Raw genomic sequence first — 230,686 nt, forward strand, 5'->3', positions numbered from 1 at the left:
AAAGGCCGTCTGGTTCGCAGCTGGACGCACTTGGAGCGTCAGCGTGGTGGCGGCGGCTTTATGGGCGGTCCGGGTGAAACCCAGATCGAGGCCGACCGGCGTATGCTGCAGGAAAAAATCCTGCGGATCAAACGTGAGCTGGATACGGTTGTGCGCACCCGTCAGTTGCATCGCCAGAAACGCCGTAAGGTGCCGCATCCGGTGATTGCACTGGTTGGCTATACCAATGCGGGCAAGTCTACTTTGTTCAATCGTCTGACCGGTGCTGATGTGCTGGCGGAAGATATGCTTTTCGCGACGCTTGATCCGACTTTGCGCCGTCTGCGCCTGCCGCATGGCGATATGATTATCCTGTCCGATACAGTTGGCTTCATCTCCAACCTGCCGCACCATCTGGTGGCCGCATTTAAGGCGACACTGGAAGAGGTGATTGAGGCAGATCTGATCCTGCATGTGCGCGATATGTCAGACCCTGACAATGCCGCACAGGCTGAGGATGTTGAGACAATTCTCAGTGGTCTCGGCATTAAAAAAGGCGATGAGCGTGTCATTGAGATCTGGAACAAGATCGACCGTTTGAGCGAGCCGATGCAGGACAGCGCGGAAAATCTGAGCAACGGCAGTCATGAAGATGCACGACCTTTGCCGCTGTCTGCGCTGACGGGGCAGGGTACGCCTGAATTGCTGGCTTTGATTGAAAGCCGGATTTCCGGTGCGATGGAAAAGGTGCAGGTCAGCCTGCAGCCGGATCAGTTCGGTCTGATTGACTGGATTTACCGCCATGGCAGTAATGTGCGTCGTCAGGATGAAGAAGACGGTTCGGTGATTATCGATGTGGATATGACCGCCGGTTCCGCGCAGAAATTCCGCGATAAATATGCTTCCGTAACAAAACGCAGCTAAGGATGTGCAGCAGTCTGCCGTCATTTAGATTTCGGTAAGCATGAAAGATTAGACAGGGGCGGAATAGGGCGTTTATAGCGCAACACCTTGCGAAACGGGTACGCCTCGCCCTATGTATTGAGTATTACGAATCCTGACGGCAGTGTTTCGCTCCGTTCTCCGATAGCCAAAGGCAGTTAATGATGAGAGATCCAATTGAAACCGTTATGAATCTGGTCCCGATGGTGGTTGAGCAGACTGCACGCGGTGAGCGGGCCTATGATATTTTCTCGCGTCTTCTGAAAGAACGCGTGATTTTCGTGAACGGTCCGGTTGAAGACGGCATGGCTATGCTGATCTGCGCGCAGCTTCTGTTCCTTGAAGCGGAAAACCCGAACAAGCCGATTGAAATGTACATCAATTCGCCAGGTGGCGTGGTCACTTCCGGCATGGCAATTTATGACACGATGCAGTTCATTAAGCCTCCGGTTTCCACGCTCTGCATGGGCCAGGCGGCATCCATGGGGTCGCTGCTTCTGACAGCCGGTGCAACCGGTCAGCGTCTGGCACTGCCGAATGCGCGTATCATGGTTCACCAGCCATCCGGCGGTTTTCAGGGGCAGGCTTCCGATATCGAGCGTCATGCGCAGGATATCATCAAGATGAAGCGCCGCCTCAATGAAATCTACGTCAAACATACCGGCCGTGATTATGAAACCATCGAGCGCACACTCGACCGCGATCATTTCATGACCGCTCAGGAAGCGCTCGAATTCGGCCTGATCGATAAAGTGATCGAATCACGCGATCTCGGCGAAAAGAAAGACTGATAAACCGGATTCTGATCCGTTTTGCCTGAAAAACGGATCAGTTTTCTGAAGACCGGAATTTCGTGACAAGTGGTTTTCCGGCAGAAATCTTCGGCATTGTATAATTTTAGCCACATTTTTTCTGCCATTACCGCTTTTACTGTACTGTCGCATAAAACAGTGCGGTAGACAGGTTGTAAAACTGTCTTTTGCCTGTTTATGCTGAATGCTGTGTTAAGTGATTGTTTGGGTCTTGTGCCTAAAAAGACGACTGCCGTTCATGTCGGTTTCGGTCGGGAAGACATAACGGTTAGAACTTGGTGCCTGTTGCGGACAGCGGGCGGCCATTACTGAAAGGAAACTGCGATGAGCAAAGTCAGCAACGGCGGTGGCGATTCCAAAAATACGCTCTATTGCTCCTTTTGCGGAAAAAGCCAGCATGAGGTGCGCAAGCTGATTGCGGGGCCGACCGTTTTTATCTGTGATGAGTGCGTCGAGCTTTGCATGGACATCATCCGCGAGGAAAACAAATCCTCGATGGTGAAGTCGCGTGAAGGCGTTCCGACCCCGCAGGAAATTATGGCGGTTCTCGATGATTACGTCATCGGTCAGAGCCATGCCAAGCGTGTTCTGTCGGTTGCGGTTCATAACCACTACAAGCGTTTGGCTAACCAGCCAAAGAGCGGTGATGTTGAACTGGCAAAATCCAATATTCTTCTGGTTGGCCCTACCGGTTGCGGTAAGACCTATCTGGCACAGACACTGGCGCGCATCATTGATGTGCCGTTCACCATGGCTGATGCCACGACACTGACCGAAGCCGGTTATGTCGGTGAAGATGTTGAAAATATCATTCTCAAGCTGTTGCAGGCTGCCGACTACAATGTCGAGCGTGCGCAGCGCGGTATCGTCTATATCGACGAAGTGGATAAAATCAGCCGTAAGGCCGATAATCCGTCGATTACCCGTGACGTATCCGGTGAGGGCGTACAGCAGGCTCTGCTGAAGATCATGGAAGGCACTGTGGCTTCCGTACCGCCACAGGGCGGGCGCAAGCATCCGCAGCAGGAGTTCCTGCAGGTGGACACAACCAATATCCTGTTCATTTGCGGCGGTGCATTTGCTGGTCTCGACAAGATCATTTCGTCCCGTGGCGAAAAGACCTCCATCGGCTTCAGCGCGACTGTAAAAGCGCCGGATGAACGCCGTATCGGTGCGATTTTCCACGAGCTGGAGCCGGAAGATCTGGTGAAATTCGGTCTTATTCCGGAGTTCGTCGGTCGTCTGCCGGTTATTGCGACACTGGAAGATCTGGATGTGGCCTCTCTGGTCAAGATCCTGTCTGAGCCGAAAAATGCTCTGGTGAAGCAGTATCAGCGCCTGTTTGAGATGGAAAATGTTGAGCTGACATTCCATGAAGATGCGCTGCTGGCAATTGCTGGCCGTGCGGTAGAGCGTAAGACCGGTGCCCGTGGTCTGCGTTCGATTATGGAAAAAATCCTGCTTGATACCATGTTTGACCTGCCGACACTGGAAGGTGTTCAGGAAGTGGTTATTTCCGGCGAAGTCGTGGATGGCAAAGCGCAGCCGCTTTACATCTATGGCGACCGTAAGGAAGAAAAAGGCACGGTTTCCGCTTAAGGAAACAAACAGCTTGTCAGCTGTGACGAAAATCAAAACGCTCAGGAGCAATCCTGAGCGTTTTTCGTTTGAATATACGTTTAAGAGCTCACGTTCTTATATTTATGAGTTAAAATATCATATTTTATTGTGCTGGATTGTGGACGATAGGGGAAACACGGCGAAACCGGCACTTTAGGCGTTTCTTTAACCGCGAAACAGCTTTAAAAGATGGGTATGAAAATTGCATTTTGATCCGGTGGTCATAAATGCGCTGATTTATTCTGCTGTATGAAGCGTAAACAGTGCTTGAAATAGCGGCAACGGGTGGCCAATTATACAGTCGATGCACGCAGTGATTTGCTGATGAAACGGGGGTCATTGTGTGGCGATCGGGTGGTTAACCCGGGAAAGGACTTAAAATGACGGATACAGAGTTGAAGACATCGGTGGGTGGTCAGGACGGGCTCTATGCCGTATTGCCATTGCGCGATATTGTTGTCTTCCCGCATATGATTGTGCCGCTTTTTGTCGGCCGCGAAAGATCAATCCGTGCGCTTGAAGAAGTGATGGGCGTTGATAAGCAGATACTGCTTGCCACGCAGAAAAATGCTGCCGACGATGAGCCGGCCAATGACGCGATTTATGAAATCGGTACAGTTGCCAATGTGCTGCAGCTGCTGAAACTGCCGGACGGCACTGTAAAAGTGCTGGTCGAAGGTATTGCACGCGCCAAGATTTCCAAATTCAGCGACCGTGAAGATTATCACGAAGCCTATGCTGACATTCTCGAACTGCCGGAAGAAGAGCCGGTGGAAATCGAAGCGTTGTCTCGCTCGGTGATGAGCGACTTTGAAAATTACGTAAAGCTGAACAAGAAGATTTCGCCTGAAGTTGTCGGCGCGACCAGTCAGATCGACGACCATTCGAAACTGGCCGATACGGTAGCCTCGCATCTGGCGATCAAGATTGCTGAAAAGCAGGAAATGCTTTCGATCCTGTCGGTTCGTGAGCGTCTTGAAAAAGCTCTGGAATATATGGAATCCGAAATCTCGGTTCTTCAGGTTGAAAAGCGCATCCGCTCGCGTGTTAAACGCCAGATGGAAAAGACCCAGCGCGAATATTATCTGAACGAACAGATGAAGGCGATCCAGAAGGAACTGGGCGACGGTGAAGACGGCAAGGATGAACTGGCCGAGCTGGAAGAGCGCATTGCCAAGACCAAGCTGAGCAAGGAAGCTGCGGAAAAAGCGCAGGCTGAAATGAAAAAGCTGCGGTCGATGAGCCCGATGTCGGCGGAAGCCACAGTGGTGCGCAACTATCTCGACTGGCTGTTGTCGCTGCCGTGGAACAAGAAGTCCAAGGTCAAAACCGATCTGGCTTTTGCCGAGGAAGTGCTGGATACAGAACATTTCGGTCTGGATAAGGTTAAGGAACGTATTGTCGAGTATCTCGCGGTACAGTCACGCGCTGCCAAGATCAAAGGCCCGATCATCTGTCTCGTAGGCCCTCCGGGGGTTGGTAAAACCTCGCTGGCGCGCTCGATCGCCAAGGCAACCGGTCGTGAATATGTGCGTATGTCGCTTGGCGGCGTGCGTGATGAAGCTGAAATCCGCGGTCACCGCAGAACCTATATCGGCTCCATGCCGGGCAAGGTTGTGCAGTCGATGAAGAAAGCCAAGAAGTCCAACCCGCTGTTCCTTCTCGATGAGATTGACAAGATGGGGCAGGATTTCCGTGGTGATCCGTCATCGGCAATGCTGGAAGTGCTGGATCCGGAACAGAATGCAACCTTCATGGATCATTATCTGGAGGTCGAATATGACCTGTCCAACGTAATGTTCGTGACGACTGCAAACTCGCTGAATATTCCGGGTCCGTTGCTTGACCGTATGGAGATCATCCGTATTGCCGGTTACACCGAGGATGAAAAACTTGAAATTGCCAAGCGGCATTTGCTGCCAAAGGCAATCAAGGAACATGCTTTGCAGCCGAATGAATTCTCGGTTGATGAAGCGGCCATTCTTGCTGTGATCCAGCACTACACCCGCGAAGCCGGTGTACGTAGTCTTGAACGTGAAATGATGAAACTGGCGCGTAAAGCTGTCACGGAAATCGCACGTAAGAAGACCAAGTCGGTTCATGTGACTAAGGATAATATTTCTGATTATCTCGGCGTCATGAAGTTCCGTTACGGACAGATCGACGGTGAAGATCAGGTTGGTGTTGTTACCGGTCTGGCATGGACGGAAGTGGGCGGCGAATTGCTGACCATTGAAGGCGTGATGATGCCAGGTAAAGGTCGTATGACTGTTACCGGTAACCTGCGTGATGTGATGAAGGAATCCATTTCGGCTGCGGCATCCTATGTCCGCTCCCGTGCGGTGGATTTCGGCATCGAGCCTCCGCTGTTCGACAAGCGCGACATTCACGTGCACGTACCGGAAGGCGCGACACCGAAGGATGGCCCGTCTGCCGGTACAGCAATGGTAACGGCAATTGTTTCTGTGCTGACCGGCATTCCGGTACGCAAGGACGTTGCTATGACCGGTGAGGTTACATTGCGCGGTCGTGTTCTGCCGATTGGCGGCCTGAAGGAAAAACTGCTGGCAGCTCTGCGCGGCGGTATCAAGAAGGTGCTGATTCCGGAAGAAAATGCCAAGGATCTGGCTGAGATACCGGACAATGTGAAAAACGCATTGGAAATCATTCCGGTTTCTTATGTCGGTGAAGTGCTTGAACATGCACTGATCCGCAAGCCGGAGCCGATCGAATGGGTTGAACCGGAAACACCGGCAATCGCCAAAGCCGGTGAAGATGATGCAGTTGTGGGCATGGCTCACTAATCATCTGATCTGAGATATTAAAAAGCCCCGCAAGTCTGACTTGCGGGGCTTTTTTAATTTGGATAGATCGGCAAAGTTACATTCCAGCGATCTTGCGGGACAGGGCGTCCGGTATCAGCGCAACTGACACTGATGCGTTTTGCCTGATCCGCATCATCGCGCCATGTTGTATCCAGTGGCAGCAGACATTCAGGTACAGCCACCTTGGTATTAACAACAGGAAATGCCCAATTGCTGTTCTGCTCTATGTTTTGATGATTGATAAAACGCGCGGCAACGGCGGCAATCTCATCAGGATTTTGCATGCGTGAGTTTGCCTGTCTCTGGCTTTCAGCAAAAATCGCATGGCACATACGCAGATTATCGAGGCCAAAGCGCTGGCGGCAATAGGTGCGAATGTCATCAATACGAGCCAGCGACAGCTTTTCAAAAGCCTCAACATCACATTCCCCGCAAACAATCGGATTAACAAAGAAGAGTTGCAGAGAGGGCTGTTGCTTGACGAAAAACGTATAATCCGTGTCATGCTCGCGATACTTCACCTCAATACCGGTGAAAAGAGCGGCCGCCAGTAACAGTGGCGTCAGGCCGAGGGCGGCGAACAATGCAAATTTTTTCATGAAAGAATACCATTCTTGAAACAGATCATCTCTGGCTTAAGCAGCGGGGATATGAATGGCAAATATAAAAAAGACCAGTATCAAACTGGTCTTTTCATTTTGGGAGGCTTTATATTTTTTAGTGCTCTGCGCCTGAGCCGCCGACAGCAACAATGCTGAATGGCTGATCGGCCACAGGTATGGTGCGGTCTTCTTTAAAGCTTTCAATATTAATCAGGCGTACCAGACTGTGGCGCGGATCGGTAATCGCGATGTGATCACCTGCAACGGCCAGACGCGGGCGCGGATCACGCCAGTGGCCGTCTTTGCTGTAAGGCTCGGTCACTTTCGCAGAACGGGTGATTGTACCGTCCAGAATATTGATGAGATGCAGCTGGCCGTCTTCCGTCAGCACATAGGCATTCTTCAGGCGGGCAGGGTCGAGTGCAAAATCCACACGTCGGGTCGGCAGATCAACCAGACGGTAAGGCGTATCACTTTCCGGATCAATCAGCGCAATCTTATCCTCACCGTAATTGCCGAGGAAAAACTGCATCGCTTTGCTGCCAATCAATGTACTGACTTTGCCCTTTGGCAGATCAGCACCATAGGTCAGCATTTTCAGCTCGGCTTTTTTGTTCTTGGACGGGCTGGCGATCAGCACACCTTCCTCACAACCAAACGCAGCGAGACTGGCGGAGAAGGCTTCGCCATGCAAGGCTGTGCAGGTTGCAACATCGCCGGTCTGCGTGCCGTCTGCCTCAAGAACACGCAGGCCAAGGCGTGGTGGCAGGGCGTCAGGCTTGGTTTCTGCTTCCAGATTTGGCACGGAAGCCAGATATTGATTGCCGAAAGGCACAATCACACCATGATGCGGCGCAGTTGCATCAATGATCTTTGCCTGCGGATTGCCTTTCAGAATATCCTGCTCGGACAGTTCATGGCCTTTGCCTTCGCGGTCGAAGAACAGCACAACGCTGTCACCATGCATCACCGCATGAACCGGACGTTTGCCTTCAAATTTCTCATCCAGCAAAGCTGTGTCCGAAACTTCCAGATCGCGATGGTCGCCATGATCGGAAAGGCTGATGCCGGTTTTAATGACATTCACCTGATCAGCATCGGATTGCACGGCGAATACAGTTTCGCCGGATGCACTCGCCGTCAGACCGGCATAGCCTTTGATATCAAATTTTCCGAGTTCTTTGCCGCTCTCCAGATCAATCGCCCGAACCACCGGCTTGGTATGATCGGCAACAAACAAACGCCAGACTTGCTTGTGTTCCTCATCTGCACTGGCATGACCGGCAATCAGTAGGGAACCTATTATGCCGAGCGCGGTTGCGCATTTTAGCTGTTTTAGCATCATAAACCTCAAGTCGAAATGTAATAACATTACGATTGATAGATGCGTTTATCTGACATGTCTATGCCGCAAAAGAAATTATTGTAATTTTATAACATAAATAGAGCGGTCTGATTGAAACTTAATCCTCAGAACCGCTCTATCTTTTTTATTCTCGCATTGTCCGACGCAAACCGCTTCGCACTTTGCTGGAAATGCTTTTATGGCTGCGTTTATAAATGCAGCCATTCCTTTGTACGGGTAATATCATCCTGCGAGAGCTGATGACCTGCATTGAGTGTCTCTGCCGTTAAACTCGCGCCGTTCTTGCTGAGCCATGTATTCAGCGCTTCAGCATATTTGCCGTAAGGATCAGATTTTCCGGCCAGAGTCAGTACCTCTGTGCCGGACAGGTCAGCCTGCGGTACAGCTTCCAGCACATGCATCGGGCGGCACAGAATAGCGCGGCGGATCAGTTTCGGGAAAAGCGCCATCACTGCAGCGGCAAAATTTGCACCATTGGAATAGCCAAGCACGGTGATATCTTCAGCTTTCAGGCCATAGGAGGCAATTGCCCCTTCAAAGAAAGCGTTAAATGCCTCAGCCTCCGAGCGGATATCCGCCTGATCGAACTGCGTGGCGCCAAAGCGGCGGAACCAGCGGGCAGTTCCTTCCTCATGGCTGCGTCCGCGCGCGCCGAGCAGGGTAGCGCGCGGGTTGATGCGATGCGCCATCGGCATCAGATCAGCTTCATTGCCGCCGGTACCGTGCAATAGCAGAATAACACTGCCATCGGGATTTTCCGGTGTGTAGAAGCGATGCACAAAGGGCAGGTCACGCATAGCAATTCTTTCCTCTCCGGGCATAGCAAATTGCGGCATTATCACTTTCAGATCCTGCGCGCGCTCCTGATTATGCGGTGGTACAAACAGTGTTTCGCCGAGATGCTCCGGTGTTTCATCAATGGTAAAACCCGGTCCGTCGGTTGCTAGTTCAATCAGCGTTCCGCCCGGTTCACGCACATAAAGAGAGGTGAAATATTTGCGGTCATGGAAATTGGTGATCGACGAATTGAGGCGCGACAGTTCCGCTTCAGACGCTTTGACTGCATCAACATCTTTGGCGCGGAATGCCACATGGTCAGCTATGCCGGTTCCGGGAATGCCCGGCACAAAGCCGCTGACATTGCGTACGTCCACGAAATCCGTGTCGGAAACCATGCGTAGTACGGTTTCTTCACGCTGACCTTCACTATAACCGAAACGCTTGATGAAAGCGGCGGTTTCCTCCTGCGTTTCTGTGAAAAGGGTAACGCTGTGCAGACGGGTGGGGGCAGAATTCCACGGATGTGCAGCAGGCATGTCATGACCGACCAGCTTGACGGTAACGCCATCCGGATCTTTCAGACGCAATACCGGTTCACCGAATTCACGCTTCGGGCCTTCAACACGAATCTGCTGGGACAGAGCGCGTGTCAGCCAGTCACCGATTGATTCCGGCGGGACTGCGAGTGCAATTTCCGCTACCTGACCATGGCCAACACGGCCGCGCGCGCCTTCTTCCCAGACAAGAAATGTAATCAATGAACCCGGTGAGCCAAGCGCATCGCCGTAAAACAGGTGGAGCTGCTCGCCGTCCTCAAAGCCGCCGGTTTGCTTGACCAGACGCAACCCCAGAAAACCTGCATAAAAATCAATATTGGCCTGCACATTGCGGGTGATGAGGGTCACATGATGGATACCGGAGGTCATATTGGCCTTTCTGAGACTGATAAAGCAGAGAATGAAATCAATCTCTGCCGAACTGTTCTGTGCTTTGCATCATATTATCGCAGATTTGTATTTTTGTAATATGGGCAGGGTGAACACTGTATCAACACCATTCAATTCCCGAAAAGTTGATTTATCTCACATGGCATAAAAAGACCCCGCATTGCAGAGCAATACGGGGCAGATATCGAGTAGGTATCATGAGGAGATCAACTTGGTGAAAATATCATCTGTTGACAGTCCAACTATACGCATGAGTGCATATTAAAATAGTCCAATATAAGACTGGCAAATTGTTGTAGTGAGAAAAAATCGGGGAAAGTGGTGAGCGCGCACGGGTTCGAACCGTGGACCTACTGATTAAAAGTCAGTTGCTCTACCGGCTGAGCTACGCGCTCTTGCAATTTCTGAGACAGTAAGTCTCTGTCAGGAGCATCTCGGTAATGCTCTGCAAGTGGGGCGATACATAAGGCGGTTTGGCGCCATCGTCAACACTAAAATCAGTGTTTAAATTCAAAATCTTAAGTTTATACACAAGACAGGTTCAAAGACAGATTTAATGCGCAGACAGACAAGCTGTTCAAATTTAAGAGGATTTTATAAGGGGGGAAAGTGGTGAGCGCGCACGGGTTCGAACCGTGGACCTACTGATTAAAAGTCAGTTGCTCTACCGGCTGAGCTACGCGCTCTTGCAATTTCTGAGACAAGAAGTCTCTGTCAGGAGCATCTCGGTAATGCTCTGCAAGTGCGGCGATACATAGGTGCCGATATCGCGATCGTCAACACCAAAAATCATTGTTTTTGATGTGAAAGCGGATTTTTTGAAGTTTTTTCCGGTTTTCCCCATGTTGAGGTACGGAAAGCGCGCTCATATCATGCATATTTGATGATTTTTGTGGTCTGAAGAAAAATACAGAGGGGCGATTTATGTCTCCGAATGAGATTCTTCTAAAGAATGATTCCGGCAAGCCATTGTTTGCGTGACTGATTCCTGAAAATTTACCGATATTTGCACCTGCAGTTCCTATCCGGAACATTTCTGGCTATAAGACCCGCACGACTATAAGCAGCACCATGCCCGTGAGCTCGCACTGAATCGGCGGGGCAAGGCTGGCGGTTGCTGAAAGTCGCAAATTTCGTAATTTGACAGGGAAATAATATGGCAATCGACATTTCTTATCTGACAGCTGTTGGTGCCGGTGCCTTATCTTTTCTCTCTCCCTGTGTTCTGCCGCTCGTGCCGCCTTATCTCTGTTATATGGCCGGTGTGAGTGTGGATGATTTCCGCAATGGCGGAGAGGCCTCGCAGGCCACACGCAATCGCATCCGGTTGCTGGTAACGTCATTTGCATTTGTTCTCGGCTTTACCACCGTATTTGTGGCGCTTGGTGCCGGTGCATCGTCAATCGGTCACTTTCTGCGTCAATGGCAGCAGGAAATGGCGATTGCCGCCGGTCTTGTTATTATTGTGATGGGGTTGAATTTTCTCGGACTGATCCGCATTCCGATGCTGTCACGGGAAGCCCGTTTTCAGGCAAATTCCGCACCGGCCACACCTTTGGGTGCCTATATTATGGGGCTGGCCTTCGCATTCGGCTGGACACCATGTATCGGGCCCGTCTTGGGGCCGATCCTGACGCTTGCAGGCTCAAAGGCATCGGTGCTGGATGGTGCATCACTATTGGCTGTTTATTCGCTGGGACTGGGCATTCCGTTTATGCTGGCGGCGTTGTTTTCCGGCCGTTTCATGCGGTTCCTGTCACGTTTCCGCGTGCATATGGGCAAGGTCGAAAAAGTAATGGGTATTTTGCTGGTGCTTGCCGGTATCCTGTTCCTTACCGGCGGTATGGAAGCTTTTGCTTTCTGGCTGCTTGAGACATTCCCTGTATTGGGCAAGCTCGGCTAATCACGATACGTACCGGTTGTTTCTGAAAAGTGACCGGCACAACCATAAATCCTGAACAGGAAACTGTTTAAAAACAGAATAATACCGCGATTCATGCAAAATCATCGGCACCTTGCTTGTTTTGTGTAAATGAATCTATACGTTTTGCCTTTAAAGTGGTTCTGATAATTCAGACCTCTTTGCCAGTTATGAAACACGGAATTAATATGGCTTCCAGATCCTGCCTGACTATCATCCTCGCTGCCGGTGAGGGTACCCGCATGAAGTCTTCCATGTCCAAAGTACTGCATGAGATTGCCGGCCTGCCGCTGGTGGGGCATGTGGTTAAGGCCGTGCAGGGCGTGGATGATGGGGCTGATCTGGCCGTTGTTGTCGGTCGCGGCGCGGCTGATGTACAGAAGGCTGTTGGCAAAATCAGTGATACAGCGCGTTTCTACGAGCAAACCGAGCGTCTTGGTACTGCCCATGCGGTTCTGGCTGCGCGTGAAGCTCTGGCGGAATCGCATGATGATGTGCTGGTCGTGTTTGGTGACACACCGCTGATCGAAGAGACCTCTTTGCGCGCTGCCCGTAACAAGCTGGCGGAAGGCGCTGATATTGTGGTGATGGGCTTCCGTCCGGAAAACCCGACCGGCTATGGCCGTCTGGTTGAAGAAAATGGCAAGCTGATTGCAATCGTTGAAGAAAAAGACGCGACGGACGAGCAGCGCAAAATCACATTCTGCAACGGTGGATTGATGGCGCTGAATGGCAAACATGCGCTGCAGCTGATCTCTGCCGTGAAGAACGATAATTCCAAAGGCGAATATTATCTCACCGATGTGGTGAAGCTGGCGCATGCGCAAGGCCTGAATGTTATTGCCATTGATGTGCCGGTTGAGAATGTCATCGGCATCAATAATCGTGCAGAGCTCGCCGAAGCCGAAGCACTGTGGCAGGCACGCAAGCGCCGTGATGTAATGCTATCCGGCGTGACGCTGATTGCACCTGAAACGGTTTTCTTTGCGCATGATACGCTGATTGAGGCCGATGTGCTGATTGAGCCGAATGTGTTCTTTGGTCCAAAGGTGGCCGTTGAGAGCGGTGCCGTTATTCATGCATTCTCCCATATTGAAGGTGCACATATTGGTGCCAATACCAGTGTGGGGCCGTTTGCACGCCTGCGTCCGGGCGCAAAGCTTGCCGAGAAGGCCAAAGTCGGCAATTTCTGCGAAGTGAAAAATGCGGATATCGGCGCCGGTGCCAAGGTCAATCATCTGTCCTATATCGGCGATGCGACTGTGGGTGCGGAAACCAATATCGGTGCGGGTGTCATCACCTGCAATTATGACGGCTATAACAAGTTCAAAACCACGATTGGCAGCAATTCATTTGTCGGTTCCAATTCTGCTCTGGTTGCACCGCTGACAATTGGTAACGGTGTTTATGTGGCCTCTGGCAGTGTGATTACCGATGAAGTGCCTGAAAATGCATTGGCTCTCGGCCGCGCCCGTCAGGTTAATAAAGAAGGCCGTGCAGAGATTTTACGCGAAAAATATAAAGCCATTAAGGCAAGTAAAAACAAATAATTATCATAAAATCATCATTTTTAAATTTAAAGTGATGATAGGAATTGTGTGGTCTTAAGGCCTATAGGTCAGACCTTAAAACAAAGACGCAACAGGAACAGACACTCATGTGCGGAATTATTGGTATTGTCGGTAAACAGCCGGTCGCAATGCGGCTTGTGGATGCGCTGAAGCGTCTTGAATATCGTGGTTATGATTCAGCCGGTATTGCCACTCTGGTAGACAATCAGATTGCCCGCAGCCGTGCGGAAGGCAAGCTGGTTAATCTGGAAAACCGTCTGGCAGCAGAACCGCTGAGCGGCACAATCGGCATTGGTCATACACGCTGGGCAACCCATGGTGCGCCGACAGAACGCAATGCGCATCCGCATGCAACTGAGCAGGTTGCGATTGTTCATAACGGTATTATCGAAAATTTTGCTGAACTGCGCACTGAGCTGGAAGCTGAAGGCGTTAAGTTCCAGAGCGATACGGATACTGAAACCGTAGCACAGCTGGTAGCACGCAATATCCGCTCCGGCGATGCACCTGTTGATGCGGTGCGCAATGTGCTTAGCCGTTTGCGCGGTGCTTTTGCACTGGCTTTCCTGTTCACCGGCGAAAATGAAATGCTGGTCGCAGCACGCCGCGGTTCGCCACTGGCAATCGGCTATGGTGAAGGGGAAATGTTCCTCGGCTCCGATGCGATCGCGCTGGCACCGTTCACCGATAAAGTGACCTATCTGGAAGATGGTGACTGGGCAGTTCTGACCCGTGACAGCGTTGCCATCTATGATGAAGGCAACAATGCAGTCAGCCGCGTTGTGCAGCAGTCGGCCAGTGGCGCTTATGTTGTCAATAAAGGCAATTATAAGCACTTCATGGAAAAGGAAATCTACGAGCAGCCGGAAGTGATTTCCCGCACATTGGCGCATTATCTGGATTTCGCATCCTCGTCGATCCGCACCGATGTCAATGATATCTACTGGTCGAAGATCAACCGTATGGCTGTTTCCGCCTGCGGTACCGCTTATTACGCAGCGATGATCGGCAAATACTGGCTGGAACGCTATGCGCGTCTGCCGGTGGAAATCGATATTGCATCGGAATTCCGCTATCGCGAAATGCCGCTTTCAACCGATACGCTGGCACTGTTTGTGTCGCAGTCCGGTGAAACTGCCGATACGCTGGCCTCGCTGCGCTATTGCCGTTCACAGGGGCTGCCGATTGCCGCTGTGGTCAATGTGCGCGAATCCACCATTGCCCGCGAGTCCGATATTGTTCTGCCGACACTGGCAGGGCCGGAAATCGGCGTGGCATCGACCAAGGCTTTCACCTGTCAGCTTTCGGTTCTGGCCTCGCTGGCGCTGTCTGCTGCCAAAGCCCGCGGCACGATTACACCGGAAGAAGAGAAGCAGCTGGTCAGCGAGCTTGGCAATCTCTCCGGCGTGCTGCATGAAGCGCTGAAATTGGCACCAAAGGTCGAAGCAATCTGCCGTGACCTGATGAATGTCAAAGATGTGCTTTATCTCGGTCGCGGCACATCCTATCCGCTGGCTCTCGAAGGTGCGCTGAAGCTCAAGGAAATCTCCTATATTCACGCAGAAGGCTATGCAGCCGGTGAGTTGAAGCACGGCCCGATTGCACTGATTGATGAAACCATGCCGGTGATTGTGATTGCACCATTTGACCGTCTCTATGAAAAGACCGTGTCGAATATGCAGGAAGTGGCAGCGCGCGGTGGCCGTATCATCCTGATCACGGACAAAGAAGGTGCAAAACACGCCAATGTGGATGCCCATTCTGTGCTGATTATGCCGGATGTGCCGGAATTCATTGCACCTCTGGTTTATGCTCTGCCGATCCAGATGCTGGCTTATTATACTGCTGTGTTTATGGGTACAGACGTCGATCAGCCGCGCAATCTGGCGAAATCTGTGACCGTTGAGTAAATAATTCAATAAGTTACATTGTGTTTTTAACTTAAAACAAGAAAAAGGCGACCAGATCTGGTCGCCTTTTTTATCCCGCACGCAGCAGTCTGATCGCTTCATCTCGCCCGAAAATATAGAGCAACAACCGCAGTGCCTGACCGCGCTCAGATTGCAGATCAATATCGCGCTCCAGCACTAGGCGCGCATCTTTACGGGCGATTTCCAGAAGATCGGTATGCGCTTCCATCGAGGCGAGCTTAAAGCCCGGTGTGCCGGACTGGCGGGTGCCGAGCAATTCACCTTCGCCGCGCAGTTTCAGATCTTCCTCGGCAATGCGGAAACCGTCTTCCGTCTCACGCATCACCTGCAAACGCGCTTTGGCGATTTCGCCGAGCGGGCCTTTATAGAGCAGCAGGCAGGTAGATGGTTTATCACCACGTCCGACACGACCGCGCAGCTGATGTAATTGCGACAGGCCGAAACGCTCGGCATGTTCAATCACAATCACGGTGGCATCCGGCACGTCTACGCCGACCTCAATTACTGTGGTGGCAATCAGCAGGTTTGTATCACCGCGCTTGAAAGCCAGCATGGCATCGTCTTTTTCCTGTCCGGTCATGCGGCCATGAATGAGGCCAAGTTTGTCACCAAACACCGGCAGAAAGGACTGAAAACGCTCTTCGGCAGAGGTCAGCTCAACATGTTCTGATTCTTCCACCAGCGGGCAGATCCAGTAGATTTTCTGCCCCTCGGAAATTGCCTTACGCATCCGGTCAACAATTTCACTCAACCGCTCACTCGGCACAATCGCCGTGGTGATCGGCTGGCGACCAGCCGGTTTCTCGGTGAGTTTGGACACATCCATATCGCCGAAGGCGGTCAAAACCAGCGTGCGGGGGATCGGCGTTGCAGTCATCACCAGCATATCCGGCGCAGTGCCTTTGGCGGTGAGCTGCAGACGCTGATGCACACCGAAACGGTGCTGCTCATCAATAATCACAAATACCAGATCATGATATTCGACCTTATCCTGAAACAGCGCATGGGTGCCGATGATGATATGGATTGTACCATCCGCCAGTTCGTCGAGAATGCGCTGACGCTCTTTGCCTTTTTCACGCCCTGTCAGCAGCGCAGCTTTCAATCCGGCTTTTTCAGCCAGCGGTGCAATGGTTGCAAAATGCTGACGTGCCAGCACTTCAGTCGGTGCCATCAAGGCGGATTGTCCGCCCGATTCCGCTGCATGTGCCATAGACAGTAAGCCAACCACAGTTTTGCCGGCACCGACATCACCTTGCAGCAGACGCAGCATGCGTTCCGGTGCTTTAAGGTCGCTGATAATGTCTTTGACCGCCTGTTCCTGACCTTTTGTCAGGCTATAGGGCAGGTTGGCCAATATCTGCGCGGTGATTTTGCCTGTGCCATTGAGCGGGCGGCCGGAGAGGCGTTTGGTCTTGGCGCGCACCAGTGCCAGTGCCATTTGTCCGGCGAGAAATTCATCATAGGCCAGTCTGCGCCGCGAAGGGCTTTCTTGCGCAATATCTTCCGGCTCTTCCGGCAGATGCAGATGATGCAAAGCTTGTGAGAAAGACGGAAAATTCTCCCGTTGCATCAGTGTCTTGTCCTGCCATTCCGGCAGATCAGGAATGCGTGTAAGCGCATCACGCATGGCGCGTGCCAGCGTTTTGGGTGAAAGACCAGCGGTCAGCGGATAGACCGGCTCGATCAGCGGCAGATCATCGCTGCCGTCTATCGGCGCAATATGATCGGGATGCACCATTGAAGCACGGCCGTTGAACCATTCCACCTTGCCGGAGACGATGACTTTCTCTCCAAGAGGCAGGCTCTTTTCCAGCCACGGTCGTTGAGCGCGGAAGAAAACCAGTGTTACTTCGCCCGTATCATCATGAGCATAAATGCGATGGGGTACGGAGCCACGCATAAAAGCGCCGGATTTGGCCGTAGAGGGTGAGAACTGATATTCATCAACTGTCACTTCCAGCGTGACCACCGCACCTTCCTGCGCAAAAGCCACACCCGGACGGTTGCGCCGGTCGATCACACTGTTTGGCGGCAAGAACAGCAATTGTCCCACACGCGGCTCAAGCATCGTCGCGCTTTCCGCGCCGAGCAGTTTCAGCAACAGAGCAGAGACTTTAGGTCCGATGCCGGTGAGGGTGCGGACAGATGCAAACAGGGGATCAAGCAGACTTGGACGCATGAAAGCAAACTTACTTAGATCTTATTAACTTGCAAGCTGACATCGCGCTCATCCCGCGTTATATGGCTGGTAACATTATTGAATGCACAGACGTTAATCCGGAGAGTGATATGAGCACAGGCAGTAAATTATCGGGCACCGAGGCAGGCGCACAGCTGGATCCGCGTCGTCGCAAGCTGCTGTTCCGCTCATGGCACCGCGGTATGAAGGAAATGGATCTGATCTTCGGTCAATATGCGGACATGCATATTGCGACAATGGATGAAGATACTTTGAATGAGTTTGAGCGCCTGCTCGAAGTGCTCGACCGCGACCTGTTCAAATGGATTACTGGTGAAGACAAAACACCGGAGGCTTTTGACACGATTTTGTTCCGTGATCTTATTTTGTTCCGCGATAAAATCGACTATTGATTTTTCTCAATCAGAAGCTCGAGTAATATAGCAGAGACATATCCTATGCCCGTATTTTCCAAACTTGGTCTGAAACCGGTTCTCGTTAATCATGTGCTGATTGACGGTGTAGCCGATGGTTATGAAGCCTTTGTGCTGGCCAAGATTTTGGAAGAGGCGGGGGGTAAAGGGCCTGTCCTGTTTATCGCGCGCGACGGGCAGCGCGTGGCAGATATTGAGCAGGTGATCGGCTTTATTATGCCGGAACTGCCGGTATTGCATATTCCTGCATGGGACTGTCTGCCCTATGACCGCGTTTCCCCCGGTGCAACAGTCTCGGCGAGACGTCTGAATGCGCTGAGCCAGTTGAGCGCCTTGCGGGAGCAGAAACATCCGGCGCTGATTATTGCCACAGCCAATGCCGTGTTGCAGAAGCTGCCGCCGCGCGCTGTGCTGGACGAGCAGAGTTTCTCTGCCCGTCCCGGCAACCGTGTGAATATGGATGAGCTGACCCAGCGCCTTGAGCGCAACGGCTTTGAACGTGTGCCGACGGTACGTGATGTCGGTGAATTTGCTGTACGCGGTGGTATTCTTGATCTGTTCGTACCGGGTGCAGAAGAACCGCTGCGTCTCGACTTCTTCGGGGATACGCTGGAAAGCATCCGTGCTTTTGATCCGGCCTCGCAGCGTACCACCGAGACGCGTAAGGAGTTTACACTCCAGCCGATGAGCGAGATTACGCTCTCGCCGGATATGATCAGCCGTTTCCGTAAGAACTATATTGCGGCCTTTGGTGCGCCGTCACGTGATGATGCGCTTTATGCTGCGATCTCGGAAGGTCGTCGCTTTGCCGGTATGGAGCACTGGTTACCGCTGTTCTATGACGAGATGGAAACGCTGTTCGATCACACAGGCGCAATGCCGGTGGTATTCGATCATCTGGTGCCGGAAGCCATTGCCGAGCGTCACAAGCTGGTGCTTGACCATTATGATGCCCGCCAGAAGCAAGCAGAAGGCAAAGAAGCAGCAGACGCTATTCCCTATAAGCCTGTAGCGCCAAGCCAGCTCTATATGTCGCTGCGCAAGGTGGAGGAGGCGGCAGAGGCCAATGGCAAGCGCTATGATCTCACGCCTTTTGAAGCGCCTGAGGCCAGCGGACGACATATTATCCATGCGGGTGCCCATAAAGGCCGCAGCTTCGCTGAGGAACGTGCCGCTAAAGACGTTAATCTGTTCGAGGCCGTAACCAAATATATCGCTGAGCTGCGTGCCAGCGGCAAAAAGATCATGATCGCCGCATGGACGGAAGGATCGCTTGATCGTCTGTTGCAGGTGCTGGACGAACATGGTCTGGAAAAGATCGAGACGGTCAAAGACCTGCGAACTGTTAAAGCCCTGTCGCGTGACAAAATCACTGCGACTGTGCTGGCGGTAGAAAGCGGCTTTGATGCCGGTGATCTGGTTGTGGTGGCCGAGCAGGATATTCTCGGTGATCGTCTGATCCGCCGTACCAAAAAACGCAAACGCGATGCGGATTTCATCTCCGAGGCCGGTAGTCTGACTGCTGGCGATATCGTGGTGCATGTCGATCATGGTATCGGTAAGTTTGTCGGTTTGCGCACGATCACTGCTGCCGGAGCACCGCATGATTGCCTTGAACTCCATTATGCCGGTGACGACCGCCTGTTTCTGCCGGTTGAAAATATTGAACTGCTGTCACGCTATGGTTCGGAAGGCTCATCCGCCGTTCTGGATAAGCTCGGCGGCGGCGCATGGCAGGCACGCAAGGCCAAACTCAAGAAACAGCTGCTGGAAATGGCCGGACAGCTTATTCGTATTGCTGCGGAACGCGCAATGCGTGGCGCGCCGGTGCTGACCCCGCCGGAGGGTGTCTATGGCGAATTTGCTGCCCGTTTCCCTTATGATGAAACAGAAGACCAGCAACGCGCGATTGATGCGATATTTGATGATCTTGGCGACGGCAAGCCGATGGATCGTCTGGTTTGCGGCGATGTTGGCTTTGGTAAAACCGAAGTCGCGCTGCGTGCGGCCTTTGTAGCCGCGCTTAATGGCTATCAGGTGGCTGTTGTTGTGCCGACCACACTGCTGTCGCGCCAGCATTTCAAGACCTTCTCCACGCGCTTTAATGGTCTGCCGATCAATGTTGCCCATGCTTCACGTCTTGTCGGTAGCAAAGAATTGGCACTGACCAAGAAGGGCGTTGAAGAAGGTACTGTCGATATCGTTGTCGGCACCCATGCGTTGCTTGGCAATTCGATCAAGTTCAAAAATCTTGGTCTGCTGATTATCGACGAAGAACAGCATTTCGGCGTGAAGCATAAAGAACGCCTGAAAGACCTGAAATCCGATATCCATGTGCTGACACTCACCGCAACGCCGATCCCGCGCACGCTGCAGCTGGCGCTCACCGGCGTGCGTGAATTGTCGCTGATTACCACGCCGCCGGTTGACCGTATGGCGGTGCGTACCTTCATTTCGCCTTTTGACGCGCTGGTCATTCGTGAAACCCTGATGCGCGAACGCTATCGCGGCGGTCAGAGTTTCTATGTCTGCCCGCGTATTTCCGATCTTGCCGAGATTAAGGAATTCCTCGACCAGCATGTACCGGAACTGAAAGTTGCTGTCGCCTATGGCCAGATGGCTGCCGGTGAGCTGGAAGACATTATGAATGCCTTCTATGACGGACAATATGATGTGCTGCTCTCCACAACCATCGTGGAATCCGGTCTGGATATTCCGACAGCCAATACCATGATCGTGCATCGTGCGGATATGTTTGGTCTGGCACAGCTCTATCAGCTGCGTGGCCGCGTTGGCCGTTCCAAGCAGCGTGCATTCGCGCTGTTCACATTGCCTGCGGGCAAAACGCTTACCCAGACAGCCGAACGTCGCCTTAAAGTGCTGCAATCGCTGGATACTTTGGGCGCTGGTTTCCAGCTTGCGAGTCACGATATGGATATTCGCGGTGCGGGTAACCTGTTGGGTGATGAACAGTCCGGCCATATCAAGGAAGTCGGTTTCGAGCTTTATCAGCAGATGCTGGAAGAGGCGGTTGCCGAGCTGAAATCCGAAGGCCCTGTGGTGGATAGCCATTGGTCGCCACAAATTGCGGTTGGCACGGCGGTGATGATACCGGAAACTTATGTGCCTGATTTGCAATTGCGTCTGGGGCTTTATCGCCGTCTGGCCGATCTGGAAACAACGCAGGAAATTGACGGTTTTGGTGCCGAGCTGATCGACCGTTTCGGTCCGCTGCCGGAAGAAGTCCAGCACCTGCTCAAGATCGTGTTTATCAAGGCGCTGTGCCGCAAGGCCAATGTTGAGAAATTGGATGCAGGGCCGAAGGGCATTGTTATTCAGTTCCGTGAGAAGACCTTCCCGAATCCGGCAGGTCTGGTGCAGATGATTGCGGCACAGGGCTCGCTGGCGAAGATCCGGCCGGATCAGAGCATTGTGTTTATCCGCGATTATCCGACCGCTGAAAAACGCCTGACCGGTTCAGCCGTAATCATGACGCAGTTGGCAAAAATCGCCGGAGAATAAGCAAAACAGGGGGAATAGAATGCAAAAACAGCTTGTTGAAACCAGACATGGCCGCCTTGAGGTCATGACAAGCGCAGGCAAGGGCGCTCCGGTTTTGTTTATTCACGGCAATTCTGCGTGCAAGGAAGTGTTTCACAAGCAGTTTGAATCCTCTCTGGCGCATGATTTCCGGCTGATCGCTTTTGATTTGCCGGGACATGGCGCTTCGAATGATGCTGCCGATCCGCAAAAATCCTATACATTGCATGGCTATGCGCAGGCCGCAGCCGATGTGCTGAAGGCGCTGGAAGTGTCATCTGCTGCCGTGTTCGGCTGGTCGCTCGGCGGGCATATCGGTCTGGAAATGATTGCGCAGCAGGCACCGGTCAACCGGTTGATGATTACCGGCACGCCGCCATTTGCCAAAGATGCGGATGCGGTCGGTCAGGCTTTTGTGCCGAGTGAAGCGCTGAAATATGGTGGCCAGCGTGATCTGGACGATGCGGAGGCACAATCCTATGCGCGCCATGTTGTGCATCCGGATAAGCCTACACCGGATTTTGTGGTGGATGCCGTGCGCAGAACTGACGGGCTGACACGCCAGACAATGTTTGAGAATATTCTGGCGGAGAATATCGCCGACCAGCAGCATATGGCTGAGAATTGCCCCGTGCCGCTGGCTATCCTCAATGGTGCTGAGGATCATTTCATCAATAATGCGCATATCGCATCGCTGAATTATAAGAACCTCTGGGAAGAGACGATTTTCCTGCTGCCACAGGTTGGCCATGCGGCTTTTCTGGAAAAGCCGCAGCTGTTTAATCGCATATTGGAACGATTCCTGCGCGGCTAATCTTGTGGTTTGCGCAGGCGCACAATCCATGCAATCGGCGTAACACGCGTATCGGCTACAACATCTTCTTGTGCCGCCAGTTCTTTCGAGGCCATTGGTTCAACACTGGCCTCGAGAACAAAACCTGCAGCGTTGATCATGCCGATCCATTCGCTCAAAGTACGGTGGAAGCGCGGAATATTGAACGGTTTATGCTGCTCGCGCTCAGCTTGCGGAACACTTGAAAACAGCCATGTCTCAAGACTGCCGTCAATATTCTCAAAATAATTGGCAACCAGAACCGCGGTTACTTTACCATTCTCATCACGAATATTTTTACGAAACGGCGGCACAAAACACGGATGCAAAATGGTAAACTGGAAGAAACCCTGCGGTTTAAGAATGCGGAATATTTCTTTTAGTACATCGCCTTGTTGCGGCATATCCATCATCGACATGAAGGCGCTGGCGAAGTCAAATTGTGCATCATCGAATGGCAGGTGCAGGGCATCCGCCGTCAGATAACGGATACCAAGCGGCTCGTTTTCTTCATATTCGGAAGCATGGTGCACAAAGGTCGGAGCAATATCAATGCCGGTCATTTTAGCACCGGCGCGTGCCAGCGCGCGCGTATTGGCACCTTCACCGCAGCCGACATCTAACCCGTTCAAGCCTTTGATATCCGGCAGCATTTCCAGAAATGCCGGTGTGTGCAGCGCATCGCGGTAAGTATCATAACCGGCGCGGACAAGCTTCGTCCATGTCGCAGCATTGGCCTCCCAATTTTCTGATACTGAGCGTTTCAATGCATCATTTGTGGACTGATCGGCCATAGAGCACCTTTATAATGGAAGGAAAGACGAAAAAGGCTCCTTGGCGAGCACCAAAGAGCCTTAGAATAGTATTATTGCAGTGGTTTAAAGATCAGCGATCTTCGCTCAGACCCGGCTCATAACCTTCCGCAATCTGACGGATAGCATCAGCCATGGCCTCGGCGCTCTGTGCACCCATGACCGCATATTTCTGATCGAGAATGAAGCATGGCACACCGGTCACGCCCATCTGTCCGGCAACGGCGATTTCTGCACGAACATTATCGCTGTCCGTGTCACCTTCGAGCAGGGTTTCGATAATGGTGTATTCCATACCGGCATCTTCTGCGGCTTCGATCAGGATTTCATGGCTGCCGATATTTTCGCCCTGTTCAAAATAGAGTGAGAACAATTCGCCGACAACGCGATCCTGTACTTCCGCGCTGACTTCACCAGCCCAGCGGATCAGACGATGGGCATCCAGTGTATTTGGTGCGACTTCAATCGCATCCAAGTCGAACTCAATGCCTTCTTCTTTGCCGATGGCGATCAGCTGGTCATGCACTTCATTTACGCGGCTCTGGGAGCCGAGCTTTTCAACCAGATAGCGTTTGCGCTCTTTGCCTTCTGCCGGAAGTGTCGGGTCGAGCTGAAACGGACGCCAGCGCACTTCAACATTCAGTTCCGGCAGCATTTCAAGGGCGGCTTTCAGGCGCTGACGGCCCAGAAAGCACCACGGGCAGACGACATCGGAAATAACATCGATTGTGATTTGTTTATTAGTCATGAAATTACCTGTCATCATTTGCCAGTTATTATTAGTTCACAGAGGTGGTTTCAGTCCACCATGTAGGGAATTGATAGCCGTAAAGCGAGGTTTTTTGTGGAATTTTTATCCGTTCCCACCGTGCAACCTGCTGTTTCGGTAAATAATAGAGTGGCAGATAATAGCTGCCGGAGATCAGTAACCGGTCAAAGGCGCGCACTGCATCGGTAAAAGCAGGGCGGTCTTTTGCGGCAAGCATGGCTTCAATCATCGCATCAATAGCCGGATCCTGCGCACCCGGATAGTTGAAACTGCCGGATGCATCACGGGAGCCGGAACCCCAGCGCATCCATTGTTCATTGCCGGGTGAGAGCGAGGCTGTCAGCGCACCGATAATCATATCATAATCGAAATTCTGCAAGCGCTGCTGATATTGTGCATCATCGGCACTGCGGATTTCCGCAACAATACCAAGCCGTGCCAGATTGCGCTTATAGGCCAATGCCAGCTTTTCCTCATCGACCGAGCGGGTCATGATTTCGAAACTCAGACGCGTGCCTTCCGGTGTGTGTGCTACGCCGTTTTCAAAAGTAAAGCCTGCCTGTTCCAGAAGATCATAGGCTTTTTTGGCAGGCGCACGGTCATGACCGCTGCCATTGGTTGTGGTCGGGCGCCATGTGCCGTCCATTGTTTCCGGCAGAATCTTATCCTGATAGGGCGCGAGTAACTGCTTTTCACCTTCACTCGCCGGACGACCGACGGATGACAATTCCGAACCCTGCCAGAAACTCGCCATACGGTCATATTGACCGGAGAACAGCGAGCGGTTTGTCCATTCAAAATCAAAGAGCTCGGAGAGTGCACGCCGCACTTTGACATCGGCAAATTTTTCGCGTCGCGTATTGAAGACAAAGCCGAGCATATTGGCCGGTGTGCCTTTGACAAAAGTGTCCTTAATGACTTTCCCTTGTTTTACCGCAGGGAAATCATAGGCTTTGCTCCAGTGGTTAGGTGAACCGTCAACATAAACATCGACGATTCCCTTCTTGAAAGCCTCGAAATAGGAGGTTTCATTGCGGAAATATTCGATGGTGATGGTGTCGAAATTGCTGAAACCGCTGCGGCTCGGCAGGTCTTTTGCCCAGTAATCAGGATTGCGCTGATAGGTAATGCGCTCACCAGGTTTAACAGTCTTAACAATATAAGGGCCGCTGGCGATCGGTGGCTTCAGTGAAGCTTTGCCGAAAGTTTCCGGATCAACGGCATGTTTCGGCAGCACCGGCATAGTACTGGCCAGCAGTAACGGGAATTCCCTGTCAGCCTTGTCATTAAAGGTAAAACGGATGCCGCGTTCACCGGTTTTCTCGATTTTGGCAATGCGGTTCATACGGGCATTATAGGGCGGGCGACCTTTTTCCGTCAGGATTTCATAGGTGAATATCACATCTTCCGGTGTCACCGGGTTGCCGTCAGACCATTTTGCCTGTTCGTTCAGTGTGAATTCAATAAAACTTCGCGCATCATCCGTTTCAACACGCTCTGCCAGCAGGCCGTAAAGCGTGAAAGGCTCATTGGCAGAACGCTGCATCAGCGTTTCAAACATCAGATTGCCGAAATCCGCATCATTGAACATGCCGCGCGCTGTGGTGCGCATGCTTTGCAGAACAAACGGATTGAGACTGTCAAAGGTACCGACCACACCATAGGTGATATTGCCGCCTTTAGGTGCTGCCGGATTGGTATAAGGGAAGTGTTTGAAATCGGCTGGCAGCGCAATGTCGCCATGCATGGACAATGCGTAGGATGGCGCGCTGTCTTGTGCGGTAGCTACAGTCTGCGCCTGTGCTGTATCTTGAGTAAAGGGCAGGCCGGTTGTGCCAAATGCAGTTGCCAGAACGGAGGTTCCCAGCATGGCAAGCAGATGACGCCTGTTGATGATGCGCGGGAAGGGCTGGAACGGCTGTGTCATTGGTCAATCACTATCCGGTAAAATTATAAGAATGCTCTGATTTGTCAGAATTTTGCGTGTTTTTGATTAATTTTGAGAATGTTTGAGGATTATACCGTTCCGGTACCATATTTGATTCGTATCAGATGCACTGTATAAACCGCTTTTTTAGCGGGAATATGCAGCAAGCCACAGAATTATAATATGAAATATTGACCGGCCGGTTTTCGTTTTCTGATAAGTCAGGCGGGAAATGCGTTGTTTTTATAGCGCAAATCGACGTTAAAAAACTATGGTTAATAAAACGGCACTGGATAATGCGTTACAGTCAGTGTAACACCGCAAATAACGCAGGGTCACGCTGTTGCCGTATTTTATCCGCAGTCATGGTTGCGAAAATTCGGTTCACTTGCTGATCCGCAAGGGGAAAATGTTGTCTTGCCAGTCTCGATGATAATTCCCGTAAAAAATACAGGCTGTTTATTTCTCTGAAACAGCATAGCCAGAATTCAGATCAGAGTGTTGAAAGGAACCTGTTGATCATGACCAGCACGAAGACATTCGCTGCCGCATCCGCAATTGCCGGCGCCGTTGCCCTGCTTGCAACCGCGACCCTTCCGGCCACAGCTCAACAGCTGCCGCCGCAGGGATGGTTCAAGGTCTGCTCGAAGCAGGAAGATAATGATATTTGCAATACACAGAATATCGTGACTGCAGATTCCGGTCAGCTGCTGACCGCGATCAACCTGATCGAAATCAAAGGCAAGATTAATCGTAAGATTTTTCAGGTTTCCGTTCCGACCGGTCGTCTGATCCCTGCCGGTATCGGCATGCAGATTGATGCGAACAAAACCACCAAGGTTGAATACGGTATCTGCTTCCCGGATCGCTGCATTGCAGAAGCTCCGCTGACAGATGAAATGGTCAATGCGCTGAAAAAAGGCGGCAAACTGACCCTTACATCCGTAAACTTCCAGAATAAGCCAAATCCGATCACTGTTCAGCTCACCGGTTTCTCCGATGCTCTGAATGGCAAGGGTCTGCAGCAGAACGAACTTGAACAGCGCCAGAAAGAACTTCAGGACGCAGTTCAGAAGCGCCAGAAAGAATTTGAAGCCAAGATGAAAGCAGAACAGGAAAAGGCGAAAGCCGGTAACTGATCTGGAACATCCGGAAACAGATTTTAAAGGGCGCCTCAGGCGCCCTTTTTTATTGGAGGAAAAATGACAAGACCTGAACTGACGACGCCGCGTCTGAAACTGCGGATATATACACCGCAGGATGCTGCGGAAATGTACAGCCACATTACCCCGACGCTGACCCGTTTTATGGCGTGGGAGCCGCCTGCATCCTATGAAGAGTTTCTGGAGAATAAACCTCTGTGGGAGGAGCGTTTCCTGAAGGGAACGGATTACCACTTCGTTGCCAGAGATATCCGAAGCGGGCGTTATATCGGTATTGTCGGTGTGCATCGGGCTACAACGACTACACCGGAATTCGGCGTTTGGATGTGTGAGGATGTGCACGGGCAGGGCTTCGGAAAAGAAGCGGTCACTGCTGTGTTCGACTGGGCAAAGGAAGCGTTACAGGCAGACTATTTCGTCTATCCGGTAGCCGAAGAAAATCGGGCTAGCCGCAAGATTGCAGAAACTCTGGGCGGCAAGCTTGTCTCCTCTGAGCAGAAGCCGAAATATATGGCTGTGACCTATCACATTCCGGCTTGAAACATACGCGAGTATAGGCGGTAACGTGTAATTTCTTGTAATTGCCACGTAATGCTGAAGTCATATCATCGGGTTTTCTTTATAAGGAAACCCGATGATACCAGAAATTGAAACAACGCGTATGATCTTGCGTCCATTCAGGGCAGAAGATGCGGATGAAATCTGGCCGTGTATGACAGCGAATTTAGCACGTTATATGCGCTGGGAGCCGCCTGAGCGGGCTGAAGATTTTGAAAAAATCTGGCGTAAATGGCCGATGCAATTTGCTGAAGAAAGCAATTGCATTTTCATCGCGCGGAAAAAAGTGGATCATTCTTTTATTGGTCTATTCGGTATGCATAGTTTTAAAACACCAACGCCACGTTTAGGTCTTTGGGTGCGTGAGGAACTGCACAGGCAAGGGTTCGGGCCTGAAGGCATAGTTTCTGTCATGAATTGGGCGCGAGGGGATTATTCACCAGACTATTTTATTTATCCGGTAGCAGAAGAAAATATACCGAGCCGCAAGCTTGTAGAAAGTCTTGGTGGTCAACCTGTCTCAACAGAGCAAGACCCTAAATTTATGCTGATTATTTATCATATTCCGGCTTAAACCACTCTGCATCAATAATGGCCGGATATGTCCGGTCATTGTCCTGATGCAGGCTTTTTCATTATGTTTTTGTGCAGTAATTTCTGTTATATCATTTCACAGGAGTTACCTAAAATGTCCGCCAATGATACTGCTCTGATCGTTATTGATGTTCAGGAATCTTTTCGCCAGCGTCCCGTATGGCAGGATGATATCGCTCGTCCTTTTATCCGGAGTGTGCAGGCGCTGATTGATGGTGCCACAAAACGCAAGATTCCGGTCGTGCAGATTTTGCACACGGATAATGATGATGTGTTTCAGCTGGAAAGCGGTTTTGTGCGCACATTGGAAGGTCTGGAGATTGAGCCAACCGTGCAGTTTTACAAGAAGCGTCACTCTGCTCTGGTGGAAAGCGGATTGAATATCTGGCTGACGGAGCGCGGTATTCGCAAGCTGATTATCTGCGGCATCAGAACCGAACAGTGCTGTGAAACGACAACACGCCATGCATCCGATCTGGGCTATCAGGTTGATTATGTAACGGAAGCCACGCTGACTTTTCCGATGCAGCATCCTTCAGGGCAGGTCTTCTCCGTTGAGGATATCAAAATGCGCACGGAGCTGGTTCTTGCAGGACGTTTTGCGCGCATTGCTACGGTTGAAGAAGCACTTCAGGCTGCCTCAGTATAAGGAAATTTGGTTGTGAATAAGCAAAGTGGCGCAACGGCTCCTAAGGTCATACCTGTCTATGTTGTTGTGCCGCCGCATATCCTGCTGCTGGATGTGGCGGGGCCGGTGGAAGTGCTGCGCCGCGCCAATGCCGAACAGCAGGATATTCGATTTGATTATCATTTTGTCTCAACGCAAACGGAGCAGGCGAGTTCAATCGGGCTGGCTGTTGCAGGGCTTGAATCATTGCCCGCACAGCTACCGGATGATGCCTATATTCTTGTCTGCGGCACCATAACCGCACCGGCAGAAACAACTGATCCTGAACCGGAATACCGGCAATTAGCTGCATGGTTGAAAGCGGTTTTCCGGCCATCAATGCATCTGGTAACGATTTGCTCCGGTGCCCTGATTGCTGCGCGTGCCGGTTTGTTCGATGGTTATGCCTGCACTACTCATGCGCTGTCCGTCGATGAGTTGCGTGAAATTGCTCCGGCGGCGCGTGTACTGGATAACCGGCTCTATGTGGAAGATGGTTCACGTTATTCGAGTGCAGGTATTTCCACCGGAACCGATCTTATGCTGCATCTGGTGGCAAAGCTGACATCGCCGGTCGTGGCGCTGAATATTGCCCGTTATATGGTTGTCTATATCAGGCGTACTGGTGGCGAGCCGCAGTTCTCGCCATGGCTCAGCGGGCGCAATCATGTTCATCCGGCAATTCATCGCATTCAGGATGCAATTATTGCTGATCCGGCGCGCAACTGGTCTCTGGCTGAACTGGCCGATACCGGTTTTATGAGTGTTCGCAATCTGTCGCGTCTGTTTCAGGAGCATACGGGGCTGACGGTGACAGAGTATGTCAATCTGATCCGCGTAACACTGGCTAAGGATATTCTGACCAATTCGCCGCTGGATATGGAGAATATCGCCGAGAAAACCGGTTTTACCTCAGCCCGCCATCTGCGCCGTGTCTGGTCGAAATATAATGCGGTGCCGCCGAGCCATTATCGCCGGATTACCGGACAGGCGTAAGATCACGTTGTGCAATACCGCAAATCACTGCCAGCAATAACAATCCGGCTGAAGCCCACAGACCACTTGAGAGATTGTGTGTCAGGTCATTGATAAAGCCGATCAGCACAGGGCCGACAATTTGTCCGATTGAGAACATGACGGTCATCATGCCGATTGCTGCTGCCCAGCCTTCCGGTGGCAGATTGCGGCGCACATAGACTGTAGTTGAAGCAACAACCGCGAAAAACGCACAACCGAAACCGGCAGCAGAAATCATCAGCAGAGGCGTGCCGGATGAGAAAATCGGTAGCAGTGATGCAATCAGCGTGACGAGCGAGAGCAGGGCAAAACCATAGCCATGCAGCACTTTTTTCTGAATGCCTGCACAAACCCATGGTGAGGAAATTGCGCCAAGCCCGATCACAAACCAGAAGGCCGATTGCAGCATGGCGCCGCCACCGGAATTCTGCACCCATGCGATCATAAAGGTCATATAGGCAATATAACCGGCACCAACAAAGAGATATCCGGCTAAGATGCCGCTCATGGCTTTGTAATCAACACGGTAAGGTTTGTTTTTCTGATCCGGCTTGTAGAGCGTTACATGCTGGCCACGTGCGCCGATCAGTAGCAGCGCCAAAGGGGCAGCGATCAGTGCCAGCAAAGCCCATGCATAAGGCCATGAGCCTGCGCCTGAATAATCAATCAGAAAAGGAATAACGAGGCCGGACAGGAAAATGCCAATGCCCGGCCCTGCATAGAAAATACCAAGAATAACCGAACTTTGCTCGGGATGGCGTTGCGCGAGACCGGTTGTCAGCAGGCCACCGGCCACAAAAGCCAGACCTGCGCTGAGACCGGCAATAAATCGCAGCAGATTAAGAATAAGCACATCACGGAAGACCGCGCAGAGTGCCAGCGAAGCGACAACCAGCCAGATATTGATGATCATCATTTTATAAGCACTGATATAGCGCAGCAGGCGCGATGCGAGCAAAGCGCCGAACAGATAACCGATCCCGTTGCTGGTATTCATCCAGCCGGCATCCGCATAGGACCAGTGCAGATCGGCACGCATATCCGGCAGCACAAGCGCATAGGCAAAACGCGCAAAACCCAATCCCAGCGCCGGAACCATTGCTAAGGCCAGCACAACGGCTAAGGCATTTTCACTTTTTCCGAACGGGTCTTGGCTGGTCATTACAGGCATTCCGATATTGTTTTACAATATAACGTATAGCGGATTCACAGCTTAGTGGTGATGATTAATCCGCATGAGAAAGCGTGTTCAAATAGAAAAAGCCCCGCCTGATTATTCAGGCGGGGCTTTTTACAAATCATGACTGATTAAGCAGCCATTGCTTTCTGCAGGTTTTCGTCGATCTTGTCGAGGAAGCCTGTTGTCGACAGCCAAGGCTGATCAGGACCGATCAGCAGAGCCAGATCCTTGGTCATGAAACCGGATTCAACTGTGTCTACGCAGACTTTTTCCAGTGTATCGGCAAAGCGTTTCAGCTCGGCATTGTCGTCGAGCTTGGCGCGGTGCGCGAGACCACGGGTCCATGCGAAGATCGAAGCGATCGAGTTGGTTGAGGTTTCCTCACCCTTCTGATGCTGGCGATAGTGACGGGTTACAGTACCGTGAGCAGCTTCTGCTTCAACAGTCTTGCCATCCGGTGTCATCAGAACCGAGGTCATCAGGCCGAGCGAGCCGAAGCCCTGTGCCACGATGTCGGACTGCACGTCGCCGTCATAGTTCTTACAAGCCCAGACATAACCGCCGGACCATTTCAGAGCGGAAGCAACCATGTCGTCGATCAGGCGATGTTCGTACCAGATCTTGGCTTCTTTGAACTTCTCAGCAAATTCAGCCTGATACACTTCTTCAAAGATATCTTTGAAACGGCCGTCATAGGCTTTGAGAATGGTGTTCTTGGTCGACAGATAAACCGGATAACCGCGCTGCAGGCCGTAGTTCAGCGATGCGCGTGCGAATTCACGGATGGATTCGTCGATATTGTACATAGCCATAGCTACACCGGAGGATGGTGCATCATAGACTTCGTGTTCAATGGTTTCGCCGTCTTCACCAACAAATTTGATCGACAGCTTGCCTTTGCCCGGGAATTTGAAATCAGTCGCGCGGTACTGGTCACCGAAAGCATGACGGCCAACGATGATCGGCTGAGTCCAGCCCGGCACCAGACGTGGTACGTTTTTGCAGATGATTGGTTCGCGGAAAATTACGCCGCCGAGAATGTTGCGGATGGTGCCGTTTGGCGATTTCCACATTTTCTTGAGTTTGAATTCTTCAACGCGGGCTTCATCAGGGGTGATGGTGGCGCATTTCACACCAACGCCGTGCTCTTTGATAGCATTCGCTGCGTCGATGGTAACCTGATCATTGGTTGCATCGCGGTGTTCTACCGACAGATCATAATATTTCAGATCGATGTCGAGATATGGATGGATGAGTTTGTCTTTGATAAACTGCCAGATGATGCGGGTCATCTCATCGCCGTCAAGCTCAACAACGGGATTTGCAACTTTGATCTTTGCCATTAAAACCTCTCCTTCATGAAGTTGCGCCTCTCATAGCACTGCTTAGGCGAGAGGCAAAGTGCTAACGACGCCTTGAGAACAGGAATAATAAAAAACGCCGGAGATAACGGGTTTTTATACTGTCAGAGGGCAATTTATTTGTTCACGATGGTGTGAGATTTGCTTGGCACGGGTGCATGACAGAGCCGGTAAAGGTAGCGGGCGATTCAGTTTTTTAAGCTGATACCTGTTTAATTATCATGCATGATTTGAATTTCACCACTCTTCCGTTTAAGAAAAGCGCGAAAAGCGCATACGGAATGTCTTGTCTTGCGCGCGAAATTTGAGTTTTGAGAAGATAATGGCCGGTACAGATAAACAGCGCCCGATGATTTCAGAAGGTCCAGCAATCATTCTTGTGGAGCCGCAATTGCCGGAAAATATCGGCATGGTGGCACGCGCTATGGCGAATTTCGGCCTTGGCGAATTGCGTCTGGTCAATCCGCGTGAAGCCTTTCCGAATGATAAAGCCCGCTCTGCCGCCAGCAAGGCCGATCATATTATTGACAGCGCGGTTCTCTATGATGATCTGCCGTCAGCACTGGCTGATCTGAATTTTGTCTATGCCACAACCGCCCGCGAACGTGACGGTTTCAAGCAGGTGCGCGGCCCTGTTGAAGCAGGCAAAATTCTGCGCCAGAAATTCCGTACCGGTGAGAAAACCGGCATCATGTTCGGCCGTGAACGCGTCGGCCTGAAAAATGATGAAGTCGGTCTGGCCGATGAACTGGTGACATTTCCGGTCAATCCGGCCTTTGCCTCGCTCAATATCGCGCAGGCTGTGCTGCTGATGTCCTATGAATGGATGAAGTCCGGTCTGGAAAATGAAACCGACACAGTTTTCCGCGGGCCTGAACTGCAACCAGCCAATAAAGAATATCTACACGGTTTCTTTAATCATTTGGAGGAAGCTCTGGATACGCGCGGTTATTTTCGCCCTGAAGCGCGCAAAGAGATCATGGTGAATAATCTGCGGGCAGTGCTGACCCGTCCGGCATTTGCGGAAGCTGAAATCCGCCTGCTGCGCGGCGTGCTGACCTCGCTGGATTATTTCTCACCGAAGAGCCCTCGGGGCTCTGGCGCGCCTGAAGGCCGCGCCAGAGTTTATAAAGACGAGACACAGAATACTGAGCAGGATAAACCGGACGAGAAGTCCTGAGGCAGGTTTGCGATGCACCATCTCGCGCAATATACAGCAACCAATATTTCCAGCAGGCAGGATGCGCCGGTTATCGTTTTTGACAGTGGTATCGGCGGTCTGACCGTGTTGCGCGAGGCGCGGGTGCTGATGCCCGACCGCCATTTTATCTATGTGGCTGATGATGCGGGCTTCCCTTATGGCTCATGGGAAGAACCGGCCTTGCGCGAGCGCATTGTCAGCCTGTTTGCCGACCTCATCCGCCGGTTTCATCCTCAGCTTTGTGTGATTGCCTGTAATACGGCGTCCACATTGGTGCTCGATGATCTGCGGCAGGCTTTTCCCGATACGCCTTTTGTCGGCACAGTTCCGGCAATTAAACCCGCCGCTGAGCGTACCAGTTCCGGTCTTGTCTCGGTTCTGGCAACGCCGGGCACGGTTAAACGTGCCTATACGCGTGATCTGATCCAGTCTTTCGCCACACAGTGCCATGTGCGTCTTGTCGGCGCTGACCGGCTTGCCACATTGGCCGAAGCGCATATTCGCGGTGAGAAGATTGATGATGAGCTGGTGCTTGAGCAAATCACGCCATGCTTCATTGAGAAAGACGGTAAGCGTACGGATATTGTCGTACTTGCCTGCACGCATTATCCGTTTCTCGCCAATGTATTCCGCCGTTTGGCACCGTGGCCGGTTGACTGGCTTGATCCGGCTGAAGCAATCGCCCGGCGTATGTTGTCGCTGCTGCCTGAGAATAAAGACAAGATTCTCCATCATCATGATGATCTGGCTGTGTTTACATCCGGAAAACCGGATTATGCGATCCGCCGCTTGTTGCAAGGCTTTGGCCTGCGGAACTAGAGCTAAGCAGCAAATTGCTATTCCCGCTTTCGGGGAACAATCTTCACTATTCCTGCGGATAAAATCTTTTTTAAAAGAAAGCACTTGACCTTAACCTAAGGGCAAGCCTGCATAACTTGTGCGATGATAGTCACAAGGAGAAAGCATGCTCACAATAGGACAAATGGCGCGCTCTCAAGGGGTAACAACAAAAACACTGCGCCATTATGACAGTATCGGTCTGTTCAGCCCCTGCCTGAGCGGGCAGGATAATGGCTACCGCTATTACCGGCCGGAACAGATCGTAACACTGGGGCGCATTGTCTGGCTGAGACAGCTTGGTATGGCGCTGGATGAGATCAAAACACTGGCTGCCAGCGGCGGTCTGGACAGTGTGGAGAAGATGCATGCAAGCCTGCAAAATCACGCAGCGCAACTTGAGGCTGACATCAACCGCCGTCAGAAAACCCTCGATCATCTTTATCGCTATCTCGCACAACCGGAGCGTAAAATGCCTGAATTACAAAAGCCTGAACGTGTTTTCTTCGCTGCTCAACGGATTATCGGCATGTGCTGGTATCCTGAGGATGAGGGTAGTATCGCGCAAATGTGGGATCGTTTTGAAGCGCGTGAGCATGAGATTGAACGCCTGAATGAGCCTGTCGGTACTTTCGGCATTTGCCAGCCGCTGGAAGACGGGCAGTGGCGTTATATTGCGGGTCTTCCGGTTGGCGCAGATGCGACCATTCCTGAAGGACTGGTCGCTATGGAAATTCCGGGACGCTATTACGCGAAAGTTGAGCATCAGGGTGAAGTGACGACCTTGCCGGAAACATTCCGCGCGGCCTATTCGGAATGGCTGCCGAGTGCAGGTATGCAGCCTGATGAAGGGCCGGAATTTGAATATAGCGGCGCGCGTTTTCTCGGGCCGATGAATCCTGAAAGCGTGACCGAGATTTATATTCCGCTGAAATAATCGGCATTCAAAAATGAAGTGATAAATGAGCGACCTTGATCATGTTTCAGGTCGCTCTTTTTATGATTGCGTTGTACTGCCGGTAACGAAAAAGAATATCAGCGGAGATTGAAATGATGAAACAGACAGTGGCTGCATTGGCAGCAGGGCTTGGCATTTTGACGCTGACAGGCAGTTTGGCCTCTGCAAATGAGCAGGTGGGTTTCCGGCAAACCGAACTGGCAGATAAGAGCAGCAAGCGTGACTTGAAAGTCGCGCTTTGGTATCCGGCATCCGACACAAAACCAGCTGAGACTGTTGGTGAAAATCCGGTATTTAAAGGCATTCAGGCAATGCCGGATGCTGTGCCTGATGGCAAAACGCATCCGCTTGTAGTCTTGTCGCATGGCTATGGCGGTAGCTGGCGTAACCTGAACTGGCTGGCAGGTGAGCTGGTCGGGCAGGGCTATATCGTTGCCGCGCCGGATCATCCGGGCACAACGACATTTAATCGCGATAAGGAACAGGCTGCGCAGCTCTGGGAACGTCCGTATGACCTTAGTCGTGTGATTGATGCTGTGACCACTGACAGCGCCTTAGCGGGCAAGGTTGAGCCAAACCGCATTGCTGCGATTGGTCATTCACTCGGAGGTTGGTCGGTTGTGGCTCTGGCTGGCGCACAATTTGACCCTGCGCGATTTGACAGGGATTGCACAGAGCAGCCTAATCCGCGCACTTGTGGTCTGGCGAGTGAGCTGATTACGCCACGAGGCGAAGTGGCAGCTGAAAAGCTGAAAACAATGAAGGCCGATCCGCGTGTTGGTGCGATTGTTTCACTCGATCTGGGCTTGGCGCGTGGTTTCACTCCGGAGAGCCTGAACAGCATTACTATACCGGCACTGATTTTTGGGGCAGGCGTTGATATTGGTGATCTGCCTGCAAAACTGGAATCCGGCTATGTCGCTTCCAATATGCCAGAAAAAACCGCGCAATATATTGAGATTGCGGATGCCATGCATTTCAGCTTCATGCAGATATGCAAGGCCGGTGCGGCAGAACTTATCGAGGCAGAAACCCCGGGTGACGGTATTGTCTGTAAAGACGGAGGAGAGCGCAGCCGTAAGGCGATCCATCGTGAAGTCGCTGATATGATTATTGCATTTCTGGCGAAATCATTACCTGTAAAATGATAAGAAAAAGGCCGCGCTGTTATGCAGCGCGGCCTTTCTTTTGATGGCCTTGGGAGGCTTATTTAACTTTCAACTCACTGACTTTGCCGACGGTGAAGAACTGGGTTTCACCATTGGAGTCATCCACACCGTCATTATCGGTCACAACATAGCCGATGCCGTTTTTGTCGATGGCGAAGCCTTCAAGTTTATCCGGCACAAAACCGTTGAGCTTCTTGAGGTCAGGAATGAAATCATAGACCAGTGTTTTGCTGACAACCGGCAGTTTTTCACCGATCTTCGCTGGCTTCAGATCAGCCATTGCCACTTTGTAGAGGCGCTTGTTGACAGCTTCATTGCCGATCAGGTTATCACGCTCAACAATGTAAAGCTGACCGTCATGGGCAGTGATTTCCGACAGGCCGACCCAGCCTTTTTCCTTCTTATCCAGCGGATAGGAAACGGCAGCCCATTCTTCGCTCTTCAGATTGTAGCTGAGGATTTTGACAGTACCTTTGTCATCATCTGCCCATTCGCGCTGTACAACCATCCAGAGCGTTTCATTATCGCCTTCACCGGTGCGGGTGATGCCTTCAAGACCGAAACGGGTCTGATGCTTGAGCAGGTCTTCAGGCAAAGCGATTTCTTTTTTGATCTCGCCTTTATCATTCACATTGAGAATGGCATGCGGCACCAGTTTCTTCTGGTCGCCTTCATTAGCCAGCCAGAAACCGCCTTTGCCATCGGTCGTAATGCCTTCAAGATCAATCTTTTGCGCTGCATCTTTACCGCGCTTGACGAGCAGCGCAGAGGCGATTTTCGCAGGCTTCTGGTTCGCATCAATCGTGTAGATTGTCGGCGCAGCAAAATAAGCAGAGTCAGAAACTGCATAGAGAATGCCGTCTTTGCTTTCATCAGCAACCAGACCGGAGAGTGCGCCCCAGGCGATTGGTGTGCCTTCTTCCGTCAGTTCCGAAACCAGCTGCGGATAATCTGCGGCTTTGTCCTGCAGCTCATAAATCATCACATGGGAGCGGGCGGCGCCGTCTTCACCCAGATCAGTTTCATTAGCGGTTACCAGCAGGTTACGTGACGGGATCGCCAGCACGCCCTCAGGGCCGATACCCGATGGCAGCAGCTGAACGAATTCAGGATCTTTACCGGTATCTTTATAAACACCGACCATTGAGCCGCGCTCGCTGGCAACGAAAAGATAGTTGGTATCACCAAAACGGCCGACTTCGGCACCCTCCAGCTCAACGCCTTTCTTGTTGCGCTTTTCCGGATAATGGCCGTGTGCAGCAATCTTGTGCTCCAGCGTGTTGCCGGATTCATAAGTCACTTTGCCGGTCTTATCGAAGATCGTGAAGCCGCGGGAGCCGCCTTTATAGTCGCCTTCATTGGCGGTTAGCAGACGATCATCGCCAATCCATTTGATGGTATCCGGCTCGCGGGCGACATTTTTCATCTCGCCGTTAAATTTGATCTGGCCGTCTTTCTTGGTGTCGATCTTGTCGAGGTCAACAGTACCGGCAGAAAAATGCGCGGTGATCTTGCCGGAAGCAGCATCGACGATCGCAATATGGTTGTTTTCCTGAAGTGTAACAGCAATTTCATTCTTGCTGTTGATGGAAACAAATTCCGGTTCAGGGTCTTCCGGTGCAACTTCTGCAATACCGGTCAGATCAACCACTTTCATGGTTTTGCAATCCGGTGTGCCGTCTTTGAGATTGAGAATAACCAGATTACCGGCTGGCAGCTGTGGCAACTCACCATCATTCAGCTCTTCATCGCGCTCATTTTCAATGGCAACGGCGAGGAATGTCTTGTCTGGTGAAACGGCTACCGAATCCGGCTGGCCGCCGAGATCGCAGCTCATTTCAACCTTGCGCGATGCAATATCAATCACATCCAGACGGCCTGATGGCTTCACATAGCTTTCAGATGTGTTGACACCGGCGAAAACGCGCTTGCCTGCTACAGTAACTGATGTCGGCTCGCCTTCAACTTTAAGAACGCCGCCGGCTTTAGGATTTTTCGGATCGGTAATATCAACAAAACCGATGCCGCCATACGGGCTGTCGGAATAGATCAGCATATTGCCGTCTTCGGAAACCGTGATGATCTCGGAAGATGTCGCCGCTTTTGCATCGGCATCTTTCGGCAGGTTATCGGCGACTGCAAAGCTGGCGATGCGGTTGAAAACCGGCTCAGCCGAAGCGGAAAAAGCAACGGAACTTGCCAGAGTGGCAGTAAGAGCGGTGATGAGAGAAAGTCTCATAGAACGGCGCGACATGAATATCCCCGAATGTTGGATAAAATTCTGGATCTCTGATCCAAAAGCCGCCATGCCTTGCTGCAAATGGCAATTTCTACGCTTCCGGTACTCACGTACTTATATGTACGCTGTGTTCCGGTGCTCGAAATCACCATTTTCGCTATAGCCTGCCACTTTTTGATTCAGACATTGAGGGGAGATTTCGCCGTTCTCTGTTTCAGACAAATGTCACTTCCATGAAGAAATGATGACATGGCTTTTATTAGCATTTTATTCGCTGGAAAAACCGCAGTCAGGCCAAACCTATTTGTCAGACGGTGTCTGCGGGCGGGCGAGGTTGCCTTTGCCGAATGTGTAGCCGGTTTCCACTGTTTTGGAGCCGAATTTGGAGCGTAGCTTATCAATGGCAGTTTCAGCCGCCGCACGCTTACCGGCTTTGATATCCACGAGATCAGGCGGATCAGCCTTTACCGGATCGGTGAGGTCGGTCACGCCGATACCGAGCAGGCGGTATTTGGTGCCGTCAATTTCCTTTTGCAGCATATAAAGGCCGGTGCGGAAAATCCTGTCGGCAAGCTGCGTAGGATCGCTCAGACGATGATTACGGGTGCGGCTTTGGAAATCCTTGGTTTTCAGCTTCAGTACCACTGTATGACCGGCAATCTCGCCATGTTTCAGTCGCCCGGCAACTTTTTCCGACAATGCACGCAGTACCGGCACCAGCTCTTCAGCCTTGGCGATATCAATATCAAACGTGGTTTCATTGGAGATGCTCTTCATCTCGCTTTCAGGCTGCACTGTGCGCGTGTCCATGCCGCGGGAGAGGCGGTAGAGACGCTGCCCCATCACGCCATAGGACTTCATCAGCGCAGATTCTTCCATTTGCTGGAGCTGTCCTATGGTCTGAATACCGTCAGCATTGAGCTTGGCATTGAGCGCTTTACCGACACCCCAGATCATACCGACTGGCTTAGGCTTCAGAAAATCCAGCGTTTCCTCTTCCCCGATCACCGAGAAACCACGCGGCTTCTCCATGTCCGAGGCAAGTTTCGCCAGAAATTTGCAGTAGGACAAGCCGACAGAAACGGTGATGCCGATTTCCTGTTCAATCCGGCGGGCGAATTCTGCCAGTACAAGGGCAGGAGGCGCACGGTGCAGTTTGGCCGTACCGCGCAAATCCAGAAACGCCTCATCAATCGAAAGCGGTTCGACCAATGGCGTGAGATCAAACATCATTTGGCGAATCTGATGCCCGACCTTGCGGTATTTCTCCATATTCGGCTTAACGAATACGGCCTGCGGGCAGAGCTCAATGGCTTTGAAAGTCGGCATAGCAGAACGCACACCGTGAATACGCGCAATATAGCAGCAGGTGGAAACCACACCACGCTTGCCGCCGCCGACAATCACCGGCTTGTCACGCAGTTCAGGATTGTCGCGTTTTTCAATGGAAGCGTAAAAAGCATCGCAATCAATATGTGCAAAGCTTAAATCATATAGCTCTTCATGACGTACCAGACGCGGGCTGCCGCAAGCGCTGCAGCGTGGTCTCGGTTCACTACGGCGTTTTTTCTGCACAGTCAGGCAATCGCGGCAGAAACCTGCCTGCGGATCGGCCTCAGCAAAATAACCGGAAACACCGTTGACCATCGTAAAAACCTGTATCATGATCCGAACATAAGCGGAACATTTGCACAATACAGGCAGATGATTTCAAGCGCCAGCGAATTTTATACACAATCTGCAGCGATGCAGGAGGTCGCACTTACATGGATTGGTCGTAAGCACTGTCGCCGTTCGGCAGAAAGTGCAGCGCCTGATTCATGCTCTCCGGCTTATGGCCAGTGGCTTCACAAAACTGCATGAGCGTTGGTTCATGCGCCAGATAGAATTGTAATACACCGGTCAGAAAAGCCGGTTCATCTGCGGCTTCGCGGATGGAGGAGACTTCAATACCGGTGAGGGACAGAAAGCGATTCATTAAATCTGGTTGCTGCGCCAGAAAGACCAGAGCTTCAATGGCCAGATTTTCAGCATCGCTTTGATTCAAGATGGTTTTTGACATTTTATATCCGGCTGGCTTTTACGTTTTGGCAACTGTAATTGCATCTTTAGCTGTATGAAAGCTGTTTAGGAGCATTTTGGTCATTGTTCAATGCTATGCTGATGGGGTTGGAATAATCATGGTCTCTGTGTGCTGTACCCGTGCGTGGTAATTGACGTGAGCCGAAAACTACGAAATGCTGCGGCCAGCACGCGGATATATTCAGACAATGTTCTGAGTAATAAGGTATTTTTTCATGACCAAAAAAGTAATGATCGTCGAAGATAATGAGCTGAATATGAAGCTTTTCCGCGATCTGATTGAAGCCAGCGGTTATGAAACCATCCGTACGCGCAATGGTCTTGAAGCTATGGATCTGGCGCGAATCCACCATCCCGACCTGATTTTGATGGATATTCAGCTGCCGGAAGTCTCCGGTCTTGAAGTCACCAAATGGCTGAAAGAAGATGACGACCTGAAAGCCATTCCGGTAATTGCCGTCACAGCCTTTGCTATGAAGGGCGATGAAGAGCGTATTCGTCAGGGCGGTTGCGAAGCCTATATTTCCAAGCCGATCTCCGTGCCGCGCTTTATTGAGACGATCAAGTCCTATCTCGGCGACCTGTAGTTACAGGATTTCGCCTTACTGAGGTGAATGATGAAAATTCCTACGTTCCGCATTGTAAGGCCGACAGATAATCCGGATGCATTGCTTCCCTTTTATCGGGATGGTTTAGGACTGACAGTTCTTGATAGTTTTCAGGATCATGACGGTTTTGACGCGATCATTATGGGGCGTGAAAATGTGCCCTATCATTTTGCATTTACACGCACCGATAAGCATCAGGCCGGTAAGGCACCAACCAAAGAGAATCTGCTGGTTTTTTATTTGCCGGATCATGCCGAGTGGGAAAATGCTGTTGAGCGTATGAAAGCGACCGGCTTTGTGCCTGTGAGCGCCTTCAATCCCTATTGGGACAAGAAGGGGGTAACTTTCGAAGATCCGGACGGTTACCGTATTGTTTTGCAGCAGGCCGATTGGGCACCTTAATTACGGTTCCGACACAAATTACCAATCAGAAATGCTCTGCATTCAACAACAAAAAACCCGGACTGATAACAGTCCGGGTTTTTTAATAACCGAAACCAGAATTATTTGATTTTGGTTTCTTTGAATTCGACGTGTGCCTTAGCAACTGGGTCGTATTTACGCTTTGTCATTTTTTCAGTCATTGTACGGCTGTTCTTCTTGGTTACGTAGAAGAAGCCTGTGTCTGCGGTCGACAACAGCTTGATTTTAATTGTTGTAGCCTTAGCCATAACGATATCCTGCTCTTTTAAATAATAAAACCGCCTGCTTGTCCGGCGATTTCATCCGGGTGCGGGAATTTGGCGCGACACTACGGATACACGCCGAAAAGTCAAGCCCGCTGTTTACGAACTACCAGTCTGATAAGCAGAATTATGATAAATGCTGCAAAAAAGAGTGATAAAGTGACCGGGAAACCTGTTGCTCCCAGCAAATCCATGCCGACACCGGCCGCCTGAGGGCCTGCCAGCATACCGATACCATAGCAGAAAATGAACGCGGCATTGGCCGAAGCAAGCTCACGTCCCTGCAATTGCGAACCGAGATGGGCGAGGCCGACAGTGTAAAGACCGGCAACCACACCGCCCCAGATCAGCAGCAGAACTGCCATCAGATACCAGTTGGTAACAACATAAGGCAGCAGCACCATACCGGCAAAACCAATAATAGCACAAATCAGCAGCAGAATACGGCGGTCGCCGATGCGGTCGGAGACGAGGCCGAGCGGAATCTGCATCAGCACATTGCCGAGACCGACCATGGTCAGCAGCAGCGCCGCATCGCCTTCATTGAGGCCGACGCGTGTCCCGAAGACCGGAAACAGGGCAAAACCACCGGTTTCTACTGCGCCATAGACAAAGACCGCCATTGTCGCCGCCGGAACCGCGAAAATATAAGGCATGAAGGGAACGTGTTCCCCTTCTTCAAATTCAGGGCTGTCTTTACTGGCAATCATGACAGGGAAGGCTGCCAGCGCAATGATGACGATGCCGATACCAAAGGGCATAAAGCCGCCGCTGCCGATGATTGAGAACAACCACGGGCCGACTGCGAAGCCGAGAGAAAGACAGGTCGCGTATATACCAAGCACCAGTCCGCGTTTGGCGGGCGGGGCAGAGGTATTGACCCAATATTCAGACAGCACAAATAATACGGTGAGCGCGAAATGTAAGGAAACGCGCAGTGCAAACCATGCAATAATATTCGGAAACAGATAGAAACCGAGGAAGGACAGACCGCTGATGAACAGCATCAGCATCATTGAGCGTGCAACGCCCAGATAGGAACCGATACGCGCCGATAGCGCTGCGCCAAACAGCGATGCAAGACCGGCAACAGCCGTATTTGCACCGATGGTGCTGGCTGAATAGCCACGGCTTTCCAGAAGCACACTCAGCAGCGGAATACCAAGGCCGATCGCTGCACCAACGGCACTGATCGTGGCAATGGCTGCGCCAAGAGAGCGCCATTGCGTTGGTTGAAGTACCTCTGATGCGGGTTCAGTTGAAAGATGGTCTTGCTGCATGAAACTTAAATCACCTCACGGACATGACGGCCATGCCGTTTACGATAGAACGGAACCGGATATATAGAGGACAAATCCCTGTCTTCGAGCAGGAGTTTTTCGATATCCCGTAAAATAATGCGCGTAATCGCTGCAATATTGAGATTAAAGGCCTCGGAAAAGCTCACAAATTTCAAATCAGACAATTCCGGCTCATTATAAGCAGATGATTCTATAGCGCTTATGTCAGCCGGATTGTGGTTTCGGGCAGGGAGCTCCGGGCTGATTTCATCCAGAAAACTGGCAAAGAAACGCGCATCATAGCGGCGCACATGACCGGGCGGGGTGATCGCGCGCGCCACATAACGCAGCTGCGATAAATCTGGCAGGTGATTGCTGCGGGCAAAGCCTGTCCACGGATGTGTTTGTGCATCATCATGCGGCGTACCGAGCAACAGGCCGGTTTCCTCATAGGTTTCGCGTATTGCAGTCATGGCAAGCGCACGCGCGCGTTGTGCACTGGCACGTTTGCCAAGCCCTGCCAGCAATTTGGCTTCATCTTGCGGCCTGAGGCTGTTGGCAGCATTAATTCTGCCATCCTGAGCTTCTGTACCGCCGCCGGGGAAGACAAACATGTCCGGCATGAAATGCATCGCACGGGCGCGGCGCCCCATGAGAACACGCGGCTCATTGCCGTTACGGTCGATGAGGATGAGTGAGGCAGCATCACGCGGCCGGATAATGCGGGATGCTGCGGTGCCCTGATTGTTCAGGGCTGCCGCATCATCCGGCCGGTGCATATCCTGTAAAGCGTGGTCTGTTTTATGTCCTGACATTTGCGTCAGATATATTCCTGCTGACTTTCTTTATCAAAGCCATGCATATAAAGCGCCCATTGCAGGCCGATGGTGGCACCTTTGATCGGTTGCAGCAGCACCAGTGACATCAAAATGGTCACCGGCCCCCAGATGGCTAGATGCCCCCAGAGTGACAGGCCGCCCATATTTTCCACCATCATGAACAGCGCGACGACGACGTGGCCGACAATCAGCACGGTCAGATAGGCAGGCAGATCATCAGCGCGCTGCGGTGTGTAATCTTCATTACAGACAGAGCAATTGGCGACCGGACGCAGGAAGGAGCGGAACAATTTGCCGTCACCGCAATGCGGGCAGCGGGAAAGAAAACCGCGCTGCATGGCTTGTCCCAACGGGCGCGGGGTGCGGGCGGGCTTTGTCTTCTCGCCGCCGAAAACCTGCGTTTCCGTCTGTGTCAGGGTCTGATCGCTGCTCATCATCGTCTCCCAATACCTGTGTCGGGGTTATCTTTTGCTTTTACGCGAAATATGGGCTGGTTTGCCTCTGGCCGGACCGCCGGTACGGGATTTCCCCGCCTTGCGGCTGAATTTGGTAGCTTTGTGGTGCGATTGCAAGGATGCAGGCAGCAAACGCGGTTCTGTCAGCATTTCAAAACGCAGTGCTCCGGCAACCGGCTGCGCTTCAACGAGCCGGACTTCCACACTGTCGCCAAGACGATAGCCTTTGCCAGACCTTTCACCGGCGACAGAATGACCGGCTTCATCATAGTGATAATATTCCCGGCCCAAAGTGGAAATGGGAATAAAGCCGTCGGCACCATATGTCGCAAGAGTCACAAACAGACCGGCTTTGGTCACACCCTGCACACGCGCCTGAAACTCATTGCCAACCTGTTCCGCCAGATGATGGGCAATCAGACGATCTGTCGTTTCACGCTCGGCCAGCATAGCACGGCGTTCTGTCTGGGAAATGCTGAGCGCAATGGCCGGCAATTCGCCAATCTCATCATTGCTCAGACCATCGGGACCCAGATTGAGCGCGCGGATCAGTGCACGATGGACGATCAGGTCAGCATAACGGCGGATCGGCGAGGTGAAATGCGCGTAATGGCGCAGATTCAAACCGAAATGGCCGATATTGTCGGTATTATATTCGGCCTGACTTTGCGAGCGCAGCACCACCTGATTGACCAGTTCTTCATGATCTGTACCCCGAACACGGGACAGAATGCCGTTGAACTGGCTCGGGCGCAGTTCCGCACCGCGGGCAAGGATGATTTCCAGTGTTTTGAGGAAGTCACGCAGGGATTCCTGCTTGGTCAGCGACGGCAGATCGTGAATACGATAGATCAGCGGCTGGTTTTTGGCTTCCAGTGTTTCAGCGGCGGCGACATTGGCCTGAATCATAAATTCTTCGATGAGCTTATGGGCATCGAGGCGGTCAGGCACGATAACTTTCAGCACCTGTCCCTGATCGTCGAGGATCAGTTTTTTCTCCGGCAGATCAAGCTCCAGCGGCTCGCGCTTGTCGCGGGCTTTTTTCAGCGCCGCATAGGCCTTCCACAGCGGCTTCAGGCTGATATCAATAACGCGTTCGGTCTTCTCGTCCAGAGCGCCGTCAATGGCCGCCTGAGCCTGCTGGTAGGCGAGGCGGGCAACCGAGCGCATCATGATACGGTGAAAGCTGTGCGAGCGTTTGCGGCCATCTGCGCCGATGATAATGCGCACTGCCATGGCCGGACGGTCAACACCTTCACGCAGCGAGCACAGATCATTGGAGATGCGTTCCGGCAGCATCGGCACCACGCGGTCAGGGAAATAGACCGAATTGCCGCGCTTCAGTGCTTCATGGTCAAGCGAGGAGCCGTGCTGCACATAATGGCTGACATCGGCAATCGCCACGACAATGACAAAGCCGCCTTCATTGGCCGGATCAGTATCCGGTTCGGCAAAAACCGCATCGTCATAATCTTTAGCGTCAGCCGGATCGATGGTGACCAGCGGCAGCGAGCGCCAGTCCTCACGATGTGCCATCGTTGCAGGCTTGGCATTCTCAGCTTGCTCAATCGCTCTTTCAGGGAAAATATGCGGAATTTCATATTCGTGAATCGCAATCATCGACAGCGCTTTTTCACTGCCGATCGAGCCGATCACCTGTTCAATCTTGCCCTGCGGCAGACCGAAGCGGCTTTTCTGATGCGGGATCGCTTCAACCAGATCACCGGCTTCCGCACCATTGAGAAACTCGGCTGCAATGCTGACTTCTGTCTGCTTGCGGTTGACCGGTTCAAGGCGATATTCGCCGCTTTGCAACTGGCGGATCACACCAAGAATTGCATTATCGCGCTTTTCGAGCTTTTTGATCACGCGTCCGGTGTAAGGCAGGCCGCCTTTATCGGAATTGGCAAAAATCTTCGCCAGAATCTGATCACCGACACCAACAGTCGGGCCCTTGTCTTTATTAGTGCGGCGCAGCAGTACCAATGGCGCTGCTGTTTCACCATTCCACTCAATCGGACGTGCAATCAGGCCGCCATCGCTGTCGCGACCGGTAATGGTCAGCGCTGCAATTGGTGGGAGGGTATTCGGGCGTGACAGTTTCTTGGCACGCTTCTCCACCTGTCCGTCATCGGCCAGTTCACGCAGAATATCTTTGAGATAAATGCGGGCATCACCCTTGAGATTGAATGCCTTGGCAATATCACGCTTGGCAGCGCGATCCGGATTTTCAGTGATGAAAGTGAGGATATCTTCTTTGCTCGGAAGATAGGCTTCCGAGAGCGGCTTCACTTTGGATTTACCGGAAAAGGTCTTGTTGTTTTTTGCACCCTTCTGGTTTTTTTGTTTGCCTGAGCCGCTGTTACGGTCAGAAGAAGGGTCTATTCTGCGAGCCAATCCGGTCATCCTTAATATTTACTTTTCATAAAGTCCTGAAAACTCTTTAAAGCATTTCAGCACAGAATGGAAACATTTGCTGTGCCTGCGCTGATGCAAATAAAAAGGGCACCATAGTAACTATGGTGCCCTTTGTTTTACGTGCTTTGTGCTGCTTATTCAGCGGCATCCGCTTTTTTAGGTTTAGCGGCTGCTTTAGTCGCAGTCTTTTTTGCAGCCGGTTTTTTGGCTGCTGCCTTTTTCACCGGTTTGGCTTCATCATCCGCAGTCTTGGTTTTGGTTGTCTTTTTCGGAGCCGCCGGTTTTTTCGGTGCGGCTTTCTTCGTGGTCTTCTTGGCGGAACCGGCTTTCGCTGTAATCAGCTCCAGCGCTTCTTCCATTGTCACTGTTGCGGGATCTTTGCCCTTTGGCAGCGTGGCATTGACCTTGCCCCAATTGACATAAGGGCCGTAGCGGCCGTCACGCACCGTAATTGAACCGCCATCCGGATGATCGCCGAGTGTGGCAAGCGCAGCCGGTGTCGCACGGGTACGACCGCCTTTGGCTGCTTTTTCTGCCAGCACAGTCACAGCGCGGTTGATGCCGATCTCAAACACATCCTCAATGCTGTCGACATTGGCGAAAGCGCCGTCATGGGCAATATATGGACCATAACGGCCGAGGCTTGCGGTGATCATCTTGCCGCTTTCCGGATGCGGACCCACATCACGCGGCAGATTGATAAGCTGCAAGGCTTTTTCCAGATCAAGTTCAGCCAGTGACCAGCCTTTCGGCAGGCTGGAACGCTTGGCTTCCTTGCCTTCACCGCGCTGGATATAAGGGCCAAAACGGCCGGTACGCGCAGTGATATCTTCACCGGTTGCCGGATCCTGACCAAGCACTTTTGGTTCATCAGATGCAGCTGCCGCATCCCCTTCGCCTTCACCACCAAGCTGACGGGTGAATTTGCACTCCGGATAGTTGGAGCAGCCGACGAAAGCACCGTATTTACCGAGCTTCAGCGAGAGATTGCCGGTGCCGCAGGTCGGGCAGATACGTGGATCCATGCCATCGCCGCGATCAGGGAAGGCAAGTGCGGAAAGTTGCTCATTGAGCGCATCCAGCACATTGGTGACACGCAGTTCCTTGGTGCTGTCGACATTGCCGGAGAAATCCTGCCAGAAGTCGCGCAGCACGTCTTTCCATGCCAGTTTGCCATCGGAAATCAGATCGAGCTTTTCTTCCAGCGCAGCGGTGAAATCATATTCCACATAGCGCTCAAAGAAGCTTTCAAGGAAAGCGGTGACCAAACGGCCTTTGGCCTGCGGGATCAGCTTGCGCTTATCCATCGTGACATAATCGCGGTCACCCAGAGTTTTCAGCGTTGCAGCATAAGTCGACGGGCGGCCGATGCCGAGCTCTTCCATGCGCTTGATGAGCGATGCTTCGGAATAGCGCGGAGGCGGTTCAGTCGAATGCTGGGTTGCATCGATTTTCTCACGCTTCAATGTCTCACCGGCATTGATCTGCGGCAGACGTGCGCTGTCCTCGTCTTCATCTTCTTCTTCGCGGTGATCAGTATAGGCCGCGAGGAAGCCGTTGAAGCGGACAACCGAACCATTGGCACGCAATACAGCCGAACGGGCGCCGTTTTTAGCTTCAATATCAATGACTGTGCGCTCAATATCAGCAGGCTGCATCTGACTGGCGATAGCGCGTTTCCAGATCAGCTCATAAAGGCGAGCCTGATCCTCATCGAGATATTTGCGTACTTCTTTCGGATGACGGCTGAAATCGGTCGGACGCACCGCTTCGTGCGCTTCCTGAGCGTTTTTCGCTTTAGTGGAATAGTAACGCGGCTTTTCCGGCACATAATTATCGCCGAATGTCTGACCGATTGCTTTTCGCGCTGCGGAAATTGCTTCCGGTGCCATCTGCACACCGTCAGTACGCATATAGGTAATCAGACCGGTGGTTTCGCCGCCAAGCTCGATACCTTCATAGAGGCGCTGCGCAACCTGCATAGTGCGCGATGCGGAGAAGCCGAGCTGACCGCTGGCGGCCTGCTGCAAGGTGGACGTGGTGAATGGCGGACCCGGATTACGTTTGGTCGGCTTGGCATCAACGCTCATGACATTGAAGCTTGCGCCTTCCAGCATGGTGCGGATACTTGTTGCCTGCTCTTCATTTTTAATGTCGAGCTTGCCGAGTTTCTTGCCGTCAACAACAGTCAGGCGGGCAGTGAAATTATCGCTGCGCGGTGTCTGGAGCAGGGCGGCAATATTCCAGTATTCTTCACGGATGAAGCGTTCAATCTCGGTTTCACGGTCGCAAACGAGGCGCAGTGCAACCGACTGCACGCGGCCAGCCGAGCGCGAACCCGGCAATTTGCGCCACAGAACCGGCGACAGCGTGAAGCCTACCAGATAGTCGAGCGCACGGCGTGCCAGATAGGCATCCACCAGCGGTACGTCGATTTCACGCGGATTGGCCATGGCTTCGAGCACGGCATTTTTTGTAATGGCGTTGAACACCACGCGCTTGACCGGCTTGGAGCCGAGCACTTTTTTAGCGCGCAGCACATCCAGCACGTGCCATGAAATTGCTTCCCCTTCGCGATCAGGGTCAGTTGCCAGAATCAGTTCATCGCTTTCCTTGACCGCTTTGGCGATCTCGGAAAGGCGCTTGGAAGAGGCCGCATCGACCTCCCAGCTCATGGCAAAATCTTCATCAGGACGAACAGAGCCGTCTTTTGCAGGCAAATCGCGGACATGACCGAAAGAGGCCAGAACCTTATAGCCTGAGCCTAGATATTTATTGATTGTTTTGGCCTTGGCGGGCGATTCAACGACAACGACATTCATATTGCGGGTCCAGATTAACGTACACAGCCGGATATGCCCGGATTGCGCCAGTATTGAAAATCATCAGGCTGGCAGGATATTTGTCATTCAAATGAACAGCGAAATCAGATTGGTCAAGAGCAAGCCACTGTTTTTTACGCAAAACAACGACAGGTTGACATTGTTTGTTTTGTAATCATAGGTTGATTTCAGGCATTGTACATATGAAATTTGTCAGTTCCGGTTTCAATAGAATGACATTTTATTTGGTTCTTTAATTTATATATTTAGGCTTAAGGCGGGCTCATGAAGGCAGATAAAGAGAAGTCCTATCATGAAATCATTTATGTTCATGATAAGCTACTGGAATTACGTCATATTGCTCAGTCCAACCACTATCCGATGCTGGCTTATTTCATAGAAATGGCATGGGTTGAGGCATCAGATGTTTTGCGCAGCCAGTCAGGCCGGATGACGAAAAACTGATTATTGTGAGGGCAAAAGCGCAACCAGACCATTATCACTGCGTTGCAACTGCCCCGCGAGATCAAGCTCCAGCAATGCCAGATGCACGGCAGAGGCACTGAGACCTGTGTGGCGGATAATCACATCCGCTGAAACGGGGGTGTTGCTGAGAGCGTTGCGGATACGCTCATAATCATTGTGTGCCGGAACCAGATTTTTACCGGTATCAAAACCGGTATTTGCCGGTTGTTTAATCAAAATCTGTGCACTGTCTTGATTGAACAAGGTTGCGGCCTGCATTTGTGCCGTACAGTCCTTACGCAGCATCGGCTCCAGCGCAACCAAAATATCCTGTGCTTCGGTGAGCATGATAGCGCCGTTCTTGAGCAGGGAGTTCGCACCATTCGCCCGCGGATCGAGCGGTGAGCCGGGGACAGCAAAAACCAGTCTGCCCATTTCTCCGGCCAGTCGCGCACTGATGAGCGAGCCGGAGCGCTGTGCCGCTTCAATCACAGCAAGCCCGAGCGACAGGCCGGCGATGATGCGGTTGCGGCGCGGAAAATCCTGCGCGCGTGGCACCCAGCCCATCGGCATTTCAGTAATTATGACCCCGCCATTATCAATGATCTGGTCGAGCAGCGGAATATTTTCCGGCGGATAAGGGCGGTCAAGTCCGCCTGCCAGAACGGCAATCGTACCGGTCTCAAGGCTGGCTTTGTGCGCCGCCGTATCAATGCCGCGCGCAAAGCCGGAAACGATGGCGCAGCCGGATTGCCCGAGATCGCGAACCAGCTGGCTTGTGAAGGCACAGGCCGTGGCAGAAGCATTTCGTGCGCCGACAATCGCCACGGGCGGCTTGCTGAACAGCGGTGCATCTCCAAGCGCAGTTACCAGTGGCGGAGGATTGAGGATTTGTCTGAGATAGGGCGGATATTCCGGCTCGCCCATTCCGATAAGTTTGGCACCGGCGCGTTCTATCGCTTCCAGTTCCTGTTCGGCTTCATCAATCGTATGAATACGCAGCGGGCGTTTGGCTGTGGAGCGCACCAGATGGGGCAGGCGCTCAAGTGCGGCAGCAGCGCTGCCGCAATAGGCGATCAGATCGCGAAAACTGGCAGGCCCGACATTATCGCTGCGGATCAGCCGCAACCAGTTGAGTCTCTGCTGATCTGAGAGACGAATTCCTTTTGACTGCGAACCCGTCTCTGCGATCATTTATTTTGATCCTATTTTGGTTTCTGTGCCGCTCAGTAACCGTTCAATATTTGCACGGTGCTTGATAAAAATTATCAGCGTCAGAACTGCAAAGAGCAGCGCTGTTTTCGTCAGTCCGAGATAGAGAATAGAAAGCGGAACGATGATACAGGCGATCAGCGCAGAGAGCGAAGAATAGCGTGTGAGAAGCGCGATAACGATCCATACAGCTGCAAAAACCAGTGCACCCGGCCATGCCAGACCCAGCAGAATACCGAGATAGGTGGCAACGCCTTTACCACCTTTAAAGCCAAGCCAGACTGGAAACAGATGACCGAGAAAAGCGCCGAGGCCAGCAGCAAGCGCGTAATCACGACCGAAATAGGCCGCAACCAGCACGGCGATCGTGCCTTTGAGCATATCGCAGAGCAGGGTAGCAGCGGCAATTTTCTTATTGCCGGTGCGCAATACATTGGTCGCGCCGATATTGCCGGAACCGATGGAGCGCACATCGCCGAGACCCGCCATGCGGGTGAGCAGCAAACCAAAGGGGATTGAACCGAGCAGATAGCCAAAGACCAGCGCTGCAAAAGTGCCAGCCGCGCTGCCGGTGATAATCAGTGGTTCAAGCATGAAGTCCCCTCAGAGTGATTTGTCCGCGCAACCGGACAGCAGAAATTAGGCATAAAATCCGCACCAAAACAATATTTATAATGCGAAGACTGTTTTGCCGCTGACCACGGTACGGATCACGCGACCCTGAAATTTAGCATCTTCAAAAGAGCTGTTTTTCGAGAGCGAGTGCAATTCTTCAGCCTTTACGACCCATGGTTCATAAAGATCGACCACGGCGAAATCAGCTTTTGCACCAACTTTCAAAGTGCCTGCATCCAGACCATAGAGTTTGGCCGGAGCGGTGGAAAGCACTTCGATCAGACGCAAGAGGCTCAATGAGTCATTGTGGTAGAGGCGCAATGCTGCCCCGAGCAGGGTTTCCAGTCCGATTGCACCGGCTTCCGCATCGGCAAAAGGCAGACGTTTGGTATCAACATCCTGCGGATTATGCGCGGAGACGATTACATCAATCGTACCGTTGCGAACGGCTTCAATCATCGCCTGTCGGTCATCTTCATTGCGCAGCGGCGGCGAAAGACGGAAGAATGTGCGATATTCGCCGATATCATTTTCATTCAGCGATAAATGATTGATTGAAACAGCAGCGCTGACTTTTGCATTGGTTTCCTTGGCGCGGCGCAGAACCTGAGCCGACATATCGCAGGAAATTTGCGCAGCGTGATAATTGCCGCCGGTCATGCTTGCTAAGCGCAGGTCACGTTCCAGCGGAATGACTTCTGCTTCGCGCGGTGCACCGGAAAGACCGAGCCAGCTGGCATAAAGCCCGCTATTCATTGCACCGCCGCCGAGATAAGGGTCGATTGTCTCATGGGCAATCACCGCACCGAAATCCTTGGCATAGGTCAGCGCACGGCGCAGCAGCAGCGTATTGGCCAGTGATTTGCGGCCTTCGGTAAAGGCAACCGCACCGGCTTCGCGCAGCAGACCCATTTCGGTCATTTCCTCACCCAGCAAACCTCGGGTGATGGCCGCAGCCGGATGCACATTGACAATGGCGGTGTCGCGGGCAGTTCGTTTCACGAATTCTACAAGCGCCACATTATCAATCACCGGATCAGTATCCGGCATCATAATCATCGAGGTTACGCCACCGGCAGCAGCAGCCTGACTGGCCGAGGCGATAGTTTCACGATGTTCTGTGCCAGGTTCGCCGATGAAAACGCGGCTGTCGACCAGACCCGGGATCAGCACATTGCCGTTAAGGTCAATGACTTCCGCGCCTTCCGGCGTGCCCTGATTATTTGCATCCGCACCGCTGGCGACGATAATGCCGTCCTGAACGATCAGCGTGCCGGTTTCATCGAGATTGCGCGAAGGATCAATGATGCGGGCATTGGTGTAAACTGTAGTGCTCATCATCAGGCTCCAACACCGTTAAAATTTTCAGGATTGCGTCGGGGATCAAGCAGGGCCTCCATGACGGCCATGCGAACGGCAACGCCCATTTCCACCTGTTGCTGGATCACGCTTTGCGGGCCGTCAGCAATATCCGAGGCAATCTCTACACCACGGTTCATCGGGCCCGGATGCATCACCAATGCGTCCGGCTTGGCATATTTGAGCTTTTCTTTATCCAGCCCGTAGAAGTGGAAATATTCGCGCACCGACGGCACGAAGGAGCCGCTCATACGCTCGCGCTGCAGGCGCAGCATCATCACCACATCAGCGTCTTTCAGGCCTTCTTTCATGGAGTTGAACACTTCAACGCCCATTTGTTCAATGCCGGATGGCAGCAGGGTAGACGGTGCAATCACCCGTACCCGCGCGCCCAGCGCATTGAGCAGCAGAATATTGGAGCGGGCAACACGCGAATGCAGGACATCGCCGCAGATTGCCACGATCAGGCGACCGACTTTACCTTTAGCGCGGCGGATGGTCAGCGCATCGAGTAGGGCCTGTGTGGGGTGCTCATGGGCACCGTCACCGGCATTGACCACCGAACAACCGACTTTCTGCGCCAGAAGCGCTGCGGCACCCGCAGAAGCATGGCGGATCACCAGAATATCCGGCTGCATGGCATTGAGCGTCATCGCCGTATCAATCAGCGTTTCACCCTTTTTAACCGACGAGCTGCCGACCGACATATTCATCACATCAGCGCCGAGGCGCTTACCGGCAAGTTCAAAGGAGGATTGGGTACGGGTGGAGTTTTCAAAGAAAAGATTAATCTGCGTGCGACCGCTTAGAATTGTTTTCTTTTTTTCCGGCTGACGGGAGACCGCAACTTCACTGTCTGCCAGATCCAGCAATGTGGTAATATCGAGAGGAGAAAGACCTTTAATCCCGAGCAAATGGCGGTGGGGAAAAAGAGGCGCGGGAGATTGTTCTGTCATCACAGCTATTCCCATATAATGTTTGCAGAGAAACTTGTTTGCGGCCTTATATATGCTTTTGCGGCTTTGTCGAATAAACAGTGTGGAGAAAAACGGATTATTGAGGGGATATTTATAATTTTGCCGCAAACAATACCGCAAGGCGGATATTAGAGATTCGTGTATAGATTTTAAATACTAAAACCGGCGGCTGAAATCTCCGGCTAAATGGATGGAATATGTCGGTTAACACTCCTGCAGACGTTTCTGAAGTAACTAATCAGGCGCCGCAGCGCACCAATTATGCGCCGGATACGTCTCCATATTCCGTGATCAAAAATCTCAACGGGCAGGCTGCTCCGCAATATAATGCTTATCTGAGTGATCCGCTGCTGCTGCAATGTGCAGCGCGTTTTCCGGAAAGCCTGCAAAAAGAGCTCGAACAGACCGGCCGTTTTGTTTTATCTGCCGATGCGCAGGAAATGGCGCGCCTTGCCAATTCCGAAGTGCCGCGCCTGCAAACCCATGACCGTCAGGGCAACCGCATTGATCAGGTGGAATATCATCCGGCCTATCATGCTTTGATGCGCCGTTCCGTTGCGCATGGCCTGCACTCATCCATCTGGGAAAACAGCCCGCAGCAATCTCCTGAGGCAGGTCGTCGCCATCAGGCGCGTGCGACACGTTTTTATCTGACTGCGCAGCTTGAATGTGGTCATCTATGCCCGCTGACCATGACAAGCGCATCACTTGCAGTGCTGATGACCTCTCCGGCGCTTTATGATGAATGGTCGCCGCGCATTCTGACCCGTAAATATGACTCGTCCAACAAGCCGCCGGTTAGAAAAGCCGGTCTGACGCTTGGTATGGGCATGACAGAAAAGCAGGGCGGTACCGATGTGCGTGCCAATACCACCCGTGCCGATCATGTGGGTAATGGCGTCTATCGTCTCAACGGCCATAAATGGTTTATGTCCGCGCCGATGTCAGATGCCTTTATGGTGCTGGCGCAGGCCAATGGACAGGCTGCCGGTGACAATAAGTCCGGCCTGTCCTGTTTCCTTGTGCCGCGTTTATTGTCTGATGGCAGCGGCAACGGCTTCCGATTCCAACGTTTGAAAGACAAACTCGGCAATCGCTCCAATGCCTCTTCTGAAGTGCAGTTTGAAAATGCGCTCGGCCAGATGGTCGGAGAGCCGGGGCAGGGTGTGAAGACCATTATTGATATGGTGACACTGACCCGTCTGGATTGTGCTGTAGCCTCCGCCGGTCTGATGCGTGCCGGTATGAGTGAAGCTGTTCATCATGCCCGTCACAGAAGTGTCGGCGGTGTACCGCTGATCAATCAGCCGCTGATGCAGCGTGTTCTGGCGGATATGTCACTGGATGTGGCGGCTGCTACTGCTCTGTCACTGCGCCTTGCCCGTGCTTTTGACATGGCAGCCAATGATCGTATGGAGGCTGCTTTTGCCCGTGTTATGACACCTGTGGTCAAATATTGGGTGGCAAAAATCGCACCGGCGCTGCTTTATGAAGCAATGGAATGTCTCGGCGGCAATGGTTATGTCGAAGAAAATCCGCTGGCGCGGCTTTATCGTGAAGCTCCGGTCAATGCGATTTGGGAAGGTTCCGGCAATGTAATGGCGCTGGATATTGTGCGTGTTCTCCACCGCGCGCCGCGTTTGTTTGACGATGTGCTGGAATGGATTGGCACGCAGCTTGGCCGTCGCGGTCAGGGCACTGTTGCCGTATTGCGGGCTGCGATGCAAGTAACCATGACCGATGAAGGTGCAGCACGGATGCTTACCGAGCAGATGGCACTGGCCGCCAGTGCCGCCTGCCTGAAAGAACTCGGAGCGGATGATATCGGTGATGCCTTTATCGAAACCCGCCTTGGTGGTCAGTGGCGTACGACTTATGGCATGATTGATGCCCGCCATGATGCGCTGGGCATTATCAACGCACTCTATCCGCAGGAATAAGCTGCAACCGGCTCATTGACGGACGGCTGACTAATCCTGCTCACTGTCACGACGTAGCATGTGAAGTCGATCCAGAGCACCTTGCAGAATGAATGAGGCGGCAGCGGAATCAATTCGCTCTGCCCGTTTGGCGCGGGAAACATCCATACCGATCAAAGCGCGCTCTGCAGCGACCGTTGAAAGCCGCTCATCCCAATAGATAAACGGAATATCGGTGAGCTTTTCCATATTGCGTACAAATGCGCGTGTGGCCTGCACACGCGGGCCTTCTGTGCCGTCCATATTGACCGGCAAACCGATGACAGCCGCAGCGACTTTTTCTTTTTGCAGCAATTCCAGCAGTTCCTGCGCATCCAGCGTGAATTTGCGCCGTTTCAGAACGGGGCGCGGATGGGAGAAGGAAAGTCCGAGATCAGAGACAGCGATGCCGATGGTTTTGGTACCCAGATCAAGACCGGCAACCAGCTGACCATAGCTCAGGCTTGCCGCAAGCTCTTCAATTGTTGATACAGCCATATCTCGTTTCCTGATCCGGTAATGTCATACTATATTGCAAAGACAGCGCAGTGCATTCTAACTGTGCCTATAACAATATGCATCGGCAAAGGGAATATCATGAAAATCACCTGGCTCGGCCATTCTGCTTTCCGCGTTGAAACTTCGCAGGCGGTAATTCTGATCGATCCTTTTATCAGTCAGAGCCCGACCGGTTCCGCTTTGGATTTTGCTGAAGTGACCAAAGGCGTGACGCATATTGCACTGACACACGGCCACGGCGATCACGTCGGCGACACTATTCGCATCGCAAAAGAAACAGGCGCAACAATTATCGCTAATGCTGATCTTTGTGACTGGCTGGAGTATCGCGGCGTGGAAAAAGTCGATCCGACGAATACCGGTGGTACAGTTTTTCACAACGGATTTTCTGTAACATTCGTCAATGCGCTGCATTCTTCCGCAAGTTTGACGGAAGACGGTATTTCCCATTCGCTTGGTAATGCCAATGGCTTGGTGTTCCATTTTGATGATGAGGGCGCACCGGTGCTTTATCATATGGGGGATACGGATATTTTCTCCGATATGGCGCTGATTAATGAATTGCATCAGCCGGAGATTGCTCTGGTGCCGGTCGGTGACCGCTTTACCATGGGTGGCGCAGTGGCCGCATTGGCCTGTCAGCGTTATTTCCCTGCGCTCAAAACAGCCATTCCTTGCCATTTCGGTACATTCGGCCTGCTGGATGCAACAGCAGATGATTTTGTACACGGTATGGAGAAGACCTCCACGGAAGTTAAGGTTCTGGAAGTCGGTGGTAGTTTGGTAGTTTGATAGCAAATACTCCCCATTTATCAAGTTAATGGGGAGCTTGATCATTGGTGTTAAGATGGATTTTCAATATAAAAACTAACAGCCCAGACAGATTCAACGTCATAATCTATGTCGTTGCTAAGAAATACACCAAGATCAGATGTGTAGCATAAATTAAATTTGTTATTATTTATTGTAGTTGAAATTTTAAAAATTGTTGCGCTTTTTCTCTTAATGATAAATTTCGTTGCGAGTGCCGGCGTAACATTCGTAACCAATCCAACATCAATACTGCCGCCTGGGGTTGCTGTTGCAGCGAGTGCTTGTATAAAGCCTTCATACTTCGGACTGTAAAATACTGATGTAAACTCGTTTGTAGCTGTTATGTCTGTAATATTATTTGAATTTGTGTAGTCAATTGTGCTGTAATCCAGTGTTGGATTTGTGGTTAATTTGTATCCGCTGTATACTGGATCCGTAATTGGATTTGTTGTATCTGTAACTATATTTGGATTGTTGTATGAAAATGGTTTGAAGCTAAATAAAAACATCTTACATCCTTTCAAATGTTGCGTTTTTATTTTGGCATATTTAAAAAATATTATTAGCTGTTATTTTTTTCAGTGCTAGTCATGTTGCGGGTATATATCTATGAGCCAGATTTTTTCATTTGGATAAAGAGGGCTTTTAGAAAAATAAACTTTATCCTCTGCTGCATGATAGGATAAGACGTATGTGTTTGGGTAATCAATTGCTGGGTCACTGTTTGCTGTGTGTACGTAAATATAGCATGTACTTATATTAATCATATTGATGTAAAGTTTTGAAAGTATAGATGGTTCGACTGAATTTTCTGCAACGGCAATTATTGCTCCGTATGTATCTAAAGCAGGTTTAAAATATAAAAATGAATTTTCTCCAGGATTGTAGTGCAAGGATGGAGTACCTGTAATTTCATTGTTTATAATTGACTGAGTTGATGTGAAGGATATCGATTTTTGATCTTTTGTTTTTGCTACAGTTAAATAATATCCGCCAAAAAATGGTCTATCTGTATTTACAGAAAGGTATTTATTTGGATATGACATTGGACGTATACTAAATATTAACATAAGTTGCCTCTTCTAATGAGGATTTATAATCCATAAATATTTATCATCATTGATGTAATTTAAAAAATTTATCTCATTGGTTAAGTTGTTGAAATATAAATAATATTTTATATTTTCTTTTGTTGTGTGTATCGTGTAGTAATTGTCTGTTGTTTTTGTGATGTGAAATTTCGGTGCTGTTTGTGGGGTGAGGGCGCGGTTGATTGCAGCTGGAGCATGGTCATTGTTATTTCCTAAGGCGAGAAAACCGTTGCTATCTGCATGATAAAATAAGGAGGCATCAAAGCTCTCCTGAGCAGGGTGACGGCTCCGTGGACGTTGTGCAGAGTGAGTAAATAAAGTGTGACTGCTAAGTATTTCGGAAGGATTTTGTATTGGAGCTAGTATAAGTGAATATACATTATCATTCTCAATGAGTGCTTGTGCCTTTATGTAAAAATCTTCTGCATTTTTAGGGCTTAGAGTGAACAAGAACATACGACTTCCTCGGGAAGAATTTATTTTCAATGATATTAAATTACATTTTCAGATGTATCGCCTGATTTATTTGACAGGTCTCACTCCTCTTTTCTGAGGTGAGCTAAGCTGGCGCAGGGGGGATGAATTCGCATCATGGTGTGTGCTTTAATGCATCGCCAATATTGCACTTGAGCGGGTGCAGGGTTATAGCCGGAATAAGAGAAATTCCTTGCGGGCTGTATTCATGCCGGACGACCGGCAGCGATCACCGCATTTTCGCATTTATCGGAGAACGACATGTCCGTCGATTTAACTACAGTCAAGCGCGTTGCGCATCTTGCCCGTATTGCGGTCAATGAAGAACAAGCCGAGAAAATGACCGGTGAACTCAATGTTATTCTGGGCTTTGTGCAATCGCTCGACAGCGTGAATGTCGATGGCGTGGAGCCGATGACCTCAGTTATTCCGACCGCCATGCGTCTGCGTGAAGACAAGGTATCTGACGGCAATATCGCTTCGGAAATCGTATCTAATGCACCAATCACCGAAGAAAACTTCTTCATGGTGCCAAAAGTTATCGAATAATCCCCGCCCTGATCCATCCGACTGCTGTTTCCTGTTTCAATATGAGCTGTAACTGCTCCCGACGCGAAGTCCGGTTTTTGAAACGGTGCGGACAGCACATGAAAAGCCCTGAACAGGATTGATAGAATGACTGATTTAACCGCACTCACCATTGCCGAGGCGCGTGACAAGCTGAAGGCCAAAGCCTTTACCGCAACCGAACTGGCCGATGCCTATCTCAAGGCGATTGATGAAGCGAATGGTGCGATCAACGCCTATGTCAGCGTTACCCATGATAAGGCTCGTTCGATGGCCAAGGTTTCGGATGAACGTCTGGCAAAAGGTGAAGCCGGTGCGCTGGAAGGTATTCCGCTGGGCGTAAAAGACCTGTTCGCGACCAAAGGCGATCATACGCAGGCCTGTTCGCATATTCTCGATGGCTTCAAGCCGGATTATGAATCGACTGTTACTGCCAATCTCTGGGCAGATGGTGCGGTTATGCTCGGCAAGCTGAATATGGATGAGTTCGCAATGGGCTCATCCAATGAAACCTCCTATTACGGTCCTGTGGTCAGCCCTTGGCGCGCAGAAGGCTCGGAAGAGAAGCTGGTTCCGGGCGGTTCTTCCGGTGGTTCTGCTGCGGCTGTGGCTGCACGCCTGTGCGCCGGTGCAACTGCAACCGATACCGGTGGTTCGATCCGTCAGCCTGCGGCTTTCACCGGTACTGTTGGTATCAAGCCGACTTATGGTCGCGTTTCCCGCTGGGGTACAATTGCTTTTGCATCTTCACTCGATCAGGCAGGCCCGATTGCCCGTGATGTGCGTGACAGCGCAATTCTGCTGAAATCCATGGCTTCAGTTGATCTGAAAGACACGACTTCTGTCGATCTGCCGGTTCCTGATTATGAAGCAGCCCTTGGCAAATCCGTAAAAGGCATGAAAATCGGTATTCCGCGTGAATATCGCATTGACGGTATGCCGGCAGAAATCGAAAAACTCTGGGCGCAGGGCGTTCAGTGGCTGAAAGATGCCGGTGCGGAAGTTGTTGACATTTCGCTGCCGCATACCGAGCAGGCACTGGCTGTTTATTACATCGTGGCTCCGGCCGAAGCATCGTCGAACCTCGCACGTTATGACGGCGTTCGTTACGGCCTGCGTGTACCGGGTAAAGACATTGTTGAAATGTACGAAAACACCCGCGCGGAAGGTTTCGGCAAGGAAGTCAAACGCCGCATCATGATCGGCACTTATGTGCTGTCAGCCGGTTATTATGACGCCTATTACGTCAAGGCGCAGAAAATCCGCACGCTGATTAAGAAAGACTTTGAAGATGTGTTTGCTGCCGGTGTGGATGCAATCCTGACACCAGCAACGCCATCCGCGGCCTTCAAGCTGGGCGACAAGGAACTGGCCGCTGATCCGGTGAAAATGTATCTCAATGATATCTTCACCGTTACTGTGAACATGGCTGGCCTGCCGGGTATTTCCGTACCTGCCGGTCTGTCCGAAAATGGTCTGCCGCTCGGTCTCCAGCTGATTGGTCGTCCGTTTGAGGAAGAAGCACTGTTTCAGGCAGCTCATGTGATTGAGCAGGCTGCAGGCCAGTTCGCGCCTAAACGCTGGTGGTAACACCGCATGCAGCTCCGGCAGGCAACAAACGCTGATCTGGCGATGATTGCCCGTATCGGAGCTGATGCATGGGCTTCCCACATATTCAGTCATGAAACAGAAGAGCCGGATCAGCGCAGACGCGCTGAACTGGCTTTTTTGCATTCAGCGCAGGATTATCTGGATTATATTCTCGTCGCTGAACAGGATGGCGTGATTTGCGGCTGGGGCGCACGCGATACCAATCAGAACTATGTATCTGATATCTGGGTGGATCCGGCGCATCACGGGCAGGGCATCGGTACATTGCTGGTTGATGCATTGCTGGCACAAATTGTTATGCTCGGATTTCAGACTGCGGAAATCGGCACCCATGCACGCAATTTACCTGCAATAAAGCTTTATGAGAAATGCGGCTTTCGAATTATCCGCCGCTATGAAGAATGGTCAGCCAGTCTGGCGCGGGTTGTGGAAAAGGTGAAAATGCAGGCTGATCTGTAATTCAGGCTTGCCAAAATCATTTAATGTTCCTATTTTGTTCTGCGATAGTTGCGGAACAAATACCATGCGTAAACCTGATCTGCCGGAACGGCTTTATCTCGATTTTGACAGTTTTTTTGCCAGTGCCGAGCAGCAGATGAATCCTGCTTTGCAGGGCAGGCCGGTGGGCGTTGTGCCTCATGCCAGCGAATTTACCGGCCTGATCGCGGCTAGCAAAGAGGCCAAGAAACTTGGTCTGAAAACCGGCACATCGGTACGTGAGGCACGGGCAATCTGTCCTGAGATTGCGATTGTGGAAGCGCGGCCGGATGAATATGTCAAACTACATCACAAAATACTGGATATTATTGATACGGTGCTGCCGATAGGCAGCGTGCGCTCCATTGATGAACTGGTTTGCCGCTTGCTGCCGTCGGAGTCCCGACAGGCAGAGGCTTTGGGACTGGCGATTAAAGCGGCATTGCGTGAAAAGCTAGGCTCAGCACTGACCTGTTCTATAGGCGTTGCTCCCAATGAGCTACTGGCCAAGATCGCAGCGGAAATTGACAAGCCGGACGGGTTGGTGATTGTGCGGCCGGAAGATATTCCTCATCGCTTTCTGGAGCTGAAACTACGTGACCTTCCGGGCATTGCCGCCGGTGTGGAAGCACGCCTGCTGCGCTCCGGTATTACGACGGTTGAAGAGCTCTGGAAGATCAGCCCGAAACAAGGTCGGGCGATCTGGAATAGTGTTGAGGGGGAGCGTTTCATCGCTGGATTGCATGGCTATGCGGTGGAGAAACAGGAAACGCATCGCCGTATGTTTGGCCATGGTCGTGTGCTGCCACGGGACTGGCGTCAGCCCGATAAAATTCTGCAATGCGCGCGGCTGCTCTGTATGAGTGCCTCGCGCCGTTTGCGTAAAGAACATTATCGCGCCGGTGCTCTGGTCTATGGCTGGCGGATCAAGGGGCAGGAATCCGTCTCGGTTGAAGGTGTGTTCCCGCCGTCACGGGACGATCATTGTTTTCTCACCTGTCTCTCACAGTTGCACAGGCGACTGCTCATGCACCCTTCGTTTCGCAAGGCTGATTTCCGGCAGGTCAAGAATGTGCATATTTATCTGCATCATCTGTCCGGTGAGGTGGTCGACAGTCACGACTTGTTTGATGAGCCGCAAGACAAGCAGCGTCAGCAGCGCTGGGAACAGGTTTCAGATACGCTTGACCGCGTGCGCAAACAATTCGGTTCGGATGTTCTGAGCCTCGGACCATCTATTGCCCCCGGCTCTTATATCGGCGGTAAAATCGCTTTTGGCCGCATTCCTGATCTGGATGATTATTGAGCGTTATTGAAGTTTGAAATAGCTCAAATACCCATTGCGGTTGGTATTCAAGGAAGAGAATAACCAAGGCGATTTATTGGCTGATATGTCCTGCTATCAGACACCGTGCGCATTCCCAAAAGTGGAAAGCGTCTACACTTGGAAATCAGGTTGCCAGACTGAGTTCTTGTCTTGTTTTTCATTGAGAAAAATACGGATAAAATAATAGAGCATTTCTTCTGTTTCAGAACGAACCGGAAATGTTCCATAAAAAAAGCCGGTGTTGTCACCGGCTTTTTCATTTCATTAAATATCCAGCTCCTGAACGAATTCAGCATTTTCCTGAATGAAGCGGAAGCGAGCTTCCGGCTTGGTGCCCATCAGGTCATCTACCGTAGATTTGGTCGAACCGTTTTCATCTTCCACCAGATCCACGCGCAGCAAAGTACGTTTCTTCGGATCCATGGTCGTTTCTTTAAGCTGGTCGGCACGCATTTCGCCAAGACCCTTAAAGCGGCCGATTTCGATCTTGCCTTTGCCGGTAAACACGGTGCGCATCAACTCATCTTTATGCGCATCATCGCGGGCATAGGCAACTTTGCCACCCTGACTAAGACGGTAAAGCGGTGGCACAGCGAGATAGAGATGCCCGCCGGTAATCAGCTGCGGCATTTCCTGATAGAAGAAAGTGATGAGTAGTGAAGCAATATGCGCACCATCGACGTCAGCATCGGTCATGATGATGATGCGGTCATAACGCAGATCATCTTCACGATAATTCTTGCGTGTGCCGCAACCGAGTGCCTGCACCAGATCACCGATCTGCTGGTTGGCTGTCAGCTTGTCACGGCCGGCACTGGCCACGTTGAGGATTTTACCGCGCAGCGGCAAGATCGCCTGATTGGTTCGGTTACGCGCTTGTTTTGCAGAGCCGCCCGCCGAGTCACCCTCAACGATGAATAATTCCGCACCGGCAGCCGAATTCTGCGAGCAGTCAGCCAGCTTGCCCGGCAGACGCAATTTTCGTGTTGCAGTCTTGCGGGTGGTTTCTTTTTCCTGACGGCGGCGCAGGCGCTCTTCCGCACGCTCAACCACCCAGTCGAGCAGTTTCGAGGCTTCCTGCGGCGAGGCTGCCAGCCAGTGATCGAACGGATCGCGGATCGCATTTTCCACGATGCGCTGCGCTTCAACTGTTGCCAGCTTGTCCTTGGTCTGACCGACAAATTCCGGTTCGCGAATGAAAACTGACATCATACCGGCGGCAGAAATCATCACGTCATCAGTGGTAATCACCGAAGCGCGTTTATTATTGGTCAGTTCCGCATAGGCCTTGAGACCGCGTGTAAGCGCCAGACGCAGACCCGCTTCATGCGTACCGCCTTCACCGGTCGGAATGGTGTTACAATAGGAATGGACGAAACTGTCGCCGCCATACCATGCAATCGCCCATTCAACGGCACCGTGACCGCCTTGTTTTTCAGTCTTGCCGGAGAAAATCTCTCTGGTGACCATAAATTCTTTGCCGAGCGAGGCGGCGAGGAAGTCCTTCAGACCACCCGGAAAATGGAAAACAGCTTTTTCCGGAATGCCTTTTTTTGGATCGAGCAAAGACGGGTCGCAAGACCAGCGAATTTCAACGCCGCCGAACAGATAGGCTTTTGAGCGTGCCATGCGGTAAAGGCGCTCAGGATCAAATTTCGCATTCTTACCGAAAATATCCGGATCGGGATGGAAGCGAACACGCGTACCACGGCGGTTATGCACTTCGCCCAGTTCTTCCAGATCGCCCAATGGCAGGCCGCGCGAAAAGCGCAGACGATAGAGACGACGGGCACGCGCCACTTCGACTTCCAGCAAGTCGGACAGTGCATTGACCACGGAAACACCAACGCCGTGCAGACCGCCGGAGGTTTCATAGGCCTTGCCGTCAAATTTACCACCCGCGTGAAGCTTGGTCATAATCACTTCAAGCGTGGATTTGCCCGGCACCTGCGGGTGGTTTTCAACCGGAATACCGCGGCCGTTATCGCTGACAGTCAGAAAGCCTTCAGCATCGAGATTAACATCAATGAAATTGGCGTGACCGGCAACAGCTTCGTCCATCGCATTGTCGATGACTTCGGCAAACAAATGGTGCAGTGCTTTTTCGTCGGTACCACCGATATACATGCCCGGACGTAAGCGTACCGGCTCCAGCCCTTCAAGAACACGAATGGCGGAGGCGTTATAATCGCTGCCATCGGAACTTGCCGGAGCAGAACGGAGTTCCGCGACAGGTGCAGAAGTCGGAGCGGGGCGAAGCTCTGCGACAGGTTTTGGAGCAGGTTCAACGACAGCAGGTTTCACGGCAGGAGCAGGGCGCAACTCTGCTGCTGGCTTTGCAACAGGTGCAGGCTCAAGAGGAGACGAAACAGTTTCGGCAACACTGACCGGAGATTCAGACTGTATCGCCTGACGTCCGCGTGCATTGCTGAGAATATTCGAAAAAAGATCGTCGCTATTATCCATGTGAAATGGCTGGCCTGTTCGTTCAAATAGATACGGAGCATTTTGCTGCTGAAAGAATGCTTCAGCTTCGCATAAATGCGGGAAAACAAAGTTACGAAACGGATTTTCTGTTTCAGGAAAACCGGAACCGCTTCGGAATTACGGAAAATCGAATCACAGATAGTTTGGCATGTTTATATCGCTAAAGCGATAAAGGTTCTCTTTACGTTCCTGTTTAAATGCCGGTAATCCTGACTTTTCCGCAGATTTATTTTGTTTGAACAATTATATCGGAATTGTCAAATCATGCTGGAACCAATCCGCGACAGCATAGCGGGCTCTGTGTCCTTATGGTGACGGTTTGGCACAATCAGACAAGGGGCGGGAGAGAGTGGTTGCTTAAACATATAAGCCGTGATGAGAACAGAGAATGAAATGAAGGCGGCTCTGCCGCAGGGGAATGAAAATGCAAGACCGGTTACAGCCGCATGTGCGCGGAATGATTACGATGATCTGTGCCATGCTTATTGTGCCGCTTATGGATGCAACCGGCAAATGGCTGGCAATGGAAGAGAATATTCCGCCTGCCACCATCAGCTTCATGCGTTTCTTTGTGCAGGGGCTGATTAGCTTAGGTGCAATTGTCCTGTTCAGTCGCGGACTTGGCCTTAAAACAGAGCATCTCTGGGGCAATCTGTTTCGTGGCTGTCTGCTTGCACTCGGCAGCCTGTGCTTTTTTACGGCGGTAAAATATATGCCGTTGGCCGATGCGCTGGCCGTGTTCTTTGTTGAACCGCTCATTCTCACAGTTCTTTCTATGATTTTTCTTAATGAGAAGGTGGGCTGGCGTCGTCTCAGTGCCGTGCTGGTTGGTCTGCTCGGAACCGTGATCGTGATTCAGCCAAGCTGGAGCGTGTTTGGCTGGGTATCGGTTCTGCCGATGATTTCAGCTTTTCTGTTTGCAGTTTATCTGGTGCTGAACCGTAAATTCGGCCTCAATGAGCGTCCCGTCGTCATGCAGCTTTATGCCGGTATCGGGGGCAGCATTATGGGGCTGGCTGTTATGATCTTCGGTGAGGCTGCGGCTATTCCCGATCTGCAATTTGTGTTGCCTACCTCGCTGTTCCCGTGGTTTATGCTGATCATGATCGGTGTCTTTGCAGCCAGCGGACATTTGCTGGTAGTGCAGGCATTTCAGCTGGCACCGGCATCTATTCTTGCGCCATTTCAATATGTCGAAATCGTTATGGCCGTGACCGTTGGGCTGATCTTCTTCGGTGATTTCCCAAGCCTGTCAAAATGGTTCGGCATCGCCATTATTATCGGTTCCGGTATTTATGTTTTCATCCGCGAGCAAAAGCGCAGTGCGGAAGCGGAGAAGGCAATGCTTTCCGCATGAGTGAAAAAAGTAAAGGCGGCTCAAAAGCCGCCTTTATCATTTTAAAACAACATGTTGTTTAATGTTTTTATTATTTCACATCGCCAAAAACATCATTGAAACTTTGCTTCAACGCCACATCCAGATCATCCATGGAGACCGGCAACCCCAGATCGACAAGACTGGTTACACCATGCTCGGCAATGCCGCAGGGAACAATGCCGCCGAAATTTTCAAGCTGCGGCTCTACATTGATGGAGATGCCGTGAAAGCTGACCCAGCGACGCAGACGAATACCGATTGCAGCAATCTTGTCTTCAGCCATTGAGCCATCGGCGAGGCGCGGTTTTTCAGGGCGCATAACCCAGACACCCACGCGGTCTTCGCGGCGCTCACCTTTGACATTAAAGCTGTTGAGCGTGCGGATGATCCATTCTTCGAGTGCTGCCACAAAGGCACGAATATCCTCGCGTCGCCGTTTCAGATCCAGCATAACATAGGCAACGCGCTGCCCCGGACCATGATAGGTAAACTCACCGCCGCGTCCTGTCTTGTAAACCGGGAAACGATCGGGGGACAGCAGGTCTTCTTCACGTGCACTGGTGCCTGCAGTATAAAGCGGCGGGTGTTCTATAAGCCATACCAGCTCATTGGCCGTACCGTCACGAATGGCTGCGACGCGGGCTTCCATAAACGCTTCAGCATCCGGATAGGTTGTGAGGCCGTCGGCAACCAGCCATTCAACAGGCGGAGAGCCGTCAGCAGCCTGAAAACGTGCAGATAGATCATTACGGTTTGTCGCAGGGCGACTCTGTGCAGGGGAATTTTCTGTCATAATGGCATTCAGGTAGAGATTACAGCTCAAAAAATCCAGATGGCAAATTGACCGCTTTTCTTTGAGAGGATCTACTCTGTACGCATCAGTTGTTGTGATGGCAGGTGCAACAACACTATCGCCATGCCGCTATGTTAAGTAACCAAATTACAGCAATGGAGCTCGGGGTGTTGCACAAGGCTTTATTCTGTATCCTTTAGCCAATAGTGCTCACGAATATTTTGAGCGTTTTTAATCACGAATTCTGCAGTTTGAGGGTCTCCGCCTTCAAATGTCTCAGGATTAGCTCCACACAGAAGTGCGAATAACTGCTGATGCGCTAAGGCGACATAATAATCCTGTGGCGGCGCATCTTCATCGATTCCGGCCGCTTTTAATTCATTCGCCGTTTGTGCGTAGGTATCACTGAGAGATTTCTTGATCGCAAGCATCATCCTGCGCTCATTTTGTGTTTTGATGTCGGAGTATTTCTCTTCCATTGAAGGTGTCAGTGAGTTGCGTGTGCTCAAAGGGGTTTCCTTAGCTGAAAGTGCAATAGTGATAATCAAGTCATAAAATATGCGGGTGGTGAGATTGTGCCGCACCTTATCGATCACCAGTGCTTCGGTAAAGCGAGTCATTTTGCCCATAAAGGCTGTTGTCAGCGGCCTGTATCTGTGACGGTGTCAATGATCTGCTTATTGGTAATTATCGAGGAAACTTAGCACTCATGCATATGCAAAGGAGGGGTAAAGTATGTTTCTTTATAAGAAGCTATCTCAACTAATCTGACAAGATGAGGGGCTTGTTTTAAATTAGGAAGTAAAATCAATAGGTATTTTGAAATAGAAGTAAGGGGGAAACGCATTTAATAAGCTTCAATAGGTCTTTGCTATTGTTAGCTTTTTCTTCCTGATTGTAAGGAGAGAATGGTGCGGTCGAGAAGACTCGAACTTCCACGGGTTGCCCCACAGCGACCTCAACGCTGCGCGTCTACCAATTCCGCCACGACCGCACTGTGTGGTAGAAACCGAACTGCTTCGGTGAGGGCGATGTAGCAAATCACTATTGCAGTGACAAGCCAAATTATTCGTTTCATTGCATTTTTTTAAAAGTAATTCACAGAAGCCCGTTTTTCTCCCGCAAAACCGCGTTTTTATAATCCCTTCAATAGGATGAAGCGGGGCTATTTTCTTCACTGGGTAGTTGGTCCGCCATATTTTCCGGAATCAAACTGTCAAAAAACTGAAAAGATTCGTCTTTTGAGCCGGAATTTTTGATTCAAAAGATGACGCGTTGCAATCTTTCAATATTTTCCAGCTGTTTGCGGGTTTCCTGATAGCCGATATCAATAGTTTCAGCCGCGCGGTGAAACTCGGTCAGGCCGATATGGCCGATGCTTGGCATCAAAGCGATGTCCGGCGGATCGCCGGCCATACGGGCGCGCGAGATTCTGTCCTGTATAATATTGAAAGCGTCCATCATGACGCCGGTTATGCCCAAGCGCGATTCATGGCTTATGACACCTGCCTGAGCAGGGCTGATTGTGTCTTCCTGTCCGGCGCGTGCTGGACTTGTATATTTGACAACGGCTGCGCGGCCGAACTGGTCGTAGTTGAGATTGACGGCCAGAACCAATTGCTGCTCATAGGCGCGGCATACGGAAACCGGAACCGGATTGACCAATGCACCGTCCACAAGCAGCCGGTGGTCGTAACGGATAGGTTCAAAAACGCCCGGCAATGCATAAGAGGCGCGCATTGCCATAATAAGTGAGCCGGTGGAGAGCCAGATTTCGTGACCCGTACGTAATTCAGTGGCGACGGCCACATAAGGACAGGGCAAGTCATCAATATTCAATCCGTCGAGATGCTGGTGCAATTTGCGATCCAGTTTCATGCCGCCGAATAATCCGCTGCCACGAAATGTAATATCCATCAGGCTGAACATGCGTCTGCGTGTAAGGGAGCGTGCAAACTCTTCCAGCTCATCCAGTTTTCCTGCCAGATAGCAGCCGCCCACAAGTGCCCCTATTGAGGTGCCTGCTATCATAGATATTTTGATATTGGCTTCATTGAGTGCGCGTAATACGCCGATATGTGCCCATCCGCGTGCCGAACCGCCGCCTAAAGCAAGAGCAATTGGCTGGGGTGTTTTAAGAATAACAGGTTTGGGAATTTCCGCCTGAGCCGGTGCATTGGCAGCAGCAGTCGTGCGGCGGCGCGGTACCCATGAAAGCATGCAATATCTCCCGAATATACCTGTGTTTGCAACCAGAATACAGGAACAAGTATATTCAGACTATGGCTTTCATGCGATTGCAGTGCAAGGCAATTTATGCAGTTATAAATTGCAGAAAACGCATAAAACAATCTGAATTATGTAAGTTTAATGTAATTTTAATTATTATTAATTGTAAATTAAGTAATTATATTGAAGTTTATTTGTGTTTACTCTGACTTTGTAAATTAACGCAATAGTAACCATAAGTTTTTCTGAATATACATGTTGCAATATTGTTACAGCATTTTTGTCCGGTTGGTGTAAAACAAGATCAAGAAAGATTTTGAGGTTCTCCCATGTTTAATAAAGTCATCCTCGCTGCTTCCGCAGCTGTTCTGTTCTCCGGCACTGCAATGGCTGCAGACGCTATCGTTTACAACGAACCTGCACCAGCCGTTGAAGTGAATACCTTCAGCTGGGAAGGCGGTTATGTTGGTGCCAATGCCGGTTACGGTTTTGGTAAAATGAAAGAAGACGGCGTCAGCATCAAGCCACGTGGCTTTGTTGGTGGTGTGCAGGCTGGTTACAACTGGCAGTTCGACCAGATCGTTGCTGGTATCGAAGCTGACTTCCAGGGCTCGACCATGAAGAAATCCGTTGATTTCTACGATGCAGCCGGTGCTTACGAAGGTACTGTAAAGGGTAAAGTTCAGTGGTTCGGTACTGTTCGCGGTCGTCTGGGTGCAGACATTGCTGAGCGCACCATGCTCTACGGTACAGCCGGTCTTGCTTATGGTAAAGTGAAGATCGAGGGCTACGATGTTGTTGATGGTTATGAAAGCGCTTCCAAGACCCGCGCTGGCTGGACTGCAGGTGCCGGTGTAGAGCACGCCTTCACAGACAACGTAACTCTGAAGACAGAATATCTCTACACTGACCTGGGCAAAGTTAAGTTCAGCGACGGTGCAGATGTATCCAAAGTTAAAACCAACTTCCACACTGTGCGCGTTGGTGTAAACTACAAGTTCTGATAATCTGACGGGAGGTGAAGGACGCCTCTTATGTCTTCAAAATTTCTTTCGCCGGATTTGATATTTGGCGAAAGAACCGTCCTCCAGACAAAAAGCCCTGCGTAATTAATATTACGCAGGGCTTTTGTGTTTTGTGTCAATAAACAAACCTAATGGTTTGGTTTATTTATGTAAAATGACGTTATTACCTGAAATATCTACCGTGCGGTAAAAGCAGGAGTGACGATCTGTGTGGCATGTCGGGCCATTACCGGCAACTCTGACCTTGAGCCATAGGGCATCCTGATCGCAGTCTGTGCGCATTTCGATAACAGTCTGCAGATTGCCGGAAGTTTCGCCTTTCTTCCAAAGCGACTTGCGAGACCGCGACCAGTAATGGGCAATGCCGGTTTCCAGTGTCAGCCGCAGGGCTTCGCTGTTCATATGTGCAACCATCAGCAATTCACCATCATCCGCACTTGTCACAACTGCGGTTATCAGACCGGAACTGTCAAAGCGGGGCGCAAAGACAGCACCTTCTTCGGTGCTGTGCTTGTCGGTCTGTGCAGGGAAATCGGCAGGCAGCTTGGTCATGAACCGCTCCGCAGCATGGTCATGAACCGAACCTGATTGGCAACATCCTGCTCGAAAGCGCCTGTAAAGGTGGTCGTCAATGTGGTTGATCCCTGTTTGCGAATGCCGCGCATAGCCATGCACATATGTTCCGCTTCAATCAAGACAGCAACGCCGAGGGGCTTGAGAATATTCTGAATGCTGTGAGCAATCTGCGCAGTCATGCTTTCCTGTGTCTGCAGGCGATGGGCAAACATATCAACGACACGCGCAATTTTTGACAGGCCGACAACAGAGCCATTCGGCAGATAGCCGATATGTGCCTTGCCGATAATCGGCACCATATGGTGTTCGCAATGCGAGAAAAACTTGATGTCTTTGATGAGAACCATGTCTTTGTAGCCGGCAACTTCTTCAAAAACAGTGCCGAGCTCTTCTTCCGGAGACTGATGATAGCCGGAAAACAGTTCTTTATAGGCTTTTGCCACGCGTTTCGGGGTTTCAAGCAACCCTTCGCGCGACGGATCTTCTCCCATCCAGAGCAGCAATGTTTTTACAGCGGCCTCTGCTTCAGCCTTTGTCGGGCGTGCAACATTGCTGGTCTGTGAATCGGAAATGTGCTTGTTCATATCGAGCTCCCGTAGTCTCTCTCTGTGGAGAGACGAGTTAAACGGACACTGTTACGAAGCTTGCTCAGGCGGTAATCTTAGCTGTACCGCTGAAGGCTTGGCATTTATGTCGGGGCAGTTATCTGGCGTTTTGCAGAATACAGCCAAAGGCCTGCTCTGCCTGTTTGCATTGACTGTCGCGGAAATATCCGCAAAAGGCAAATGCCTGTCCTATATAAAGTATGTCGAAGATATTAAAAGAGCAAAGACAGCCGATTTATGTCGTATTTCGGTTGTGCTATTCTCTATAGCGGCTTGAAATGAAATATTTATATAGCCACTTATACAATCATGTCCGGCAATGCGCCGGAACATGCTGAAGGAGAAACCGGATGATCAATGATATGTATAATGCCCGGATTCTCGAATTTGCCGGTAACATTCCGCATATTGGTCGTCTTCAGTCTCCGGATGCAACTGCGAAGGCGCATTCCAAGCTTTGTGGTTCTACAGTGATTGTCGATCTCAAAGTCAGAGACGGTATTGTCGTGGATTTCGCGCATGAGGTAAAGGCCTGTGCTTTGGGGCAGGCGACCTCCTCGGTGATGGCACGTCATATTATTGGCTCCACAGAGTCCGAATTGCGCGAATTACAGGCACAAATGACTGCAATGCTGAAAGACAACGGCGCACCACCTGAAGGCCGCTTTGAAGATTTACGTTTTTTCGAGCCGGTTCGTGATTATAAAGCCCGTCATGCATCCACTTTACTGACATTTGATGCTGTTGTTGACTGTCTGGATCAGATTGCCGCAAAAGCTGCCGTGTAAGCGATATGTGCCCGCAGCCTGAAACCAAACCCCGCAAAAAATACAGCCGCAACTATCAGGGCGCATGGCGTAAAACACCGGATCGTTTGCTGGGAACAGGGTTTGTGCGGCTTTATCAGCTGACTTTATCGGGCTTTATCGGTAATTCCTGCCGCCATATGCCGACCTGTTCCGAATATGCCTATGAGGCTGTTGCCCGTTACGGTTTGTGGACCGGCGGTTGGATGGGCTTGTTTCGTATCATGCGTTGCGGGCCTTTTGGTACCTGCGGCATTGATCGTGTGCCGGAAGCGCTGGAGCCACACTATAAATGGTATTTTCCGTGGCGTTATTGGCACATTTCGGCTGCAAAACCCGATAATGACTAAGCTTTTACGGGGTAAAGGTTTATTTCCCCGTTTAGATTGATTATAGAGACGCTGCCGGTCGCATCTGCACTTCGTTTTGCAGGAGCCGGAAAGCTTTTATTTTGCTCTAAATAACCACCCGCAATCGTTGGCGGGACTGGATGAGGATGACAATGTCTGATCTTATTACTCTCGAATTTCCCGACGGCTCACAGCGCGAATATGATCCGGCCATGACCGGTCTGGCGCTTGCCGAATCCATCTCCAAATCACTGGCTAAAAAGTCTGTCGCCTATGCGGTTGACGGCACCGTGCGTGATTTGTCCGAGCCGCTTGGCGCATCAGGCAAAGTCGAGATTCTCACCCGTGAAGATCCGCGTGCGCTGGAGCTGATCCGTCACGACTGCGCCCACGTTCTGGCTGAAGCTGTGCAGGAGCTTTTCCCTGGCACGCAGGTCACAATCGGACCGGTTATCGAAAACGGCTTCTATTATGACTTCGCCCGCAATGAGCCTTTCACACCCGATGACCTGCCGGTTATCGAAAAGAAAATGCGTGAAATCATTGCCCGCAACAAGTCGTTCACACGCGAAGTCTGGACACGCGAAAAAGCCAAGCAGGTTTTCTCCGATAAAGGTGAATCCTATAAGGTTGAGCTGATTGACGCGATCCCTGAAGGTCAGGATCTGAAGATCTATTATCAGGGCGACTGGTTTGATCTTTGCCGTGGCCCGCATATGGCGTCCACAGGCCAGATCGGCAATGCGTTCAAGCTGATGAAAGTTGCCGGTGCTTATTGGCGCGGTGACAGCAACAATCCGATGCTGACCCGTATTTACGGTACAGCTTTCGCGAATGATGCTGATCTGCAGCAATATCTGACAATGCTGGAAGAAGCTGAAAAGCGCGACCATCGCCGCCTTGGCCGTGAAATGGATCTGTTCCATTTTCAGGAAGAAGGTCCGGGCGTTGTGTTCTGGCATTCCAAGGGCTGGCGCATGTTCCAGAGCCTTGTCAGCTATATGCGCCGTCGTCTCGACGATCATGGCTATCAGGAAGTCAACGCACCGCAGGTGCTGGATAAGTCTCTTTGGGAAACATCCGGTCACTGGGGCTGGTATAAAGACAACATGTTCAAGGTCACCACTGCCGGTGATGACACTGAGGATGACCGCGTTTTCGCGCTGAAACCGATGAACTGCCCGGGTCACGTGCAGATTTTCAAACATGGTTTGAAATCCTATCGCGATTTGCCGATCAAAATGGCGGAATTCGGTAATGTGCATCGCTATGAGCCATCCGGTGCACTGCATGGCCTGATGCGTGTTCGCGGCTTTACGCAGGATGATGCGCATATCTTCTGTACTGATGAGCAGATGGCGGATGAATGCCTGCGCATTAACGACCTGATCCTCTCGACTTATGCCGATTTCGGCTTCGATCAGATCACCGTCAAGCTCTCCACACGTCCTGAAAAGCGCGTGGGTGATGATGCGCTGTGGGATCGTGCGGAAAGCGTTATGGGCGAAGTGCTCAAGACAATCGAAGCCAATTCCGGCGGCCGCATCAAAACCGGCATTCTGCCTGGCGAGGGCGCGTTCTACGGTCCTAAGTTCGAATATACGCTGAAAGATGCGATCGGTCGTGAATGGCAGTGCGGTACAACGCAGGTTGACTTCAATCTGCCGGAACGCTTCGGTGCATTCTATATCGACAACAATTCCGAGAAGCAGCAGCCGGTAATGATCCACCGCGCTATCTGTGGCTCGATGGAGCGTTTCCTCGGTATTCTGATCGAGAACTTTGCCGGTCATATGCCGTTGTGGTTCGCACCAATTCAGGTTGTTGTGGCAACGATCACTTCGGAAGCGGATGAATATGGTCAGGAAGTTGCTAACTTGTGCAAAAAAGCAGGTTTGCAGGTAACAACTGACTTCCGCAACGAGAAGATCAACTACAAGGTGCGTGAGCACTCGCTGCAGAAAGTGCCGGTTATTCTGGTGCTTGGTAAGCGTGAAGCAGAAGAGCGTACAGTGAATGTACGTCGTCTCGGATCACGCGACCAGACACCTATGTCACTGGATGAAGCGCTGAGCTCATTGCTCGAAGAGGCAACACCGCCGGATCTTCGCCGCGCATAATCGATATAAAAAAGGCCGGAGCAATCCGGCCTTTTTGTTTATTGTTTAAAGCAGGTATCCATGCGCAGCACCCCGTTTTCACAATTCTGGAATAGTATATACTCAGGCTCGCTGCCTTTGATGTATCTTCTGCGGGTAGAAAAGCGGCAGCAATGGGTACGATTTTACGCATTGCCTGAAGGAAAGCGCTATCCTTCTAATGTTGCTGAGCAGCAGGAGGTTTTAGAGCGATTTAACAGCATTGCCTCTGCAATTTTCACTGATAATGAACCACTTTGGTTGGTGTCTGATACTGACATTGAAAAATCTGCAACCAGTAAAACTTTAAGATTTCTCAGGATGGGCTTTAAAAGTTCAGGTATAAAAACGTATTTTGACAATGATGGAGATAAGTGCAAATCCCGTTTTCTCTATAAACAAGATCATTGGAAAAGCGGCGCATTTGACGAGTTATTTTCTCTCATTCTTCATGGGAAAATATCAGGCATTTTGTTTGTAAATCAAAAAGCGCAGGTATTTTATGTTTATGACGGCGGAATGGATGTCATCCTGCCGGATAGTCTGCAACTCAATCACCTCAAAGAGCGGTTTGAACAATGGCGCTCACCGCTTTTAAGCGGACTTTAATTCAGCGGTGCAGCTTTAAAGCGATATTCGCCCTGACTGTCGATGTCGAAATAGTCACCGATCTGCGGATGACGCAGCGGTTCACCGCTTTCATCTTCTTCCAGATTTTGCTCGGAAACATAGGCTACGTAATCGGTTTCCTCATTCTCCGCCAGCACGTGATAAAACGGCTGCTCACGTTTCGGGCGTGAGGCTTCGGGAATGGACATGTACCATTCTTCCGTATTGGCGAATTCCGGATCAACATCGAAAATGATACCGCGAAACGGTAACAGGCGGTGACGCACCACCTGTCCGATCTGGAAACGTGCATATTTTACTTCAAAAGCACTCATTGTGATCCGTCGTGATGTGGCGTGACAGTTGGCAGTGTCGTCTTCTTATTCGCTGCGGAGAAAGATGGCAGCAGGGCTTTGAAGCCGCCACCGGGACGCAGCCCCTCACGCATGAAGAAAGCACGCAGCGGCGGCACAGCACGCAGGATTTCCAATCCTGTGCCGCGAATTATCTGCGCAGGCAGGAAGTCTGACAACAGCGTGCGGTTCAGCACATCGACCGAGCCGGTACGTGCCAGAATATCAGGTCGGCGACCGCTGTCATAGGCGCGGATAACGCGATCGGAACCGGCATCTTGCTTATCTTTGTTCAGGGCGCTGATCAGTGTTTCCACATCACGAGTGCCGAGGTTCAGGCCTTGTGCACCGATTGGCGGGAAAACATGCGCTGCTTCGCCGATCAGGATTGTGCGCTTGGCTGCAAATTTCAGCGGCACCAGACCGGAGAGCGGCCATGCCTGCTGTTTAGTGTCGACCGTAATTTGCCCGAGCATGGATTGCATTTTTGTTTCAATCTCTCGGGCAAGCTGTTCGCTGTCGAGCGCCATCAGCTTTTCAGCATAGCGCGGATTGGCAACCCAGACGAGACTGGAGCGATTGCCGGGTAGCGGCACCTGCGTGAAAGGACCATCCTCGGTGTGGAATTCGGTCGAAATATTCTGATGCGGTACTTTATGGCTAAACGAGCACACAACTGCCGTTTGCGGATAGCGCCAGCGGCGGGTTTGAATGCCCGCTGCATCACGCGCTAAGCTGTTGCGGCCGTCAGCTGCCACGACCAGTGGAGTGGTCACAACCTGTCCGTCGCTGAAAGTGACAGAAATATTGTCGCTATTGTGCTGATAGGCGGTGGCATTGCTGAAATTACGGGCAATACGCGGATGCGCAGTAACAGCTTCATGCAATGCACGGTTCAGCACCAGATTGGGAATATTATAGCCGAAAGCTTCTGTGCCGATTTCCGAAGCGCGGAATGTCACCGCAGGGCTGCGGATTAATCTGCGGGTGCCGTCAACAATACGCATGGAGGCGAGGGCGGCTGTATCCGGACGGATGGTTTGCCACACACCGAGACTGTCGAGATATTCAATAGCAGGCATCATCAGTGCTGTGGTGCGCCGGTCATCCTGATCGCTTACCGGACCCGCAAGCAGAATATCATAGCCCGCCTGCGCCATCGCCAGTGCCGCAATCATTCCCGCAGGGCCGCTGCCGCTCACAAGAATGCGCGCCGAAGTGAACTCTGATGAATGAACGGAGCCTGACATAATGCACCTCTTTGTTATCCGGTTTTTGACAATCAAACAGTCAAATCACCGGAATATCCTGCTAATTTTTAAAAACCATAAGCAGATTTGCCTGCTCATTCTTTTAGGCCATAAGTCGCCGTTACGACACTAAAAACATATGCTTAAAGCGGAGATAGTCACGAATAGCAGGTAACTTCTTTGGATGAGCGACATTTTGTCTGTTTTTCAAGTCAGCTTTTCTTGCACTTTTGGTGTTTTTCGACAAAAGCTGTCAGGACTGATAATTCATTAATTTTTTGTAACAGAATCGGCAAAGATCTTGAAAGCGAAACTGACAGACAAACTGAAAGCTAAAAAAGTCACTCTGCCTCAGGTCAGGGCTTTTTCTGTTCACCTGTTAACGGCTTCCGGCTCCTTTCTGGCTTTCTTGTCACTGGTTGCTGCCAGTGAAGAAAACTGGACTGCAATGTTTCTCTGGCTCGGGCTGGCACTTTTCGTCGATGGCATTGACGGGCCGATCGCCCGCAAGCTGGAAGTGAAATATGTGCTGCCAAACTGGTCGGGTGAACTTCTCGATAATATCATCGATTATGTCACTTATGTGCTGATCCCTGCATTTGCGCTTTATCAGAGCGGCTTCATGGGGCACGGCCTGTCGTTCCTGTCCGGCGCGATCATCGTTATCAGCAGTGCGATTTATTATGCTGATACCGGCATGAAGACCAAAGAAAACTTCTTCAAGGGTTTCCCTGTGGTCTGGAATATGGTGGTCTTCACCCTGTTCATCGTCGGTCCGGGTGAATGGACAGCTTTTGCGGTTGTTGTTGTCTCGGCGATCTTGTCATTCATGCCGCTGAACTTTCTGCATCCGGTGCGCGTGGTGCGTTTGCGTCCGCTTAATCTCACAGTGTTTCTACTGTGGTGCGTTTTCGGTGTGGCGGGTATTTTCTATCAGATGGATGCACCGCTCTGGGTGCGCATCGGTATCTCCGTCACCGGTATTTATCTCTACTGCATCGGTATCGTGATGCAGTTCCTGCCTAATCTTGGTCTTAAAACTACTGCGAAATAACAGGGAATTCTGACAATGATAAATGCAATTCTGATCCGTGAAACCGGTGGTGCCGATGTTCTGAAATATGAACAGGTCGAACTTGGGCAGCCTAAAGCAGGCGAGGCACGTATCCGCCATGAAGCGGTCGGATTGAATTTTATCGATGTCTATTTCCGCACCGGTCTTTATAAGGCGCCGCAATTGCCTTTCATTCCGGGGCAGGAGGGCGCAGGTACAGTCGTCGCTGTCGGTGAAGGCGTGACGAATGTGAAGGTCGGTGACCGTGTGGCCTATACAGGTGCTATGGGTTCTTATGCGGATGAACGGCTGATTGCTGCGGATCGTCTGGTTAAAGTGCCGGAGAATATGGATCTGCGCCTTGCCGCATCCATGATGCTGAAAGGCATGACAGCCTATTATCTGATTAATCTGACCTATAAGGTGCAGAAGGGCGATACGATCCTGATCCATGCCGCCGCCGGCGGTGTCGGGCAGATTGCCGGTCAGTGGGCGAAGCATCTTGGTGCAACGGTCATCGGCACTGCCGGATCGCAGGAGAAAATCGATCTCGCGCTGTCCCTCGGCTATGATCATGTTATCAATTACCGTGAAGATAATTTCGTCGAGAAGGTGAAGGAAATCACCGGCGGCAAAGGCCTGCCGGTGGTCTATGATAGTGTTGGCAAAGATACGTTCCCGGCATCACTGCAAGTTCTGCAACCGCGTGGCTTGTTCGTGAGCTATGGCAATGCATCGGGACCGGTGCCGCCATTTGAGCTGGCACTGCTCAATCAATATGGTTCGCTTTATGCAACCCGCCCGACGCTTGGCTCTTATATTGCTACAAGGGAAGAGCTGGAACGTGCGGCGCAGGCGCTGTTTGATGTGGTTGCCAGCGGCGCAGTCAAAATCAATGTCAATCAGACCTATGCATTGCGGGATGCAGCACAGGCGCAGCGTGATCTCGAAGCGCGCAAAACCACCGGTACAACGATACTGATCCCGTAAAATCATTTTCAGATTTGAAAAACAATATTCCGGCGAAATCTGATTTCGCCGGAATTTCTTTATGCATCTTGCAAAAAGTGTTCATAGAATTGTTATAAATTACTTTTCGGCTTTCCTATTTTTTTGACTGTGGCATAAGGTGGGCGGAAGAAATGTCTAGGGGACACATGACAGAACCTTCCGCAAAACCTCAACAATTACTGGCTGAGCAATTACTGGATGTACGGCGTTTAACCAAACAGTTTGGTGCGCTGAAAGCATGTGACCAGATTGATCTGACGATTGAACATGGCGAAATCCACGCGCTGCTGGGGGAAAACGGCGCAGGAAAATCCACGCTTGTCAAAATGTTGTTCGGCTCTTTGCAGCCACAGGACGGTGAGATTTTCTGGAAGGGACGCAAAGTCCGCATGAATAATCCGGCCTATGCCCGCAAGCTCGGCATTGGTATGGTTTTTCAGCATTTTTCCCTGTTTGACAGTCTGACAGCCGCAGAAAATATCGCGCTGTCACTGGATGCGGGCCTCTCCCTCAATGAAGTTGCGCAAAAAGCCTCGCAGATCGGTGAGACTTACGGCCTGCCGGTCGATACCAATGCGCTTGTCGGTGATTTGTCGGTCGGTGAGCGCCAGCGTATCGAAATTATCCGCTGCCTGTTGCAGGAGCCGCAGCTTATTATTCTCGACGAGCCGACATCAGTTTTGACCCCGCAGGAAGCGGACAAGCTGTTTATCACGCTTAATCGCCTGAAAAGCGAAGGCAAATCCATTCTCTATATCAGCCACCGGCTGGAAGAAGTGAAGCAGATTTGCGATCGCGCAACCGTGCTGCGCCACGGCAAAGGCGTATCCCATTGCACGCCTTCGCAGGAAACAGCGGCGTCACTTGCCCGTATGATGGTCGGTGAGGATGTGGCACTGGTTGAACGTCCGAAAGCTGAGTTGCAGTCAGCGGAACGAGCGACATTGCTGGAGATTGACGGGCTTTCACAGGCACCGCGCGGACCATTCTCAACCGCGTTGCGCGATATTTCCCTGAATGTCGCTGCCGGTGAGGTTGTGGGCATTGCCGGTGTTGCCGGTAACGGCCAGAGCGAGTTTTTTGAAGCTGTATCCGGCGAGTTGCGGCAGGATCAGGCATCAACCATCCGTATTCGCGGGCAGCAGGCAGGTCTCACCGGTATCACACAGCGCCGGATGCTGGGGGCAGGTTTTGTGCCGGAAGAACGTCTGGGACATGGCGCTGTGCCGGAACTGCCGCTGACGGATAATCTGTTTCTGTCGCGTTACCGTACCGATGCAAAAATGTTCCTGAAGGGCGGCTGGCTCAAAATCATCTCGCAATCTGCATTGTCCTCCGCTGCCAAGCGTATCAATGCGATGATGGATGTGCGCAAAAATGCGGAAAATCCGGTGGCCGGTGCGTTGTCCGGCGGCAATTTGCAGAAATTCATTATCGGTCGTGAGTTGGATCGCAACCCGTCTGTTCTTGTCGTCAATCAGCCGACATGGGGCGTGGATGCCGGTGCGGCCATGCGTATTCGTCAGGCTTTGGTGGATCTGTCACGTCAGGGCTCTGCGGTACTGGTCATCAGTCAGGACCTTGATGAACTATTTGAAATTTGTGACCGTATCGCAGTGATGCATCATGGTCAGTTATCCGAAGCCATGCCGCGCGATGTTGTAACGGCTGAAAAAATCGGCCTGATGATGGGCGGGGCAGTCTGATGCGTATTGAACTGATTAAAAGACCACAACCCTCACGTTGGTTCAGCGCAATTTCTCCGCTGTTAGCACTGGCGCTTGCAATGATTTGCGGCGCCATTTTGTTTGCGCTGATGGGAAAAGACCCGTTTGCTGCACTCCATGCGTTCTTCATTGAGCCGCTGCTGGATATGTGGTCGATCCATGAATTACTGGTCAAAGCTGCGCCGCTGATCCTGATCGCTGTCGGGCTTTCCGTCTGCTATTTGTCGAATAACTGGAATATCGGTGCCGAAGGTCAGCTGACCATGGGGGCGATTACCGGTTCGATCCTGCCGATATTATATCCGGATGTGCAGGGCTGGTATGTTCTGCCGCTGATGCTGCTGATGGGGATGGTTGGCGGTGCGCTTTATGGTGCGGTACCGGCGCTTTTAAAAACCCGTTTTAATGCCAATACGATCCTGACCAGCCTGATGCTGGTCTATGTGGCGCAGTTCTTTCTGGACTGGCTGGTGCGCGGGCCATGGCGCAATCCGGAAGGTAATAACTTCCCTGAAAGCCGTCAGTTTCATGAATATGCTGTGCTGCCGGAAATCTGGTCAGCTGCAGGGCGTGCGCATTGGGGCTTCATCTTCGCCATTATTGCTGCATTCCTGCTGTGGTTCATGCTGCACAGTACCCTGAAAGGTTTTCAAATCAAGGTTGTCGGGCAAAGCCCGCGTGCAGCGCGTTTCGCCGGTTTCAGTGCGGGCAAGATTACATTCTTTGCCTTTCTGGTCTCCGGTGCGCTGGCAGGTCTTGCCGGTATCAGCGAAGTATCCGGCGCTATCGGTCAGCTGCGTACGACAATCACACCGGGCTACGGTTTTACAGCGATTATTGTTGCCTTTCTCGGGCGGCTTAATCCGCTGGGTATTATTGCGGCCGGTCTGGTGCTGGCATTGTCCTATCTCGGCGGTGAGGCAGCACAGCTTTCTATCGGTATCTCAGAAAAATCCGCGCGCGTGTTTCAGGGGATGATCCTGTTTTTCGTTCTGGCCTGCGATACTTTCATTCACTACCGCATTCGTTTTGTCAGTCGCAGTCAGCATGATCTGCGCGGGGAGGCCTGAGCCATGGATATGACACAGGCAATTATGCTGACTATTGCAACAGCGGCCACGCCTCTGCTGATTGCCGCCATCGGCGAGCTGGTCGTTGAACGCTCCGGTGTGCTCAATCTCGGTGTTGAAGGCATGATGCTGATGGGCGCGGTCACCGGTTTCGGTATCGCTCATTTAACCGGCAATGCATGGCTTGGCATGATCGCAGCAATTTTTGCAGGGGCAGCCTGCGCATTGCTGTTCGGCTTTCTGACACTGACACTGGTCACCAATCAGGTGGCAACAGGTCTGGCTCTGACCATTCTCGGGCTGGGTGCATCGGCTGTGATCGGTGAGGGCTTTGTCGGTCTTCCGGGTGTGCGCCTTGGCGCGATCTATATTCCTTATCTGAGCGACATTCCGTTGATCGGTAAATTGCTGTTCGGACAAGACCCGATTTTCTATATTGCATTGCTGCTGGTTATTGGCGTGAGCTGGTTTTTGTTCCGCTCACGGGCAGGGCTTAAACTGCGCTCTATCGGCGACAATCACGGCTCCGCCCATGCGCTCGGTATCAATGTGGTGCGCACGCGTTATCTGGCTGTGATGTTCGGTGGTGCCTGTGCCGGTCTCGCCGGTGCGCAGCTCTCCCTCGTCTATGTGCCGCAATGGGTTGAGAATATGACGGCTGGACGTGGTTGGATTGCACTGGCTCTGGTGGTTTTTGCTTCATGGCGGCCTTGGCGTGTGCTGATCGGCGCCTATCTTTTTGGTGCAGTGACGATCGGTCAGCTCCATGCGCAGGCATTCGGCATCGGCCTGCCGCCGCAGCTGTTGTCGGCACTGCCATATCTGGCGACAATCATTGTGCTGGTGATCATTTCGCGTAACCGCCGCCTGACAATGATGAATACACCGGCATCGCTCGGTAAGCCATTTGTGCCGGATAGATAATCCGGCGGCCTATTTGTACCAGACCGCTGATACATAGTCGTTTTACAGTTTTTTGATTACGGACCTTAACAGGAGAACGGGGACAATGAAGAAAACGCTAACAATTCTTGCCACTGCGGCAACACTTGCCATGGCTGGCACAGCCATGGCTGAAGAAAAGCTGAAAGTCGGCTTTATCTATATCGGCCCTCCGGGTGATTTCGGCTGGACCTATCAGCATGATGAAGCCCGCAAAGAGCTGGAAAAAGAACTGGGTGATAAGATCACAACCAGCTATCTGGAAAGCGTGCCGGAAGGTGCCGATGCCGAGCGTTCGATTGAGCGTCTTGCCCGTGCAGGCAATAAGCTGATTTTCACGACATCTTTCGGCTATATGGATCCGACTATCAAAGTTGCGAAAAAATTTCCTGATGTGAAATTTGAACATGCAACCGGCTATAAGACAGCAGAAAACGTATCTGCCTATAATGCGCGCTTCTATGAAGGCCGTTATGTGCAGGGTCAGATCGCTGCCAAATTGTCGAAAAACGGTATGGCTGGCTTCATCGGTTCCGTGCCGGTGCCGGAAGTTGTGCAGGCTATCAACTCCTTCATGATCGGTGCGCAGTCCGTTAATCCGGATTTCAAGATCAAGATCATCTGGGCAAACTCATGGTTTGATCCGGGCAAAGAAGCAGATGCTGCCAAGGCGCTGATCGATCAGGGCGTTGACATTCTGACCCAGCATACAGATTCCACCGCACCAATTCAGGTTGCGGCAGAACGCGGTATCAAGGCATTCGGTCAGGCTTCGGACATGATCAAGTTCGGCCCTGAAACCCAGCTGACAGCGACAATCGACCATTGGTCGCCATATTATATCGAGCGCACCAAAGCTGTTCTCGATGGCACATGGAAGTCGCAGGACACATTCAACGGCATGAATACCGGTCTGGTTGCTATGGCGCCGCTGACCAATATGCCTGACGATGTGAAAGCAATGGCTGAAGAAACCATCAAGAAGCTGACCTCGGGTGAGCTGAAGCCGTTTACCGGTCCGCTGAAAAAGCAGGATGGTTCTGAATGGCTCAAAGCCGGTGAAACTGCCGATGATAAAGCGATCGTCAGCATGAACTTCTATGTTCAGGGCATTGATGACAAGCTGCCGCAATAAGCTGCTTGCATGAAGCAATGAAAAGGCTCCGCATTTGCGGAGCCTTTTTTGTATGGTTCAGGCGCGGTCAATACGACCGGAATAACAGCCGCGTCCTGCATTATGCGCATGAATATAGGCGGCGTTCTGATCGCTGAAGAGGCGTTCAATTGCCGCTTCAATATCCGTACCCTGCACAACTTCAGCTCCTATAATCATGCCTGTAGCATTATAGGCACGCAAAGACAGGAGCCGCGTGCGCATGACTGAGGGAACCTCGTTGATCCGGTCATAGGCTGCCACTGCATTCTCGCGTATATAAATCGCATGAGTTGCATAATAGGGTGTTTCTGCGCTTTGGCAGACATGGTTGAGCAGCAGCAGGCTTTCACCTATTTCAGCCTCACACATCTCAATGCGGTCAGGATAACCTCTGTCTTCAGCAAATACGCGTAGTGCACGATGCTGTTTCAGTTCATGATCGGATAAGCCAAATAGGTGGCGAAACGGCTCCGGTGAAAGCCCTGTGATACGAAAATCCATAGAGAGTCTCCTGTAAATAACAGGAGGATTAAATTGCAGATACAAAGCGGAAACACTGCAATTCTGCTTTTCAAATTTTTGATTTGTAAGATTGGTACGGCGCGTATCCGGCAATAAAAAAGGCTCCGCAGAGCGGAGCCTTTCATTGCAATCGCAATAGCGATTTTATTCAGCAGCATCTGCCGGTGCGGCATTGAGCATACCGTAGCGTTCTTCGCCGATTTTGCCGAGCAGTTCGAGCTGGGTTTCGAGAAAGTCGATATGGCCTTCCTCATCCTTCAGCAATTCGTCGAAAAGCTGACGGCTGACATAGTCACCGGCTTCATCACAGATTTCGCGGGATTTCTTGTAAGAAGCGCGGGCGTCATATTCACCGGCCAGATCAGCTTCCAGAACTTCTTTTACAGTCTGACCGATACGCAGCGGCGCAACAGTCTGCAGGTTCGGATGGCCTTCGAGGAAAATGATGCGGTCGATGAGGCGGTCTGCATGCTGCATTTCTTCAATCGACTCTTCGCGTTCCTTTTTCGCCAGACGGGTATAACCCCAGTCAGACAGGAGGCGGTAGTGCAGCCAATATTGGTTTACTGCGCCGAGTTCGAGGAAAAGTGCCTCGTTAAGCCGCTCGATGACCTTTTTGTCGCCCTTCATTCCATTTGCTCCCGAATTGTTCACGTAACGCACGAACGCGATCAATATAGACAATGAACTCAGAATCATTGTGCTCGCGCCGAAGATGATATTCTTCAGTCACTCTTATGATCGTTTCAACAACATTTGGGAAGCAGCCGCAGCACCGGCCACGCTTCTTCATAGCATGGTAGACCTTGGCAGGAACAATCAATTGCCAGCAATCTTCATCCAGCATCTGGATGATAGTATTTTCGATTTCTTTGGCAGTAATTACATTGCAATGGCAGACTAGCATGCTGCACCATGCATAGAAAAAGCGGTGTTTAAGCCGGAAAATACGGAAAATAAATTTGAAATATGCAAATGACCTGAAGAAATCATGGTCTGATTTTCATCATGCTCACTGAAAAAGAAAGCAACCTTGGCTGCATTCATAAAATTATACTGATTCATCATTCCTCCAAATGAATGGGTCAAGGCCAAACATTTAAAGTTGCACTGTAACTGTTTGATTTTCTAATGCTTCACAGAGGCAGGCTTGTCAAATTGTGCAGATTAAAACCATTCTAAAAATCAACAATTTAGAATGATTTTAAACCTGAGTTAAATACCCATATTAATTGAACTATTCGGTACGGAAAAACGGCAGAACGGGCAATTTGCGGTAAAATCATACCGCTGTGGCGTGTTGTCACACCATGTATAAAAACGGAATTTCAACAGGATTTTGAAAAAACAACGCGCCCCGAAGGGCGCGCTGCATCATCTTCTATGTTCAGCTCAACTCAGAACTGGAACTGAGTGGCGACAACGAATGTACGACCCTGACCGGAGCCCGATGTGCTGAGTGCCGGTGTATATGTTTTATCAAACAGGTTGGTGACTTTGAGCGACAGGTCAACATTTTCATTGAATTTATAGGTCGCGAAAATGTCTACCAGATCATACGAGTCGGATTTTGTCGGAGGCAGCAGATTGCCCCGTGCATCTGCAGCAGCAACCAGACCGCTGGAAACATACGAATATTTCACACCGGCAGAGAGCTTCTTATCAAAGAAATATCCGCCGAGGGTCGCCGCAAAAACATCATCCGGCAGATACTGGCTTGCACCAAGACCCGGTGTCTGCGAAGGCAGGTCAGACTTGTTATGGGTGTAGGAAAGGCTGCCGAACACATAATCGGCATTATAATGTGTTTCGAGTTCAAAACCTTTCACGCGGGATGTGCCCGGCAGGTTAACAAACTGCAGCTTGTTGAAAGTCGTATTACGCTGCGCTGCGATATAGTTTTTAACATCCATATCAAAGTAATTGGCTTTGAAGCGGATTGTGTCGCCTGCTGTGATCAGATCATCATGCTTCATGTTCAGGCCGATATCCCAGCCGCGCTGTTCTTCAGGCGCGAGATAAGGGTTGGGCACATAGCTGGATGCTGTTCCGCCGGGATGCGTTCCGCCGATCATTGTTTCCTGCAATGTTGGCGCGCGCATTGACTGCGAATAGGTCACATATGGCTGGAGCCAGTCGGTTACATTGTAAGCGAGTGTAACTTTAGGGTTCCACAGGCCTTTGGACTGATTGGCGGAATACATCCCGTTATCTTCAAAGCCCGGAATACCGCTATCGGCTGTACCGTCCAGCTTGTAGAAGTCATAACGCAGACCGGTCAGAACCTGAAGGCGGTCGTAATTCCACTCAACCTGAGTAAAGGCTGCACCGCGGTTCATGCTTGAATCAACCGGATTAACGCCGACTTTCACACCGCCGGTATTGTCGTGATTGTATTCAACGCCGTATTTCCAGTCGATATACAGATCATTGACTGTGAAACGGGAAGTGTTGGCGACCGAGAAGCCGATGGACTCATTTTTAATTTCACGGCCAAGGCTCGACAGAGTAGGGCTGTTGCCACCGACATAAGTCAGTTTTGTGCTGTTGAAATAACCGTTGATCGCAAGGTCAATCAGATCATTATCGACAGGCTTGTAGACGTAATTGGCTGTAAATGTACGGTTCTGCAGCAGCAGATCATAGTCAATTGTCGGCGGCACAGGCATGAAATTCGTCTGCGATGTGCCATATTTATTGTTATAAATCACGCCGCCAAGTGTCAGCTTGTGATCTTCGGCAAATCCGAATTCTGTTTTGAACAGGCCGGAAGTCATCTCCTGACCGGTTTTATTCTGGGTGATGCCGTCACCGTTTTTATAATCATTGGAATCGCGGCGGCTGAGAGCGGCAACAATGCCCACTTCATTGACGCGCATCGCACCGGCAAGCATTTCAGAGAAGCCGACGCCGTTGCTGCCCCATGATGCGCGGCCGAGAACGCCTTTGTCCTTGCCTTCCATCAATACGTCATCAACGCCGAGTGTTTTGAAATTAACGCTGCCGGCAAGACCGCTGCCGCCTTCAGTGGTCACTGCACCGCGGGTAATATCAACGGAGGACAGCAGATTCGGATCGATATAGCTGTAACCTTGAGCATCATGTGCCGTGGTGCGGAAAGTCTGCGGCGCACCGTCGATCATCATATTCACGCGGCCGGAGCCTTCAAAGCCGCGAATATTGACCGCAACACCCGGATTGGAGCCGTTAATACGGGTGAATACGCCCGGAGTTTCACGCAGAACCGTATCCAGTTTTTCACGGCCGTTCAGCTTGATCTCTGTTTTGGAGATTGTGCTGACCGGTGCCGGACGGGATGTAATATCCTGAGGATTAACGGTTTTAACGTTGATTGTGTTGAGCTGAACATCACCGGATGCGTTTTCCGCAGCCGGTTTTGCAGTCTGAGCCTGTGCCTGCTGGGCATTGGCTGCGCCAGCCATAACCACAAGGCTGATAGCCGTGCTGCCGAGACCGATTTTGAGATATCTGGAGAGGTTGGAAGGCTGCTGCATTGAAAGTCTCCGCATCGTTGCCGCTTATGGGCGGGGCAAGCAAGGCATTAAAATTGCGTTCGGAACCTTGGCGCTTGCACCAGAAAAATGTTCTCAGCAACAATCAGCAGCTTTTCCGTACTGATCTGCGAGTTCCCTGTTCCCGATGATGCAGGTTCAATTCTGTACTATGCGGAGGTCAGATATCCTCTGTTTTTCCACACAACTTTATGGACAATCACGTGATTTTTAATATGACGTTTAAAGTCCACTATTGCTTCCAATAATTAATATGATATTTTGTGTCAAGAAAACTTCCTGAAAATAAACAGGATGGTTGCATTGATGCAACGGGGGCCAGAAGGCGCCGATAAACTGATCCGGCAACTTTACTGAAAAGCCGGATTTGACGATGACACTAATAGACTGCATCCGGGGGATGTGGTCGGTACAGGCGTATAATAATGACTGCAACGCAAACTCATTCTCAGTCCCTGACTCCGCAAGATATCCTGCGTCTGCGCAGTGAAAATCCGAAATCCCGTGAGAGGGACTTTGCTCAGGCTCATGGTATTACCGAGGCTGATTATGTTGCTGCCCATGTCGGCACATCTGCTATTCGCCTGAATGTGGACATTGCTGCAATTCTGAACGGCGCAACCACACTCGGCGAAGTTATGGCGCTGACCCGCAATGAAAGCGTTGTGCACGAAAAAATCGGACCTTATGAAAAAGTATCCGTCGGACCGCATGCGTCTCTCGTGCTCGGCAAGCAGATTGATCTGCGTATTTTCCCGAAAGCCTGGGCCTATGGTTTCGCGGTAGAAAAAACTGACAGCGAAAATAATATCCGCCGCTCATTGCAGTTCTTCAACAAGGCCGGTGATGCGGTTCACAAAATCCATCTGCGTGATGCGTCCGATCTGGCCGCCTATGAAGCACTGGTTGCTCAGCTGCGCTCAGATGATCAGAGCCAGACAGTTGAAACCAAAGCTGCTTCTAAAAAAGAACCGACAGACATTGATACAGTTGATGTAAACGGCTTCCGTGAGCGCTGGACGAACATGACTGACGTACATCAGTTCGTGATGATCCTGCGTGATTACGCTGTCAGCCGCAAACAGGCTGTTGAGCTTGCCGGTGAAGAATTCGCCTGGGAACTGGAAGCCGGTACGGTTGAAAGCATGATGAATACGGTTTCCAAAACCGGCCAGCCGATCATGGTTTTTGTCGGCAATAACGGCTGCATTCAGATCCATACCGGTCCGGTTAAAGAGATCAAAATGATGGGCCCATGGCTCAATGTTATGGATCCGACTTTCCACATGCATTTCCGCACCGACCACGTTCACACCGTTTGGGCTGTTCGTAAGCCTACCAAAGACGGCCATGTAACATCGCTGGAAGCCTATGACGAGCAGGGCGAAATGATTGCCCAGTTCTTTGGCGAGCGTCACGAAGGTGAAGCAGAGCGCACAGACTGGCGTGAACTGGTTGAAGCGCTGCCGCGTCTGGCACGCTCCGCAGCAGCCTGAAAACTCTGAAAGCCATGCAGGGCGGTTTATGCCGCTCTGCATGGTTCACTTTTAAAGTTGTCCGCTGTCTCCCTTGGCGGTGAATATTATCAATGACGGTCAGGATAGTTATCTTTGGCCGGAACAGTCTCGGATTGACCAATGTCTTTTGCCCGCAGCACTCTTTTTTCATCCCGGATCAGGTCTTATCGTTTGGTTGCAGCTTTTGCTGCCGGTCTGCTTTCTGCCACCACAGGCGTTTTGCCGGTCGCCGGTATGATCTCACCTGCACAGGCAGAAGAGGTCAAAACCTTTACGGATACAACACGACTGGTGAGTGTTGGCGGCGCTCTGACAGAAATCATCTATGCGCTGGGTCTTGAAGACAAGCTTATTGCCCGCGACCGTACCAGTATTTATCCGGAAACAGTCAAAAAGCTCCCTGATATCGGCTATATGCGTCAGCTTTCATCGGAAGGTATTTTGTCTGTTGCACCGACTGCCATGCTGGTGATTGAAGGCAGCGGCCCTGCGGAAACTATGGATGTGCTGAAACGCGCTTCTGTGCCGATGATTATTGTGCAGGATCAATATACCGCTGAAGGCATTACCAACAAAATCAATGCTGTGGGACAGGCATTAGGTGCTCAGGATAAAGCCGCGGCTCTGGCGGAAAAAGTCCGCACTGATCTGAAGGCTGTTGAAGCCGCCACCAGCAAAATCACCGAGAAAAAGCGTGTCCTGTTTATTCTGTCCCGTCAGGGCGGACGTCTCATGGCATCAGGGCGGGAGACTGCGGCTGACGGCATGATTAAGATGGCCGGTGGCATCAACGCGATTGATGAATTTCAGGGCTACAAACAGCTGACCGATGAAGCGCTTGATAAAGCTGCTCCGGACATGATCCTGCTGATGAATACCGGTCCGGATAAAGCGTCGAATGATTATTCCGATTTGCTTGCCAATCCGGCACTGGCTGCCACACCGGCAGGTCGCAACAAAGCTATTCTGGCCATGGATGGTCTCTATCTGCTCGGCTTTGGGCCACGCGCTGCAGAAGCCGCGCGTGATCTGGCAGAAGGCCTTTATGGCAAGGCTGTTCAATAAGACATTGAATTGGTTCAGCCCGTTGCCGGAGGATTATCCGGCAACGGGTGACGCATTCTGAAAAGGTATGAAGCTGTCTTCTGCCGGAATGTGTTTTCATCAAATTTCACATTCGCAGCAGCTTTTCGATCTGTCTGCTGCATGGCTGAAACGGAAAGCATAAGATTTTGACTGATACTGTTGGCGATATGCCTGCTTCCCACTTTGCCAAACGCAATACAGTCGCGGCATCCTCAAATATAATAAAGCCTGCTGAGAGCGGCAAAGGTACAGCTGCCCTGCAAGGTGACCGTTCGCGTCAGGCGCGTATTCTGATAGCACTTCTCGCAGTTCTGCTGGTGGCTGTTGCATTGTTCAGCCTGACAGCCGGTGCTTCGCAGGCATCAAGCTGGTCGGTACTGAAATCCCTGTTCTCCTCACAGATCAATCCGGATGATATTACAGCGCAGCGCGATCATATCATCATTATGGATATCCGCCTGCCGCGTATCATTCTCGGCATTCTGATCGGTGCGTCGCTGGCCGTTTCCGGTGCGGTTATGCAAGGCCTGTTCCGCAATCCTCTGGCTGATCCGGGACTGGTCGGCGTTTCTTCAGGCGCCAGCCTTGGTGCGATTGTCGTTATTGTTTTAGGCAGCACTTTCCTTGCACCGGTACTCGGGTTTTTCGGCGTGTATACATTGCCGCTGGCAGCATTTATCGGTGGTCTGACGACAACATTGATCCTGTATCGTGTTGCCACGCGCAGAGGCAGAACTTCGATTGCCACAATGCTGCTTGCCGGTATTGCGCTTGGTGCCATGACCGGCGCTTTCAGCGGGGTGCTGGTTTATATTGCGGATGACAGACAGCTGCGCGATCTCACCTTTTGGGGGATGGGTTCGCTGGCCGGTGCCACATGGATTAAAATCCTCACTGCCGGACCGATTATTGCGCTGACATTGTTTGCTGCTCCGTTTCTGGCACGCGGATTGAATGCTCTGGCTCTGGGTGAGGCGACAGCCAATCATCTGGGCCTGCCAATTCAACGTATTAAAAACGTAGCAATCATTCTTGTGGCCGCAGCCACCGGTGCTTCAGTTGCAGTCAGTGGCGGCATCGGTTTTGTCGGTATTGTGGTGCCGCATTTGCTGCGCCTTTCCATCGGACCTGATCACCGCTATTTGCTGCCTGCCTCTGCATTGCTGGGCGCTTCGATGCTGCTGCTGGCGGATGCTGTCAGCCGTACTATTGTTGCTCCGGCTGAAATCCCGATCGGCATTGTCACCGCATTTGTCGGTGCACCGTTCTTCCTTTGGATTTTGCTGCGTCGCCGTGGTTTGCTGGACTTATAATTATGATAGAAACAAAAAATCTGGCCGTTCAGCTTAGCGGCAAAGCCATTCTGAAAAATGTCAATATCACTGCCAGACCCGGTGAGGTGACAGCCATTGTCGGGCCGAACGGCTCCGGCAAGACAACGCTGATCCGTGCGCTTTCCGGCGATCTGCCTTATACGGGGCAGGCGCTGCTTGATGGCGCATTGTTTGAAACCTATAAGCCCTGGCAAATGGCTGAACGCCGCGCAGTGCTTCCTCAGAACAGCGCTTTGTCCTTTCCGTTTACGGTGCGTGAGATTGTTAATCTCGGCCTGACAGGCGGCCGTTCCGGTCTGACGGCAGCGGAAGAAATCCGTTTGCCGGATCAGGCATTGGAGCTCGTTGATCTGAGCGGTTTCGGCGGCCGTTATTATCAGGAGCTTTCCGGCGGAGAGCAGCAGCGCACGCAACTCGCGCGCGTGCTGTGTCAGGTATGGAAACCGGTGCTCGATGGTCAGCCACGCTTCCTGCTGCTGGATGAACCGGTCTCCAGTCTTGATATCCGCCATCAGATTGTGGTGATGGATATTGCCCGTAATTTTGCGGCCAAAGGCGGCGGCGTCATTACGATTCTGCACGATCTTAATCTGACAGCCCTTTATGCAGATCATGTTGTGATGGTGCATAATGGTGAAATAGATGCCAGTGGCTCTGTCGCAACCACACTGACCAACGATCGTTTGCTGCGGGTCTATGAATGTCCGCTGCAGGTTGGTGTGGCACCGCCTGCCGGTCAGCCTTTTGTGCTGCCGCATTCGGTATTCAGTTAAAACAAAAAAGCCCTGAAACATCAGTTTCAGGGCTTTTTAAATTCATGGATAAACGGGGTTAGAGCGGTTTACGTCCAGATTGAATCATAGTGCTCGCTCTAAATTCTTTATTTGGTCACATTATCACAGGCGTCAAGTTGATCCAACTTGACTGTGAAATGCTCTAGTGTGCCGCAGCGACTGCGCGGACTTCCAGCTCATCAATACCCAGCAGCTTGCGTACATTCGGCCGTGCATCAATCAGATCCTGAATGCTGTATTTGCCAAGCACTGTGAAGAAAGCATTCAGAGCTTCGCGCAAAGCAGAATTCAGCGCACAGCTGTCAATCAGCGGGCACTCACTGTCACTGTCGAAGCATTCTGCCATCGCAAAATTATCTTCAGTCACACGCACCACATCAAACAGCGAAATTTCCGCAGCAGGACGGGCGAGCTTTACACCGCCATTGCGTCCGCGTACTGTTGTGACAATGTTGTTCTCAACGAGCGGCTGCAAAATCTTGAACAAAAACAATTCCGAGACCGTATAGGCCTTGGCGATTTCAGCAATACGGCTGAGACTGCCTTCATTTGCTGCACAATACATCAGCATCCGAATAGCATAATTGGTCTGTCTGGTAAGACGCATTTCAGGTCCTTTCCCGCAGCGCATCAGGGCGCTGCTAAAAACATGAGCGCAGTTTAGAACTATTCTGAATAAATATGAAGTCCTGTTTTGAAATTAAAGTCACTAAAATTAATCATGTTTTAGTGATTTTGCACAGCCCTTGTTTTAAAGTCACATTCCGGTGACCGTTTACAGGCCGTGATTATGACTTCAGCCAAATCGAAACTGCTGATTCCACAAGTGATTTACAATAACTGTCAGAGGCTTACTGACACACATCCACCCATTTTGCATTGGTCAGTTCTGCCAGACGATGCGGATTAATGCGCACGGCACTGTTAACAGCACCGGCCGCAGGCAAAACTTCTTCAAAAGCTTTCAGCGAAACGTCGCAATAGATTTTCAGATGTTCCGCAACGCCGAAAGGGCAGACCCCGCCGACAGGATGACCTGTGGCCTCCAAAACAGAATCAAAATCCAGCATGCGCGGCTTGTTCTGAAACTGATCTTTGAACTTGCGGTTGTCGAGCCGTGCATCACCGCGGGCAACAAGCAGGATGATATCTTCACCAAGTTTGAGTGAAAGTGTTTTGGCGATTTGTGCCGGCTCCACATTATGAGCTGCAGCAGCTTCAGCAACAGTTGCAGTGCTGGTTTCCAGCTCAATAACCTGCACATCCGGTGCTTTTTCAGCAAAAAAGGCTTTCACAGTTTCAAGGCTCATGAGATTTCCTGTGCGCTTTCGTCAGAACAGTCACATCAAAGGGGAATGGTTCTGAATTTCGGGATTGCTAGCATGATGGTACAGAACATCATCCGGTCTCAACAATTATTTGCAAACAAGCACAATAATTTAAGCGGAGGCGATTGACGAAACGACAAGAGTGCCTGTATGTAGCCTTCATTCGCCATCACAGTGCGTTTCGGGCTGATTTGCCTGAGGAGGGGTGGCCGAGTGGTTTAAGGCACCGGTCTTGAAAACCGGCGTGCGGGAGACCGTACCGTGGGTTCGAATCCCACCCCCTCCGCCATATTTTATTTTCCCATGTTTATTGCTGTTTTTATCTGTAGCGAGTTGCTAATTTTTAGATTTTTTTGTCAGTGATGTTTAGACGAGTGGTTTTAAAATCAGCGTCTAAAATTATTCATAAAACCTCTTCAAAGGTCATTTGGTCCGCCTCAAATCCTTCAAAAGAGGGGCAGTTCTCTCTCTTTAGTAGTTAATATATTTTCAACCAATTGCTTTTCTAAAAATTAACAATGGCGTTACACCAAATTGATGATCTCGCCGCCCTAAGAGCATTCGAGCCATTGGGACAACACCGTCAATTAATCCTCCAAAACCGTTTGCTACAAGAGATTCAAGAGAACCAAAATTCCCTTTAAGGCCGCTCTGGGCACTATGGTAATCACCCATTGCACTAACAGGATCGTTATTGCGTGAAGGTATAGCATCAATAATGCCTAGAATGTTCCATTCACCAGGAACGTGAACACCATGCTTTAAAAATAGATCGCTTGAGTCAACAACCAGATCAGCCTCATTAAGGCTGCACCACACAGTACCGTCAAAGCTCTGTACCTCCGCCTGAATCGCGTGAGGAAGCAGACCTAAGAGTTCTAAACCAAGAGGTGATGAAGCATCTGATTCATCACTTTGAACGCCATGGCTTCGACGTGCTTTGCGATTTGATTTGGGTTCTTGCGGTTGAAATTGTGATCTAAGAGATTGTAACCCAAATATTTTTTGAATTAGCCGTAAGTCACGAACGAAAAGCCGACCTGGTATCAATGCTAAACTGCCCATACGAGCTTGTTGTAAATCTCTGCACAAATTTCCTCGTTGCTCAAGGAAATCTAAAAACGATAAAGCATTTACCCAAAATGGATCATATGACCAAGTACCGGCTTCACTATTTGAAGATGATACATTGCCTACATAACTGCCTTTTGTTTTAGCAATGAGAGGGATGGATCCTTCACCTTCTGCGGTAGCAGTGTCACTAGTCGATTGCTGAATACTTTCCGATTTAGTTAGCCCATTCATATGCCCATTGTCATCAAACTGAGAAAGAAAAGAGCCTACACGTCGTGCGTCATAATACAAAAAATCAAAGACGGAATCTGGAGTTCGATCGTCTTGATCCTTTGCGAATTGATTGCTTACGTTCTGTATATTCATTTTCAATAGACCCCGCTTTGTTGTTTACTTTCTCTTTCCCTGTTTCAACGATTGAAGGCACAACCAACAACAACCACTTGGCTGTCCAAGACAACCAAGCTCTCTTAGTTCGGGAATCATTCGATCGATTTGCCATAACAATGCATCTCTGAGTGAGTTAGATTAGATAAGCAGAATACCCCTAGTGGTGCAAGCAATGTAGCGCATTAGTATTTCTATCATCTTTACCACATTAACCTAGGTGTTCGAAGTCTGGCTTTGTACAGAAAGAACCTGCTTCAATATGCAAGAGCAGATCCTGCTTTTTACGACCGATATCGCCAACAGCTTCATATCGGATAGTTTTGACTTCGCTAGAATAATGAAAAGCCCCTGCCGGTTTTTATTCCGGCAGGGATACTTTTCTAACCCGACACTGTAATCTTGCCTTTCATATTGGGATGAAAGCGGCAGTAGTAATCAATCGTATCTTCTGTGGTAACGATGTGGGTTGCTACTTTGCCGGGCGGGATCATCACCTCCCAACCGCCTTTAACTGTGGCAGTGTGGGCAAAAGGATCCTTATTTGTCCATTCAATGGTCTCACCGACCTTTACCGTGATCGTGGCTGGTACGAAGGCCAGCTTTTCAATAACCACGTGGACAGTGCCGTTATGGGCGCGAGCCAATTGTGTTACGGCGAGTGTCGCCGCACCGGCAGCGAGAAGCTGCCGTCGGTTGAGAAGGAGCGCGGTCATTTCAGGTTGGCCGCAACATGTTCGGCATGCTGTTCATGGCCTTGAAACAGCTTCAAACCGGTTTCCAGCAGGCCTTTTAGCTCTGCATTCTGAGCAGAAGGGATCAGCAGCGTTTCCAGTGCGCCATTCACCTGCTTGTGATAGGCGACTTCATTATCGATATAAGCCTTGTCGAAGGCAGCTCCCTGAAGCTTATGCAATTTGGCGCGTTCTTCTTCACCCGCTTTGGCCAGTGACTGGCTGGTGGCATTATCTTCCGGCGTTACATTGAGTTTTTTGACGAGCGCCAGAGCCATTTCATTGACGGCTGCATGGTCTTTCTGCATCGATTCCGCGAAGGCTTTAACCTCGGGATTCGTCGTTTTTGACAGTGCAAGCTTGGCCGCTTCAATGTCGATGGCACCGGCACTATAGGCGATATGAGCGATCTGAGGATCGGTCGGTTTGTCGGCTGCCATCGCCAGTGAACTGGTAAATGCAAGGGCGGCAGTGCCGAGTATAGCGATCAGAGTTTTCATCGGACTCTCCTTGGCGCCGTTTTGCTCAGCGCCTGTTTCGGTTGACACTACATTTGATGTCAGCCCGCCGGAGAGGTTCCCGTTATTTTTCGAGACCCAGTTTTGTAATCACGGCTTCAGTCAGCCAGGCGCAGCGCATACCGGCAAATGGGAAGGCGTTGATCAATATCGGCCCGATCTGTTCTTCAAGCTGCGTGCGGATGAGTTTTCTAGCGCGGTGCAGGCGGGTCTTGACCGTGGCGACCGGAATATTAAGCGCAGCGGCAGTTTCCTCAGCACTCAGCCCCTCAATGACACGGGCGACGAAGACAAGGCGGAAACTTTCAGGAAGCGCATCAGTGGCTTCCTCGACGAGAGTGAGAAGCTGGCGCTGCGCCATAATACGCTCCGGATCGGCAGTGGTGGAGTGGGAAAGCGGAAAGGGGATAATCTCTGCATCCATGTGTCCCGCTGTCGGAGCTGGCACAGTGACTGCTGTGCGCTTCAGGCGCTTTTGTGCCCGAAGTCGCATCAGTGCCGCGTTGAGCGCGATGCGCGACAACCATGTCGAAAGTGAAGCACTGCCTTCAAATGTATCAAGATGGGTAAAGGCGTTTAGATAGGTTTCCTGAAGCACATCTTCGGCATCTGCATTATTGCGTAACACCGCACGCACGAGCCGGTAGAGGCGTTGGTTATGCGTCTTGATGATCTGACGGACGGCTTCCGTTTCTCCGGCGGCAGCGCGGGAGACGAGAGCCGCTTCTTGTGGTTCGGCGGCGGGCAGCAAAACAGACATGAATTTTCTCCTCTCAGAGACTATTAGATGCCGGTTGTTCCATAAGGTTCCGCAGTTTTTACAAATTTAAACATCATTCAGCTTGTCAGAAACTGAGTATAGCCTCAAAGCCGTTTTTCTGCCCGCTTGGCGGGGAGGAAAATTGCAGGCGGGCGTGCATCTGACCGGCAATTTCAGTGGCAATGGGAATACCAAGTCCTGAACCCGGCGCTGCGGTTGTGCCGCGGCCAAATCTTTTCTGAACACGCAGTAATTCTTCAGCAGTTAGGTTCTTGCCACTATTTATAATGCGGATCGTACCGTTTTTATCGGCCTGAATGATAACCGGTTCATTCTGCGCACCATGCAGCAATGCATTTTCAAGCAGGTTTCTTATGACAATAGCAAAGGCGTCTTCATTGACCGGCTTCATCAGACTGGCTTCAGCATGGCGCTGATAAATAATCCGGTCATTGGAAGCCATTTTACGCTGAAATTCCTCCACCAGAAGATCAAGGACGCTCAGGAGATTCACCGGCTTATCCGCAAGCGCTATATTGGCTTCTGCGCGTGCGAGCTGCATCAGCTTTTCAACCAGTCGTTTCAGTTTTTGCAATGATGCTTCAATCTGTTCGACCCGCGCTTTGCCCGATGCGCTTTTCACCTCTGTCATCAGCAATTGCGTATGTGCCAATGCACCGGCAATCGGCGTGCGTAATTCATGGGCGCTGTTTGCGGTAAATGCCCGCTCTGCTTCAAGAGCGGATTGCACGCGTCCCATCAGAATATTGACCGAATGCACGATCGGCTGAAGCTCGATCGTCAGTCCTTCAGCTTTTATCGGTGTCAGATCTCCGCTGTCTTTTTCGGATATTGCCTGCCGCAAATCGCCGATAGGATTAACCGAACGCCGTGCAACAAGGCGGATAATATAGAGGCTGAGCGGCACAAGCACGAGGATCGGCAGCAGCAGGGCAAGCGCACCTTCATTGATGGCTTCGCGCCTGTTTTTCATCTGATCTGCGACCTGAACAAAGATCGTATTATCGGCTGCTGCTACAGTATAATAGCGCGCAGTATCATCTTCCCAAAAACCCTCAGCCAATGGTGCAGGGAAGGCACCGTCGAGAATATCGGAGGAGTGAACAAGGATTTTGCCGCTGGCGTCTCTGGCCTGATAGGTCAGATATTGGCGGGATGAGGATTGAGCGCCGTTGTCCAGCGACAGAACTACACCGGATTGGTCACGATGCATAATGTCGTCGACGATGAGCGGTGTCAGCCGCTCGGTGGTTTCCTGCAAAGCGCTGTCAAAAATTTCAGCAAATTCGTCCCGCATCACTAATATGCCACCGACAGCAGCAACGATCCAGAACGACACCACCGCCGTGGTTACAGAAAACATGAGGCGTCCGATCAGGCTGGGAGACTTCATGTTCTGTCCTCAATTTTGTAACCCACACCACGCACCGTACTTATCCGGTCATGACCGAGCTTTTTACGCAGGCGGCTGATATAGACCTCGACCGTATTGCTTTCAATTTCCGAGCCGAATGCATAAAGCGCTTCTTCAATCTGGGCTTTGGAAACAATAGCACCGGAGCGGTGGAGCAGACATTCCAGCACTGCCCATTCGCGTCCCGAGAGGATAATTTCACCCTGCGGTGACAGGATATTGCGCTCGGAGATTTTGATTTCGAGATCACCGACATGCAGAACCGATGCGCTGTTGCCGCCATATCTGCGTGACACGGCCAGCATACGTGCAGTCAGCTCATCGAGATTGAACGGTTTCACCAGATAATCATCTGCGCCTGCATTCAGGCCTTCAATACGGTCTGATATCTGGTCATGCGCCGTTAATATGATAACTGGCACCGGATTATTGGCGCTCCGCAAATCTTTGAGAATAGTGAGGCCGCTGCCGTCAGGAAGGCGCAGATCAAGCAGGATCAGGCCATAAGCAACGCTTGTTGCAGCCAGTGCCGCATCTTCAGCCGTCTGCATCCAGTCAACTGCATGACCGCTTGCCAGAACATGATCGCGCACGGCCTGACCAAGTGTATCATCGTCTTCAACAAGAAGAACTCTCAAGCAGCAATCTCCGGCGGATAGTCTGAAAACAGGCAGGGTGATGAAGTGTCAGCGGACAATCCGTCACCCTGTAACCTGTTGCAAGTATATAATGTGATTTTTATCTGCGCACAGCCACAGAATTAGCAACCTGCAAATCTGCCTTGCTGTTAATGCGGCATGAAGAGAGCGTATCCAGAGCCGGAGAATAAACCTGTGTTTTCACCTGCATCAGACCGAGCACTGTGTGAAACAGCTTGTCATGAGATTGCGGCTCGGTTGCTTCTTTCGCAAGACAATCCTGCCTGATTGTGGCTTTGGCATCTTTTCCGAGCCACAACACATAAGGCACGTGAGTCTGCTGTGACGGAGCTACAAAATAGGGTGCACCATGGAGATAGAGGCCGAACTCGCCAACGGATTCACCATGGTCTGACATGTAAATCATCGAAGTATCGAGCTTGTCCTGCTTGTCGCGCAGCCGGTCGATAACCGATGAAATAATATGATCCGTATAGGCGATACTATTATCATAGGCATTGAGAATTTCTTCGCGGCTGCATTTTGAAAATTCAGCACTCTGACAATCCGGTGTAAAACGGCGATATTCATCCGGATAACGCAGATAATAAGCCGGACCGTGGCTGCCAAGCTGGTGCATCACCAGCACCGTGTCCTGTGTTATGCCGGACATCCATGTATCGAGTTTATCCAGAAAAATCCCGTCCAGACATTCGCCGTTTTTACAATATTTCGGATTGTCAGATGTCGACAGCGTTTCACTTGTCACGCGATCAGCAACAGATTTGTGGCCTGTATTATTGTCCCACCACTCCACATGTACACCGGCATGTTTCAGCACATCGAGCAGGTTTTCCGTCTCCAGACCCTTCTCATGGGTGTACTCATCGCGTGTGTAAACCGAGAACATACATGGCAGGGATACCGCTGTGATTGTGCCGCAACTGCTGGTATCGGAAAAATAGGTGATGTCCTGACGGGCAAGTTCAGGATTGGTATTTTTCTTGTAGCCTCCGAGGGAAAAGCTTTCGGCACGGGCAGTTTCACCTGCAATAACAATCGTCAGACGCGGTTTTCTGTTGCCGGAAACAACATTTGCAACCTTGGCATCCGTACCGAGCGGCTGCACGATAATATTCTGATTTTTACCGGAGCGGATGCTTAGCTTGACAGCATTGCCAATCGGCATTACCGGATTGAGCGTTGCAATCCATTCCTTATGTTCGCGTCCCAGGGAAGTAAAAGTGCTGGCATTCAGCATGAAAAGTGCGGCTGCCGCAAACAGCGCCGGAAAGATGAAAACAGAATTCTGCTTCACTTTTTGCAGGAATGAACGGTGCTCGATTTTTACCCATAAAATCAGCAGGGAAGGCAGAATACCAAATATAACAACATGGCGTATGAAGCCGAAGCTGATGAGATGTCCCGCTTCGGCATTGGTTGTGTCGATCGCACTTTGCAGCATTTCCACATCAATGATGGTTCCGAACTGATCGATGAACCATGATGCTGTGGCCGAAACCATAATGAGAAAAATAAACAGCGGTTTGGTGAGATATTTTACGGAAACAGTGATGCAAAGCGCTGTTAACAGGCAGAATATGCCCGCAACAAGAGCCAGAAGCGCACCGGTTGGCAGCAGCTCCTCTGAGCGGTGCCAGAATGTTGCATTGTTTACTGCGGTCAGATAGCCGGCTGTGATGATACTTAAGGTTACGCTCTCGATATGCGGGCGGCGTAACTCTGCCGGAATATTCAATGCCATGACTCGTCGTCCTTGAAGTTCTGTACTTTGGACAAACGAGTGAATGGTTTTCCTGACAGGAACCTGAACGCGGCTTTCCCTGATCGCTATATGAAAGCCTGATCTGCATATAAAAAATAAAACGCGCCGGTGCGTTTGCTCCGGCGCGTGCATATTCAATACATGCCTGCGTTTTATTCCGATCTTGTTTTCAGGAATATTTTGGGCACCCAGAAACCGGGTTTCGGATCAACGATAGCACTCAGCGCACGGGCATAGTCAAGTACGAGACCCGGTGTCCATGCCATGGTTTCTGCGCGCTTGCGCATCATGCTGGCAGCCCAGAGTTCCGGATAAACAATCGCACGGAATGCTGAGAAGACCGGCCAGCGTTTATTCCGGTAAACACCTTCCAATGCGGCATCCAGAGCATCAGCCACTGCGCTGGAGCAATTACGGTTTGTCAGATTATAGGTGTTGTCAGCCTTGTAGGTCTTCCAGAAAGCACGCAGCTTATCTTCATCAATATTATTGATAACCACCTGTACCGTAGACTCGCACCAGTCTGCGGCTTCCGATTTATAATCAGGTAAAAATCTGCCTTCGATATTATTATCGGCGGTGGCACGCAAAGTGCGGCTAAACTCATTGGGAGAACGGTCAATTTCTACCGCCGGATAGTGGCTGATATAAACATCAGGCACCAGTTCCAGAGCCGCATGACCGGTGGAGATAACACCATTAGCATCAACGGCAGCGATATAACGGCTGATCGCGCGCTGGCGCAGTGGTGTCATAGCCGTGCCGGTTGGTGTCCAGACATGAACGATTAATTCGCCGCGTTTCGGGTTTTGCTCATCCGTTTCATGATGTGCGGTCATTGCCGAGAGCAGGCTGCTGCGGCCGAAAAGACGTGAAAGCGGCGCACCGGCCTCAAGACTATGAATGCGAAGCGCAACATGGATAATACCGAAGCTGGTGAGCATGATAACAGCGCCGACATTGGCACCGACAGTGCCTTCATACCAGGTCGGCCATGGCTGCAAGGTTGCAACGGCCAGAATAAGTTCCAGCACACCACCGGCAATACCGGCCTTCCAGCGCGGATAGCGCACAACCCACGCGCTGGCGATACGCATACTGCCGTCAACGAGAAAACACAGGCCAAACACCATGGCCAGAAAGAAATTGCTGGCGGCACTGGAAGTGTAAATAAGAATACCGACAGCGAATAATGCAATCCCTTGCACTATGCGCATCTGTCTGGCTGTGCCTTCGCTACCGGCTGCGGCAAGCAGGCTGAGAGCCGCTTCCGGCACCAGAAAATAAGCAAAAAGATACGGGCGGAGCAGGGTATCTCCGTCCAGTGCATCAATCAGAATAGCAAGGCCTACAAGCAGCCAGAGAACGCCGATGACAAACAGTGTTTTCCAATGTCTCTGGATGATTTCACGACCCAGAAAAAGAAACAGAATACGTATCATGCGTTGATCTCGGTTGTTCTCTTGTAATTGTCATAATGGCGCTTTTATTCAGTTAAGCGCGAAGAATTTACTATTACATTTAAAATTGTACAGACAGCTAAATAAATATTGCAAAAAAGAATAAAAAACCTGCGGGTCATAATATTGTCCGGTCAGGCTCCCAATTATGCCTCATTCCGCCGCAAAGCATAGGCATCGTTTATTCTTCGGGGAAAATAATGGTTCGTTCTTTGCGCGCTTTCGGAAAAATACTTGCTGCCGGTCTTGCTGTCACTGCATTGGCCTCCCCGGTTTTTGCAGCCAGCAATGACCAGAACCAACGTATTGAGGTTGCTTTTGTACTCGATACAACCGGTTCAATGGCCGGCCTTATTGAAGGGGCCAAAAAGAAGATCTGGTCGATAGCCAACACCATCATTGATGTGAATCCCGATGCAGATATTCGTATGGCACTGGTGGCCTATCGTGATCAGGGCGATGAATATGTCGTTAAATCCTATGATATGAGCGCGGATGTGCAGGGGCTGTACGGCAAGCTGATTAAGCTTGAGGCTGACGGCGGCGGCGATACACCGGAATCGGTGAATGAAGCGCTGGATGAATCTGTCCGCAAGCTGCAATGGACTAAAAATGATAATACCAGACGGATCATCTTCCTTGTCGGGGATGCGCCGCCGCATATGGATTATCCGAATACATGGCAATATCCGCAAATTCTGAAGCGTGCGAAAGAAGATAAAATCACCGTCAATACAATTCAGGCCGGTGATGATCCTGACACAACCAAAGTCTGGCGGGAAATCGCCCAACTCGGGCACGGGCGTTATATAGCGATTCCGCAGGATGGCGGTAATATCACTGTTATGGAAACGCCGTTTGACAACGAAATTATCGTTGTTCAGCAAAATCTTGATAAGACCGTGATTGCCTATGGCAGTTCAAAAGTTCAGGCTGAACTCTTCAGCAAGATGGATGCAAAAGCTGCGGCTCCCTCGGCTGTAAAGGTTGATAATTCACGCTATTACTCCAAAAAAGGTGGCGCTAAAGAGGTTGTAACCGGCGGCGGCGATCTTGTGGCGGATGTGCAGAACGGCAAGCAAAAACTGGATGCCGTGAAGGATGAGGAGTTGCCGGAAAATATGCGCGGCAAATCCGGTCAGGAGAAACAAGCAATTCTTGACCGCAATGCGCAGGAACGCACGAAACTTGAGGGTGAAATGGCAGGCCTCATCAGCAAGCGTGATGATTATATAGCCAAGAAAACAGCTGAACTGAGCAAAGACAGCGGCGGAGATTCATTTGATACGGTTGTTAAGGAAACTCTGGTTGAACAGCTGAAATAATTAGCCATTCCGATTTTGGCACTCTGTTCATAGCGGGCAGGGTGCCTCATGCCGTAAGTATTTTATAAATATATAAGCGGTGAAAGCCCCAGAAGCAGGCCGGCAATGGCGATACTGCTGCGCCAGTAAAACACGCCCCACAGGCCGGAAATCAAAGCGATTGGCGCCGTAAAAACGCAATATATGATGGCATAACCGTCATTTCCCGCACCGAAAAAGACCAGATAATAGAATATAAAGGCCGTCAGCGCGCCAAAAATCACGGATATGATTGCAGACAGGCACCAGTTTTGTTTGCGGGAGGGTGTTTGCTGGCTCATATGTCGTAAGCAATCCGCTCAATAGTCCCGTTACCGGATAATTCAAACAGAACATCCTGAGGAACTTCAAGTTTCAGCGCTTCATTTCTCGGGATATTGGCATAAATACTGCGAATTATCCGGCCGGTCACACCATGCGAAACGATGATTTTGATCTGAGCCTTATATTCTTCAATGGTGGTCAGCACGTCTTGAACGCGGGCGGACATATCTTCAAAGCTTTCACCGTCAGGAGAGTGAAAGAACCATTCGTGGCGTTCCAATCCATCACGGGCATTCGGCCATTCCTGCTCTATTTCGTAATCCGTAAGACCTTCCCATGACCCCATACCAATTTCCATCAGGCGCGGATCGAGTATGATGTCATCCGGTTTTCCCAGTTTTTCGGCGATTATTTTTGCAGTGCTATGCGCACGGCCTAGCGGGCTGGAAAAGAGAGCAATATCATCGGAGATGATGTTTTTGCGAAGAGTTACACCTGCAGCAGCAGCCTGACGTAATCCGAGCGCGGTTAGCGGAGAGTCGACTTGTCCCTGCCAGCGTGCGGCAGCGTTGAAAATCGTTTGGCCGTGACGAACTAAATAAATCACGCTGCTTTGCTCCTGAGTCCAAGGCTGTTTTGTTTTTGCAGTGATGAGAATACTCAAAAAACATCCCTCAAACCATCGCTGGCTTGAGGGATTATTCGTTACCCGATTATATCACCGGTGACAGGGCCTTCCCAGTTCGGTTTCCAGCCAAGGGCAGGAGCCACATATTGGGCAAAAGATTCCAGCATATGCAGGTTATAATCCGGCCCAAGCTGGTTCGGAATTGTCAGCATAAGAGTATCTGCCAGTGCAATGGCGCGATCATTCTTCAGCTCTTCAATCAGCCGGTCCGGTTCGGCAGCATAGGTACGGCCGAATGTTGAACGGAAACCGTCGATCATACCAACCCCGTCATATCTTTCAGATGCATTACCAAAATAAGCGGCATCCTGTTCATTCACAATCGGGAAGATGCTGCGACTGACAGAAACACGCGGAGCGCCGGTATGACCAGCTGCACGATAGGCTTCACGGAAACGAATAATCTGCTCCGCCTGAAGCTCGTCAAAAGGCATTCCCGCATCTTCCGTCAACAAAGTAGACGACATCATGTTCAGGCCTTGTTGTCCTGTCCATTCAGCACTTTCGCGGGTCGCAGAACCCCACCAGATATGATCGCGCAACGTAGAAGAACGCGGTTCAATCGGCATCATCTGACCGCCGGTCGTGCTGCGTTCGCCCGGTGCCAGTCGTTCGCCGTCAATTGAACGCATAAACAAATCGAATTTCGTGCGTGCAATATCAGCGCCGCGTGGATCCGTTGAGCCGGTATAACCAAAGGTTTTGTAACCGCGCACCACTGTTTCCGGTGAACCGCGGCTGATCCCCAGTGCAATACGTCCGTCTGCGAGAATATCGAGAGCAGCAGCTTCTTCAGCCAGATATAGCGGGTTTTCATAGCGCATATCGATAACACCGGTACCGACTTCGATATGTTTTGTCTTCGCTGCAATCGTTGCCAGCAATGGCATTGGCGATGCCTGCTGACGGGCAAAGTGATGCACGCGGAAATAAGCGCCGTTTACACCAAGTTCGTCCGCACCAACGCCGATATCGACAGCTTGTTTCAGCATGTCACTGGCTGTCCGCGCTTGCGAACCCTGTGCATTCACATAGTGACCAAAACTTAAAAAACCAAAGGCTCTCATAGAGTTACTCCTGCCGCTCAAGCGGTTTCAATAGCAATTGGTCTTGATATAGTATGCGGGTGGAAGAGGCGCAAAGCTTGCAAATAGGACACTGTGTTCATCATGTGACCTATAGTGAGGAGAAATCCCCCTCATTGCGTTGTTGGTCATTTTTTGACCTGATGTCTTGATACCTGATTATAGGCAAGAGGCATTTGCAAGGGATAGTATTCTTGCTGGATCTACCTCATGTATTGTTACAGCTATTTGAAATGGGGTTCGAGTAATTCTTGTCGCTAATTAGCAGGCTGGCATTTTATCCCCCCAGCAAATTGATATCATTTGTGTATAGCTATGAATGCATTAGAAATGTTTCATAGCTATACACACGGCCGGAGTGAGTACGAATATTGGCTTTATCGTCCTTACTCTGAGAGTTTTCCGTAGTTTAGCGCACGTTGAAACTTCACCACAAATTTATCATAATCTGCGCCGTAATATCCGCCCGTTCTCATGGCGCAGGCAGCGATAAATGACGGCTCCGAATGATAAAAAACAATACGCACATTCCGAAACAACACTGCAGCCTGAAGGGCTTGCACAGTCATCCCGACGCTTTGATCTGATAAAGCGCTATCAGCATTTTTTCTTTCCTGTTGCCGGTTTCGTTGTCGTTCTGCTGGCAATCTATGTATTGGAAAATATGCTGCAGAATACGTCCCGTTCACAGACAATGGCGGCGTTTCATACGATTTCATGGCAAACAATCAGCCTTGCCATATTTTTCACAATGCTCAGCTATGCCGCTGTTGCACTATATGACGTGGTCGCAGTCGAGACGATTGCTCCGGGGCAGATTCCAAAACGTCTTGCAGCGATTGCAGGAGCGGCAGGCTATGCAATCTCTAATGCACTTGGTTTTTCACTGCTGACAGGCGGCGCATTGCGTTACCGTATTTATGCAGCGGAAGGTATCAGCCTTGCCGATATAGGCAAAATAGTCGGCACATCGTGGTTTGCCATCTGGTTCGCCCTGATTATCATGGTTGGCGCGGCACTGTTGATTGACCCTCAGGACGTGCCCTGGCTGTCCGCTTTTGACAGCCGTATTGATATTGTGGCCGGACTTGTCATTCTTGGTGGCATTGGCTGGCTTATTTACTGGCTGTCACACAGCGAACGCCATATCAGGATCGGCACTTTCAGCCTGCGCTTACCGGATTCCAAAGGCGCTATGGTTCAGATATTCGCCGGTCTGGTTGATGTCGGTGCCGCAGCTGCTACGCTTTATGTGCTGATGCCGGATGGCGCGGTTCCAAGTTTTGCGGTTTTTGCGATTGTTTATGTGATTGCGGTGGTGCTGGGTATTGCCAGCCATGCACCCGGCGGGCTTGGTGCTTTTGAGGCAACAATCATTGCCGGTCTTGGCCTTGGCGGCAATCCGGAAGCCATTGCAGGCTTACTTGCCTATCGCGTTATCTATACGGTCTTGCCATTGGTTACCGCGGCAGCCGGTCTGTTATTCTGGGAAATCATGCGCCGCCGCCATATGCTCGGCAAGCAGGCACGACTTGCCAAACGTCTGGTTGAGCCGCTGATACCGGGACTGAGCGCCAGTATTATTTTTCTGGGCGGAATTATCCTGCTGTTTTCCGGAGCAACGCCGGATAAGCGCTATCGTGTGGAATTGCTATCCGACATTGTGCCGGAGTTTCTGATTGAAATGTCTCATCTCGCCGCGAGCTTGGTCGGGGTTGCCTTGCTGATTGTTGCGCGGGGGCTGGCAAAACGGCTGGAGCGTGCATGGCTGGCGGCATTGCTGTTACTTTTAAGCGGCGCTGTTTTCTCCCTTTCGAAAGGGCTGGATTGGGAAGAAGCTGTTACGCTTTGTCTTTTTTCTGTCGTGCTCTGGGAGTTTCGCGATTCATTTTATCGTCGCCCGATCACCGGTAGTTTTGAGTTAAGCTGGCATTGGATTGTGACTGTCGGCACAACATTGCTGGTTTCTACCTGGCTTGGTTTCTTTGTGTATCGCCATGTCGAATATTCCAGTGATCTTTGGTGGGATTTTGCATGGAATAGCAATGCACCACGTTTTTTGCGTGCCACAGTACTGGTTTTCGCTGTTGTCGCTGCTTTTGGTCTGCATACATTAATCAACCGTCATAGCCAGCGCAGACAAAATACCAATCATGATATACCTGAAGCCGTGCCTGCTTTAGTTGCGGCCTGTCCTCATACGGATGCGGCTCTTGCTATGGTGGGGGATAAACAGTTTCTCCTTGCGCCTGACGACAGTGCTTTCATCATGTATGCGCAGTCGGGCGGCAGCCTGATTGCATTGGGTGAACCGGTTGGCCAAATCTCTACGGCAAAAGAACTGGCATGGTCATTTCACACTTTGGCGGATCAGCAGGCATTACGCACAGTGTTTTACGGAGTTGGGCCGCAAAGTCTGCCATTGTTTCTGGATATGGGATTGGTAGCCCTTAAGCTGGGTGAAGTGGCGCGGGTGGAATTGGCGGATTTCTCTCTTGAGGGCGCGCGGCGTCAGCCTTTCCGCTATGCAGATCGTAAAGTCAGTAAAGACGGGTTAGTCTTTGAAGTTATTTCTGCAGCAGATGTACCGCCTTTGTTGCCGCGTTTGCGTGAGATTTCTGATGCCTGGCTGGAGTTTAAATCCGGAAGTGAAAAAGGCTTTTCACTCGGATATTTTGATGAAGATTACCTCAAGCGGTTTGATCTGGCTGTGCTCCGGCAGCAAGGCGAGATCGTTGCTTTTGCCAATTTATGGCGCGGTGGTGACAAATACGAAATTACCGTCGATCTGATGCGTTATATGCCGAATGCGCATAAATTACTGATGGATGCGCTCTTTGCCAAATTGCTGATCTACAGCAAAGAGCAGGGTTATAAATGGTTTAATCTCGGGGCAGCGCCCCTGTCAGGCTTAAGTGGCAGCAGGCTTGCTTCCCGATGGAACCGGTTTGGTTCATTTGTCTACAGACGTGGCGCAGATCTTTATCATTTTGACGGGTTAAAGGCGTTTAAAGAAAAATTCGAACCTGTCTGGACACCGCATTACATGGTTTGCCCCGGCGGATTTGAAACGCCACGCGCACTTTTGGACGTTACGAAACTGATTAACGGCAGTCCGCTGGAGTTTATTCGCAAATGAAAGCAAAACGGCTTGTGGGACTCTTCGGATTGCTGGTGTTGATTGCAGCAGGTATCTATTTATCTATGCATCCGGGCAAAGTGCTTCGTTTCTGGGCAAGTCTGACTGTTTCGGACAAGCCGGTAACGCATGTAAGTGCGGAGCGGCTGTCAGAGATTTCTGTTTATATGCCGAAAGGCGATCCGGCAGGGCTGGCGATTATTATCAGCGATCTTAACGGAGGCGGCGATCGTGAACGCCGTTTTGCCGATGCGCTGCTGGCACGTAACATGATTGTCTTGCCGGTTGATCTCCGGCAATGGCGTGCAGCACTCGATAAAGAGGATGGTGAATGTAATTATCTTGATTCAGACTTTGAAGCGATCACCAAAGAAGCTTTGCGTACGCTGGATCTGAATGTTTATTTTCATCCTGTTGTAACCGGTATCGGGCAGGGGGCGACGATTGCTTACGCCGCTGCGTCAGATTCACCCGATGCTACAATTGCCGGTGCTGTCGGAATTGATCCCGTGCCCGCCAGTACCCGTCTGCCATCCTGTACCGAACAGGCGCAGGCCAGCAAAACACCGGACGGCGGTTTCACTTATGAATATGGTAAGGAACTTCCGCTTTCTGCTTTGCTTGTTGCAGCGGGAGGCTTGCAAGCCAACCAGCCGGAAGCTGCACGCGAACAGAATATTGCGATATTACAAAATGTGCCTGATCCGGATCAGCGTTTTCGCGTGGCGGCTGATGAGGTGCTGTCAATGGCCGGGCAGGATGCTCAAAATGCAGCTATGCCGGTTGTTGATTTACCTGCGCGTGGCGGTAAAGCAAAATATGTAGCGGTTTTTTATTCAGGAGACGGCGGCTGGCGCGATATTGATAAATCCATCGGGGAGTGGTTGCAGACGCAGGGTGTGCATGTGATTGGTGTGGATTCTCTGCGTTATTTCTGGAGCGAACGTAAACCCGAGGATATTGCGCGCGATACAACAGCTTTACTGAAGAAAGCAGATCCGGGTGGAAAGTTACCTATAGCGGTTCTGGGCTATTCATTCGGTGCTGATACATTCCCTTTTGCATGGAAATATCTTGATCCGGCACTGCAAAACCGGATCAGAATGGTAGGGTTACTGGGAGTCTCAACCACAACATCTTTTCAAATTTCCGTTCAGGGATGGCTCGGTTTTGAAGGGGAACAGAAAACGCTGCCGGCTATTCTTTCCATACCACAGGATCGGGTCGTCTGTGTCTATGGTGAAGATGAAGAGGATACAGCTTGTACTGCGGATGCTTTAAAAGGTGCAGATATTATGAAAATCAGCGGCGGGCATCATTTTGACGGGAATTATGAGGCACTCGCCCAAACATTGTTGCAGAAAATGCGGAAACTTGCAGCAGAGTTGGAATAATAAATGAAAAATGCACCACAGATAATATACCTGACAAAAGTACATCTATTATATAGATAAAATAATGAGAGAAGAGTGCGCTGATTAAATAAGATATCTTCATGATTAATATGGTTAAAACAAAGAAATAATGTTTCGTATATTCTTTTGCAATTCAGAGATGCGATTACCACTTAATGATAAAATATCCAAAATGACAATATAGTCTGTTCGCGTATAACTGGCGCTTGATATGTTTTAGATCAGCAGTAAGATTTTACACAAATTGCAGACGGAAACCTCTAACTGGTTCGACAAATAATAATTCATACTGAAAACAGCGCGTTATCAGCGCAAGTTTTGTCATTGAGAGGATAATGATATCAGAACGCGCAGAACGCTTAAAAGAATAGCACCAGCTAAGTCATTGAAATAGCTGGTGCGGACGGCGGGACTTGAACCCGCAAGCTCTAAGAGCGGCAGATTTTAAGTCTGCTGAGTTTACCGATTTCTCCACGTCCGCAGTGCAAGATGTTTTATGCACCTGAAACCTGCCTTTTGATCCGTGATTTGCTTGCGGAAGTCAAGGCGCAGATTGTGTACTGAGTGAAAAATCTGCCGGAATATCACTCGGCATAAATATATTTTGTAAAAATCAATATTGATTGAAATCAGTAATTTAGTCTCATGTAACTAACGCTACAGAAGAGAGGTAGCGGCCGGACTGTACCGGCCGCGGCAAGATAATCTTAAACTGAACGCGTAATGCCGCCGTCAACGCGGATATTCTGGCCGGTAATATAACCCGCGCCGTCAGACGCCAGAAATGCGATGGTTTCGGCAATTTCCTGCTCGGTGCCGTAGCGCTGCATTGGTATGCGATCTTTGAATTCCTGCTTTTCCGGCAGGCTGTCGATAAAGCCTGGCAGAATATTATTCATGCGGATATTGTCAGCAGCATATTTGTCTGCAAACAGCTTGGTATAGGAGGCGAGGCCGGCGCGGAACACACTGGAGACCGGAAAAGCCGGATCCGGCTCAAAGGCTGCAAAAGTCGAGATATTGATGATCGAGCCGCTTTTTTGCGCCTGCATGATTGGTGTGACCAGTCGCACAGACCGCACCACATTCATGAAATAAACATCCATGCCGCGATGCCAGTCTTCATCTGAAAAATCCAGCAGACCGCCACGCGGCCCATGACCGGCACTGTTCACTAAGACGTCGATACGTCCCCATTTCTGATGTGCGCTGTCGATAAGCTTTTGCAGGTCATCATTGGACTGGTTGCTGCCGGTTACGCCGATGCCGTCATAGGTCTTGGCCAGCGCTTCACCTTTGCCAGATGAGGATAACACAGCAATTTTGTAGCCGTTATCTGCCAGTTTGCGTGCTGCCGCTGCGCCCATGCCTGAACCACCGGCAGTAATAATCGCTACTTTTCCGTCCATATTCTATCGCTCCCGATTTGAATTTTCCTGAAGCTGCCATGAAAATGCTTTTGCTGTAAAGTATTATATAGTCAGTGTTATAATAATTATTGTGCCGTTTGAGAGACGCGGCTTAGCTGTGTAATCCGATGAGATAATTGCTTAAACAATCAAAACAAACTGGTAATTTCCGGCTAAACTTGGCAAAACTGATTTTTGCCTGAGCCGGATATATTTATGACCGGTCATGCCATGGAGGCTATCTTGTCATCATCAGATCTTAAAAAGTCAAAAACTGAAATCAAATCATGGGCAGCATCTGCACCTGTTCTGGTTGATGTTGCCATGGGGCGCAAACCGGCCGATCTGGTTGTGCGCAACGGTCGTCTGGTCAGCGTTTACTCTGGCGAGATTGTTGCCGGCATTGATATTGCTATTGTCGAAGGGCGTTTTGCCTATGTCGGCCATGATGCAACCCATTGTATTGGTGCGACAACCAAGGTTGTGGATGCTGAAGGGCGCTATCTGGTGCCGGGTCTGTGCGATGCGCATATGCATGTTGAAAGCGGCATGGTGACAGTCACTGAGTTTACCCGTGCAGTCATTCCGCATGGCACGACCTCCATGTTTATTGATCCGCATGAAATCGCCAATGTGCTTGGGCTTGAAGGCGTGCGGCTGATGCATGATGAAGCCATGGCTATGCCGGTCAATGTCTATGTGCAGATGCCAAGCTGTGTGCCTTCTGCACCGGGGCTGGAAAATGGCGGTGCGGAAATCGGTGCGGCAGAAGTGCTGGAAGCCATGAGCTGGCCGAATATTATCGGTCTTGGTGAAGTGATGAACTTCCCCGGCGTTGCCAATAATGACCCGACCATGCGCGGCGTGATTGATGCCACCATGAATGCCGGTAAGACGGTCGGCGGCCATTATGCTTCGCCTGATCTCGGCCGTGCGTTCCACGGCTATGTGGCCGGTGGCCCTGAGGATGACCATGAAGGCACACGCGCGGAAGATGCGATTGCCCGTGTGCGTCAGGGGATGCGCGCAATGCTGCGCCTTGGTTCCGCATGGTTCGATGTGGCAACACAGGTCAAAGCGATTACCGAGCAGGGTTTGGATTCCCGTAATTTTGTGCTCTGCACCGATGATAGCCATTCCGGCACTCTGGTACATGAAGGCCATATGGATCGCGTTGTGCGCCACGCCATTGCGCAAGGGCTGAAACCTGTCACAGCTATTCAAATGGCGACGATTAATACAGCCCAGCATTTCCGCTTAGAGCGCGAAATCGGCTCTATCACACCGGGTCGCCGTGCGGATTTCCTGATCGTGTCTGATCTCTCGGCGCTGACGATTGAGCGCGTTTACGGACGTGGTGTTCTGCTGGCTGAGCAGGGCAAACTGGTTGCGGAAATTGCACCTTATAAATATCCGGCAAAAGCGAAGAATACGGTAAAGCTTGGTCGTAAGTTCTCGGCACAAGACTTTGATATTCAATCACCAAAGCCAACTAAAAATGTAACGGCGCGCGTTATCGGTGTCATTGAGAATCAGGCGCCGACACGCGCTTTGGAAGCCGAGCTTTCGGTGAGCGACGGCATTGTGCAGATGGATCGCCGCAATGATGTTTGCCAGATTGCTCTGGTTGAGCGTCATCGCGGTTCAGGACAGATTACCAATGCCTTCGTGTCCGGCTTTGGCTATACGCTCGATTGCGCGCTGGCTTCAACCGTTGCCCATGACAGCCATCACATCATCGCTGTTGGCACCAATAAGGAAGATATGGCGAAAGCTGTTAATCGTCTGGGCGAGATCGGCGGCGGCGTGGTGCTTTATTCCAAGGGCAGGGAACTGGCTTGTGTGGAAATGCCGATTGCCGGACTGATGTCCGATGAACGCGCCGAGATCGTTGCAGCAAAAGCAGACAAGCTGGTGAAAGCCATGGCTGCGATGGGTTGCACATTGAATAATGCCTATATGCAGCATTCGCTGCTGGCTCTTGTAGTGATACCGGAACTGCGCATTTCCGATATCGGTTTGGTGGATGTGCGTAGCTTCGAGAAAGTTGATTTGTTCCTATGAGTGATTTTATACAATCGGTAAAACAGGCTACGCAGCAAATGCGCGGCCTGTTCGGTGAAACACCTTTGCTGCGCAATGATTATCTGTCGCGCAAATATGGCGCAGATATCTGGCTGAAACGCGAAGACCTGACGCCGGTACGCTCCTATAAAATCCGTGGTGCATTCAATTTTATTTCTGCCGCGATTAAAAAAGCCGATCCGAATGCGGTTTTTGTCTGTGCGTCTGCGGGCAATCACGCGCAGGGGTTCGCCTATGTCTGCCGTCATTTCGGCCGCAAGGGCGTGGTCTTCATGCCGGTGACAACACCGCAACAGAAGATCGATAAGACCCGCGCTTTCGGTGCCGAGTTTATTGAAATCCGTCTGGTCGGCGATATTTTTGACCAGTGCTATGCCGCCTCGCAGGATTATGCCAAAGCTGAAGGCGGGTTAATGGTACCGCCATTCGATCATATGGGTATCATCACTGGTCAGGCATCAGTTGCGCAGGAAATTTCCGAGCAATTGCCGGAAGGCAAAATCCCCGATCTGATGATGCTGCCGGTTGGCGGCGGTGGCCTTTCTGCCGGTGTTACACTTTATGTGAAAGCGCTTGGCTGGCCGACAGAGTTTCGCTTTGTCGAGCCGCAGGGTGCGCCAAGCCTCAAGCTCAGCCTTGAAGCAGGCAAACGCGTCAAGCTGCAGACTGTTGATAATTTTGTTGACGGTGCGGCTGTTGGTGAGTTGGGCGCAGAGAATTTCAAAATTCTCAAAACCTATCCGGCATCATCCGTTATCAATGTGCCGGAGAACCGTCTTTGCGGCACGATGACAGAAATGCTCAATGTTGAAGGCGTGGTGCTGGAGCCAGCCGGTGCCTTGGCAATTGATGCGCTGAAAGATTTCAAAAAGAGCGAACTCAAAGGCAAAACCATTGTTCTGGTGGTTTCCGGCGGTAATTTCGACTTTGAACGTCTGCCGGACGTAAAAGAACGTGCGCTGCGCTATGAAGGGCTGAAGAAATATTTCATCTTCCGCTTCCCGCAGCGTCCGGGTGCATTGCGCATGTTTCTTGATCTGCTCGGGCCGGAAGATGATATTGCACGTTTCGAATACCTGAAAAAATCGGCGCGAAATTTTGGTTCTGTGCTGATCGGCATTGAAACGAAAGATGCGAAGAACTTCGCTATTCTCGATAAGAAGTTCAAAGAAGCGGGCTGGGCCTATCAGGATATTACCGATAATCAGGTTCTGGCTGATTTCATCATCTGATGAAGGTTTAAACAGTGTCCTATGTTTATTTGCATAGGACACTGCTGTTTATTTCATTTGCTTTTTAAAACGAAAGCGCCCATATGCAGGTCAGGCGCTTGGGTCTGATGCGAGATATTGCATTAGGGCTTTCCATGCTGGACTTCGTTGCGTCTTAAAACTTTGCCTCATGAAGAGGTGAAATAATCCGGTCATTCCGTGCCGGATACGGCAGCGCAAGTCGCGTGAGAACATCAATGTTCCGGCGCTTCGTCGTATAAAAATTTGTTTCCGGATTGCCAGCTGCGCATGGTGGTCTGATGATGCGTGTGTCCGGTTCTCCCGACCGGCGGCGCATATCGAAAGCTTATATTTTGACAAATCAAAATGAACCCGACCTGACCGCTGTTGCGGAAATTCAGGAAACCTCCGGCTTTGCCGCTTTGGGCATTACCGGTCTTTTGCTGAAAAATCTGGATGCAGCGGGCATGACTTCGCCAAAGCCAATTCAGCAGCAATCCCTGCCAGCCCAGCTGAAGGGCAAAGACATTCTGGGTATCGCGCAGACCGGCTCCGGCAAGACTGCGGCGTTCTCCCTGCCGATTATCGAGCAGATTTTGGCACTTGGCGATAAGCGCCTGCCTAAAACCTGCCGCGCCCTGATCCTCGCGCCAACCCGCGAACTGGCTGTGCAGATTGAAGAAACCGTTCGTGTGCTTACCAAAGGCGCACATCTTTCGACCGCTTTGATTTTAGGCGGTGTCTCCCGCGCCTCTCAGGTGCGCAAAATGGTGCCGGGCGTGGATATTCTGGTGGCAACGCCGGGTCGTCTGACCGATCTGGTGCGTGATAAATGCGTTGATCTGTCCGCTACCAAATGGCTGGTGCTGGACGAGGCCGACCGTATGCTGGATATGGGCTTTATCAATGATGTGAAGCGCATTGCCAAAGCAACGCGCTCTGACCGTCAGACAGCTTTGTTCTCGGCTACTATGCCTAAGGAAATCGTGGCTCTGGCTGAAGGCCTGCTGCGTGATCCGGTACGTGTTGAAGTTTCGCCTGCCGGTACAACAGCGGCTGAAATTACGCAGGTTGTTTATACCGTGCCGACCAAGGATAAGAAAAAAGCGCTGTCCGGCCTTTTGACCAATCCTAAACTGGAAACAGTTATTGTCTTTACCCGCACCAAACATGGCGCGGATGCGGTGACACGCACGCTGGAAAAAGACGGTTATTCCGTTGCAGCCATTCACGGCAACAAATCGCAGAATGCCCGTCAGCGTGCGCTGAACGGCTTTAAAGACCGTTCCGTGCGTGTGCTGATTGCTACTGATATTGCTGCGCGTGGTATTGACGTTCCGGGCATTAGCCATGTCATCAATTATGACCTGCCGGATGAACCGGAGAGCTATGTACACCGTATCGGCCGTACCGGTCGTAATGGTGCTTCCGGTGCAGCGATTACGCTTTATGACGGCGGTACAGAACATGCAAAGCTCAAGGCTGTTGAGCGTGTTATCCGCAATAAGCTGACACTGAAAGATCTGCCGCCGCAGTTTGGCCCGTTGCCTGAGCGCACAGAAAAGCCAACCTTCGAGCACGAATGGCCAAAGCCTGATCCGCGTGCCGTCGGCAAGCGTAAAACCTCGCGCCCGTATAAAAATCTGGATAAAGCACCGCAGCGTACCACTGGTTTTTCCGATGTGCGTGAGCTTTATGATGATGCCGCACCTGCCAAGCCACGCGAAGCAAAACCTGCACAGGGCGAACGTGGCCGTCAGAACCGCAATCATTCCGGGCGCAGCGGACAGGGTTCCGGTTATAATTCCGGTCAGGCCAATAGCGGCAAGCCTGCGAATAAAAAGACCTTCCACCGCAATAAGAAACGTGCGGGTCAGGATTGGAACAGCTAATTTATTGTTTCGTCCTAATTTCTGAATAATACTGAAATAAAACACCGCCGGAACGCTTTCCGGCGGTGTTTTTTATTGTCGGATGCAGAATTGCCGGAAAACTGTACCTTGAATAAGCTGTTCAGCAACAATAGGTTCGGCGCAGCAATGCGTATTTCTGCGCAGAATTAAAGGACAAATATAATGGTGCAGTCAGGTGTAACAAATTCTGTGATCGAGGCGATCGGCAACACGCCGCTGATCCGCCTGAATAAAGCTTCAGAGCTCACCGGCTGCGAGATTTTCGGCAAAGCCGAATTTGCCAATCCGGGACAGTCCGTTAAAGACCGCGCGGCACTTTATATTATCCGCGATGCGGAAAAACGCGGGCTTTTGCGCAAAGGCGGGGTGATTGTGGAAGGCACTGCCGGAAATACCGGTATCGGCCTGACCATGGTGGCCAAGGCACTTGGCTATCGCACCGTCATCGTTATTCCTGAAACACAAAGTCAAGAAAAGAAGGACGCCTTGCGTCTGCTGGGTGCGGAGCTGATTGAAGTTCCGGCTGTGCCTTACAAGAACCCGAATAATTATGTCCGTCTTTCCGGCCGGTTAGCCGAGCAACTGGCCAAAACCGAACCGAATGGCGCAATCTGGGCAAACCAGTTTGACAGCCAGATCAACCGTCAGGCGCATATTGAAACAACCGCACCGGAAATCTGGCGGCAGACAGAAGGTAAAATTGACGGTTTTATTTGCGCGGTCGGTTCCGGTGGCACGCTGGCCGGTGTGGCAGAAGGTCTGCGCGGCTTCAGCAAAGATATCAAAATCGGGCTGGCTGATCCGGAAGGCGCGGCGCTTTATTCTTATTACACCACAGGCGAATTGAAGGCTGAGGGAGCCTCCATCACGGAAGGTATCGGGCAGGGACGCATCACCGGTAATCTCGAAGGTTTCAAACCGGATTTCGCCTATCAGATCAGTGATTCAGATGCTCTGAAAATCGCTTTCGATCTGGTGCAGGAAGAAGGCCTCTGCCTTGGCGGCTCATCAGCTATCAATATTGCCGGTGCTATCCGCATGGCAAAAGACCTCGGCAAAGGCGCGCGGATTGTGACAATTCTGGCTGATTACGGTAATCGCTATCAGTCAAAAATGTATAATCCGGCCTTCCTTGAAGAGCGTGGCCTGCCGGTGCCGCAATGGCTTCTGACACGTTCAGACATTGCAGTTCCTTACGAGGTGTAAAACCTAGTCTCTATGTTGTTATCATAGTTTCAGGAAAACCGGTTTTACTTTTCCTGAAACTGCTTTAAACCTCTCGCAAAAGACTTTTTCTTAAATATTTGCATGAGGGTATGATGACACAGAGTCTGGAAACCAATCCGCTTTTCCGCGAAGATGCTTATCTGAAAGCGACACCTGCCAAGGTGATCGGTCTCACGGATGAAGGCGGCGTTATTCTCGATCAGACCGTGTTTTATGCCACATCCGGCGGTCAGCCGGGTGACAGCGGTTTGCTGCGCCGTACAGACGGCAGCATCATTCAGATTGCCACCACTGTTAACGGCGCAACCAAGAATGATTTCATTCATGTGCCTGCTGAAGGTGAAACACTGCCACAGCTCGGAGAAGAGCTGATTGCAGAGATCGACTGGGAGCGCCGTTTCAAGCTGATGCAAATGCACACGGCCTGCCATTTGCTTTCCGTGATTTGTCCGTTTCCGGTGACCGGCGCTTCAGTTAATATTGATGACAGCCGCATTGACTTCGACATGCAGGGCAATGATCTGACAAAAGAGCAGGTCAGTGAAAAGCTGATGGAAATGGTCAATGCCGCATCGCCGGTGACTACAAACTGGATCAGCGATGAAGAACTGGCTGCCAATCCTGATCTGGTAAAATCCAAGAATGTGCGCCCGCCGGTCGGGCAGGGACGTATCCGTTTGGTGCTGATCGGCGACAACGGCTCCGTGGACTCACAGCCATGCGGCGGAACGCATGTGGCCAATACCTCTGAAATTGGTGAAATTCATATCGGCAAGGTTGAGAAAAAAGGCAAAGAAAACCGCCGTTATCGTATCCGTTTCGGTAAGGCTCCGGCATAATATCGCTGCTTTTCCTTGTCATTATCAGGAAAACAAAGCAGTTGAGCGATCCGGCGTGCATAATGAAATATGCACGCTCTGAAATGAAGATCGGAACCCTATGAGCGATCCTACGGATAACGACGATAAAACGCTCGCTGATGAAGTGAGCGTTAATATTACCCGACTGGAAATGGCTGCACCGTTAAATGTTGCGGTGCCTTTGCCTGCCGGTCTCCGGCTGGCAATCATGCTGGCAGAAAACATGCCGGTGCATCTCTATCGCTATCTTTATGAGGTTATCGGCAAGCCGCATCACTGGATGCTGCGCCGTATGCAGAATGACGAGACTGTTACCTCGATCATTCAGGCCGAAGAAACCCGCATTCTGTTGCTCTATGTGGATGGTTGTCCCGCAGGTTTTGCTGAAATGCGGCTCAATCTGCCGGAGAGCGTTGATCTGCTCTATTTCGGTTTGGTGCCGGATTATCAGGGGCGGGGTCTGGCAAAATTCTTCTTTGCCGAGGCTCTGGCAGCAGCATGGTCGCATAATCCGGAAAAACTGCGTCTTGAAACCAATACGCTTGATAGTCCGCGTGCTTTACAGCTCTATCAGCGCATGGGCTTTTCGCCCGTTTCTACGGCTGAGGACGTGATTACGCTCTGGAAATAGAGCGTAATCCGTCAGAAATTGCGCCGGTCCCGGCTTTCTTCCGCATCTGAAATCAGATGAATTTTCCTGGCATCTGTTTCAGCTGCTTCTGCCGGTTCAAAAACAATGCAGTTCCGCCCCTGATTTTTCGCCTCATAAAGACAATGGTCGGCACGGCTGAAAATTTGCGAATTGCTGTCGCTTTTATGGGCAAGGGCACCGCCCGCACTGATTGTCAGCGGTTCAACATGGCTCTGTGATACATAAAACGGCGTATTCTCTATTTCCACACGAATGCGCTCGGCAACGCTGATAGCGGCAGCGCGGCTGGCATTGGGCAGGTAAACGCAAAATTCCTCACCGCCGACACGACCAACCAGATCACCCTTTCGGGTCACATTCTGTAATGCATAGGCGATCAGCTTTAAGGCGCGGTCGCCGACTGTATGGCCGTATTTATCATTGATATTCTTAAAGTGATCCGCATCAATGAGCAGCAACGCGCCTGCATCCTGACGGGAGCGGACAGTGCGCATCATTTCAAAAAAGGCCTCACGATTATAGAGATTGGTCATATAATCGATCTTTGAACGCGCCTGTAATTCATGATGGGCTTTCTCCAGATCGGAAAATGCCTTCGAAAGCTGCGCATTACGGTGAAACACCACCGTCATTGCCGGAAAAGCGGTAATCAGGGGGAGGATCAGACTCAGGCTGATGCTGAGCGTGCCAACCGGCTCATTGCGGATAAGCCCGACAATCATGTTGATTGCAACACAAAGCAGCGCAGCCGCAGCAGAAACAATAAAGGCTTTTATAAGAGCTGATTTCATAGTCTGTTCAAATATCCCTGAGCGTATGCTGTAGTCTGAATATTTCAGTTAATGACTGGAAATGCTGAATAGAAATTACTGGCCAACCCGATATTCTCCTCCACATAAAGGAATAGTTCTTTCAAGCCTATTAAAATCAGGAATTGGCGTAAATTCTTTATAAATAAGAGCTTTTTATTTTAGCGATACATAAATTTGCATTATACGAATAGCCCCGTCAGTGCCAAAATTATCATGCCAAGTCCGGCCAGAGAGACAGCCCAGATCAGGCTTCGCAGATAAGGAATCCCGAAAGCATAAGCGGGAATATAAAAGATGCGCCCGATAACATAGATCCACGCGCCTGCAGTCGTGAGCCCGCTTTCCCGACCGGCAATATGGGCAATAAGCACGGCTGCGAGAAACAGGGGCAGGGTTTCGTAAAGATTGCGCTGCGCCCGTTGCAGTCGCGCTGTGATAATACCGACAGGCGGCCCCGCCTCATCACGTGCTCCGGCATTATAGTCCAGACCTGTCTCGCCGTTGCGGAAAAACGCAGGAAGCAAAACCTGAATAATTGCTACAATAAGCATGACGACAGCAAGGTTCAGTTCTGTACTCAAACTCTTCTTCCTTCATCGGAGGCAGATGCATGTCCGCAGCATTTCTGACGGCGGATTATTTCAGGAAAAGATCAAAGCGGAATTTCATCTGTCCCCAGCGAAATATAAACTTGGTTAACGCGGCCACATCAAGAGAAATCCGGTGCCGGGATTTTGGGGCGGATAAAGCTGCTGACAGATATTTGTTTGTTTCTTCATGGCAATAAGCCATTGTTAATAAAGCGAGTTAATCAAATAGGGTTTGTTGTTCTGCTGATTATCAAAAAAGAAATCATCCCCCGAAATACACATAAATAATGAAAGATCTGATTTAAATATGTAGGCGAAAAAACCGGCGGGCAAGGTTTGGGGATTTGCTTTGTGCGGATTTTTAAGATTCTATCAATTAATTCTTGCGAACAGTCGCCAAATGTTGTGCATTTTCCGCTCTGAACAAAGGCGGGATAAAGGTTTTGAAACTGTTTCGTTTTACAAGTGACAGGCTGGCATTGTCTGACTGGTATAAATGACAGGGGAAATGCCGGTTTTGTTGCAGACTGAATGTTGTTGTTTGTAATGGGTTTGAGTAGCGTAATGAAGTCATTTCAGAAACAGCCGCATGGGCCTGTTGCAATGAACAAGAGCGGGGGCCGGATGCTGCATTCTTCTCGGGTGAAACATATTCTTTGTCTTGGTGTGGTGGGATTGCTGGTTACAGCCTGTGCTTCTCCCCAGCCGGAAGTGAAAAAGAAAAAGCGCTCCAAGGAATATTTTGCAGAATCCGTCTATGGCGTAAAAGCCAGCCCGCGTGTTGCCAATGGCAAGAAAATCCCGCGCGGCGGCGGCCGCAATCAGGTCGGCAAGCCTTATAAAGTCAAAGACAAGTGGTATAAGCCGAAGGAAGACCCGAATTATGTGAAGGTCGGCCGCGCTTCCTGGTATGGTTCGGCATTTCATGGCCGTCTGACCGCCAATGGCGAAGTCTATGACATGACCCATTTGACAGCCGCGCATCCGACCATGCCGCTGCCTAGCTATGCCCGCGTCACCAATACCGCCAATGGCAGTTCAGTTATTGTACGCGTGAATGACCGCGGCCCTTATTCCAACGAGCGTATCATTGATATGTCGGAAAAAGCGGCTGAAATGCTGGATTACAAGCATCACGGCACCGCGAATGTTAAAGTCGAATATGTTGGCCGTGCGCCTTTGCATGGTCAGGATGATGCATTCCTGCTCGCCTCTTACCGCCCTGCGGGTGGTGACAATATTGGCCAGCCTGCGACAGGCGTGATGATGGCCATGAACGGCCCGACGCCGACATCTGCACCAAACCGTACAGAACAGGGTGTAGCCAGCGCATTTGACCAGATTTCCGCACAGCCGGAGCTGCCTTTCGGTTATGCTGACGGCGCTGCGTCTGTGCTGCCATCTGTTATTCCTGTACCGCTGGATAAGCCATATGGTCTCTATGCATCTGCACAGAATGATATTCTGGTCAGCGCTTATGCCGGAAACCGCATCGCTCAGGCCAATGAGGGTATCTATTCCAAGGTGCTGATGCCGGATGCAACCTCTGCCGAATGGCGCAATGCGCAGGCTGCAAAATATCTGCAGGCCGGTGCGGAGCAGGGTGAGTTTGTTGATCTCGGTACTTTCAGCAGCAAGGATGAGGCAGATCGTATTGCCTCTGCACTTAAAAATATCGGAACAATCAGCAGCAGCATGACACCGCAGGTACAGGGCGATTTATATAGCCTGACTGCAAAATCACGCAGCGGCAACAATGACGCGCTGTTGCAGGCCGCATGGGCTGCCGGTGCAAATGATGCTTTTGTGGTGCGTGCCGAGTAATTTTTTACAGCGTGATATATCGTGTTTAAACGTCCGGCTTTGCCGGACGTTTTTGTTTCAGCTTCATTGATCGTCAATCATCGTGAACTATTTTTGAGTCTGTTACAGAGAGAAATCACAACCGGAGAACAAGGTGGCCTGCTTTACCGGCACATACGAAAAGACAAAATCTGTAGGGAAGCTGCGTTTTGCTGCTGTGCTGATCATGAGCCAGTTTATACTATCTCATGCGCAAAGCGCCGAGCCGCCATTTGCGGTGAAGTCCGAACAGGTTTTGCTGTTCGATTCCGATACGGGCAGTGTCTTATTCGCCCGTAAAGCCGATGCACCGTTTCCTCCGGCCTCTCTGGCAAAGCTGATGACTGCGGAAGTTGCATTTCATGCGCTGACAACCGGAAAATTGCAGCCGGAAACCAGTTTTACAGTCAGTGAACATGCGTGGCGCACCGGTGGCGCACCATCTGGCACGGCGACAATGTTTGCCAAAATCAAATCGCAGCTGACCGTGAATGACCTGATACAGGGCATTACAGTGCAATCCGCCAATGATGGTGCGATTGTGCTGGCAGAGGGCATGAGCGGCAGTGAGCAGGCTTTCACCGTGTTGATGAATCAACGGGCACAGGAGCTGGAGTTAAAAAGCTCCGTTTTTGCGAACCCCACCGGTTTGCCGCTGGATGGAACAGCGCAAAAAGTAACGCTGAACGATATGGTGAAACTCGCGCAGCATCTGCACAAAACCTATCCGCAATATTATCCGCTTTATGCGCAAGAGAGCTTTACGTGGAATAATATTATGCAGCGCAACCGCAACCCTTTGCTGCGGTTGAATCTGGGTGCTGATGGTCTGGCTATGGGCGGCACCAAGGATTCCGGCTTTTCTTTTGTCGCATCCGCTGAATCCGGCGGACGACGTTTATTTATCGGGCTGAACGGAGCCAAAACCATTCAGGACAGAACAGAAGATGCTGAAAAGCTGATCCGCTGGGCAATGAATGATTTCGTTAAACTGCCGGTTTTTACTGCGGGTACAGAAGTGGCTCAAGGCTCGCTCTATGGCGGAACTCAAGGATCAGTCGGGCTTGTGGTTCAGGATGCGGTTTCCGTGCTTGTGCCTGTTCAGGACAAAGGCAAGCTGCGCTCGCAAGTGATTTATCAGGGGCCGGTATCGGCGCCGGTCTCCAAAGGGCAGGAAATCGGCCGGATACAGGTGCTGCGGGATAAGGAAATATTGCTCGAACGCCCTGTCTTTGCAGCGCAGGATGTGAGTGAGGGAACTTTGCGCAATAAGTCGATGGATGCGCTCTATGAGCTGGCGACAGGCTGGATACGTCGTTTGCTGAAATAAGAGTGCCTGTTTCCCTTGTCAGTTTTATTTGACAAAGCCATGCCTATCCCTCATTAAACTTATAATTATTAACGGTGTACAGCATAGGAAAATCATAGCTTTGTCAGGATTGCTGATCACATTTGAAGGCGGAGAAGGCGCGGGGAAGTCCACGCAGATTCTTGCTTTGGCTGATCATCTGCGCGCTCAAGGCTATGAGGTTGTGGTCACGCGTGAACCGGGCGGCTCTGCCGGTGCAGAGGCTGTGCGTCATGTCATCCTGAGCGGTGCGGCAGAAACCTATGGCCCTGCGATGGAGGCGCTGCTATTCGCCGCCGCCCGCAGCGATCATGTTGACCAGAAAATCCGCCCTGCGATTGAAGCCGGACAGATTGTGCTCTGCGACCGTTTTATTGATTCAAGCCGTGTTTATCAGGGCATCAGCGGCAATCTTGATCCGCAATTCATGCGCTCGGTTGAGCGTATTGCCATTGATGGCACTATGCCTGATCTGACTTTCATTCTCGATATTCCGGCGGATAAGGGCTTAGCCAGAGCAGGCTTGCGTCGTGGCAATGAAGTGGCAGATCGTTTTGAAAAAGAAACCATTGCCACCCACGAAGCACGTCGTCAGGCATTTCTGGCTATAGCCGCCGAAGAGCCGCAACGATGCAAGGTAATTGATGCGGACCGCTCGGTGCATGAGATCAGCGCTGAAATAGCTGCGCTCACCGATGCTGTTCTGAGCCCGCAAGAGGTGTCTGCCCATGGCTGAACAGGCACCCAACAGTACCTATGATGCAATTGACGGTGTTCCTGCACCCAATGCGACCAGTTTTCTGACTGCGCATGAAGAAGTGCGCACATTTCTCGCGCAGGCCTATCAGGAAGGTCGCATGCATCATGCGCTGTTATTCGAAGGCTTGCAGGGCATAGGTAAAGCGACAACCGGCTTTCATCTTGCCGGACATATGCTGAAATTTCCCGACTGTGCATCAGCACCGCAGCAGCTGAACACGCCGGATCTGGATGCAGCACCTTATCGTCAAATGTCGCAGGGAATGCATCCGGCGCTGCTGCATATTACACGACCGTTTGATGCGAAAACCGGCAAATACCGCACGGCGATTACCGTTGAAGAAATCCGCCGTATCACGCATTTTCTGAGCCGCACTTCCGGTGACGGTGCATGGCGCATCGTTATTATCGATCCTGCGGATGATATGAACCGTAATGCTGCCAATGCTTTGCTGAAAACGCTGGAAGAACCACCGGCACGGGCGTTGTTTATTCTGATTTCCCATTCGTCCGGCCGTCTGCTGCAGACGATCCGTTCGCGCTGCCAGTCACTGGCTTTCAAACCGCTGAATGATAATGAGCTGAAGCGCGCGCTGGAAGTTGCAGGCAGAGATGTCGGCATTGATGTGCAGGATCAGGCTTATTTCGCGGCACTCAGTGCACGGGCGGAAGGTTCTGTGCGCAAAGCCTTGCTGCTGGTTGCCCATGGCGGGTTAGAAATCACCGATACGGTTGATGCTTTGCTGAGCGGCAATCATTTTGATCTGCCAAAGGCGCAGGCACTTGCCTCTGTACTTGGTGGCCGCGAAGCCGATGTGCAGAACCAGCTTTTCCTTGAATATCTGCTGGATAAAGCTGCCGCGCAGGCACTTGATCTTGCTGAACAAGGGCAGGCGGTGCAAGCCAGCCAGTGGTCGCAATTCTGGGATGATCTGCGCCGCGAGGCGATGGAAACGGAAAGCTATAATCTCGACCGCAAACAGGCGGCACTGATTATGATGGAAAAGATGCATCGCGCTATGCGCAGCGGCATGCCGGTCTGAGGTTTGAGACCGGCTGATGCCGCCGAGCGAACCGGTCACTGTGAAAGGGCTGAAATACGCCATTCACAGGATCACAAAACCGCATAAACAAGCATGAGTTTCTGAATTCGATGCATTTAGGGCTGACTTACGGTCTGACATGCGATATGCCGGTTTTATCAGTTATCATCATATTGACTTCATGAGATAAAATATCTCGACAAGACGGATCCGACATGAGCCGCGAAAAATTTTATATCACTACCCCGATCTTCTATCCGAACGGCACACCGCATATCGGCCATGCCTATACATCAATTGCCACCGATGCCATGGCGCGCTTCCAGCGTCTGGACGGCAAAGATGTGCTGTTCCTGACCGGTACAGACGAACATGGTCTGAAAATGCAGCAGACCGCCGAGAAGGAAGGCATTACGCCGCTTGAACTGGCTGACAAAAACTCCGCCGTGTTCCACGAAATGCTGGCGAAAATCGGTTCCAGCCATGACCAGTTCATCCGCACCACGGAAGAGCGCCATTACAAAGCCTGTCAGGATATCTGGGAGCGTATGGTCGCGAATGGCGATATCTATCTCGACAGCTATGCCGGCTGGTATTCGGTTCGTCAGGAAGCTTATTTCGACGAGAGCGAAACAACCGTTGGTGAAGATGGCGTTCGCCGCGAACCGATCGGTTCGCCGGTAGAATGGCATGAAGAAGAAAGCTATTTCTTCCGTCTGTCCAAATACCAGCAGCCGCTGATCGATTATTTCGAAAAGCATCCGGAATTTGTCGGCCCGAGCGAGCGCCGCAATGAAGTGCTGAGCTTCATCAAATCGGGCCTGCGTGATCTGTCCGTTTCCCGCACCACATTCGACTGGGGTGTTCCGGTTCCAGGCAATGACAAGCATGTGATGTATGTCTGGGTTGATGCGCTGACCAATTATCTCACTGCTATCGGCTATCCGGATATGGATGCGGAGAAGGCACAGTTCTGGCCTGCAACTGCGCATATTCTCGGTAAAGACATTGTGCGTTTCCACGCGGTTTACTGGCCTGCATTCCTGATGTCTGCCGGTCTGCCTCTGCCGGAACGTGTTTTCGCGCATGGCTTCCTGTTCAACCGCGGCGAGAAAATGTCGAAGTCGGTCGGCAATGTGATCGATCCGTTTGCATTTATCGACCGCTATGGTCTGGATCAGGTGCGCTATTTCTTCCTGCGTGAAGTGCCTTTCGGTCAGGACGGCAGCTACAATCACGAAGCGATTGTCAACCGCACCAATGCCGATCTGGCCAATGATCTGGGCAATCTGGCGCAGCGCTCGCTGTCGATGATCGCCAAGAACTGCGAAGGTAAAGTGCCGGAAAAAGCCAACTTCCATGAAGAAGATACGGCTATTCTGAAACTGGCTGAAGAAGCAATTGAACTTGCCCGCAATGCGATGAAGGTTCAGGCCATTCATCAGGCGCTGGCAGCAATCTTCAACGTGGTATCCGAAGCCAATCGTTACTTCGCAGCTCAGGAACCTTGGGCACTGCGCAAGACCGATCCGGTACGTATGGGCACAGTCTTGTATACGACCGCAGAAGTGCTGCGCCGCGTTGCAATTATGACTCAGGCCTATATCCCGACATCTTCAGCCAAGCTGCTCAATATTCTGGGTGTTGCAGAAGACAAACGCAGTTTCGCTGATCTCGGCGATGTGCTGATCAGCGGTGCTGAACTGCCTGCACCGGGGCCGATCTTCCCGCGTTATGTGGAAACTGAAGAGTAATATCTTATATCAGATACGGGCGAATTATCGCCCGTATCATTTTCCCGAGTGCTAAGCCTCGGGCAGGACTTTTATTATGCTTGTAGACAGCCATTGCCATCTCGATTTCGCTGATTTTGCAGAAGAGCGTGACGCGATTATTCAGCGTGCTCTCGATGCCGGTGTCGAAAAGATGATCACCATCTGCACCCGTGTGAAGAAATTTAATCAGATTTTAGCGCTCGCGGAGAGCTATGATCCGGTTTATTGCTCGGTCGGCACGCATCCGAATAATGCCCATGAAGAACTGGATGTAACGGCTGATGAGCTGGTACGTCTGGCGCAGCATCCAAAAGTTGTGGCAATCGGTGAAGCTGGCTTAGATTATCACTATGACTATTCAACGCCTGAAGCCCAGCGCCAAGGTCTGCTGACACATATTGAAGCGTCGCGCCGCACGCAATTGCCGCTTGTGATCCATGCGCGCAGTGCGGATGAGGATATGGCAGCATTGCTGCGTGAGGAAACCGCCAAAGGCGCGTTCCCGTTTATTCTGCATTGTTTCTCGTCTGGCATCGAGCTGGCACGCACCGGTGTTGAGCTGGGCGGCTATGTGTCTTTCTCCGGTATCATCACCTTCAAGAACTCTGCTGAAATTCGTGAAGCCGCAAAAATCGTGCCGCATGATCGTCTACTGGTAGAGACGGATGCGCCTTATCTGGCTCCGATGCCACATCGCGGCAAACGCAATGAGCCATCCTATGTGGCGCATACTGCTGCGGTTCTGGCAGATGTGATTGGTGTGAGCGATGCGGATATCCGCCGGATGACCGGTGAGAATGTGCTGCGTCTGTTTACCAAAATACCTCGCTGATTATATTCGTTCAAACTATCAGATAATCATTTCAACCTTTTGATATTTAATTATTAAAAGGCGTATAAAAGCGGAACTGGCACATGTCTGACTTCTATCGCTTTACGGTTCTTGGTTGCGGTTCATCTCCGGGTGTGCCGCGTCCGAATGGCGATTGGGGTAAGTGCAATCCGGACAATCCGAAAAACCGCCGCCGTCGTGCATCGCTGTTGGTGGAGCGCGTTAGTAATAGCGGCACAACGCGTGTTGTGATCGATACGGGGCCGGATTTTCGCGCACAAATCATTGACGGGCTGGCAGGTAAAACCGACCGTCATATCGATGCGGCGATCTATACGCATCCTCATGCCGACCATATTCACGGTATTGATGATTTGCGCAGTTTTGTACTCGACAGCAAGAGCCTGATGCCAATTTATGCAAATCGTCTGACGCTCAACCGGCTTTATGAGGCTTTCGGCTATTGTTTCGCCACGCCTTTCGGTTCAAGCTATCCGCCAATTCTTAAAGCCCATGAAATCGGTAATACCGAGAGCTTTACCATTAACGGGGCAGGCGGTTCGATCCGCTTCAAACCCATGCCGATGGTGCATGGCGATATTACCAGTCTCGGCTTTCGTATTGAAAATGTGGCCTATTGCTCGGATGTAAATGAATTCCCGCCGGAAACAGCAGCATCTCTGGAAAATCTGGATGTTTTGCTGATTGATGCTCTGCAATACAGGCCGCATCCAAGCCATTTTAGTCTGGATGAAGCGCTGGAATGGGTTTCACGCCTGAAACCGCACCGTGCTATTCTCACCCATATGCATGTGCCGCTGGATTATGATGAAGTGCGCGCTCTTGTACCCGAGAATGTCGAGCCAGCCTATGACGGTATGGTTTTTGAAGTTCCCGCAAATCACTGATTTAGCTCAGCCTGTTGTTTTTATTTGCAATCGGGCAATCCTCTCCGTAGTTTCCTGTCGTGCAGTTATTTCAGGAGGCCATATTCGCAGATATGGAGCAATAATTGCAGCATGAGGAGGAAACTGATTTATGAAATTTACATTTGCTGAGCCTCAGCGCGCGCATAATCCGGCTATGTTTTTATCCGCCGGTGCCCGCAAACCCAATCCGGAAGTGCCTGAGCGCATACAGCGGCTTTTAACCGGCGCTAATGATGCCGGACTTGCAATGATTGCAGCGCAGGATCACGGTCTGGCACCGGTCAGCGCCGTGCACAGCCCTGAATATCTGGAATTCCTGCAGGTCATTTACGGGCAATGGCAGACAATCAGTGGCGCGTCCGATGAGGTCATTCCGAATATCCATCCGAACCGCCGCGATTTTTCCTATCCGACATCACCGGTCGGCCGTGCTGGCTATCATATGGCCGATACGGCCTGTCCGATTGCTGCGGATACGTGGAATTCTGCCTATTGGAGTGCGCAGACGGCAATCGAAGCAGCCAAACTGGTGCAGAATGGCGAGCCTGCAGCCTATGCGCTGTGCCGCCCGCCCGGACATCATGCCTATGCCGACATGGCGGGCGGCTTCTGCTTCCTTAATAATTCAGCCATTGCTGCACAGGTATTGCGCGAGAGCCATGACCGCGTGGTTGTTCTCGATGTGGACTTGCATCACGGCAATGGCACGCAGGGCATTTTCTATCATCGTGCCGATGTGATGACCGTTTCCATCCATGTTGATCCGGCGGTTTTCTATCCGTTTTTCTGGGGGCATGCCTCAGAGCGCGGTGAGGGCGCAGGCCTTGGCTATAATTACAACCTGCCTTTGGCGCGTGGCTCCGGCAATCAGGAATTTCTGGATGCGCTGGATCTGGCGCTGGATCGTATCCGCGCCTATCGGCCGGGTGCTTTGGTTCTGGCGCTTGGGCTTGATGCTTCCGAGCATGATCCGTTTGGCGGTTTTACCGTCAATGAGCAGGGTTTCACCAGCATTGCCCAGAAATGCGCAAGTCTGAACCTGCCGACAGTGATTGTGCAGGAAGGTGGTTATATCTGCGATCAGCTGGGCGGAAATCTCACGCATTTTCTGCGCGGCTTCGGCGGATAATCTACATTCAATGAATATTTGCTGAGCAGGCGGTCAAGAAACTGCCTGCTCAGTCAATAAAATTATTTAAACGAACTTGATTTTGTGTATATTCAAAGCTGTTTTATATAAATTTCATTTGTATTTATTGTTATTTTAAAATTATTATTATTTTCAGTTTTATTTGATCTTACATATATGTGCGTTCAGGAATAATCCGGCATCAAATAATCCTTACAGGGGAAATATCCGATGTGTTTAGCCTGCAATCCCGGAGTTACAGCCATTCTGAGAAACGCCGCATCACGGCGTAATTTTTTGAAATATATGGGAGTGGCGGCCACTTCTGTTTTCGCCGCCTCAGTTATGGAAAGCAGAGCAGCGCTGGCCGCAGCTTCTGCTGACGGATCCGCTGATGTGATCTTTAAGGGCGGCACTATCCTCACCATGAATAAGGAGAATGCCCGCGCTGAAGCTATTGCCATTCGCGGCGATACTATTCTCGGTGTCGGAACGGCTGAGGATATACAGGCTTTAAGCGGTTCTAAGACGCGTATTGTTGATCTTGGCGGCCGCACATTAATGCCGGGTCTGATTGATCCGCATATGCATTCGACCTTTGTGGTGCTGGATGACTGGATTGACGTCAGCCCGATGGCCACACCGACCTTTAAGGATGTCTGGCTTCAGCTGAAAGCTGGTGTGGAGAAGGCAAAATCAGGCGACTGGATTCGGGCGAAAAATTTTGACCCCAGCATCACCAAAGATGCCCGCCCGCCGACAATGGCAGAGCTTGATGCACTGGCACCGGACAATCCGTTTTTCATGATGGAAAGTAACGGACATATTGCCTATGCAAACAGCGCCGCCATGAAACTGGCAGGCATTACGGAAGACACCAAAGACCCTTCCGGTGCACGCTTTGTGCGTGATGCAAATGGTAAACTCAGCGGCAGGCTTGAAGAGAGCGCGGCGCAGGAACCATTTATCGAGAAGATGCCGCAACCAACGGCAGCGGAAGTACAAAAGCGTATTCGCGAACTTTTCGATCATGCGGCATCTGTGGGCTGCACCAGCCTGCATGATTGCAGCATTGGTATGTTGTCCGGCGTCAATGATATTGCGCTTCTCGATGCCGTGATGGCTGATAATCCGCCGGTGCGCTATCGCGGGATGCTGATTTCAACATTGATGGATGAATGGGACAAACTCGGCATCAAACCCGGTCATGGCAATGACCTGTTCCGCATTGATGGTATCAAAGCCTGGGCGGATGGCTCCAATCAGGCAGAAACCGGCTATCAGCGCGAAAATTATCTGGGCAGCAATAGCCGCGGGGCACTGAATTACAGTCTTGAACAAATCACCGAAGTCATAAAGCGTGCCCATGATGGCGGCTGGCAGGTCGGCGTTCATGCCAATGGTGACGGGGCAATTGATACGGTGATTGAAGCCTATCAGACCGTACTGCAAGGGTCGGCACCGAATGATCTGCGCCACCGGATTGAGCATTGCAGTGTTCTGCATCCTGAGCAGATGGAGAAAATGGTACGGCTTGGCCTGTCGCCGTCTTTCCTCATCGGCCATGTGCGATGGTGGGGCAAGGCCTTCCGTGATCGCATTCTGGGGCCGGAACGGGCGAAATATTATGACCCTTGCGCCTCGGCTTTGGCAGCCGGTTTGCGTATTTCGCTGCATACCGACTGGAGCGTAACGCCGATTGAACCTCTGCGCTATGTGCAGGATGCGGTTGCCCGTGTGATGAATGAGGGCGGCGGCGTCTTCTTCTCAGACGAATGCATACCGGCAGAAGCCGCATTGCGTGCTGTAACCATTGACGCTGCATGGCATTGTCATATGGATGATAAGGTTGGCAGTCTTGAAACCGGAAAATATGCGGACTTCGCCATTCTGGAACAGGACCCGACAAGCGGCGTGAAAGATATCGGCAAAATCAAAGTCAGCGAAACATGGATGGCAGGCGAGCAGCGCTATACAGCCTGACATTTTCGTGAGTGCCTGTATTTATTGTGCAGTCTGATTTACCATACCTCATCCATTCTTGAGGTTTGATTATGTCATCGGGTAAACTCAAAGAAACGCTGACGGTGGGCGATGTTGCCCGCCGCAGCGGCGTACCTGTTTCCACCATCCATTTTTATGAAGAAAAAGAGCTGATAGCCGGATGGCGCACCGCGGGTAATCAGCGGCGCTATCACCGTGCGGTTCTGCGCCGTATTGCTATTATCCGCATTGCCCAGCGTGCCGGAATTTCCCTGTCGATTATTCGTGATGCATTGGAAGATCTCCCGCATGACCATGTGCCGACAGCACGGGACTGGCGGCAATTTACCAATACATGGAAAGATATGCTGGAGGAGCGCATTGTCAGCCTGATGCAGCTGCGCGATCAGATTGCCACCTGTATCGGCTGCGGGTGTCTTTCTCTGGCGGATTGTCCGTTGCGCAATCCGGATGATGAACTTGGTGAACAAGGGGCAGGGCCGCGCCGCCTGCTGAGAAAAAAACTTTAACACAACAATACAAATACGGCTTGACCTCAACTTTGGTTGAGGTTCTATAAGCGTGTCGGTGCTTGCGACGACTTGTCATTTTTGGCCGGTTGTCACGGCATTCTTTTGAGATGCTGCATGAATTTCTCCGTGAAAATCCGGTGAAGTCCTGCGGCGGCAAAGGAACCTTTGCGTTCACACGCATTTTGGAGAGCCGACATGAGAAATGATACGACAGGCGCAGTATCAGCCGGTGCTGATGCCGCCACGGTAAAAAGAGATAATACTCCGGCCGGCTGGGGTGAATTATTCAGCGGAAAAAACGGAATCTATGCGCTTGCCCTTGCCGGTGGCGTAACCTTGCATGCCGTCAATATGTATATCGCCACAACGGTTATGCCTTCCGTGATCGTTGAAATCGGCGGGCTCGATTTTTATGCATGGACAACAACATTATTCGTAGTCGCCTCAATTCTGGGCGCGGCTCTGACCGCTAAATTACTGAAAAGCACAGGGCCGCGCGGTGCCTATCTGGTAGCCACATTGCTGTTTGGCACCGGCACGCTGATTTGTTCACTGGCGATCAATATGCCGGTTATGCTGCTCGGACGTGCGGTACAGGGACTAGGCGGCGGCTTTCTCTATGCGCTTGCCTATGGCCTGACGCGGATCGTGCTGCCCGAGCACCTATGGGGGCGGGCGATTGGCCTGATCTCGGCTATGTTTGGTGTGGCAACTCTGATTGGCCCCGCGATCGGCGGTGTTTTTGCTGAATATAGCGCATGGCGTGCGGCTTTCTGGTCTTTACTGCCCTTTGCTGCTTTGTTTGCCGTGCTGGCTTTCACAACTTTACCAAAGCGCAGCTGGGATAAGAATGAGCAATCCTCCATACCGGTTTTACAGCTTATTCTGCTGACCGGTGCAGTCCTGGCGGTTTCAGCCGGCAGCCTGTCAAAAGAATTGTCATGGAACATGATCGGTCTGGCCGGAGCGCTGACTATGGTTGTCGCCATAGCTCTCGTGGATATGAATGCCAGATCCCGCCTGTTGCCGCGCAAGGCTTTCAATATTTCCACACCGCTGGGGGCGCTCTATCTGATGATTGCTCTGCTGATGATGAGCATGCAGCCGGAAATTTATGTGCCTTATCTGTTGCAGAAACTGCATGGTCAGACCCCGCTCTGGGCAGGCTATCTTGCAGCACTGATGGCAATCGGCTGGACAGCGGCATCATTTCTCAGTTCACGCTGGCAAAAGAGTGGCGGTTTTCTGATTTTCTCAGGTCCCGTCATGGTACTGGCGGGGCTGATCCTGCTTGCCATTTTCATGCCGGTTCATGGTGGCGGAGACTGGACATATTTACTGCCTCTCTGCATCGGGCTGGTTCTGATCGGCTTTGGCATTGGTCTGGCATGGCCTGGTCTGGTCACGCGGGTTTATCAGAGTGCACCGGCAACTGAACAGGATCTTGCTTCAGGAGGCATGACCACAGTGCAATTATTCGCCATTGCATTCGGAACAGCCTGCGCCGGTATGATTGCCAATTTTGCCGGTATATCGGATGCGGGTGATGTTGCCGGTGCGTCCAATGCCTCGTTATGGCTGGCGGGTCTTTTCGCAGCGGCTCCGGTTCTGGCTATATTTGTGGCGATGAAAGTCGTGCGCCTCACCGGAGGCAAGGGATAAGCCATGCCGGATATCATCGAAAAAATACTGGATTCCTATTGGTTTGATATTCTGGCGAGAGTTCTGCTCACACTGGTTTTCTGGACAAGCGGTCTGGCAAAATTATTCGACTTCACTGCCAATGCAGGGATTATGGATGATTTCGGTCTGCAACCGGGCTGGGCTTATAATCTCGTGACACTGATCCTGCAAATCGGTGCTTCGCTGATGATTATCTGTAACAAAGGCGTCTGGTTGGCGACCGGCGCACTGGCGGTCTTTACGGTGCTGACGATACCAGTTGCGCACCCGTTCTGGGTGAAGGAAGGAGAAGAGGCATTCCGCGATATGACCGTCGCTCTGGAACATGCCTCAGTTATCGGCGGCTTGGCAGTATTTGCCCTCTATTCCCGCTACAGAGCCCGCAATTGCTGGTGAGCAATATGCAACAAACAGTCACTCCTTTTAAGCGGAGTGACTGTATCTGAAATACCCTATGCAATCAGATATAGGCCGCAACCATATTGGTGAAGAACAGAATAATGCTGAAAATCACGATCAGGGAAATAACCCAGACACCGAAAGCTTTGATTTCCGCATATTGAGAGCCGGATTTTGCCTCAAGATATTTTCTTTCAGCAAAGGCTGCGATGACAACCGACAGCGGCAGCCCGATAAACAGAAGAGAAACAATGAGCGTGGTTGCCTTGAAAATCATCTCATACTCCTGATTTTCCATTTCTGTTTAATAACAACAGCTTCAATCTATAGGCCTTTGCATCAATTGCAATAATGAATCATGATGTCCGCCTATGTTGCTGAATATATTTCATATATTAAACATTCAATATTAGGCATTAATTATATTACTTATATTGATATCCGATTTTATTTGCGACTATAGTCTATATTCGTGTGGTTTTTATTGAAATTGTCCCCGACTTCTGTCATTGCACGCCCAAACGCGGGAGGGGTACCGCATGCTGGCATTTCCAATACTCTGCGACGCAATCCGGCAGAGAAGACAAGTTCGTTTTATTTATAAATCATTTCGTTGGATCATCGAGCCATATTTGCTCGGCTATTCCGCACAGGGAAATATGGTTCTGAATGGCTGGGTTATCGCGCATCGCAGCGAGGCCGGCTGGCAGCAGTTTCATGTTCCGCTGATCTCGAATGTTGCGCTGTCGCAGAAACGCTTTCTGCGGGCAAGGGCGGATTATAATCCCTATGATGAATCCGTTGCTCAGGTAGTCTGGCGTTTTGAGAGCTTCAACACCTCGATTGATACGGATTAAGATCAATTGAAACCATCTCCATACAGCGATCCTGCGTGACCGCTGTATGGAATGATCTTCTTTATCCGGCTGCTCTGAGATCCTGCAGCCATGGCCCTGCATTGCGCGCTTCAACCTCATGCGCCTCATCGCGCCAGACCTCAGCGAGACTTGCAGCATACCAGTCCTGCATCACTGGCAAATCACGCAAATGGGCAGCATAGGCGGTGGCTTTATCGCTGAGCCTGATACCATAGGTCTGGAAGCGGAAAGCAACCGGCGCAAAGAATGCATCAACAGCACTGAATTCAGTGCCCGCCAGAAATGATCCGCCAAACGCATCCAGCCCTTCATTCCAAAGCTGGTCAATGCGGCTGATATCTTTCTGCAGGGCAGGTGTTGTCTGCGCGCTGACATCAATCCGCAATCCGATATTATTGGTGCATATTGAGCGCAGAGAGTGAAAACCGGAATGCATTTCTGCTGTCGCACAACGTGCCCAGGCTCTGGCTTTCTTATCCTGCGGCCAGATTTGCGGATGATTATCTGCCAAATATTCGGTAATGCCGAGTGAATCCCAGACTGAGATAAAGCTGCCGTCAGCCTGCTTTTCCGAGAGGCAGGGAACCTGGCCTGTCGGAGACGGGTTTTTATCCCAGTCTGCGCTGCCAAAAGGGATCAGAATTTCCTCAAACGGAATGTCCAGCTGCTTCATCAGAAGCCATGGCCGGAGTGACCATGAGGAATAGTTTTTATTCGCAATATAGAGCGTGTACATGAAATATCCGTCCTGATGCTGATGCAACAGTCATTCCATGAAATGGCTTTCCGGTACAGAGGAACAGCGCATATTTCCGCTATTCAGGTCAAAAGAAACAGTCTCGTCAACTATGGTTTGGACGCAGCTTCCGCCTGCGCATTAAGATAGGCCAGCAAATCGTCAATCTGCCCCTCCCACAGCCCCCAGAAACGCATTGTTGTGCCGGGGATCATGGTTTTGGGCGCAGTCAGGAATTCTTTGAGCGTCGCATCATTCCAGATCAGGCCGTTATCACCGGCCTGTTTCATAGCGGCAGAATATTGAAAACCTTCAATTGTGCCTGCTTTGCGCCCCTGCAACTGCATCAGATGCGGCCCCATGCGATTGGCAGGTTGATTGAGAATATGGCAGAAGCGGCATTTCTGGTAAATTTTCTCGCCGTTCCTGATGTCGCCTTCTGCCAATGCTGTCGCCGGTGCCGACAGATACAAAGCAAGAAGGGAAATTTTAAACAGGCGGAGCATGTCAGATACCAGTCAGTCTTTAATCCGTTTTCGCTGATCTACGCCGGATTACAGCCTGCCGCAATATGGCACCGGTCAACAAATGGTGCCGGTGCCATATCCTGACTTTTATGCGCTGATGGTTTTTGTCAGCACCAGAGTAAGGAGTGCTGATGTGATGGTGAAAACAACCAGAGGCAGAATTGTATTGCCGCCAAGCAGCACGACCACAAGTGTTCCGGCAATGCTGACGATCAGGCTTTCAATGCAGTAATAAATGGCCGTTGCCGTGCCTGCATAGTCATCGAAGCTCTTCAGCGCTCCGTTCGCTGTTACCGAGCAGGTGAGGGCAATGCCTGCTGCGACCACCCACATGGCGACCATGAAGGCTGGCACAGACAATTGCATAACTCCGCCGAAGAGCAACAACAGCCCGCCACCGCACATAATCAGAAGCATACCGCGTCTTAATGTGCCGCGCAGTCCCCACCATTGCGTATAAAAACCGGCGAAACGGGCGAAAGCCACCATAACAATGGCGATACTGGCAAAACACAGGCTGAATGTGACCGAAGACAGACCAAGCCCGTTGACCAGCAAGAGCGGTGCCGTGGAGAAGAAAACAAAGAACGAGCCCATTGCGGCACTAAAGCCGGTTGTATAGGTCCAGAACGGCTTGCTTCCGAGAATGGAACGCAGCTTTCCCTGCGGTTTTGTCAGGCTTGGCACGCGGGTTTCCGGCCAACGCCATGCGGCATGCAAACCTGCAAAAGCACCAAGCGCTGCCAGCACCCAGAAAATACTGCGCCAGCCAAACTGAATATCCAGCAAAGCGCCGAGCAGCGGTGCAAGTGCAGGTACAAAAGCCAGCATGGAGCTGAACAGGCTGTAGATGACCGCACTTTCTGCACGTTGCGCATAAACATCGCGCACCGTAGCAAAAGTTGCTACCAGCATTGCCGCAGCCCCTGCGGATTGCAGCAGACGCAATGCCAGAAAGACCGGCGCAGAACCGGTGATTGCCAGTCCGGCAGAGGCACAGGTAAAGATCAGCGCGCCACCCAGCAAAACCGGTTTGCGACCGATTTTATCCGAGAGCGGGCCGAAGATAAGCTGACCTGTACCCAGTACGCCCAGATAGAGGCTGAGTGTCAGTTGCACCATTTCAGGGCTGGTCTGCAGCGCTTCCGACATATGCGGAATAACAGGCAGATAAATATCCATTCCCATAGATGCCAGAAGATCAAACGGCGCCATGAGAACCAGTGCCGCTGCAAGACTAAAATTCCATTGCACCGGCAGAATGCCCTCTGCGGGTTGCAAAGACTTGTTTTTATAGAAAGACATATGTCGAATCCACGCTGTGAGGCGTGCATACAAAAGCAATCATGCAGCGGTGCTTAAGCGACCGGCAGAGCGTGGCTTCTGAATGTTACGCCGTAAATTTTCTTCAGATGATGAAATTTACGGCTGAGCGGGTTGCGGATTCGACTGTACTCATGATGCGCATTGTTTAGATATTTGTCAGCATATTGTCAAAGCACTGTCTCTGTTCTGTCTGAAACCAAGTATCAGTTTGCCGCTCCCGATCCCTGTATATAAATTGCACTTGCTTGATTGCCTGCCGGATATGGCAGGCGAAAATGAGAGGGTTTGCAATGGCAAAACTGGTTATTGAAAAATATATCGAAGGTCAGCTCGGGAAGAAGACGAATGTTCCGCTTCCGCTGGTGCGGATAGCTGCACGTATTTTACCGGATGCAGCGCTGAGTCAGCTAAAAGCAAAAGGGATTGATCTTCCGGCAGTCTGTGCTGCAAGCCGTATCGGCCAGCCTTATGAGACGGTTCTGGATATTCGTGAAAAACGCCAAAACAAAAAAGTCGTGATCTCTTTGCAGCACTGACGCACTGTAATTTCACAAGATAAATTTCTGTATCTTGCCGCTGATAAACACAAATGTGAGCGGTTTATCAGCCATGCGGCACTATGAGCGCGGTAGGAATGTCGGTCTTTGATTGACTGCGCGGTGTATTTTTGCCAAATCAGCGAAAATGATTTTCATGGAAGTGCAGGTTTCTGCCTGTATAATGCTTCTGTGTTTATTGCAGAATGTTGCAGCAAATTTCAAATCCCGATCAGGCATTGCTGCCGCGGTCAGGTAAGCTGCAATGTGAGATTGAGATTATTACGTGCGTCAAACGCACAGGAAAGGTTTAGGGCTATGACAGCCGATTTCCGCGAGCTTCGTGTTAATATGGTTGATACGCAGATCCGCACGACGGATGTGACGGATCTTGCTGTTCTGGATGCTTTTCTGGCAGTTCCGCGTGAAGAATTTGTACCGGCGCACCGTCGTGAGCTGGCCTATATTGATGAAGATCAGCTGCTGGCAGAAACACCGGAAGGTGCGCGCTATCTGATGGAACCATCACCGGCAGCCCGTCTGGTGCAGCTTGCTTCGGTGAAAAAGCAGGATGTGGTTCTCGATATCGGCTGTGGCACAGGCTATCTGGCAGCAGTTCTGTCGCAGCTTGCAAGCTCGGTGATCGCTCTTGAAAGCAATGCGGATTTTGCTGCCACAGCTTCGGAAAAACTGCAGGCACTGGGTTGCGACAATGTTGTGGTTGTCAGCGGTGAACTGACTGCCGGCTACCCTAAAGAAGCCCCGTTTGATGTGATCATCATTGAAGGTGCGGTTGATTTTGTTCCTGAAGCTCTGCAGGCACAGCTCAGAGACGGCGGCCGTCTGGTTGCTATCGAAGGGCAGGGCAATATGGGTGTTGCGCATATTTATGTGAAAGAAGACGGTATCGTATCCCGTCGCGGCGTATTTAATGCTGCAGTGAAACTGCTGCCGGGCTTCCGTCATGCGGCTGAATTCGTATTCTGATACGCAATAAATTCTTTTCAGAAAGCCTGTCACGGATCTCCGCGGCAGGCTTTTTGTTTATTACCGATATTTAAGCTTAAAATCTCTGTGTAACCTGATATTGTCTCAATCGTTGAAAACCACTATTTTTGACCCGCTGCTTACAAAAGGGTGAAAATTGTGGCAGACCAGAAATTGTTGTTTTGGCAACAATAACAATTTGTTTATTAATGAATTAAGCTGACGGGTGGAAAATCCGATTTTTACCCGTTATTAGCAAATGCCCGAATGAGTTTGGGAAATTTGATTCGAATTGTATGGGGTAAACCGTGGTCAATTTACGCAAACAGGTTTTAGCTGTTGCACTATTAGCGAGCACGGTACTCGCACCGGCTCCTGTCATGGCGGAAACGCTGTTCGGAGCAATGCAAAAAGCATATCACAATAATGCTTCGCTCAATTCATCCCGCGCCGGTCTGCGCGCAGTTGATGAAGATGTGGCAATTGCCAAATCAGGCTACCGCCCGACACTGAGCGGCACATATAAATATGGCCGCAGCCGTAACGGCACGACTGATATGTATTCGACAACAGGCGAGGTCGGCATTCAGCTGAACCAGACACTGTTCGATGGTTTCCAAACAAAAAACAGCGTGGCGGCGGCCGAAAGTAACGTATACGCCCAGCGCGAAAATCTTCGCAATGACGAGCAGAACCGTCTGTTCGAAGCTGTTCAGGCCTATATGGATGTTTACCAGAACCGCCAGATCGCTTCTCTGCGCCAGAAAAATCTGGCCGCATTGAACGAGCAGGTTCGTGCAGCCAAAGCCCGTCTGGATGTTGGTGAAGGCACTCGTACTGACGTAGCGCAGGCTGATGCGCAGCGTTCCGCTGCTGTTGCGCAGCTCAATGCTGCTCTTGCCAATGTTAAATCGGCAGAAGCAGTCTACCGTCAGGTAACCGGCTCTGCGCCGGATAAATTGCAGGCCGCCAAGCCTGCCGGTAAATCGCTGCCAAAGAGCATTGCACAGGCCTATGCGATTGCTGAAGCCGGTCACCCTGGTGTTAAGGCAATGCAATTTGCCATGGATGCTGCCGGTCATAATGTGAAAGCTAAAGAAGGTGCATTGCTGCCGACTGTCGGCGTAACAGCTTCCGCTTCGCATTCATCGGTTTATTCCGGTCTGCCAATGGCTGGTAATGGTAATTCCGCTTCGATCGGTGTCGGCGTTACTGTTCCGATTTATTCGGGCGGCAAAACATCTGCAACTGTTCGTAAGTCGAAAGAACAGCTTGGTCAGGCGCGTATTCAGATTGATGTTGTGCAGGATCAGGTGCGTGCCGCCGTGGCCTCGTCATGGTCGCAGCTTGAAGCCGCAAAAGCATCCTTGTCTGCCTATCGCGACGGTATCTCCGCAGCACGTCTTGCATTGGACGGCGTGATTGAGGAGCGCAATGTTGGTCAGCGTACAACACTTGATGTTTTGAACGCCCAGAATGATCTGGTCGATGTTCAGATCCAGCAGGTTCAGGCTGAACGTGATGTTGTTGTGGCAAGCTATGCCGTGCTTTCATCAGTTGGCCGCCTTACAGCACGCCAGATCGGTCTGCAGGTTGCAGAATATAAGCCTGAACAGCATTATGATGCTGTTAAAGATAAGTGGATCGGTCTGCGTACACCGGACGGCCGCTAATCAGGATCAGATTCAAGCTTTAAGAAAAGCGGTGCATCATGCGCCGCTTTTTTGTTTTCAGCTGACATTTCCGCGAGCGTTACGCGGCCACAATGACAGCAATAGTTAAAAATCACTTAAGAAATCTGTGTTTTACGCCGCAGCGGGGTCTGCAGGGATTCTCAAATCAGCATTGGTTCTGTACTTTAGAGCTAAGATTCGTTGAATTTTCAGACTGAAGAATTTTACGCTTTATTCTGCCGGAGAAAACTTAAGGCTAAACAAGCCGTTTCCGCAGATAAGCGACAGCCAAAGGATGCTGCACGATATGGCTCAGACTTCCAGCGCAACACGTGAACCGTCCATGGAAGAAATTCTGGCTTCCATTCGCAGAATTATTGAAGACAGCGATGTCACAAAACAGGCAACAGCTGACCTGACATCAGCTCCGGCTGCAAAAGCACAGCCTGAAAACCGCGCTGAAACAATTAAGACTTCAGAACCGCCTGCAGAAGAAAAACGCGGGGAGGTTGCCCAGTTTCCCCGTGCTGTTTCTTCGGAAACAGTACAAACAAACAACCACGTTGTTTCGTCAGAAACCACAGCTGCTGAAACTCAGCCTGCGCCTTCATTCACGCTGGATGCGATCTTGCGTGGCAGCATTCAGGAACAGGCATCACCAGCACAAAAGCCGGAACTGACACGGGCTGAAATGCATGAGCGCAATGTTGCTCATGTGCGTATTGCGACGGTCAATCCGCCGGTACCGCCGGTTGTTATCTCTGCGGCCGAACAACCTAAGAGTGATGCCATAAAAATGTCAGAGGCGCTTCTTATGCAGGTTGCAGAAAAGCAGGTTGTGTCCATGACCCAGCCAGCCGCAAAAGAAGAGGTTGCCCCTGTGTCTGAAAAAGCATTTGAAACCGCTCCGCAAACTGTATCCGCTCCTGCGCAGGACAAGTCTCTGATTTCAGAGGCAGCGGAAAAGCAGGTTGCAGCATCTTTCGGCAGTCTCAGTCAGGCTCTTATCGAAGAGCAGAAGCGTCTGCTCAATGAGAAAATGGAAGCTATGCTGCGCCCGATGTTGCAGGAATGGCTTGATACCAATCTGCCGCCGCTTGTCGAACGACTGGTGCGTGAGGAAATCGAGCGCGTCGTCCGCCGCGGCTGACGGAAAGAATGCTCAATTGCGGATTTACAGCCCCTTTACCACTGTAAACGGGGCTGTTTTTATGTTTAAAGCCATCCTATATAGAATACGGAAATACCGTGATTTGCAGTGTGAGGCACGCAGTTTTCCTTGATTCTTTGTTTCAAACTTGCTTTGAAACATATCACTGAGACTTGTTTGTACCGGATAGGTGGTCGGATCTGCTGCTGCTAAGGCAGGATTGAACGATCACTGCTTTCGTTGCGCCTGCCTTCATATAAAGAGACAGAGTTTTTTATGTTAGAGAAAACCTACGATTCCGCGGCTACCGAGCCAAAAATTGCTGATATTTGGGAAAAAGCGCAGGCTTTTAAAGCCGGTGCGGGCTCCAAGCCGGGTGCGGATCCATTTGCTGTGGTGATCCCGCCGCCGAATGTCACCGGTTCTCTGCATATGGGCCATGCCCTCAATAATACCATTCAGGATATTATGGTGCGCTTTGAGCGCATGCGCGGCAAAAACGTGCTGTGGCAGCCGGGCATGGATCATGCCGGTATTGCAACGCAGATGGTTGTTGAACGCCAGCTGATGGAACGGCAGGAGCCGAACCGCCATGAAATGGGGCGTGAGAAATTTGTTGAGCGCATCTGGCAGTGGAAAGAAGAATCCGGCGGCCTGATTTTCAATCAGCTGCGTCGCCTTGGTGCATCCTGTGACTGGTCGCGCGAACGCTTCACGATGGATGAAGGTCTGTCCAAAGCCGTTCTGGAAGTTTTCGTCACGCTCTACAAAGAAGGCCTGATTTATAAAGACAAGCGTCTGGTCAACTGGGATCCGAAATTGCAGACAGCAATCTCGGATATTGAAGTTGAACAGCGTGAAATCAAAGGTCATTTGTGGCACTTCCGCTATCCGCTGGAAGGCGTGGCTTTTGATGCGGAAAATCCGGACACTTATATTGTTGTTGCAACAACCCGTCCTGAAACAATGCTCGGCGATAGCGGTATTGCGGTTAATCCGGAAGATCCGCGCTATCAGTCCCGCATCGGTAAAAATGCCGTACTGCCACTGGTTGGCCGTGCGCTGCCGATCGTTGGTGACGATTACGCTGATCCGGAATCCGGTTCCGGTGCGGTTAAAATTACGCCTGCGCATGACTTTAATGATGCGGAAGTCGGGAAACGTAATAACTTACGTAAAATCAACATTATGTCACCTGTTGCTACCATTTTGCTTCAGGATAATGAGGACTTTGCGGAAGGCCTGACACCATCTGCTGAGCTGGATGCGCTGATTGAACGCTTCCACGATCAGGATCGCTTCAAGGCGCGTAAAGCCATTGTTGAGATGATGGAAGAAGGTGGCTATCTCGAGAAAATCGAAGACCACACCCACATGGTGCCGCATGGCGACCGCGGTGGTGTGCCGATTGAACCATTGCTGACTGACCAGTGGTATGTAAATGCTGCGGAAATGGCCAAGCCGGCCATCGCGTCTGTTCGTGAAGGCCGTACAGCGATTGTACCGAAAACATGGGAAAAGACCTATTATGACTGGATGGAAAACATTCAGCCATGGTGTATTTCCCGCCAGTTGTGGTGGGGTCATCAGATCCCTGCATGGTATGGTCCAGACGGTACAATTTTCGTAGAAAAGAGCGAAGCAGAAGCTCTGACTGCGGCTCAAAATCATTATGGTGAGCCGACATCGCTGACCCGCGATTGCGACGTGCTGGATACATGGTTCTCCTCGGCGCTGTGGCCTTTCTCGACCCTTGGCTGGCCGGATAAGACACCGGAACTCGATACCTATTATCAGACCGATGTGCTGGTAACCGGTTTTGACATCATCTTCTTCTGGGTTGCCCGTATGATGATGATGGGTCTGCACTTCATGAAAGAAGAGCCGTTCCATACCGTTTATGTTCACGCTCTGGTGCGTGACAAGAACGGCGCGAAAATGTCGAAGTCCAAAGGCAATGTTATCAATCCGCTTGATCTGATTGATGAATATGGTGCCGATGCGCTGCGTTTCTCGCTGGCGATTATGGCCGCACAGGGACGCGACGTGAAGCTCGATCCGGCACGTATTGCCGGTTACCGCAACTTCGGTACCAAGCTGTGGAATGCGACACGCTTTGCGCAGATGAATGGCGTGAGCCGCCAGCCGGATTTCAAACCGGAAGATGCGAAACTGGCGGTTAACCGCTGGATTCTGACCGAGCTGACACGCGCGACCAGAGCCATCACTGAGGGCATTACAACTTACCGCTACAATGATGCGGCAAGTTCTGCCTATCGTTTTGTCTGGAACCAGTTCTGTGACTGGTATCTGGAACTTCTCAAGCCGATTTTCATGGGTGATGATGAAGATGCAAAGCGTGAAGCGCAGGCTTGTGCAGCATATTGTCTGGATGAAATCTACAAGCTGCTGCATCCGTTCATGCCGTTTATGACGGAAGAACTTTGGAGCCTGACAGCCGGTGAGGGCCAGAGCCGCGATACGCTGCTTGCCCATGCACCTTGGCCTGAACTCAGCTTCGAAGATGCATCTGCCGCGGATGATATCAACTGGCTGATCGAGCTGGTCAGCGGTATTCGTTCCGTTCGCTCGGAAATGAATGTTCCGCCGTCCGCACAGGCACCGCTTGCGGTTCTTGAGGCCAATGAGCTGACCAAAGAACGTCTGGTGCATCATGATGCGGCGATCAAACGTCTCTCCCGTGTTGCTGATATCAGCCTGTCTGATGCAGCGCCAAAGGGTTCTGCACAGCTGGTTGTCGGCGAGGCGACCTATTGCATGCCGCTTGGCAGCCTGATTGATCTTGGTGCTGAAATGCTGCGTCTTGAAAAAGAAAGCGGCAAGCTCACAGCCGAAATGGAGAAAATTGACAAGAAGCTCTCGAATGAGAAATTCGTTGCCAATGCCAAGCCGGAAGTCGTGGAAGCTGACCGTGCCCGTTTCGCTGAATTGCAGGAAGCACAGGGCAAAATTGCAATTGCCATGCAGCGCCTGAAGGATGCCGAATAAACCGGCCCTTTAGAGACACCTAAAGAACGAAAGCGCCCTCAAATCAGACTGATTTGAGGGCGCTTTATTTTGATGCCTCATACAAACAGTAACCGCCAAATCAGACTGCGGGTTAATCAGATTGATTCTGTGGTTTATTCGCAGATCTTGTAACCAACTGATTTTTCTATGTTTATTGAGTTTTGAATTGAAATTCTGTAATGCGAATGCAGCATTTTTACAAACAATGATGCTGAAACTGATCTGCTGCATCACGTTTGAAATGCGCAGGACGGGTGGCGCGGTATGGGTTTCAAGAGGTGAAAAACGATTGTCTTTTTTGCGTGACATATTTGGCACAGCGCACGTTTTGAAGGCAAAATCAGGTCAAAACTGACGTTTTGGATGTGAATTTATACGACAACTCACAAAAAAACTGAGTAAGACGATCAAAAATCGGATTTTCGGTCGACTCTGTGACGAACCGGTGGTTCGTTTTCAACTTTCTTGTACTTGCAGAACCCATTCGGCATGTTACGCTCACGTCAAAATTAAGTATAAAAATTGAGGGACAATATGCTTAAAACTGCCTTGAAATTATCTGCCGTGTCGCTGGCATTGTCGGGGGGAATTTTGGCCGCTCATGCCGGTGGTCTGGAGCGCAGTTCTCAGGATTTCGATATTTTATTTGAAGAAGGCAATGTGGTGGAAACCGGTGCGACTTTTGTTGCGCCGCAGCGTAAGCTGAAGAACATTCGCGGCAGTGTTTTTCCTGCCAATCCTGTTCCAAATCAGAATTTCGGCAAACCTTTCGACACAGAAGTTGACGAAGGTAAGACCTATTGGGTTCCGAAGCTTTCGGCAAAAATCCAGCTGACTGATGAACTGGGCTGTGCGGTTCAGTATCGTGAGCCATGGGGTATTGATACAGATTCAGGCATCAACAATGCCCGTATGTTCAGCGCTATTGAGCAGGAAATTTCTTCGCGCGATTATGGTCTGAACTGCGCCTATCGTTTCTCTGCCGGTGAAAAAGGCTTTTTCCGTATTCTCGGTGGCGTAAGTTATCAGGAACTCAAAGGCCGGCAGACAAAAATCTCCGGCGTACCGCTGGATCCAAACAACCCAAGAAACCTGACTTTCGCAAATAGTACACTGGATGTTGACGACAGTGCATTTGGCTGGCGCTTGGGTGCAGCTTATGAAATTCCGGAAATCGCTCTGCGCGCCAGTTTGGTTTATCAGTCCAAGGTCAATTATGATCTGGATGGCACCGTTGGCGTGTCTCTGATCGGTGCGCCTCTGAATTTCCTTACACCGGTTAGCGGCAGTGTAGCCACACCGCAATCTGTTGAATTCAAATTCCAGACCGGTATTGCACCGGATTGGTTGGCGCTCGCTTCCATCAAATGGACAGACTGGAAGAGCATTACCAAGATCGGCTTCAACAATTCCGGTGATTCACCATTTTTGGGTGGCCGCTTCCCTGTAGGTTCCGAAGTAACGTCTCTTGATCTTTACTACAAAGACGGCTGGACCGTTATGGGTGGTATCGGTCATAAATTTAACGACAAATGGTCGGGTGCGGCAACTGTTACCTGGGATCGTGGTACAACAACTGGTCTGACCTCACAGACTGATGTCTGGCTGCTGGGTCTCGGTGCGAATTACAAAGCAACACAACATTTGGAATTCCGCCTTGCAGGTGCTGTCGGTATCCTGACCTCCGGTACTCTGGATAACACAACAAGTGCCCCTAATGGTGGCAGCCCGACTGGTTCCAAGGCTGATTTTGGCACCGATGTTGTCGGCGGCATGACACTTTCTGCCAAATACCGTTTCTGATCGCATGATCGGATAAAGAAAAGGCGCTGCGATTGTGGTGATCGCAGCGCCTTTTTATATGCGAAAGCAGGACTTTAGCGGTTTATTTTTCGAGACGGGCGAGCAGGGACGATGTATCCCAGCGACCGCCGCCAAGCTTCTGCACATCCTTGTAATATTGATCCACGAGGGCGGTCAGAGCGAGCGTGGCGCCGTTACGATCCGCTTCTTCAAGGCAGATTTTAAGGTCCTTACGCATCCAGTCAGCAGCAAAGCCGAATTCATATTCGCCTTTAATCATTGTCGGTGTGCGGTTTTCCATCTGCCATGAACCGGCAGCACCTTTGGACAGCACATCAATCACGGTCTGAATATCCAGCCCTGCACATTTGCCAAAATGAATGGCCTCAGCCAGCCCCTGAACAATACCGGCAATGCAAATCTGGTTCATCATTTTAGCCAGCTGACCATTGCCAACAGCGCCCATCAAACCAACCGAACGGGCATAGGCAGAAATAACCGGCTTGGCTTTATCGAAAACAGCTTCATCAGCGCCGCACATCACAGTGAGAACGCCATTCACAGCACCGGCCTGTCCGCCGGATACCGGCGCATCGATGAAGTGAAAACCACGCTGGCGGGCTTCCTTGTCGAGTTCACGGGCAACCTCAGCAGACGCTGTGGTATTGTCGATGAATACAGTATTCTTGCCCATGCTCTGAAACGCACCGTCTTCGCCAAGGGTGACTGAGCGCAGATCATCGTCATTACCGACACAGCAGAACACAAAATCCTGACCACGGGCAGCTTCGGCCGGTGTGGTGGCAAAACTGCCTTTAAACTCCTGCGCCCAGGCCTGTGCCTTAGCCGTGGTGCGGTTATAGACGGTTACTTCATGTTCGCCGCGTGTTTTGAGATGGCCGGCCATCGGATAGCCCATAACACCGAGGCCGATAAACGCAACTTTAGCCATAGTAACTCCCATTTAATCAATGCTCTAAAGATGTTGGATAAAGTAATTTCTAAAAGAGAAACCCGCTACGGATTGTTAAGCGGCAACTCCCGATGCATTTGCTCCAAAATCCAGTCACGGAATTTCTCTGTGCCGGACTTGATCTGGCGCGATGCCGGAGCCACCAGAAAAATGCTCTTTCCGGCTTTGTAGGAATTCTCCAGCGGTATAACCAGTTTGCCACTTTCCAGATAGCTGCCGATCAGATGCCGCCAGCCGAGCGAAATACCCTGACCGTGAATTGCCGCCTGCATAGAAGCGAGATTATCGCTGAACACCACATCATGAGGCAGTTTGGCACTGGAAACGCCCTGATATTCAAGCCATTCACGCCAGCCGATACGGGAGCGATGTTTTTCTTCAAAATGCAGCAGGCGGTGGTTGAGCAAATCGGCCGGCGCATGAATAGGACCATGCGCAGCCAGATATTCCGGACTGCACACACAGACCGTTTCTTCCAGACACAGCTGCCATGAGCGCAAGCCCTGCCATTCGCCATTGCCAAGACGGGCGGAGAGGTCAATATCCTCTTCGCCGAGATCAATATAATCTTTCGGGCTTTCCTCAATATGCAGCGCGATTTCCGGATAACGGTTTTTGAAGTCTGCAAGACGCGGCAGCAGCCACAGCGAGATAAACACCGCCGAGAATGAGGCGCGCACAATGTCTTTTTGATATTTTCGCTGCAGGGACGAAATCACCATATGCAGATGATCAAAAGAGGCCTGCACTTCCTGATAGAGCCGCTGTCCTTCCGGCGTCAGCTCCAGCCGCGCACTCTCGCGGCGAAACAGTTTCAATCCTGTCGATTCTTCAAGTAACCGTATGGTTTTACTCACCGCGGGCTGGCTGACATTCAGCTCTTTGGCCGCGGCGGTGAAGCTTAAACGCCGTGCTGCGGCCTCAAAGGCAAACAGGTAATTGGCGGAAGGAATGAGATTACGGAGTCTGTGCATAATCTGAAGTTATACCTCGGACTATTTTTTTACAAGATCACAAAGCATCTGCCGCATCCTATTGTGAGATCAAAATCAGCCGCAATTTTACGCGCTGAGAAAACATGAAAACAGTCTGAGACCGTTGCATACGGGAGAGGTGCAACGGTCTTCATAAATAGTAATCGGGTGGAATTATGCAGACATATGCGCGGGTTGTGGTTGTTGGCGGCGGGTGCGTCGGAGTTTCCGTTCTCTATGCGCTGGCCAAGCGCGGCTGGACAGATTGTGCGCTGCTGGAACGCACATCGCTGACAGCAGGTTCAACATGGCATGCGGCAGGGCTTATTCCCTCTTATGCGCGCAGCAATAATGTTGGCCGCATGATTGCGAAAACCATTGAGATTTATGAAGGGCTGGAAGCCGAAACCGGTCAGAATGTCGGCTGGCATAAATGCGGCCAGCTGCGTATCGCCAATACGCGCGACCGGATGGATGAATATAAGAGCTATATGGATGTGGCCGAGGCGCAGGGCACCAATGCCCGTCTGGTTTCGCCAAAAGAGGCTATGGAACTCTGGCCGCTGCTGGAAAACAACAAGCATATGATCGGCGCACTCTATCATCCGGATGACGGACATATCGCACCGGCTGACGTGACCATGGCGATGGCTAAAGGTGCCCGTGATATGGGGCAGAAAATCTATCAGAATACGCAGGTCAATAGTTTTGAACGTCTGCCAAACGGCGAGTGGAAAGTCTCAACCAATAACGGCGATATTATCTGCGAACATATTGTTTCCGCGACCGGCAATTATGCCCGCCAGACCGGCGCATTGCTCGGTCTTGATATTCCGGCGATCCCGATCCTGCATCAATACTGGATCACCGATGCGGTGCCGGAAATCATCGAACGCAAAAAACAGGGTCTGCCGGAAATGCCGATCCTGCGCGATGAAGGCTTTGCCGGATATCTGCGCGAAGAGGGTGACGGATTGATGTTCGGCCCTTATGAGCGTACCGAACATCTGAAACTCTTTGCCGTGGACGGTGTGCCGGAATGGTTCGGCGCTGATCTGGTGGAAGAGGATTTCGACGCGGTTGAGTGGAACTGGGAAGTAGCCACAGATTATGTGCCTGCACTTGCCCGCACCGGCATTAAAGCCAATGTGCGCGGGCCATTCCAGATGACTGCTGATGAATTGCCGCTGGCTGGCCCTGCATGGGATCTGCCAAATGTATGGCTGGCGGAAGGTGTGCCGGGCGGCATTCTCTGGGGCGGCACACTGGGCTTCCATCTGGCCGAATGGATTATCGACGGTGCGCCGTCCAAAGATATGTCGGAACTCGACCCGCGTCGTTTCTCCAACTATGCCAACAAAACCTGGACGCGCCACAAGGTGCAGGAAACATGGGGCACACACGCGGATATTAAATTTCCGGGTCAGACCATGCCTGCATCCCGTCCGCAGAAAACCGCGCCTTCCTATGACCGCCTCACCGAAATGGGCGCTGTATGGGATGTGCTGAACGGCTGGGAAATGCCGCAATGGTTTGCGCCAAGCAAAGAGGAGGCCATTCCTGACCTGAGCTTCCGCCACACCCAGCGCGCGGCAAAATATATCCGTGAAGAAGTGACTGCGGTACGTGAAGGCGTTGGCCTGATCGAAATGACACCGATGACCAAATTTGAGGTTTCGGGGCCGGGGGCTGAAAGCTGGCTGGACGGTATTCTCGCCAATAAGCTACCGAAGCTCGGACGTATCGGTCTTTGTCATCACCTGAATAAAAACGGCGGCGTAGTCAGTGAATATACGGTTATCCGCTTCAAGCCGGATGCGTTTTATCTGATCTCCACCCCGCGTGGCGAACGGCTGAACTTTGACGAATTATCAAAAATCCTGCCGGATGACCGCAGCGTTACACTGACCAATGTCACCATGGAACGCGGTGCTTTCACACTTGTGGGGCCAAAGGCACGCGATGTTTTGCAGAAAATCACCGAGGTTGATCTGAGCAATGCGGCTTTCCCGTGGATGAGCATGCAGACCGGCACAATCGGGCTGGCCAGTGATGTGCGAATGCTGCGCGTGACTTATGAAGGCGAGCTTGGCTGGGAACTCTATCATCCGATCGGCTATCAGCGTCATTTGCTGGATGAAATTCTCAAAGCCGGTGAGGAATTCGGTATCCGCATGGTTGGTCTGGCCGCACTGGAATGCTGCCGTCTCGATAAATCCTATCGCGCTATGTATCGAGATATGAATGCCGAACTGACGGCTTTGGAAAGCAGTCTCGACCGTTTCATCAAATTCGATAAAGGTGACTTTATCGGCCGCGATGCTCTCATCCGCCAGCGCGATGAGGGGCTGAAGCGTCGTATTTGCACCATCACTATCGCTACAGATGGTGCCAGTGTGCAGATGAATGAGGGCGTTTATCACAATCGCAAACTGGTTGGCCGTATTACCTCCGGCGGTTACTCCTGCCATTTCAGCCATGATATCGCCCTTGCTCTGCTGCCGCCGGAATTAGGCAATCAGGTTGGGCTGGAACTGGAAGTTCAGGTGCTGGGTGAATGGCGCAAAGCAAAAGTCGTTGAAGAGTCGCTCTACGACCCGACCAATGCACGTTGCAAAATGTAATTTTAACAGTCTGATACATTGAATTGACAGGATAAAATCATGAAAGTTCTGGTCGCAGTTAAACGGGTTGTTGATTACAACGTGAAAATCCGCGTTAAGGCCGATGGCAGCGGCGTTGATCTTGCCAATGTCAAAATGGCGATGAACCCGTTTGATGAAATTGCCGTGGAGGAGGCGTTGCGCCTCAAAGAAGCGGGCAAGGTTTCGGAAGTGATTGTAGCTTCAGTTGGTCCCACACAGGCACAGGAAACGCTACGTACAGCGCTGGCGATGGGCGCTGATCGCGGCATTCTGGTGAAAGTTGATGATGCTGTTGAGCCGCTTGCCGTTGCTAAAATCCTGAAAAAGCTGGTTGAGGAAGAGCAACCACAGCTGGTGATCGTCGGCAAACAGGCGATTGATGATGATGCCAACCAGACCGGTCAGATGCTCTCGGCACTGCTGGGATGGTCGCAGGCGACCTTTGCATCGGAACTGGAGCTTGGTGATGGCAAAGCCGGTGTGACCCGTGAGGTTGACGGTGGCTTGCAGGCGATTGAAGTGAAGCTGCCTGCGGTGGTGACTGTTGATCTGCGTCTCAACCAGCCGCGCTATGCATCGCTGCCAAATATTATGAAAGCCAAGAAAAAGCCGCTTGATGAGAAGAGCGCGGCAGAACTTGGTGTTGATACGGCCTTGCGTCTCAAAGTTCTGAAAACCGAAGAACCGGAAAGCCGCCAGGCAGGTATTAAAGTAGCCAATGTGCAGGAACTGGTTGCGAAACTGAAAAACGAAGCCGGACTGATTTGATAGGGAAATAAGATCATGGCAATTTTACTATTAGCGGAACATGACAACCAGACCCTGTCAGACCAGACAGCAAAGGCGCTGACCGCGGCACTGGCTATCGGTGGTGATGTGGATGTGCTGGTTGCAGGGCAAAATGCCAAATCTGCGGCTGATGCAGCAGCAAGCCTCAAAAGTGTACGCAAAGTGTTGCTGTCAGAAAATGCCGTGCTGGAAAACCAACTGGCAGAACCCCTCGCTGATCTCATTCAGACATTGAGCGCGGATTATGATGTGATTATCGCTGCGGCCACAACAACAGGTAAAAATGTGCTCCCGCGTGTGGCCGCATTGCTTGATGTGATGCAGGTGTCGGACATTATCGAGGTGATCTCGGCGGATACATTCAAGCGCCCGATTTATGCAGGCAATGCCTTACAGACTGTACAGGCACTGGATGCGAAAAAGGTGATTACTGTACGTACCGCCGGTTTTGCTGCGGCAGAAAAGGGCGGGACGGCTGCGATTGAAAATATCGCTTATGCCAATGACCCGCAATTGTCGAAATTTGTTGAAGCAAAGCTTTCCGGCGGAGATCGTCCGGAACTGACTTCGGCAAAGATCATTGTTTCCGGTGGCCGTGCGCTTGGCTCCGCAGAGAAATTTCAGGAAGTCATGTTGCCGGTGGCTGATAAGCTCGGCGCTGCCGTTGGTGCAAGCCGCGCAGCAGTGGATGCCGGTTATGCGCCGAATGACTGGCAGGTCGGACAAACCGGTAAGGTGGTTGCGCCTGATCTTTACATCGCTGCCGGTATTTCCGGTGCTATCCAGCATCTGGCAGGGATGAAGGATTCCAAAGTAATCGTGGCTATCAACAAAGACGAAGAAGCGCCGATCTTTCAGGTTGCCGATTACGGGCTGGTCGGTGACTTGTTTGAAATCATTCCGGAACTGGAAAAAGCACTCGGCTAATTTTTCCATCAGAATTTATTGAAATGAAAAGGCATTCACCTGTTCAGGTGGATGCCTTTTTGCTTTAACCTGACATGAGATTTATGGGAGAACTGAGCGATGAGCGAGACAAATGAAACAGTCAACGGTGCCTGTCATTGCGGGACAGTGCGGTTTCGGGTGAAACTGTCCGACGGGCTGAATACAGCACGCCGTTGCACATGCTCCTATTGCCGGATGCGTGGAGCTGTGGCCGTATCAGCGCAACTTGGCGGTTTGGAGATTATCAGCGGTGAAGATGCGCTGACGCTCTATCAGTTCAATACCAAGGCGGCGAAACATTATTTCTGCTCAATTTGCGGGATTTATACCCATCATCAGCGCCGTTCCAATCCGCAGCAATATGGCATTAATGCCGCCTGCCTTGAAGGCGTCAGTCCGTTTGATTTTGATGAGGTTCTTGTCACCGATGGCATTAATCATCCGTCTGATGACAAATCCGCAAACAGGTCGCCCTATGTCGGTGTACTGAAATATATCCGCTGCGAATAATGCTACTGATCGTTGATAATCGCCCAGCGTTCATGATCGCGCCAGTCGCCGTTGATAAACAAATAGCGCGGTGAAAAGCCTTCTTTGTGAAAACCCGCACGTTTAACAAGGGCGAGGGAGCGCAGATTGTCCGGCTGAATATTGGCTTCAATCCGGTGCAGACCGATTTCCCTGAAGCCATACGCCACCGTCTGCTTCAGGCCTTCGGTCATCAATCCGCGACCGGCCAGATGCACCATGCTGTAATAACTCAAATAGGCACTGCAAAACGCCTTCATAAATATCTGGCTGAAGGTGAAAACACCGGCAATCTTGCCACTCTCCGTATCGCGCGCAACAAGTGCCTGTGATGCGCTGCTTTGCAGATTGCCGAACCAGTCTTCAAAACCAGCGAGATCAGTAAAATTGCGCATCCATGGATGATGATGATTGCGGCTCGCAAGATTGCCCGCGATCAGTTCGGTTGCATCTGTTCTTCTGACGGGTTGCAAATTAATCATTTCATCCTCCGGCCGGATGCGTTTTATGCCGTTTAGTACAGCGCGCTGACAAGCCCAAACCTGTGTGATGAAGAAGTTTTTTGGCCTGTGCATTGCGTGTTGCACTATATTATGTCAGCGATATTCAAGCGTAATTACAATATTGTGTATGGGTGAAGCGTTTGACGGGCAATAAGCAGATTTGGAAATCCTATCTGACAATATCGGCTATCTGGCTGATATTGCTATTGCTGTTTGTTGCTTTCACTGCGCGTCAGAGCATTAATCAGGCGCGTGACGAGGTGAAACAAACCGGCACAGCGCTGCATCGTGTTCTGTCGCAGCGTGCTGCCCAGCATGATGCTCACCTCACCAGTTTGAACGCGCTGATCCTCTCTGCCAGTCCGGCGCCGGTGGATGCCTTGCGTCAGGTGTCGCGCAACATTATCCGCTTTTACCCGCGCATCAGCGTAATCGATGTCATGCTGCTGAACCGCACCGGCTCCAAGGTTAATGCTGAGCCTGTGCTGATGGTTGATGAGACTGAGCATGATAATCTCGCCGTTGATTTTGCCGCGCAGGTCGCAGAACAAAAACCGGGCGAGGTGCGCACTTATCTGTCTGACAAGCTGGCAGACCGTTATTATCTGGGCAAAAAATCCGACAATGCCAATCCCGGTTATGCGATTTTCATGGCTATCAATCCGGCTCTGATGATTGAACCGGATGAGCGGCCGGATTGGGCAGACCTGACGCTGTCCATCAATGATAAGATTATTCTTGAACAACAATCCGGCCTGCAAACAGTGGCATCGCGCTTTCTGGAGCAACCGGTTTTCTCTCAAAAAATCGACAGTCAGAACCAGCCGCTTTTGCTGCGTCTCAGCCGTCCGATGGCGCTGTCAGATGTGATTGATCCGCTGCGCACCATATTATTCGCGGTTTTGTCACTGATTGCTTTGACCGGTGCTTATGCGCTCTGGCGTTTTCAAAAAGCGACCAGAGAGGCCGAGCAGAAAGCACAGTTGTCGGAACATGAAACGCGGCTTGCTCATGCGGCGCGGGTGAATTCCATGGGCGAGCTGGCCTCCGGCATCGCCCATGAACTGACCCAGCCGCTGACAGCCTTGCTGAGCCAAAGTCAGGCCGCATTACGCCTTGAAGCATCCGGTAAGCGGCCTGAATTATTGAAACAGGCTTTGGCGGCCAATGTGCGGGAAGCATCGCGTGCTGGTGAGATTTTGCAGCGTATGCGCAATTATATGAGCAATCATGAACCACAGCGCAAGCCTGTAGAAATAAACCAGATTATCCGCGATGTGGCGGAATTGCTGCGCACGGATCTGGCACAACGCAATATCAGCCTGCATCAGCAAACCGAGAAAATATCGCCGCTGATTGCTGCTGATCCGGTTGAGATGGAGCAGGTGCTGTATAATCTGATCCGCAATGCTGCCGACAGCCTGAGCCAGAGCGAGATCAGCGATAAACGCATTACTGTGACAGCTGAGGCCAGAGGCGGGCAGCTCATCCTGAGCATTGCTGATAATGGCGGCGGCATTGCCGATGATATTCTGCCGCGTTTATTCGAGCCGTTTTTCACCACCCGTGAAGCGGGTATGGGGCTGGGGCTTTCGCTCTGCGCAACCCTGATTGAGCGGATTGACGGGGAAATATCGGTAGAAAATGCACCATCCGGTGGTGCAGTTTTTACAATTACCATTCCAATGGCTGAGCCTGAGCATTCAAAGGCAGCAGAATGAAGAATCTCAAAATTTATCTGATTGATGATGATGAAGCTGTGCGCGAAGCATTGTCACTATTGTTGCAGACCTATGGCATGCATGTGGAGACATTTCGTGATCCGGCGACATTTTTGGCGCATGTTGATCCGCAAAAGCCCGGTTGTCTGATACTCGATTTGCGTATGCCGATGATAAGCGGCTTGCAATTGCAGCAAAAACTGCTGGAACGCGGGATCGACTGGCCAGCCATCATGATTACCGGTCACGGGGATATCAATGCTTGCCGTCGTGCTTTCAAGGCAGGCATTCTCGACTTTCTGTCCAAGCCCGTGGATGAGCAGGTTTTGCTGGAGGCACTGGAGACCGCTTCTCAGGAGCTGGATAAAATTCTGGAACGGGCGGAGGCACAGAAACTGATCGCCAGACTGACCGACCGCGAGCACGAGATTTTCGATCTGATCTGCAAAGGTTTCGGCAGCAAAGAGATTGCCGCTGCACTGAATATTTCGGTGCGCACCATTGATGCGCATCGCGCTAATATTGCCGAAAAACTGGAAACCAGTTCGGTGGTGGATTTTGTGCGGCTGCAACTATCCGGCAGCAGTGCAGGGCATCCGTAATTATACCTAGAGCTTTCAGCGGTATCGCGGATTCACGCAAAATGATTGTTTCACTAGATTGAGTGTCAGAAAGCCGGTTGCTTTCATCAACACTCAGGAGACGATCATGAAACGCATTTTGTTTGCCGGTGCTGCGGCACTTGTACTGACCTCAGCTGCTTCCGCGCAGGTTTTGCAGGAAAAGAACATGCCGCTCAATCTTGCGGTAAACATTGCCAATGAAACAATCGCTGCCTGTTCTGCCAAAGGCTATAATGTAGCCGTAGCTGTTGTTGACCGTGCAGGCGTGCTGCGCACTCTGATGCGCGCTGATAATGCCGGTGCTCATACACCAGCGGCAGCGACCGCCAAGGCTTTCACCTCGGCCTCTTCCCGCACTCCAACCGGTGTCATGGCTGAAAATATCCAGAAAAATCCGGCAGCGGCAGAACTGGCTAACATTCCGGGCTTCCTCGTGCTTGCTGGCGGTGTGCCGGTTAAAGTTGGCGATGCAACCATAGGCGCAATCGGCGTCGGCGGCGCACCGGGTGGTCATCTGGACGAAGCCTGTGCAGTTGCTGCACTCGACAAGGTCAAAGACCAGCTTAAATAATCGCTCCCAACCGCCGCACTGTTGTCTCAGTGTGGCGGTTCACGCATGATGTATTTTCAATGAGGAGAGAGACATGACAAATTTATTGTCCCTGCGAAATATTTTCAGAAGCACTCTGCTTATTGCCGGCTTTATTTTGACAATCACGGGAGTTGCCATGTCCGCCTCAGCCAGCAAAGAACGCAAATTACTGGATGCCGCTGCCACCGGTGATGTCGCAACTATTCAGAGCCTGCTGAAAGATGGCGTCACTGTCGATACACGCAACGACCACCGCCAGACTGCATTGCTGGTTGCTACCCATAATAATCAGGTTGAAGCGGCTAAAATTCTAATTGATGCCGGTGCAGATGTGAATGCCAAAGACATGATACAGGACAGCCCGTATCTCTATGCCGGAGCACGCGGCCATCTGGAAATTCTTAAAATGACTTTGAGCCATGGTGCCGATCTGAAAAGCACCAATCGCTTTGGCGGTACGGCACTTATTCCGGCATCGGAGCGCGGCCATGTGGAAACGGTGCGCACGCTGATTGAGGCCGGTGTTGATGTCGATCATGTCAATCGTCTCGGCTGGACTGCACTGATTGAAGCCGTGATCCTGAGCGATGGCGGGCCTGCCCATGTCGAAATTGTAAAGCTTTTGAAAGCCGCCGGTGCCGATCTTTCTATCCCTGATAATGAAGACGTAACAGCACTTCAACATGCTAAAAAGCGCGGCTTTGCTGAAATCGTTGCAGTGCTTGAGAAATAGTCTTTACAGAACCAGCAGACCGATGCCGCTGAGAATATCCGTTGCCTGACTTTTTGAGATGATGGCGCCTTTGAGTACAGCGGCATCGTGAAATGTCAGGCTGCCCAGATCGCAGCCACGCAGATCAGCGCCTTTGAATTTGCTCAGCCGTAAAGTGGCCCCGCGCATCCGGCAATCGTGAAAGACCGTATCGCGGAAATCACATTCTCTGAGATCAGCCTCGCTGAAATCCATATTTGTCAGAGTTTTATTACGAAACGACGCGCGCGGCAGAAAAGCTGCAATCAGCAAACATTCTTCAAAATCAGTGCCGATCAGGCTGCAATCGGCAAAGTCTGCACCGGTAAGTTTGGATCGTGAAAACTTTACGCCATTGAGATTGGATCGGCTCCACAATGTATTGGAGAGATCGCAATCGTAAAATTGTGCGCTATTGCCATCAATATTGGACAGGTTTGCACCACTGAGACGGCATTTGTTGAATTGCGTTTCAGTGATGATTGCGGCTTTAAAATTGCAGTTTGTAAATATGCATTCTGTGAAAACACAGTCCGATAAATCCTGACCGGATAAATCAGCCCCGTCACATATTAGGCCGCTGAAATTGCGGGTGCCGTCACTCATTTGCTTTAAGAATGCGACTGGCACAGGACAGGTCTCAGCGTTTGCGGTTCAGGACAACATAGGCAACGCAACCGGCCAGACCGAAAGCGATAATACCCTGAATAAGAAATACCCACTGTATCATACTCATAACATCACCTTTTCATTGCAGGAAAAATATGATCTGCGCAGTGCTTTATCATTACCCTGTGGCGATGTCAGCATTTTTAAACAGCAATATTAAAAGCCGGAATTGAAAAACGGCGGCGCTTGCGCACCGCCGTTTTATGCTTTTTAGGCTGAGATTATTCAGCCAGCCATTCTTTGATGCGGTCAGGATTGTCGGCAATATATTTATCAACTGCCTTATCGTATGACGTTTCCTGCGCTTCAAACATCGCTTTTTCGAGGTCTTCCAGCGGGATATTCATCTTCTCCAGCAGAGAGGCGACTTTCGGATTGTCTTCCTTAAAGCCTTTGCGGGCGAGGGCATTCACATGCTCTGCGGCACCAAGCGCACCTTCAGGGTCTTCCAGATAGCGCAGCTTATATTTGCCGAACATCCAGTGCGGGCTCCACGCGGTCGCTACAAACCAGCCATCCGAGCGGGTTGCACGGTCAACCGTTGTGAGCATCGCTGCCTCACTGGAGATCTGAAGCTTGTAATTCAGGCCGTATTTTTTGATCGCTTCTTCTGAAAGGCGGGTCAGACCGGCACCCGGATCAATACCTTGAATCTGGCCTTTCAGCTTTTCATGAATATCGGCTTTCTTCAGGTCTTCAATCGACTTGATGTCGCTCTCAGGCACGGAGGCAGGCACAACCCAGCCAAGTTTTGCACCTTCATAGAGCGGGCCCAGATCTTCAACCTTGCCTTCAACACGCTTGTAATAATCCGCATGTGTTGCAGGCAGCCAAGCCATCATCATCGCATCAAGATCACCACGGCTCACGCCCTGATAAAGCGGTGCAACATCTGTCTGCACCAGTTCAACTTTCTGATCCAGGTTATCCTGAATAAGTTTAGCTGCGAGTTTGGTTACAAACTCAGCATCGGACCAGGGTGCCCAGCCAAGTTTGACCACTTTGGCATCGCCTGCAGCCAATGCTGAAGTTGCCATGGTTCCCGCCAGCAATGCCGCCAGGCTTAGACGTGTCAGTTTCCCGAACATATCTTCTCCTTTAAGGTTTCTATAGGTGAATTAAGCTTCCTGCTTGCGCAGGGATGTTGTTTTCTTGGTTCCGGTTTCCGCTTCCGGCTGTTTACGCAGCGCTGCAAAGCGATTGAACAGGCCTGGTTGCGGTTTGCCGAAACTCTGAGTGATACGGTCAAGCACAACGGCCAGAATGACCACGGCAAGTCCGCCTTCAAAACCGGTGCCGACATCAAGACGCTGAATACCGGTGAGCACTGTATTCCCCAGACCACCCGCACCGATCATCGAGGCAATCACTACCATCGACAGCGACAGCATAATGGTCTGGTTGATACCGGCCATAATTGAGGGCAGGGCATTGGGAAGCTGCACTTTGAACAGCAGTTGTTTTGCCGTGCAGCCGAAGGCCAGACCGGCTTCAACGAATTCTCCGTGCACCTGCCGGATACCAAGATTGGTCAGGCGCACAACCGGCGGCATAGCAAAAATCACAGTCGCGATTGTGCCGGGTACAGCCCCCAGACCGAAGAACATGGCCGCCGGAATGAGATACACAAAGGCAGGCATAGTCTGCATCAGGTCGAGCACAGGACGGATGAAAGATGCCAGCAGCTCACTGCGCGCCATGGCAATACCCAGCGGAATACCAATGACAATAGCAATGATTGTTGCCGCCAGCACCAGAGACAGGCTCTCCATCGTGCCCGACCACAGTCCCATATGATGGACGAGTGCCAGCGCGAGAGCAGTGAAGATTGCAAATTTCCAACCCACACGCCACAGCGACAGCAATGTCAGAATGGCAATACCCACAACAGCCGGAATTGCCAGCAATCCACCCTGAATACCGCCAGTAACAAAGCCGATAACCGCAGCAATCATATCCAGCGCCGGTGTGAAATGGTCGAGAATGTAATTCACAGTGATATCGGCACCTTTGCCGATACTAAAATTCATATCCATTTTTATACCAATCGTTTCAGCTCAACCGGCGCGGTCGAGCGTTTCCAGAAGTGCCGATTTGGAAATCGCACCGACATATCTGTTTTTTTCATCAACAACCGGAACCGGCCAGCGGCTTTCAGCAACGCGGCCAAGCACGTTGGAAAGCGGTTCGCTTGCTTCAATAGGAGTGATATCGCTTAAGAACGCTTCCCTGTACGGATGCGGGGATTTGGCTTTGACCTTCTCAATCAGGCCGTCCTGACTGATCATGCCGTGATAGCTGCGGTCGCGGCCGACAATAACGGCAATGTCACGTCCCGTAGTTTCCATCTGTTCCAATGCGGAAGCGGCAGAAACACCCTGACGGTCAAAGATCGTCAGCAGGGTTTTCCGCGCCACATCACCGGCAGAAAACACATGAGACACATCCACATTTTTGAAGAAGGAGCGCACATAATCATTCGCCGGAGCCGAAACGATCTCATCCGGCGTGCCGACCTGCACAACCTTACCATGCTGCATGATGCAAATACGGTCGCCGATGCGCATGGCTTCGTCCAGATCATGGCTCACGAAGATAATCGTGCGGCTGTTTTCCGATTGCAGACGGATCAGCTCATCCTGCATTTCCGTGCGGATGAGGGGATCAAGAGCGGAAAACGCTTCGTCCATCAGCAGGATTGTCGGCTCATTGGCCAGAGCGCGGGCAAGGCCGACACGCTGTTTCATACCACCGGAAAGCTGGTCGGGCATGCTCTGGGCATAGGGCTCCAGACCGACGGCGGTGAGCGCTTGCATTGCGCGCTCATGGCGCTCGGCCTCAGCCATGCCGGCAACTTCAAGGCCGAAGGCAGCATTGTTGAGAACTGTGCGGTTTGGCAGCAATGCGAAAGACTGGAAAACCATGCTCATATCGCGGCGGCGCAGGTCGATCAGCTCGCCTTTGGACATTTTGGTAATGTCGCGTCCGTCAACGGCAATGGTGCCGGAGGTCGGCTCAATCAGCCGGTTCAGCAGGCGCAGAAGTGTGGATTTGCCGGAGCCGGACAATCCCATGATGACGAAGATCTCGCCATCCATAATTTCAAAGCTCGCACCGTCAACGCCGATAGTGCAGCCCGTATCCTTGTGGATCTCTGTTTTGCTTTTTCCGGAACGCAATTGGCTCATTGCTTTTTCCGGCTTTTCACCAAAGACTTTAAAAACATCTTTTAAAGATAGTTTTACAGACTTCGGCTCATTCATACTCTCATTAATTGTATAAACAGCCATATAATAAGTTAACCCTGCCATAATGGCAGACCTATTCTCCTTTTGTATTTAAATAAGAGAAATATCTGCGAAATTAATGCAAAGATTATGCTTTAAATTTCATTTAGAAATTGCAGATAAATCTAAACTGATATTCAACAATATATAGAAATATCGAAAAAAGTCCAGCCAACCCATGAGAATTGCTGCAAAACCCTATGTTTTCAGGGCGCAGCGCATAATCAGAAAAAGGTAGCACAGCTAAAAAACAAGCCCGCTTGAGCCTATGAATTTGCATTCGATGCAGAGGAGATTCTCATCATATCCATGATGCAAAAGCAGATGAAAAATCTGCAATATTGATTGAGTATGAAGTAAAAGATCAAAAACTTCGCAAAACAGATGAAATTTTTATTGTTAAATATTCAATATTAAATTTTATAAATATACGCTTTAATATTTACAAAAATGAAGTATCATCATGCATATCGCAATCTTCGATGGATAATACATGGAGAAAGATTGGAACTTCTTTATTATTGTCGAGCCGGTGCAAGGGCAGGTATTTAAAATATCCTGCTGGACCGATTTATCCGTGTTTTTGCTGTGTCACTGGCCGGTAAAATACGGAACATCCTATACTGTGGCGGTATGTACTTTGTCACAGAATTATTACAAGAAATCCAATATTGAACTCATCATTAAACACTTCATTGCTGCGCTCAATGAAGCAAAAATTCCCTATTACTTCAAAACAGACAAGCATATAGCCGATGCAATAGTACCGGCAATCCCGACAGGCATATCAGCCACCGCCATCAGCGAGTAGATAACCATTCCTCAGGACAGAGGAATAGCAACTTCCGTGCGGTTTCTGCCGTTTTGCTTAGCCTGATACAGCGCCTGATCTGCGGTTTTAATCAAATGGCTGAAGTCAGGATGACCATTGAATGTGGAAACACCAATCGACAGCGTAATATTTTGCGACCCGCCATCCGGCAGTGAGAATTGCTGACCGGCAATTTTCAGTCGTAGTTTTTCAGCCGTTTCCAAAGCAGTCTTTGCACTTGCTTCAATCAGCACCACAAGAAACTCTTCGCCGCCATAACGGAAGACAAAATCGCTGGCACGGGAATGCGTGAAAATGCTTTCTGCCACCTGCTGTAGAATATGATCCCCGCCACCATGGCCGTAAGTGTCATTGATACGTTTGAAATTATCGATATCGACCATCATAACGCTCAGCTCCATCCGGTTTTGTGAAGCCATTTTGACCTCACGCGACAGAATGGAAGGCAGAAAACGTCTGTTCAGTGTGCGTGTCAGCGGATCGCGACCGGTTTCCATCGCAGCGGCGGCCTGAAAGAGTTCTGCCAGCAGAAATTTGATTTCTCCGGTTTTATTCTTAAAGGATTCAATCAGTTCTGTTAGATTTTGATCCGCATCGGCACCGGCAATGGCCGGCAGCAAAACGGTGTCGATATATTTCATATCTGCACGGATATTTTCCAGAACCGGCGAACCATGAAAAATCATATCGCCTTTATGATGCAGCCACAGGCCAAAATCAGAACTGGAGAGCAGGGGCAGCACAGCCTCACGCCTGTTACCATAGAGACTGAACAGAACCGACTGGCTCCACTCCATGAGGCTGGCACGCTGGATTTCACGTTCCAGTGTCACATCCTGACTGAGTGCGAAAGCGCGATAGGCTTCATCCGTTTGTGCATCGCTTTTGGTATTACTGACAAAAGCCTGACTCATAAATTCAATAGCAATATTAATGGCATTGCCGACATAATCGGCCATGACAGCAAAGTCACCAAGGCTGATTGTCTGACTTTGCAACTGGCAAACAATCTCGTTTTTCAGCAGGCGCGCGCCTTGCATAACCACATGAATAGGCACCTGAATACGCGCATGAACCTCGCCGATCTTGCGCTGCTCGGCCACGAACACCGCAACATCCATGGTTCGCTCAACAAAAAGACGGCGCAGCCAGCCGCGCATCGAATGTTGCAAGCGGTCGTGAACCACATCCTGAGAGAGAAACGGACTTGCATCCGGATTTTGTAGCAGCCGGTCGTAGAAAACACCAACCAGACGGTCTTTATCCGCCTCGATCAGACAGGCTAGCTGCTTTGCAAGATTATCAGGCAGGCTATGAATGAGCTGAACCCATTCGCTCTCGGAAGGTGTCAGGCAGATATGAGGATTACGGATATCATCACCGGACATCTCTGTAGGCAGAGCAGGGACATTCATAACCGTCATAGCTTCATCACTCATATGCTGGAGCGCATATTAAAAATCCGAAACTTTTGATCTGTTTCCGGCTTTAAGAATGCGCATAATTTCAAAAACCAAAGCAATTCCAATAAGTTCCCCTAACTGAAAATGCCTTAAACTCTGTTAAAGAGCATGCCCGATAATGATATCAAACCGTTCATTCCGGCAGATGCAAATCTCCCTGCAACGCGCAGATTGCACGCTGTTTGCTGTCAGTCAGAGATTATAATTATACCGGCTTAAGCCCCGCCAAGTGTTCTCATTATTATGTCTTGTTGATGAATGATACGCTTAAATAGCTGTTTTTAAATGAATACTCCGTTCACAAATATATTACCGCTTGTCTGCTGAAAATTAATTATGTAGACTGACCTACCTAATTATTGAAAAGAGAAATTATGTCTGCCTCTGCAAAGCCGTCCAAAGCTCAATCTGTGCGTGATCGCCTGCTCGATGCGGCGGGTATCCTGTTTTATAATTACGGGATCAACGCAACCGGCATTGATATGATTACCGCAAAAGCAGGCGTGGCCAAAATGAGCCTGTATAATAATTTCGCATCAAAATCAGAGCTGGTCGCCGCCTTTATTGAGCTGAGGCATCAGGAATGGCTAGATTTATATGCTGCGCGTTTAGCCCCTGCCGCCAGTCCGAAAGAGCGGGTTATGGCCGTGTTTGATGCCTACAGAGACCACGCTGAATATGATTATGAGAACGGTTTTCGCGGCTGCGGCTTGTTGAATGCTGCGGCTGAACTCACCGTAGGCGATAAGGGCAGGGAGGCTGTACGCCGCCATAAGGAAGAGGTGGAGTATTTCCTTATTCAGCACCTGCAGGAATGGCGCACTCAAACAGGTGAAGCATTGACAACGGAGCAGGTGGAAACGACCGCAGAACATCTGGCATTTCTGCTGGAAGGCTCATTCTCCCGCGCCGGTCTTGAAGGCGATAGTAAGCGTGTTCAACATGCAAGACGTCTTGCAGAAAGTATTTTGGCCGGTTTATGAGCAATGTATCAGTTATCAAAACGGATAGTGCAGGGCTTGGCATTGTCTGCGTTTTAATCGCGTCTTTCCTGTGGGGCACAACCGGCACTGCCGCAACTTTTGCACCCGAAGTCGGGCCCATGGCCATCGGCGCGGTTGCCATGGGAGTAGGCGGGCTTTTGCAAGCCCTGCTCGCTTTACGGGCTTTGAAACGCGATTACAGCAAGTTACAGCAACAATGGCTTCTCGTCTTGTTCGGCGCGGTTTCTGTGGCTGTCTATCCGCTGGCCTTTTACTCGTCAATGTATCTGGCGGGTGTCACAGTCGGCACGGTTGTCACGATCGGTTCCGCACCGTTATTTTCCGCGCTGATTGAATGGGTGATTGATCGTAAAACCCTGAGCAGGCAATGGATATTCGGCGCCGCTCTCGGGCTTTCCGGCATTGTTCTGCTTTGCTTCTTCGGTGGCGGCGACCATCAATCAACATCTGTTACATTTTCTGCAGGAGCGACCACCGCAGGCGTATTGCTGGGACTTGTCGGCGGATTGACCTATGCCCTTTACGCATGGGCGGCACACCGGCTGATGTGTAAAGGCATTTCCTCAAAAGCAGCGATGGGATCGATTTTCGGAGCAGGCGGCCTGTTGCTGATGCCGGTATTGCTGCTGACCGGCGGGGCATTGCTGGCCTCATGGAATAATGCGCTTGTCGGCGCCTATATGGCTGTCATACCGATGTTTACCGGCTATGTCTTATTTGGTTATGCGCTGGCGCGTATTTCCGTCAGTACCGCAACAACAATAACACTCACAGAACCTGTGATTGCCGCTTTGCTGGCCGTTGTAATCGTTGGTGAAAACCTATCGCTGCTCGGATGGCTCGGCGCTTTGCTGGTAATATCCTGCCTTGTTATTCTCTCTGCTCCGAAGAAAGAGCAGGCGCGGTAAATTCGTCAGGCAAGCGTTTTGAGATAGTCTTCAAAACGCTTGCCTTTTTCATCCCGGAATACTCTGTCTGCAAGCTGAATGGCTTCAATACGATCAGCGCGCAAATTACGGAAATCCATGCGGCTCTCACACCAGACAGTCAGAAGCCAGACTTGCTCAAACATCGTCAGGCCAAGCGGGCGAACGCTTCGCTGACTGCGTTTATTCTCCAAGTCGCAATAGGTAATATTTAATACGGTTTTATCGCGTAAAGCAGTGCGCAAGACTGTAAGATGTCCGGACGCCTTGTCACTCTGAGAGCTTTGGCTTGCAACAGCACGTAATGGCAGGCGCGTATAGGCTTCACCTTTATCGCAACCAATAGCAACACTGATTTTGGCCGAGACACGACGGGCAGCTGCAGCCAGTGCTTCATCACCGCGGGAAGCGATCAGGCGGGTTCCGAGCATCAAAGCATCCAGTTCATCAGGATCGAAATGAAGAGGGGGCAGAAAATACCCCTTCTCCAGCTGATAGCCAATGCCGGCCTCACCGCGCAAGGGCGCTCCCATAGCCTGCAAAGTCACCATATCGCGATAGATTGTGCGGACTGAAACCTGCAATTCCTGTGCCAGCATTTCTGCTGAAACCGGCTCTGTTCGGCCTCGTAAATGATCGAGGAGTGCAAAAAGGCGAAGTGTGCGCATGGCGTATCTATAAAGCATCCTGACAGAAACTGTCAGGAGAAATTTTGTATGCAACGCTCCTCAAACAAGGAGTTAATGCAATGCAATCAGTTAAAAACCAGACGTCCCTTCAGGCAAAAATATCCGGACTTGAATTGGGGCGTTTCCGTCTTAAAAACGGTGTCAATGAAGCGGATATGCACACTGCCTATGAATTGATGATTGCAAGCCATTTGTCCGAACAGAATGGCTGGTGCAACCAGCATCTGGTAAAGCTTGGCGATGGTGTTTTTCTTGATATTGCTTTTGCGCTGACTGAGGATCATGCAAAGGCAATTTGTGCAAGCTGGCGCAATCAACCGGTTTGCGATGCTTTTCTGGCACTGATTGAGCCTGAGAGTATGGAATTCGGAACAATTTTATAGAAATTTGTCCGGTTTCAACAATCTCCGGTGAACAGATCAGGATTGCGATAATGCAAGCAAATATGCAGGTAATTTCTTGCTGGCCTGCAATATCTCGATCCCGGTCAACCGCCCGTCGCTATTGAAATCCAGATTGATTTCCCCGTCCGTTTCGTGCGGGTCACAGCAATATGTAAAGCCGAAGGCTGTTTCATCTTCATCTGATTTGAGCTGAATATAAGCGGCATCAGCGGCCGCATCGTAAGTCAACTTCATGATCGCATCCTGATGGGATAAAGTTTCACACAAACGGGCTGTTTCACTCCATTTGCCGTGCAAATTCACCCATCAGCTTTTCATAATCTTCCAAAGGCGGAAAAGCTTCATAGTGATAAAGTGCCGGTGTCTGTGCCCAGGACAGCTTCTCCTTTGTCATGGTCTCCACGAAAGGTACAAACCAGCTATGGTCATCAAACAGCGATGGCCGGACATTGACGAAAGCATCAACACCTTCAATGCGTGTGAACATCCATGTCATGCAATAGGCGCAGAAATAATGGTGCTGTTGCGGGCCATGCAGGCCACCGATCACCGGCTTACCTTCCGTAACTTTAAAGCCGGAAGAGGGGATCATCGCCGTCAACGAAAACGCACTGCTGCTCATTGTCTGACAGCCTGTGCAATGACAGGCCGCAGTCATGATTGGTGCGGCACTGACCTCAATCCTGACTTTTCCGCAGCGGCATTGCCCGCTGAAGGGGAGTTGCGGTGTTTTCATCATTGATATCCTTATAAAACAGGCATTTCATTGATTTAATAAGTCATATTCTTCATCAACTGCCGCGTTTCAGACCATGAGCTATGAGCCGGTCGAGAATCTGAGCATAGCTGACGCCACTCACAGCCATTACTTTCGAATACATACTGATATCGGTAAAGCCCGGAATCGTATTAATTTCGTTGAGTATGATACGCATATCATCCGTCACAAAGAAATCCACGCGCGCCATTGCATCGCAGCCGGTAGCACGGAATGCTTTTTTCGCCATCTCACGGATCTGCGTTTCAACGGATGCGGGTAAGTCGGCCGGCACTTTTAAAGCCGCACCGTTCTCGTCCGTATATTTCGCATCATAACTGTAAAAACCATGGCTTTCAGCCGGTGTGATCTCGCCACAACGGGAAACGAAAAGCGTACCGTCGGCATCCTCAAGCACAGCACATTCAATCTCGCGGCCACGGATAAATTCCTCTGCAAGAAGCTTATTATCGTGCCGGAAACCTTCATCCAGCGCCAGCCTGTAATCTGCCGGCGTTGCAACCTTATTGACGCCCACGGATGAGCCTTGCCGTGCAGGCTTCACGAAAAAGGGCAGGCCGAGCGCATTCTTGACAGCTTCAAACTCCGGTACATTTCCCGAATGGAGCGTCACAGCATGGGCAACAGGAACTGCAGCCTCTCGGTTAACACGTTTGGTCATGTCCTTATCGAGCGCAACGGCAGAACCGAGAATACCACAGCCGATCAGCGGAACGCAGGCAACTTCAGCCAATCCCTGTACCGCACCGTCTTCGCCATGAAGACCGTGCAAAACAGGAAATAAAGCATCAATTTTTGACAACTCATGAAGCTCTTTTTGTGAATCAATACCGATAACCCGTCCGTAACCGCCGGAAACAAGGCAAATTTCAGTACCGGAGGAGGGCTTCGCCAATTGTCCCTGCTCATAGGCGCTGAGCAACCATTGTCCTTCGCGGGTCACAAAGATCGGTACGGCCTCGTATTTATCGGCATCCAGCGCCTGCATCACATTGGTAGCGGAAAGCACAGAAACATCATGCTCCGGCGAGCGGCCGCCAAACAGCACAGCAATACGCAATTTATTTTGTTTTCCGGTCATGACACCATCCGTAATATCAATATTTTCAATAAGATGCGGGAGATAATGAATATCGTTTTTCAGCCGGATCATTTTCCGGAAATCCGGCCATATTAAGTTTCAAAGATGCACAATCTTGGAAGCGGCGGCTTTTGAGTTTTTATGGTAAATAAAGACTGCATTCAGAATGAGGTTGAGGTGAACCACATGCAAAAACAAGCAGCAATTCTCGAGCGTACAGAATGGGCTGAAAAGCCTGATGTCTGGCACGGAGAGTTTGAAGGAAAGCGTTTTGGCACGAATGTATCAGTGATGTTTTATACGACCGAGCATATCGGGCACGGACCAAGGCTGCACAAACATCCTTATGATGAGATCTTTATCATACGTCAGGGCCGCGCTTTGTTCACAGTCGGTGACCGGCAGTTTGAGGCTGTAGCGGGACAGATCATCTTCGGACCAGCCAACATTCCGCATAAATATGTCAATCTCGGCCCACATAGTCTGGAGATGACGGATATTCATGTCACCGACAAGTTCGAACAGGAAAATCTGGACTGATCCGAGAGGGTCAGGCGGCTCACTGCCAATCGTCAAAGCCACACATTCAAATCACATAAGATAGATTATGGAACTAGATGCTATATAAAGGAACGGCAGATGTTATATCTGCCGTTCTGTAATCCTTGGATTTTAAGGCTTAAACCTTACGGGCAATATATAAATGGCCAGGAACCGGCTTGCCTTGTTCGCTGCGCACAGTGATATTCGTCACGCGCAGCATTTTAATGCCATGGCTCAGCAGCAGCTTTTCAACATAATCCCGTTTATGCGCAAAACGCTGATGCGGCCCGACGGTATAATCACGACCGGCAAAATCCTTGTCCGCCAGCGTTTCGCTTGAAAATGCGAAAATACCGTTGCGGTTCAAATTCAGCGGGATTTTCGAGAAAAACGACTCCAGCTCACCCATATATGGCAGCACATCCGTAGCGATAATAATGTCCCATGCCGGTGCGGTTGTCTGGTCAAGGAAATTCACAACTTCGCCGACATAAAGCGCATTATAATCGCCTTTTTCATCCGCAATCGCGATCATATTTTCAGCGATATCAACGCCGGTGCGATGCTCGGTCATTTCAAACAAGGCATCAGCACCAAGACCGGTGCCGCAGCCCAGATCGAGCATACGGGCATAATGCGCATCAGGATCAATTTCTTCCAGCTGGTCGGCCAGCTGCAGCGGCACATCATAACCCAGCTCGTCTACGAGGATCGTGTCAAACATCTCTGCATGCTGATCGAACAAAGTGGCGACATAGGCCGGAGGCGCGCTCACAGGCACAGCGCCTCGTCCCATACTGGCCAGTCTTACAGCAGCACCGCCATGGTCTGCCGGATCAATCTCCAGCGCCTTTTGATAGGCTTTTGCAGCACCGTCAAAATCACCGGATTTTTCCAGTTTCAGCGCTTCATTATAGGCTTGTTCCAGCGCGTCTTCATCAAATATCGGCGTCTCAGACATGTTTTATAACTTTCTGTATTTAGGAATACGCTGCACAAATACCGGAACTGTTGCGCTGCTTATACGTTGATCCGGTGAAGTCATTTCACATCACACCCTCAAGGGAGATTATCATGAACAGCACAACAGATAAAATCAAAGGCCTTGCTAACGAAGCCGCCGGTAATGTCAAGCAGGCAGTTGGCAAGGCTACCGGTTCTGCAAAACTCGAGGCAGAGGGTCGTGCACAGGAACTGAAAGGTGAAGCCCAGCAAGCTAAAGGCAAAGCCAAAGATACAATCAAAAAATTCGCTGATAAAGCTTAATGGCTACGCATAAATTATCAAGATATATCATAAACTTAAAGAGAAGAGGGTGATGCACCCTCTTCTCTTGTACTGTCAAAGTCCCTGCTCTGCCTGACTGCTTTCAAGCGCATCCGCCTGTGCCGCATATCTTCTGGCAAGCACGGCACAAGCCATCAGCTGTATCTGATGAAAAATCATCAGTGGTAGTACAATTCCGCCCACCATCGCAGCCGGAAAGATCACGCTGGCCATTGGTGCGCCGCTCGCGAGGCTCTTTTTAGACCCGCAGAAAATGATTGTAATCCGGTCAGCACGCGAAAAGCCGAGCATTTTAGCAATGAAACCGGTGAACCACAGAATGAAGGCCAGCAGGCCGATATTCACGGCAATCATAATCGCCAGATCATGACCGGAAACTTCCGTCCACAATCCCTGCACCATCGCTTCACTGAAAGCGAGATAAACAACCATCACGATAGAGCCGCGATCAACAAGCCCCAGCGCTTTATTATGACGGCGTATAAAATGTCCGATCCACTGTTGCAAAATCTGTCCGGCAACAAAAGGAACCAGCAATTGCAGCAGGATGGACTCTAATGCATCAAGCGAAATGCCCGCCTCACCCTGTGTTGTGAACAGCAATCCGACCAGCAGCGGTGTCAGAAACATTCCGAGAATATTGGATGCGGAAGCGGAAACGATCGCAGCAGGTACATTGCCTTTGGCGATGGAGGTGAACGCGATGGATGACTGAACAGTTGATGGCAGAACGCAGAGAAACAGAATTCCCGCATAAAATGCCGAATTTGCGAAACCCGGAATAGCCCAGCCAAGCGAAAGCCCGATCAGCGGAAATACAACAAAAGTGACCGCCAATACGATGAGATGCAGCCGCCAGTGCACAATGCCCTGCACAACGGCTTGCTGCGATAATCTTGCCCCATGCAAGAAGAACAGCAATCCGATTGCAAATTTTGTCGCCAGTCCGAACCAGTAAGCAGCCTCACCTTTGACGGGTAAGAGTGAGGCGACCAGAATTGCCAGAATGAGAGTCGAGATAAATTTATCGGGAAGAAAACGCATATATCCAAACTCATTTCTGTATTCTGAATCTGATGTAATCAATTAAAATAATGACATATATCATTATAATTAAATGATTTTATGACAGATATAATTGTTGCTTTGCACCATCAGCGTGATGCAAAGCAAATATCTTTCAGGCAATCTTAATCCGCATATCCGTTCGGATTTTTTGACTGCCAGTTCCACATATCTGCGCACATTTCACGCAGAGTTTTCTTGGCACTCCAGCCAAGCAGTTCTTTGGCATGAGCAGGGTCCGCATAGCAGGATGCAACATCACCGGGACGGCGCGGTGCAATTTCATAGCGAATCTGCTGATTGGAAACATGCTCAAAGGCTTTAATAACATCGAGCACGCTATAGCCCTCGCCTGTGCCGAGATTGATAGCCATGCATTTTGGCTCATCCAGCTTTGCAAGTGCTCTGAGATGCCCTTCGGCAAGATCGGTCACATGGATATAATCGCGCACGCCGGTGCCGTCCGGTGTCGGATAATCATTACCCCAGATGCTCAGTTTTTCACGGCGGCCGGTGGCAACCTGCGCAATAATCGGCATCAGATTATTCGGAATGCCCTTCGGATCCTCACCGATCAGCCCGCTTTCATGGGCGCCGACGGGATTGAAATAACGCAGAATGGCAATGCTCCACTCAGGATCACTATTATAGAGATCGCGCAGCATTTCCTCGATCATCAGCTTGGTGCGGCCGTAAGGGTTGGTCGCGGATAATGGATGGTTTTCATCCAGCGGCAGATGCTGCGGATCACCATAAACAGTGGCTGAGGAAGAAAAGACCAGCTTTTTCACGCCGGTACTGCGCATGGCCTGCAGCAGGCGCAAAGTGCCGAGCATATTGCAGTCATAATAATAAAGCGGCTTCTGGGTTGATTCACCAACAGCTTTCAAACCGGCAAAATGGATCACCGATGTGCATTGATAGGTCTGAATGACTTTCTGGAGAAACTCACGGTCACGGATATCGCCGGTTTCGCGCTTCGGCATTCTTCCGGTGATCTGTTCGATACGTTGAAAAACTTCCGGATGGCTGTTGTCGAAATTATCAACCACGACCACATCATGGCCGGTTTCAAGCAGGCGAACGCAAGTATGCGAGCCAATATAGCCGGCACCGCCGGTTACCAGAATTGTCATTCGTCTCTCGCTGATTTGTTTACAGACGGTTTTCTTGTGCCCGATTTTATGGCACCAGTAGGTTTAAATTGCCATATCATAAACCGGAATTATTTCCGGTCGCTGTTCAGACAGGAACCAGACATGCAGCCTTCCCGCGATATTCAGACCCTTTTAGACATTATGGTGGCGCTGCGTGATCCTGAAACCGGCTGCCCGTGGGATGTGGAGCAGGATTTCAGCACTATCGCGCCTTACACGCTTGAAGAAGCCTATGAAGTCATTGATGCCATTGAGCGCGATGATATGGACGACCTGCGTGAAGAACTTGGTGATCTGCTGCTGCAGGTGGTGTTCCATTCCCGTATTTCCGAAGAAAAAGGTGGTTTTGATTTTGGTCATGTTGTGGAAGCTGTGACCAACAAAATGATCCGTCGCCATCCGCATGTCTTTGGCGATGACGAGGCGCGCTCGGCTGGTATGGCCAAAGGGTCATGGAACCGTATCAAACAGATCGAAAAAGATGAGCGCATTGCCCGCCGCACTGCGCTTGGTCTTGAAACAACTGAGAAAAAAGGCTTTCTCGATGACGTGCCTACTTATCTGCCTTCATTGGTCGGCGCGCTGAAATATCAGCAGAAAGCGGCACGCGTCGGTTTTGACTGGGCGGAAGCAGCGCCTATTCTGGATAAGGTTGCGGAAGAAACGCAGGAACTGCGTCAGGCGATGGACAATCAGGACAAGGCCAATATTGCAGAAGAATATGGTGACCTGCTCTTCGCCATGGTCAATCTCGGGCGCCATCTTGAACTGGAACCGGAAATGGCGCTGCGCGCAGCCAATGAGAAATTCAAACGCCGCTTTCACTTCATTGAAGACGAACTGAACAGTAACAGTCATTCGCTGGAAGCAGCCACTCTCGATGAGATGGAAGCACTCTGGAATAAAGCGAAACAGGCCGGAAAGTAAGATTTACAATTCTCCGGCCTGCCCCCAGATTATGGAACAGATTATTCGCCCCATTTGGGGCGGAACATCTGATAAACCGTGTCGGTTGTGGCGAAATCCATATAGCCAAGACGGGTTACCGGTCTGGATTTGCTGATATCAATCAGACCATCGGTGAGAATAGCCTCATCAATATGCACACCGACCACCTCGCCGATCACCATATAGGAATCCGTCGGCTGGCCATCCCTGCCCTGTAACTGCCGAATATCCACGGCAACGCATTCCAGCGATGCATAGGCCTCCGCCACACGCGGCGCAGCAATCTGCTCACAGGTAGCAGCAGTCAGCCCCGCATAGTCGAACTCGCTGGCACCGCGCGGCGCATTGACGGATGTTGCATTCATCTGTTTTGCCAGATGCTCACCGACCATATTAGCCGTAAATTCCCGTGTTTCCTCAATGAAAGCCACACTGTCCTTGTAGCCTGATGAACTGAACATCAGCAAAGGCGGCGTATCGCAGACAATGTTGAAAAAGGAATAGGGGGCGAGGTTCAAAGCCCCCTCTTTCGAGCGCGTGCCGATCCAGCCGATCGGACGCGGCGCAACAATGGCCTTGAGCGGATTATGCGGCAGGCCATGGCCGTTTTGCGGTTCATAAAACATCAAATTACTCTGCTTTTCCGTTCCGGCAATCCGGTTCAGCCCTGATATGGCCCGCTATAGTCAGAAACAATTGCCTGCAAATCAGGGCGCGGACGATCAGGTACCGAAGCTTTAGGCGTACCCAAATGCACAAAACCGGCTACTTTTTCATAGGGCGCAACACCGAGCAGGCGCTTGCCCTCCTCATCATCGGAATACCAGTTGGTAATCCAGTTGCTGCCATAGCCCAGCGCATTGGCAGCATTACAAAGCTGCATCGCCGCAGCTCCCGATGACAGGAACTGCTCCCATTCAGGAATACGGTCTGTATCACGCGGACTGCAGATAATTCCGATAACAAGCGGCGCACGGGAGAAGCGTTTCAGCTCTTTCTCACGATGGCTGTCGTTAAATTCTTCATTCTGCTGCTGCGCGCGCTGTGCTGCACGCTCTGCCAGCATTTCACCGATCTGGATGCGGGCATCGTCGCGATAAATGATAAAGCGCCACGGATTGAGCTTACCGTGATCCGGCACGCGGGAGGCAATGGTCAGGATCTGCGCCAGTTCATCAGCCGATGGTGCAGGCTCAATCAGGCCGACAATCGGTGTGGAGCTGCGGGTTTTCAAAAAATCAATGAGATCTGACACGTTACTTCCTGCCTGTTCTGTTCGATTCCGTCATTATGACCGTCTTTATTGCCAATTCTGCTCTGCAATGACAGAGTGCATATGCAGTAATATGTGTTTATAATGCAAACGGGCGATATTTTGCTGGGCGCAGCCTTGAAAATGCCTTTACACTGCGGTCAAACAATAAAGACTTGAGACTTTGAAATTCAAATGAGTACCGGCTTATGAAATTCAGCCCTGTTCTGCACGCCAGAAACTTATCAGCCAATAACACACGGCGTGTAAAGCAATGCCGCAATCTCTGCGCTTTTGCATTGGTTTCGACGGGTCTGATGATCGGTGGTTCAGCGTTAGCTCAGGAACTGCCTCAACCGCAGGATGGTTTCTCCATGCGCGTTGTGCCGGGCGCACAATTCGACAAGCTGCAATTACCGAAAATTTCAGTGCCTGAAGGCGGAACACCGGACAACACACCGCCGACCGGTGCAATTATGTCGCCGGCAGCTCCGGCAGCAGGCATCACACCTTACGCTGATCCGCGCAGCCTGCAGAACTCACCGCTGGCCAATCAGAATGAGTTGCTGCTGGAAGCACAGCTGACAGCGGACGGCCCTGCCCTGAGTCAGGGGCTGGTATGGCGCGTATTCTCGCCGGAACCGAATGGTGAGGACAAGCTGCCGCTGATTGCAACAGCAACAGGCGGCACTGCCAGCTTTTCACTGCCGGAAGGCAGCTATCTCGTCCATGTCAGCTTTGGCCGCGCCGGAGCCACCAAGCGCATTACCGTGCGCAATGCCAGCCGTCATGAAAAGCTGATCCTTGATGCAGGCGGTCTGAAGCTCAGTGCCAAACTGCCGGACGGCAAGGAAATTTCTGACAAGTTCCTGCGCTTCTCGATTTATGAAAATGACGATGAAGGCAATGAGCGCTCGCTGATCGTGCCGAATATCAAACCGGATACGGTGGTGCGCCTCAATAGCGGCACCTATCACGTGGTCTCCAATTACGGCAATGCCAATGCCGTAATCCGTGCCGAGATTGTGGTCAGCGCCGGTAAACTGACGGAGGCAACTGTTGAGCATAATGCGGCGGAAGTTACTCTGAAATTGCTGCGCGATGTCGGTGGGGAAGCGCTTGCCGATACATCATGGAATATCGTCAATACCAATGGTGATATCGTCTATGAAAGCGTCAGCGCCTATGCATCGCTGGTGCTTGCATCCGGTGATTATATCGCTGTGGCCAAAAACAAAGACCGCCTCTATCAGCGTGAATTTACCGTGGAATCCGGTAAAAACGAAGATGTTGACGTATTTGCCAAAGCCGAGAACGAAGTCGACAGCGATCAGGTTGATTAAAAAGGTCGGAGCTAAACGACAATGCCGGATTATGATGATAATCTCGTTATAAATTGCGCTACATGGTTCGAAGTTGAGGCTGCAATTCATAAGGTTGCTATTCAAAATCCCACTGTTGAACAAAATACTCTTGAAAACGCGTTGCAATTCGTAAAATTTGCCACAGAGCGATACCAAGTTCCAAATGAAATATGTTTGGGTTACTGGCCGACAATTCGCATTATATGGTTATATTCAATACCATCGATAGAAATTGAAGTTTTCGATATCCGCTATGAATACTATGCATTTGAGGACAAATGGACTGATATTCAGGAATTTGAAATCATGCCGGATACTTTTCCGGAAACACTCAAACTGCTTCTAGATAAGACTATATCTCATTCAAATGAATTTAAATAATCCTGCAATCATTTGATTGCAGGATTATTATTTATATCAATATATTACACTATATTTTTAATGTTTTGAACAAATTCAAATACCCGCGCCCTGACTGAAACCCTGACCTTCATGGGTCAGCGTATTCACGAAGCGGCGGGTACGCTCTTCCTTCGGTGAGCGGAAGATTGCCTGCGCGGTGCCGCGCTCAACAATCACACCATTATCGATAAACAGCACATCCTCGGCAATTCTTGATGCCAGCCGAAGATCGTGGGTCACCATAATCATTGTGGTGCCTTCTTTGGCAAGCTGCGCCAGAACATCCACCACTTCACCGGACAATTCCGGATCGAGTGCAGAAGTCGGCTCGTCGCAGAGCAGAATTTTAGGCGACGGAGCCAATGCACGGGCAATCGCCACACGCTGTTGCTGACCACCGGAGAGGGTTGCAGGCCATGCATCAGCCTTCTGCGACAGGCCTACCTTTTCAAGCAGCTGCTTTGCCCGTTCCCTCGCCTTTTCCTTCGGCCATTTCTGAACCGTGATCAGACCTTCAGTGATGTTCTCGGTGACTGTACGATGCGGAAACAGCTGAAAATTCTGAAAGACCATGCCGGAATGACGGCGGATCAGGTGAATTTCTTTCTGGCTGACTTTGCGTTCAGGAGAAAAACTCAGCCTGTCGCCCGCAATTTCAATATCGCCGGAAGTCGGCACTTCCAGCAGATTGAGACAGCGCAGCAGCGTACTTTTACCGGCACCGGACGGCCCGATAAAGGCTGTCACACTGCCCTCGGCAATCGACAGGGATATATTGTCGAGCACGGTATGGTCGCCGAATTTTTTTACGATATTTTTGAGTTCGATCATCATGAACGGACCTCCAGAAAGCCGCCATAACGCTTCAGACGTGCTTCCAGACGGGTTTGCAGATAAGACAGCACAGAGCTGAGTGCCAGATAAAGCAGCGCGGCCTCGACATAAAGGATCAGCGGCTCATAGGTAACCGCAACGATACGCTGCGCCACCTGAAACATTTCAGGCACGGTAATTGCCGCGGCCAGAGACGTGTCCTTAACCAGAGAAATGAAGCTGTTGGAGAGCGGCGGCACGGCATTAGGTGCAGCTTGCGGCAGGATCGTGCGGCGCATCGCCTGCCCCCAGCTCATGCCTGTTGCATAGGCTGCTTCCCACTGTCCTTTCGGCACAGCGACAATCACACCGCGGAAAATTTCAGAGGAATAAGCACCGATGCTTAAGGTAAAGCCGATCAAAGCGGCTGGAAATGCATCCAGCGTGACACCAAGGCTCGGCAACCCGTAAAAGATCAGGAACAGCTGCACCAGCAGCGGTGTGCCGCGGATCAGCCAGACATAAAAATTGACGATTGCTGCAACGGGACGCGGTGCGAACAATCGGGTCAGAGCCACAAAAAGACCGAGTGTTGTGCCGAACAGAAATGACAATAATGTCAGCGGAATAGTGAAAACCAGAGCTGCCCACAACAGCGGCCCCAAAGATTCAAGCATAAGCGATAAAACGTCAGACATTGAATGCGTCCCCGTCATAATTGTTTCCCCTCAGACGGAATTGCTGAGGCTGAAAATGGTTCCTGCCCCGTTGCCTGCGCAACGGAAAACCGGCGATAATATATCGCCGGCATCAAAGTTCCGGGAGGATAACTTATTTAGAGACGTCTGCGCCGAAATATTTTTCGGAGATTTTGGCATAAGTGCCGTCGGTTTTGATCTGCTCAAGCGCTTTGTTGATTTCGGCAAGCAGATCTTCCTCGCCTTTGCGCAACAACACGCCGGAACGGTCAGCATTTTCAAGTTCGGCAGCGACTTCCAGCGGCACATCAGGCTTCTGCTTTTTGAAGTCGAGGAAGGACAGACTGGCATTCACGGTTGCTTCCGCACGGCCGCTCAGCACCAGCTGAACTGACTGGTCAAAGCCGTCATTGGCAACAATTTCCGCACCATATTCACGGGCAATTTTACCATAGTTGCTGCTCAGCGATTGTGCGGCTTTGCGGCCCTTCAGGTCTTCAAATTTCTTGATATCCGTATTGCCGGTTTTCACAATCAGCACGGCTTTTGAAGCAATATAAGGCTCGGAGAAATTATATTTCTTCTGGCGCTCCGGCGTGATGCCAACCTGATTGATCACTGCATCATAGCGGTTTGCATCAAGACCGGCGATCAGGCCGTCCCATTTGCCTTCAAGGAATTTGGCTTCAACGCCGAGACGCTTGGCAATTTCCTGACCGATTTCCACGTCAAAACCGACCAGCTTGCCGTCTTTGTCATGATAGGTGAACGGCGCGTAAGTGCCTTCTGTACCGATCTTGAGAACGCCCTCTGCTTTGATGCGATCCAGAGCAGCATCAGCAAAAGACTGGCTGGTCATAACGCCCGAAGCCAGAACGGCTGACTGCAACACACCAACTGCAACAATAGACTTAAACCAGCTCATATACCTTGTCCTTTTAAACGCAACCTTTTCACTGAAAAGGTTATTCTCATATTATAAAGCTTTCCGGGCGGAGCTGCTGTGTTGCAGTCCGTGTTGCGAATAAGATGTCACGGCCACTCAAACCATCACAGATATAATTCCACGTCCTGCAATTTATTATGCAAAAATAAATTCCTAATTTTGTCCTATTGTAGAATTTTATACCAATCAGAATCTTCAGGCTGACAGAATGAAAAAACACATTCTACAGAAACGCTTATTCTACCCACTGATTTTCTGAATAATGCATGAGCCGGTGTTTTGTTGCCTGATAGACGAAGATTTTTGCTCAAATCAGACTATATTGCAGAAAATCATTCATCCAGGCTTCATATTTGCGTCGCTATAAGAAGCTGTCGCTTGTCTGAAGTTCCTTTTAACACTGCCCTCAGGAATTTTTCTCATGTCCGCAGAAACTACCCCGACAAACCGTATCCGCATTGCAGCTGCAATTCTGATGGCACCGGACAACCGGATTTTGCTGGTACGCAAGGCGGGCACAACCGCATTCATGCAGGCAGGCGGTAAGATTGAAAACGGAGAAACACCGGTCGCAGCATTGCAGCGTGAGCTTAGTGAAGAACTGGGACTGACGGTTAATCAGGATCAGGCGCATTATCTCGGGGCTTTCTCGGCACCGGCCGCAAATGAACCGGGCTATACGGTTGAAGCTGAGGTGTTTCGCATTGCCCTCACCCAGCCGGTCGCCAAGGCCGCAGAAATTGAAGAAATTGTCTGGGTTGATCCGCTGCAAAAAGTGGAACTGCCGCTGGCACCTTTGACGAAGAATTATTTGCTGCCGCTATGCAAGGAATTTATGCCTGTCGCAAAACTATAACCAGATTGCCTGCTTTTAGCCTAAAAACATCCGTAATTCATTGAAATATAGCAGTTAAACCGATTTCATTATCAGGAGAAACTATGACACATCGTAAAACAGCCGCCCTTTTCGCTTCAGCATTTCTTGCGGTTTCTTTTGCCAGTGCGCTTTCGCAACCGGCCTTTGCACAGGAGAAAAATGTGTCAGAAAAACAGCAGGCATTCATTGTCATCACCGGTGAAGGTGAAGCTCAGGCCGCTCCGGATATGGCTATTCTCGACCTGACCGTCTTGCGTGAAGCTAAAACCGCCCGTGAAGCTATGACTGACAACAATAAGGCAATGTCTCAGGTACTGGCTGCGATGAAAGAAGCCGGCATTGAAGACCGCGACCTGCAAACCTCGGGCGTCAATATTCAGCCGACCTACAATTATCCGAGCGATAAAAACGGCCTGAAAGCACCGAAAATCATCGGCTATAATGTAACCAACGGCCTGACCGTGCGCGTGCGCGATCTCGATAAAGTCGGCGATCTGCTGGATAAATCCATTGATCTCGGCGTCAACCAGAGCGGCGGCCTGCGTTTCGTCAATGATGATCCGTCAAAAGTGCTGATGGATGCCCGTAAAAAAGCCATGGAAAATGCCATGGAAAAGGCAAAAACCCTGACCGAAACCGCCGGTGCAAAACTCGGCCGCGTACTTGAAATCACCGAATATGGCAATAATCCGCGCCCGATGCCAATGGCACGCACCAAAATGGTCGCAATGGCTCAGGAAGCAATGGCTGATTCAGTACCGGTTTCAGCCGGTGAAAACAGCTATAATGTGAATGTGACCGTAAAGTTCGAAATCACACAATAAGCGAACCGGTCATATAATAATCAGAACCCTGCCCTTGCGGCAGGGTTTTTTATTATGCGCGGGCTTGTACGGGAAAATCGCGCCGTGTCATTCCAAGCGGTCAAGGAAATAGGCGAATTCTGTATTTTCGACATTTTGCGCCCCGTTTTCATGGAAAAACTGAATATGCGGCCCTTCATTATGATGTTTGTACTGATGTTCCTGTGATGCCCAGTGCTCTATGAAAACAAAGCGGGACGGGTCGGTACGATCAATGAACAGATCATAGCTGATATTCCCCTCTTCTTTGCGGGACTGATCGACAATCGCCTTAAGATCGCGCCGTAATGTTCCTTCTTTACCCGCCTTGGCGCGCAGGCTGACAACAACGAAGAGATCGCCCATAAACATGCTCCTCTCATTTGAAATCCCTGCCTGTTCAATCCGGACAGAGCATTTCCTATGGTCAAGAATAAACCGGAAATGTTCTGCCCGCATTGGAAGCAAAGCTTACTCGGCTTTGTCGTAGGAGAACTGGATACCGGCGGTACCGCCGGTCTGGATGAACAGATCCATAAATTGCGGAACTGTTTCCTTGCGCTGCCAGTCACGCTGCAATTCGCAGAACAGCTGAACCACGCTGATCATCTTGCCGCCTGCCTGTTCAATGCGCCGCAATGCAGCTTCATGCGCCTGTACCGAAGTACCGCCCACAGCATCAGCCACGACATAGACTTCATAGCCTTCGGCAAGCGCATCAATCGCCGGAAATGTCAGACAGGCCTCAGTCCAGAGCGCCGTCATAATCAGTTTCTTGCGTCCGGCCTGCTCTACGGCCTTACGAAACTCGACATCCTCCCAGGAATTGATTGTGGTGCGGTCAATCGTCGGAATCCCTTCAAGGGCTTTGCGGACTTGCGGAATAGGAGGCTTATTGAGACCGGTTTTTACATTCACGGTTGAGTGAATAATCGGTAAATCATAAACGCGCGCAGCTCTGGATGCGCCAACGATATGATTGATAAGCAATTGCCTGTCCATGGAGGCAATGGAGTTCACCTGCACAGGCTGATAATCAATAATGATAAAGGCTGAGTTTTTAGGGCTGAGCAGCCGGTCTTTTACAGGATCACGAATGGGTTCGCTTGTCATTGCATAGTCTCCTCGAACACAGGGAAAACAATTCCACAACATCTCAAACCGAGAGCATCAAAGCCTCAGTCGAAACGCAATTCTGATTTAATTTCAAGCAGATAAGATGATAGTTACTTGCGGGTGACGAAATTTACCGACCGTTGTTTTTTTGAAAAAACAACAACGCGGTGAAATAGTAACATCGGTGCCTTTATTAGAAAAGATTTGAATACTGAAACACAGCATTCTATATTTGCAACGATGCAGAACCTGAACGACTTGTTCTATTTTGTCCAAGTGGTCACGCACGGCGGCTATGCTGCTGCGGCACGGATAACAGGCGTGCAAAAATCGACATTAAGCAGGCACATCACCAATCTGGAAGAGTTTCTGCAGGCAACGCTGATCTACAGGTCAAGCCGCCGTTTTGCACTCACTGAGGTCGGGGCTGAATATTACCGCCAATGTCTTGTTGTGCTTGAAAATATTGAGGCCGCACAGCGTATCATCGACCGCAACTACGAGGAGCCAAGCGGCACCATCCGCATTGTCTGCCCCGTCGGGCCGCTCAATTATAAAATCAGCGATTTGATTACAGAATTCATGCAGCACTTTCCCAAGATTGATGTGCATCTCAAATGCATGAACAGAAATGTTGATGTGATCGGCGAAGGATATGATCTCGTTATTCGCGAGGACAATAACGGATATCAGGAGAATAATGCGCTTGTGACCCGCGTGATTGGTGCAAATCCGCAATGTCTCGTCGCCGGCAAAGATTTATTCAGCGATGCATCTCCGCCGGCAGAACCGAAAGATCTCGCAGGATTTCCGACCCTTGCTTTCGGTTTTCCCAAAATTGAACGTGCTGTCAGCACCGGCCGTCCTCACTATGAATGGTCATTCCGTGATGAACGCGGTCGTGCGCAGCGCATCAGACATGTGCCGCGACTGATAACAGACAGCCATGAAACATTGCGCAATGCAGTGATACGCGGCTTGGGTATCGCACAATTGCCGCTCTGGATTGTTAGCGGGGATATAAAAACAGGACAGCTGATACAGTTGCTTCCCGATTACCGGCTTAATGAGCCGGTAATTCATGCTGTATATCCCTCAACCAAAGCGCAGGCACCCAATATCCGTGCTCTTGTCGGTTATCTGTCAGAGGCACTGAGCCTGAGCCGGTAATAAAAACCGTTTTATGGTTTCTTCAGGTTCTGTTCCTGCTGGCTATAGGCACGTTTGGCTTCAATCAGCAGGTCTTTCTTGGTGTCGCTTGCAAAATTCAATACCCGCTCAACCGTGCTATCACCGAGTTTCAGCACATCCACATCCAGATAATTACCGGAACCTGCGGTTAGTTTGGCGATAATCATCTCGGGATTACCGTCGCCGGTAATATCCGCAAAACTGACACGCGGCTCGCCCTTGTCACCAAAAACAGAGCCGTCGCGTGCAAAAATTCCGCCGCCAAGATAGTCAATCAACCCGTCATCTTTATAGAGCGCAACCGTGTAACTGCCGATGGATGCAGGTTCCAGATCGCCTTCTGAAATCACAGCAATCCGTTTATCGGGCAGTGGCATCATCACCGCATTTCTGGCGGATGCAGGCGCAACCAGCAGTGTTGAGACCAGGGCGGCGGCTAGCATCTGCTTTGAATATCTCATTGTTTTTTCCTGATATCTTTGAAAAATCTTTAAGCAATTTCCCAAAGATGCCCGCACAATAAGACTTTCCTGTGATGCATCACTGCTTGAGTGCCGCCCTTTCCTCTTCAGCTGACAGCGGTGCACCGGCCTGAATGGACTGCAAATAAATATCGACAGTGTCCTGTGCCGAAGCAGGGATATAATTTTGCGTATCCTGCTGGGAAGCCAGAGCAAAACGCAATTTCCAATCCTCCTGTTCAAGACAAGATACAGCCACATAGCCGGACTGCCCTGCATTGTTCAGGCGAAACTCACGGCAGAGATGATTTTCCCCGTCACGGAAACTGGCAATCACCTGCATAGAGGCATTCTGCTCAGCCAGATTAACAGTCTCGCCGGAAGCCACTTTATGCAATTGTGCCTGCACGGCAGATGCTGTGAGCGAAGCAAGACCTGCACCTTCAGGCTGTGCATTTTGCAGGCCGCTCTGTCCCATGAAATAACCGCTGAAACCGGTAACCGCAGCCAGCAAAACAGCTGCAGCGGCTGCTGACCAGTTGGCTGCAAAAAGCGGTTTGCGCGGTTTTGCACGAAACGGAACAATGACATTCTCGCGCTCTGCATCCGCTGAAACCGGCTCTGCCACTTCAGCAGTTTTCTGTTGTTTTTCCTGCTCATGACGTGCAACCATGCCCTGCACAGCAGCCATTAATGCCTCCGGCACCGGCTCATCCAGCATTGGTCGCAAAGCGTCCTGTGCAGCCGCGCGGGTTTCCATAAACAGCGCCACGCGCGCAATCAGCGCATCGTCATGCTCCATAGCTGCTTCAATACGCGCCGTTGTCTCTTCATCCAGCTCGCCATCGGCAAAGGCCATCAGCTCTTCATCGCTGAAATCTTTATGCGGTTGGGATTGTGTCATTGATTACCGCCTTTCACAGGGGATAAACGCATGGGATCCTTGTCTATTCCCGTTCGTTCAGCAAGATTTTTCCGCGCTCTCGCCAGCCTGCTCATCACAGTACCTATCGGTATCTCAAGCAGCTCCGCAGTCTCCTTATAGGAAAGCTCTTCCACGCAGACCATAAGCAGCACCTCGCGCTGCTCGTCAGGCAAATGGCCGATTGCTTCCGACACATTTTGCAGGGTCATACGGGCAATAGCCGCATCTTCACCTGATGGTGTACTGATATCTTCATGATTGGCAATATCATCGCTGATACCGGCAGTTTTCTGCCTGCGTAATGTATCAATCCAGATATTGCGCAGGATACGGAACATCCATGCATCAAAGCGCGTGCCGGGCTGAAAGCTGTGTTCTGCGGCCAGTGCTTTTTCACAGGCGGCCTGCACCAGATCGTCCGCTAACTCGCGGGAGCGGCACAAAGCGATAGCAAAACGGCGTAAATTCGGTAAAAAACCTATTAAACGCTGTGAAAAACTTAGTCCGTCATCTGTCATAAGAGGATTCTGTCCGAAAATTCGAATAAAACACCGAGCCATACGTTCTGCATTTGGGCAATCTTACGATAAAGCCCATCAACAGAAAACTGGAACAGATCAATGTTAAATTGTCTATACAGGCATACCGGCAGGCTTCTCCGCTCTGCCAGTCTTTTATTTGTTGCGACGGGTATTGTAACAACCGCTCCGTCGCTGATGCTTTCCGCTGAGTTCTCTGTCGTCAGTGCCGCTTATGCAGATGATGATGACGGTGATGATGGTGGCAGTGATGACGGAGGATCCGGTAATAGCGGGCGTTCCGGCAGTGACGGCGGCAAACGCTTTCGCGGGCCGCAGACGCTGATGGACTATCTGGACAACCGTCGCCAGATACAGGCGCCCAGAACACGCAGCACAGCAAAGAAACGTCAACAGGCAGCACCTGTTTACGAGCCCCGCAGGCTTGTGGCACTCGGTCTCAGCGATGAAAATATTGCACAATTGCAGCAACAGGGTTTCTCTGTGGCTGACAGAGTGGAAATGCGCCTGACTGGTGCACAACTCACCCGTCTGCAAATACCGGCAAAAATGTCATTGCAAACTGCACGCCAGCGCGTATCCGCGCTCGTGCCGGATGCGGTGGTTGATTTCAATCATTATTACCAGCCAGAACAGACAAGTGCTCTGGAAACAGAAACAAAACCGGCACCCGCAGCTTGCAACGGCACAGACTGCACACTGATGCGTGATCTGATCGGCTGGAATGAGCCCCAAGCCGGTGCTGCGACCTGCACCTCGCTGCCAAAGATCGGTCTGATTGATACGGCCGTTAATCCCGATCATGAATCGCTCAAACAGGCGCGTCTGGAAATCATCCGCCTCAGCGATGATGAACTGCCGCAATCAGGCACACAGCATGGTACAGCCGTTGCCGCTCTGCTTGTCGGGGCTGAAAACAGCCGTGCACCGGGCTTACTTCCGCAGGCAGAGCTGATTGCAGTGGATGTGTTTCACGGCACCAAAGGCGATAATAACCGTGCCACTACCTATGACCTGATCCGCGCAATTGATCTTCTGGCGGAAAAACAGGTGCCGCTCATCAATATGAGCCTTTCAGGACCGGATAATTTATTGCTTCAAAAGGCCGTTGAGGCGGCGGCACAACGTAAAATTACACTGGTTGCAGCTGCGGGCAATGAAGGTCCTCATGCCAAACCGGTTTATCCTGCCGCCTATCAGAATGTGATTGCGGTAACCGCGGTTGACCGCAACGGCAATCCGTACAGACGTGCTGTGCGCGGCGAGCATATTGATCTGGCCGCACCGGGTGTCGGTGTCTGGACAGCAGCCTCCGTATCCGGCGCACGGCAAAAGACCGGCACATCTTTTGCAGCACCATTTGTCACTGCCGCAGCTGCAAGGCTGAAAGCTGAAAAGCCCGATCTGGATAACCGGCAGATTGCGGAAGAGCTGAGCCGTCAGGCCAAAGACATGGGAAAACCAGGTCATGATCCTGTCTTCGGCTGGGGGCTGATTAATGCGCAGTCTCTTTGCACCAGCTGATAAAAATTAAGCCCTGAAACTGATGTTTCAGGGCTTATAATTAAGGCACTTGTTTTGTTCAGGCGGCCATACGATGGTTCATCAACATACCGATCATCACCATACGTACGGCATCTTCCGAGGCATGTGCCAATAGTTTAGGGGCGGCATCAATCGCATCTTCCAGTGAGCAGGGGCGGCTCAGGATAGATGCAAAAGCATCAATACCATGATCGAGATTGAGGCGTACACCCTTCCCGATTGTGCCCGCCAGCGCGATCACCGGAGTACCGCGTTTTTTAGCACGCAAGGCAACCTCTGCAGGGACTTTGCCGAATGGTGTCTGCCCGTCCAGACTGCCTTCAGCCGTAATCACCAGATCAGCATCCGTCAGATAACGATCAAGATCGAGATATTGCATAACGATCTCATAGCGCGGATGCAGCTTGCCGCAGAGCAGACCCAGTACCGCAGCACCCAAGCCACCGGAAGCCCCTGCCCCTTGCGCCGCGCCGACATCTATACCGGTCGCCAGACCGATGTGATGCGCATAATTTTCCATAGCATGTGCCAGTATTTCCACCTGCTCCGGCGTAGCGCCTTTCTGTGGGCCAAACACACGAGCCACGCCACGTTCTCCCAGCAGCATATTATGCCAGTTCACAGCCGCATCAATCTGCACAGTTTCAAGACGCGGATCGCGATTACTGATATCAATTGCGGCAAGTTTGCCAAGAGCAGCGCCACCGGCATCCAGCACGCGCCCTGCACTGTCGAGCAGTTTAATGCCGAGTGCCTGCGCCATACCTGCACCACCGTCATTAATACCGCTGTCACCGCAGCCCAGCAGAATACGCTCGGCACCGGCATCCAGTGCGGCTTTGACCAATTCGCCGACACCATAGCTGGTAGTCAGGCACGGGTTGCGCTGGTCGCGGGGTACAAGGCTCAGTCCTGCGGCCGAAGCCATTTCCAGAACGGCTGTGCGCTTGGCGTCACCATTGGCACCGCGCGTGCCCAGAAATCCGAAATGTGCCTGCACCGGCTGGCCGACCGGACCGGTCACCATCACCTCATGCAATGTACCTTGCGTGGCATTAATCAGCGCTTTGGTAAAACCTTCGCCACCGTCTGCCATCGGCGCTTTAATAATATGTGCATCCGGCACAGCCCGTCGAATGCCTTTCTCAATCGCATCTGCAGCTTCATCCGCGGACAGGCTTTCTTTGAAACCTGATGGGGCAACCAGAACAGTGATAGACATTGTGACAGTTTCCTTTGCAAATTGTGACAATTGAATTGCAAGGGAAGAACGGCGGCTGATGCGGTTTATTCCGCAAAATTTTATTTATTTTCAAAAAACATAAAAAAAGCCCCGATTTTCATCGGGGCTATGTAACTCTTTGAATTATTTCAGGCTCATTCCCTGCATCGGCCATATCAGCAAGGCAAATATCATCAACAATCCAATGAAGGGCACGATCAGCCAGAGTGCCAGCCGCAGCAAATCCCGCTGGTTGAAAGGTTGCGGATCAGCTGTGCCGAACAATGTGACAGGCTTTGCGGAAACCAGCAGTGTCTGACAAAATCCGCTGGCCAGTGTAACCACCAGAATAAGCGGCGTGACTGCAATTCCAAGACCGGCCAACGGCAGACAAAGTGCAGGTATCAGCACAATTGCTCGGGCAGTTCGGGAATTGATGACAATATGCGCCAAGGTCGCCGTGATCGCAGCAAAACCGATAATCAGCGCCGGATAACCGGCCAGTCCGGCACCAAAAGCACTCAGCATCCGCTGTGCGATCAGTTCCGCAGTACCGGTGGTGAGCAGCGCCTCGCCGATTACCAGAGTACCGGCAAGAAACAGTAACAGGTTCCACTCCACCAGTTTCAGTGCTTTTTTAAAGGAAACCGGTGAGAGCTTTTCAGATGTCACCAGCAATGCGGCAATCAAGGCAATCAATGGCATATCAATACCGTGTAATGCCGTAGTGGCAAACATCACCACGGTTGCGGCGGTAATCAGCAACAGCATTTTCTGCTGACGTGTCAGTGCTGTTTCGTCCTGCTTATCCGTCCATTGCGGCAGCGATTGCTTGCGCTCTTCAGCATTCAAAAACAAGCGCAGAATGAGCTCGCAGGCAATCAGACTGATAAGCAGTGAGAATGGCGCGGCAAAAGCAATCCAGCTGAGAAAATCCATTTCACGACCACCGGTTCGGCTGATGAAATCAGCAGCCACCAGATGTGCGCCTGCACCAGTGAGTGACGCACCGGCAGACAACAGAATAATCGTGGGGAATAACAAGGCCAAAGCACGGGTAAAACCGGCGCTGACTGCCGAACCGGCAATTGCCACATAGACAGGCAGCAAAATTGCTGCACGTGCAGAGGTGGAAGGAATAATGAAAGCCGTCATGAAGACAAATAATGTCAGCAGATAAAATAGCGACCGGACGGATTTCAGCCTTGTCAGATTGCGCAGCAGCAACTTCTCAATCAGACCTGATGCCTGTAAAACAGCAGCAAGGATGAAAGCCGCTAACATCAACCAGATTATGTCTTTGCCAAGCGCTGCATAGACAGCCTCATTACTCACGGTTCCGGTAACAGCCAGTGCGATTGCACCACTGAGCGCCACAGGTGTTTCCGGCAGATCCAATATTACCCAGCAAACAAGCGTGATGATGAAAACCGCAACGGACACCCGCATTGGCATGGTCAGCCCGTCAATCGCTCCAAAAATCAAAATAGCTGAAAAACCAAGGATCAGTGCCGCAATGATTTGCTTCACTTGTTTCAGCGGCATTGCAGATACCGGCACAACAGCTTTTGATGAACTGTCCGCCGGTTTAGCCGGTGTAAGTCTTGTAATATTATGAAGTGATTGTTCTGCCATAAGCCTGAGCCCTTATATGTTTCTTGTCAGGGCTAACGGCTGAGGCATGAGATTATTCCGTTTTATTTCAAAATCACACCGGTGCAGAATCACAAGCACCGTAAAAACACAGCAATAAGCGCGGTTTATCGGCTTCAACTATATCAAAGCCTGCCCGATCTCCACCCTTTGAGAAAAAGCAATCACTCATCTGCTCGCATAAATGCTGCACGATGAAAAAGACCTGGCAGGGATAAGGCGGTGCGCGGTAAATCAATGATAGTAACCGCAAAGTTACGCACATAATCTGCAATCAATTCGGCCATACCCCATTGATACGAAAGATCGCTTGGGTTAGAACGGCTTTGCTTTATATCAAAAGCGACTGCGCACCCGTAGCTCAGCTGGATAGAGTGCTGCCCTCCGAAGGCAGAGGTCACAGGTTCGAATCCTGTCGGGTGCGCCAAAACATCAATCTAAGCTATTGATTTTAAAAAATAAAATATATCAAAAAATTAACTGCGCATAACCTTGTTCATAACACGGGTTAACCCGTAATATTGCTTATTTTTGCGAGACTAATCCAATTTGCAGAAAATCTCTCTTAACGATTAATAGATTCGATGTAGCCTAATCTGCACAAACCAAAACCCAATTCGCTAGCAGGAAAAGTAAAGAATTTATCAAATATAACGATGATAATGGGAGTGAAAAGTAATGACCAATGTAAACTTGTGTTTGGAGTTTATCAAGATCGCACCATCAGTCATCATTGGTATTTCTGTAGGTTATATCGCCTATAAACAATGGAGGACAGCTCATCAGAAGGTAGTTTTTGATTTATTTGAACGCCGATTAAAGATTTATAATGAGATTATTGATGTTGTTGGCTCCTCTCTTAGTGAAAAAAGAAAATTATCAACGGCTACAGTTTCATTACATATATTGGATATTTATCACAGCTCCCGTTTTCTTTTTGGTAATGAGGTTTGCAACGCGATATTTGAAATTAAAGAGGTAACTGCATGTTATGGTTTTGCATATCAACAATTACAAAAAGAGAAATTAAGTGATGAGGAGCGTGAGAAAATTAATAATATTTCTGATGAAAATTATAAAAAAATATTGTCTTTCAAAGAGACATTCACAGCACTTTGCCTTCCATACATGTTGATGAACCAGAAGAGAGTACGCACTTTATCAGAATGGCTTCACGACAAAAATAAACAACGACTAAGTTATTCTGACCAAGAACGACTTTAACTATTGCAACAACTCAATAAGCCCGAACACAATACGGCTCAGCCCGTCCGGCTTGATTTCCACAACCTCGAATGAGCGGCTGTCTGTCATCAAGATTCGGTCGCCCTGCTTAATTGCGCTGGCTTCCACATAGCTGCGACGATCAACACTAAGCTCAAATCTTTGACCGGTAACCAGCGTCTGAATGTTATTACCTGCTCGATCCCGTCTGCCTATCTCAACCGGCACGTCCTGCGGGTTTTCTTCGAAAATACCTTTTCCAAACCATAGGGAGCGATAAGCGTCGGTAATTGGACGGCCATTTGGTGTTTTTAAGACCGGTTGCAGCTCAAAGGCTACAGCATGAGTGCGATCTACAACGCGGCTAGTTACGCGGTCCATTCGGTCGAATATCGACATGTTGCTAATCCTTTGGTTTGAAAGATTGCTACCCCTCACTCCGACCGAGATACGGGTCCAAGGGTAGCTGCTAAAAAGCGGATGCCATCTCTGGCTCGCCTCCACCCGTCCTCACGGGCTGGCTATGGGCTGATTGTTTGGAGACCACGATCAGCGGCGCGGTTTTGAAGGGGTGTAAAGCGCGAACAAAACACCCCCTCAGATATGGTTATCAATTATGCCCCTTGGTTCAGGTATGCTCCGCGATAGTCCACAGCTCCTGCGCCAAAGTGCAGCACTGCTCGGAACTCAGTACCAAGTCGGTCAAAACCTTCACGGGTTGAAAGCTGCACGCCTTCATGGCCGCTGAGATAAGCATGTTCAAAGACCGGTGCTGCTGCAGGGCCTGCAAAGATGCGCCATGCCTTGCCGTCGAGGTTTGGCTCGACAATCGGGATAAGCGCCTTGATAGCCTCTGGCACGGCCTCGGCGGTAGTGGTTGCGCTAATCGATGCAACAAGCTTCTGTGCCGTGATTTCAAGCTCGGGACCAACCAGAAGATATTTCGGTGCAACAGCGATGCGGTGACCGCCCAAAGCTTTCTGCTTACGGAAGGCGAGGATTGCAGCCGCCAAGCTGGCTTCGCTCAATGCAGATCCGGAAACAGCGAGGTTGCCATGATCTGCGTCGAACAATCGCTTGTCGTCCTCACCCATAACCGGACCGTGGCCGCCATTTGCTAAAAGCAGATCTAGAAGGATCTTGTTTTCAGTCAGCGCGGCCATTTGGCCTGCCTGTACGGACCAGTCACTGAATGCGCCCAGATCGTCGTTAACGATAGCTTGGAAGCTAAGAGCGAATATGCGGCCGTAAGAGTCGATCTTGTATGACTCTGCGGCCTCGCCACGTGTCATAGACTTGATCTCCCCAGACTCGTTAACCTTTTCGAGCAAGCCGCCGTCCGACACCTTCAGCTTGGATTTAGCGCGAAAGTCTGTTGCGGTGCTGGCACGGCTCAGCAAGGTCTTCAGCGGGCTCTGTGCGGCCTGATAAGCTGTTTGAATTACCCGCTCGCCAGCGCCCTGCAGAAGCATCGGGAAGTCGCTTGTTGTGTGCATTCCGAATGAGCGACCACGATAGCCCAATAGCTCTTCGCGGGTCATGCCACGGGTGTTGATGCCCTGTGCATCCAGAAGGCCTCGAGCATGGTCAATCAGCGAGGCATTCATAAACTCGCGGGCGTGGCCTTCGGGCGCGCTTCCAGTCATGCGAGCAATAATCGAGTCCTGTCGTGCCCGGACCTGTTGTTCATAGCGCTCATCGGTGCCACCCATGCCACGGGTCTCCACCATCGGGAAGGTTGGTGTCTTGCCCTGACGCTCGATCATGGTGTCAAAAGCGCGGCTACGGAATGCATCTATAGTTTCACCGTTGTCGATTGCAGCGTCCAGATCGGCATCCGACACACCGGCAGTGCGTGCGATCCAGCGCAGCTCTGAAATGCGGCGGCGCTCGTTAATAACGTTTGTGGGTGCTGCGCGTTCGGGCTGCGTGGTAGTATTATCTTGCTGTGGCATTGTGTTCTCACTTCTGGTTTTTGCGGTTGGGTCAGCTGGCACCGGCACAACTGAAATTTCCATTGGCTGCCATTTCAGGGCGCGGACTACTGCGACGCCGCCGGCCTCTGCCTCAGTGCGTTCTTCCTGCTGGATTTTGTAACCAACGCTGATTGGCAGGCTCATACCGTCCTGAATGTCTTGAAAAAGCTCTTCGGCCTTTGCTCGTCGGCTGAGTTTGACGGTTGCAATCACTTGGCCTTTTTCGAACCGGATTGAACCCGGCACAATTGATCCCAAACGATCATCAAGGCTGTATGCGCCATGTGAATCCAGCAGGCTCATGTTGTCGGCACGGGTCAGATCGACGTTCTCCGGCTTGCACAGCAGGATTTCGTCATACGGTCCATCTTCCCACGAGTACCGGCGCACGGGCTGCTCGCTGGCGAAGATCACTTGAACAGTACGTTCCTCGGCATTGAGTGAACCGGTAACGGCAGCCGTACGAGTTACCATTTCAGGCTTTTGCTGTGTCATACCGCCACCTGCTTGGCTTTTGCCTTCTTGATCTTGGCAAGCTGGTACTGTGCAGCTGCAAAGATACAATGCAGCGGCAACACAAGTGCCATGCCAACCGCGTCGATCACTGAGTGCAAATGCGCTTTACTGAGTGAAGTAAGGCGATAACTGCGGTCTTCACGCTCAACAAACAAAACCCAGCAGTTGTTTTCGGTTGAGTTGTGCAGAAACCGTAGCTCGCCCTCAAACTCATTCAATAGCTCAATTGCGACTGCGCTTGTAAAACCGAATTTCTGAATTTCTTTAATCGTGAGAACACGAAGTATATCAAAATCAGACAGCGGTAATTTTTCACGTTTTATTTCACGCATGATACGAGATACTTGCATGCGAGAAATGTGCATTGATTTGGCTAGATCTGCTTGTGTTATAATGCCCATAAATAAGTACCTCTCAATGCATCTACGTGTAACGTGCAACAATTAATTCTGTTACAATCATATCTTAGACCATTGAGTCAGTGCAATATATTGGAGAATACAATGACAACACGTACGGCTACTTTAAGATTGCAGATGATTGATGCCATTTCAGGACCGGCTAAAGGCTCATCAAAAGCGCTTGGCGGGCTTGAGGGTTCAATCAGCAAGCTCGGCAAAGGCGGCTTCAAGGGAGCTAAGAACCTTGTCGGTCAACTCGAACATCTGCGGCGTAAATCAAATGAGATTGGTCGTTTCACAGAGCTGCGCCGTGGTCTAGCATCCACCTTCGGTGAGTTTCGTAGTGCACGCGCTCGCGTCAAAGAGCTGGAGACGGCGCTCGCCACAGTGACCAAACCGACCGGCAAAATGCAGGCTGATTTGCGAACAGCACGAAGCAACTTAAAGCGAATGGGAGACTCATTCCGAGAGCAGGCTGCGGCAGCTCGCGACTCCGAACGAGGCCTCCGCATATTTGGACTCAACAGCCGCTCGGCAATCGCCAACTCGCAAACCGAAGTCCGGCGCCAGCTTGCACAAACCATCCGCAAAATGCGTGAGCTTGATCGGGAAGCACGCAAGCCTCTGCCTGCACGCGCACAAGGCAATCGCCCAGGCGGAATGATGAATTCCGCTGCGGGTGGTGTAGCAGGGGCATACGTTGCCGGTGGCATGCTTGCGAGACCAGTAGGCAAAGCACTTTCTTATGATGAAACACTAACTTATGTTGCAACTACTCTAGCTGGTAACGGTAGTTTATATGCTAAACGGGCGGCAAAAGTTCGTGTTTCAAACGCTGTTGACCAAGCTCTGCGAGATGGCGGCGGCACTCGTGAGAGCGCTGCGGAAGCACTAAACGCTCTGGTGTCGAGTGGTGCGTTCAAGGATGAAGAAGCGCTCGATGCCCTTGGTCCCGTTCTGAAAACTGCTCATGCATCGGGCTCGAACGCTGCGGATATTGCAAATATGGCCGTTGCGATGCGGAATAATAACGTAGCAGTCCCAGACCTTCAGCAAGGTTTCGATATGGCCCTGCGTGGCGGTCAGCTTGGCAGTTTCGAATTGCGCGATATGGCTCGCTGGTTTCCACAGCAGCTTGCGTTGGCACGAGGTGCCGGTCTTGGCGGACTCGATGCTGTTCGGAGTCTGACTGGCCTTAATCAGGTATCGCGTGCGACCGCTGGCACACCAGACGAGGCTGGAAACAATCTGGTCAATCTGCTGCAAAAGCTCAACTCGCGTGAGTTGCGCAAAACGATGGCGGACACAGTTAAGCCGAAAGCCGGTGATCCAGTCAGCGCGGATGGAGAGTTCGACTGGTCGGCATATATGGTCCAACGACGCCAGCAAGGCCTTTCTGCTATTGATGCACTTGGCGAGGTGCTTGACCGTCAAGTGGGCAATGACGCGCAATACAGCGAGGTAATGGCGAAGCTCGAATCTTCTCATAATAACGCAGAAAAGCGTATGCTGCTTGAACGTGCCGCCAACATTGCCGAAAACTCAGCTATCGGTGAAGTTTTTGCGGATAGGCAAGCGTTGATGGCTGCACTCGCACTCCGGTCTGAAAAGACACGTCGCCAGAACATCGATGCAGAGCTCGGCCGCTCTGGCGGTACCGTCGAGCGAGAAAGCCAGTTTGTACGTGAACAAACATGGTCAAAGACCAAGGATTTGCAGAATACAGCCGATAGAGCGAATGAAGGCGCATATGACGCACTATCTGGCCCCCTCGGCTCGTTAGTTGAAAATGTGAACGAGGCTGCGAGAACCTTTCCGGGGTTAACGTCTGCGCTTTATGGCGCTGGTTCGGCGCTTGCCGCCCTCGCTAGTGGCGGTATTGCCTCTTCGGTAATTGGAGGGATCGTTGGTGGCAGATTGGCGGGGGCTGGCGGCCGTGCAGCTGCTGGCGGACTTGCAGGCGGTATTCTCAGTCGGGGGAAGAGTCTTGCGTCGCGTGTCGCCGGCGGCCCGCTCGGCGTCGGTGGTGCGGTGGCCGGTGGTTTATCCGTAGCTGATCCTGAAGGAAACTTGTGGGGGCTTACGAGCGGCATCGATAAATGGGTCGAGCGTAAGACGGGCATCAACCCATCGAACATTCAAATTGCTAGGAAGAGGTCTGAAGCTGAAAATATTGAGGTCGATCTTGCCGGCGCGACAATCAGATGGCCTATTGCAGCTCAGGAAGGCATTCGCGGATACGTGGCAGCCTTAATGGCTGGCGGCGCAGAGGCAGAGCAGAAGGCAGCGGTTATTGGTTCTCAGATCGAGGAAGCGCTAAGCGTCAACGGCTCGCCTACTGTCAACACAGCCGATATTGAGCATGCTCTTGGTCTGGCACGTCAGTTCGCAGAGATAATGCGTGGGCTATCTGGGACCTCACCAACCCCTGCAACTACGGCAGTGCCGCCCAAGCTGGATGGAGCACGTGCGTCGGGTGGGCCTGTATCAGGTGGCAAAAATTATTTGGTCGGTGAAGATGGGCCAGAAATTTTCTCGCCTTCACGATCCGGCTCGATCATCCCGAACCATGCGCTTGGTACTGGAAGCGCTCAATCTATTGCACCGGTCAATATCGCGGTCACGATCAATATGACTGGGACGGCTGCTGGCGACCTTGAACGGCTCGCAATGGCTGCAGCCCAAAAGGTATCCGGGGCGCTTTCTGGCACACTTGACCGGCAACTTGGGCGATCCGCCCAGATCACATTCTCTGGGCTGAGCTACGGTGATGCTTAAAACAAGTGGGGGCAGCTCTTTAGTTGCCCCTGCCTAACCTTGACCCAATTGATCGTTGTAAGCATCATCGCTTTTTGTCAACTTGAGTCTGAGGCGGCATGGATATATTTGAATGGTTTAAAGGGTTTGGGGCAATTTTTGGAACCCTGACAGGAATCATCTTTTTTTGGGAGAAATTCTCTAAGGAAAAGCCCGTATCTTACATTATTCGGAAACCACTCTCGCGCGGAAGTATGAACACATCTGCTTATTTTCGTATCGAAAACCGTAGCCAACGACCAATTGTTTTGTCGTGGAAAGGTGGAACCGAGAAAGATAGTTTTAGACTTTCAGCCGGGCATGAGCGGAAACAGATGATTACTTCAATCGTGAAAGACCAGGTCGAACATATTTTGGAGGGCAGTGAGAAAATTGATTTGGTTATGTCCGAACCGACCCATTTTTCTGAGATGCCTTCAAACCGAAAAATTCAGGCCCAGGTTGAATGGCGATATCTTCAATCCAAATTCTCGATCTTGCCATGCAAGCTTTCTGCTTGCATCTCCAAGAAAAATTACCTTCAGCTTATCGGCGAGGAAGATGAATAACCGGCCCTTTCTCACCGGAAGCGGAACCCCAAATTCAAAATGAATAAAACCGCTCAAATACTGCGGTGCTTCGGACCCGCGGTCCACCCCCCACCCTTTTTAAAGAACCTACCTGTGGCGGGGTTGCAAAACGACCAGATCGAGCCGTTCGTTCTCTGGCAGGGTTTCAATCACAACATCGATAACCGGTATGCCAGTGTCGCGGCCTATGCGCTCGGCTATCAGCAGGGCGTCAGCGTAGTCAGCTGAGAGTGCTCGCAACTGACCGGCTATATGCACGAGGTAAACACGGCCATTGTCCTGCACGAGGTTCTCATGACAAACGCCTTGTGAAACCCATGTGATCGAACGTAGGTCAACGGTGGCAACTGTGATGGAATCCATCATTGCAGTGTCCTCCGCCCTTCGGGCTGTATGTGCTGCCCCTCTGTATGGTTGGCTATGGCCTTTATTTGACGGCATAGGGTTTTACAGCGAGTGGTGGCTTCTTCTGCGGAGTCGTGAAGCGATATGACTACAATGTGATTGTCTGCCATCATCGTGCACCTCCCGCAAATGCCAGAACGGTGCCACTTTGCTCGTTTACTTGGCCTGCCAGTTCGTTTAAGCGGTCAAGAACGGCTTCCTTGAACTCATCCTCAAGGCGGACTGCCTGCCAGCGCAACGCTCCTGCACATCGCGCTTGCTCTGCCAAACGACCAGCTGCTGTTTTAACCTCTCGAAGTTGGGTGAGCCCTTTACTGTGCTGAAGTTCGGCAGCAACTAAGCGGACTCGGTCATGAAGACTGGTTGGAAAATAGTCGATTTTGGCGGTCATGCTTGGACCCCTATAGTGTAATCACCAGAGTCGGTGCGTGATATACACGTATCAATAGACTCTACGTTGAAGGTTAGCGCTCCATGATTGGATGAAATATCAGGCGAAGCCTGTGCAGGTTTATACTGGTGGTTATAGAGGGCTGTGACGACCCTATTGTTAGAGGGCTGTGACGACCCTATTGAGCTATTCTTTGACCATTGTTCAGGCGGGACCAAAGCATAGCCGGTTCCACGGTAACTTCGGCCTGATCCACCATCTTGCTTGGCACCCAGAGCTTTGCTTGCAAGGTGTGCCGGAAAATTTGCCAGCCCAACGCGGCGGATGGATCCAATCTCGTCAAGGTCAGCGAGACTGCGCCGAATGCTGCGCACATCCTTATCACGGTATCCAGCACGACGAGCCAACCCAATCTGGGACGGCCAGCAATAGCCGTGTTCACCCGCAAATGAGAAAAGCGCGATTGCTACTCGTAAGCCACGAACGCCAATGTCATGGCGCTGATTGATGGCTTCTAGCCAGATAAATCTATCTGCATTCACCTTTGGCCGTGTTTGTTGGATGATGGCGGTCAAGTCCACCGATGAAATGCCATGGGCTTCTGTAAACCGCTGTGCATCCCATAAGGCAAAGGTTGCCTCATCAAAGCTAGGCTGTTCGCGCAGTGTTTTAAGCGCCGCTGCAGCGCGTTCTAAATTGGCGGTCATTTGATAATCCCCGCCAATTTGATCGTCTGCTTCTGAATCCAAAGAGTGTAATAATGGACGTGAACGGCTCCAAATAGCACTGTGCTGAGGGCAATGTTGATGAAAAGGTTGAATCTTCTAGATGATTGGTTCATGTTCGTTTCGCCTTCGATTTTGCAATTGGATGGCTTATTCTGATCCCTGCGGCGTTTGGCGATGGCGCGGGGATTCCTCTTTCATAAGATCGTCCAGGATTTTTTCGATTTCGTCGTCGTAGAGTTGTGGGCCTGCTATGATCTCTCCATAGCGCCAAAGCTTCAATGACCATCCTCCAATTGTGCCGGACTTGTTTGCAGAAAGCCCTAAGCGCTGCGCCTTGCACCGGATGCGCTCTGCTTGTGCAAGTAGCTTTCTACGGCCCTTAAGGCTGTAATTGAATTTTAGCGTTTTGGAGATCTTCTCGTGCTTTGGTGACTCAGAGCGTTCGGTTCCGTATGAAAAGCTCATCGGGATACCGCCTTCTGAGCTCGTGCAGCAATGCGTCCATCAATCCACGCAACAACTTCGGAACGAACGAAAGCAATCCGCCGATCACTAAGCGCAACGGCCTCTGGAAATTTACCTTCGCTTCGGAAGTTATTGATTGCCGTGCGACTTAAGCTAGTCAGTGTGCAAGCATCATTTAGACTGATTAGATTTGGTATTGTTGTCATAGTGCTACCTCGTTGTTAACTAAGGCAACTATCGTGAATTTAGCGACAACTAACAACAATAAATAACATAGTATTTTTTTATAGTAATACGATATGAATTACTTCCATCAGAATGAAATGCTCTTCATTGATAATGCTATCTATTTAATCTGTGGATAACTTTTACATAAAAGGGCGCCGACTAAACATCAGCCGCCATTGATCAAGCTCGACGCTCTAGGCTGATAACATCCGCGTTAAATCCGCCGAGATATGAAGCCCATGCATCCATAAGATAGCGCCGCTTCTCCAATGCATCACCTCGACGGTAAGCTCGCTCAACGGCGTTACCAATTTCGTGGGCTAGTGCCGCCTCTGCTATTTCACGAGGGAAACTCGTTTCATTTCCCACCCAATCACGAAAAGCCGAACGGAATCCATGTACAGTAAATCCTTCACCACCGGCCGATTTGAGCGCTTTGGCTAGACTCATATCTGAAAGAGGTTTAAGTCCTCTTGATCCCGGAAACACGAACTCATTAACAGACAGTTTTTGCATAGTGTTCAATATACCCACAGCTCGATCTGACAATGGAATTCTGTGCTCTCGTCCAGCCTTCATTCTTGCAGCGGGGATAGTCCAGAGCTTACTATCCAGATCAATCTCATCCCATCTTACGCCTCGTGCTTCACCACTACGCACAGCAGTCAGTATGGTAAATTCTAGTGCCATAGCCGATACGCCGTTAACAGCGGACAGGCGTTGAAGAAAAGCTGCTATATCCTGATACCGCATTGCCGCATGGTGACCGCGAACGAGCCTCTTTGGAGGCGGCAGTAATGCCTCAAGATTGCCTTTCCATTCGGCTGGGTTTTCACCTGCTCGTAAATTTCGAGCTTTTGCATGATCCAGAACTAGTTTTAATGCCTCACGGAACTTGGCAGAAGACTCAGGCTTTTCATGCCAGAGCGGCTTCAGAACCCGTAAAATATCATCTGTACTGATTTTTTCGATAGGGACCTTACGAATGGGCTTTGCATAGGTTTTTGTGAACCGCTCCCAGCGCTGTAGCGATTTGTGACTTTTCCACTTGGGTTTCATTGTATCAACAAACTCATCCGCAATCTGACCAAAGGTCATCTGCTTAATTGCCGATTGCCGTTCTGAAAGTTCAATTTTGGGATCGCCACCACGTCCGACAATATCCCGGGCTTCTTGTGCCTTAACCCGCGCTGATGCGAGAGAGACGTGGCCAGACCCCGAACCGTAGGGCCCCAAACCAATTTCACGTCTGGTTCCAAATCGTCGCCAAATGAAAACCCAAGAACGGCTTCCAGAGGCTTGAACCCGCAGATAAAGCCCGTCACCATCACCATGGACTCCGACCTTCGTGATTGCTTTGACCTTTGAATCCGTGAGTTTATGCCGCGCCATGTTCATACTCTTTTTCATAACCGATTTGGTTTCCACTATAGTCAACCATGTTAAACATAATGGCAAATTATGTTATGAAAACAATAGATAGTTGCCAATAAAGACAGTAAAAACAGGCATCTGACGCATGTCGGGTGCGCCATAAAAATCAAGCACGTGAAAAAATACTGTTTAATCCGGCTACCGCACAGATGAACATCACCTCTGCTTCGCTCGCGGATTTCCGTTATCAAATCTCTGCATTTTCAGCCGGATGGCTCAGGCACAAGTGCAATTTTAAGTCCTTGCCCCTGAAGATAATCAAGCACCGCATAAAGCATGATTAGAATGCCAAATAACTCCAATGTTTCTTCTATCGTCGAAACAATAAGATAGGACGGGGTGAAAAAGGTTTCATCGGCCAGAACAGCGCCGACCCCTTCGAAAATCAAGGCACCGGTCACAAAAACAGCACCGGCGATAAAGAACAATATTGTTGTGCGTCGTGGCAGTGTGATCAGCCAGCGGATATAAATCAGAGCAATGATGAGCACGACAAAAATAGCCGGGACGATCCACGAAAAGAATGCATGCGTTGTACCGGGAACCACATAGCCCTCTACCCGCCACAAACCATGCATCTCGGTTGCCTCATCAAGCGACATATAAAAGAATATCACTGCCAAACCCCACCATGCGATTGCAGGGCGTGATCGTAATCGCTGAATCCATGCGGCCAGCGCCAAGCTACAAGCTGTCACAAATAACTGAATCACCGAAAACCAGGTTGGTATATTCATTTCCCGGTTGAGGTCGAACATATGGCCAAAGCGGTTAATCGGCTCCATCGCCGCCCCACAGGCTTTGGTATACCAGCACACCATAACAACAGAATGGAAAAATATAAGAATGGCAATTGCACTTGCCAAAATGATTGCAATAAAAGACGGTCGGATATTGAAGTACTGATGTTCCTGAGTTTGTTGCATCGTCTTCCCCCGAAAAATGCATCCTCATATATACATTTTACAGCAACAATAGATTTGCTTCAACTGAAGCAATGCAACTGACTTTTACTTCTTCATCTGCCCGTAATTTGGCACGAGTTCTCCCGCTGGCCTATACAGTCATCCTCCGCATTGTCTCATCAGCCCCCATGCCCGTTGCTGGCTCTAATCAGATGCTTTGACGCATCTTTCGATGCGTCAAAGTTTCAGGTTTTAGCTGGCTTCCATTTCGCGTTTGCGTCTGAGCAAGGCGTGAAAATCCGGATCACCACTCAGTGACTGAAGCGCCCAGAATCTTTCAAGCCATTCAGCCTCTCCCTCCCAATCACTCTCGATCAGCAGGCGGATATTCTTAAGCGCATTCTCCCTGTCACCTGAGAGCGCACGCGCGCCGGCAGCGTGGAAATGACACCAGTTGATCTCCTGACTTGCCTTTTCAAAATGCAAAGCAAGATTCAGACAGGTTTCATCGGTCAAATCACCGATATTTTCAGCAGGAAGGCTGCAACTATAGGCCATATGGTGATCAAGCTCTGTCAGTCCGACAGCTTTACCAATGGCCAGCGATCCTTTGTTCGAAGCATGACTGTGCCATTCGATACCGTGAATACCCCGTCTGATGCATTCCGCAAGAGTTGCAGAAGACACTGCGCGTCCCAGCCCCATACGCCGGAAAGCAGGATCTGTGTCCACACCAATTTCGCAGCGTGTGCCAGAAACGCTATCCGTCAGGCAATGGCTGACCATTGCTCCCTGATGTAATGCGCAGAAGCCGACTGCATTTTCAAAGAAGGCATCCGCAGAAACCCATCCTTCCGCCTTCTCCTCCAGCAACTCAATGTTTTCCGGATTGCGGCTAAAGAGTTCCTGATTAATCGGAACGATTTCAAACTCTGCTGATGGCAGATAGGGTTCCGGCAGCGCATTGCCTGCAACATATCCCATACGGATACGGGGATGCGGCACGACAAACTGATTGCCCCAGATTTTGGCGAAATGCGGAAACCAGCATTCCTCGGCAAAAAGATAAGCCCAATCCGGAATAATATCCCTGATATCATTCGCAGTTTGTTGCGAAATATCCGGATTTCCGGCCAGAAAATACCCGTCTCCATTGATGACGATGACAAGCTTAGGGTTTACCGGACTGTCCGCCCAGACTTCCCCGTCGATTGATCCGTCCAGAACGGAAGCGATAGTGACATGAATTGAAGAAAGTTCAGCCAGAATGGCCTGAGCGGCAGGATAGGCCTTTTGCTCTAATTTTTGCATATAAAAGCGATCCTATGGATGCGATGCCATGCATTCGCACCATGAGTGATACCAGTCGGAACTGATAAACTGTTCCGTGTACAGCCGGCTTACGCCCGCCGGCATCCGGCGAAAAAGTAACTGTCATCCTGATACCCCGCTTTTATCTCAACCATACTGCAATCACGTTGCAGAACAATCAGATATGGCTGGCAGAAGTGAAGCACAAGAGATATTTGCGCTCCACTTTGAGACCTCTTCAAGTCTCGACAAATACCTGACAAAAACCCACAATCACACCTCTCAGCCCCCCTGTTCTTGCTTTTTGCAGAGCTTAAACGGAATAATAACTTGCCTATCTCAAAGGAGAAAAACCATGGAGACGTTTACAGGCGGGTGTCTTTGCGGAAATCTGCGGTTTTCCGCTACGGGAAAGCCCTATCGGGTTGGTATTTGCCACTGCCTTGATTGTCGCAAACATCACGGCGCTCTTTTCCATGCATCAGCAATCTTTCCGCAGGAGGCCGTCACGATCAGCGGTGATACCCGCAGCTATGCGGAGCGCTATTTTTGCCCGCAATGCGGCTCAACGGTCTTCGGGCGATCGGATGACGAAATTGAAATAAATCTGGGCTCACTTGATGAGCCGAACCAACTCGTACCAACCTATGAATTATGGACTATTCGCCGTGAAACATGACTTCCGCCCTTCCCGCTTCAGAGGAAATATGAGCGAAACCGCACTTCCACGCGCCGTCAGGAAGAATAAAATCTGAGCCCTGAACTTCCGGATGTGCTATATTGAACTATACCCGCACATTCACGGAGGTCACGATGTTAATCCATGACATGCCCCGTACGGAAGTTGAGGAAATGCTGCGCCATGTAGGCATCGGCTATCTGGCCTGTTCGGTTGAAGACAAGCCCTATGTAGTGCCGCTCCGTTTCATACACAGCAACGGTTATCTCTATTCCCTGACTTCCGAGGGGAAGAAAATGGAGCTCATGAGAGCCAACCGCAATGTATGCGTCAGCTTCTCAGATGTTCATGGCTCCAATAACTGGCGCTGTCTGGTTATTTCCGGTCATTTTGAGGATATACCCAAATCCCTGAGCAAAGACAGCCTGTATTATCACGCACATGAGCTGCTGGCAGCCGGTGCGAATTGGTGGGAACCCGCTTATGTCAAAACCATTTTGCGGGGTGAGGAACGGCCGTTAGAACCTTTATATTTCAGAATATCGGTTCTTGATACGACCGGTCATCAAGCCCAGCCCTGAGAATGGCTGAATTATTCAGCGGCAACCATTGCCTGCGGCAGCGTAAAGATCATGTCAAAAATATACGTAAAAACAAACGTATAAATCAGGAAGAACAGCAAGAGCACAGCTTCCATCTGAAAGGCTTTCCAGAAGCCGACAGAATACCAGACCATATAAATCGGAATGATAATCACGAACAGACCGAACTCAAATATGAAAGCATGGGCAATACGCACCCAGACACTGCGTCCGGTTGACTGACGGCGTGCCTCCCATTTCTCAAACATGAGATTAAATGTGTAATTCCACGTCACAGCGATGAGAGAAACGGCAATAGCAACCGGCAGAGAGCCCTGCGCATCGCCGCCGCTCAAAAACATCAGCAGCAAAGTTGAAGCGGCAATCGCAATAAGTTCAAAAGTACCGACATAGACAATACGCCGCTTAAGCGGTTTAAGCACGAACATAGACAGCTCCTGAGCAGAATATGTCGCATTCACTGCGCCCGCTCTGCTCGTTCTGGATTCTCGGATGCGCATGCCACAAAGCGTTAAATGTATCCGTTTAACGGGGACACATCCTGAAAATCTGACTTGTGAGCCGGCACGCCCCGGCACTCATAAAAACGGGAAAAAATCAGCAGATCGCGGTTTTCCATCTGCGAAATTCAGAAATAAGAGCCTCAACCGGATATGTCAACAGATGAGCCGTTACTAATTAGATCAAGCTAAATTGAATAGAGTCATGTGCGGACAAAATTTTGATCGCCCGCACATCCTTCAAACACGTATAAACAACAGAATTAACTCGTCACTTCGGAACGATGATAAGTGACCTGCGGATAAGGAATGTTAATTCCCTCATCGCTGAATGCGGATTTTACCCGTTCCGTTGTCGTGTTGCTGACCGTGAAATAATTCGGCGCCTCAATCCAGTAACGGCAACTGATAACCACAGAACTGTCTGCCAGCTGGGAGACAAAATAAATCGGCTCCGGTGTTTTCAGCACGCCTTTTTGTTCAGAGATAATGGTTTTGAGAATAGTGAAGGCTTTTTGCACATCATCCTCATAACCAATCCCGACTTTAAAATCATGCATACGGGCTTTGTGGCGGGTGAAATTGGTAACCGGCGTATTCCAGAGAACCGAATTGGGTGCCATAACGAACAACCCGTCATAGGTTTTCAGCTCTGTCGAAAACAGCCCGATTTCCTGTACGGTACCGGCAATTGCGCCCGCATTAATATATTCACCGACTTTGAAAGGGCGCAAAACCAGCAGCATAATACCGGCAGCAATATTCTGTAATGTGCCTTGCAATGCCAGACCGATAGCCAGACCAACCGCACCCAATGCAGCGAGAATTGAAGCAGTCTGAATACCGAACTGCCCCAGCACCATCACCAGAACGACAACCAGAATGCCATAGCGAACAGATGCGCTGAAAAACACAACGAGCGTCTGGTCGAAGCCTTTGAATTTGGAAAGGGATTGCCGCGTCCAACGCTGCAAAATCCCTGCGATAATCCAGCCAACGCTGAGGATGATAATCGCGCCGATTGTTGAAAGCGAATAACTTAAAACGAGATTGGAAATCTGGATGGCAAGGGCATTGGTATTTTGAATAAATTCAGCTGTCTGTTCCTGCATGTGTCATCTTCAGTTTAATGTTTGATAGCAGCGAAAATGGTGAAATAGCTCTTTATCCGTCAATAATTTAATGCACCAGAGGTTTAAGACAAGAGAATATCGCGGAAATCACTGCGAGTACGGGCACATAATTTGTTTCAGCCTGAAATTCTGAAATGCTGAATATATTTCGCGGAAAAAGACATCATGGAATAACTGCACATGTCATGTTAAAAATTGCGAATATCTTCCGTGAACAGGATAGCCAATGCCTGACGCATTATTAAACAACCGTGATGCGCGCCGTCTTTTTCTTCACCGGCATCAGCTTTTATGTCGTGAAACCGGAACGGGTAAAGGTGCGGATCTGTCCGGTGTTTTAACAGATCTCGGCTTTGTGCAGGTCGATAGTGTGAATACACTGGCGCGGGCGCATGATTTTATCCTGTGGTCGCGCCGCAGCCGCTATCAGCCCGAAGCACTCAACAAGCTGATTGCCACTGAACGCAATGCATTTGAACATTGGACTCATGATGCTGCAATCATTCCTATGCAGTTTTTCCCGATGTGGCGCTTGAAATTTGCCCGTGACGAAGCCCGTATGAAGCAAAGATGGTCAAGCTGGCGACGGGACGGCTGGGCTTCGCAGTTTGATGAAATATTGGGTCATGTTGAAAAGCACGGGCCAACCACCTCCTCCGATGTCCGTGGCGACATCCCTGCCTCATCCGGCGGCTGGTGGAACTGGCATCCTTCAAAAACCGCTTTGGAATTTTTGTGGCGTTCAGGGCGGCTGGCAATCAGCCACCGCGAAGGTTTTCGCAAATTTTACGATCTGACGGAGCGGGTCATACCGGAGCCGTTTCAACGCTCGCAAATGCATGAAGCAGAGATAATTGACTGGGCAATGTCCGCATCGATGGATCGTCTGGGCTTTGCAACGCATGGTGAACTTGCTGCATTCTTTGACATTGCAACACGTGATGAAGCAAAACAATGGTGCATTGAAGCTAAAGCTGCAGGTCGTCTCATCGAGCTTGATGTTGAAATGGCTGACGGTTCTCTGCGGCGTTGCTACTCCACAGAAGCACTCCTGAATTCCGTATCTGACTTGCAGAAGCCATCATCACGTGTGCGGGTTTTATCACCTTTCGACCCTGCCCTGCGTGATCGGGCACGGGCTGAAAAACTGTTCGGGTTCTATTATCGTATTGAAATATTTGTACCGGCACCGAAACGCCAATATGGCTATTATGTATTTCCGGTCATGCAAGGAGACAGGCTTATCGGCCGTATTGATGCGAAGCGGGAAGATAAAAAGCTCGTCATTACGGCATTCTGGCCGGAACAAAACATCAAAACGGGTAAAAACCGCATTACAGCGTTACAGGCCGAACTGGAACGCATCGCATCCTTTCTGAAGCTGACAGAACTATCTTACCAGCCGGACTGGTTGCGGAATTAGCACTGCATCACGCCGTTCCTGCAGAAGATTGACGGCTGATTGCCTGTGCAACCCGTGAGGATGGCGAGCGATCAAGCTGCGTGCTGATCCAGACGGCGCAATCCACCAGCTGTTTCAGGTCGATACCGGTTTCCACACCCGTCCGGTTAAACAGCCAGACCAGATCTTCAGTTGCCACATTGCCCGTAGCGCCCGCCGCATAGGGGCAGCCGCCCAGCCCTGCGACTGAGGCATCGAAAGTTCTTACGCCCGAGGCATAGGCCGCCACGACATTAGCCACGCCCATGCCATAAGTATCGTGAAAATGTCCGGCAAGCGCGGTAACTGGAACCTGCGCACCGACACTTTCGATCAGCCGCTTAACACCATCCGGCACGCCGACACCAATCGTGTCGCCCAGACTGATTTCATAACTGCCCATATCGAACATCTCTTTGGAGATTTGCGCGACCACTTGCGGGTCAATATCTCCCTCATAGGGACAGCCCAGCACACAGGAGACATAACCGCGTATTTTTAGTCCCATTTTCAGAGCCTGTTCTGTTACCGGCGCGAAACGCTCCAGCGATTGCGCGATACTGGCATTGATGTTCTTGCGGCTGAAAGACTCCGAAGCCGCAGCAAAAATGGCAACCTCTTTTGCGCCTGCAGCCACTGCCGCCTCAAAACCTTGCAGATTAGGCGTGAGCACTGAATAGGAAACACCTTGATGCGTTTGCAGTCCCTGCACAACCGCCGTCTGATCTGCCATTTGCGGCACCCATTTCGGAGATACAAAAGCTGTCACCTCAATATTGCGCAAGCCTACCGCAACGAGACGCTCGATCAATTCAAGCTTGATGCTTGTATCAATGATCTGCTTTTCATTTTGCAGACCATCGCGCGGACCGACCTCAACAATTCTGACACGCTCTCCCATTGTGATCTCCCGTCAGCTTACGCTGTTCTGCTTTCCTCAAGCCCCAGTTCTTGCATCATCCGCTCGCGAATAATGTATTTTTGAATCTTACCCGTCACCGTCATCGGAAACTGATCGACGAATTTGATGTGGTGCGGAATTTTATAATGGGCAATCTGCCCCTCGCAGAAGGTACGGATTTCCTCTGCCGTCAGTTCGGAATCTGCACGCAAAATAATCCATGCGCAAACCACTTCACCATATTTGTGGTCGGGTACACCCACGATTTGCACATCCCTGATTGCAGGATGGCGAAACAGAAATTCCTCAACCTCACGGGGATAAATATTCTCGCCGCCACGGATAATAACATCCTTTATCCGCCCGAAAATATTGCAATAGCCCTCATCATCAATGGTTGCGAGGTCGCCACTATGCATCCAGCCATCCTGATCCACGGCCTCATCAGTCTGGCGCTGATCGTCCCAATAGCCATGCATAACCAGATAACCGCGCGTACAGAGTTCTCCCGATACCCCGCGCGGCACAATCGTCCCGCTGCTATCAATGATCTTCACTTCGCAATGCGGCTGAACCCTGCCAACCGTTGAAACACGGCGTTCAAGACTGTCATCCCCACTGCTTTGAAACGACACCGGCGATGTCTCTGTCATACCATAGGCGATTGTGATCTGCTTCATATGCAGATGCTCGATCACACGCTTCATCACCTCAACCGGACAGGGACTGCCCGCCATAATACCGGTGCGCAGGCTTGAAACATCGAATGTTGCAAAGTCAGGATGATCGAGAATGCCGATAAACATGGTCGGCACACCATATAGAGCACAGCAATGCTCGTTTTGTACGGCCTTCAGCACAGCCAGCGGGTCAAAAGACTCCGCCGGATAGACCATCGTCGCGCCATGTGTGAGGCAACCGAGATTAGCCATCACCATCCCGAAACAATGATAGAGCGGTACGGGAATGCACAGCCTGTCACGACTTTGCAGGCGGATTGCATCGCCGACAAACCGTCCATTATTGAGAATATTACGGTGCGTGAGTGTCGCCCCTTTCGGCGAGCCGGTTGTGCCTGAGGTAAACTGAATATTGATGGGGTCATGCGCATTCAGACCCGCACCGATCTGCTGCAATGCGTCCAGCTCTGCCACTTCCGGCGCAACAAGCAGATCGTCGAAATTGATCATACCGGATGTTTTGTCTGTGCCGAGGCGTATAACCCATCGTAATTGCGGGAAGCGTTCTGTGTGCAGATTATACGGGTCTGAAACAGGGATTTCCGGCGCTAATTCGCAGAGCATAGCGATATAATCGCTGCTTTTAAAACGAGGAGACAGGATAATCGCCCTGCATGCCACCTTGCTGATTGCAAAAGCAAGCTCGGTCAGGCGATAGGCCGGATTGATATTAACGAGGATCAGACCCGCTTTTGCCGTGGCAAACTGCGTCAAAACCCATTCGGCATTATTGGGTGACAGGATCGCAACCCGATCTCCTTTTTTCAACCCAAGGCGCAACAAACCGCAGGCCAGCGCATCCACTTTTTGGCGGAGTTCGGCATAGGTCAGCCGTATCTTCTGATGCACTGAGATCAGGGCATCAACATCCGGATATCGAAAGCAGGTTTCATCGAAAAACTGGCCGATTGTGGCTTCTATCAGCGGATGTTCCGTCGCGCCTTTCACCAAGCTCAGTTTTTCTGTCACTTTCATTCCTCCTGTGAGATCAACGCAAGCTGCTCCTTCACCTCTCCGTCTGCGGGTTCAAAATCGGCTAGTTCTGTGCCTTCATTGACCTGATCGCCCACAGCGCAGCGAAAGGCTTTCACATAGCCCGCACTCGGTGCGGTTATTTTGAATTCCATTTTCATCGCTTCGACGATCAGAAGCGGCGTGCCTTTGGCAATCTGCTGCCCCTGCTCCACCAGCAAGGCGGTAATAGTGCCGGGCATGGGTGCCACGAGCCCGTCATGGGCAGTTGCGTGTTCCGGCGACACATCCAGCGGATCGAGCCATTCCGGCTTCCAGCTTTGCCCGTCTGTGAAAAGGTGAATGAAATTGCCTGATCTGACTGCCGTGAATGATTTACGCAGCCCGTCAATCTCGGCAATGATGCGATTGCCCTTGTCTTGTCGGCCAGTGGCGGTGACATCAAGCGAACCTGTCTGCAACCGGTATCCTCTGCCCAGATAGGTCACAGAGATAGTGTGTGTTGCCGCAGCATAGCGAAAATTCAGATCACGCCTGACCTGTATATTGAGCCGGAAACCATCGCGCCGCTGCAAGAAAGAGGTGAGCGGAGCCTCATCGGTCTCATGCAGCAATTGCGCCAATGCCGCTAACAGAAATACTTCAGCGGGCGGTTCCTGCACTTCTGGAAAGAGTGCCGCAGTTTCACGCTCAATCAGTCCCGTATCAAGATCAGCCTGCACAAGGGAACGGCAACGCACGAGACGCGAGAGAAACTCAATATTGCTGGCAATGCCCGCAATCTGCATATCGGCCAAGGCGCGTTCCATGCGGCACAGAGCCTTGTCACGCGTTTCATCCCAGACAATCAGCTTGGCGATCATCGGATCATAAAACCGGCTGATCGCGTCCCCCTCTTCCACACCCGCATCAACCCGCACATGAGCACTTTCCTCAGGCAATTGAAAATGCACGAGCTTGCCCGTTGACGGCAGAAATCCCGCTGACGGATCTTCCGCATAGATACGCGCTTCTATGGCATGGCCGGAGTGAGACAAATCCTCCTGCGTAACCGGCAGTTTCTCACCACTCGCAACGCGCAATTGCCATTCCACAAGATCAAGGCCGGTTATCATTTCTGTCACCGGATGCTCCACCTGAAGACGGGTATTCATCTCCATGAAATAAAACTGGCCGTCAGGTGCAACGATAAATTCGACCGTGCCCGCCCCCGTATAATGCACTGCACGTGCGGCATCTGTGGCGGCCTTACCCATGATGCAGCGCTGCTGTGCGGAAAAATGCGGCGCAGGCGCTTCTTCAACGATCTTCTGATGTCTGCGTTGCACCGAGCAATCCCGCTCAAACAGCGTGACATAATTGCCGTGATTGTCGCCGAAAATCTGAATTTCTATATGGCGCGGGCGGGTAATATAGCGCTCGATCAGCACATGATCGTCGCCAAAAGCCGATTGCGCCTCACGCTGACAGGCAAGCAGGTTTTGCGTAAAATCCTCAGGCCTTTCAACAAGCCGCATGCCTTTGCCACCACCACCTGCCGATGCTTTGATGAGAACAGGATAGCCGATTGCATCAGCCTCACGCTGCAGGTTTTCAGGCGTCTGATCTTCTCCGTGATAACCGGGGATCAGCGGAATGCCCGCCGCACCCATCAGCCTTTTCGCCTGCGACTTCAAACCCATGACCCGAATGGCTTCAACCGGCGGGCCGATAAAGACAATTCCGGCCTGCGCACAGGCAAGGCAAAAAGCTTCATTTTCCGATAGAAAACCATAGCCGGGGTGAATGGCCTGTGCGTCGGTGGCTTGCGCCGCAGCAATGATTTTTGCCCCGTCGAGATAGGATTCTTTTGGTGGCGCAGCCCCGATATGAACGGCCTCATCCGCCATCCGCACATGCCGCGCCTGCGCATCAGCATCTGAAAACACGGCAACCGTGCGGATGCCCATTTGGCGGGCGGTTTTGATGATGCGGCAGGCAATTTCGCCGCGATTGGCAATCAGAATTTTGTCAAACATCATCTGATCCTGTCCGGTTTATCCATGCCGGTGTCCGCTTATGGAGAAAAGCACTCAGGCCTTCACGGGCTTCCGCATTCATGCGCAGAGCAGCAATAGTATGCGCGGTTTCCTGCGCCAATGCATCGCCCATCATCTTGCCTGCAACATTGCGGATCAGTCGTTTTGCGGCGGCTTGCGCCTGCGGGCCGCCCTTGAGCAGAGCTGAAGTCAGATCATCTATCGCAGCATCGAGGGTCTCCGCTTCCGTCACTTCATGCACAAGGCCTATTTGCAGGGCTTTTGCAGCATCAATGCGCTCCGCAGTCAGAAAATACCGCGAAGCCTGCCGCACACCGATAGCCCGCAGCACATAGGGGCTGATAACCGCCGGAATAATGCCGAGCCGAACCTCGGATGTGGCAAAACTTGCTTGCGTTGAGGCAATACAAATATCACAGGCAGAAGCGAGCCCCATGCCGCCGCCCAATGCTGCACCATGCACACGCGCGATTGTCGGCTTGGGTAACTCTGCCAGAATGCGAAACATCTGCGCCAGCTTTACCGCATCGGCAAGATTGGCATCAAAACCGGCCTCACCGGCAGCTTTCATCCAGTTGAGGTCGCCGCCTGCGGAAAAGCTTTTGCCGCGACCAGCCAAAATCACAATACGGATGTCATCATCCGTACCAAGCTGCGTAAAGGCCTGTGTCAGCTCAGCAATGAGCGCAGCGTCGAACGCATTATGCCGTTGCGGCCGGTTCATCCAGATGGTTGCCACAGAGCCGTTGCGGGTAATTTCCAAGGCTTCATACATGATTTGCCTCACATTCTGAAAAGACCGAATTTGGTTTCTTTCACCGGAGCATTCAGCGCGGCTGCCAGTGACAAGCCGAGAACGCGGCGGCTTTGGGCTGGGTCAATAATGCCATCATCCCAAAGGCGGGCTGTGGCATAATAGGGATTGCCCTGCGTTTCATATTGCTCGCGGATCGGCGCCTGAAACGCCTCCTCATCCGCAAGGCTCCAGCTTTCTCCCCGCGCTTCCAAGGCATCACGCCGCACACGGGCGAGCACACTGGCAGCCTGCTCACCGCCCATCACTGAAATGCGGCTATTCGGCCATGTCCACAAAAAACGCGGCGAATAGGCTCTGCCGCACATGCCGTAATTACCGGCACCAAAGGAACCGCCGATCAGCATTGTGATTTTAGGAACCTGAGCCGTTGCCACAGCCGTCACCATTTTCGCGCCGTCTTTAGCTATACCGTTATTCTCGTACTTTCGGCCGACGATAAAACCCGTGATATTTTGCAGGAAAACCAACGGAATATGCCGCTGCGCGCAAAGCTCGATAAAATGCGCACCTTTCTGCGCGGATTCACCAAACAGAATACCATTATTGGCAATGATGCCGACCGTTGCGCCATAGAGTTGCGCAAAGCCGGTCACAAGCGTTGTGCCGTAACGCGCCTTGAACTCATCGAACCGTGAGCCGTCAACCAGTCGTGCGATCACCTCGCGGACATTATAAGGATGGCGCGGATTTGCAGGAATAATGCCGTAGAGCTCTTCCGACGGGTAAAGCGGTTCCTCACCACTATTGAGCAGATCAGGTTTTGTCGTGATATTCAGATTGGCAACAATCCGGCGGGCGATTGCCAGCGCATGAGCATCATTTTCCGCAAGATAATCGGCCACACCGGACTGGCTTGTATGCACATCAGCACCGCCCAGTTCTTCTGCTGTTACCACTTCACCTGTCGCCGCTTTGACTAGTGGCGGCCCGCCTAAAAAGATTGTGCCCTGATTGAGGACGATAATCGTTTCATCTGACATTGCAGGCACATAAGCTCCGCCTGCTGTGCAGGAGCCCATCACCACAGCAATCTGCGCAATGCCTTTTGCCGACATATTCGCCTGATTATAAAAAATCCGGCCGAAATGCTCGCGATCGGCAAACACCTCATCTTGTCTCGGCAAATAGGCGCCGCCGGAATCCACCAGATAGATGCAGGGTAGATAGTTCTGCTCGGCAATTTCCTGCGCACGCAGATGTTTTTTGACCGTGAGCGGATAATAAGTGCCGCCTTTAACCGTCGCATCATTGGCGATAATCATACATTGTGTGCCGGAAACGCAGCCTATACCGGCCACAAGACCGGCACTCGGCGCATCATTGTCATAAAGACCATTTGCGGCAAGCTGTCCGATTTCCAGAAAAGCCGTACCGGCATCAAGCAGCAGATCAATACGCTCCCGCGCCAGCAATTTGCCCCGCGCTTTGTGCCGTGCCGATGCGGCCTCCCCGCCTCCGGCACAGGCAATTTGGCTGCGGTCACGCAGTTCTTCCACCAGAGAGCGCATGGCAGTGTGATTAGCGGTAAATTCCTCACCATGCACATTGAGAGCAGTTTTCAGAACACTCATATTCATGCCCCGATTATCTGGTTTCAACCATCAGTTCCCGCCCGATCAGCATCCGGCGGATTTCTGAAGTACCTGCACCGATTTCGTATAATTTGGCATCGCGCCACAGCCGTGCCGCGGCATAATCATTTGTATAGCCGCAACCGCCGAGTGTCTGGATTGTTTCTCCGGCCATCCATGTCGCTTTTTCTGCGGCATAGAGAATGGCACTTGCCGCATCTTTGCGCATAGTTCGGGAATGGTCATTGCGATCGCATACCGCACCGACAGCATAGATATAGGCGCGCACAGCCTGCCATGTGGAATACATATCAGCCAGCTTGCCCTGCATGAGCTGGAAATCGCCGATCGGCTGGCCGAATTGCTTGCGTTCATGCATATAAGGCAGCGTAATATCCATACAGGCGGCCATGATGCCGAGCGGCCCGCCGCTCAGAACCACGCGTTCATAATCAAGCCCCGACATCAGAACTTTAATGCCGTTGCCTTCGCCGCCGAGCACATTTTCCGCAGGCACAAGGCAATTGTCGAAGAACAGCGGAAATGTGTTGGAGCCGCGCATGCCGAGCTTATCAAGATGCGCGCCGTGGCTGAAACCGGCCATACTTTTTTCGACAAGAAAAGCGGTTATGCCGTCTGCCCCTTTGCCGGCGCCGGTTCTGGCATAAACAACCAACACATCCGCATCGCCGCCATTGGTAATCCACATTTTCGAGCCGTTGAGGATATAATGGTCTGTCTGCTTCTGCGCCTGCAATTTCATTGAAACAACATCAGAGCCCGCATCCGGCTCGGACATAGCCAAAGCACCGACATGCTCTCCAGAAATCAGCTTTGGCAAATATCTGGCCTTTTGCGCTGCATTGCCATTGCGGCAAATCTGATTGACGCAAAGATTGGAATGAGCACTGTAAGACAGGCCGACAGAGGCGGAAGCGCGCGAAATCTCTTCCATTGCCACAATATGCGCCAGATAGCCCATACCGGTGCCGCCGTCTTCTTCCGGCACAGTAAGGCCGAGCAATCCCATCGCCCCGAATTTCTTCCACAGATCAGCGGGAAATTGATTGCTGCTGTCGATATATGCCGCGCGGGGTGCAATTTCCGCCTCAGCGAATGCACGCACACTATCCCGCAGCTGGGCGATTTCCTCTCCCAAAAGGAAGTCAAGACTTGGTGTCATCAACAACAGTCCTCCCAAACCGTTTTGCAGCTTGCCTATGTTGTACCATAAGCCGGTATCTGACTGGCCAGACAGGTTGCAAAATCGGCCATTTGGCTACAAACTACGGCTATGACAGATCAAATTTTGACCTCTTCTCACACAGGAAAAGCAGCTGCAGTCATCCCTGCGACCTTTGTTCACTGTATTTTGCTGGCCTATGCAAAATATGGGACAGATCCTGCCGCAGCACTGAAAAAGGCACAAATTCCGCCAGAAATCCTTGCCGATGAGAACGGACGCGTCACACCGGATCAGTTTGAAGACCTGAACTGGGAAGCAATGCAGGAGCTTGATGATGAAGCTCTGGGTTGGTTTTCACGTAAATTACCGTGGGGCACCTATGGCATGCTTTGCCGCGCCTCCCTTGGTGCCGCAACGCTTGGCATTGCCCTGCATCGCTGGAAGCGCCATCATAGCCTGCTCACGGACGATGTTCTGCTTAATCTCGATATTGCCGATGGCATTGCCACGATCAGCATCACTGAGGCGCGGGATCTCGGGGCTTGTCCGTCGTCGAATGATTTGAGACTTTTTGTGCTCTTGAAGATTGGAGTTTGCGGCTTGTTTTGCGGGTTGATTTAAGCTGCTTTGGCCTGGTGGTTCAAGCGGCGTTTTCTGATGGTGTCTCGTTTGATCCTTTCGCGTTCGATTAGGATAGTCCGTCCACGTCGGAAGTAAACGTCAGCCGGGGTGAGATTGTCGAGGCTCTCGTGGTATCTGCGATGATTGTAGTGATCGACGAAGGCTGCGATCTGGGCTTCGAGGTCCTCCTTGAAGAAGTAGTTTTGGAGCAGGATGTGGTTCTTGAGCGTCTGGTGCCAGCGTTCGATCTTGCCCTGCGTTTGCGGATGACCGGGAGCGCCATGGACTTGGCTGATTTTGTATTTGTCCAGCCAGTCACCAAGGTCGGAAGCGACGTAACACGAACCGTTGTCCGACAGCAGGCGGGGACGGTGTTCGACCTTGACTTTATCGCAGCCTGAAGCTGCCAGTGCCAGGTCGAGTGTATCGGTGACATCCTCGACTTTCATGCTGGTGCACAGTTTCCAGGCGATGATGTAGCGGGAATAGTCATCAAGGATGGTCGACAAATAAAACCAGCCCCAACCGACAACTTTCAGATAGGTGAAGTCGGTCTGCCACATTTCATTCGGCCGCGTGGTCTTGTCCTTGAACTCATCATTGGCCTTGATGACAATATAGGCTGGTGACGTGATCAGGTCGTGGGCCTTGAGCAGACGATAGACCGAAGCCTCTGATACAAAATAACTTTCCGTATCGGTGAACTTCACCGCCAGCTCTCGTGGTGACAGGTCGGTATGATCGAGCGCCAGTGCGATGATACGATCCCGGATGTCATCAGGAATGCGGTTCCACACCCGCGAAGGTGCGGACGTCTGGTCTTCCAGCCCCTCGAAACCGTGGGTCTGGAAACGATCATACCATCGATAGAAGGTCGGTCTTGGAATGCCCAGCTTGTCGAGGGTTTGCCTAGCTGACAAATGCGACTGCTCCACAAGCCGGATGATCTCAAGCTTTTCGGTGGCGGGATATCTCATTCGTCGTCGCCCCCATCCCCGATCATGCTTTTTTTGAGCAGGCGGTTTTCCAGCATGACGTCGGCCAATGCCTCTTTCAGGTCACGGCTTTCACGACGCAGTGACCGAACCTCGTCACTGGTCGCCGAGCGGGCCGTATCGCCAGCAAGGCGTTTCTTGCCAGCTTCGAGAAACTCCTTCGACCAGCTATAATACAGGCTCTCGGCGATCCCCTCACGGCGACAAATCGCGGCAATGCTGTCCTCGCCACGTAGGCCTTCCAACACAATACGGATTTTATCCTCTGCAGAATAATGCTTGCGCGTCGCGCGCCGTATATCCTTGATCGTCTTCTCAGCGCTAGACGTTTGCGGAACGGGTTTCTGTCTCATCTTTGCTTCCTTTAATTGAGCTATGATGAGCCGAAAGTCCTCTCTTCTCAATTAACACTGTTTGGTCTCAAAGGCGTTGATGTCGGACAGCTTCAACAAAGCCGTGACGTAAATTTCTGTTCAATGGGTCTAATGGATGATCAATCAGAAATGTCCCGCCACCTTTTGAGAGGGTTCCAGGGACTATCAAGTTCCCCCAATAATCAAATATAAAATATGCGGCTCGTGATCCTACTTCTTCTATAGCTAACACCGAGCGGATAGTTGTCCCGACAACTTCCTGAGTTACAAACGTGGAAGAATAAGGTGTGTCCTGAATCTGTGATCTAAATTGCCCCCCTGAATTAACTTGACCTACTGTTGATGTTGATCGAGTAGATATACTGTCAACACTTTCCCTAGCGCTGATTTGACTGGTGAAATTAGCACCTGACAAATTAGCTTTTCCGTTCAGTGCATTTTGGACAGATGCTGAAATCGGCAAGCCCACCTTTGGGATTGCAGAACCAGTAGCATCAAGAAGCTGATCCGCAGTACCGCCTGCCGGTAGTGTATACTTTTCACCAATTGCAGTCGCATTTTCGGATATCGCATCAGTCACGCTTTTAATTGATTTCAGCGTGATTGTGCCGTCCCCCCCCATGATGACGAACTGATCATTGACTTTCGCAATAGCTGCAAGCTCTGAGAGATTGGACATATTCTCCAACGCAGCGAGAGCGGCCAGATTGCCTTTGGTATCATCGGGTCCGAATTCTGATTTCGGTACCAGTTTCATAACACCTGGTCCAACAAAGACCGGTACCGCATCTTCTTCACCAACGAGTGCAGCAAATGCTTCAAGGTTGCCTGTGGTCAGAAGCTCTCTCATCATCCGAACAGCAGCCTGCACACGGCTACCATCCGGCTGATAGCGAACCCGCAAGGGTTGCCCGTCACCGGCAGCTGCCACAGGGCAATTATCAAATAACCGACCGCTGTTCTGCCCGGTGATTTCAGCAATAATGAGCACGTAGCCTGTTGCGGTGATAATCGCATCACCGGTCTGAATGGCTGCAGTCTGCAAAGCCGACCCTGTCGTGGTGAAGTCAGGTGTTCCGGCAACGAGATTAAGCGTGCCGGTCATCCAGTCGGGACGAATAGCCATTAATCTGCCCCTTCCTTGCGCTCTGCAATCAGTTCTTTGTTTTCCGCTTCCAGAACTTGAATGCGTTCTTTCATCATTAGATTTTCTGAAGCCAAAATCAGATTACGCTGACGAATAATGCCAAGCTGAAACGCCGTTTCATGCAATTCAGCCAGCGGGTGAATTTGTATTGGTGGAGTGATATTGGTCTGTGTTGCAGACATGCGATCTCCTTCCCGCAAAAAGCAGGTGATAGCTGTGAGTGAAGTAAGGAAAGCAAGGAAAGTCAGCCGCCTATCGAATTCCAATAGACGTAATAGGTGACATAGCGCGTTGTGCCGGTTTTGTTGTAAATCCGCATAGAAGCCATATCGCTCTGAATGCGGGCTTCAAATTGCGATAGAAACGCGACAACACCATCGGACGGTTTAAGCATAATCAGTGCCGGCTGATGATAGGTGCGTCCGAATGGAATGAGCACATTACTATTTGCTGGCACCTGAACCGAGCCTGTTACATATGGGGCAACAGTGCCGATCCCCTCATGCAGCACAAAGTCAAAAAGATCAGTGCTGTCAACGTCCTTTCCGGGCTTGGAAATGCGGAATTTAAAGTTGGCACCACGCTGGAACAATACCCGCCCCGCCATCAGAACTTCTCACGTAGCTTGACTAAGAAGACGGTATAATTGAACCGGCACTCATATTGAGGCACCCAGCCCCTAAAAGTCAGTTTGTTGTGAGAAATTCCAACAACCGGCATAAAGTTCACTATGCCAACATTCCCGCCAAATGATTGCGTAGCCACAATACCGCTCAGATCAGGCGGGAATTGAAACGGCTCAGCGGCAGAAGATTTAAACCCCATGAATGCCAGTGGAATAAACGGAAGCTCCTGAAACGGGACTTCAATTTGATGCCGCCATAATCCTTGCGATTCATTGTAGCCGAATGACGGAACAGAACCTTGAGCATGGATTTTCAGCATGTCTTGGACAGATGACATCAGCATCTGGCCGCCTTGCTGTACGGTTTTGCCCTGCTTGGCTACCCAGATGCCATGCTGATTACCGTTTTTACCGATAAGGATATTTTCATCCATGTCATATCCCCATCACCAGATAAATAAAGCTCTCCCGATAATAACCAGCAGGGTTGCGAATTCGCGGGATTGTTATGCGACTATTGGTGACGGTTATTTCGCCCGTGCGCCAATAATCACTTGGCCGATTGATGAGAGGCTGAGCCCCTAGCAATACCATGCCATGATTGCCCCAATACCGAGGATCAGACAGGCTGATTAGCAACACTGTCGGAACATAATCCAATGGCTGAAAGTTGATAATCTGCGGCGCAGACCAATCCGTTTGCTCATCCCAACGGGTCAAATTCTGCGGCGGTGGATCCATTTTATAACTGGATTGATCAATATGCAGACCAACTTCCACAATCGTGCTGGAGAACAACCAATCACTGTCAAAGAGCTTGTCACCCTCGGCCAATGATGGATTGTCCGCGTCAAATCCCTGTTTTGAAACCACCAGATGATTTTTTGTTAAGTGCAGTCTTGTACTCATCAGTCAGACACCTTCAAAAAACCCTCATCAAGATTAATGACGAATTTGCTGTCAGGTGAGCGGATCAGACCTGAAATGATTTCTTTGATTTTTGCCACCATCAGGGTCAGTTCACCATTAATGAACGTCATTGGCGCCATGCTGTTCACACCATTGGTTACAATCCACTGATCCGAGTTCGTCATGATCCGGCTCAACAATTGGCCGTCGTCCCCTGTGAAGGCTTCCAACCACATCGCAGCCTGTGCAGTCTGCCCCATAGCTTGCACATAACTGCTGAAAGCAATCCGAGACAAAGCACTGCCACTTGTCGCTTCACTGGTAATGCGTATCAGCCCATTAGCGGAGAAGTTGCCGACATCAGCAGTGAGCAGGGTAATTGCTTCAGCCTGAGCTTCAACAGTATCGCCAACTGTATTGATACGCGTTGTCAGTTGGCTAACAGCCTGAGCAATATCCTCATCAACTTTTGCCTCCAGCTTTTCGATACGGGAAGCAATTGCACTGCCGGGACCGATGGAAACGGAAACAAGCCTTGTGTAACCTGCCTTTAGATTGCCCGCAGTGACCGCCGCTTCTTCACGTAGCAGTTTGAACATACCGGCATTGCCAGCTTCCTGCTCAGCTGCCAGCGCACCAATACGATCCAACTCCTCCTGAACATACCGATCTGTCTCTCCCAAACCTTTCAGAACATCGCTGATGTCCTTATTGAGCTGTTCAATATTGATAGCGTAAATATCAAGTGGACCGAAACGGATATCCGCAGTGCGCACCTCAATCCAATCAGACCAGACAAAGGGCGTACTGCCATCATAGGATGAATAACGTGCGCGGACTTCATAGAGCATATTCGGCAAAAGAATGCCTGGAGCAATCAATAGCGCCCCGCGCTCTACATCTTCAGTTCGGCCTTTATAGATTTCAGCCAGCGATGATTTGAGACGCACCTCAAACATAACCGTATCAACGCCGGTCACTTCACCATCCCAGACCAATCGAATGCCACACCGGCGATTATTGCCGTTACTGTCCTGTGCAATATCTGGTGTAACAGCAAAATCGAAGATGGGTGTCGGCAGCGGACGCATTGCACCAACTGCCCCGTCAACCGGCGGGCGATAATCCGAGCCGCTTTCCCAATCATAGTCGGACGGATCAACCTCAGTCATATCGGCCAAAACATCAAGATTGGCACGGTCAACCGAGCCATCAATCCGCATCAGCTTATTGACATAACCGTTGCGCTTGGAAGTCCATGCCCATATAACGCCAGGCACAGCATACGCCCAGAATTTCGGTGGAATGACCAGAGTGTGCCGCCGCGCCCGCTGGCCCTCTTCAAGAGCCGACTTCATAAGCCGCTGCACTTGTTCAGCATATGGCACAAAGTTCAGTTCAACTTTAGCCATCAAGCGCCGGTTGCCGTGCAAGGCTTCCAGATCAGTACGGAACAAGGATGGCGCGGACTTCATCACCCAACCGTCAGTGAAGGACGGATAAGTTGCGGAGACACCATTGATCGTATCCGACAGACCGAAGAACGGGGTGAATGTCTGCTCATCGGTCGAGAGAATATCGTCATCGGTGAAATGAATGACCGGCGCATCGGGGCTGCCCAGAAACATCTGATAGAAACCGCCGACTTCCGCGATACGCCCCTGACAGGACGTGTTCAATGCTTCAAGTGCATTTGCGAGAGGCGCATCAATAGTGATCTCGCCACCAGCCCGATAGGTCGGCTCTAAGCCATTTGCCCCATAAATAGGTGCACGGCACTTATTAATGGCCTTGATCCAGTTGTCAGCTGGAAGGCGCGCAGCAGACATGCCCTGCACACCATAGAACCACTGATTATTCCAGCGGAGGCCACGCAGCAGGTTATATTCCTGTACAGCTGGCAGATGATCGCCATCACCACCCCATGTGGACGGATCAGACCACCGATGCGAACCGTTTCCGCCTGCGGTGCTATCTTTTGACAGATCGTAGAATTTGAAGCCATCCAGCTCGAATTTGAAATTCGGAATACCGGAGAACATCTGCTTACTGACACGCGCCGTCACAATGGCATAGGCCACACCACGACCGACACGGTTCACATCCCATTGGCGGTTCTGATTGGAGCAGGTATTGACCAGAAAACTATCAGCTACAGTCTGGGTACCATCATAGAATTTGACCCAAAGATTATCACCATCGTTGCGATATTCTTTTACCTGCCAACCCCACGACATATCCGGCGTATTGTAATCAAGGGTCACTTTCTGACCGTTGACCCAAACCTCCCGCAGGCCAGCGACCGGCAGATCAGACAGTGCAATAACCTGTGTCAGATAAGCGTTTGGTGTATCGCCGTCATGCCCCCATGTGTTGACCCAGACCAGAGAACCGGCTGTTGACGTTCTCCCGATCAGGAAGGATCGCGGCAGGTCACCACCGGCTTGCAGGCTGCCATTGATGGAAAATACCGGTTCCTGCGGTTTGCCTGCAATGGATTGCGCAAGCAGATTGAGGCCGATACCAACGGCGGCTTTAAGCAAAAAGCTGCCGACCGCCCCTGACAAAAAGGTAGAGGCCATCAGGCCGCCTATCGCAGATGCGATACCGGTAAAAATTGCCATGAATAATCTCTTTGAAAACTAAGCCTCAGAGGACTTTGAGAAAGTGTGTTTCGACCGGTGCATAACCACGTCTCTTATAGAGGCGGGAAACATCATTGGTAGCGAGTGAGGCCATGCCAGCAGCCACGCAGCCCTGCTCTCTTGCCCATGCTTCATAGGCATCAAGCATCTTGCTTGCCCATCTCCCTCGAACACTTGGTGTTATCCACCAAACGGTTTCTTTGGCATAACGGCCAAAACCGAACGGATGCTCAAACCACCCTGCCATCAACAGCCCCGCCGGTTTATCACCTAAAACCAGAAGACCGGCCTGCGGACTTGCATAGTGATAATCAAACAAAGCCGAGGCATGGGTTGCACTGAATGGAGAAGTGAAGCCCGCAGCCTCATGACTTTCACGCAGCAAGCGCAAGCAGGAGATTTTGTCAGAAGTGACGGCATGTCGGATCATCAGAAAATCCCCAAAAATTTGCGTCGCTTCTTCTGTGTCGGCACCTTGCCCTTTTCGGAACCCCAGAACACTTCCCATTCTTCAACCGTGGCCGCATCCTTGTAAAAGGTATCGTTCGGGTCGCGCAGGATTTGTGAGGCATGGCTTCGCGTCTCTGTATTGGAGCGGGTAAATTCCTGTGTGTGGCTGGCGCAGGTCATAGTGACTGCACCATCCTCATTCTCAGACGGCGTTTTCAGTTCAATCTTATCGACAAAGCCAACAAACCGGCACTCAGCCGGAGCGACCATCAAACGTGTTTCCGGATTGAACAGGCCACGATAGACTTCTACCCGCGCCTGACGGCAATCATAATCACGGACAATCCGTTCAACTTCCTCATGCACCTGCGACATGCGGATTGTGACATTCTGCACGGAAAGATTGGCGATGAGCGGAATATCGTCAATGGAAACCAGAGAACTTGTTCCATACCAATCACGTGTTTCAGGTATACCATTATCCGGATTGACCACATCTGCCGTGATATTCCCCACGTCAGACCACAGACCTTCCGTTACCGGAGCACCAGTCTGTCGGTCACGTGCAACAAGCCAGAGAAAGTCACGCGCTACCAACATCCGCTGTTCAAGCGCATGCTGGTTTTCTGCTGAAATATATCGCATTGCTGCACCTTCTTCAGGAACACTCTGGATAACTCTGCGTTATCTTAATAGGAGGTATGAACTCATGGATTTAATTTATTGGGATGAAGCCGTCGTTATTAAAATTTCAGACGGCATCACACATTCAATCGGTAATATTGCTGATGCGGAGAATTTTATGCTTTCCGATTGGCAGCGTTTTGATCTGGATAGTATGGGAGAAGCTATAACAGCCTGCCTTAGGTGTTCACATGATCATGGAAGCACGCAAAGTGCGCGGATTGCATTTAAACATGCAGCAGAAGTATCTGGGATTTTGGCATAAGAATTTCACCTTTTCGATAAAACCTCATAAACACAGCTCTAAAGATTGTTCTTGCGCATAAAACGAACATTTTCTGAGCCATTTGACTTCAAATTTTACCCAGATGTCACTTCCTTAAACAATGAGCCATCATATCAATCGTTGCCTTTGATAGATGCATATATGAGCAGATAAAAATTACAAACTGGCCAGGTATCTCCTGATCTCAGAAAATCTGACTCGATCAAAAACATAAAAAACGGTCAATCACTGCAAATAAGACACAATTACATATTATATAATAATTATAACAAGTTATATCACATATTTTCTGTATTATATTAAATCTAATATACAAAATTTGAAGATAAATGAGATGGTTAAGTGATCATTTCATGTTCCGACTTTTCTCATTTACATCTTCATTTTAAATACACTGGGAGGAATATCATGAGTAATATTCTAAAAGCAATTGGAGGGAGACAGCCTCCACATGCAATCATAGAACAGCGTCATTTTCATCAAGATGTTGCTACTGAAAAACAAATTTCAATAGCTCATAAAAGTTCAGCCTCGCAATTAAAGGACGCTACTAAGCTCGGCAGCATTCTGAAAAGAATTGGCGGGGGACTATCTAGGCATCGCCCCTAAACTATCGGTACCAATAAAAACGGAGCATAATGTGAATAATACAAACCAAGAAGATCTTATGCAAAAAACATTTAAGAATACCTCTCCCTCAGCCTCTGAGTCTAAAGCTACTATTACGCACAAAATCGCAATCGCTATAATCGAGACTGAGTATAAAAAACGAGTAGCCAAAACACTCCGGTTAAAAAATGAACGCCTTGCTCACGAAGCAAGTTTGCTAGCCACTCCAAAAAAACTTACTTCTAAGCGTTCAGTTAAAAAAGTTAAAACGAACTAACGAGCCTCCACCGCCTGAAACGAGATTGTGCCACGCCCTGTGCTCAGCTCTGTAGATGTGGTCAGCGACCCCGGCAGAATGATCATCGGCACCGATGGCTTGATTAGTGTAACCACATTGCCAACAGCTGTACCGGGAGCCAGATGCGGGCGTAGTTCGAAGTGCGTGGTTTTACCTGAAGCATTCGCAACTGCACTTTCTAATACCTGATAAAGTTTTGTTCCGATTTGCACATAATCACCGATTGTTATCGAGAACCAAACCGGCATACCTTGAAGAGCGATAGATTTGTTATCTGCCCCAATACCTTCAATACTCGCCGTAGATACATCGCCAATGCCCGTACCATTCGGATAAGCAATCGGAAAACAACGGCTCATAGGTCTGCCACTAAACTGCTGTAAACTGCCGTCCACCGCTTTTAAACGTGCCCGCCAGATATCAAGCTCATTCGGTTGCAATATTACGGATTGAAAAGAAGCCTTCCACAGTGGCGTGCCCATATCCTTGGCAATCGTCGTACCACCTGCTGTCCGGCTATATTCCTGCCTGTACAACAGATCGAACTCCGTTGACCAACCGGGGAAACCAGCAAGAATATCTAATGGGTAGGTAAGAGCCATAACGAATATGGAACCTTTTCAAAACTGTGACGTTGGTTTTCGATATTTGTGACTGTATGGAGGTAAAGGAACGTGGCAATCACCCGCAAAGAAGAAGAACGTGCGCTAAATGCAGATGAGCTTGCATTGGTGGACAAAACACGCCATCCGGCTCTTCAATCCCTCCCCGACGCTGATCTAACCTCAGTTGTTAAACTGCTCCGTGAGCGGCGCGAAAAAGCTAAAACTCAAGCGCACCAAAGACGACGAGAAATCAGGGGCAAAACTGCACCAAAAGGCAGTGCCGCATCAAAGGCAGATGATGGCTCAAAAACTAAACTAAGCGTTCTGGCAATGGCGATGCGCCGAACCAATGCTGAAGTTGAGCGCCGCCGTCAGATGGCCGCCAAACAAGAACTTGTTGAAAATGCGCAGCACGCTCTCGAGCTAAAGAAACATGCTGAAGCCAACAAAATTCCGTTTAATACACGCCACGCCCATGAAGGAATGCGTAATATTCCCAACAAGCAGGTAAAAAGCCTCATCAACCCTATGGAACGTGGCAGACAGAAAAAAGCAGCTAGCGTTAATCAGGCTAAACGCGATCAGAGACAAGCTACTGCATCATAAATCGGGCTCAGGTTTGGCATTGCCAAGCCTGAGCACCCTATCCCAACTTTACAAATTTGCTTTGAGCTTCCCGAACGGTCTGGATCACCCGCGCTTGCATTTCCTGATTGGTCTTCTTCAGGCCAGCTTCCAATCTTGTTACAGCAGCCTGATCTGCCCCACGTGCATCAATTTGATAAACCGGCGCGAAAGAGAATGCACCGCCACCGCCTGCACCGTCATGCGGAATAATGCGGCCATGAGTGCCGGGAGAGAAAAATTCCTCCCCCTTCTCATTGACGCGATAGAGATTGCCGGGTGTTACACTCCCACCCGCTGCGCGCGCGCCGCCGAACATCATTCCAAACAGACCGCCGAGACCAGAAGACTGAGGCGATATCCCAAACAGGTTTGCCAATGGACCCTGCCCCATAAGCAGAGCTTGCGCCATTTGTCGGAGCAGCCCAGCTAATGCTTCTTTTGCGCTGAATGAACCATCAATGATTGTGTCGATCATATTCATGGAGATATCAGCCAGATCAAGAGCTGCATCAGCATTGCGGCGAAGCTGCTCTTCCACGGCCTCGACCGCCTTTTGCTCCTGATAACGCGCTTCAATCAGTGCTGTGATCTGATTACGCTGAGCATCCGTTGCACTGGCACCGGCTTTACGAAGGGCAATTTCCTTATCTCGTGCCTCATCAGTAAGCCCGACAAGCGCCAACTCCTCTTCGAGTGAGGTAATCAGATCATCAATCGCTTTTTTCTCACGTTCAGCATCGGTAATTTTTGCCAAACGCGATCCGCCGGTCTTTTTCTTTTTATCTTCAGGCAGAATATAAGGCGTAACAGGTGGCAGGATACTATCATCAGGCTGATTAGGGAGCTTTTGCTTATCCTTGTGTGCCTTGATTTGAGCGTCAATTTCAGCGAGCTCTTTTTCAATCTGCTCTTTAGGAGGCAAAAATGCGCCGCGATAATCGCCTGTTTTCATATTTAAGGCACGCTGCTTCTCATCCCGCTGTTTCATAAGAGTATCCAGCGATCGGTTCTCAACTGTATTGAACAAGTCAAGAAAGTAGCGAAGTTGCAAAGCCGCAGAAACAATCGCGGCTTTCAAACTCGTTGATACTGTATTCGTGATATCAACGAAGGCTTTATCAACATCGGCAGCAGCCTGCACCACATCATCGGAGAGAACACGGCCAAGCTCCTCGCCCTCTTTAATGGTTTCGGTCAGCTTATCGCGCCCTTGTTCAATCAGGGACACAAACTGCTCACCACCCTGACCACCCATGATCTCATCAAAAATACGGATACCGGCGGCAGTGTCTTTCAGGCGGCGGGTACGATCGATAATCTCCAGCATAAAATCTGCAGGATC

The 230,686-nt window shown here is 50.8% G+C and carries 218 protein-coding genes, 6 tRNA genes and 1 pseudogene (2 of these 225 cut by a window edge); 106 read left to right on the forward strand and 119 right to left on the reverse strand.

Going from position 1 to position 230,686, the window contains the following annotated elements; all coding sequences use genetic code 11:
• From hflX to lon, 4 genes are all read left to right on the forward strand, one after another.
• Positions 1 to 903: the 3' portion of a GTPase HflX gene (hflX, locus tag KHQ09_RS08690; RefSeq protein WP_213597702.1), read on the forward strand. 519 nt of this gene lie to the left of the window's left edge; the window shows 903 of its 1,422 coding nt (coding positions 520-1,422); its start codon lies beyond the left edge, outside the window; the stop codon is at positions 901 to 903.
• Between the two features lie 182 nt (positions 904 to 1,085).
• Complete coding sequence (locus KHQ09_RS08695) at positions 1,086 to 1,712, forward strand: ATP-dependent Clp protease proteolytic subunit (protein ID WP_022712351.1); 627 nt, start codon at positions 1,086 to 1,088, stop codon at positions 1,710 to 1,712.
• Positions 1,713 to 2,057: 345 nt separating this feature from the next.
• Positions 2,058 to 3,332, forward strand: a complete 1,275-nt coding sequence (gene clpX / locus KHQ09_RS08700) for an ATP-dependent Clp protease ATP-binding subunit ClpX (RefSeq protein ID WP_075655371.1) — start codon at positions 2,058 to 2,060, stop codon at positions 3,330 to 3,332.
• 401 nt (positions 3,333 to 3,733) lie between these two features.
• Entirely contained in the window at positions 3,734 to 6,157 is a 2,424-nt protein-coding gene (lon, locus tag KHQ09_RS08705) for an endopeptidase La (RefSeq protein WP_213597704.1), read from the forward strand.
• A 53-nt stretch (positions 6,158 to 6,210) separates the two neighbouring features.
• Here the strand turns inward: lon and KHQ09_RS08710 are convergent, their stop codons facing one another.
• The 5 genes from KHQ09_RS08710 to KHQ09_RS08730 form a co-directional block, all read right to left on the reverse strand.
• Positions 6,211 to 6,777, reverse strand: coding sequence for a hypothetical protein (locus KHQ09_RS08710; RefSeq protein WP_213597706.1), 567 nt, complete (start codon positions 6,775 to 6,777; stop codon positions 6,211 to 6,213).
• A 118-nt stretch (positions 6,778 to 6,895) separates the two neighbouring features.
• Positions 6,896 to 8,125, reverse strand: a complete 1,230-nt coding sequence (locus tag KHQ09_RS08715; protein ID WP_213597708.1) for a metallochaperone AztD — start codon at positions 8,123 to 8,125, stop codon at positions 6,896 to 6,898.
• Positions 8,126 to 8,334: 209 nt separating this feature from the next.
• On the reverse strand, positions 8,335 to 9,852 hold the full coding sequence (locus KHQ09_RS08720) for a VOC family protein (protein WP_213597710.1): 1,518 nt from the start codon (positions 9,850 to 9,852) through the stop codon (positions 8,335 to 8,337).
• A gap of 340 nt (positions 9,853 to 10,192) precedes the next feature.
• A tRNA-Lys gene (locus KHQ09_RS08725) sits at positions 10,193 to 10,268 on the reverse strand.
• A 215-nt stretch (positions 10,269 to 10,483) separates the two neighbouring features.
• A tRNA-Lys gene (locus KHQ09_RS08730) sits at positions 10,484 to 10,559 on the reverse strand.
• Between the two features lie 470 nt (positions 10,560 to 11,029).
• Between KHQ09_RS08730 and KHQ09_RS08735 the strand changes: the two genes are divergently transcribed.
• The 3 genes from KHQ09_RS08735 (at position 11,030) to glmS (ending at position 15,275) form a co-directional block, all read left to right on the forward strand.
• Positions 11,030 to 11,776 carry a cytochrome c biogenesis CcdA family protein gene (locus KHQ09_RS08735; RefSeq protein WP_213597712.1) on the forward strand — a complete coding sequence of 249 codons (747 nt, stop codon included), beginning with the start codon at positions 11,030 to 11,032 and terminating at the stop codon, positions 11,774 to 11,776.
• 206 nt (positions 11,777 to 11,982) lie between these two features.
• A complete protein-coding gene (gene glmU / locus KHQ09_RS08740) occupies positions 11,983 to 13,344 on the forward strand; it encodes a bifunctional UDP-N-acetylglucosamine diphosphorylase/glucosamine-1-phosphate N-acetyltransferase GlmU (RefSeq protein ID WP_213597714.1) in 1,362 nt (453 codons plus the stop codon).
• A 107-nt stretch (positions 13,345 to 13,451) separates the two neighbouring features.
• A complete protein-coding gene (glmS, locus tag KHQ09_RS08745) occupies positions 13,452 to 15,275 on the forward strand; it encodes a glutamine--fructose-6-phosphate transaminase (isomerizing) (RefSeq protein ID WP_213597716.1) in 1,824 nt (607 codons plus the stop codon).
• 70 nt (positions 15,276 to 15,345) lie between these two features.
• On the opposite strand, the gene recG is transcribed toward glmS, so the two are convergent.
• Complete coding sequence (gene recG / locus KHQ09_RS08750) at positions 15,346 to 17,478, reverse strand: ATP-dependent DNA helicase RecG (RefSeq protein WP_213597718.1); 2,133 nt, start codon at positions 17,476 to 17,478, stop codon at positions 15,346 to 15,348.
• Positions 17,479 to 17,588: 110 nt separating this feature from the next.
• Between recG and KHQ09_RS08755 the strand changes: the two genes are divergently transcribed.
• From KHQ09_RS08755 to KHQ09_RS08765, 3 genes are read left to right on the forward strand one after another with little or no spacing between them, the layout of a single operon-like run.
• Positions 17,589 to 17,891, forward strand: coding sequence for an FAD assembly factor SdhE (locus KHQ09_RS08755; protein WP_022712338.1), 303 nt, complete (start codon positions 17,589 to 17,591; stop codon positions 17,889 to 17,891).
• 45 nt (positions 17,892 to 17,936) lie between these two features.
• The gene (gene mfd, locus KHQ09_RS08760; protein WP_213597720.1) at positions 17,937 to 21,434 is read left to right on the forward strand and encodes a transcription-repair coupling factor; all 3,498 of its coding nucleotides are present in this window, start codon (positions 17,937 to 17,939) and stop codon (positions 21,432 to 21,434) included.
• 19 nt (positions 21,435 to 21,453) lie between these two features.
• Positions 21,454 to 22,266 carry an alpha/beta fold hydrolase gene (locus KHQ09_RS08765; RefSeq protein WP_213597722.1) on the forward strand — a complete coding sequence of 271 codons (813 nt, stop codon included), beginning with the start codon at positions 21,454 to 21,456 and terminating at the stop codon, positions 22,264 to 22,266.
• On the opposite strand, the gene KHQ09_RS08770 is transcribed toward KHQ09_RS08765, so the two are convergent.
• The 3 genes from KHQ09_RS08770 to KHQ09_RS08780 all read right to left on the reverse strand — a co-directional run bounded on the left by KHQ09_RS08770 (position 22,263) and on the right by KHQ09_RS08780 (position 25,735).
• Positions 22,263 to 23,078 carry a class I SAM-dependent methyltransferase gene (locus KHQ09_RS08770; RefSeq protein WP_213597724.1) on the reverse strand — a complete coding sequence of 272 codons (816 nt, stop codon included), beginning with the start codon at positions 23,076 to 23,078 and terminating at the stop codon, positions 22,263 to 22,265. The two genes, KHQ09_RS08765 and KHQ09_RS08770, sit on opposite strands and share 4 nt — an antisense overlap.
• 91 nt (positions 23,079 to 23,169) lie before the next feature.
• The gene (locus tag KHQ09_RS08775; protein WP_213597726.1) at positions 23,170 to 23,844 is read right to left on the reverse strand and encodes a DsbA family oxidoreductase; all 675 of its coding nucleotides are present in this window, start codon (positions 23,842 to 23,844) and stop codon (positions 23,170 to 23,172) included.
• A 31-nt stretch (positions 23,845 to 23,875) separates the two neighbouring features.
• Entirely contained in the window at positions 23,876 to 25,735 is a 1,860-nt protein-coding gene (locus KHQ09_RS08780; RefSeq protein ID WP_213599901.1) for an extracellular solute-binding protein, read from the reverse strand.
• Positions 25,736 to 26,313: 578 nt separating this feature from the next.
• Here KHQ09_RS08780 and KHQ09_RS08785 point away from each other — a divergent pair.
• The 5 genes from KHQ09_RS08785 to KHQ09_RS08805 all read left to right on the forward strand — a co-directional run bounded on the left by KHQ09_RS08785 (position 26,314) and on the right by KHQ09_RS08805 (position 29,770).
• Complete coding sequence (locus tag KHQ09_RS08785; RefSeq protein WP_075655347.1) at positions 26,314 to 26,931, forward strand: invasion associated locus B family protein; 618 nt, start codon at positions 26,314 to 26,316, stop codon at positions 26,929 to 26,931.
• 63 nt (positions 26,932 to 26,994) lie between these two features.
• The gene (locus KHQ09_RS08790; RefSeq protein ID WP_213597728.1) at positions 26,995 to 27,495 is read left to right on the forward strand and encodes a GNAT family N-acetyltransferase; all 501 of its coding nucleotides are present in this window, start codon (positions 26,995 to 26,997) and stop codon (positions 27,493 to 27,495) included.
• Positions 27,496 to 27,589: 94 nt separating this feature from the next.
• A complete protein-coding gene (locus KHQ09_RS08795; RefSeq protein ID WP_213597730.1) occupies positions 27,590 to 28,087 on the forward strand; it encodes a GNAT family N-acetyltransferase in 498 nt (165 codons plus the stop codon).
• A gap of 114 nt (positions 28,088 to 28,201) precedes the next feature.
• A complete protein-coding gene (locus KHQ09_RS08800; protein ID WP_213597732.1) occupies positions 28,202 to 28,756 on the forward strand; it encodes an isochorismatase family protein in 555 nt (184 codons plus the stop codon).
• 12 nt (positions 28,757 to 28,768) lie between these two features.
• A complete protein-coding gene (locus tag KHQ09_RS08805; RefSeq protein WP_213597734.1) occupies positions 28,769 to 29,770 on the forward strand; it encodes a GlxA family transcriptional regulator in 1,002 nt (333 codons plus the stop codon).
• Here KHQ09_RS08805 and KHQ09_RS08810 read toward each other — a convergent pair.
• The gene (locus tag KHQ09_RS08810; RefSeq protein ID WP_213597736.1) at positions 29,754 to 30,953 is read right to left on the reverse strand and encodes a YbfB/YjiJ family MFS transporter; all 1,200 of its coding nucleotides are present in this window, start codon (positions 30,951 to 30,953) and stop codon (positions 29,754 to 29,756) included. The two genes, KHQ09_RS08805 and KHQ09_RS08810, sit on opposite strands and share 17 nt — an antisense overlap.
• A 146-nt stretch (positions 30,954 to 31,099) precedes the next feature.
• On the reverse strand, positions 31,100 to 32,314 hold the full coding sequence (locus tag KHQ09_RS08815; RefSeq protein ID WP_213597738.1) for an NADP-dependent isocitrate dehydrogenase: 1,215 nt from the start codon (positions 32,312 to 32,314) through the stop codon (positions 31,100 to 31,102).
• A gap of 340 nt (positions 32,315 to 32,654) precedes the next feature.
• Here KHQ09_RS08815 and KHQ09_RS08820 point away from each other — a divergent pair, with 340 nt between their 5' ends.
• From KHQ09_RS08820 to KHQ09_RS08835, 4 genes are all read left to right on the forward strand, one after another.
• Entirely contained in the window at positions 32,655 to 33,512 is an 858-nt protein-coding gene (locus tag KHQ09_RS08820; RefSeq protein WP_121992610.1) for an RNA methyltransferase, read from the forward strand.
• A 12-nt stretch (positions 33,513 to 33,524) separates the two neighbouring features.
• The gene (murI, locus tag KHQ09_RS08825) at positions 33,525 to 34,352 is read left to right on the forward strand and encodes a glutamate racemase (protein ID WP_213597740.1); all 828 of its coding nucleotides are present in this window, start codon (positions 33,525 to 33,527) and stop codon (positions 34,350 to 34,352) included.
• 145 nt (positions 34,353 to 34,497) lie between these two features.
• Positions 34,498 to 35,307, forward strand: coding sequence for a MerR family transcriptional regulator (locus KHQ09_RS08830; RefSeq protein WP_213597742.1), 810 nt, complete (start codon positions 34,498 to 34,500; stop codon positions 35,305 to 35,307).
• A 113-nt stretch (positions 35,308 to 35,420) separates the two neighbouring features.
• Complete coding sequence (locus KHQ09_RS08835; RefSeq protein ID WP_238481598.1) at positions 35,421 to 36,476, forward strand: alpha/beta hydrolase family protein; 1,056 nt, start codon at positions 35,421 to 35,423, stop codon at positions 36,474 to 36,476.
• Positions 36,477 to 36,534: 58 nt separating this feature from the next.
• On the opposite strand, the gene KHQ09_RS08840 is transcribed toward KHQ09_RS08835, so the two are convergent.
• The 3 genes from KHQ09_RS08840 to KHQ09_RS08850 all read right to left on the reverse strand — a co-directional run bounded on the left by KHQ09_RS08840 (position 36,535) and on the right by KHQ09_RS08850 (position 40,798).
• Positions 36,535 to 38,751 carry an esterase-like activity of phytase family protein gene (locus KHQ09_RS08840; RefSeq protein ID WP_213597744.1) on the reverse strand — a complete coding sequence of 739 codons (2,217 nt, stop codon included), beginning with the start codon at positions 38,749 to 38,751 and terminating at the stop codon, positions 36,535 to 36,537.
• A gap of 285 nt (positions 38,752 to 39,036) precedes the next feature.
• On the reverse strand, positions 39,037 to 40,383 hold the full coding sequence (locus KHQ09_RS08845) for a DNA polymerase IV (RefSeq protein WP_213599905.1): 1,347 nt from the start codon (positions 40,381 to 40,383) through the stop codon (positions 39,037 to 39,039).
• 115 nt (positions 40,384 to 40,498) lie between these two features.
• Positions 40,499 to 40,798, reverse strand: a complete 300-nt coding sequence (locus KHQ09_RS08850) for a DUF3572 domain-containing protein (protein ID WP_213597746.1) — start codon at positions 40,796 to 40,798, stop codon at positions 40,499 to 40,501.
• Positions 40,799 to 41,033: 235 nt separating this feature from the next.
• On the opposite strand from KHQ09_RS08850, the gene KHQ09_RS08855 reads away from it, so the two are divergent.
• Positions 41,034 to 41,405 (forward strand): response regulator, encoded by a 372-nt coding sequence (locus tag KHQ09_RS08855; RefSeq protein WP_022712318.1) that lies wholly within the window; start codon positions 41,034 to 41,036, stop codon positions 41,403 to 41,405.
• A gap of 27 nt (positions 41,406 to 41,432) precedes the next feature.
• Entirely contained in the window at positions 41,433 to 41,828 is a 396-nt protein-coding gene (locus KHQ09_RS08860) for a VOC family protein (RefSeq protein ID WP_213597748.1), read from the forward strand.
• A gap of 101 nt (positions 41,829 to 41,929) precedes the next feature.
• On the opposite strand, the gene rpmG is transcribed toward KHQ09_RS08860, so the two are convergent.
• From rpmG to topA, 6 genes are all read right to left on the reverse strand, one after another.
• On the reverse strand, positions 41,930 to 42,097 hold the full coding sequence (gene rpmG / locus KHQ09_RS08865) for a 50S ribosomal protein L33 (protein WP_022712316.1): 168 nt from the start codon (positions 42,095 to 42,097) through the stop codon (positions 41,930 to 41,932).
• A gap of 101 nt (positions 42,098 to 42,198) precedes the next feature.
• On the reverse strand, positions 42,199 to 43,392 hold the full coding sequence (locus KHQ09_RS08870; RefSeq protein ID WP_022712315.1) for an MFS transporter: 1,194 nt from the start codon (positions 43,390 to 43,392) through the stop codon (positions 42,199 to 42,201).
• Positions 43,393 to 43,397: 5 nt separating this feature from the next.
• Positions 43,398 to 44,171 (reverse strand): NUDIX hydrolase, encoded by a 774-nt coding sequence (locus KHQ09_RS08875; RefSeq protein ID WP_213630872.1) that lies wholly within the window; start codon positions 44,169 to 44,171, stop codon positions 43,398 to 43,400.
• Positions 44,172 to 44,212: 41 nt separating this feature from the next.
• Positions 44,213 to 44,665: a DUF983 domain-containing protein gene (locus tag KHQ09_RS08880; protein WP_028233962.1), complete on the reverse strand. Its 453-nt coding sequence runs from the start codon at positions 44,663 to 44,665 to the stop codon at positions 44,213 to 44,215.
• A 27-nt stretch (positions 44,666 to 44,692) separates the two neighbouring features.
• On the reverse strand, positions 44,693 to 47,092 hold the full coding sequence (rnr, locus tag KHQ09_RS08885) for a ribonuclease R (RefSeq protein ID WP_213597750.1): 2,400 nt from the start codon (positions 47,090 to 47,092) through the stop codon (positions 44,693 to 44,695).
• A gap of 146 nt (positions 47,093 to 47,238) precedes the next feature.
• Complete coding sequence (topA, locus tag KHQ09_RS08890; protein WP_213630827.1) at positions 47,239 to 49,926, reverse strand: type I DNA topoisomerase; 2,688 nt, start codon at positions 49,924 to 49,926, stop codon at positions 47,239 to 47,241.
• A 285-nt stretch (positions 49,927 to 50,211) separates the two neighbouring features.
• Between topA and KHQ09_RS08895 the strand changes: the two genes are divergently transcribed.
• The gene (locus KHQ09_RS08895; RefSeq protein WP_022712310.1) at positions 50,212 to 50,391 is read left to right on the forward strand and encodes a hypothetical protein; all 180 of its coding nucleotides are present in this window, start codon (positions 50,212 to 50,214) and stop codon (positions 50,389 to 50,391) included.
• On the opposite strand, the gene dprA is transcribed toward KHQ09_RS08895, so the two are convergent.
• The 4 genes from dprA to KHQ09_RS08915 all read right to left on the reverse strand — a co-directional run bounded on the left by dprA (position 50,392) and on the right by KHQ09_RS08915 (position 54,533).
• Positions 50,392 to 51,582: a DNA-processing protein DprA gene (gene dprA / locus KHQ09_RS08900; RefSeq protein WP_420801500.1), complete on the reverse strand. Its 1,191-nt coding sequence runs from the start codon at positions 51,580 to 51,582 to the stop codon at positions 50,392 to 50,394. It abuts the gene before it with no gap.
• Positions 51,583 to 51,585: 3 nt separating this feature from the next.
• Entirely contained in the window at positions 51,586 to 52,197 is a 612-nt protein-coding gene (gene plsY, locus KHQ09_RS08905; protein WP_213597757.1) for a glycerol-3-phosphate 1-O-acyltransferase PlsY, read from the reverse strand.
• A gap of 75 nt (positions 52,198 to 52,272) precedes the next feature.
• The gene (locus tag KHQ09_RS08910) at positions 52,273 to 53,559 is read right to left on the reverse strand and encodes a dihydroorotase (RefSeq protein WP_420801439.1); all 1,287 of its coding nucleotides are present in this window, start codon (positions 53,557 to 53,559) and stop codon (positions 52,273 to 52,275) included.
• Positions 53,559 to 54,533 (reverse strand): aspartate carbamoyltransferase catalytic subunit, encoded by a 975-nt coding sequence (locus KHQ09_RS08915; RefSeq protein WP_028233959.1) that lies wholly within the window; start codon positions 54,531 to 54,533, stop codon positions 53,559 to 53,561. The genes KHQ09_RS08910 and KHQ09_RS08915 overlap by 1 nt, the downstream gene beginning before the upstream one ends.
• Positions 54,534 to 54,751: 218 nt before the next feature.
• Here KHQ09_RS08915 and KHQ09_RS08920 point away from each other — a divergent pair, with 218 nt between their 5' ends.
• The gene (locus KHQ09_RS08920; RefSeq protein WP_213597759.1) at positions 54,752 to 56,494 is read left to right on the forward strand and encodes an acyl-CoA dehydrogenase family protein; all 1,743 of its coding nucleotides are present in this window, start codon (positions 54,752 to 54,754) and stop codon (positions 56,492 to 56,494) included.
• 30 nt (positions 56,495 to 56,524) lie between these two features.
• On the opposite strand, the gene ruvX is transcribed toward KHQ09_RS08920, so the two are convergent.
• On the reverse strand, positions 56,525 to 57,010 hold the full coding sequence (ruvX, locus tag KHQ09_RS08925) for a Holliday junction resolvase RuvX (RefSeq protein WP_213597761.1): 486 nt from the start codon (positions 57,008 to 57,010) through the stop codon (positions 56,525 to 56,527).
• 99 nt (positions 57,011 to 57,109) lie between these two features.
• Between ruvX and KHQ09_RS08930 the strand changes: the two genes are divergently transcribed.
• Positions 57,110 to 57,823 (forward strand): metal-dependent hydrolase, encoded by a 714-nt coding sequence (locus tag KHQ09_RS08930; RefSeq protein ID WP_213597763.1) that lies wholly within the window; start codon positions 57,110 to 57,112, stop codon positions 57,821 to 57,823.
• 50 nt (positions 57,824 to 57,873) lie between these two features.
• On the opposite strand, the gene KHQ09_RS08935 is transcribed toward KHQ09_RS08930, so the two are convergent.
• The 3 genes from KHQ09_RS08935 to KHQ09_RS08945 form a co-directional block, all read right to left on the reverse strand.
• Positions 57,874 to 58,353: a hypothetical protein gene (locus KHQ09_RS08935; RefSeq protein WP_075655308.1), complete on the reverse strand. Its 480-nt coding sequence runs from the start codon at positions 58,351 to 58,353 to the stop codon at positions 57,874 to 57,876.
• A 75-nt stretch (positions 58,354 to 58,428) separates the two neighbouring features.
• Complete coding sequence (locus tag KHQ09_RS08940) at positions 58,429 to 58,914, reverse strand: hypothetical protein (protein WP_213597765.1); 486 nt, start codon at positions 58,912 to 58,914, stop codon at positions 58,429 to 58,431.
• Between the two features lie 12 nt (positions 58,915 to 58,926).
• Entirely contained in the window at positions 58,927 to 59,391 is a 465-nt protein-coding gene (locus tag KHQ09_RS08945; protein WP_213597767.1) for a hypothetical protein, read from the reverse strand.
• A gap of 279 nt (positions 59,392 to 59,670) precedes the next feature.
• Between KHQ09_RS08945 and gatC the strand changes: the two genes are divergently transcribed.
• The 4 genes from gatC (at position 59,671) to KHQ09_RS08965 (ending at position 63,370) form a co-directional block, all read left to right on the forward strand.
• Positions 59,671 to 59,958, forward strand: a complete 288-nt coding sequence (gene gatC / locus KHQ09_RS08950; protein WP_022712301.1) for an Asp-tRNA(Asn)/Glu-tRNA(Gln) amidotransferase subunit GatC — start codon at positions 59,671 to 59,673, stop codon at positions 59,956 to 59,958.
• A 126-nt stretch (positions 59,959 to 60,084) separates the two neighbouring features.
• Entirely contained in the window at positions 60,085 to 61,566 is a 1,482-nt protein-coding gene (gatA, locus tag KHQ09_RS08955) for an Asp-tRNA(Asn)/Glu-tRNA(Gln) amidotransferase subunit GatA (RefSeq protein WP_213597769.1), read from the forward strand.
• A gap of 6 nt (positions 61,567 to 61,572) precedes the next feature.
• A complete protein-coding gene (locus KHQ09_RS08960; protein WP_213597771.1) occupies positions 61,573 to 62,046 on the forward strand; it encodes a GNAT family N-acetyltransferase in 474 nt (157 codons plus the stop codon).
• 64 nt (positions 62,047 to 62,110) lie between these two features.
• Positions 62,111 to 63,370 carry a Y-family DNA polymerase gene (locus KHQ09_RS08965; protein ID WP_213597773.1) on the forward strand — a complete coding sequence of 420 codons (1,260 nt, stop codon included), beginning with the start codon at positions 62,111 to 62,113 and terminating at the stop codon, positions 63,368 to 63,370.
• 285 nt (positions 63,371 to 63,655) lie between these two features.
• Here the strand turns inward: KHQ09_RS08965 and parE are convergent, their stop codons facing one another.
• Complete coding sequence (gene parE, locus KHQ09_RS08970) at positions 63,656 to 65,857, reverse strand: DNA topoisomerase IV subunit B (protein WP_213597775.1); 2,202 nt, start codon at positions 65,855 to 65,857, stop codon at positions 63,656 to 63,658.
• 445 nt (positions 65,858 to 66,302) lie between these two features.
• Between parE and KHQ09_RS08975 the strand changes: the two genes are divergently transcribed.
• Positions 66,303 to 67,235: a DMT family transporter gene (locus KHQ09_RS08975; RefSeq protein ID WP_075655794.1), complete on the forward strand. Its 933-nt coding sequence runs from the start codon at positions 66,303 to 66,305 to the stop codon at positions 67,233 to 67,235.
• Positions 67,236 to 67,305: 70 nt separating this feature from the next.
• Here KHQ09_RS08975 and lipB read toward each other — a convergent pair whose 3' ends face one another.
• The 4 genes from lipB to KHQ09_RS08995 form a co-directional block, all read right to left on the reverse strand.
• Positions 67,306 to 68,049: a lipoyl(octanoyl) transferase LipB gene (lipB, locus tag KHQ09_RS08980; protein WP_213597777.1), complete on the reverse strand. Its 744-nt coding sequence runs from the start codon at positions 68,047 to 68,049 to the stop codon at positions 67,306 to 67,308.
• 182 nt (positions 68,050 to 68,231) lie between these two features.
• The gene (locus KHQ09_RS08985; RefSeq protein ID WP_213600090.1) at positions 68,232 to 68,678 is read right to left on the reverse strand and encodes a hypothetical protein; all 447 of its coding nucleotides are present in this window, start codon (positions 68,676 to 68,678) and stop codon (positions 68,232 to 68,234) included.
• Positions 68,679 to 68,958: 280 nt separating this feature from the next.
• A tRNA-Leu gene (locus KHQ09_RS08990) sits at positions 68,959 to 69,043 on the reverse strand.
• A 266-nt stretch (positions 69,044 to 69,309) separates the two neighbouring features.
• Entirely contained in the window at positions 69,310 to 70,269 is a 960-nt protein-coding gene (locus tag KHQ09_RS08995; protein ID WP_075655278.1) for a patatin-like phospholipase family protein, read from the reverse strand.
• A gap of 338 nt (positions 70,270 to 70,607) precedes the next feature.
• Between KHQ09_RS08995 and KHQ09_RS09000 the strand changes: the two genes are divergently transcribed.
• The gene (locus KHQ09_RS09000) at positions 70,608 to 71,282 is read left to right on the forward strand and encodes an outer membrane protein (RefSeq protein WP_238481599.1); all 675 of its coding nucleotides are present in this window, start codon (positions 70,608 to 70,610) and stop codon (positions 71,280 to 71,282) included.
• 162 nt (positions 71,283 to 71,444) lie between these two features.
• Here the strand turns inward: KHQ09_RS09000 and hisI are convergent, their stop codons facing one another.
• Positions 71,445 to 71,855, reverse strand: coding sequence for a phosphoribosyl-AMP cyclohydrolase (gene hisI / locus KHQ09_RS09005; protein ID WP_022709988.1), 411 nt, complete (start codon positions 71,853 to 71,855; stop codon positions 71,445 to 71,447).
• Positions 71,852 to 72,463 carry a GTP cyclohydrolase I FolE gene (gene folE, locus KHQ09_RS09010; RefSeq protein WP_116088007.1) on the reverse strand — a complete coding sequence of 204 codons (612 nt, stop codon included), beginning with the start codon at positions 72,461 to 72,463 and terminating at the stop codon, positions 71,852 to 71,854. The genes hisI and folE overlap by 4 nt, the downstream gene beginning before the upstream one ends.
• A 371-nt stretch (positions 72,464 to 72,834) precedes the next feature.
• Between folE and KHQ09_RS09015 the strand changes: the two genes are divergently transcribed.
• From KHQ09_RS09015 to KHQ09_RS09030, 4 genes are all read left to right on the forward strand, one after another.
• Positions 72,835 to 73,272, forward strand: a complete 438-nt coding sequence (locus KHQ09_RS09015; RefSeq protein ID WP_213597779.1) for an iron-sulfur cluster assembly scaffold protein — start codon at positions 72,835 to 72,837, stop codon at positions 73,270 to 73,272.
• Between the two features lie 5 nt (positions 73,273 to 73,277).
• Positions 73,278 to 73,640 (forward strand): membrane protein insertion efficiency factor YidD, encoded by a 363-nt coding sequence (gene yidD / locus KHQ09_RS09020; RefSeq protein WP_213597781.1) that lies wholly within the window; start codon positions 73,278 to 73,280, stop codon positions 73,638 to 73,640.
• Between the two features lie 152 nt (positions 73,641 to 73,792).
• Positions 73,793 to 75,760 carry a threonine--tRNA ligase gene (thrS, locus tag KHQ09_RS09025; protein ID WP_213597783.1) on the forward strand — a complete coding sequence of 656 codons (1,968 nt, stop codon included), beginning with the start codon at positions 73,793 to 73,795 and terminating at the stop codon, positions 75,758 to 75,760.
• A gap of 60 nt (positions 75,761 to 75,820) precedes the next feature.
• Positions 75,821 to 76,387, forward strand: coding sequence for a DUF3885 domain-containing protein (locus KHQ09_RS09030; RefSeq protein WP_213597785.1), 567 nt, complete (start codon positions 75,821 to 75,823; stop codon positions 76,385 to 76,387).
• On the opposite strand, the gene hspQ is transcribed toward KHQ09_RS09030, so the two are convergent.
• Together hspQ and KHQ09_RS09040 are read right to left on the reverse strand one after the other, a co-directional pair.
• Positions 76,384 to 76,722 carry a heat shock protein HspQ gene (gene hspQ, locus KHQ09_RS09035; RefSeq protein WP_022712123.1) on the reverse strand — a complete coding sequence of 113 codons (339 nt, stop codon included), beginning with the start codon at positions 76,720 to 76,722 and terminating at the stop codon, positions 76,384 to 76,386. The two genes, KHQ09_RS09030 and hspQ, sit on opposite strands and share 4 nt — an antisense overlap.
• The gene (locus KHQ09_RS09040; protein ID WP_213597787.1) at positions 76,719 to 77,990 is read right to left on the reverse strand and encodes a UbiH/UbiF family hydroxylase; all 1,272 of its coding nucleotides are present in this window, start codon (positions 77,988 to 77,990) and stop codon (positions 76,719 to 76,721) included. Before KHQ09_RS09040 ends, hspQ begins: the two co-directional genes overlap by 4 nt.
• A gap of 301 nt (positions 77,991 to 78,291) precedes the next feature.
• On the opposite strand from KHQ09_RS09040, the gene pcsA reads away from it, so the two are divergent.
• The 6 genes from pcsA (at position 78,292) to KHQ09_RS09070 (ending at position 84,929) form a co-directional block, all read left to right on the forward strand.
• Positions 78,292 to 79,044: a phosphatidylcholine synthase gene (gene pcsA / locus KHQ09_RS09045; RefSeq protein ID WP_213597789.1), complete on the forward strand. Its 753-nt coding sequence runs from the start codon at positions 78,292 to 78,294 to the stop codon at positions 79,042 to 79,044.
• Between the two features lie 15 nt (positions 79,045 to 79,059).
• Entirely contained in the window at positions 79,060 to 80,034 is a 975-nt protein-coding gene (locus KHQ09_RS09050) for a quinone oxidoreductase family protein (protein WP_213597791.1), read from the forward strand.
• Positions 80,035 to 80,201: 167 nt separating this feature from the next.
• Entirely contained in the window at positions 80,202 to 81,761 is a 1,560-nt protein-coding gene (locus KHQ09_RS09055; protein WP_213597793.1) for an ABC transporter ATP-binding protein, read from the forward strand.
• Positions 81,761 to 82,852, forward strand: coding sequence for an ABC transporter permease (locus tag KHQ09_RS09060; protein ID WP_075655256.1), 1,092 nt, complete (start codon positions 81,761 to 81,763; stop codon positions 82,850 to 82,852). Before KHQ09_RS09055 ends, KHQ09_RS09060 begins: the two co-directional genes overlap by 1 nt.
• 3 nt (positions 82,853 to 82,855) lie before the next feature.
• Positions 82,856 to 83,776, forward strand: coding sequence for an ABC transporter permease (locus KHQ09_RS09065; protein ID WP_075655254.1), 921 nt, complete (start codon positions 82,856 to 82,858; stop codon positions 83,774 to 83,776).
• Positions 83,777 to 83,861: 85 nt separating this feature from the next.
• Entirely contained in the window at positions 83,862 to 84,929 is a 1,068-nt protein-coding gene (locus KHQ09_RS09070) for a BMP family ABC transporter substrate-binding protein (protein ID WP_213597794.1), read from the forward strand.
• A gap of 57 nt (positions 84,930 to 84,986) precedes the next feature.
• On the opposite strand, the gene KHQ09_RS09075 is transcribed toward KHQ09_RS09070, so the two are convergent.
• The 4 genes from KHQ09_RS09075 to KHQ09_RS09090 form a co-directional block, all read right to left on the reverse strand.
• The gene (locus KHQ09_RS09075) at positions 84,987 to 85,451 is read right to left on the reverse strand and encodes a DUF1203 domain-containing protein (protein ID WP_213597795.1); all 465 of its coding nucleotides are present in this window, start codon (positions 85,449 to 85,451) and stop codon (positions 84,987 to 84,989) included.
• Between the two features lie 165 nt (positions 85,452 to 85,616).
• The gene (bfr, locus tag KHQ09_RS09080) at positions 85,617 to 86,102 is read right to left on the reverse strand and encodes a bacterioferritin (protein WP_022712114.1); all 486 of its coding nucleotides are present in this window, start codon (positions 86,100 to 86,102) and stop codon (positions 85,617 to 85,619) included.
• Positions 86,068 to 86,379: a (2Fe-2S)-binding protein gene (locus KHQ09_RS09085; protein ID WP_075655248.1), complete on the reverse strand. Its 312-nt coding sequence runs from the start codon at positions 86,377 to 86,379 to the stop codon at positions 86,068 to 86,070. Before KHQ09_RS09085 ends, bfr begins: the two co-directional genes overlap by 35 nt.
• Positions 86,380 to 86,869: 490 nt before the next feature.
• Positions 86,870 to 88,987: a TonB-dependent receptor domain-containing protein gene (locus KHQ09_RS09090; RefSeq protein WP_213597796.1), complete on the reverse strand. Its 2,118-nt coding sequence runs from the start codon at positions 88,985 to 88,987 to the stop codon at positions 86,870 to 86,872.
• A 443-nt stretch (positions 88,988 to 89,430) separates the two neighbouring features.
• Here KHQ09_RS09090 and KHQ09_RS09095 point away from each other — a divergent pair, with 443 nt between their 5' ends.
• From KHQ09_RS09095 to KHQ09_RS09110, 4 genes are all read left to right on the forward strand, one after another.
• Entirely contained in the window at positions 89,431 to 90,501 is a 1,071-nt protein-coding gene (locus KHQ09_RS09095; protein WP_213597797.1) for a hemin-degrading factor, read from the forward strand.
• A 141-nt stretch (positions 90,502 to 90,642) separates the two neighbouring features.
• A complete protein-coding gene (locus KHQ09_RS09100; RefSeq protein WP_476644189.1) occupies positions 90,643 to 91,587 on the forward strand; it encodes a heme/hemin ABC transporter substrate-binding protein in 945 nt (314 codons plus the stop codon).
• Positions 91,588 to 91,754: 167 nt separating this feature from the next.
• A complete protein-coding gene (locus KHQ09_RS09105) occupies positions 91,755 to 92,921 on the forward strand; it encodes a FecCD family ABC transporter permease (protein WP_238481600.1) in 1,167 nt (388 codons plus the stop codon).
• Between the two features lie 2 nt (positions 92,922 to 92,923).
• Positions 92,924 to 93,715, forward strand: coding sequence for a heme ABC transporter ATP-binding protein (locus KHQ09_RS09110; RefSeq protein ID WP_213597798.1), 792 nt, complete (start codon positions 92,924 to 92,926; stop codon positions 93,713 to 93,715).
• 163 nt (positions 93,716 to 93,878) lie between these two features.
• Here KHQ09_RS09110 and rirA read toward each other — a convergent pair whose 3' ends face one another.
• Together rirA and KHQ09_RS09120 are read right to left on the reverse strand one after the other, a co-directional pair.
• The gene (rirA, locus tag KHQ09_RS09115; protein WP_022712105.1) at positions 93,879 to 94,343 is read right to left on the reverse strand and encodes an iron-responsive transcriptional regulator RirA; all 465 of its coding nucleotides are present in this window, start codon (positions 94,341 to 94,343) and stop codon (positions 93,879 to 93,881) included.
• A 244-nt stretch (positions 94,344 to 94,587) separates the two neighbouring features.
• Complete coding sequence (locus KHQ09_RS09120; protein WP_022712104.1) at positions 94,588 to 95,046, reverse strand: YbaK/EbsC family protein; 459 nt, start codon at positions 95,044 to 95,046, stop codon at positions 94,588 to 94,590.
• 217 nt (positions 95,047 to 95,263) lie between these two features.
• On the opposite strand from KHQ09_RS09120, the gene KHQ09_RS09125 reads away from it, so the two are divergent.
• Positions 95,264 to 95,353: transfer RNA gene (locus KHQ09_RS09125), tRNA-Ser, on the forward strand.
• 200 nt (positions 95,354 to 95,553) lie between these two features.
• Here the strand turns inward: KHQ09_RS09125 and KHQ09_RS09130 are convergent.
• From KHQ09_RS09130 to KHQ09_RS09165, 8 genes are all read right to left on the reverse strand, one after another.
• On the reverse strand, positions 95,554 to 96,504 hold the full coding sequence (locus KHQ09_RS09130; protein WP_213630829.1) for a hypothetical protein: 951 nt from the start codon (positions 96,502 to 96,504) through the stop codon (positions 95,554 to 95,556).
• Between the two features lie 404 nt (positions 96,505 to 96,908).
• On the reverse strand, positions 96,909 to 97,241 hold the full coding sequence (locus tag KHQ09_RS09135; RefSeq protein ID WP_213597802.1) for a cupredoxin domain-containing protein: 333 nt from the start codon (positions 97,239 to 97,241) through the stop codon (positions 96,909 to 96,911).
• Positions 97,238 to 97,759: a DUF4142 domain-containing protein gene (locus KHQ09_RS09140; RefSeq protein WP_213597804.1), complete on the reverse strand. Its 522-nt coding sequence runs from the start codon at positions 97,757 to 97,759 to the stop codon at positions 97,238 to 97,240. Before KHQ09_RS09140 ends, KHQ09_RS09135 begins: the two co-directional genes overlap by 4 nt.
• Before the next feature lie 82 nt (positions 97,760 to 97,841).
• The gene (locus KHQ09_RS09145) at positions 97,842 to 98,537 is read right to left on the reverse strand and encodes an RNA polymerase sigma factor (protein ID WP_213597806.1); all 696 of its coding nucleotides are present in this window, start codon (positions 98,535 to 98,537) and stop codon (positions 97,842 to 97,844) included.
• An 85-nt stretch (positions 98,538 to 98,622) separates the two neighbouring features.
• Positions 98,623 to 99,951 (reverse strand): sensor histidine kinase, encoded by a 1,329-nt coding sequence (locus tag KHQ09_RS09150; RefSeq protein WP_213597808.1) that lies wholly within the window; start codon positions 99,949 to 99,951, stop codon positions 98,623 to 98,625.
• Complete coding sequence (locus KHQ09_RS09155) at positions 99,948 to 100,610, reverse strand: response regulator (protein ID WP_213597810.1); 663 nt, start codon at positions 100,608 to 100,610, stop codon at positions 99,948 to 99,950. The genes KHQ09_RS09150 and KHQ09_RS09155 overlap by 4 nt, the downstream gene beginning before the upstream one ends.
• Before the next feature lie 100 nt (positions 100,611 to 100,710).
• A complete protein-coding gene (locus tag KHQ09_RS09160; protein WP_213630830.1) occupies positions 100,711 to 102,375 on the reverse strand; it encodes a phosphoethanolamine transferase in 1,665 nt (554 codons plus the stop codon).
• A 173-nt stretch (positions 102,376 to 102,548) separates the two neighbouring features.
• Positions 102,549 to 103,838, reverse strand: coding sequence for an HdeD family acid-resistance protein (locus tag KHQ09_RS09165; RefSeq protein ID WP_213597812.1), 1,290 nt, complete (start codon positions 103,836 to 103,838; stop codon positions 102,549 to 102,551).
• A 218-nt stretch (positions 103,839 to 104,056) separates the two neighbouring features.
• Here KHQ09_RS09165 and KHQ09_RS09170 point away from each other — a divergent pair, with 218 nt between their 5' ends.
• The gene (locus KHQ09_RS09170) at positions 104,057 to 105,181 is read left to right on the forward strand and encodes a vWA domain-containing protein (protein WP_213597814.1); all 1,125 of its coding nucleotides are present in this window, start codon (positions 104,057 to 104,059) and stop codon (positions 105,179 to 105,181) included.
• A gap of 62 nt (positions 105,182 to 105,243) precedes the next feature.
• Here the strand turns inward: KHQ09_RS09170 and KHQ09_RS09175 are convergent, their stop codons facing one another.
• The 3 genes from KHQ09_RS09175 to KHQ09_RS09185 all read right to left on the reverse strand — a co-directional run bounded on the left by KHQ09_RS09175 (position 105,244) and on the right by KHQ09_RS09185 (position 107,239).
• Entirely contained in the window at positions 105,244 to 105,501 is a 258-nt protein-coding gene (locus tag KHQ09_RS09175) for a hypothetical protein (protein WP_213597816.1), read from the reverse strand.
• Positions 105,498 to 106,091 (reverse strand): histidine phosphatase family protein, encoded by a 594-nt coding sequence (locus KHQ09_RS09180; RefSeq protein ID WP_213597818.1) that lies wholly within the window; start codon positions 106,089 to 106,091, stop codon positions 105,498 to 105,500. The genes KHQ09_RS09175 and KHQ09_RS09180 overlap by 4 nt, the downstream gene beginning before the upstream one ends.
• Before the next feature lie 98 nt (positions 106,092 to 106,189).
• Entirely contained in the window at positions 106,190 to 107,239 is a 1,050-nt protein-coding gene (locus KHQ09_RS09185; protein ID WP_213597820.1) for an LLM class flavin-dependent oxidoreductase, read from the reverse strand.
• A gap of 511 nt (positions 107,240 to 107,750) precedes the next feature.
• Between KHQ09_RS09185 and mprF the strand changes: the two genes are divergently transcribed.
• Positions 107,751 to 110,396: a bifunctional lysylphosphatidylglycerol flippase/synthetase MprF gene (gene mprF / locus KHQ09_RS09190; protein ID WP_213597822.1), complete on the forward strand. Its 2,646-nt coding sequence runs from the start codon at positions 107,751 to 107,753 to the stop codon at positions 110,394 to 110,396.
• Entirely contained in the window at positions 110,393 to 111,790 is a 1,398-nt protein-coding gene (locus KHQ09_RS09195; RefSeq protein ID WP_213597824.1) for a virulence factor family protein, read from the forward strand. Before mprF ends, KHQ09_RS09195 begins: the two co-directional genes overlap by 4 nt.
• A gap of 416 nt (positions 111,791 to 112,206) precedes the next feature.
• Here the strand turns inward: KHQ09_RS09195 and KHQ09_RS09200 are convergent.
• Both KHQ09_RS09200 and KHQ09_RS09205 read right to left on the reverse strand, forming a co-directional pair.
• A tRNA-Leu gene (locus tag KHQ09_RS09200) sits at positions 112,207 to 112,292 on the reverse strand.
• 226 nt (positions 112,293 to 112,518) lie between these two features.
• Positions 112,519 to 113,220, reverse strand: coding sequence for an SDR family oxidoreductase (locus KHQ09_RS09205; RefSeq protein WP_213597826.1), 702 nt, complete (start codon positions 113,218 to 113,220; stop codon positions 112,519 to 112,521).
• 324 nt (positions 113,221 to 113,544) lie between these two features.
• Between KHQ09_RS09205 and ade the strand changes: the two genes are divergently transcribed.
• The 6 genes from ade (at position 113,545) to KHQ09_RS09235 (ending at position 121,168) form a co-directional block, all read left to right on the forward strand.
• Positions 113,545 to 115,284, forward strand: a complete 1,740-nt coding sequence (gene ade / locus KHQ09_RS09210; RefSeq protein WP_238481716.1) for an adenine deaminase — start codon at positions 113,545 to 113,547, stop codon at positions 115,282 to 115,284.
• Complete coding sequence (ilvA, locus tag KHQ09_RS09215) at positions 115,281 to 116,537, forward strand: threonine ammonia-lyase IlvA (protein ID WP_028233901.1); 1,257 nt, start codon at positions 115,281 to 115,283, stop codon at positions 116,535 to 116,537. Before ade ends, ilvA begins: the two co-directional genes overlap by 4 nt.
• 353 nt (positions 116,538 to 116,890) lie before the next feature.
• Positions 116,891 to 118,429: a DEAD/DEAH box helicase gene (locus tag KHQ09_RS09220; RefSeq protein WP_420801440.1), complete on the forward strand. Its 1,539-nt coding sequence runs from the start codon at positions 116,891 to 116,893 to the stop codon at positions 118,427 to 118,429.
• Between the two features lie 183 nt (positions 118,430 to 118,612).
• On the forward strand, positions 118,613 to 119,656 hold the full coding sequence (locus KHQ09_RS09225; RefSeq protein ID WP_213597831.1) for a cysteine synthase A: 1,044 nt from the start codon (positions 118,613 to 118,615) through the stop codon (positions 119,654 to 119,656).
• 113 nt (positions 119,657 to 119,769) lie between these two features.
• Positions 119,770 to 120,516, forward strand: coding sequence for an alanyl-tRNA editing protein (locus tag KHQ09_RS09230; RefSeq protein WP_213597833.1), 747 nt, complete (start codon positions 119,770 to 119,772; stop codon positions 120,514 to 120,516).
• Between the two features lie 100 nt (positions 120,517 to 120,616).
• A complete protein-coding gene (locus tag KHQ09_RS09235; protein ID WP_022712085.1) occupies positions 120,617 to 121,168 on the forward strand; it encodes a GNAT family N-acetyltransferase in 552 nt (183 codons plus the stop codon).
• 11 nt (positions 121,169 to 121,179) lie between these two features.
• Here KHQ09_RS09235 and KHQ09_RS09240 read toward each other — a convergent pair whose 3' ends face one another.
• Positions 121,180 to 121,980 (reverse strand): GGDEF domain-containing protein, encoded by an 801-nt coding sequence (locus KHQ09_RS09240; RefSeq protein ID WP_238481601.1) that lies wholly within the window; start codon positions 121,978 to 121,980, stop codon positions 121,180 to 121,182.
• Positions 121,981 to 122,180: 200 nt separating this feature from the next.
• Positions 122,181 to 122,582: an MAPEG family protein gene (locus KHQ09_RS09245; RefSeq protein ID WP_213597835.1), complete on the reverse strand. Its 402-nt coding sequence runs from the start codon at positions 122,580 to 122,582 to the stop codon at positions 122,181 to 122,183.
• 633 nt (positions 122,583 to 123,215) lie between these two features.
• Here KHQ09_RS09245 and KHQ09_RS09250 point away from each other — a divergent pair.
• From KHQ09_RS09250 to KHQ09_RS09305, 12 genes are all read left to right on the forward strand, one after another.
• Entirely contained in the window at positions 123,216 to 124,415 is a 1,200-nt protein-coding gene (locus tag KHQ09_RS09250) for a septal ring lytic transglycosylase RlpA family protein (protein WP_238481602.1), read from the forward strand.
• A gap of 133 nt (positions 124,416 to 124,548) precedes the next feature.
• Positions 124,549 to 125,763 (forward strand): D-alanyl-D-alanine carboxypeptidase family protein, encoded by a 1,215-nt coding sequence (locus KHQ09_RS09255; protein ID WP_238481603.1) that lies wholly within the window; start codon positions 124,549 to 124,551, stop codon positions 125,761 to 125,763.
• A 100-nt stretch (positions 125,764 to 125,863) separates the two neighbouring features.
• Positions 125,864 to 126,517, forward strand: coding sequence for a dTMP kinase (gene tmk, locus KHQ09_RS09260; RefSeq protein ID WP_213597839.1), 654 nt, complete (start codon positions 125,864 to 125,866; stop codon positions 126,515 to 126,517).
• Entirely contained in the window at positions 126,510 to 127,583 is a 1,074-nt protein-coding gene (locus KHQ09_RS09265; protein ID WP_213597841.1) for a DNA polymerase III subunit delta', read from the forward strand. Before tmk ends, KHQ09_RS09265 begins: the two co-directional genes overlap by 8 nt.
• 215 nt (positions 127,584 to 127,798) lie before the next feature.
• A complete protein-coding gene (gene metG, locus KHQ09_RS09270) occupies positions 127,799 to 129,337 on the forward strand; it encodes a methionine--tRNA ligase (RefSeq protein WP_213597843.1) in 1,539 nt (512 codons plus the stop codon).
• 76 nt (positions 129,338 to 129,413) lie between these two features.
• A complete protein-coding gene (locus tag KHQ09_RS09275; RefSeq protein ID WP_213597845.1) occupies positions 129,414 to 130,190 on the forward strand; it encodes a TatD family hydrolase in 777 nt (258 codons plus the stop codon).
• Positions 130,191 to 130,273: 83 nt separating this feature from the next.
• Entirely contained in the window at positions 130,274 to 131,098 is an 825-nt protein-coding gene (locus tag KHQ09_RS09280) for an MBL fold metallo-hydrolase (protein WP_213597847.1), read from the forward strand.
• Between the two features lie 130 nt (positions 131,099 to 131,228).
• Positions 131,229 to 132,248, forward strand: coding sequence for a histone deacetylase family protein (locus KHQ09_RS09285; protein WP_213597849.1), 1,020 nt, complete (start codon positions 131,229 to 131,231; stop codon positions 132,246 to 132,248).
• Positions 132,249 to 132,479: 231 nt separating this feature from the next.
• Positions 132,480 to 134,231 carry an amidohydrolase gene (locus KHQ09_RS09290; RefSeq protein WP_213597850.1) on the forward strand — a complete coding sequence of 584 codons (1,752 nt, stop codon included), beginning with the start codon at positions 132,480 to 132,482 and terminating at the stop codon, positions 134,229 to 134,231.
• Positions 134,232 to 134,302: 71 nt separating this feature from the next.
• Entirely contained in the window at positions 134,303 to 134,761 is a 459-nt protein-coding gene (gene soxR / locus KHQ09_RS09295) for a redox-sensitive transcriptional activator SoxR (RefSeq protein ID WP_272491718.1), read from the forward strand.
• A 198-nt stretch (positions 134,762 to 134,959) separates the two neighbouring features.
• A complete protein-coding gene (locus KHQ09_RS09300) occupies positions 134,960 to 136,426 on the forward strand; it encodes an MFS transporter (RefSeq protein ID WP_213597854.1) in 1,467 nt (488 codons plus the stop codon).
• A gap of 3 nt (positions 136,427 to 136,429) precedes the next feature.
• Positions 136,430 to 136,843, forward strand: a complete 414-nt coding sequence (locus tag KHQ09_RS09305) for a DoxX family protein (protein ID WP_213597856.1) — start codon at positions 136,430 to 136,432, stop codon at positions 136,841 to 136,843.
• A 64-nt stretch (positions 136,844 to 136,907) separates the two neighbouring features.
• Here the strand turns inward: KHQ09_RS09305 and KHQ09_RS09310 are convergent, their stop codons facing one another.
• The gene (locus tag KHQ09_RS09310; protein WP_151159149.1) at positions 136,908 to 137,123 is read right to left on the reverse strand and encodes a hypothetical protein; all 216 of its coding nucleotides are present in this window, start codon (positions 137,121 to 137,123) and stop codon (positions 136,908 to 136,910) included.
• A gap of 262 nt (positions 137,124 to 137,385) precedes the next feature.
• Here KHQ09_RS09310 and KHQ09_RS09315 point away from each other — a divergent pair, with 262 nt between their 5' ends.
• The gene (locus KHQ09_RS09315) at positions 137,386 to 137,703 is read left to right on the forward strand and encodes a WYL domain-containing protein (RefSeq protein ID WP_139316367.1); all 318 of its coding nucleotides are present in this window, start codon (positions 137,386 to 137,388) and stop codon (positions 137,701 to 137,703) included.
• A 61-nt stretch (positions 137,704 to 137,764) separates the two neighbouring features.
• On the opposite strand, the gene KHQ09_RS09320 is transcribed toward KHQ09_RS09315, so the two are convergent.
• From KHQ09_RS09320 to cml, 3 genes are all read right to left on the reverse strand, one after another.
• Positions 137,765 to 138,460: a glutathione S-transferase family protein gene (locus KHQ09_RS09320; RefSeq protein ID WP_213597858.1), complete on the reverse strand. Its 696-nt coding sequence runs from the start codon at positions 138,458 to 138,460 to the stop codon at positions 137,765 to 137,767.
• A 110-nt stretch (positions 138,461 to 138,570) separates the two neighbouring features.
• Positions 138,571 to 138,966: a c-type cytochrome gene (locus KHQ09_RS09325; protein WP_213597860.1), complete on the reverse strand. Its 396-nt coding sequence runs from the start codon at positions 138,964 to 138,966 to the stop codon at positions 138,571 to 138,573.
• A 108-nt stretch (positions 138,967 to 139,074) separates the two neighbouring features.
• Entirely contained in the window at positions 139,075 to 140,292 is a 1,218-nt protein-coding gene (gene cml, locus KHQ09_RS09330) for a CmlA/FloR family chloramphenicol efflux MFS transporter (protein WP_213597862.1), read from the reverse strand.
• Positions 140,293 to 140,603: 311 nt separating this feature from the next.
• Here cml and KHQ09_RS09335 point away from each other — a divergent pair, with 311 nt between their 5' ends.
• The 6 genes from KHQ09_RS09335 (at position 140,604) to KHQ09_RS09360 (ending at position 149,492) form a co-directional block, all read left to right on the forward strand.
• A complete protein-coding gene (locus tag KHQ09_RS09335; protein ID WP_213597864.1) occupies positions 140,604 to 140,849 on the forward strand; it encodes a hypothetical protein in 246 nt (81 codons plus the stop codon).
• Between the two features lie 318 nt (positions 140,850 to 141,167).
• Complete coding sequence (locus KHQ09_RS09340; RefSeq protein WP_022711750.1) at positions 141,168 to 141,836, forward strand: protein-L-isoaspartate O-methyltransferase family protein; 669 nt, start codon at positions 141,168 to 141,170, stop codon at positions 141,834 to 141,836.
• Between the two features lie 308 nt (positions 141,837 to 142,144).
• Complete coding sequence (locus tag KHQ09_RS09345) at positions 142,145 to 143,509, forward strand: TolC family outer membrane protein (RefSeq protein WP_028233836.1); 1,365 nt, start codon at positions 142,145 to 142,147, stop codon at positions 143,507 to 143,509.
• Between the two features lie 307 nt (positions 143,510 to 143,816).
• Entirely contained in the window at positions 143,817 to 144,659 is an 843-nt protein-coding gene (locus KHQ09_RS09350; RefSeq protein WP_213597866.1) for a PopZ family protein, read from the forward strand.
• A 276-nt stretch (positions 144,660 to 144,935) separates the two neighbouring features.
• Positions 144,936 to 147,668, forward strand: coding sequence for a valine--tRNA ligase (locus KHQ09_RS09355; protein WP_213597874.1), 2,733 nt, complete (start codon positions 144,936 to 144,938; stop codon positions 147,666 to 147,668).
• 555 nt (positions 147,669 to 148,223) lie between these two features.
• Entirely contained in the window at positions 148,224 to 149,492 is a 1,269-nt protein-coding gene (locus tag KHQ09_RS09360) for an OmpP1/FadL family transporter (RefSeq protein WP_213597876.1), read from the forward strand.
• 82 nt (positions 149,493 to 149,574) lie between these two features.
• Here KHQ09_RS09360 and KHQ09_RS09365 read toward each other — a convergent pair whose 3' ends face one another.
• Both KHQ09_RS09365 and KHQ09_RS09370 read right to left on the reverse strand, forming a co-directional pair.
• Positions 149,575 to 150,444, reverse strand: coding sequence for an NAD(P)-dependent oxidoreductase (locus KHQ09_RS09365; RefSeq protein WP_213597877.1), 870 nt, complete (start codon positions 150,442 to 150,444; stop codon positions 149,575 to 149,577).
• Positions 150,445 to 150,509: 65 nt separating this feature from the next.
• Positions 150,510 to 151,439 carry a LysR substrate-binding domain-containing protein gene (locus KHQ09_RS09370; protein ID WP_022711759.1) on the reverse strand — a complete coding sequence of 310 codons (930 nt, stop codon included), beginning with the start codon at positions 151,437 to 151,439 and terminating at the stop codon, positions 150,510 to 150,512.
• 176 nt (positions 151,440 to 151,615) lie between these two features.
• Between KHQ09_RS09370 and KHQ09_RS09375 the strand changes: the two genes are divergently transcribed.
• The 4 genes from KHQ09_RS09375 to KHQ09_RS09390 all read left to right on the forward strand — a co-directional run bounded on the left by KHQ09_RS09375 (position 151,616) and on the right by KHQ09_RS09390 (position 156,331).
• Complete coding sequence (locus tag KHQ09_RS09375; protein WP_213597878.1) at positions 151,616 to 154,063, forward strand: GcvT family protein; 2,448 nt, start codon at positions 151,616 to 151,618, stop codon at positions 154,061 to 154,063.
• Positions 154,064 to 154,102: 39 nt separating this feature from the next.
• Positions 154,103 to 154,852, forward strand: coding sequence for an electron transfer flavoprotein subunit beta/FixA family protein (locus KHQ09_RS09380; RefSeq protein WP_213597879.1), 750 nt, complete (start codon positions 154,103 to 154,105; stop codon positions 154,850 to 154,852).
• A gap of 15 nt (positions 154,853 to 154,867) precedes the next feature.
• A complete protein-coding gene (locus KHQ09_RS09385; protein ID WP_213597880.1) occupies positions 154,868 to 155,800 on the forward strand; it encodes an electron transfer flavoprotein subunit alpha/FixB family protein in 933 nt (310 codons plus the stop codon).
• 99 nt (positions 155,801 to 155,899) lie between these two features.
• Entirely contained in the window at positions 155,900 to 156,331 is a 432-nt protein-coding gene (locus KHQ09_RS09390; RefSeq protein ID WP_213597881.1) for a GFA family protein, read from the forward strand.
• 2 nt (positions 156,332 to 156,333) lie between these two features.
• Here the strand turns inward: KHQ09_RS09390 and KHQ09_RS09395 are convergent, their stop codons facing one another.
• A complete protein-coding gene (locus KHQ09_RS09395; RefSeq protein ID WP_213597883.1) occupies positions 156,334 to 156,831 on the reverse strand; it encodes a GNAT family N-acetyltransferase in 498 nt (165 codons plus the stop codon).
• 161 nt (positions 156,832 to 156,992) lie between these two features.
• On the opposite strand from KHQ09_RS09395, the gene KHQ09_RS09400 reads away from it, so the two are divergent.
• The 4 genes from KHQ09_RS09400 (at position 156,993) to KHQ09_RS09415 (ending at position 160,521) form a co-directional block, all read left to right on the forward strand.
• Positions 156,993 to 158,573, forward strand: coding sequence for a sensor histidine kinase (locus KHQ09_RS09400; RefSeq protein WP_213597885.1), 1,581 nt, complete (start codon positions 156,993 to 156,995; stop codon positions 158,571 to 158,573).
• On the forward strand, positions 158,570 to 159,175 hold the full coding sequence (locus KHQ09_RS09405) for a response regulator transcription factor (RefSeq protein WP_151159164.1): 606 nt from the start codon (positions 158,570 to 158,572) through the stop codon (positions 159,173 to 159,175). Before KHQ09_RS09400 ends, KHQ09_RS09405 begins: the two co-directional genes overlap by 4 nt.
• 106 nt (positions 159,176 to 159,281) lie before the next feature.
• Positions 159,282 to 159,767, forward strand: a complete 486-nt coding sequence (locus tag KHQ09_RS09410) for a GlcG/HbpS family heme-binding protein (RefSeq protein WP_151159165.1) — start codon at positions 159,282 to 159,284, stop codon at positions 159,765 to 159,767.
• 157 nt (positions 159,768 to 159,924) lie between these two features.
• Entirely contained in the window at positions 159,925 to 160,521 is a 597-nt protein-coding gene (locus KHQ09_RS09415) for an ankyrin repeat domain-containing protein (protein ID WP_238481604.1), read from the forward strand.
• 3 nt (positions 160,522 to 160,524) lie between these two features.
• Here KHQ09_RS09415 and KHQ09_RS09420 read toward each other — a convergent pair whose 3' ends face one another.
• The 4 genes from KHQ09_RS09420 to proV all read right to left on the reverse strand — a co-directional run bounded on the left by KHQ09_RS09420 (position 160,525) and on the right by proV (position 164,471).
• The gene (locus tag KHQ09_RS09420; RefSeq protein WP_213597890.1) at positions 160,525 to 161,145 is read right to left on the reverse strand and encodes a pentapeptide repeat-containing protein; all 621 of its coding nucleotides are present in this window, start codon (positions 161,143 to 161,145) and stop codon (positions 160,525 to 160,527) included.
• 284 nt (positions 161,146 to 161,429) lie between these two features.
• Positions 161,430 to 162,296: a glycine betaine ABC transporter substrate-binding protein gene (locus tag KHQ09_RS09425; RefSeq protein ID WP_075655156.1), complete on the reverse strand. Its 867-nt coding sequence runs from the start codon at positions 162,294 to 162,296 to the stop codon at positions 161,430 to 161,432.
• A gap of 30 nt (positions 162,297 to 162,326) precedes the next feature.
• On the reverse strand, positions 162,327 to 163,244 hold the full coding sequence (locus KHQ09_RS09430; protein WP_213597892.1) for an ABC transporter permease: 918 nt from the start codon (positions 163,242 to 163,244) through the stop codon (positions 162,327 to 162,329).
• A 21-nt stretch (positions 163,245 to 163,265) separates the two neighbouring features.
• Positions 163,266 to 164,471 (reverse strand): glycine betaine/L-proline ABC transporter ATP-binding protein ProV, encoded by a 1,206-nt coding sequence (proV, locus tag KHQ09_RS09435; protein WP_116089373.1) that lies wholly within the window; start codon positions 164,469 to 164,471, stop codon positions 163,266 to 163,268.
• Between the two features lie 517 nt (positions 164,472 to 164,988).
• Between proV and KHQ09_RS09440 the strand changes: the two genes are divergently transcribed.
• Positions 164,989 to 165,306, forward strand: a complete 318-nt coding sequence (locus KHQ09_RS09440; RefSeq protein WP_022711774.1) for a DUF982 domain-containing protein — start codon at positions 164,989 to 164,991, stop codon at positions 165,304 to 165,306.
• Positions 165,307 to 165,317: 11 nt separating this feature from the next.
• On the opposite strand, the gene KHQ09_RS09445 is transcribed toward KHQ09_RS09440, so the two are convergent.
• Positions 165,318 to 166,766, reverse strand: a complete 1,449-nt coding sequence (locus KHQ09_RS09445; protein WP_022711775.1) for a GGDEF domain-containing protein — start codon at positions 166,764 to 166,766, stop codon at positions 165,318 to 165,320.
• 398 nt (positions 166,767 to 167,164) lie between these two features.
• On the opposite strand from KHQ09_RS09445, the gene KHQ09_RS09450 reads away from it, so the two are divergent.
• Positions 167,165 to 167,773, forward strand: a complete 609-nt coding sequence (locus KHQ09_RS09450) for a TetR/AcrR family transcriptional regulator (RefSeq protein WP_213597893.1) — start codon at positions 167,165 to 167,167, stop codon at positions 167,771 to 167,773.
• On the forward strand, positions 167,770 to 168,702 hold the full coding sequence (locus KHQ09_RS09455) for a DMT family transporter (RefSeq protein WP_213597894.1): 933 nt from the start codon (positions 167,770 to 167,772) through the stop codon (positions 168,700 to 168,702). Before KHQ09_RS09450 ends, KHQ09_RS09455 begins: the two co-directional genes overlap by 4 nt.
• A 5-nt stretch (positions 168,703 to 168,707) precedes the next feature.
• Here the strand turns inward: KHQ09_RS09455 and KHQ09_RS09460 are convergent, their stop codons facing one another.
• Positions 168,708 to 169,388: a helix-turn-helix transcriptional regulator gene (locus KHQ09_RS09460; RefSeq protein WP_213597896.1), complete on the reverse strand. Its 681-nt coding sequence runs from the start codon at positions 169,386 to 169,388 to the stop codon at positions 168,708 to 168,710.
• Positions 169,389 to 169,468: 80 nt separating this feature from the next.
• Between KHQ09_RS09460 and KHQ09_RS09465 the strand changes: the two genes are divergently transcribed.
• A complete protein-coding gene (locus KHQ09_RS09465; RefSeq protein WP_213597898.1) occupies positions 169,469 to 169,792 on the forward strand; it encodes a hypothetical protein in 324 nt (107 codons plus the stop codon).
• A gap of 36 nt (positions 169,793 to 169,828) precedes the next feature.
• Here KHQ09_RS09465 and KHQ09_RS09470 read toward each other — a convergent pair whose 3' ends face one another.
• From KHQ09_RS09470 to KHQ09_RS09480, 3 genes are read right to left on the reverse strand one after another with little or no spacing between them, the layout of a single operon-like run.
• Positions 169,829 to 170,110 carry a DUF2283 domain-containing protein gene (locus KHQ09_RS09470; protein ID WP_213597900.1) on the reverse strand — a complete coding sequence of 94 codons (282 nt, stop codon included), beginning with the start codon at positions 170,108 to 170,110 and terminating at the stop codon, positions 169,829 to 169,831.
• Entirely contained in the window at positions 170,091 to 170,549 is a 459-nt protein-coding gene (locus KHQ09_RS09475; protein ID WP_022711781.1) for a GFA family protein, read from the reverse strand. Before KHQ09_RS09475 ends, KHQ09_RS09470 begins: the two co-directional genes overlap by 20 nt.
• A 55-nt stretch (positions 170,550 to 170,604) precedes the next feature.
• A complete protein-coding gene (locus tag KHQ09_RS09480; protein WP_213597902.1) occupies positions 170,605 to 171,672 on the reverse strand; it encodes a D-alanine--D-alanine ligase family protein in 1,068 nt (355 codons plus the stop codon).
• Positions 171,673 to 171,858: 186 nt separating this feature from the next.
• On the opposite strand from KHQ09_RS09480, the gene KHQ09_RS09485 reads away from it, so the two are divergent.
• Positions 171,859 to 172,212, forward strand: a complete 354-nt coding sequence (locus tag KHQ09_RS09485) for a cupin domain-containing protein (RefSeq protein ID WP_213597904.1) — start codon at positions 171,859 to 171,861, stop codon at positions 172,210 to 172,212.
• A 139-nt stretch (positions 172,213 to 172,351) separates the two neighbouring features.
• On the opposite strand, the gene KHQ09_RS09490 is transcribed toward KHQ09_RS09485, so the two are convergent.
• Positions 172,352 to 173,176: a methyltransferase domain-containing protein gene (locus KHQ09_RS09490; protein WP_213597906.1), complete on the reverse strand. Its 825-nt coding sequence runs from the start codon at positions 173,174 to 173,176 to the stop codon at positions 172,352 to 172,354.
• A 113-nt stretch (positions 173,177 to 173,289) separates the two neighbouring features.
• On the opposite strand from KHQ09_RS09490, the gene KHQ09_RS09495 reads away from it, so the two are divergent.
• Complete coding sequence (locus KHQ09_RS09495; RefSeq protein ID WP_213597908.1) at positions 173,290 to 173,481, forward strand: CsbD family protein; 192 nt, start codon at positions 173,290 to 173,292, stop codon at positions 173,479 to 173,481.
• A 75-nt stretch (positions 173,482 to 173,556) separates the two neighbouring features.
• Here KHQ09_RS09495 and KHQ09_RS09500 read toward each other — a convergent pair whose 3' ends face one another.
• Both KHQ09_RS09500 and galE read right to left on the reverse strand, forming a co-directional pair.
• Positions 173,557 to 174,546 (reverse strand): bile acid:sodium symporter family protein, encoded by a 990-nt coding sequence (locus tag KHQ09_RS09500; protein WP_213597910.1) that lies wholly within the window; start codon positions 174,544 to 174,546, stop codon positions 173,557 to 173,559.
• A gap of 146 nt (positions 174,547 to 174,692) precedes the next feature.
• The gene (gene galE, locus KHQ09_RS09505; RefSeq protein ID WP_022711787.1) at positions 174,693 to 175,703 is read right to left on the reverse strand and encodes a UDP-glucose 4-epimerase GalE; all 1,011 of its coding nucleotides are present in this window, start codon (positions 175,701 to 175,703) and stop codon (positions 174,693 to 174,695) included.
• Between the two features lie 123 nt (positions 175,704 to 175,826).
• On the opposite strand from galE, the gene mazG reads away from it, so the two are divergent.
• The gene (mazG, locus tag KHQ09_RS09510; RefSeq protein ID WP_213597912.1) at positions 175,827 to 176,651 is read left to right on the forward strand and encodes a nucleoside triphosphate pyrophosphohydrolase; all 825 of its coding nucleotides are present in this window, start codon (positions 175,827 to 175,829) and stop codon (positions 176,649 to 176,651) included.
• Positions 176,652 to 176,692: 41 nt separating this feature from the next.
• Here the strand turns inward: mazG and KHQ09_RS09515 are convergent, their stop codons facing one another.
• Positions 176,693 to 177,298 (reverse strand): flavin reductase family protein, encoded by a 606-nt coding sequence (locus KHQ09_RS09515; protein ID WP_213597914.1) that lies wholly within the window; start codon positions 177,296 to 177,298, stop codon positions 176,693 to 176,695.
• Between the two features lie 35 nt (positions 177,299 to 177,333).
• The gene (locus KHQ09_RS09520; protein ID WP_213597916.1) at positions 177,334 to 177,927 is read right to left on the reverse strand and encodes a nitroreductase family protein; all 594 of its coding nucleotides are present in this window, start codon (positions 177,925 to 177,927) and stop codon (positions 177,334 to 177,336) included.
• A gap of 371 nt (positions 177,928 to 178,298) precedes the next feature.
• Here KHQ09_RS09520 and KHQ09_RS09525 point away from each other — a divergent pair, with 371 nt between their 5' ends.
• Together KHQ09_RS09525 and KHQ09_RS09530 are read left to right on the forward strand one after the other, a co-directional pair.
• Complete coding sequence (locus KHQ09_RS09525; protein WP_370627133.1) at positions 178,299 to 179,267, forward strand: hypothetical protein; 969 nt, start codon at positions 178,299 to 178,301, stop codon at positions 179,265 to 179,267.
• Between the two features lie 21 nt (positions 179,268 to 179,288).
• The gene (locus tag KHQ09_RS09530) at positions 179,289 to 179,669 is read left to right on the forward strand and encodes a hypothetical protein (protein WP_213597919.1); all 381 of its coding nucleotides are present in this window, start codon (positions 179,289 to 179,291) and stop codon (positions 179,667 to 179,669) included.
• Between the two features lie 75 nt (positions 179,670 to 179,744).
• On the opposite strand, the gene KHQ09_RS09535 is transcribed toward KHQ09_RS09530, so the two are convergent.
• The 3 genes from KHQ09_RS09535 to KHQ09_RS09545 form a co-directional block, all read right to left on the reverse strand.
• Complete coding sequence (locus KHQ09_RS09535) at positions 179,745 to 180,521, reverse strand: amino acid ABC transporter ATP-binding protein (RefSeq protein WP_151159372.1); 777 nt, start codon at positions 180,519 to 180,521, stop codon at positions 179,745 to 179,747.
• Positions 180,521 to 181,201, reverse strand: a complete 681-nt coding sequence (locus tag KHQ09_RS09540) for an amino acid ABC transporter permease (RefSeq protein ID WP_213597921.1) — start codon at positions 181,199 to 181,201, stop codon at positions 180,521 to 180,523. Before KHQ09_RS09540 ends, KHQ09_RS09535 begins: the two co-directional genes overlap by 1 nt.
• Before the next feature lie 133 nt (positions 181,202 to 181,334).
• Complete coding sequence (locus KHQ09_RS09545; protein ID WP_213597923.1) at positions 181,335 to 182,126, reverse strand: amino acid ABC transporter substrate-binding protein; 792 nt, start codon at positions 182,124 to 182,126, stop codon at positions 181,335 to 181,337.
• A 442-nt stretch (positions 182,127 to 182,568) separates the two neighbouring features.
• Between KHQ09_RS09545 and KHQ09_RS09550 the strand changes: the two genes are divergently transcribed.
• Both KHQ09_RS09550 and KHQ09_RS09555 read left to right on the forward strand, forming a co-directional pair.
• Positions 182,569 to 183,003 carry an NUDIX hydrolase gene (locus KHQ09_RS09550; protein ID WP_213597925.1) on the forward strand — a complete coding sequence of 145 codons (435 nt, stop codon included), beginning with the start codon at positions 182,569 to 182,571 and terminating at the stop codon, positions 183,001 to 183,003.
• An 83-nt stretch (positions 183,004 to 183,086) separates the two neighbouring features.
• Entirely contained in the window at positions 183,087 to 183,848 is a 762-nt protein-coding gene (locus tag KHQ09_RS09555; RefSeq protein WP_213597927.1) for an SIMPL domain-containing protein, read from the forward strand.
• 87 nt (positions 183,849 to 183,935) lie between these two features.
• On the opposite strand, the gene KHQ09_RS09560 is transcribed toward KHQ09_RS09555, so the two are convergent.
• Entirely contained in the window at positions 183,936 to 184,232 is a 297-nt protein-coding gene (locus KHQ09_RS09560) for a putative quinol monooxygenase (protein WP_213597929.1), read from the reverse strand.
• A gap of 105 nt (positions 184,233 to 184,337) precedes the next feature.
• Positions 184,338 to 184,979 (reverse strand): hydrolase, encoded by a 642-nt coding sequence (locus KHQ09_RS09565; protein ID WP_116089418.1) that lies wholly within the window; start codon positions 184,977 to 184,979, stop codon positions 184,338 to 184,340.
• Positions 184,980 to 185,222: 243 nt separating this feature from the next.
• Here KHQ09_RS09565 and KHQ09_RS09570 point away from each other — a divergent pair, with 243 nt between their 5' ends.
• Positions 185,223 to 186,152, forward strand: a complete 930-nt coding sequence (locus tag KHQ09_RS09570; protein WP_238481717.1) for a LysR substrate-binding domain-containing protein — start codon at positions 185,223 to 185,225, stop codon at positions 186,150 to 186,152.
• A gap of 11 nt (positions 186,153 to 186,163) precedes the next feature.
• On the opposite strand, the gene KHQ09_RS09575 is transcribed toward KHQ09_RS09570, so the two are convergent.
• The 3 genes from KHQ09_RS09575 to KHQ09_RS09585 form a co-directional block, all read right to left on the reverse strand.
• Positions 186,164 to 186,634 (reverse strand): PliI family lysozyme inhibitor of I-type lysozyme, encoded by a 471-nt coding sequence (locus KHQ09_RS09575; RefSeq protein WP_213597934.1) that lies wholly within the window; start codon positions 186,632 to 186,634, stop codon positions 186,164 to 186,166.
• A 79-nt stretch (positions 186,635 to 186,713) separates the two neighbouring features.
• On the reverse strand, positions 186,714 to 187,538 hold the full coding sequence (locus tag KHQ09_RS09580) for an anti-sigma factor family protein (RefSeq protein ID WP_213597936.1): 825 nt from the start codon (positions 187,536 to 187,538) through the stop codon (positions 186,714 to 186,716).
• Complete coding sequence (locus KHQ09_RS09585; protein ID WP_022711802.1) at positions 187,535 to 188,077, reverse strand: RNA polymerase sigma factor; 543 nt, start codon at positions 188,075 to 188,077, stop codon at positions 187,535 to 187,537. The genes KHQ09_RS09580 and KHQ09_RS09585 overlap by 4 nt, the downstream gene beginning before the upstream one ends.
• 102 nt (positions 188,078 to 188,179) lie before the next feature.
• Between KHQ09_RS09585 and KHQ09_RS09590 the strand changes: the two genes are divergently transcribed.
• Positions 188,180 to 189,622 (forward strand): S8 family serine peptidase, encoded by a 1,443-nt coding sequence (locus tag KHQ09_RS09590; protein WP_213597937.1) that lies wholly within the window; start codon positions 188,180 to 188,182, stop codon positions 189,620 to 189,622.
• Positions 189,623 to 189,680: 58 nt separating this feature from the next.
• Here the strand turns inward: KHQ09_RS09590 and KHQ09_RS09595 are convergent, their stop codons facing one another.
• Together KHQ09_RS09595 and KHQ09_RS09600 are read right to left on the reverse strand one after the other, a co-directional pair.
• The gene (locus tag KHQ09_RS09595; protein WP_213597939.1) at positions 189,681 to 190,865 is read right to left on the reverse strand and encodes a glycerate kinase family protein; all 1,185 of its coding nucleotides are present in this window, start codon (positions 190,863 to 190,865) and stop codon (positions 189,681 to 189,683) included.
• A gap of 144 nt (positions 190,866 to 191,009) precedes the next feature.
• Positions 191,010 to 192,500 carry an SLC13 family permease gene (locus KHQ09_RS09600; protein ID WP_238481606.1) on the reverse strand — a complete coding sequence of 497 codons (1,491 nt, stop codon included), beginning with the start codon at positions 192,498 to 192,500 and terminating at the stop codon, positions 191,010 to 191,012.
• A gap of 368 nt (positions 192,501 to 192,868) precedes the next feature.
• Here KHQ09_RS09600 and KHQ09_RS09605 point away from each other — a divergent pair.
• Positions 192,869 to 192,945: transfer RNA gene (locus tag KHQ09_RS09605), tRNA-Arg, on the forward strand.
• Between the two features lie 251 nt (positions 192,946 to 193,196).
• Positions 193,197 to 193,742 (forward strand): hypothetical protein, encoded by a 546-nt coding sequence (locus tag KHQ09_RS09610; RefSeq protein ID WP_213597941.1) that lies wholly within the window; start codon positions 193,197 to 193,199, stop codon positions 193,740 to 193,742.
• Here KHQ09_RS09610 and KHQ09_RS09615 read toward each other — a convergent pair whose 3' ends face one another.
• The 3 genes from KHQ09_RS09615 to KHQ09_RS09625 all read right to left on the reverse strand — a co-directional run bounded on the left by KHQ09_RS09615 (position 193,743) and on the right by KHQ09_RS09625 (position 196,635).
• Positions 193,743 to 194,141, reverse strand: coding sequence for a hypothetical protein (locus KHQ09_RS09615; protein ID WP_213597944.1), 399 nt, complete (start codon positions 194,139 to 194,141; stop codon positions 193,743 to 193,745).
• 215 nt (positions 194,142 to 194,356) lie between these two features.
• Positions 194,357 to 196,213 carry a prohead protease/major capsid protein fusion protein gene (locus tag KHQ09_RS09620; protein WP_213597946.1) on the reverse strand — a complete coding sequence of 619 codons (1,857 nt, stop codon included), beginning with the start codon at positions 196,211 to 196,213 and terminating at the stop codon, positions 194,357 to 194,359.
• A complete protein-coding gene (locus KHQ09_RS09625) occupies positions 196,210 to 196,635 on the reverse strand; it encodes a hypothetical protein (RefSeq protein WP_213597948.1) in 426 nt (141 codons plus the stop codon). The genes KHQ09_RS09620 and KHQ09_RS09625 overlap by 4 nt, the downstream gene beginning before the upstream one ends.
• A gap of 102 nt (positions 196,636 to 196,737) precedes the next feature.
• Between KHQ09_RS09625 and KHQ09_RS09630 the strand changes: the two genes are divergently transcribed.
• Both KHQ09_RS09630 and KHQ09_RS09635 read left to right on the forward strand, forming a co-directional pair.
• Positions 196,738 to 199,413, forward strand: coding sequence for a phage tail tape measure protein (locus KHQ09_RS09630; RefSeq protein ID WP_213597950.1), 2,676 nt, complete (start codon positions 196,738 to 196,740; stop codon positions 199,411 to 199,413).
• 98 nt (positions 199,414 to 199,511) lie between these two features.
• Positions 199,512 to 200,000, forward strand: a complete 489-nt coding sequence (locus tag KHQ09_RS09635; RefSeq protein WP_213597952.1) for a hypothetical protein — start codon at positions 199,512 to 199,514, stop codon at positions 199,998 to 200,000.
• A gap of 108 nt (positions 200,001 to 200,108) precedes the next feature.
• Here KHQ09_RS09635 and KHQ09_RS09640 read toward each other — a convergent pair whose 3' ends face one another.
• The 8 genes from KHQ09_RS09640 to KHQ09_RS09675 all read right to left on the reverse strand — a co-directional run bounded on the left by KHQ09_RS09640 (position 200,109) and on the right by KHQ09_RS09675 (position 205,888).
• Complete coding sequence (locus KHQ09_RS09640; RefSeq protein WP_213597954.1) at positions 200,109 to 200,387, reverse strand: hypothetical protein; 279 nt, start codon at positions 200,385 to 200,387, stop codon at positions 200,109 to 200,111.
• A 148-nt stretch (positions 200,388 to 200,535) separates the two neighbouring features.
• Positions 200,536 to 200,817 carry a hypothetical protein gene (locus tag KHQ09_RS09645; protein ID WP_213597956.1) on the reverse strand — a complete coding sequence of 94 codons (282 nt, stop codon included), beginning with the start codon at positions 200,815 to 200,817 and terminating at the stop codon, positions 200,536 to 200,538.
• Entirely contained in the window at positions 200,814 to 201,524 is a 711-nt protein-coding gene (locus KHQ09_RS09650) for a helix-turn-helix domain-containing protein (RefSeq protein WP_213597958.1), read from the reverse strand. The genes KHQ09_RS09645 and KHQ09_RS09650 overlap by 4 nt, the downstream gene beginning before the upstream one ends.
• A gap of 168 nt (positions 201,525 to 201,692) precedes the next feature.
• Entirely contained in the window at positions 201,693 to 202,010 is a 318-nt protein-coding gene (locus KHQ09_RS09655; protein ID WP_213597960.1) for a hypothetical protein, read from the reverse strand.
• On the reverse strand, positions 202,007 to 202,216 hold the full coding sequence (locus KHQ09_RS09660) for a helix-turn-helix transcriptional regulator (protein ID WP_213597962.1): 210 nt from the start codon (positions 202,214 to 202,216) through the stop codon (positions 202,007 to 202,009). Before KHQ09_RS09660 ends, KHQ09_RS09655 begins: the two co-directional genes overlap by 4 nt.
• A 202-nt stretch (positions 202,217 to 202,418) precedes the next feature.
• Positions 202,419 to 203,666 carry a tyrosine-type recombinase/integrase gene (locus tag KHQ09_RS09665; protein ID WP_338019235.1) on the reverse strand — a complete coding sequence of 416 codons (1,248 nt, stop codon included), beginning with the start codon at positions 203,664 to 203,666 and terminating at the stop codon, positions 202,419 to 202,421.
• 209 nt (positions 203,667 to 203,875) lie between these two features.
• Positions 203,876 to 204,598 carry a hypothetical protein gene (locus KHQ09_RS09670; RefSeq protein WP_213597964.1) on the reverse strand — a complete coding sequence of 241 codons (723 nt, stop codon included), beginning with the start codon at positions 204,596 to 204,598 and terminating at the stop codon, positions 203,876 to 203,878.
• 231 nt (positions 204,599 to 204,829) lie between these two features.
• Positions 204,830 to 205,888, reverse strand: a complete 1,059-nt coding sequence (locus KHQ09_RS09675) for a GNAT family N-acetyltransferase (protein WP_213597966.1) — start codon at positions 205,886 to 205,888, stop codon at positions 204,830 to 204,832.
• Positions 205,889 to 206,243: 355 nt separating this feature from the next.
• On the opposite strand from KHQ09_RS09675, the pseudogene KHQ09_RS09680 reads away from it, so the two are divergent.
• Together KHQ09_RS09680 and KHQ09_RS09685 are read left to right on the forward strand one after the other, a co-directional pair.
• Positions 206,244 to 206,636 (forward strand): annotated as a pseudogene (locus KHQ09_RS09680) (GFA family protein).
• Positions 206,637 to 206,701: 65 nt separating this feature from the next.
• Positions 206,702 to 207,148, forward strand: a complete 447-nt coding sequence (locus KHQ09_RS09685) for a pyridoxamine 5'-phosphate oxidase family protein (protein ID WP_213597970.1) — start codon at positions 206,702 to 206,704, stop codon at positions 207,146 to 207,148.
• An 11-nt stretch (positions 207,149 to 207,159) separates the two neighbouring features.
• Here the strand turns inward: KHQ09_RS09685 and KHQ09_RS09690 are convergent, their stop codons facing one another.
• Complete coding sequence (locus KHQ09_RS09690) at positions 207,160 to 207,597, reverse strand: PACE efflux transporter (protein WP_213597972.1); 438 nt, start codon at positions 207,595 to 207,597, stop codon at positions 207,160 to 207,162.
• Positions 207,598 to 207,932: 335 nt separating this feature from the next.
• Positions 207,933 to 208,781 carry a mechanosensitive ion channel family protein gene (locus KHQ09_RS09695; RefSeq protein WP_022711822.1) on the reverse strand — a complete coding sequence of 283 codons (849 nt, stop codon included), beginning with the start codon at positions 208,779 to 208,781 and terminating at the stop codon, positions 207,933 to 207,935.
• A 247-nt stretch (positions 208,782 to 209,028) separates the two neighbouring features.
• Between KHQ09_RS09695 and KHQ09_RS09700 the strand changes: the two genes are divergently transcribed.
• Positions 209,029 to 210,225, forward strand: coding sequence for a winged helix-turn-helix domain-containing protein (locus KHQ09_RS09700; protein WP_213597974.1), 1,197 nt, complete (start codon positions 209,029 to 209,031; stop codon positions 210,223 to 210,225).
• A gap of 7 nt (positions 210,226 to 210,232) precedes the next feature.
• Here KHQ09_RS09700 and KHQ09_RS09705 read toward each other — a convergent pair whose 3' ends face one another.
• From KHQ09_RS09705 to KHQ09_RS09730, 6 genes are read right to left on the reverse strand one after another with little or no spacing between them, the layout of a single operon-like run.
• Entirely contained in the window at positions 210,233 to 211,144 is a 912-nt protein-coding gene (locus KHQ09_RS09705) for a hydroxymethylglutaryl-CoA lyase (RefSeq protein ID WP_272491719.1), read from the reverse strand.
• 17 nt (positions 211,145 to 211,161) lie between these two features.
• A complete protein-coding gene (locus KHQ09_RS09710) occupies positions 211,162 to 212,853 on the reverse strand; it encodes an AMP-binding protein (protein WP_420801441.1) in 1,692 nt (563 codons plus the stop codon).
• A 2-nt stretch (positions 212,854 to 212,855) separates the two neighbouring features.
• The gene (locus KHQ09_RS09715) at positions 212,856 to 214,874 is read right to left on the reverse strand and encodes an acetyl/propionyl/methylcrotonyl-CoA carboxylase subunit alpha (protein WP_213597978.1); all 2,019 of its coding nucleotides are present in this window, start codon (positions 214,872 to 214,874) and stop codon (positions 212,856 to 212,858) included.
• Positions 214,867 to 215,670: an enoyl-CoA hydratase/isomerase family protein gene (locus tag KHQ09_RS09720; protein ID WP_213597980.1), complete on the reverse strand. Its 804-nt coding sequence runs from the start codon at positions 215,668 to 215,670 to the stop codon at positions 214,867 to 214,869. Before KHQ09_RS09720 ends, KHQ09_RS09715 begins: the two co-directional genes overlap by 8 nt.
• Positions 215,671 to 215,678: 8 nt before the next feature.
• Positions 215,679 to 217,283 (reverse strand): carboxyl transferase domain-containing protein, encoded by a 1,605-nt coding sequence (locus tag KHQ09_RS09725; protein ID WP_213597982.1) that lies wholly within the window; start codon positions 217,281 to 217,283, stop codon positions 215,679 to 215,681.
• Between the two features lie 13 nt (positions 217,284 to 217,296).
• Positions 217,297 to 218,466, reverse strand: a complete 1,170-nt coding sequence (locus KHQ09_RS09730; RefSeq protein WP_272491720.1) for an isovaleryl-CoA dehydrogenase — start codon at positions 218,464 to 218,466, stop codon at positions 217,297 to 217,299.
• A 126-nt stretch (positions 218,467 to 218,592) separates the two neighbouring features.
• On the opposite strand from KHQ09_RS09730, the gene KHQ09_RS09735 reads away from it, so the two are divergent.
• Positions 218,593 to 219,090, forward strand: coding sequence for an AraC family transcriptional regulator ligand-binding domain-containing protein (locus KHQ09_RS09735; RefSeq protein WP_238481607.1), 498 nt, complete (start codon positions 218,593 to 218,595; stop codon positions 219,088 to 219,090).
• Here the strand turns inward: KHQ09_RS09735 and KHQ09_RS09740 are convergent.
• From KHQ09_RS09740 to KHQ09_RS09780, 9 genes are all read right to left on the reverse strand, one after another.
• Positions 219,087 to 220,438, reverse strand: a protein-coding gene (locus KHQ09_RS09740) for an IS3 family transposase (RefSeq protein WP_213597987.1) whose coding sequence is annotated in 2 segments (ribosomal slippage) — positions 219,087 to 220,102 and positions 220,102 to 220,438 — 1,353 coding nt in all. Because the reading frame shifts where the segments join, the coding sequence is not laid out codon by codon here. The two genes, KHQ09_RS09735 and KHQ09_RS09740, sit on opposite strands and share 4 nt — an antisense overlap.
• 67 nt (positions 220,439 to 220,505) lie before the next feature.
• Positions 220,506 to 221,585, reverse strand: a complete 1,080-nt coding sequence (locus KHQ09_RS09745; RefSeq protein ID WP_213597989.1) for a hypothetical protein — start codon at positions 221,583 to 221,585, stop codon at positions 220,506 to 220,508.
• The gene (locus KHQ09_RS09750) at positions 221,585 to 221,788 is read right to left on the reverse strand and encodes a hypothetical protein (RefSeq protein ID WP_022711847.1); all 204 of its coding nucleotides are present in this window, start codon (positions 221,786 to 221,788) and stop codon (positions 221,585 to 221,587) included. Before KHQ09_RS09750 ends, KHQ09_RS09745 begins: the two co-directional genes overlap by 1 nt.
• Positions 221,789 to 221,850: 62 nt before the next feature.
• Positions 221,851 to 222,213 (reverse strand): hypothetical protein, encoded by a 363-nt coding sequence (locus KHQ09_RS09755; protein ID WP_213597991.1) that lies wholly within the window; start codon positions 222,211 to 222,213, stop codon positions 221,851 to 221,853.
• Positions 222,213 to 222,665, reverse strand: a complete 453-nt coding sequence (locus KHQ09_RS09760; RefSeq protein WP_213597993.1) for a hypothetical protein — start codon at positions 222,663 to 222,665, stop codon at positions 222,213 to 222,215. Before KHQ09_RS09760 ends, KHQ09_RS09755 begins: the two co-directional genes overlap by 1 nt.
• A gap of 1 nt (position 222,666) precedes the next feature.
• Entirely contained in the window at positions 222,667 to 223,140 is a 474-nt protein-coding gene (locus tag KHQ09_RS09765; protein WP_213597995.1) for a hypothetical protein, read from the reverse strand.
• Positions 223,140 to 225,764 (reverse strand): phage tail protein, encoded by a 2,625-nt coding sequence (locus KHQ09_RS09770; protein WP_213597997.1) that lies wholly within the window; start codon positions 225,762 to 225,764, stop codon positions 223,140 to 223,142. The genes KHQ09_RS09765 and KHQ09_RS09770 overlap by 1 nt, the downstream gene beginning before the upstream one ends.
• 25 nt (positions 225,765 to 225,789) lie before the next feature.
• Positions 225,790 to 226,215 carry a GNAT family N-acetyltransferase gene (locus tag KHQ09_RS09775; protein WP_213597999.1) on the reverse strand — a complete coding sequence of 142 codons (426 nt, stop codon included), beginning with the start codon at positions 226,213 to 226,215 and terminating at the stop codon, positions 225,790 to 225,792.
• Positions 226,215 to 226,880 carry a hypothetical protein gene (locus KHQ09_RS09780; RefSeq protein ID WP_213598001.1) on the reverse strand — a complete coding sequence of 222 codons (666 nt, stop codon included), beginning with the start codon at positions 226,878 to 226,880 and terminating at the stop codon, positions 226,215 to 226,217. Before KHQ09_RS09780 ends, KHQ09_RS09775 begins: the two co-directional genes overlap by 1 nt.
• 64 nt (positions 226,881 to 226,944) lie before the next feature.
• Here KHQ09_RS09780 and KHQ09_RS09785 point away from each other — a divergent pair, with 64 nt between their 5' ends.
• From KHQ09_RS09785 to KHQ09_RS09795, 3 genes are all read left to right on the forward strand, one after another.
• Complete coding sequence (locus KHQ09_RS09785; RefSeq protein ID WP_022711854.1) at positions 226,945 to 227,184, forward strand: DUF982 domain-containing protein; 240 nt, start codon at positions 226,945 to 226,947, stop codon at positions 227,182 to 227,184.
• Between the two features lie 429 nt (positions 227,185 to 227,613).
• Positions 227,614 to 227,814 carry a hypothetical protein gene (locus KHQ09_RS09790; protein WP_156831459.1) on the forward strand — a complete coding sequence of 67 codons (201 nt, stop codon included), beginning with the start codon at positions 227,614 to 227,616 and terminating at the stop codon, positions 227,812 to 227,814.
• Positions 227,815 to 227,845: 31 nt separating this feature from the next.
• Positions 227,846 to 228,091, forward strand: a complete 246-nt coding sequence (locus tag KHQ09_RS09795) for a hypothetical protein (protein WP_139316358.1) — start codon at positions 227,846 to 227,848, stop codon at positions 228,089 to 228,091.
• On the opposite strand, the gene KHQ09_RS09800 is transcribed toward KHQ09_RS09795, so the two are convergent.
• Entirely contained in the window at positions 228,088 to 228,714 is a 627-nt protein-coding gene (locus tag KHQ09_RS09800) for a hypothetical protein (RefSeq protein WP_022711856.1), read from the reverse strand. The two genes, KHQ09_RS09795 and KHQ09_RS09800, sit on opposite strands and share 4 nt — an antisense overlap.
• Before the next feature lie 72 nt (positions 228,715 to 228,786).
• Here KHQ09_RS09800 and KHQ09_RS09805 point away from each other — a divergent pair, with 72 nt between their 5' ends.
• Entirely contained in the window at positions 228,787 to 229,323 is a 537-nt protein-coding gene (locus KHQ09_RS09805; RefSeq protein ID WP_075655068.1) for a hypothetical protein, read from the forward strand.
• 37 nt (positions 229,324 to 229,360) lie between these two features.
• Here the strand turns inward: KHQ09_RS09805 and KHQ09_RS09810 are convergent, their stop codons facing one another.
• Positions 229,361 to 230,686: the 3' portion of a hypothetical protein gene (locus tag KHQ09_RS09810; protein WP_213598003.1), read on the reverse strand. It continues 453 nt past the right edge of the window; 1,326 of the gene's 1,779 nt are visible here — the last part of the coding sequence; its start codon lies off the right edge, out of view; its stop codon occupies positions 229,361 to 229,363.

Origin of the sequence: Pseudochrobactrum algeriensis, assembly GCF_018436245.1 — a bacterium.
Taxonomy (GTDB): Bacteria; Pseudomonadota; Alphaproteobacteria; order Rhizobiales; family Rhizobiaceae; genus Pseudochrobactrum; species Pseudochrobactrum saccharolyticum.

Coding starts and splice junctions, on each gene's coding strand:
- KHQ09_RS08695 (WP_022712351.1), top strand. CDS start 1,086: ATGAGAGATCCAATTGAAACCGTTATGAATCTGGTCCCGATGGTGGTT.
- clpX (WP_075655371.1), top strand. CDS start 2,058: ATGAGCAAAGTCAGCAACGGCGGTGGCGATTCCAAAAATACGCTCTAT.
- lon (WP_213597704.1), top strand. CDS start 3,734: ATGACGGATACAGAGTTGAAGACATCGGTGGGTGGTCAGGACGGGCTC.
- KHQ09_RS08710 (WP_213597706.1), bottom strand. CDS start 6,777: ATGAAAAAATTTGCATTGTTCGCCGCCCTCGGCCTGACGCCACTGTTA.
- KHQ09_RS08715 (WP_213597708.1), bottom strand. CDS start 8,125: ATGATGCTAAAACAGCTAAAATGCGCAACCGCGCTCGGCATAATAGGT.
- KHQ09_RS08720 (WP_213597710.1), bottom strand. CDS start 9,852: ATGACCTCCGGTATCCATCATGTGACCCTCATCACCCGCAATGTGCAG.
- KHQ09_RS08735 (WP_213597712.1), top strand. CDS start 11,030: ATGGCAATCGACATTTCTTATCTGACAGCTGTTGGTGCCGGTGCCTTA.
- glmU (WP_213597714.1), top strand. CDS start 11,983: ATGGCTTCCAGATCCTGCCTGACTATCATCCTCGCTGCCGGTGAGGGT.
- glmS (WP_213597716.1), top strand. CDS start 13,452: ATGTGCGGAATTATTGGTATTGTCGGTAAACAGCCGGTCGCAATGCGG.
- recG (WP_213597718.1), bottom strand. CDS start 17,478: ATGCGTCCAAGTCTGCTTGATCCCCTGTTTGCATCTGTCCGCACCCTC.
- KHQ09_RS08755 (WP_022712338.1), top strand. CDS start 17,589: ATGAGCACAGGCAGTAAATTATCGGGCACCGAGGCAGGCGCACAGCTG.
- mfd (WP_213597720.1), top strand. CDS start 17,937: ATGCCCGTATTTTCCAAACTTGGTCTGAAACCGGTTCTCGTTAATCAT.
- KHQ09_RS08765 (WP_213597722.1), top strand. CDS start 21,454: ATGCAAAAACAGCTTGTTGAAACCAGACATGGCCGCCTTGAGGTCATG.
- KHQ09_RS08770 (WP_213597724.1), bottom strand. CDS start 23,078: ATGGCCGATCAGTCCACAAATGATGCATTGAAACGCTCAGTATCAGAA.
- KHQ09_RS08775 (WP_213597726.1), bottom strand. CDS start 23,844: ATGACTAATAAACAAATCACAATCGATGTTATTTCCGATGTCGTCTGC.
- KHQ09_RS08780 (WP_213599901.1), bottom strand. CDS start 25,735: ATGCTGGGAACCTCCGTTCTGGCAACTGCATTTGGCACAACCGGCCTG.
- KHQ09_RS08785 (WP_075655347.1), top strand. CDS start 26,314: ATGACCAGCACGAAGACATTCGCTGCCGCATCCGCAATTGCCGGCGCC.
- KHQ09_RS08790 (WP_213597728.1), top strand. CDS start 26,995: ATGACAAGACCTGAACTGACGACGCCGCGTCTGAAACTGCGGATATAT.
- KHQ09_RS08795 (WP_213597730.1), top strand. CDS start 27,590: ATGATACCAGAAATTGAAACAACGCGTATGATCTTGCGTCCATTCAGG.
- KHQ09_RS08800 (WP_213597732.1), top strand. CDS start 28,202: ATGTCCGCCAATGATACTGCTCTGATCGTTATTGATGTTCAGGAATCT.
- KHQ09_RS08810 (WP_213597736.1), bottom strand. CDS start 30,953: ATGACCAGCCAAGACCCGTTCGGAAAAAGTGAAAATGCCTTAGCCGTT.
- KHQ09_RS08815 (WP_213597738.1), bottom strand. CDS start 32,314: ATGGCAAAGATCAAAGTTGCAAATCCCGTTGTTGAGCTTGACGGCGAT.
- KHQ09_RS08820 (WP_121992610.1), top strand. CDS start 32,655: ATGGCCGGTACAGATAAACAGCGCCCGATGATTTCAGAAGGTCCAGCA.
- murI (WP_213597740.1), top strand. CDS start 33,525: ATGCACCATCTCGCGCAATATACAGCAACCAATATTTCCAGCAGGCAG.
- KHQ09_RS08830 (WP_213597742.1), top strand. CDS start 34,498: ATGCTCACAATAGGACAAATGGCGCGCTCTCAAGGGGTAACAACAAAA.
- KHQ09_RS08835 (WP_238481598.1), top strand. CDS start 35,421: ATGATGAAACAGACAGTGGCTGCATTGGCAGCAGGGCTTGGCATTTTG.
- KHQ09_RS08840 (WP_213597744.1), bottom strand. CDS start 38,751: ATGTCGCGCCGTTCTATGAGACTTTCTCTCATCACCGCTCTTACTGCC.
- KHQ09_RS08845 (WP_213599905.1), bottom strand. CDS start 40,383: ATGGTCAACGGTGTTTCCGGTTATTTTGCTGAGGCCGATCCGCAGGCA.
- KHQ09_RS08850 (WP_213597746.1), bottom strand. CDS start 40,798: ATGTCAAAAACCATCTTGAATCAAAGCGATGCTGAAAATCTGGCCATT.
- KHQ09_RS08855 (WP_022712318.1), top strand. CDS start 41,034: ATGACCAAAAAAGTAATGATCGTCGAAGATAATGAGCTGAATATGAAG.
- KHQ09_RS08860 (WP_213597748.1), top strand. CDS start 41,433: ATGATGAAAATTCCTACGTTCCGCATTGTAAGGCCGACAGATAATCCG.
- rpmG (WP_022712316.1), bottom strand. CDS start 42,097: ATGGCTAAGGCTACAACAATTAAAATCAAGCTGTTGTCGACCGCAGAC.
- KHQ09_RS08870 (WP_022712315.1), bottom strand. CDS start 43,392: ATGCAGCAAGACCATCTTTCAACTGAACCCGCATCAGAGGTACTTCAA.
- KHQ09_RS08875 (WP_213630872.1), bottom strand. CDS start 44,171: ATGCACCGGCCGGATGATGCGGCAGCCCTGAACAATCAGGGCACCGCA.
- KHQ09_RS08880 (WP_028233962.1), bottom strand. CDS start 44,665: ATGAGCAGCGATCAGACCCTGACACAGACGGAAACGCAGGTTTTCGGC.
- rnr (WP_213597750.1), bottom strand. CDS start 47,092: ATGACCGGATTGGCTCGCAGAATAGACCCTTCTTCTGACCGTAACAGC.
- topA (WP_213630827.1), bottom strand. CDS start 49,926: ATGAATGTCGTTGTCGTTGAATCGCCCGCCAAGGCCAAAACAATCAAT.
- KHQ09_RS08895 (WP_022712310.1), top strand. CDS start 50,212: ATGAAGGCAGATAAAGAGAAGTCCTATCATGAAATCATTTATGTTCAT.
- plsY (WP_213597757.1), bottom strand. CDS start 52,197: ATGCTTGAACCACTGATTATCACCGGCAGCGCGGCTGGCACTTTTGCA.
- KHQ09_RS08910 (WP_420801439.1), bottom strand. CDS start 53,559: ATGATGAGCACTACAGTTTACACCAATGCCCGCATCATTGATCCTTCG.
- KHQ09_RS08915 (WP_028233959.1), bottom strand. CDS start 54,533: ATGACAGAACAATCTCCCGCGCCTCTTTTTCCCCACCGCCATTTGCTC.
- KHQ09_RS08920 (WP_213597759.1), top strand. CDS start 54,752: ATGTCGGTTAACACTCCTGCAGACGTTTCTGAAGTAACTAATCAGGCG.
- ruvX (WP_213597761.1), bottom strand. CDS start 57,010: ATGGCTGTATCAACAATTGAAGAGCTTGCGGCAAGCCTGAGCTATGGT.
- KHQ09_RS08930 (WP_213597763.1), top strand. CDS start 57,110: ATGAAAATCACCTGGCTCGGCCATTCTGCTTTCCGCGTTGAAACTTCG.
- KHQ09_RS08935 (WP_075655308.1), bottom strand. CDS start 58,353: ATGTTTTTATTTAGCTTCAAACCATTTTCATACAACAATCCAAATATA.
- KHQ09_RS08940 (WP_213597765.1), bottom strand. CDS start 58,914: ATGTTAATATTTAGTATACGTCCAATGTCATATCCAAATAAATACCTT.
- KHQ09_RS08945 (WP_213597767.1), bottom strand. CDS start 59,391: ATGTTCTTGTTCACTCTAAGCCCTAAAAATGCAGAAGATTTTTACATA.
- gatC (WP_022712301.1), top strand. CDS start 59,671: ATGTCCGTCGATTTAACTACAGTCAAGCGCGTTGCGCATCTTGCCCGT.
- gatA (WP_213597769.1), top strand. CDS start 60,085: ATGACTGATTTAACCGCACTCACCATTGCCGAGGCGCGTGACAAGCTG.
- KHQ09_RS08960 (WP_213597771.1), top strand. CDS start 61,573: ATGCAGCTCCGGCAGGCAACAAACGCTGATCTGGCGATGATTGCCCGT.
- KHQ09_RS08965 (WP_213597773.1), top strand. CDS start 62,111: ATGCGTAAACCTGATCTGCCGGAACGGCTTTATCTCGATTTTGACAGT.
- parE (WP_213597775.1), bottom strand. CDS start 65,857: ATGGATAATAGCGACGATCTTTTTTCGAATATTCTCAGCAATGCACGC.
- KHQ09_RS08975 (WP_075655794.1), top strand. CDS start 66,303: ATGCAAGACCGGTTACAGCCGCATGTGCGCGGAATGATTACGATGATC.
- lipB (WP_213597777.1), bottom strand. CDS start 68,049: ATGACAGAAAATTCCCCTGCACAGAGTCGCCCTGCGACAAACCGTAAT.
- KHQ09_RS08985 (WP_213600090.1), bottom strand. CDS start 68,678: ATGGGCAAAATGACTCGCTTTACCGAAGCACTGGTGATCGATAAGGTG.
- KHQ09_RS08995 (WP_075655278.1), bottom strand. CDS start 70,269: ATGCTTTCATGGGTACCGCGCCGCCGCACGACTGCTGCTGCCAATGCA.
- KHQ09_RS09000 (WP_238481599.1), top strand. CDS start 70,608: ATGTTTAATAAAGTCATCCTCGCTGCTTCCGCAGCTGTTCTGTTCTCC.
- hisI (WP_022709988.1), bottom strand. CDS start 71,855: ATGACCAAGCTGCCTGCCGATTTCCCTGCACAGACCGACAAGCACAGC.
- folE (WP_116088007.1), bottom strand. CDS start 72,463: ATGAACAAGCACATTTCCGATTCACAGACCAGCAATGTTGCACGCCCG.
- KHQ09_RS09015 (WP_213597779.1), top strand. CDS start 72,835: ATGATCAATGATATGTATAATGCCCGGATTCTCGAATTTGCCGGTAAC.
- yidD (WP_213597781.1), top strand. CDS start 73,278: ATGTGCCCGCAGCCTGAAACCAAACCCCGCAAAAAATACAGCCGCAAC.
- thrS (WP_213597783.1), top strand. CDS start 73,793: ATGTCTGATCTTATTACTCTCGAATTTCCCGACGGCTCACAGCGCGAA.
- KHQ09_RS09030 (WP_213597785.1), top strand. CDS start 75,821: ATGCGCAGCACCCCGTTTTCACAATTCTGGAATAGTATATACTCAGGC.
- hspQ (WP_022712123.1), bottom strand. CDS start 76,722: ATGAGTGCTTTTGAAGTAAAATATGCACGTTTCCAGATCGGACAGGTG.
- KHQ09_RS09040 (WP_213597787.1), bottom strand. CDS start 77,990: ATGTCAGGCTCCGTTCATTCATCAGAGTTCACTTCGGCGCGCATTCTT.
- KHQ09_RS09050 (WP_213597791.1), top strand. CDS start 79,060: ATGATAAATGCAATTCTGATCCGTGAAACCGGTGGTGCCGATGTTCTG.
- KHQ09_RS09055 (WP_213597793.1), top strand. CDS start 80,202: ATGACAGAACCTTCCGCAAAACCTCAACAATTACTGGCTGAGCAATTA.
- KHQ09_RS09060 (WP_075655256.1), top strand. CDS start 81,761: ATGCGTATTGAACTGATTAAAAGACCACAACCCTCACGTTGGTTCAGC.
- KHQ09_RS09065 (WP_075655254.1), top strand. CDS start 82,856: ATGGATATGACACAGGCAATTATGCTGACTATTGCAACAGCGGCCACG.
- KHQ09_RS09070 (WP_213597794.1), top strand. CDS start 83,862: ATGAAGAAAACGCTAACAATTCTTGCCACTGCGGCAACACTTGCCATG.
- KHQ09_RS09075 (WP_213597795.1), bottom strand. CDS start 85,451: ATGGATTTTCGTATCACAGGGCTTTCACCGGAGCCGTTTCGCCACCTA.
- bfr (WP_022712114.1), bottom strand. CDS start 86,102: ATGAAGGGCGACAAAAAGGTCATCGAGCGGCTTAACGAGGCACTTTTC.
- KHQ09_RS09085 (WP_075655248.1), bottom strand. CDS start 86,379: ATGCTAGTCTGCCATTGCAATGTAATTACTGCCAAAGAAATCGAAAAT.
- KHQ09_RS09090 (WP_213597796.1), bottom strand. CDS start 88,987: ATGCAGCAGCCTTCCAACCTCTCCAGATATCTCAAAATCGGTCTCGGC.
- KHQ09_RS09095 (WP_213597797.1), top strand. CDS start 89,431: ATGACTGCAACGCAAACTCATTCTCAGTCCCTGACTCCGCAAGATATC.
- KHQ09_RS09100 (WP_476644189.1), top strand. CDS start 90,643: ATGTCTTTTGCCCGCAGCACTCTTTTTTCATCCCGGATCAGGTCTTAT.
- KHQ09_RS09110 (WP_213597798.1), top strand. CDS start 92,924: ATGATAGAAACAAAAAATCTGGCCGTTCAGCTTAGCGGCAAAGCCATT.
- rirA (WP_022712105.1), bottom strand. CDS start 94,343: ATGCGTCTTACCAGACAGACCAATTATGCTATTCGGATGCTGATGTAT.
- KHQ09_RS09120 (WP_022712104.1), bottom strand. CDS start 95,046: ATGAGCCTTGAAACTGTGAAAGCCTTTTTTGCTGAAAAAGCACCGGAT.
- KHQ09_RS09130 (WP_213630829.1), bottom strand. CDS start 96,504: ATGAATATACAGAACGTAAGCAATCAATTCGCAAAGGATCAAGACGAT.
- KHQ09_RS09135 (WP_213597802.1), bottom strand. CDS start 97,241: ATGACCGCGCTCCTTCTCAACCGACGGCAGCTTCTCGCTGCCGGTGCG.
- KHQ09_RS09140 (WP_213597804.1), bottom strand. CDS start 97,759: ATGAAAACTCTGATCGCTATACTCGGCACTGCCGCCCTTGCATTTACC.
- KHQ09_RS09145 (WP_213597806.1), bottom strand. CDS start 98,537: ATGTCTGTTTTGCTGCCCGCCGCCGAACCACAAGAAGCGGCTCTCGTC.
- KHQ09_RS09150 (WP_213597808.1), bottom strand. CDS start 99,951: ATGAAGTCTCCCAGCCTGATCGGACGCCTCATGTTTTCTGTAACCACG.
- KHQ09_RS09160 (WP_213630830.1), bottom strand. CDS start 102,375: ATGGCATTGAATATTCCGGCAGAGTTACGCCGCCCGCATATCGAGAGC.
- KHQ09_RS09165 (WP_213597812.1), bottom strand. CDS start 103,838: ATGATACGTATTCTGTTTCTTTTTCTGGGTCGTGAAATCATCCAGAGA.
- KHQ09_RS09170 (WP_213597814.1), top strand. CDS start 104,057: ATGGTTCGTTCTTTGCGCGCTTTCGGAAAAATACTTGCTGCCGGTCTT.
- KHQ09_RS09175 (WP_213597816.1), bottom strand. CDS start 105,501: ATGAGCCAGCAAACACCCTCCCGCAAACAAAACTGGTGCCTGTCTGCA.
- KHQ09_RS09185 (WP_213597820.1), bottom strand. CDS start 107,239: ATGAGAGCCTTTGGTTTTTTAAGTTTTGGTCACTATGTGAATGCACAG.
- mprF (WP_213597822.1), top strand. CDS start 107,751: ATGACGGCTCCGAATGATAAAAAACAATACGCACATTCCGAAACAACA.
- KHQ09_RS09195 (WP_213597824.1), top strand. CDS start 110,393: ATGAAAGCAAAACGGCTTGTGGGACTCTTCGGATTGCTGGTGTTGATT.
- KHQ09_RS09205 (WP_213597826.1), bottom strand. CDS start 113,220: ATGGACGGAAAAGTAGCGATTATTACTGCCGGTGGTTCAGGCATGGGC.
- ade (WP_238481716.1), top strand. CDS start 113,545: ATGGGGCGCAAACCGGCCGATCTGGTTGTGCGCAACGGTCGTCTGGTC.
- ilvA (WP_028233901.1), top strand. CDS start 115,281: ATGAGTGATTTTATACAATCGGTAAAACAGGCTACGCAGCAAATGCGC.
- KHQ09_RS09225 (WP_213597831.1), top strand. CDS start 118,613: ATGGTGCAGTCAGGTGTAACAAATTCTGTGATCGAGGCGATCGGCAAC.
- KHQ09_RS09230 (WP_213597833.1), top strand. CDS start 119,770: ATGACACAGAGTCTGGAAACCAATCCGCTTTTCCGCGAAGATGCTTAT.
- KHQ09_RS09235 (WP_022712085.1), top strand. CDS start 120,617: ATGAGCGATCCTACGGATAACGACGATAAAACGCTCGCTGATGAAGTG.
- KHQ09_RS09240 (WP_238481601.1), bottom strand. CDS start 121,980: ATGAAATCAGCTCTTATAAAAGCCTTTATTGTTTCTGCTGCGGCTGCG.
- KHQ09_RS09250 (WP_238481602.1), top strand. CDS start 123,216: ATGCTGCATTCTTCTCGGGTGAAACATATTCTTTGTCTTGGTGTGGTG.
- KHQ09_RS09265 (WP_213597841.1), top strand. CDS start 126,510: ATGGCTGAACAGGCACCCAACAGTACCTATGATGCAATTGACGGTGTT.
- metG (WP_213597843.1), top strand. CDS start 127,799: ATGAGCCGCGAAAAATTTTATATCACTACCCCGATCTTCTATCCGAAC.
- KHQ09_RS09275 (WP_213597845.1), top strand. CDS start 129,414: ATGCTTGTAGACAGCCATTGCCATCTCGATTTCGCTGATTTTGCAGAA.
- KHQ09_RS09280 (WP_213597847.1), top strand. CDS start 130,274: ATGTCTGACTTCTATCGCTTTACGGTTCTTGGTTGCGGTTCATCTCCG.
- KHQ09_RS09285 (WP_213597849.1), top strand. CDS start 131,229: ATGAAATTTACATTTGCTGAGCCTCAGCGCGCGCATAATCCGGCTATG.
- KHQ09_RS09290 (WP_213597850.1), top strand. CDS start 132,480: ATGTGTTTAGCCTGCAATCCCGGAGTTACAGCCATTCTGAGAAACGCC.
- soxR (WP_272491718.1), top strand. CDS start 134,303: ATGTCATCGGGTAAACTCAAAGAAACGCTGACGGTGGGCGATGTTGCC.
- KHQ09_RS09300 (WP_213597854.1), top strand. CDS start 134,960: ATGAGAAATGATACGACAGGCGCAGTATCAGCCGGTGCTGATGCCGCC.
- KHQ09_RS09305 (WP_213597856.1), top strand. CDS start 136,430: ATGCCGGATATCATCGAAAAAATACTGGATTCCTATTGGTTTGATATT.
- KHQ09_RS09310 (WP_151159149.1), bottom strand. CDS start 137,123: ATGATTTTCAAGGCAACCACGCTCATTGTTTCTCTTCTGTTTATCGGG.
- KHQ09_RS09315 (WP_139316367.1), top strand. CDS start 137,386: ATGCTGGCATTTCCAATACTCTGCGACGCAATCCGGCAGAGAAGACAA.
- KHQ09_RS09320 (WP_213597858.1), bottom strand. CDS start 138,460: ATGTACACGCTCTATATTGCGAATAAAAACTATTCCTCATGGTCACTC.
- KHQ09_RS09325 (WP_213597860.1), bottom strand. CDS start 138,966: ATGCTCCGCCTGTTTAAAATTTCCCTTCTTGCTTTGTATCTGTCGGCA.
- cml (WP_213597862.1), bottom strand. CDS start 140,292: ATGTCTTTCTATAAAAACAAGTCTTTGCAACCCGCAGAGGGCATTCTG.
- KHQ09_RS09335 (WP_213597864.1), top strand. CDS start 140,604: ATGGCAAAACTGGTTATTGAAAAATATATCGAAGGTCAGCTCGGGAAG.
- KHQ09_RS09340 (WP_022711750.1), top strand. CDS start 141,168: ATGACAGCCGATTTCCGCGAGCTTCGTGTTAATATGGTTGATACGCAG.
- KHQ09_RS09350 (WP_213597866.1), top strand. CDS start 143,817: ATGGCTCAGACTTCCAGCGCAACACGTGAACCGTCCATGGAAGAAATT.
- KHQ09_RS09355 (WP_213597874.1), top strand. CDS start 144,936: ATGTTAGAGAAAACCTACGATTCCGCGGCTACCGAGCCAAAAATTGCT.
- KHQ09_RS09360 (WP_213597876.1), top strand. CDS start 148,224: ATGCTTAAAACTGCCTTGAAATTATCTGCCGTGTCGCTGGCATTGTCG.
- KHQ09_RS09365 (WP_213597877.1), bottom strand. CDS start 150,444: ATGGCTAAAGTTGCGTTTATCGGCCTCGGTGTTATGGGCTATCCGATG.
- KHQ09_RS09370 (WP_022711759.1), bottom strand. CDS start 151,439: ATGCACAGACTCCGTAATCTCATTCCTTCCGCCAATTACCTGTTTGCC.
- KHQ09_RS09375 (WP_213597878.1), top strand. CDS start 151,616: ATGCAGACATATGCGCGGGTTGTGGTTGTTGGCGGCGGGTGCGTCGGA.
- KHQ09_RS09380 (WP_213597879.1), top strand. CDS start 154,103: ATGAAAGTTCTGGTCGCAGTTAAACGGGTTGTTGATTACAACGTGAAA.
- KHQ09_RS09385 (WP_213597880.1), top strand. CDS start 154,868: ATGGCAATTTTACTATTAGCGGAACATGACAACCAGACCCTGTCAGAC.
- KHQ09_RS09390 (WP_213597881.1), top strand. CDS start 155,900: ATGAGCGAGACAAATGAAACAGTCAACGGTGCCTGTCATTGCGGGACA.
- KHQ09_RS09395 (WP_213597883.1), bottom strand. CDS start 156,831: ATGATTAATTTGCAACCCGTCAGAAGAACAGATGCAACCGAACTGATC.
- KHQ09_RS09405 (WP_151159164.1), top strand. CDS start 158,570: ATGAAGAATCTCAAAATTTATCTGATTGATGATGATGAAGCTGTGCGC.
- KHQ09_RS09410 (WP_151159165.1), top strand. CDS start 159,282: ATGAAACGCATTTTGTTTGCCGGTGCTGCGGCACTTGTACTGACCTCA.
- KHQ09_RS09415 (WP_238481604.1), top strand. CDS start 159,925: ATGTCCGCCTCAGCCAGCAAAGAACGCAAATTACTGGATGCCGCTGCC.
- KHQ09_RS09420 (WP_213597890.1), bottom strand. CDS start 161,145: ATGAGTGACGGCACCCGCAATTTCAGCGGCCTAATATGTGACGGGGCT.
- KHQ09_RS09425 (WP_075655156.1), bottom strand. CDS start 162,296: ATGTTCGGGAAACTGACACGTCTAAGCCTGGCGGCATTGCTGGCGGGA.
- KHQ09_RS09430 (WP_213597892.1), bottom strand. CDS start 163,244: ATGGATATGAATTTTAGTATCGGCAAAGGTGCCGATATCACTGTGAAT.
- proV (WP_116089373.1), bottom strand. CDS start 164,471: ATGAATGAGCCGAAGTCTGTAAAACTATCTTTAAAAGATGTTTTTAAA.
- KHQ09_RS09440 (WP_022711774.1), top strand. CDS start 164,989: ATGGAGAAAGATTGGAACTTCTTTATTATTGTCGAGCCGGTGCAAGGG.
- KHQ09_RS09445 (WP_022711775.1), bottom strand. CDS start 166,766: ATGAGTGATGAAGCTATGACGGTTATGAATGTCCCTGCTCTGCCTACA.
- KHQ09_RS09450 (WP_213597893.1), top strand. CDS start 167,165: ATGTCTGCCTCTGCAAAGCCGTCCAAAGCTCAATCTGTGCGTGATCGC.
- KHQ09_RS09455 (WP_213597894.1), top strand. CDS start 167,770: ATGAGCAATGTATCAGTTATCAAAACGGATAGTGCAGGGCTTGGCATT.
- KHQ09_RS09460 (WP_213597896.1), bottom strand. CDS start 169,388: ATGCGCACACTTCGCCTTTTTGCACTCCTCGATCATTTACGAGGCCGA.
- KHQ09_RS09465 (WP_213597898.1), top strand. CDS start 169,469: ATGCAATCAGTTAAAAACCAGACGTCCCTTCAGGCAAAAATATCCGGA.
- KHQ09_RS09475 (WP_022711781.1), bottom strand. CDS start 170,549: ATGAAAACACCGCAACTCCCCTTCAGCGGGCAATGCCGCTGCGGAAAA.
- KHQ09_RS09480 (WP_213597902.1), bottom strand. CDS start 171,672: ATGACCGGAAAACAAAATAAATTGCGTATTGCTGTGCTGTTTGGCGGC.
- KHQ09_RS09485 (WP_213597904.1), top strand. CDS start 171,859: ATGCAAAAACAAGCAGCAATTCTCGAGCGTACAGAATGGGCTGAAAAG.
- KHQ09_RS09490 (WP_213597906.1), bottom strand. CDS start 173,176: ATGTCTGAGACGCCGATATTTGATGAAGACGCGCTGGAACAAGCCTAT.
- KHQ09_RS09495 (WP_213597908.1), top strand. CDS start 173,290: ATGAACAGCACAACAGATAAAATCAAAGGCCTTGCTAACGAAGCCGCC.
- KHQ09_RS09500 (WP_213597910.1), bottom strand. CDS start 174,546: ATGCGTTTTCTTCCCGATAAATTTATCTCGACTCTCATTCTGGCAATT.
- galE (WP_022711787.1), bottom strand. CDS start 175,703: ATGACAATTCTGGTAACCGGCGGTGCCGGCTATATTGGCTCGCATACT.
- mazG (WP_213597912.1), top strand. CDS start 175,827: ATGCAGCCTTCCCGCGATATTCAGACCCTTTTAGACATTATGGTGGCG.
- KHQ09_RS09515 (WP_213597914.1), bottom strand. CDS start 177,298: ATGTTTTATGAACCGCAAAACGGCCATGGCCTGCCGCATAATCCGCTC.
- KHQ09_RS09525 (WP_370627133.1), top strand. CDS start 178,299: ATGCGCGTTGTGCCGGGCGCACAATTCGACAAGCTGCAATTACCGAAA.
- KHQ09_RS09530 (WP_213597919.1), top strand. CDS start 179,289: ATGCCGGATTATGATGATAATCTCGTTATAAATTGCGCTACATGGTTC.
- KHQ09_RS09535 (WP_151159372.1), bottom strand. CDS start 180,521: ATGATCGAACTCAAAAATATCGTAAAAAAATTCGGCGACCATACCGTG.
- KHQ09_RS09540 (WP_213597921.1), bottom strand. CDS start 181,201: ATGTCTGACGTTTTATCGCTTATGCTTGAATCTTTGGGGCCGCTGTTG.
- KHQ09_RS09545 (WP_213597923.1), bottom strand. CDS start 182,126: ATGAGCTGGTTTAAGTCTATTGTTGCAGTTGGTGTGTTGCAGTCAGCC.
- KHQ09_RS09550 (WP_213597925.1), top strand. CDS start 182,569: ATGTCCGCAGAAACTACCCCGACAAACCGTATCCGCATTGCAGCTGCA.
- KHQ09_RS09555 (WP_213597927.1), top strand. CDS start 183,087: ATGACACATCGTAAAACAGCCGCCCTTTTCGCTTCAGCATTTCTTGCG.
- KHQ09_RS09560 (WP_213597929.1), bottom strand. CDS start 184,232: ATGGGCGATCTCTTCGTTGTTGTCAGCCTGCGCGCCAAGGCGGGTAAA.
- KHQ09_RS09565 (WP_116089418.1), bottom strand. CDS start 184,979: ATGACAAGCGAACCCATTCGTGATCCTGTAAAAGACCGGCTGCTCAGC.
- KHQ09_RS09570 (WP_238481717.1), top strand. CDS start 185,223: ATGCAGAACCTGAACGACTTGTTCTATTTTGTCCAAGTGGTCACGCAC.
- KHQ09_RS09575 (WP_213597934.1), bottom strand. CDS start 186,634: ATGAGATATTCAAAGCAGATGCTAGCCGCCGCCCTGGTCTCAACACTG.
- KHQ09_RS09580 (WP_213597936.1), bottom strand. CDS start 187,538: ATGACACAATCCCAACCGCATAAAGATTTCAGCGATGAAGAGCTGATG.
- KHQ09_RS09585 (WP_022711802.1), bottom strand. CDS start 188,077: ATGACAGATGACGGACTAAGTTTTTCACAGCGTTTAATAGGTTTTTTA.
- KHQ09_RS09590 (WP_213597937.1), top strand. CDS start 188,180: ATGTTAAATTGTCTATACAGGCATACCGGCAGGCTTCTCCGCTCTGCC.
- KHQ09_RS09595 (WP_213597939.1), bottom strand. CDS start 190,865: ATGTCTATCACTGTTCTGGTTGCCCCATCAGGTTTCAAAGAAAGCCTG.
- KHQ09_RS09600 (WP_238481606.1), bottom strand. CDS start 192,500: ATGGCAGAACAATCACTTCATAATATTACAAGACTTACACCGGCTAAA.
- KHQ09_RS09610 (WP_213597941.1), top strand. CDS start 193,197: ATGACCAATGTAAACTTGTGTTTGGAGTTTATCAAGATCGCACCATCA.
- KHQ09_RS09615 (WP_213597944.1), bottom strand. CDS start 194,141: ATGTCGATATTCGACCGAATGGACCGCGTAACTAGCCGCGTTGTAGAT.
- KHQ09_RS09620 (WP_213597946.1), bottom strand. CDS start 196,213: ATGACACAGCAAAAGCCTGAAATGGTAACTCGTACGGCTGCCGTTACC.
- KHQ09_RS09625 (WP_213597948.1), bottom strand. CDS start 196,635: ATGGGCATTATAACACAAGCAGATCTAGCCAAATCAATGCACATTTCT.
- KHQ09_RS09630 (WP_213597950.1), top strand. CDS start 196,738: ATGACAACACGTACGGCTACTTTAAGATTGCAGATGATTGATGCCATT.
- KHQ09_RS09635 (WP_213597952.1), top strand. CDS start 199,512: ATGGATATATTTGAATGGTTTAAAGGGTTTGGGGCAATTTTTGGAACC.
- KHQ09_RS09640 (WP_213597954.1), bottom strand. CDS start 200,387: ATGATGGATTCCATCACAGTTGCCACCGTTGACCTACGTTCGATCACA.
- KHQ09_RS09645 (WP_213597956.1), bottom strand. CDS start 200,817: ATGACCGCCAAAATCGACTATTTTCCAACCAGTCTTCATGACCGAGTC.
- KHQ09_RS09650 (WP_213597958.1), bottom strand. CDS start 201,524: ATGACCGCCAATTTAGAACGCGCTGCAGCGGCGCTTAAAACACTGCGC.
- KHQ09_RS09655 (WP_213597960.1), bottom strand. CDS start 202,010: ATGAGCTTTTCATACGGAACCGAACGCTCTGAGTCACCAAAGCACGAG.
- KHQ09_RS09660 (WP_213597962.1), bottom strand. CDS start 202,216: ATGACAACAATACCAAATCTAATCAGTCTAAATGATGCTTGCACACTG.
- KHQ09_RS09670 (WP_213597964.1), bottom strand. CDS start 204,598: ATGCAACAAACTCAGGAACATCAGTACTTCAATATCCGACCGTCTTTT.
- KHQ09_RS09675 (WP_213597966.1), bottom strand. CDS start 205,888: ATGCAAAAATTAGAGCAAAAGGCCTATCCTGCCGCTCAGGCCATTCTG.
- KHQ09_RS09685 (WP_213597970.1), top strand. CDS start 206,702: ATGTTAATCCATGACATGCCCCGTACGGAAGTTGAGGAAATGCTGCGC.
- KHQ09_RS09690 (WP_213597972.1), bottom strand. CDS start 207,597: ATGTTCGTGCTTAAACCGCTTAAGCGGCGTATTGTCTATGTCGGTACT.
- KHQ09_RS09695 (WP_022711822.1), bottom strand. CDS start 208,781: ATGCAGGAACAGACAGCTGAATTTATTCAAAATACCAATGCCCTTGCC.
- KHQ09_RS09700 (WP_213597974.1), top strand. CDS start 209,029: ATGCCTGACGCATTATTAAACAACCGTGATGCGCGCCGTCTTTTTCTT.
- KHQ09_RS09705 (WP_272491719.1), bottom strand. CDS start 211,144: ATGGGAGAGCGTGTCAGAATTGTTGAGGTCGGTCCGCGCGATGGTCTG.
- KHQ09_RS09715 (WP_213597978.1), bottom strand. CDS start 214,874: ATGTTTGACAAAATTCTGATTGCCAATCGCGGCGAAATTGCCTGCCGC.
- KHQ09_RS09720 (WP_213597980.1), bottom strand. CDS start 215,670: ATGTATGAAGCCTTGGAAATTACCCGCAACGGCTCTGTGGCAACCATC.
- KHQ09_RS09725 (WP_213597982.1), bottom strand. CDS start 217,283: ATGAGTGTTCTGAAAACTGCTCTCAATGTGCATGGTGAGGAATTTACC.
- KHQ09_RS09730 (WP_272491720.1), bottom strand. CDS start 218,466: ATGACACCAAGTCTTGACTTCCTTTTGGGAGAGGAAATCGCCCAGCTG.
- KHQ09_RS09745 (WP_213597989.1), bottom strand. CDS start 221,585: ATGGCTATTCGTCCCGACTGGATGACCGGCACGCTTAATCTCGTTGCC.
- KHQ09_RS09750 (WP_022711847.1), bottom strand. CDS start 221,788: ATGTCTGCAACACAGACCAATATCACTCCACCAATACAAATTCACCCG.
- KHQ09_RS09755 (WP_213597991.1), bottom strand. CDS start 222,213: ATGGCGGGGCGGGTATTGTTCCAGCGTGGTGCCAACTTTAAATTCCGC.
- KHQ09_RS09760 (WP_213597993.1), bottom strand. CDS start 222,665: ATGGATGAAAATATCCTTATCGGTAAAAACGGTAATCAGCATGGCATC.
- KHQ09_RS09765 (WP_213597995.1), bottom strand. CDS start 223,140: ATGAGTACAAGACTGCACTTAACAAAAAATCATCTGGTGGTTTCAAAA.
- KHQ09_RS09770 (WP_213597997.1), bottom strand. CDS start 225,764: ATGGCAATTTTTACCGGTATCGCATCTGCGATAGGCGGCCTGATGGCC.
- KHQ09_RS09775 (WP_213597999.1), bottom strand. CDS start 226,215: ATGATCCGACATGCCGTCACTTCTGACAAAATCTCCTGCTTGCGCTTG.
- KHQ09_RS09780 (WP_213598001.1), bottom strand. CDS start 226,880: ATGCGATATATTTCAGCAGAAAACCAGCATGCGCTTGAACAGCGGATG.
- KHQ09_RS09785 (WP_022711854.1), top strand. CDS start 226,945: ATGGATTTAATTTATTGGGATGAAGCCGTCGTTATTAAAATTTCAGAC.
- KHQ09_RS09790 (WP_156831459.1), top strand. CDS start 227,614: ATGAGTAATATTCTAAAAGCAATTGGAGGGAGACAGCCTCCACATGCA.
- KHQ09_RS09800 (WP_022711856.1), bottom strand. CDS start 228,714: ATGGCTCTTACCTACCCATTAGATATTCTTGCTGGTTTCCCCGGTTGG.